Raw genomic sequence first — 228633 nt, 5'->3', positions numbered from 1 at the left:
TGCAGATGCGCGGGATCGTCGCCACGTCGTTAATGGTGGTCAGCCTGCTGTCGCTGATCGGCGTGGCCGGTGCGTTTCATGCGGGCGTGAGCATCGAGCCGGTGGGCTGGGTGTTTATTGGTGCGAGCGTCGTCGGCATGTTGGCGGGAAGGCGGCTGTGTTCGGTGATCCCTGCGCGGGTGTTGCAAGTGGGGTTCGCCAGCCTGTGTGGAGTGGTGGCGATTGGGATGCTAGCCAGCGCGTTGCTCTGACGCTGTACCTGTGCACTGTCACGAAATCTTGTACTTGGTCAGGAACCTCCTCATTGAGCGGTGACACTCAGTGAACGGCCGCAAGCGCCGAAACGCGCTTTTGCCTGGATGATTCTTCGACTATGCACAGGCGCTTTATGACAATTACCGCAGCACATACGCATTTTTCGCTTCCCTTGGCAGCAGCTGAAAAACGGCCACCGCTTGTGGCCGATGACCTTGAACCGTCGTTGACGCCCCAGCGTCCCAGCCAGAATTTGCCATTACCCAACAGTCCTGTCTTCTCACTGGGCCATTTGGGCGGGGCATTATCCTGGCCAAATCCCTTGAGTGCAGATGCGCAGCGGCGTTTGCGCCTTGCGACGATGAATTACGCACACCCTCTGGGCGACCAGCCGCTGGTGATGCAAACCAAGGGTGGCGTACTGGAGTTCCTGCGGTATCGCCAGCCGCTGCCGGCAGAAGTGGGGAGCGACCCGGCCAAAATACTCGAAGCGCTGGTCAATTCCCCGCAAGGGCAACGGATGGGCAACGCGCTGCAGCAAACAATGCAGGGCATTGACAGCGAAAGCAGCGCGAGCGATTACCTACTGGCCGCTATCGCATTGCAGATGGACCCTGAGTCGATCACCGCACCCGATTGCAACAGCGTCGCCGGGTTTGATCTGGGCGGTGACACGCATGGGGGACACCACGCATCCACGGTGGTGGCTGGCTTGGCCGAACATTTGAGTCGTACTGGCAAAACCAGCGCTGCACTGGCAAGTGTCGGCGCGTACCTGTTGCTGGCCAAGTCGGCGCCGCAATTTCTGATCAAAGACATTCCTGCGACGGTGAAAGTCGGCAGCCAGGCATGGGCCAGCCTGGCGATTGCTGCGATGACGATTGAGGCGCAGACGCCGGGCAAAGTCCCCGGCATGACGTTTGCCCAGGTCATGAGCGAGGCACAAGAAGCACGGCGGGTTGACCCAGGAGTTACCCAAGCGGCAGAGACGGTGGCATTGCTGGACTGGGCCGTGGCCAGTGGCGTTCTCACAAAAAGACAGAACGGCGACTATCCACCCGCGCAACTTGAATCGGCAAGGGCCGCATTCAACGCGCAGTTGGACACCCGGCTCACTGCCTCCCACGCACTGGATAAGGCATTGCCCACGCGAAAAGAGATCGCCCTGACCAAGCTCAAGGAGCGATTTGGCGACCTTGGCGCGTTTTTCGAAGAAAAAGTATTTGCTGTTGATCAGCACTACGTAAAGATTGAAGGGGGAGGGATTTCGCTCTTGGATGTCGCCATGGACGACTGGCTGGAGTCCCGGCCTTTCAAGGCGCACGAACCCAGCAGCTCGCTCAAGGGCAACGACCTGCAAAGGGTACTAACGGGTTTGAACGCCAATCGACAATTTGGCGTGCCGGCAGAATTCGAACGGCAGTTCAGCCGTGCAATGGAGGAAAAAAAGGCCGCCGTCAATACAACGGTCAGGCACATGATCTCGCAACTGCCCTTACAGGATCGCAAGCATTTCGAGTTTGGAAACGTCAGTTTTTTCCAGAAAGGCTCATACGTCATGGATGGGCATTTCAATAATACGTATGCTCAAAATGAACCGGGGCTGCTGGTCAAAACAGAGCTGCAAGGCACGTCGCACGCCTACGTCATCGACTTCAATAAAGGCACGATTGAAAAGACGAGCCTTTACAATACAAAGGTTAAGGAAGACAGGGATGGCAACAAGGTTTCGACGACCAAACTATTCACGCCCAGCCATAAAGCCGATGATCTGGGACGTGGGCGACCGCTGAATAACGCGCCTTGGGATAGCTTTACCAGCGCTCGATCCCATGGGGTTGCCACGGCGTTTGTCGAACACTTGGACCTCGACGATCCCGCTATCAAACAGCAGGCCCGTGGGCAAACCGCCTTGGACAAGGCGAACGCACAGTTGAGCGAGTTTTTGTTGAACCTGATCCCGTTCAGGTCCGCCATTGTCAATTTTCAGAACGGGCAGTATGGCGCGGGTGCTTTTGACCTCTTGCTGGATGTATTCGGTTTTCTTACCGCCGGCACCGCCACCGCAGGAAAGTTGCTCAAGGTCGGCCGTTCTGCGTTGTCTGCCGGGGCCAAGGCATTGCGGGCGGTCAAGGTCATCGGCGTGGCGACCATTGACGTACTCAACCCCGTCGGCGGGGTGGGCGATTTGCCCAGGTTGGTGGGTAGCGCTGGTCTCTATGTATTGTCCAAAGGCCTCAAGGCCGTCAACAAGCTCAGGGGCGCCACCGGCAGTTATGACGTGTTGAAGGCGATCAGCAAACAGTACGAAGCCGCCGCAACGGGCACCGTGAAGGTGGCAGGCCAGACGGTGGAGGGGGCCGCGGTGCTCAAGGGTGGCAAGTGGTATGCATTCGATGCCGACGCGATGCGGCCTTATGGCGGCCCGCTCGATGAGTTCAAGGCCGCAACCCATGCTGTCGACGGTGAGGTGGACACTGCGAGCTTCGATGGGCCAAGTGAGTTGAGCCATGAGCTGTTCGGGCACTTCAAAGTGCCTGAATCCAAAATCGCAGGGCTCACACGCAACAGCCAGGGCGTATATGTGGCAGCCGATGGGCACTCCTCGCACATACGCCATACCGACAGCAACGGTGACACAGCGGTGTATGAGGTGCGCCAGGTGTCTCGCACGGAAGAGGGCGTCGTGCAGGCCCGGGTTTATCACAACAACCGGCAAACCGAGTTGTTGGTTCAGCATGTACAAGGCGACGAATGGCAACGCCTGGGTGCACCCGGCGGCGGGCAGATCACTGCTGAGCTCTTGAAGGCCTGGGAGGCATTGTCGCCGCAGGAGCAGATTAGGCTGACCCGAAAGGGCTTTGCCAAGCAGAATAAACTCACACAGAAAACCTTTGAGTTTTTCGTAAAGCCAGACGGTCAGTTAACCGATAGCGGCGTGCTCGTGCGTGATCGCCCTGCCAACGCATTCACCGCAAAGGTGACCGAAACGCATGTGCGTGAGTGGAAAAACATGACCCAGGCGCAGCGTGACGAAATGACCCAGGAAGGGTTTGCTGTTCTTCATAACCTTCGGCCGGGTACTTTCAAAACGTATGCGCGCAAGGACGGTACCCTGATGACCCGCGGGGAAACGCTGATCAACTCCTCTGTTCCCACCAAAAGTAACCAGATTACCGATGATCATTTACGCCAGTGGGATGAGCTTTTCAGGCAACCAGGCAACTCATTGACGTCAGCGCAGTTCGTGAGCCAGCACGGGCTCAGCCAACGTAGCTGGGCGCAGTACGTCAACGCGGATGGCTCGTTGAAGGGGGCGGGCGCGCAGCGTCTGGAACGCGCACTGCAAAGCGCCGCACGGGCGTCCGCTGTTCAGGCCCAGACCCCCATGGCCGATCATTTGCGCGCTTGGCAGGCGTTATCATTGGAGCAGCAGCAAAGCCTTACCCCCGCAGGCTTCGCCCGGCAGCAACATCTGCACCCGAAAGTGTTCAATCGCTATGTAAAACCAGATGGTCAGTTGACCGCTATCGGCGTGGCGGTGCGCGACCGTGCACCCAATACGCCATTTTATACCGTGACTGAAACCCATATCCGTGATTGGCAAGACATGCCACAGACGGAGCGTGACGAAATGACGCTCGAGGGGTTTGCCGAGCTTTATCACGTTAATCCAGGCTCATTCAAAACCCATGTGCGGCGAGACGGTACATTGGGGCCGGTCGGTAGAGAACTGATGGACAGGGTGGTCGGTATTGCCCCTAACAAGATTACCGACGACCACCTTCGCCAGTGGAAAGCCTATTTCGAGGACCCGAATAATGCGATCACGCAAGCGCAGTTCACAAGCGAGAACGGGCTCCATCCAGGCACTTGGAGAGACTGGGTCAACGCTGATGGTTCCTTGAAAACGACCGCCAGCGAACGCCTTGAGCGCGCCGCACTGGGCCCGATCACCCATGTTCCGAGGGCGCGCATGGAGTTGATCACGGCTGGGCATTTGCGCGAGTGGGAGGCGTTGCCGCCCGCGCAGCAACAAAGCCTTACACGCAGGGGCTTTGCTCGCCAGAAACATCTATCCCCGAGAACCTTTGAGTATTACGTGCAGCCTGACGGCAAACTGAGCCCTGCCGGTGTGACGGTGCGCGACCGCTCTGCCAACATGGTGGCGGGCAGGGTGACCGAAACGCATATCGATAGGTGGCAAAAGCTGACTCAGCAGGCGCGTGAGACCATGACCATGGAGGGGTTCGCCGTTCAGCATAACCTGAGTGTGCATTCGTTCAGAGCGTATGTCCGTCCTGATGGTGGCCTGTCGGCGGCCGGCGAAGCCCTGATGAAGAATGTAACCGATGGCGGCTATCGCAGGATTACCGGTGACCTTTTGCGTCAGTGGCAAGCGCTTGCCGAGAGCGCAGACAACTCCGTCACGCAGGCGCAGTTTGTGCAACAGCACAGGCTTAGTCCAGACCTTTGGAGTAAGTACGTGAGAGCGGACGGCTCGTTTACAGCGATCGCCTCGCAACGTTTCAGACGGTTACAGCAAGGCACCGGGCCGCGCCCCGTTCCTGAGCAATCGATTACAGAAAGTCCACGAAAACGCCCCGCATCAGAGCCCTTGGACCCGCCACCATCAAAGGTCGGCGCCGGCACAACGCAAGGCCTGGAGGCCCCAGCCCCCGCTGCGACAGTTCCGCCCGTGGTGATCAAGGTTGAACCCAGCGATTTCCCGACATTGCCTCGTCATCAGATCGACAACACGCTGCCGATTCTGCAGGACCCGGTGAACCCCAGAATCAGCTTGACCCAATCACTCGAAGGCCCGATCGATGACATCCGCATCTCCCACTGGAATGGCGTGCTCGATGGGCTTGATAGCCCGACTAAGGCGAGGGTTTCAGCACAGATCAAGGCGTCGATCAAAGACTGGCTGCGCACCGAAGGCCAGCATCAGACCCGATTTGACGATGCCCTGGAGGTGGTCACGCCGTTGGACGATGGGGGGCCGGCTCGCGGCGCTTCGGTATGGGCGCGGCGCGATATCCCCCAATTTGAAGTGCTTGGCCCTTATGCAGGCAAATACCATGCAGACGAAGCGTCACTGTTCGAGGAGCAGCGCAAGCAAGGTTCGCGGGCTGTAATGACTTACCTGTTCGGTACGCGCTCGGGTACCCGGACGGTGAGCGGCCTGCACACGGGCAACACCCTGAGCCTGATCAATACCTCGCAACTGGGCGAGGGGCCTGCGTGGATGTCCAACAATGTCGTGTCCATCGCGGTCGGGAAAAACCTGACGTTCTATGTGGCGCTCAAGGACATCAAGAGAGGCGAGGAGCTACTGCTGGACTATGGACCGTTCTATAAGCCGGTGCCTGATATAGCGATCAAGCCGGACCCTGATCGCTGAGTTCAAGCGCTGGGCATGTAGCCCGAACGAAGGGGCAAGACAAATGATCCCAGGCAGTGGACCCCATTTGACTGTGCCCCATTGACGATCAATTGCGTCCTCAAGATGGCAACATGAACGCCTCTCAGGTTACTGTTCCTCTGTGTAACGGATTCACCGGCCTTGCACCCCGGCTTACCAAGGTCACCGAATGGATAAATACACCCCCCACACCTGGCAACCCCACGAGCGGCCGAGCCTGCCTGGCTCGCCGTCGACGCCGCTGCATCCTACGCGTAAGCGCTGGCTCTTCGCGCTGGTCGGCGTGCTGGTGGCAATCACCGGTGGCTTGGGTAACGCCCTGGTCATCGCCAACCTGCAATACCTGCAAGGCGCCCTGGGCGCGACCACCGCGGAAATGGCCTGGCTGCCTGCCGCTTATGTAATGACCAATGTGTGCATGAACCTGCTGCTGGTGAAGTTTCGTCAGCAGTTCGGCCTGCGCGCGTTTACCGAGGTGTTCCTGGTGCTCTATGCGCTGGTGACCTTCGGCCACTTGTTCGTCAATGACCTCAGTTCGGCGATTGCGGTACGGGCCGCCCATGGCATGGTGGGTGCGGCGCTGAGTTCGTTGGGCTTGTACTACATGATCCAGGCATTCCCGGCCAAGTGGCGGTTGAAAGCTTTGGTGTTGGGGCTGGGTACCGCGCAATTGGCGCTGCCCCTGGCGCGGCTGTTTTCTGAAGACTTGCTGCAAATCGCTGAATGGCGCGGGCTGTATTTGTTCGAACTGGGCCTGGCGCTGATCTGCCTGGGCTGCGTGTTCCTGCTCAAGCTGCCGCCGGGCGATCGCTTCAAGACCTTTGAAAAGCTCGATTTTCTCACCTTTGCCATCCTCTCCAGCGGCGTGGCGTTGCTCTGTGCGGTGCTGTCCCTGGGGCGCATCGACTGGTGGCTGGAAGCGCCGTGGATCGGCGTAGCCTCGGCCTGTTCCCTGGTGCTGATCATGGCGGGGCTCGCCATCGAGCATAACCGCAGCAACCCGATGCTGATGACGCGCTGGCTGGGCAGCGGCGTGATGATCCGCCTGGCGTTGGCGGTGGTGCTGATTCGCATGGTGCTGTCCGAGCAATCCACCGGTGCGGTGGGGTTCATGCAGATGTTGAATATGAGCTACCAGCAGATGCACACCCTGTACGTGGTGATGCTGGCCGGGGCGATTGCCGGGCTGGTGGTCAGCGCGCTGACGATCAACCCGGCGCATTTGCTGATGCCGCTGATCATTTCCCTGGCGCTGATGGCGACCGGTTCGGTGATGGACAGTTTTTCCAGCAACCTGACCCGCCCGCAGAACCTCTATATCAGCCAGTTCCTGCTAGGCTTCGGCGGTACGTTCTTCCTGGGGCCGACCATGGTGCTGGGAACCAAAAACGTACTGACCAACCCGCGCAACCTGGTGAGCTTCTCGGTGATGTTCGGGATCTGCCAGAACCTCGGCGGCCTGATCGGTGCGGCGTTGCTGGGCACTTTCCAGATCGTGCGCGAGAAGTACCATTCGAGCATGATCGTCGAGCACCTGACCCTGATCGACCCGCTTGTGGCGGCGCGGGTGCAGAGTGGTGGGGCGGCCTATGGCAAGATCGTCGCTGACCCGGAACTGCGTAACCTCATGGGCATCCGCAGCCTGGCCACGGCGGCCACCCGCGAGGCGAACGTCATGGCTTACAACGATGTCTTCATGCTGATCGCGATTATCGCGATCCTGACCATGCTGTGGATCTTCGCCCGTAGCCTGTGGTTGATGAGCACCACCAAGGCAATTCCTCCTGTTCAACCCAGCGGCGCAACTTCATGACTGAACCTTCAACCACCACCACGACCGCCATCGCCGCCACGCCGGAAGGCAGCACGCCCCCGGGCGCAGTGCCTACCCAATTGCGGCCCTTGCGCGTGCGCATCATCTCGTCCCTGGGCTTTGCCGCCATCGCCATCATCGGTGTGCTGATCGTGCTGTACGCCTGGCAACTGCCGCCGTTCAGCAGCGCGGTGGAAACCACCGAGAACGCTTTGGTGCGTGGGCAGGTGACGATTATCGGCCCGCAGCTCAGCGGCTATGTGTTCGAAGTGCCGGTGCAGGACTTCCAGTACGTCAAGACCGGCGACCTGCTGGTGCGCCTGGATGACCGTATCTACAAGCAACGCCTCGACCAGGCCCTGGCGCAACTGGCGGTGCAGAAGGCCTCGTTGGCCAACGTGGTGCAGCAACGCAACAGCGCCGAAGCGACCATCAAGCTGCGCCAGGCCGCGTTGGTCGACAGCCAGGCCCAGGCACGCAAGAGCACTGCGGATTTGCGCCGCAATGAAGAGTTGATCAGTGACGGTTCGGTCTCCAAACGCGAACTGGACGTGACCCGTGCCGCCAACGCACAGACCATCGCTGCCGTGGCCCAGGCCCAGGCCAGCCTGGAAATCGCGCGCCAGGATCTGCAGACGGTGATCGTCAACCGCGGCTCCCTGGAGGCAGCTGTCGCGAGCGCCGAGGCGGCGGTGGAACTGGCGCGCATCGACCTGTCCAATACACGCATCACGGCGCCACGGGATGGTCAGCTCGGGCAGATCGGCGTGCGCCTGGGCGCCTACGTCAATTCCGGCGCGCAACTGATGGCCCTGGTGCCCAAGCAGTTGTGGGTGATTGCCAATATGAAAGAAACCCAGATGGACAATGTGCAGGTCGGCCAGCCGGTGACGTTCACCGTGGATGCGCTGAACCACCGCAAATTCCATGGCACGGTGCAGCATATTTCCCCGGCCACCGGTTCTGAGTTCAGCCTGTTGCAGGCGGACAACGCCACCGGCAACTTCGTCAAGATCGCCCAGCGGGTGCCGGTGCGCATCATCGTGGACCCGGACCAGGCCGAGAGTGAGCGCTTGCGGCCGGGGTTGTCGGTGGTGGTGAGTATCGATACTGCCGGGCGCCTTAAGAATTCACCGCCCTGACATTTGGCATGTATTTCAGGTTCAGATTGAGGTGGGTTGACTGGCCTTGTTCCAGCAATTTCAGGCCAGGCTTGCCCGCCAGGTGATGGGCATTCACCGGATGACTCACCGGCTCGATGCAGAAAAATTCCAACCCCGGCGGGCAGTACAGCAGGAAGTAATCGGCGCCGCTGGCCTGGCATTCGAGGCGGTAGCCAAGCTCCGGTTGTTCGATCAAGCAGTGCCCATCCCAGCCGCAAAAGGCGTTGTCCACCAGCCCCTCTGGCAACCCTTTGAGTTGCCTGAAATCCCAGGTCTCGGGAACCGGTGCCAACGCGGTGGGCAGCTTGGCTGCATCACTCATCCACACTTGCCTAGCCTTGGCCTGCAGCCGCGTACCCGGCCGGCGCGGCAAGTACGGATGCAAGCCCAGCCCATGCCAGGCGGGTTGCTTGGCCAGGTGAGTCACACACAATTGGATATTCAACTCACCGTTGTTCAAGCGAAACCGCTGGCGGGCGTGATAGGCGAAGGGCGTTTCGCAGCGCAGCTCCAACGCCACTTCATGTTCTGACTGGCTTGTCACCTCCCATGCCTGCTGCCAGGCCGAACCGTGAATCGGAAAAGGGTCAGTGAGGCTATTGGGTGCCAGTGCCAGCCAGCCACCGGGGTTGTCGAAGCCGCCGTGGGCGATGCGGTTGGACCAGGGCGCTAATGGATAGCAGCCCAGCTTGCCCGGCAGCCCGGTATTGATCGCGTGCCCGTCGCTGTGCCGCAACAACGGCTGCCCGGTGGCGCGTACCGTCCAATTGACGAGGCTGGCGCCGAGGGCGGGGGCGAGCACCAGATGGGTGAATTGATCAGTAAGCTCAATCACGATTGACCTGCCTAGTGAAGTCAAAACAAACACTGAGGATTCAACTGTGGGAGCTGGCTTGCCTGCGATAGCGGTGTATCAGTCATGAATGCGTTGACTGACAGATCGCTACCGCAGGCAAGCTCCCACATTGGTTCGCCTTTACAGCACCAAGTGGGGCAACCACAGCGACAACGCCGGAACGTAGGTCACCGCAATCAGCACCAAGAACAACACCGCATAAAACGGCAGCAGGGCCTTCACGGTTTTCTCGATACTGGTCTTGCCCACCGCCGCGCCGACGAACAGCACTGCGCCCACCGGCGGTGTAATCAGACCGATGCCGAGGTTCACCAGCATGATCATGCCGAAGTGGACCGGGTCGACGCCGATGCCCAGGATCACCGGCATCAGGATAGGCGTGAGGATCAGAATCAGCGGCGCCATGTCCATCACCGTGCCGAGCAACAACAGCATGACGTTGATGCACATCAGGATCACGTAGCGGTTGTCCGACAGGGTCAGGAACAGCGTGGTGATCTTCGCCGGGATCTGCATCAGGGTCATGATGTAGCCGAAGCTGGCGGCGAAGGCGATCAGGATCATCACGATGGAAATGGTGCGCACCGTGCGATGCATCAGTTTGGGCAGCTCGCGCCATTTGTAGTCGCGGTAGATGAACATGGTCACGAAGAATGCCCACAACACCGCAATCGCCGCCGACTCGGTGGCGGTGAAGATGCCCGACAGGATGCCGCCGAGGATGATCACCATGGCCATCAAGCCCCAGAGCGCGTCGGCGGCGATCTTCAGCGCCTGCTTCAAGGGGATGACTTCGCCTTTGGGGTAGTCGCGCTTTTTCGCGAAGATCAGGCAGAGCACCATCAGGCACGCGCTCATCAACAATCCCGGCACCACGCCGGCCATGAACAGCGAGGCGATGGAGACGGTGCCGCCCGCCGCCAGGGAGTACAGCACCGAGTTATGGCTGGGCGGCGTCAGCAGCGCCTGCACCGAACCGCTGACGGTCACTGCGGTGGCGAATTCGCGCGGATAACCACGCCGTTCCATTTCTGGAATCAGCACCGAGCCGACCGAGGCGGTATCGGCCACGGATGAGCCGGAAATCGCGCCAAAAAACGTCGAAGCCATGATATTGACCAGGGACAACCCACCACGCACAAAGCCCACCAGCACCCCGGCAAAGGCCACCAGGCGCCGCGACATACCGCCCTCGGCCATGATCGCCCCGGCCAGCACGAAGAACGGAATCGCCATCAGCGAAAACTTGTTCACCCCACCGGCAATCTGAATCATCAGGGCCTGGAACGGGATGTCGATCCACCACGCGCCAATCAGCGCCGACAGCCCCAATGCATAGGCCACCGGCATGCCGATCAGAATCAATGCAACAAAGCTGCCCAACAGAATCAATGCGTCCATATCAGGCGGCCCCTTCGTTTTCTTCAACCAGGTCGAAACGCACCACCTTGCGGTTGCTCTGGTCACCGAGCAGCAGCTTTTCGACCACGAATACCAGGGTCAGTACGCCGCCAATCGGGATCGGCATGTAGGTAATGCCCACGCGCAGGGTGGGGATGGCGCTCATGAATTGGTTCCAGGTGGACAGGCACAGCTTGGTGCCCCAAATCGTCATGAACACGCAGATGGTGCCCATCAGCAGTTGCGAGAGGATGCCGACGAGGCGGCGTTGGACAGGCGGCAAGCGGTCAGTGATCATCGCCACCGACATGTGCGCACCGGCACGATAACTGGCAGCGGCGCCGATAAAGGTGAACACCAGCATCAGCAGGATGGCGGTGGGCTCCGGCCAGCTGGAACCGGTGCCGAGGGCGTAGCGGGTGAAGATACCCCAGGGAATGATCAAGGCGACCCCCAGGACGGAAAGGCCGGCGACCCAGATGCAGGTCATGTAAAGGCGGTCATTGAAGCGCAGCAGTAAAGTCTTCATGGCGTTCACCGTGACCGGGCGCGTCGATGCCGACCGCGCCGGGCCTTATGCAGGGGCAGGGGAGGTTATTGAACCGCGTCGATGCGCTTGATCATGTCCGCATACGGCGCACCGTACTTGGCACGCACCGCAGCAGTGGCCTCATAGAATGGCTTTTTGTCGACGGTGATGAACTCCACGCCGGCCTGCTTGAGTTTCTCTTCACTGCTGGCGGACTTGGCGTCCCAGAGCACGCGCTCATCAGCCTGGGCGGCCTTGGCGGCGGCCTTGACCATGTCCTGCTGGGCGGGGTCGAGCTTGTTCCAGGTGATTTTCGACATCACGATGGGTTCAGGCAGGATCAGGTGTTCGGTGAGGGTGTAGTACTTGGCGTTCTGGAAGTGGTTGTGTTCCAGCAAGGTCGGCGGGTTGTTTTCCGCGCCGTCGATGACCCCGGTCTGCAGGGCGCTGAAGATCTCGCCGGTGTCCATGGCAATGCCGTTGGCGCCCATGGCGTTGAAGGCTTCGATGAAAATCGGGTTGCCTTGCACGCGGATCTTCATGCCCTTGAGGTCTTCGATCTTGCGCACCGGTTTCTTGGTATAGAGATTGCGCGTGCCGCCATCCATCCAGGCCAGGGCCACCAGGCCGAACTCGGAGTTGGTGATCTTGGCGAGGATCTCGTCGCCGATCTCGCCATCGATGACCTTGCGCATATGCGCCTGGTCGCGGAATACGAACGGCAGGTTGAACACGTTCACGTCCGGCACCACCGGGCCGACGATGCCGAGGCTGACGCGGGTCATTTGCACGGCGCCGACCTGGGCCTGTTCGACCACCTCCTTCTCGGAGCCCAGCACACCGCCGGGGAAGTACTTGAAGGTCAGCTCGCCGTTGCTCGCCTTGGTCAGGGCCTTGCCCATGTTTTCTTCGGCGACCACGGTGGGGTAGCCAGCGGGGTGGATGTCGGCGAACTTGATTTCCAGCGCGTGGGCGGCGCTGCTGAGGGTGAAGATTGCAGCGGCGAGCAAGGTGCGTTTGAAGTCCATGGAAGTCACTCCTGTCTTGTTATTGTTGTATTCAAGGCACAGCGATTAAACGATGAAGCGGGGTTCGGGCAGTCCTTGGACGCCGGGGTTGAGGGCGAACACGCCACCAGACAGCGACTGTTCACTCGGGTCGTCGCGGATGGAGGTGACGTACAGAGTATCCAGGCGGCTGCCACCGAAGGCGCACATGGTGGGTTTTCTCACGGGCACGCTCAGGGAGCGGTCCAGGCGACCGTCCGGGGTGAAACGGTGAACCAACCCGGCGTCGTTGGCGCAGATCCAGTAACCGCCCTCGGCGTCCACGGCTGCACCGTCGGGACGCCCGGGGAAGTCGTTCATATCAATGAACAGGCGGCGATTGGACGGCGTGCCGGTCTCGATGTTGTAGTCGAACGCCCAGACCTTTTGCACCTTCGGGTGCGAATCGGAAGCGTACATCGTGCGACCATCGGGGCTGAAGGCCAGGCCGTTGAGGGTGATGAACCCCTCCAGTAGCGCGTGGGGCGCAGCCCCGGACCCATAGCGATAAAGGACGCCCTCGGCGGCGTTCAAGCCCATGTCCAGCACCATGCTGCCGGCCCAGAAACGGCCCTGGCGATCGCAGCGGCCATCGTTCAAACGCATGTCCGGGCGTGAATGTTCGAGGCTGGCCAGCGGCACGGTGTCGAGGCTGCCGTCGTTGTGGGGCGTGAGTTGGAAGAAGCCGGTTTGCATGCCGGCGACCCAATTGCCTGCTTGGGTGCGCGCAATACAGGCGAGCATCTCTGGGGCTTTCCACGCTGCCAGATGGCCGGTGGCGGCGCTCCAGCGTTGCAGGCCGCCGTTGGGGATATCTACCCAATACAGGGCGTTTTCTTCGGGCACCCACACCGGGCATTCGCCCACCGCATTGCGGGCATCGACAATCAGTTCAGCAGTCATGGTCATTCCCTTGGGTTGCGGGGCACTCAGTCACCGAACGGCCCCGCCGCGCAGAACGCACCGCCCTGGTAGACCTTGGCCGGGTCATCGGTGGCCACGGGCGGTTGGGCTTCGACCTGGGCGCGGAACACTTCGGAGCTGTCCTTGGGGGTAAAGCCCAGGTGCGCGGCGTAGCGGTTGTCCCACCAGGTGTCGAGGTTGGCCGACATGCCGTACACCACGGTATGGCCGACGTTGGGCGTGTACAGCGCGCGTTCGAGCAGTTGGGTCAGGTCGTCGAAACTCAGCCAGGTGTGCATCATCCGGCGGTTCTGCGGTTGCGGGAACGAGGAGCCGATACGGATGCTCACGGTCTCGATGCCATAACGGTCGAAGTAGAAACTGGCCATGTCTTCGCCGTAGGACTTGGACAGGCCGTAGTAACTGTCCGGGCGGCGCGGGGAATGGGCGTCGAGTTGCTCGCCCTGTTTGTAGAAACCGATCACGTGATTGGAGCTGGCGAAGATCACCCGCTTGACCCCGTGGCGGCGGGCCGCTTCGTAGATATGGAAAATGCCGCTGATGTTCGCGCCCAGCACCTCTTCGAACGAGCGCTCCACCGAAACGCCGCCAAAGTGCAGGATGGCGTCGACGCCCTCTACCAACTGATGCACGGCGTGTTTGTCGGCCAGGTCGCAGGTGTGTACCTCTTCGCGAGCGTCGGTGGCGGGGGCCATTTCAGCGATATCCGAAAGGCGCAGCACCTGGGCATAAGGACGCATGCGTTCACGCAGGACTTTGCCCAGGCCGCCGGCGGCACCAGTGAGCAACAGACGGTTGAAGGGAGCGGGGGTGGTGGTGGTCATGGGCCTTCCAGATTTTTGTTGTAGGTTGTCGTATGACTATAGGGAAATAGTGTTAGGGATTCCTGGTGTTGTCAACGTCCTTCCAGGCACATGAGATCAAAGGTGGGGGCTGGCAAGCCAGCTCCCACATGGATGTGTGGCACCTTTGAGATCGAGTTCGACTCTTGAACCTACAACAACGAAATCGGATAGCTGATAAAAATCCGGTTCTCATCGAACTCGTTATTGCTGAAATCCCGACGCATGGTCGAGTTGCGCCACTTCACATTGAGGTTCTTCAGCGCACCGCTCTGCACCGTGTAGGCCAACTCCGACTCACGTCCCCACTCCTTGCCGTCGGTGATCGCCCCGGTATGTACATTGCTGCCGCTGATATAGCGGTTCATCAGGGTGAGCCCAGGAACGCCGAGCACCACAAAGTTGAAGTCGTGGCGCACCTGCCAGGACTTTTCCTTGGCGTTGTCGTAGCTGGCGTTGTAGCTGTCGTTGGCCAGAGTGCCGCCGCTGGTGCCGTTGATGCGCATCCAGGCGCTGTCGCCGCTGAGTTTTTGCAGGCCAACATAGAAGGTATGGCCGTTGTATCTGGCCGAGAGCAGGGCGAACAGGGTCTTGTTATCGAGGTCGCCGGCCAGGGCGCTGCCGTCTTCCTTGCCGTTGAAGAACCCGAGGTTGGCGCCCAGGGTCCAGTCTCCCAGCGGCTGGCTGTGGGTGAGGTTGAGGTACTGCTGTTGATAGATATCAGTCAGTTCGGCGTACCACAGGCCGACCTGGGTACGTTTGTCGTTGAAAGTGTATTCGCCGCCGCCGAAGTTGAAACGGTCCGAAGTGAACGCGGCTTTGCCGTTCATGAACATGTCTTCCATGCTCGCGTCGTTGCGTGGGCTGTTGCCGCGAAACTGGCCACCGTAGAGCGTCAGGCCGGCGATTTCATTGGAGGTGACCTGGCCGCCACGAAAGGTCTGGGGCAGGGAGCGGCCATCATCGGAACGCAAGATCGGCAGCACCGGCATCCATTCGCCAACCTTCAACTCGGTCTTCGACAGCCTGGTTTTCAGCGCGACACCCAGACGCCCGAAATTGTCGGCGGGGCGGCCATCGTCATGCACCGGCAACAGTTGGGTGCCGGCGGTGCCTTTGCCGCCATCAAGCTTTTGCGAATACAGGCCCAGCACGTCAATCCCGAAACCGACCGTGCCCTGGGTAAAGCCGGACTTGGCATCAAGGATAAAATTCTGCGTCCACTCTTCGGCCTTGCCCTGGGGGTTGGTCGGGTTGGTGAAGTTGCGATTGAAGTAGGCATTACGCAGGTTGAGCGTGGCCTTGGCGTCGTCGATAAAGCCTTCGGCGTTGGCACCCAGCGGCAGGGTGACGGCCAGGCTGCCGAGGCCGAGAAGGCCCAGGCGCGTGCAGGAATGACGGGCGGATTGACTCACAGTGAGGCTCCCTTTGTTTTGTTGTTTTTATTATTTGTTATACGTCGTCGTACAACATGGGGCGCGATATTTGCGAGGTTTTGAGGGCGTGTCAAGCAGAAGTTATACGATTACTTGGGTGAAACGATTCAACTGATGGGGGGGCTCCCACATTGATTGCATTGCACAAGACTTTTCAGCCAGCCATGACCATCGGCGGCAGGGTGCCAAGCAGGGAAACCGCAGCCACTGCTGCAATGCCCAACAGCCACTCCATCATCACACTGGCTCTCAAACTGCCCAGGCGTTGTTCGCAGCGCTTGATACGCAACCGGTTCAACAGCGCCAACCCCAGCATGCCCAGCACCAGCCCCACCTTGATCAGCAGGATCAAGGCGAAGCCCTCGAACAGCGGCGTGGGCCACAGTTGCCCGGTGAGCACGCGCACGTTGATCAGACCGGTTACCAGCAGGCCGCCGACCAGGCCATATCCCACACCGCTGAAGCGCCGCAGAATCGGCTCCAGGTGGTGGTCTTGCGCCTGCCGGAGGATCAGCACCAACACCAGCAACCCACCGAGCCAGGCCCCAACGCACAGCAGGTGCACTACCTGGTTGAGAATCAGCAACTGCCCACTCAGCCCGTCGAGCATGGCGCCATGGCCTACGGGGGCCAGGGTCGCCAGCAGCAGGGCGAGCAGCGGTAAGCGCAAGGCCGGCCAGGGCTTGATCAGCACGGTCACCAGCAGCAGATTCAGCAGCAGATGCCAGGCCCATACCTGGCCAAAAAAGGTCTTGCCCAGCACCAACTGCACCGTGGCCGGTTGCAGCGCCGAGTCCCAACTGCCGGCCATGCTGGCGGTGATCAACAGCAGCCACACAACCCCGGTGAACAGCCCCAAGCCGGCCAGGCCACGGGTGATGCGCAGCAATTGCCGGTCCAGTGTCGGCTGCACATGAGCGCCGAGCAGCCAGGGCCTGAATACCCAAGCCCCGAACATCAGCAACACGACGCAAAAGTGCAGGAAGCGGCACAGCACCAGCAGGGTTGCCATGGGTTATTGGCCGACCTTGAAGCTGTAAGTGCCTTCGCTTTTGTGAGTGTCGACGGACACCGCATGCCATTCGACTTTATAGGTGCCGTTTGCCAGCGCAGCGGCAGGCGTGACCACCAGGGTCTTCTTGTCGGCGTCCGGAGTTTCCAGGCCCTTGATGGCGATTTCGGTGCCGTCCTTGCTCAGGGAGACCTTGGTGAAGGTGGCTTCGACGCCTTCGCTGAAGGTCAGGCGCAGGTCTTTGGGTGCGGCGACTTTGCTGTCAGCCGCAGGCTCCGCGCTCTTGAGGTGGGCGTGGGCAAATGCCGTGGAGGCGCCCAGCAGGGCAGTGAACAGGACAGCAGCGGTCAGGGACTTCTTGAGCAACATTGTTCAATACCGATCAGAGGATAGGAGCCGGCAGTGTACGAAGTTTCGGCTTGGCCTGTCGCCCCGATCTAGAGCCGGTGGTAGTCTTTAGGCCGTGTTGTTGTCAGGGAGCCCATATGGGCAATCACAAGATCGGAATTCGTCGGGTCAACGTCGAGAAAATCCTGCTGGCGGCGGAGAAGGTCTTCGCCAACAAAGGCTATGGCAGCACCGCCATGGCCGACATCGCCGAAGAAGCGCAACTGCCGCGCTCCAACCTGCATTACTACTTCACCACCAAAAGTGAGCTGTACAGCGCGGTACTGTTCGACCTGCTGGAGTTGTGGAAGCAGGACGCCCTGAGCTTTGAAACCTTCGACGACCCTCGGGTGGTGCTCAGCAGCTACATCCGCGCCAAGATGCAGCGCTCGCGCACGCGCCCATATGGCTCCAAGGTCTGGGCCAATGAAATCATCCACGGCGCGCCCACACTCGGCGAGGCCCTGGATGAAAGCCTGTACGACTGGGCCAAGATGAAGGAAGCGAAGATTCGCCAATGGGTGCAAGACAAACGCATCCTGCCGGTGGAGCCCTCGAGCTTGCTGTACATGATCTGGGCCTCGACCCAGCACTACGCCGACTTCGATCACCAAGTGAAGATTCTGAATGATCACCAGCCGTTGTCGGACAGGCAGTTCGAGCAGGCCATTCAGACCGTGACCGGTGTGATTTTGCGCGGGATTGGGTTGGAGCCTTGAGCCTTGTAGTGAGGCTCAAGGCCCTATCGCAGCATAGGTATCTACATAACTCTGTTAGCTCAACGGTAACCACGATGCGACGCGAGCCGCTCTTGATCTTGATCTGCTTTTGATCTTAGGCGCCCCGTTAAACCACGCTGGCCGGAATTCGATAGGGATTTGGGGGGTAAACCGGCAGGGATGCCGGTTTAGCCGCCCCGCGCCATGGATGGCGCGTGGCGGCGGCCCCCCAAATCACTGGCGGATTACGGGCACACCGAGCCTAAGCGAGGTGCCGAGTGGTGGGGCAAGAGCGCTTTGCTTACTTTGCCGCTTTTGCAAAGTGAGCCGCCGTCAGGGCGGAACCCTAAGTGGCCGTTACCGCAGCAATGGATATGTACACGGTCCAACTGTGTTGACTGTCAGGCCGTCTTCGCAGGCAAGCCAGCTCCCACATTGGATCGCGGGGCATCAGTTATATCTGTGTCGGCTGCCAGGCCGTCACGGGAGCAAGCTCCCTCGCCACAGATTTAGCGTCGTGCCGAAGTTGTGTAGATACCTATGCCTATCGCAGGCAAGCCAGCTCCCACATTGGAACGCATTCCAACTGTGGGAGCTGGCTTGCCTGCGATAGCGAACTAAAGGGTTACACCGCTTCCCGGTAAGGATTGCGCGGGTCCTGCGTCCAGTTCAAAAACGGCTTGCCGGTATCGATCGGCACCATCTCGATGCAGTCGGCCACCGGGCAAGTGATCTGGCAGAGGTTGCAGCCCACGCACTCATCGTCGATCACCTCATACAGATGCGTGCCATCGGCCTGCTTCAAGCTGGCAATGGCCTGGTGCGAAGTGTCCTCGCAGGCAATATGGCAACGCCCACAGCCAATGCACGCCTCTTGATCAATCTTGGCGATGACCTGGTAGTTGATGTCCAGGTACTTCCAGTCTGTGGTATTGCCCACTGCCCTCCCGGAAAACGCTTGCAGGTTGGTATGGCCCTGGCTGTCCATCCAGCGCGACAAGCCGTCCTTCATCTCTTCAACGATGCGAAACCCATGCAGCATCGCCGCCGTGCATACCTGCACCGCGCCGCAGCCCAGGGCGACGAATTCCGCGGCGTCGCGCCAGGTACCGATGCCGCCGATGCCGCAGATCGGCAGGCCGTTGGTCTGTGGGTCACGGGCGATTTCGGCGACCATGTTCAGTGCAATCGGCTTGACCGCCGAGCCGCAATAACCGCCATGGGTGCTCTGGGTACCGACCACCGGCAGCGCGACCATGCGCTCCAGGTCTACGCTGGTGATGGAGTTGATGGTGTTGATCAGCGACACCGCATCGGCGCCGCCTCGATAGGCCGCCCGCGCCGCCACGCGGATGTCGGTGATGTTCGGCGTGAGCTTGACGATCACCGGCAGCGAACAATACGTCTTGCACCAGCGCGTCACTTGCTCCACGTACTCCGGCACCTGGCCGACGGCAGCGCCCATGCCCCGTTCGGGCATGCCATGAGGGCAGCCGAAGTTCAGCTCGATGCCGTCGCAGCCGGTCGCCTCCACCAAGGGCAGGATGTTTTTCCAGGACGCTTCGACACAAGGCACCATGAGCGAGACGATCAGTGCGCGGTCCGGCCAGTCCTTTTTCACCTCGGTGATTTCCCGCAGGTTGATCTCCAGGGAACGGTCGGTGATCAGTTCGATATTGTTGATGCCCAGCACTTCGCGGTTGGCGCCATAGTGCGCGGAGTAACGCGACGACACGTTCACCGCCGCCGGATCTTCCCCCAGGGTTTTCCACACGACGCCACCCCAGCCGGCCTCGAAGGCGCGCACCACGTTGTAGGCTTTGTCGGTGGGCGGCGCGGAGGCCAGCCAGAACGGATTGGGCGCTTTGATACCGGCGAATACAATCGAGAGATCGGCCATTACGCAGCCTCCACAGTCAGCATGAGTTGGGCATGCATGGCTTCGGCGGCCCGCTTGCCATGTTGTACCGCCTGAACGGTGAGGTCCTGGCCGAGGCTGACGCAATCGCCGCCGGCATACACCCCTGGGATGCTGGTGCGCAGTTGCTCATCGACGAAGATGCGCTCGCCGACGCGATGCAGTTGCTGGGCCAGCGGATCGTGCAGGGCGTCGTTGTCGAAGCCTTGCCCGATCGCCTTGAAGATCGCGTCGGCGGCCAGTTCGAAGGTTTCCCCGGTAGGCAGCAGGCGACCGTTTTCCAGGCGGGTGCGGGCAAAGCGCATGCCGCGTACGCGGCCTTGGTCATCGAGCAGGACCTCGTCGGGTTGGGCCCAGGTCAACAGCCGTACTTGATTGGCCTTGGCGATGTCCTGTTCGTGGTGGGTTGCGCCCATGTCGGCCAGGCCACGGCGGTATACCAGGTTGACATCGCGGGCACCGAGGCGGGCCATCTGCACGGCCATGTCGATGGCGGTGTTGCCGGCGCCGAGCACGATGCAGCGGTCGGCCAGGGGCAGTTGGCTGAGGTCATCGGCCTGGCGCAGTTCGCGGATATAGTCGGTGGCGGCGAGCAGGCCGGGGGCGTCCTCAAAGGGCAGGTCCAGTTGTTTGCTGGCAGCGAGACCCAGGCCAAGGAACACTGAATCGAATTGCTGGTGCAGTTCGCTCAAGGTCAGGTTGTCGCCCAGGCGCTGGCCGTGGCGAACCTCGATGCCGCCAATCTGCAGGAGGAAATCCAGTTCCTTCTGGGCGAAGTCGTCCACCAGTTTGTATTTGGCGATTCCGTATTCATTCAGGCCGCCGGCTTTTTCCCGCGCTTCGAAAATCACCACGTCATGACCGTGCAAGGCGGCGCGATGGGCGCAGGCCAAACCGGCAGGCCCGGCACCGACCACGGCGATGCGCTTGCCGGTGGGCGCGGCGCGTTGGAACGGGTGTTCGCTGAAGTGCGCGTTGTCGATGGCATAGCGTTGCAACAGGCCGATCAGCACAGGGGCGCATTCTTCGGCGTTATTGCGTACGCACGCTTGCTGGCAAAGGATTTCCGTCGGGCACACCCGTGCGCAACTGCCACCGAGGATGTTGGCCGAGAGGATCTTCTGCGCGGCCCCTTGCACGTTCTCGGTGTGGATATTGCGGATGAACGAAGGGATGTCGATCTCGCTGGGGCACGCATTCACACAAGGCGCGTCGTAGCAGTACAGGCAGCGCGAGGCTTCCAGTTGGGCCTGGCGGGCGTTGAGGGGCGGTGCCAGGTCGGTGAACTGGCTGGCGAGGGTGGCCCCGTCTTCGCGGGGGTGGGGGAGGTGGGTCAGGGTCTGGATCACGGTGTTGGCCTCACGGTTCTGCGCCTCTGCCGGGCACTGGTTTTTTGTGGCCTGGGCTGGCCTCATCGCAGGCAAGCCAGCTCCCACATTTGAATGTGTTCACAGGTCGAAAATGGGGGGCTCCCCAAAACGGTCTCAGCGGTTCACGGCCACTGGCTTGCAAAGCGCTGCCCGCTTGCTCAACTGTTCGAACACCGACGGATACGCCGGCCGCTGCACATACCGCCCGGCCCCTCGCTCCGCGCGCAGGTCACCATCGGCCCACACCAGCTTGCCCTGGCTGATGGTGTGGCTGGGCACGCCGCGCACGGTCTTGCCTTCGAAGATGTTGAAGTCCACCTGCTGATGGTGGGTCTTGGCGGAAATGGTCCGCGTGCCCTCGGGGTCCCATAGCACCAGGTCGGCATCGGCGCCTACGCGTATCGCGCCTTTGCGTGGGTAGAGGTTGAAGATCTTCGCGGTGTTGGTGGAGGTGAGCGCGACAAATTCCTGCATCGACAAACGCCCGGTATTGACGCCTTCGTGCCACAGCAGCGCCATGCGGTCTTCAATGCCGGCGGTACCGTTGGGGATCTTGCTGAAGTCGTCACGCCCGGCGGCTTTTTGCTCGGCGCAGAAACAGCAGTGGTCGGTGGCGGTGGTGTGCAGGTTGCCCGCTTGCAGGCCGTGCCACAGCGCCTCTTGGTGCCCGCGTGGGCGGAATGGCGGGCTCATCACATAGCCGGCGGCGGTCTGCCAGTCGGGGTGTTGGTACACGCTGTCATCGAGCAACAGGTGGCCGGCGAGCACTTCACCGTACACCGCCTGGCCCTTGCCACGGGCATAAGTGATTTCATCCAGGGCTTCCTTCGTCGACACATGCACCAGGTACAGCGGCGTGCCGATGGTCTCGGCAATCCGGATGGCACGGCTGGCCGCTTCGCCTTCCACCTGGGACGGGCGCGACAGCGGATGGGCTTCCGGCCCGGTGATGCCCTGGGCCACCAGCTTGCGTTGCAGGTGGTACACCAGCTCGCCATTTTCGGCATGCACCGTGGGCACCGCGCCGAGTTCCAGGCAGCGTTCGAAACTGGCGACCAAGGTGTCATCGGCAGCCATGATCGCGTTCTTGTAGGCCATGAAATGCTTGAAGCTGTTGATGCCGTGATGGCTGACCAGCTCGGCCATTTCCTCGCGTACCTGTTCGCTCCACCAAGTGATCGCTACATGAAACCCGTAGTCGGCGGCAGACTTTTCGGCCCAGCCGCGCCACTGGTGGAAAGCTTCCATCAGCGATTGCTGTGGGTTGGGAATCACGAAGTCGATGATCGACGTGGTACCACCGGCCAAGCCTGCCGCCGTGCCACTGAAAAAGTCTTCACTGGCCACGGTGCCCATGAAGGGCAGTTGCATATGGGTATGGGGGTCAATGCCGCCTGGCATCAAGTATTGGCCGCTGCCATCGAGTATTTCGCAGCCTGTGGGAATATCCAGATTCGTGCCAATGGCGCGAATTAGACCCTCTGCGCATAACACATCGGCGCGGTAACTTTCATCATGGGTAATAACGGTGGCGCCACGGATCAACAGCGACATGTCGAGTTCCTCACAGGCTTGACCGGCTTGTGCCAGTTCTAAGTGTTGTAATGCTGCGTACCGAGGGTCGGTTAATTCCTGTCATCGGTGACAGGAATAGAAACTAGCCCGAGTTTTTCGAATGAGCAAGAAGATTTTTATCAAGCCCTTAATGTTTTTATCTAGTTGATTTATAAGGTAAAAATACTATTTTCACCAAAATGAAGCACGCCCACCCTGTTTTGACGCACTTGACAGGTTCTTGATCTGATCAATATTTCTTATTGCAAATCAGGCGCTTGAGATATGCCGCTTGACGGCGTCGAGAAATAAAAATAATTGTGATGCACCAGTTTGAGACCTGCAGGTTCTGGCAACTTGCGTATTGTTTAGCCTGACGCGTGCGGCAAGTAGCGCAGGCTCAATTGGAAAGCTGATACACATCAGCAAGTTATACAAGCGGTGCGGGTTCAGAGGCGGTTGTCGGCACGGTTATTGAGTGCACGGGCAGTTGGCCGGAACCCTGGATGTCATGTTGTTGATGCGGTACTCCGGCCACCTGAACCTAGGGATTCTCCGAACAAGTCCGTAGATGTGCTGAAATATGTCCGTCCCCTGATCCGAGCTACCCATGAGCCAGATGAGCTTTTCCGACTTTGAATACGCAGGCAAGCGCAAGCAGACACGTCGTGAACGCTTCCTCACCGAGATGGATCAGGTCGTGCCCTGGAGCGCTTTGCTAAAGCTGATCGAACCGTATTACCCGAAGGCTGGCGGTGGTCGAAAACCCTATCCTCTGGAAACCATGCTGCGGATTCATCTGCTGCAAAACTGGTTCTCCCTGAGCGACCCGGCCATGGAAGAGGCGCTCTACGAAATCACGCCCATACGCCAGTTCGCGGGTTTGACTCTGAGTGCGCCAATCCCTGAAGACACCACGATCATGAACTTCCGGCACTTGCTGGAGAAACATAAGCTCGCGCCTGCAATCCTCGCTGTCATCAATGGCTATTTGCAGGACAAAGGCCTGTCGCTGCGCCAGGGCACCATCGTCGATGCGACCATTATTCATGCCCCCAGCTCGACAAAGAACAAGGAGGGAAAGCGCGATCCCGAGATGCATCAGACCAAGAAAGGTAATCAATATTTCTTCGGGATGAAGGCTCATATCGGTGCTGATGTCGAATCCGGTCTGGTTCATCACGTCCATGGCACCGCTGCCAATGTGGCCGATGTCACACAGGTCGCCGAGCTGTTGCATGGCGAAGAAAACGCGGTGTATGCGGATGCTGGATACACCGGTGTCGAGAAACGTAAAGAGCATGAAAATCGTAAAGTGATCTGGCAAATCGCGACTCGCCGCAGCACCTATTCCAAGTTGAATAAACGCAGTCTGCTGTACAAGGCCAAACGCAAGATCGAGTACTGCAAAGCTCAGACGCGGGCCAAGGTCGAGCATCCTTTTCGGGTGATCAAACGGCAGTTCGGTTATATGAAAGTACGCTTTCGTGGGCTGATGAAAAACACGGCCCAGTTGACCACGCTGTTCGCCCTGTCGAACCTGTGGATGGCTCGAAAAAAACTGATGGGTATGGGCGAATTGCGCGCTTAACACCGAAAGCCGGACAAAAACGCCCTCAATACCCGATGCACTGTTCGCTTTTCAGCAAATAGCGGGGCGCTTCGGGAAAATTGCGACTGGCCGCCGGCATACGGCAAGTTGATCGGAGCATCCCTAGCGTGCAGGTGAGCAACAATAATTTAAAAAAACCGTGGAGCGGCCATGCAACAGAACAGATCGCAAGTCATCGAGCGCAACGGCCTGTACGAACTCGACGCCGGCCCCGACGTCCTCGACAGCCCTCGCTACAACCACGACATGGCACCTACCAAAGTACACGAGCGTACCTGGAACAAATGGCACATCACCGCGCTCTGGGTCGGCATGTCGATCTGCGTGCCCACCTACACCCTGGGTGGGGTGCTCACGGCGTATTTCGGGCTGTCGGTGGGGGAGGCGCTGATGGCGATCCTGCTGGCCAATATCGTGGTGTTGATCCCGCTGACCCTCAACGCGTTTCCCGGCACCAAGTACGGCATTCCGTTTCCGGTGCTGTTGCGTTCGTCCTTTGGCATCCTCGGTTCCAACGTACCGTGCCTGATCCGCGCGCTGGTGGCCTGCGGCTGGTTTGGTATCCAGACGATGTTCGGCGGGCTGGCGATCCACCTGTTCCTGGGCTCGATTTTCGACGGCTGGAAAGCCCTCGGCGGTACCGGTGAGGTGATCGGTTTCATGCTGTTCTGGTGCTTGAACCTGTGGGTAGTGCTGCGTGGCGCCGAGTCGATCAAGCGTCTGGAAACCTTGTCGGCGCCGCTGTTGGTGGCGGTGGGGGTTGGGTTGCTGGTATGGGCGATGCCCAACGTGTCCCTCAGCGAACTGATGGCGATCCCACCCAAGCGCCCCGAAGGCGCGAGCCTCACCGGTTACTTCATGGCGGGGCTTACGGCGATGGTGGGCTTCTGGGCCACCTTGTCACTGAACATTCCCGACTTCAGCCGCTACGCCAACAGCCAGAAAGACCAGATTCTGGGGCAGATCTTCGGCTTGCCGCTGACCATGTTCCTGTTCGCCGCCCTCGGCGTGGTCATGACCGCCGCCTCGGTGAAACTGGTGGGGGTCAGCGTCTCCGATCCGGTGAGCCTGATTGGTCATATCCAGAGCCCGGTGTGGGTGGCCATCGCCATGGCGCTGATCATCGTCGCCACCTTGTCCACCAACACTGCGGCGAACATCGTATCGCCCACCAACGACTTCCAGAACATCGCGCCCAAGCTGATCAACCGCACTACGGCGGTGATCCTCACCGGCCTGGTAGGGCTGGCGTTGATGGCCCATGAACTGCTGAAAAAACTCGGGCTGATTGTCTCGGACGTCAGCCTGGAAACCGTGTACTCCAATTGGCTACTGGGCTATTCAAGCCTGCTGGGGCCGATTGCCGGGATCATGGTGGTGGACTATTTCATCACCCGCAGACAACAGTTGGACCTGGCCGGCCTGTACCGCGACGACGTGTACCCGGCCTGGAACTGGAGCGGCTTTATCGCCTTTGGCGTACCGGTGGTGCTGACGCTGCTGTCGCTGGGCAGCGATGCGTTCAGCTGGTTCTACAGCTACGGCTGGTTTACCGGCTCGGCGTTGGGCGGGGTGTTGTATTACGGGCTCAATGCCAAGCGGGCTAGCAGTCCACTCACCGCCAAATCCCCGTTGTAAACACGGTCCAGGTGGGAGCTGGCTTGCCTGCGATAGCGGACTATCAGTTAAAACCGTGTCGCCTGACACACCGCTATCGCAGGCAAGCCAGCTCCCACCGTTGACCGCGTTAATTAATAAGAACCTGTAGCCTGAGGAGACCCCCCATGAATGCTGCCCTCGACGTTCTGCAATCGACCCATCAGCACATCAACCGCGACCGTCTGTGGCAGTCGCTGATGGACCTGGCCACACTCGGCGCCACCCCCAAAGGCGGAGTGTGTCGCCTGGCCCTTACCGACCTCGACCGCAAGGCTCGCGATCTCTTCGTGCAGTGGTGTGAAGCGGCGGGTTGCACCGTGACCATCGACGGCATCGGCAATATCTTTGCGCGCCGTCCCGGTCGCAATCCCGACCTGCCACCGGTGATGACCGGCAGCCATATCGACACCCAGCCCACCGGCGGCAAGTTCGACGGTTGCTTCGGCGTGCTGGCCGGTGTGGAAGTGTTGCGCACCCTTAACGACCTGAATGTGGAAACCGAGGCGCCGCTGGAAGTGGTGGTGTGGACCAACGAAGAAGGCTCGCGTTTCCCGCCGTGCATGATGGGCTCAGGGGTGTTTGCCGAGAAGTTCAGCCTGGCCGATACCCTGGCCAAGGTCGATACGGACGGCATCAGCGTGGGGGATGCGTTGAACGCGATTGGTTATGCCGGAACACGGCCGGTCAGCGGGCATAAGGTCGGCGCGTATTTCGAGGCCCATATCGAACAAGGGCCGATTCTGGAGGATGAACACAAAACCATCGGCGTGGTGCTCGGCGCCCTCGGGCAAAAGTGGTTTGACCTGAAGCTGCGCGGTGTTGAAGCCCATGCCGGCCCTACACCCATGCACTTGCGCAAGGATGCCCTGGTAGGCGCGGCAGCGGTGGTGGCCGCCGTGAACGCTGCGGCGTTGGCGCACCAGCCCCATGCATGCGGCACGGTGGGGTGCCTGCAAGCGTATCCGGGATCGCGCAACGTGATTCCCGGTGAGGTGCGCATGACCCTGGATTTTCGTCACTTGGAACCGGCACGGCTGGACTCGATGATTGCCCAGGTGCGTCAGGTGATCGAGGACACCTGCGCCAAACATGGCTTGAGTTTCGACATGCAGCCCACGGCGGACTTTCCGCCGCTGTACTTCGACAAAGGCTGTGTGGAGGCGGTGCGCGATGCCGCCAATGGCTTGGGCTTGTCGAACATGGACATCGTCAGCGGGGCAGGGCACGACGCGATCTTCGTCGCTGAGCTGGGCCCGGCGGGGATGATCTTTGTACCGTGTGAAGGCGGCATCAGCCACAACGAAATCGAAAATGCCGCGCCGGATGACCTGGCGGCAGGGTGTGCGGTGTTGTTGCGCGCCATGGTAGCCGCTTCAGCAGCCATCGCCAGCGGCAAGTTAGCCGCCTGCTAATGATCGTTCCCAGGCTCCGCGTGGGAACGATCATTAGCAGGCTATTAACCCGGCTGCCAGCCGCCGCCGAGTGCGGTCAAAAGTCCCACACTCGCCTGCAACTGCCGGGTCTGCACCGCCTGCAACGTTCTCTGTGCCTGCAACGCGGCGGTTTGGGCGGTGACCACGTCCAGGTAACTCACCGCCCCGGCCTGATAGCTGTTCATCGCCAAGGCCTGGGTATGTTGCGCCGCCTCTGCCGCCGCTTGCTCGTCCTCGGCTTGCTGCTGCAAATCCCGCAGTTGTGCGAGGTTATCTTCCACCTCGCGCACGGCTTTCAATACGTGGCTACGGTACTGTGCCGAGGCTTCCTCGAATTCGGCCTTGGCCTGGCGCTCGTTGGCGCTCAAGCGTCCGCCATCGAAGATCGGCAGGTTCATCAGCGGCCCCAGTGCCCAATACCGGTTGCCGGCGGACAGCAGGTTGCCAACGCCTTGGGTCTGCCCGCCCAGCACACCGGTCAAACTGAAATCCGGGAACCACGCCGCCTTGGCCACGCCGATCGTTGCGTTGGCCGCAAACACACGACGTTCAGCTGCGGCAATGTCTGGACGACGCTGCAGCAAGTGGCTGGGCAACTGCGCCGGAATGCCTGGCAACGCCATTAACTGCGGGCTGGGCGGCAATGAAAAATCACTGGCCGTCACGCCCACCAATTCGCCGATGGCATGCTCGGCGAGGTTGCGCTGGCCACGCACTTCGTCCAGCTGCGCCTTGGCTTCGGCCAGTTGGTTTTGCGCGCGGGTCAGGTCCAGTTCGGACGCAATCTGGCCTTCATAACGGCTGCGGGTCAGTTGCAACGCTTGGCTGAAGTCCTGCAACGACGTGTTGAGGATTCGGCCCTGTGCATCCAGCCCATTGAGCTGCACATACAGGCTCGCCAACTGCTGTTGCAGGCTCAGGCGCACCACCGCCAGATCATCAAAGGACGCTTGCGCCTGGGCATCGCCCGCAGCGACCTGGTTGCGGATTCTGCCCCACAGGTCGAGGTCGTAACCCAGGGAGAACCCAGCGCTATTGCTGTTGTACACCGACGGCTGTGCAGTGCCGCGTAGCGGTCGTGAATCCGATTGACGTTGGCGCAGCGGTTGCGCGCTGGCGGTGATTTGCGGGAAAAGGCCCGCGTGCAGTTGACTGGCGTAGGCCTGGGACGCATCGAAGTGCGCCAGCGCCGCGGCCAGGTCCGGGTTGGCCTTGAGCAGTTGCTGCTGCAGCCCGTTCAGGCGCGAATCGTTGTAAAGCTGCCACCACTGGGGCGCCAGTTGATCCGACGGTTGCGCGCTGTGCCAGGGGCCATCGCTGGTTTGTTCGCGGTAGTGGGCGGGCAGGTCAATCGATGGCACCGTATAGGTGGGCGCCATCGAGCAACCCTGCAACGCCAGCACCATCAGTGCCGCCAGCGGCTTAAGCCTTGGGCGCATGCGTACCTCCCGAGGCGTCGGCCAGTTGCACCGGGTCGCCTTCGCGCAGGGCGTCGGGCGGGTTGTCGATGATGCGGTCAGCAGGCTTCAGGCCTTGGTCGATCACCAGACGCTCGCCGAGGTCCAGGCCAATATGAATGTCTTGCAGGTGCACATGGTTGCGACCGTCCAGTACCGCAACCTGGGTGCCCTGGGCGCGGAAGATCAAGGCGCTGGCCGGGATGCTCACGCCATGGGTATCGGCCGGAATCGGCAGGGTGACTTCGGCGTAATCGCCTGGCAGCAGTTCGCCGTTGGGGTTGTCGGCAACGAACTGGGCGAGCAGGGTGCCAGAGCGACGGTCGATGGCGGTGGAGTCTCCGATCAGACGTGCCTTGAAGTGCTCGCCAGGGTGCTCAGGGACGGTCAGTTCGGCCTCAAGGCCCGTATGAATGACCGCTGCATAGTTCTGCGGCACCGGCACGTACAAGCGCAATTGGTGGGTGTCGGCAATGTTGAACAGTTCCGGATCGCTGGCGTTATCGGCCTTGATCAACTGGCCGATGTCCGTGTTGCGGGCGGTGATGGTGCCAGCGAATGGCGCTCGAAGGGTCTTGTAGCTTTCCAGGGCGCACAGTCGCGCGTAGTCCGCTGCCGCGGCTTCGGTGTTGGCCTTGGCGGCTGCGGCGTTGGAGGTTTTCTCATCGGCGTCCTGGCGCGATACCGAATGGCTGGCCAGCAGGTTTTGCCAGCGGGTCGCCGTGGTGGCTGCCAGGCGTGCATTGGCTTGTTGCTGGATCAGGCGGGCATGGGCCTGGGCCAGTTGTTGGTCGAGGTCTGGGCTGTCGATTTCGGCGAGGATTTGCCCGGCCTTGACCTGGGCACCGATGTCGACTTTCCAGTCCTTCAAGTAGCCGCTGACCCGCGCATGGATCGCCGCTTTGCTCCATGCGTCCAGGTGGGCGGGCAGGCGCAGGGTGTCACCGCCGGCGTTTGGCTTGGGTTGGAACACCATTACCTGCGGGACGGCGGCGGCTTCGGTCCAGGCGGTGACCGACTGCTCGTGCAGCGTACGCGCGTGCAGGCCGCTGGCGACTAACAGGGCAGCCAACGTCAGGCCACCGACACCCAGGAGCATCAGACGCTTGCGCGAGGGTTTTTGATCAGGCGACATGGGGCGTTTCTCCAGCAGTTGCGCGAGTAGGATGACGACCGTGGACCAGGCTGAAGACCACGGGAACAAACAACAAAGTGGCGATGGTGGCGAAGACCAGGCCACCGATGACCGCCCGGCCGAGCGGGGCGTTCTGCTCCTCGGAAATGGCCAGGGGCAGCATGCCGATGATCATTGCCAGGGCAGTCATGCACACCGGGCGAAAGCGCGTATAGCCGGCTTCCAGCGCGGCTTTCAACGCATCGCCATGTTCGGCCAGGCGCTCACGGCAGAAGCTCACCACCAGGATCGAGTTGGCGGTGGCCACGCCCATGCACAAGATGGCGCCGGTGAGTGCCGGGACCGATAACGATGTGCTGCTGAGGAACAGCATCCACACGATGCCCGCCAATGCTGCCGGCAACGCCGTGATGATCACAAAAGGGTCGGCCCATGATTGGAAGTTGACCACGATCAGCAAGTAGATCAGCACCACCGCGCCGAGCAGTCCGAAGCTCAAACCACTGAACGCCTCATGCAGCGCATCGATCTGCCCGTGCAGGCTGATGGTCGCGCCTTTGGGGCGCATGGACGCAGTGTCATCCAGCACCTTTTGCACATCACGGGCAACGCCGCCCAGATCGCGGCCTTGCACGTTGGCGTACAGGTCCAGGGTAGGCTCGATGTTGTAGTGGGTCACAACGGCAGGGCTCTGGACGCGGGAGATGGTTGCCACGCCGCCGAGAATTTGCGCCTGCCCATCGGCACCGGTCACTGGCAGCGCTTCCAGGGACGGCAGGCTGTCGAGGCGGTATTGCGGGGTGGCGGCGACGATGGAGTAAGACACGCCGTTGGCCGGGTTGAGCCAGAAGGTCGGCGCGGTTTGCGAGCTGCCGGCGAGGGAGGCGACCATGCTGTTGGTGACGTCACGCTCGGTGATGCCCAGGCCATTGGCGCGCATACGGTCCACGTTTACTTGCAGCGAGGGGTAGCCGGTGGACTGCTGGATCCGCAGGTCGGCAATCCCCGGTACATGTTGCAAGCGCCGTTCAAGCTCGACGGCATAGGCGCGGTTTTCCGCATCATTGCGCCCGGAGATTTTGACGTCCAGAGGGGCGGGAGCGCCGAAGTTGAGGATCTGGCTGCTGATGTCGGCGGGCAGGAACGCAAAGTGGCTGCCGGGGAAACTTTGCGGCAGGGCTTCACGCAGTTTTTTCACATAGTCGGCGGTGGGCGCGTGGTGCGTTTTCAAGCTGACTTGAATATCGCCATCCTGCGGGCCGATGGTGCCGCTGCTGCTGTAGGCCATGTCGATGCCGCTGAGCGGAATGCCAATATTGTCGACGATGGTGTCCAGTTCTTCGGCGGGGATGACCTCGCGGATCCGTGCTTCGATGCGATCGAACGCCGCGGCGCTTTCTTCGATGCGCGTGCCCAGTGGCAAGCGCACATGCAGGGCCAAGGCACCCGCATCGGTGGCCGGGAAAAAGTCCTGGCCCAGGCTCGGTAACAGCAGGAACGACGCGAGTACGCAGGCCAGGAACCCGACAATGAAGCGCTTGCGTGCGCCCAGCGCCAGCGTCAGCAGGCCATGGTAGGTGTCGCGGATAGTGGAAAAGTGCCGTTCGAATCCCTGTTGAAAATTCAGCACCGATTGCAGCAACGCATTGCGCGGCCTCAAGTGCTGTTCACCCTCGTGGTGATTGATGAATGCATCTTCCGGATGATGCCCCGCGCCTGCCTCCGGCCTATGTGGTTTGAGCAAATACATCGCCAGCGTCGGCACCAGGGTACGCGAGAGAATGAACGAACTGGCCATGGCAAAGATCACCGCCAGCGCCATTGGCCGGAACAGGTAACCGGCGATGCCTTGCAGCAAAAACATCGGCACGAACACGATGCAGATGCACAACAGCGAGACGAATGCCGGGCCGACGATTTGTGCTGCACCGTCGAGAATTGCGGCCTTCACCGCCTTGCCTTGCTCCAGGTGCCAGTTGATGTTTTCGATGGTCACCGTGGCGTCGTCCACCAGGATGCCCACCGCCAACGCCAGCCCGCCCAACGTCATCACGTTGAGGGTTTGCCCACTGATGGCCAACAGCGCGATGGCCGACAGCACTGCCAGGGGAATCGACGCGGCGATGATCAAGGTCGAGCGCCAACTGCCGAGAAACAGCAGGATCATCGCACTGGTGAGCAGTGCGGCAATGATGCCTTCCTGGGCCACGCTGCCCACCGACTGCTTGACGAACACCGAGGCATCGCCCAGCAGCGAGGTTTTCAGCGACGGTGGCAAGGTTTCGTTGATGCGCGGCAGCATCTGCCGGATACCGTCGATGATCGACAGCGTGGAAATGCTGCCGTTTTTCAGCGCCGGCATCAGCACGGCGCGATGGCCGTCGACCCGCACGATATTGGTTTGCGGTGGTGAACCGTCGCGCACATGGGCCACTTGGCCGATGGTGATCAGCGCACCGTCGACGGTCTTGATCGGCAAGTCGTTGAGCTCATCAATCGCCTTGGGGCTGTTGTTGAGCAGGATCGTGTATTCGTTGGGGCCGAGCTTGGCGGTGCCCACCGGGATGATCTGGTTCTGCAGCGCCAGGGCGTTGCCCACGTCCTGGGCCGACAAGCCTTTGGCGGCCAGGGCTTGAGGGTCGAGGTCGAGGGTGATCTGCCGTTGCTTGCCACCCATTGGCGTGGGCATGGCCAGGCCGGGCAGGGCGCTCAAGGGCAGGCGGATATTGTTCTGCACCAGATCGCGAATTTTGGCTTCCGACAGGCTGGGGCTGGAGAACGCCATTTGCAGGATCGGCACCGTGGAGGCGCTGTAATTGAGGATCAGCGGCGGGGTGATGCCCGGTGGCATTTGCTTGAGCACGGTTTGTGACACCGCCGTGACCTGGGCATTGGCGGTACGGATATCGACGCCAGGCTGGAAGAAGATCTTGACGATGCCCATGCCGGGCAACGATTGCGACTCGATATGTTCGATGTCGTTGACGGTGGTGCTCAGGGAGCGTTCGTAGGTGTAGATCACCCGGCCGGCCATGGCGTCCGGAGACAGGCCGTTGTACTGCCACACCACGGCGACCACGGGAATGCCGATATCGGGAAAAACATCCGTGGGCGTGCGCAGGGCCGCCATCGGCCCGATGATGCAGATGAATATAGCCAGCACGATGAAGGTGTACGGCTTGTGCAGTGCGGTCTTTACCAGCCCGAGCATGCGTGAGTCTCCGAGAAGAGCAGGATTGCAAACCCCGGCAGTCTTGACCGACCCACCTAACACGCACCTTTCAGCCAGGTGAAGGAAGTTTTAGTCAAGGGCTGAAGATACTTTCATAGGGATTCATTTGTTCCAGGAAGGGCGGCTGATCAAGCTTGTCAGCCATCGGATACGAGCTTTTCATTCATGCCCTTTGGAGCCCTGTCATGTCACTCAAACCACTGTTGTTAGTTCCCGTCCTTGGCTTTGTCTGTTTACTGTCGGCCTGCGCCGGCCCGATCCCCAAGGCGGACCCCAGCGAAGCCTGGATCGGCTTGCAGGAAGAAGCGCCGAATGACCTGATGGCCGAGCGTGTCGATGGCAAGCGGGTGGACGATGGGCGCTATTTTGAGGTGACCCCGGGGGACCATCGCCTGGACGTGACTTTATTTGAAGACGAGCCGGGTGATGACAACCAGCAGGACTGCCAGGGCCGCATCGAGTACAAGCATTTCAAGGCAGGTGAGCACTACACCCTGGTGGAGTCGAGCCTGGGCACCACGGTGCGCGCGTCCCTTGAGGACGGCCACGGCAAGGAAATTGCCGCGACCCAGGACTTCAATTGCATGCCTGGCTAGGCGTGATGCGCCGTCGCCTTGTGCGGTTCTGCGGGTGCAGCAGGTTTGACGTGGGGGTGATGATGCCGGCGCGTCACGCGCATGACTCCCCACAGCATGGCGGCGGCGACGGCCAGCCAACCACAGATCAACAGGAAAATCGTTGTCGCAAGGCTCATTCGGGCCTCCTTTCGCCCACTTGGGGCACACACAGTCTTCTCAATGGACAGTCTAGTCAGCTGGCGGTTGCCTGCTATTGACCAATGGTCGAGTCGGTCCAACTTCTTTGCTCTATCAGCGCCGCTTTACTGAGCCAGTGGGCTATACCGGCGGGGCGGGGCGCCCTATGATCGGAGGCCTTTACCGGCAGTTGATCAAGAGAGTGAAAAAATTGCGCTTACGGTCGAACCTTAAAACCTCCTTGCTGCTCGCCGCTGCCCTTGGGCTGGCGTCCTGTGCCAGCAGCACACCATCGAAACTGCCAGGCTTGCCGGAGCGCGTTGAACTCACTGGCGTGCCGACCTTTCGCAGCGAGGCTTATCAGAGCGGTCCTACGGCACTTGCCAGCATGCTGTCGCAACAAGGCATTGTCATGACACCGGGTTTGCTTGATAAACCGCTGCACCTGCCCGGAGCCGAGGCGGACCTTGAGCGCAACATGCAAGTGCTGGCACGTGAATACGGGCTGATGGTGTATCCACTGGAGGCCAAGCTGACCGCCGTGCTGGCGCAGGTGGCGGCGGGTTACCCGGTGATGGCGCGGATCAACGCCAGTTATTGGTCCGGGGCGCGCTATGTCGTGGTGGTGGGGTTCAACCAACAGAAGAGTACGGTGCTGTTGCGCTCTGGCAACGAGCGCCGGCTGATCATGAGCTTCAGCGACTTCGAGTCGGCGTGGGCGAGCGCGGGCCATTGGGCCATTCTGACCCAGCGCCCGAGCCAGTTGCCGGCCAATGTGGACGTGCAGCGCTGGCGCGATGCCGCCAATGCCACGGCGCAGGCGGGGCAGGAGCAAGCGGCGGCCCAAGCGCTCAAGGTGTTGGCAGAGAAGAAGTGAAGCTCAAATAATGTGGAAGCCCGCTCCCACACTAAATCGCATCACTGCTTATCGACGTACTTCCGTAGCGGTCGCTCGGTTCTTGAGGTTTTTATCGGCCTTGTAACGCAGCGCTACATCCGGCACTGCGCCGCCTTTGCCGGTCTCGACCCAGCTACGAATACGGCTGGCATCGGCAAAATGGGTGAACTTGCCAAAGGCATCCAGGATCACCAGCGACACCGGGCGATTGCCCATGCTCGTCACCAACACCAGGCAATGGCCGGCCTGGTTGGTGAAGCCGGTCTTGGTCAGCTTGATATCCCAGTTGGCGCGGTTGATCAGATGGTCGGTGTTGGAGAAGCCCAAGGTGTAATTAGGCTTGCGGAACGACACGGTCTTTTCCTTGGTGGTGCTCAACTGGCTCAGCATCGGAAACTTGCGCGCATAGGCCAGCAGCTTGCTCAGGTCGCGAGCGGTCGACACGTTATGGATCGACAGGCCGGTGGGCTCCACGTAGTGGGTGCTGGTCATGCCCAGGGATTTGGCCTTGGCGTTCATCGCGGCAATGAAGGCCGCATAACCACCTGGATAGTGGTGGGCGAGGCTGGCGGCGGCGCGGTTTTCCGAAGACATCAGCGCGATCAGCAGCATTTCCTTACGTGGCATCTGGCTGCCGATCTTCACCCGGGAGAACACGCCTTTCATCTCGGGCGTGTCGGTGATGTTGATGTCGATGTACTCGTCCATATTCTGCTTGGCTTCGAGGACGATCAGGCCAGTCATCAGCTTGCTCACCGAGGCGATAGGTACCACCACGTCAGGGTTGCTGGAATAAATGACTTTATTGGTCTGCAAGTCGACCAGCATGGCGCTGCCGGAGGCGATCTGCAGCTTGGAGGCGTCACGCGGGGCCAGGGTGGATTCGGCAGCGTGGGCGAAGGTGCCTGTTATCGCAAAAAACAGGCTGACAATAGAAAGACGAATTTTCACGCGGATGAACTCGCTAAAAAGTAAGGAAATGCCGTTGTAGAACGGGTCTTAAGACAAATGACGTTACATTTTAGGAGTATGGATGAAGAACTGTCGAATGTTCTTCTAGAACCAGACGAAAGTACCTAAAAACTAAGAAAAAACGGTTTTTTCACGGGCAATAAAAAGCCCTGCGCTAAGGCAGGGCTTTTTCATCACCTCTGGTTATTAACCGTGCAGCGTTTCCGCTGCATATAAGGTATTTTCCAGCAAGCAGGCCCGGGTCATCGGCCCGACACCGCCAGGGACCGGCGTGATCCAGCCTGCTCGGGGCAGGGCGGTTTCATACACCACGTCGCCCACCAACTTGCCGTCTTCCTGGCGGTTGATACCCACGTCAATAACGATGGCGCCTTCCTTGATCCACTCACCCTTGACCAGGCCCGGCTTGCCGGCGGCGACTACCACCAGGTCGGCACGGCCGACGTGGCCGGCGAGGTCCCTGGTGAAGCGATGGGTGACGGTCACTGTGCAGCCGGCCAGCAGCAGCTCCATGGCCATCGGGCGACCGACGATGTTCGATGCGCCCACCACCACAGCGTCAAGGCCGTACAGGTCGACACCGGTGCTTTCCAGCAGCGTCATGATGCCTTTAGGCGTGCATGGGCGCAGCAGGGGAATGCGTTGAGCCAGGCGGCCGACGTTATAAGGGTGGAAACCGTCGACGTCCTTGTCCGGGCGGATGCGCTCCAGCAGCTTGGAGGCGTCCAGGTGCTCGGGCAGTGGCAGTTGCAGCAGGATGCCGTCCATGTCCGGATCATCGTTGAGGCTGTCAATCAGGTCGGTCAGGGCCTGTTGAGTGGTGTCCGAAGGCAAGTCGTAGGCCTTGGAAATAAAGCCGACCTCTTCACAGTCTTTACGCTTGTGCGAGACATAAACCTGAGAGGCAGGATCGCTGCCGACCAGGATCACCGCGAGGCCAGGCGTGCGCAGGCCTTGCTGGCTGCGCTCGGTGACTCGTTTGGCGATCTGCTGGCGCAGGCTGGCGGCGATTGATTTGCCGTCGATAAGTTGTGCAGTCATTACGCGTGATTAACCATCGAGAGGGGGAAGAAAAGTGCGCGCATTCTCGCATGCCAAGGCGCGAGGGCAAAGGCGCTTGGTCTGCAAATTGCCCTAACCCCTTAAATAAAATCAGTTTTTTTCAAAAAAGATTTGACGGGTTTCCAGGGCATCTATACTATTCGTCGCACTTGTCGGGCACAGCCTAGCACTGGTTAAGAAGGTCGAGCAGAATAGTTGTACTGCAAGGCTGGAAGCACTTAGTTTGTAATCCTCCAAGAGTACAGATTAATAAGGCGCCCGTAGCTCAGCTGGATAGAGCATCCGCCTTCTAAGCGGATGGTCGCAGGTTCGAGTCCTGCCGGGTGCGCCATTAGGCAGCTTTGGCACAAGTAGCGCTATATGGTGGGCGTAGCTCAGTTGGTAGAGCACGGGATTGTGACTCCCGTTGTCGAGGGTTCGATCCCCTTCGTCCACCCCATATTCTGAGAGGCGCCAGATTTAACAGTCTGGCGCCTTTGCTTTAAGAGCTTCAAGCGCGGATGTGGTGGAATTGGTAGACACACTGGATTTAGGTTCCAGCGCCGCGAGGCGTAAGAGTTCGAGTCTCTTCATCCGCACCAATTAAAGCTTTTCCCGGTCGTCAGGCGGGGCAGGGCTCAACAAAGAAGTGGTTTGGTTTCTTTGTTAACGCAATATGGTGGGCGTAGCTCAGTTGGTAGAGCACGGGATTGTGACTCCCGTTGTCGAGGGTTCGATCCCCTTCGTCCACCCCATATTCGAAAGGCGCCAGATTTAACAGTCTGGCGCCTTTTTTGGTTTTGGCGGTTTGAGATTGGGTGGTTGCAGGTGCTGGGCTGCCCCGGCAGGGCGTGTCGTCGTATTTGTGTATCTCGATGATGCCGCGTTGCTTGCTCGCCTTGTTCGCAGGGCGGGCCGCCAGGGAGATGAATGGTTGTTCCTTCTATATATAGAGAGGGGCGGCGCAGAGCCCTGGCGCAATTTGGCTGTATTTGTCACCGGGCGAGGTACTTCAGTGCTTTCGTACCGATAAATTGCCGGCTATTTTTCGCGGTGTTTTCAGTAGGGTGACTTCTTGAGTTTGACCCACTAGAATGCATGCCCTTGATTGGGGTCGGAAATGGCCGGCTAATGTCTGTGCAACGAGGAATATCCATGCAAGTTTCTGTTGAAAATACTACTGCTCTCGAGCGCCGCCTGAGCATCACCGTGCCGGCAGAGCGTATCGAGACTGCGGTCAACAAGCGTCTGCAGCAGACTGCCCAAAAGGCCAAGATCGCTGGTTTCCGTCCAGGCAAAGTGCCTATGAGCGAAATCAAGCGTCGTTTTGGTGCCGATGCGCGCCAGGAAGCTGTAGGTGACGTGATCCAGGCTTCCTTCTACGAAGCCGTTGTCGAGCAGAAGCTGAACCCGGCTGGCTCGCCTTCGATCGAGCCCAAGTCCCTGGAAGCGGGCAAGGACCTGGAATACGTTGCCGTATTCGAAGTGTTCCCGGAATTTGAAGTGGCCGGTTTCGACGGTATCGAAATCGAGCGTCTGAGCGCCGAAGTGGCTGATTCGGACCTGGACAACATGCTGGAAATCCTGCGCAAGCAGAACACTCGTTTCGAAGTGGCCGACCGTGCCGCCCAGAACGAAGACCAACTGAACATCGATTTCGTTGGCAAGGTTGACGGCGAAGTCTTCGCTGGCGGCTCCTCCAAGGGCACTCAGCTGGTGCTGGGTTCCAACCGCATGATCCCTGGTTTCGAAGACGGCCTGGTTGGCGCCAAAGCCGGCGAAGAGCGCGTTCTGAACCTGACTTTCCCTGCTGACTACCAGAACCTGGACCTGGCTGGCAAAGCCGCCGAGTTCACCGTTACCGTCAACAGCGTTTCCGAGCCTAAGCTGCCAGAGCTGAACGAAGAGTTCTTCGCCCAGTTCGGCATCAAGGAAACCGGCATCGAAGGCTTCCGCACCGAAGTTCGCAAGAACATGGAGCGTGAGCTGCGCCAGGCTATCAAGTCCAAGGTCAAGAACCAGGTCATGGACGGTCTGCTGGCCGCCAACCCGATCGAAGTGCCTAAGGCTCTGCTGTCCAACGAAGTGGATCGCCTGCGCGTTCAAGCGGTTCAGCAGTTTGGTGGCAACATCAAGCCTGACCAACTGCCGGCCGAGCTGTTCGAAGAGCAAGCCAAGCGCCGCGTTGTGCTGGGCCTGATCGTGGCCGAAGTGGTCAAGCAGTTCGACCTCAAGCCAGACGAAGACCGCGTTCGCGAAATGATCCAGGAAATGGCTTCGGCCTACCAGGAGCCTGAGCAGGTCGTGGCTTGGTACTACAAGAACGAGCAGCAGATGAACGAAGTACGTTCGGTTGTGCTGGAAGAACAAGTTGTGGATACTGTTCTGCAGAAGGCTAAGGTGACCGATAAAGCGGTCTCTTACGAAGAAGCAGTCAAACCGGCGGAAGCAGCACAAGCCGACTGATTGTCCAACTCGTTGGAAATTCAACCATAAGCCAGCCTCGCGCTGGCTTATGCGTTTTCAAGACATGACTATTTGGGAGTAACTGCAGAGCATGTTCCGTAATTCCTATATTCAGCAGAACTCTGATATCCAGGCCGCAGGCGGCCTGGTCCCGATGGTTGTCGAGCAGTCCGCTCGTGGCGAACGCGCCTACGACATCTACTCGCGCCTGCTCAAGGAGCGAGTGATCTTTCTGGTTGGCCCGGTAGAGGACTACATGGCCAACCTGATTTGTGCGCAATTGCTGTTCCTTGAAGCGGAAAACCCGGACAAGGACATCCATCTCTACATCAACTCACCGGGCGGTTCGGTGACTGCGGGCATGTCGATCTACGACACCATGCAGTTCATCAAGCCAAACGTGTCGACCACCTGTATTGGCCAGGCGTGCAGCATGGGCGCCTTCCTGCTGACCGCGGGTGCCGAAGGCAAGCGTTTCTGCCTGCCGAACTCGCGTGTGATGATTCACCAGCCACTGGGCGGTTTCCAGGGCCAGGCGTCGGACATCGAAATCCACGCCAAGGAAATCCTCTTCATTCGTGAGCGTCTCAACACGCTGATGGCCAAGCACAGCGGGCGCACCCTGGAAGAAATCGAGCGCGATACCAACCGTGACAATTTCATGAGCGCTGAAGCTGCCAAGGAATACGGGTTGATCGACGCAGTGATCGACAAGCGCCCCGCTTAATATAAGCCGCTCAAAATAGGGCTGGTCGGCATGTCCGACCACTGGCGGGCTTGAAAAAGCCCGCATAAGCCTTCATCTTGTGTTGCAAGCCTATCGGATTTGGATCGAACGAATGACTGACACCCGCAACGGCGAGGACAACGGCAAGCTGCTCTATTGCTCCTTCTGTGGCAAAAGCCAGCATGAAGTGCGCAAATTGATTGCCGGCCCCTCGGTGTTTATCTGCGACGAATGCGTCGACCTGTGCAATGACATCATCCGCGAGGAGGTGCAGGAAGCCCAGGCCGAGAGCAGTGCGCATAAATTACCTTCGCCTAAAGAAATCAGCGGCATCCTTGACCAGTACGTCATTGGTCAAGAGCGTGCAAAGAAGGTTCTGGCCGTAGCGGTGTACAACCACTACAAGCGCTTGAACCAGCGTGACAAGAAAGGTGACGAGGTTGAACTTGGCAAGAGCAACATCTTGCTGATCGGTCCTACAGGCTCGGGTAAAACCCTGCTTGCAGAAACCCTCGCTCGCCTGCTGAACGTTCCGTTCACCATCGCCGACGCCACCACCCTCACCGAGGCTGGCTACGTGGGTGAAGATGTCGAGAACATCATTCAGAAACTGCTGCAGAAGTGCGACTACGACGTAGAGAAGGCCCAGATGGGTATTGTCTACATCGACGAGATCGACAAGATCTCGCGCAAGTCGGACAACCCGTCGATCACCCGGGACGTTTCCGGTGAAGGCGTGCAGCAGGCCCTGTTGAAACTGATCGAAGGCACGGTTGCTTCCGTTCCGCCACAAGGCGGCCGCAAGCACCCGCAGCAGGAATTCCTTCAGGTTGATACGCGCAACATCCTGTTCATTTGTGGCGGTGCGTTCTCCGGTCTGGAGAAGGTGATTCAGCAGCGTTCCACCCGTGGCGGCATTGGTTTCAGTGCGGAAGTGCGTAGCAAGGAAGAAGGCAAGAAGGTGGGCGAGTCCCTGCGTGAAGTCGAGCCTGACGATCTGGTCAAGTTCGGTCTGATCCCGGAATTCGTTGGCCGTCTGCCGGTCCTGGCCACGTTGGACGAGTTGGATGAGGCGGCTTTGATCCAGATCCTCACCGAGCCGAAAAACGCCCTGACCAAGCAATACGGCAAATTGTTCGAGATGGAAGGTGTAGACCTCGAGTTCCGTACTGACGCGCTGAAATCGGTGGCCAAGCGGGCACTGGAGCGCAAGACCGGTGCACGTGGCCTGCGTTCTATTCTCGAAGGCGTATTGCTCGACACCATGTACGAAATCCCCTCGCAGTCCGAGGTGAGTAAAGTGGTGATCGACGAAAGCGTGATCGAAGGCAAATCCAAGCCACTGTATATCTACGAAAACAGTGAGCCGGCTGCCAAGGCTGCACCCGACGCGTAAGCGTTCAGCAGTTGCGGTACAAGCAAGGGGCCTCTAGGGGCCCCTTGTTTTTTGGGGGCTTTTCTCGGAGCGGTGGTTAAATTCGCGTGTATTCATGCGTTTAACTACTGGCATTGAGCTTGTTTTTTTTGCATGTAACCCCCATCTTGGTTTCAAGCTTATTTTTGAACTGTCATAGAGGCGAAATCATGAAGACAACCATCGAATTGCCTCTCCTGCCGTTGCGTGATGTCGTCGTCTATCCGCACATGGTTATCCCGCTGTTCGTGGGGCGCGAGAAGTCTATCGAAGCCCTCGAGGCCGCGATGACGGGCGACAAGCAAATCCTGCTGTTGGCCCAGAAGAATCCTGCTGATGACGATCCGGGTGAAGATGCCCTGTATCGCGTCGGCACCATTGCCACTGTCCTGCAATTGCTCAAACTGCCCGATGGCACCGTCAAGGTGTTGGTCGAAGGTGAGCAGCGCGGCGCCGTAGAGCGTTTCATGGAAGTGGATGGCCACTTGCGTGCAGAAGTGGCGCTGATCGACGAAGTCGAAGCCCCGGAGCGTGAGTCCGAGGTGTTCGTGCGCAGCCTGCTCTCGCAGTTCGAGCAGTATGTGCAGTTGGGCAAGAAAGTTCCGGCTGAAGTCCTGTCGTCCCTCAACAGCATTGATGAGCCAAGCCGCCTGGTCGACACCATGGCCGCCCACATGGCGCTGAAGATCGAGCAGAAGCAAGACATCCTCGAAATCATCGACCTGTCGGCCCGTGTCGAACACGTGCTGGCGTTGCTGGATGGCGAAATCGACCTGCTACAGGTTGAGAAACGCATCCGTGGCCGTGTGAAGAAGCAGATGGAGCGTAGCCAGCGCGAGTACTATCTGAATGAGCAGATGAAGGCCATTCAGAAAGAACTCGGTGACGGCGAGGAAGGCCACAACGAAATCGAAGAGCTGAAGAAGCGTATCGATGCCGCTGGCCTGCCCAAAGACGCCCTGACCAAGGCCACCGCGGAGCTGAACAAACTCAAGCAGATGTCGCCGATGTCGGCCGAAGCCACCGTGGTGCGCTCGTATATCGACTGGTTGGTGCAAGTGCCGTGGAAAGCCCAGACCAAGGTGCGCCTGGACCTGGCCCGTGCTGAAGAGATCCTCGACGCTGACCATTACGGCCTGGAAGAGGTCAAGGAGCGCATCCTTGAGTACCTCGCCGTGCAAAAGCGTGTGAAAAAAATCCGCGGTCCGGTGCTGTGCCTGGTCGGGCCTCCAGGTGTGGGTAAAACATCCCTGGCGGAATCGATTGCCAGCGCGACTAACCGCAAGTTCGTGCGCATGGCCTTGGGTGGCGTGCGTGACGAAGCGGAAATCCGTGGTCATCGCCGTACCTACATCGGTTCGATGCCAGGAAGATTGATTCAAAAGATGACAAAAGTGGGGGTACGCAACCCGCTGTTCCTGCTCGATGAAATCGACAAAATGGGCAGCGACATGCGTGGCGACCCGGCGTCGGCCTTGCTCGAAGTGCTTGATCCCGAGCAGAACCATAATTTCAACGACCATTACCTGGAAGTCGACTACGACTTGTCTGACGTAATGTTCTTGTGCACCTCCAACTCCATGAACATTCCGCCAGCCTTGCTGGATCGGATGGAGGTGATTCGTCTGCCGGGCTACACCGAAGACGAGAAGATCAACATCGCAGTCAAGTACCTGGCGCCCAAGCAGATTTCGGCCAACGGCCTGAAGAAGGGCGAGATCGAATTCGAGGTCGAGGCGATCCGTGACATCGTGCGCTACTACACCCGCGAGGCCGGTGTACGGGGCCTTGAGCGCCAGATCGCGAAGATCTGCCGCAAGGCGGTGAAGGAGCACGCGCTGGAAAAACGCTTCTCTGTGAAGGTAGTTGCCGATTCCCTGGAACACTTCCTGGGTGTGAAGAAATTCCGCTACGGCCTGGCCGAGCAACAGGATCAGGTCGGCCAGGTGACTGGTTTGGCGTGGACTCAGGTAGGTGGCGAATTGCTCACCATCGAAGCTGCGGTGATTCCGGGCAAAGGCCAATTGATCAAGACCGGCTCCCTGGGGGACGTGATGGTCGAATCCATTACCGCCGCGCAGACCGTGGTGCGCAGCCGCGCGCGCAGCCTGGGCATCCCTCTGGACTTCCACGAGAAGCACGACACCCATATCCACATGCCGGAAGGGGCGACCCCCAAAGACGGCCCTAGCGCTGGCGTAGGCATGTGCACGGCGCTGGTATCAGCGTTGACCGGCATTCCTGTGCGTGCCGATGTGGCGATGACCGGGGAAATTACCCTGCGTGGTCAGGTATTGGCGATCGGTGGTCTGAAAGAGAAATTACTCGCTGCGCACCGGGGTGGAATCAAGACCGTGATCATTCCTGAAGAGAATGTTCGCGACTTGAAGGAAATTCCTGACAATATCAAGCAGGATCTTCAGATTAAACCGGTTAAATGGATTGACGAGGTCCTGCAAATTGCGCTGCAATACGCGCCGGAGCCCTTGCCGGATGTGGCCCCGGAGATAGTCGCGAAGGACGAAAAACGCGAGTCCGATTCCAAGGAAAGAATTAGCACGCATTAATGTGTTGGAGCCTGGGGGGCTTCCTTGACAGCTTTTTAGAGCCCTTGTTATAAAGCGGCTCTTAAGTGTCTGTAGGCCATTCAGCACTGGTTTTGCTTTTTACCAAAAAACTTAGAATCATACTCAATAGATATATAAGGGGACTTAGAGTGAACAAGTCGGAACTGATTGATGCTATCGCTGCATCCGCTGATATCCCGAAAGCTGCTGCTGGCCGTGCGCTGGACGCAGTAATCGAATCCGTCACTGGCGCTCTGAAGGCCGGCGACTCCGTGGTACTGGTAGGCTTCGGTACTTTCTCTGTGACTGACCGCCCAGCTCGCACTGGCCGTAACCCACAGACCGGCAAAGCACTGCAAATCGCTGCTGCCAAGAAACCAGGTTTCAAAGCCGGTAAAGCCCTGAAAGAAGCCGTTAACTAAGCTTCGTTCAAGCCTTTGCTTACCCGGGTCGGACGCAGGTCTGACCTGGCAGCGGAGCGGTAGCTGACCCACTTATCGGGTCGCCACGCCGGGGGTGCAAATTCGAACCCCCGTCCGCTCCGCCAGTTACGAGAAGGCGCATCCTCGGATGCGCCTTTCTTCTATCCGGACTCTACCCACGCTCCACGGTTGCCTAATTTTTGAAGTTCAACCGTTTCTGGGGGACGCATGCTGCAAAATATCAGGGACAATTCACAAGGCTGGATTGCCAAGACCATTATCGGGATCATCGTCGCTTTGATGGCGTTCACCGGTATCGAAGCCATTTTCCAGGCTTCGGGTAATAACAAGCAGGACGTGGCCAAGGTCAATGGTGAAGAAATCACCCAGACCGAACTGAGCCAGGCCGTCGATATGCAACGGCGCCAGCTGATGCAACAGTTGGGCAAGGATTTCGATGCTTCCCTGCTGGACGAAAAACTGCTGCGCGATGCTGCCCTCAAGGGCCTGATCGACCGCAAGCTGCTCCTGCAAGGTGCTGCCGATTCCAAGTTCGGCTTCTCGGAAGCGGCGCTGGACCAGGTGATCCTGCAGACGCCGGAATTCCAGGTGGACGGCAAGTTCAACGCCGAACGCTTTGACCAGGTGATCCGTCAGCTGGGCTATAGCCGCATGCAATTCCGTCAGATGCTGACCCAGGAAATGCTGATCGGCCAGGTTCGCGCAGGCATCGCCGGCAGCGGTTTTGTGACCGACGCCGAGGTGCTGGCATTTGCCCGTCTGGAAAAACAGACCCGCGACTTCGCTACCGTCAACATCAAGGCTGACCCTGCGGCGGTGAAGCTCACCGACGACGAGGTCAAGGCCTACTACGACCAGCACGCCAAAGAGTTCATGACCCCGGACCAGGTGGTCATCGACTATCTGGAGTTGAAGAAGTCTTCCTTCTTCGACCAGGTCAGCGTCAAGGACGATGAGCTGCAGGCTGCCTACGAGAAGGAAACCGCCAACCTCGCTGAACAGCGTCGTGCCGCGCATATCCTGATTGAAGTCAACGACAAGGTCACCGAGGCGCAAGCCAAGGCCAAGATCGAAGACATCCAGGCGCGCCTGGCCAAGGGTGAGAAGTTCGAAGCCCTGGCCAAGGAGTTCTCCCAGGACCCAGGTTCGGCCAACAATGGCGGTGACCTCGGCTTTGCCGGCCCTGGCGTTTATGACCCGGACTTCGAAACCGCGCTGTACGGCTTGAAGCAAGACCAGGTGTCGGCGCCAGTGCGCACTACCTTCGGTTGGCATCTGATCAAGTTGCTGGGCGTTGAAGCGCCTGAGGTGCCATCGTTCGCCAGCCTGAAAGACAAGCTGACCCGCGAGCTCAAGGCACAGCAGGTTGAACAGCGTTTTGTCGAAGCGACCAAGCAATTGGAAGATGCGGCATTCGAAGCCTCTGACCTGGCCCAGCCGGCGTCTGACCTGAAGCTGACCGTCCACACTTCCGCGCCGTTTGGCCGTGAAGGTGGCGAAGGTGTTGCGGCCAACCGTGCCGTGGTCACTGCAGCCTTCAGCCCGGAAGTGCTGGATGAAGGTGCCAACAGCAGCGCTATCGAGCTGGACCCGGAAACCATCATCGTGCTGCGTGCCAAAGAGCATCTCAAGCCGGCCCAGTTGCCGCTGGAGAACGTCGCTGCGGCCATTCGCACCCAGATGACCAAGGAGCGCGCGAGCGCTGCCGCCAAAGCCCATGCCGACGAGTTGATCGCCAGCCTGCGTGATGGCAAGACCGCGCTGGACCAGCCGGTTGACGGCCAGGCCTGGAAGGTGACTGAGGCAGCTACCCGTGGTCAGGACTCCATCGACCCGGCCGTGCTGCAAGCCTTGTTCCGCATGCCCAAGCCTGCGGCCAAGGACAAGCCGACCTTCACCACCGTGACCCTGCGCGATGGCAGCCTGGTGATCGTGCGCTTGAACGGCGTGAACGAAGCGGCGGCTCCTACGGACGAAGAAAAGGCGCAATACCGCCGCTTCCTCGCTTCCCGTATTGGCCAGCAGGACTTTGCGGCCTACCGCAAGCAGCTGGAAACCCAGGCAGACATCAAGAAGTACTGATGCCGGCCTGAATAAAAAGACCCCGACCTGAAAAGGCCGGGGTCTTTTTTTGCCCTTGATAAAGTGAGAGCTGAATGCGCTTCAGGCGTTCTTAGCTGCAAACTTGAGCTTGCCCCACGTCAACCCGATCACCGCCGCCAGGGTTGAAGCCGCCAATACGCTCAATTTCGCAGCCGACAGCAGGGCCGGGTCGGAAAATGCCAGGGACGAGATAAAGATCGACATGGTGAAACCGATCCCCGCCAACAGGCCGACCAGGCCAACGCCTGTCCAGGTCACACCGTCCGGCAGCTTGCAGATGTTGAGCTTGACCAGCGCCAGGCTTGCCAGCATCACGCCCAGAGGCTTGCCGAGCACCAGGGCGAAGATGACGCCCATGAAAACACCGTGGGCCAGCGGGTCATCCAGATTGAAACCGTCCAGGCTCACACCGGCGTTGGCCAATGCAAACAGCGGCATCACGCCGAACGCGACCCAGGGGTGCAGCGCCGATTGAACACGCTGCACCGGCGGCAGTATTTCCCTTTGAGCTTCGCGCAATTGCTTGAGGGGCGTGGCGACTGGCTGGGCCCCTTCGGCTGGCTGCGAGAACCGGTCCATCAGCTCGTTGAAGGTGCGTTCGATGGTTTCCAGCGGGCGTTCCCGGGTGGGCTTGGAATTGACGGGGGTCATCAAGCCAAGGATCACCCCGGCGAGCGTTGGGTGCACGCCGGTCTTGAGCAGGCCAAACCACACGATAGCGCCTGGCAGCAGATAGATCACTGCCTTGCTGATGCCCATGCGCTGGAACACCAACACCAGGGCCAGCCCGCCGGCAGCAATCACCAAGCCCATGTAGTCGAGGCTGGCGGTGAAAAAGATCGCGATGATCAGGATCGCCACGATGTCATCGATGATCGCCAAGGCCAGCAGCAGGACGCGTACGCCACTGGGAATCGATTTGCCCAGCAGCGCGAGCACGCCCACGGCAAAGGCGATGTCGGTCGCGGTGGGGACCGCCCAGCCACTCGCGGCGGCGGTGCCGTGGTTGAGCAGGGTGTAGATGAGTGCGGGCATCAGCACACCGCCCAACGCCGCGCCCAACGGCAGCGTGGCCAGCTTCAGGTTGGCGAGGGCGCCGTCTTTGATTTCCTGGCGAATCTCGGCACCGACCACCAGAAAAAAAATGGTCATCAGCCCGTCATTCACCAGAAAATGCAGGGAACGCGACACGCTGTAATCGCCCAGCCCGAGGGTGATGGGCGTGTTCCAGAAATGCTCGTAGGTCGCGGCGGCGGGGCTGTTGGCCCACACCAGCGCGACGATGGCGGCCAGCAGCAGCACGATCCCGCTGACGGCTTCGATGTGTGAAAAGCGCTCAAGGGCGGACAGCGCGCCCTCAGTCAAACGCTGGGGGCGGGGGATGGCGGGGTGTTTATCAGGCACGACAAATCTCCATTGGCGGCCCGACCAATGCTTGGCTTTTAACCTGCGCCGTGCTTTATGCAGCAACGCACCCAGAGGCGATGATAGGAAGGTGAGGAATAAGTTGTAAACAAACTTGTCATCGCGCGGGCAGCGCTTTACCCCGGATTGCGCCCAGCGCCAACACGATCAATCCTAGAACGGCCCATGGAAATGCCACGACGCCCCAACGTTCGAGCAAGAGCCCGCCCACTAATCCACCTCCGGCGATGCCCAGGTTCCATACCGTGACCAACATCGATTGGGCGGCATCGGCCGAGTTGCCAGCCGACTTGGCCAGCGCGGTTTGCAATAGCGCTGGGAGGCCACCGAAGGCGAGCCCCCACAACGCCACGCTGACGTAAATGGCGACTACACAGTTGAACCATAGTCCGAGCAGCAGGGCGGCAACGGCGAACATCGCGCAACTGATGAGGGTCAGCAGCCTCAGGTGGTGATCAATCCAGATGCCTACCAGCCAAATACTCAGCACGGCCATCAGGCCGAACACCAGCAGCACGCGATCAATCTCGCGGCCGATACCGGCGGGCACCAGCAAAGGGGCGATGTAGGTATAGAGAATGTTATGCGCGAGCACATAGGTAAAGGTCACCCAGAGCACCGGCCGGATGCCTGGCAACGCCAGTACCTGACGTAAGCCGAGGCGTTTGCTTGGCGGTTCACCGGCAAAATCCGGCAGTTGCCAACGCGCCCATACCAGCAGTAACAGGGTCAGGCCAGTCATGATGGCAAAACTGGCGCGCCATCCGACCAGCGTACCCAGCAGGGTGCCGGCGGGCACGCCGAGGGACAAGGCCAGCGGCGCACCCAGCATGGCCACGGCAATCGCCCGGCCTTGCAGATGAGGTGCGACCATACGACTGGCGTAACCCGCCAGCAAGGCCCACAGCAAGCCCGCGAACACACCGGCGAAAAATCGTGCAGCCAAGGTCAAGCCATAGTGGCTGGAGAAGGCGGTGACACTGTTAACCAATGCAAAGCCGCCGATGGCGATCAACAGCAACGGCCGCCGGCGCCAACCCCGGGTCAGCAATGTCAGCGGAATAGCGGCGAGCAATGAGCCGAGCGCATAGAGCGTTACCAGTTGCCCGACCAGGGCCTGGGAGACCCCAAGCCCAGCACCGATTTGCGGTAACAAGCCGGCGGGCATTGCCTCGGTGAGGATGGTGATAAAGCCGGCGCAGGCCAACGCCAGCAGACCGGCCAGTGGCAGGGGTTCCGCGTGGGGGGCTGTATCGATCAATTGGGGGCTGTCGTTCATCGGGGCTCTCCTTGAAAGGGTCAAGGAGCCAGGGTAGGGGGCTGCGAGGTGCGGAAAAACAGGCTAAGGTTCCGAACTTATCGGACGTTGATGTCCGCAATCGGCAAAGGCATCACCATGGACAATCTGGGCAGCCTCTCGGTTTTTGTGCAGGTCGCGCAAACCCTAAGCTTTACCGCTGCGGGCCGCGCACTGGGCGTGTCATCGTCGGCGGTGGGTAAAAGCATTGCGCGGATGGAAGAGCGCCTGGGCGTCAGGTTGTTTCATCGCAGCACCCGCAGCATCACTCTGACCAGCGAGGGCGCGCTGTTCCTGGAACGTTCGCGGCGCATCCTGGCGGAGCTGGAAGCGGCCGAACAGGAATTGACTGAGGTCACTGCCAAGCCTCGCGGCAAGCTGCGGATCAGTGTGCCCCAAGTGCGTGGTTTGTTGATGCCGGTGATCAGCGATTTTATGCGTGCCTACCCGGACATCGAGTTGGATGTGGATTTTTCCGATCGGATGGTGGACGTGATAGAGGAGGGCTTCGACGCCGTGATTCGCACCGGCAAGCCAGAAGATTCGCGCTTGATGGTGCGCCATCTAGGGCATTACCAGTTGGTCCTCGTCGGTACGCCCGGCTACTTCGACCAGCACGGCACCCCCCATCGGCCACAGGACCTGAATCATCACGCCTGCCTGCGGCACAAATTCTGCGCCACCGGCAAGCTGGAGCCCTGGCCGCTGCGTCATGTCCCGGGGGCGGCAGAACTGAACCTGCGTGCACCGCTGGTCAGCACCACCATCGAGTCCCTCAATCATGTGGTGCAAGAAGGACTGGGCATTGCGTGCCTGCCGGACTACATGGTCAGCCAGGCCGTACAGCATGGGCGTTTGCGACGGGTGCTGGATGAGCACCTCGAACATCGCGGCAGTTTCTGGTTGCTGTGGCCGGCCAGTCGCCATGCTTCGGCCAAGCTGCGGGCTTTTATCGATCATATGTGCGCCGGGCTTTTTCCTACTGACGCCGCTGTCTGAGCTTGAGATGTTTTACCGACAGGAATCGCGCTTCAATGTCGCGTTCTGTTGCACAATACCGTCCGGACCGTTTTCTTCAGGATTTTCAATGTCGACATCATTTCACTTGCGCAATCTCGGGTTGGCGCTGGTGCTGGCGGGCGCCGCGGGCTGCTCGTCACCCAAGACCGCTATCTATGAACATGAGAATTTCGACGATTCCGGTACGTTTTCCCGCGATTACCCGGTCAGCGATGTGGCGGCCTGTGAAGCTGCGCGCCGTGCCCTGCTGAGCCAGGGCTACATCATCACCAGCAGCGATCCGAAGTTGGTGGCCGGCAACAAGAGCTTCCAGCAGACCGGCGAGACCCATCTGCAGATCAGTTTCAATGTGGTGTGCGCTGCTGATGGCAAGGGCAGCAATCACTCGACGATGTTTGCCAACGCCTTGCAGGACCGTTATGCGCTGAAGAAGGTCAACAACTCCGCGAGCCTCGGTGTGGGCGTGCTGGGCTCGGTGTCGATGCCGATTGGCTCCACCGACGACTCGATGGTGAAGGTGGCGAGCGAGACCGTCTCTGCACCGAAGTTCTACGAGCGTTACTTCGCGTTGGTGGACGTGTTCCTGCCGCAGGAAGTAAAGCAGGCCGAGCATATCCCCGAGCAGCCCAAGGCCGACCTCGGCGTGCCCGAGCCCAAGGCCACTCCGGCAGCCGAGAAGGTCGAGGCGCCGAAGGATGTGCCTGTAGCGCCTGCCGCTGCAGAGCCGCTAGCGCCGCCACCTGAGGCTGCACCGATTGCACCGGTGACAGAGCCTGCTCCGGTTGCACCGGCGCCGACTGATCCTGCCTTGCCGGCCCCGACAGAAGCGATTCCACCGCTTCCGATGCCTGCGCAATAACGCAATGCTCTTCTAATGTGGGAGCGGGCTTGCTCGCGAATACGGCGTAACAGTCGCCAAGTGTGTTGAATGACACACCGCTTTCGCGAGCAAGCCCGCTCCCACATTTTGACCGAGGACGCCGTTAAGTTAAATCCAGTGATCGCCGCTACGTTTAATCCTGAAGAGCAGGAATGTCACGACGTCGACATTTTTTCGTCATGACGGCACTTTAGGCTGGGTTCGCAGGTCATTAATCTGCAACCGCTTTCAACACGAAAAGGAGTCCACCATGGACGATTACCAGGAAGAACTGCTGGAGTACCAGGCATTCGAGCTAGACCCACTGGATCCTGCCGACGATGCCACTGAGCTGTAACACCGACTTCAGGCGGAGTGGCGCTGACTGCGGCGAAATTCCCCTGGGGTCTGGTTGTTCCAGCGTCTGAAGGCCCTTTGGAAGGCTTGGGCCGAAGCAAAACCGAGCAAGTAGGCGATCTCGCCGAACGCCAGTTCCGTATCGCGAATGTAGGTCATGGCCAGGTCGCGACGGGTGTCATTGAGAATCGCGCGAAACTGCGTGCCTTCCTCGGCCAGTTTGCGCCGCAATGTCCAGGTTGGCAGCTTCAAGCGTGCCGCCACTTCCTCCAGGTCGGGTTCCCGGCCGCCATTGAGCATCGGCCCGAGCAACCGGGTAATGCGCTCGCGCAGGCTGCGGGTGCGGGTCAACTGCTCTAGTTCCCTTTCACACAGCTGTAGCAACAGGTGCCAGGTGCTTGGGCAATGCTGCGGGTTGCGCAGCGCCAGGGTGGGTTGGCTGAGGCGCAGTTGATTGACCTCGGCGCCGAAGTGGACCACGCCCTCTCCCAGCACCCTGTAGTGGTCGTGGTAGTCCGGCGCGTCGAATTCGATTTCAATCCGCTGGGCCTGCACCGGCTGTTGGGCCAGGCCAGATAATTGCTGCAGCCAGCCGGCGATGATCGAATCCACCACAAAGCGGTTATAGGCGTTGTAGGGGCTGATGGAATAAAACCTCAGCCACGCGCCTTCGGCGTCTTCATGAAAGCTTGATTGCCCGCGATAGTTGGAGCCGTACAGTGCTTCAAAGCGTGTGAGCGTGCGTGCTGCTTCGCGCACGGTGGGCGCTTGGGCGGCAGTAACGCCGGCAAGACCAGCCTGGCTCAAGCGGCTGAGCTGGCCCATACGCAGGCCCAGGCCGGGATTGCCGGTCAGTTGGATGGCCGCGTGGCCCAGGCGCATGTAGCGCGGGATCGACAAGCGTGCGCCGGCCTCAGCCAGGCGAGCTGGATCGAGGCCGTATTGCAGCAGCAGGGGCTGTGGGTCCAGGCCGTGGCTGTGGATGGCGTCGGCCAGGGTGTGCACAAAGCCCACCGACAGATCCCCCAGGCGCACCGGCTTCAAGGCGCTACAGCCAGATATTCAGCAGGCGCGCACCACGGGCGTCGCCATCGGCGAAGACTTGCCCATTGTGGCTGAGAAAACTCTGGCCGGCGCTGCCCAGGTCCCAGAATTGCCCCCGCAGAAAGACGCTCATGCCCGCGGTGGCTTCGCTGACAGGCGGCTGGCTGATCAGGGTAAGGCGACGCCAGGCCGCGCCCTCACTGGTTTCTTCAGGCTTGAGGCTCACTTCTGAGGGCGTAGACACGCTCTTGAAACCGCGCCACGGACGCTCCCAGGTATCGCGGCCGGTGACAAAAGCGGGTACCGCGATCAATTGCGCGCCTTGCTCATTAAGCTTGCGGTAGTTGTCTGGGTACCAGCTGTCGCTGCCGACCAGAATGCCCAGGCGCCCGGCGGGGGTATCGACAACGTTGACGACATGCTCATCGCCAGGTTCGATAAAGCCACGTTCATCGTAGATCGGGTAAAGCTGGCGCTGCGGCTGGCCCAGCGGCAAGCCGTCGGCGGCGAACACCACGCTGGCGTTGTACAGCGCGCCGTGGCCGATCTCCAGTTGCCCCTGGATCACGCTCGGGTTGGGCAGGGCGATGGAACCGGCCACCAGGGTCACGCCAAATTCTTTGGCGAGGCCGCCAAACAACACTTGATAGTCGCGGGCCATGGCCGGGGCTTTCATGCGCAGGTACGCATCGTCCATGCGGTTGTCGCCAGTGGCGCTGATCCAGGCTTTGGCAAATTGCAGCGGGTTGCTGATCGACAGCCAGTTCATGGCGTCCTTGAGGTGAGCGGCCTGGTACAGCTCATTCTTTTCTCCGCCGAGCATCAGCCAGGTGCCGATATGTTCTGGCAGCACTACAACGGTCTTGGCATTGATCAGCCCAAGGTCCCGAGCATTTTGCAGGTAGGCCGACAGCTTAAGGTGCAGGCGTTCCAGGCTCTGGTAGTCGGCAGGGAACAGCTCTGGCTGAATGCCCAGCAGGTTACCCCGGTCGGCGGGTTCGCCCTCGTTGACGGCGAGGGTGATGCGCAGGTCGGACAGGTAATGCGCCACGGGGCGCTCCTGGGTCCAGACCAGATACGCGGCGAGGGAGGCAACCAGGGCCATGATGACGGTGAACGCTAGAAGTTTACGCATGGGGCAACAGACAACAGACCAGGTGCAGGGTTCGCGACTAGGGTAGGGCCCATGGCGTGGCTTGCCAAGGGGCGCTGTGCATTTGGATCAATAACTTGTCAGTTTCAGTCATTGAGCCGTGGTCCACCGCCTCTTAGTCTGTGGGACATAAACCGATGGCACGCCGTTCGAGTGCGCCACGTCCCGTGATGATCCGTTGTGGAGCTGTACCATGACCGCTGCTGCCTACCCGCACCTGCTGGCCCCGTTGGACCTGGGTTTTACCACCTTGCGCAACCGTACCCTGATGGGTTCGATGCACACCGGCCTGGAAGAAAAGCCCGGCGGTTTCGAGCGTATGGCGGCCTATTTTGCCGAGCGCGCCCGTGGCGGCGTAGGCTTGATGGTCACTGGCGGCATTGGCCCTAATGATGAAGGCGGCGTGTACGCCGGTGCAGCCAAGCTGACCACCGAAGAAGAGGCGAGCAAGCACAAGATCGTTACCCAAGCCGTGCACGACGCGGGTGGCAAGATCTGCATGCAGATCCTCCACGCCGGGCGTTACGCCTACAGCCCCAAGCAGGTGGCACCGAGCGCTATCCAGGCGCCGATCAATCCGTTCAAGCCCAGGGAACTGGATGAAGAGGGCATCGAAAAGCAGATCCAGGATTTTGTCACCTGCTCGCTGCTGGCCCAGGTCGCCGAGTATGACGGCGTCGAAATCATGGGCTCCGAAGGCTACTTCATTAACCAGTTCCTCGCTGCCCATACCAACCATCGCACCGACCGTTGGGGCGGCAGCTTTGAAAATCGCATGCGTCTGGCGGTGGAAATCGTGCGCCGCGTACGCGAAGCCGTAGGCCCGAACTTCATTATCATCTTCCGCCTGTCGATGCTCGACCTGGTGGAAGGCGGCAGCGTCTGGGAAGAAATCGTGCAGTTGGCCAAGGCCATCGAACAGGCCGGTGCGACGATCATCAACACCGGTATCGGCTGGCACGAAGCGCGTATCCCGACCATCGCCACCAAGGTACCCCGTGGTGCGTTCAGTAAAGTCACGGCCAAATTGCGTGGTTCGGTACAGATTCCGCTGATCACCACCAACCGCATCAACACCCCGGAAATTGCTGAGCAGATCCTGGCCGAAGGCGACGCCGATATGGTCTCGATGGCGCGGCCGTTTCTCGCCGACCCCGAGTTCGTCAACAAGGCCGCCGCCGGGCGCGCCGATGAGATCAATACCTGCATCGGCTGCAACCAGGCATGCCTGGACCATACCTTTGGCGGCAAGCTCACCACCTGCCTGGTCAACCCGCGGGCGTGCTACGAAACCGAGCTCAATTACTTGCCGGTCAAGCAGATCAAAAAGGTCGCGGTCGTCGGCGCAGGCCCTGCGGGTTTGGCCGCGGCTACCGTGGCCGCCGAGCGCGGGCATCAGGTGACCTTGTTCGACTCCGCCAGCGAGATCGGCGGCCAGTTCAATATCGCCAAGCGCGTGCCGGGCAAGGAAGAGTTCTTCGAGACCCTGCGTTATTTCAAACGCAAATTGCAGACCACCCACGTCGAGCTGTGCCTCAACACCCGTGTCGACGTTGCGCAACTGGTAGCGGGCGGTTATGACGAAGTGATCCTGGCCACCGGCATCGCACCGCGTACCCCGGCGATTCCCGGTGTCGATAACGCCAAGGTCCTGAGTTACCTGGACGTGATCCTCGAGCGCAAGCCGGTGGGCAAGCGCGTGGCGGTGATCGGCGCCGGTGGCATCGGTTTTGACGTGTCTGAATTTCTCGTCCACCAAGGCGTATCCACCAGCCTGGATCGCGAGGCGTTCTGGAAAGAATGGGGCATCGACACCCAACTGCAAGCACGTGGCGGCGTGGCAGGGATCAAACCCGAGCGCCATGCACCGGCCCGTGAAGTGTTCCTGCTGCAACGCAAGGCTTCCAAAGTGGGCGATGGCCTGGGCAAGACCACCGGCTGGATCCACCGCACGGGCTTGAAGAACAAGCAGGTGCAGATGCTCAACAGTGTCGAGTACTTGAAGATCGACGATGAAGGCTTGCATATCCGCATCGGCGCCGAGGGCGAACCGCAAGTCCTGGCGGTGGACACTATCGTCATCTGCGCCGGCCAGGACCCGCTGCGCGAATTGCACGACGGCCTGGTCGCCGCCGGCCAGAACGTGCACCTGATCGGTGGCGCCGATGTGGCGGCCGAACTGGACGCCAAGCGCGCCATCAACCAGGGCTCGCGCCTGGCTGCAGAGCTGTAATACGCCAAGAGGGGCGGTGGTAGACTACCGCCCCCTTTTCATTCAGATACCTGCCGATGGGCCCTTTCGACTGGCTTCCCAATGCGCCCCTTGAACCCTTGCACCTGGACTGGCTGAGCGGAGTCGAGTTGGCCGTGCTGCGCCTGGACTGTATCGACCCGCTGATCAGTGGCAACAAGTGGTTCAAGCTCACCGAGCACCTGGCCCAGGCCCGACACGCTGGGGCCACCGGGGTGATGAGTCTCGGCGGTGCGTACTCCAACCATTTGCATGCGCTGGCGGCGGCGGGCAAGCGCTTTGGTTTTTCCACGGTCGGCCTGCTGCGGGGCCATCCTCAAGACACCCCCACGGTTCTCGACCTCAAAGCGTTTGGCATGCAGCTGCATTGGCTCGGTTATGGCGGTTATCGGGCGAGGCATGAAGCGGGTTTCTGGTTGCCTTGGCGCGAGCAGTATCCTGGCTTTCATCCGATACCCGAAGGCGGCGGTGGGCTGGCCGGTGCGCAGGGCTGTGGCGTGTTGATCGAGCAGGCGCGGGCGCAACTGGACAGCCTCGGTTGGAGCGATTACGACGCCTGGTGGTTGGCGGCGGGTACCGGCACGACACTGGCCGGGCTGGCACTGGCGGAGGCGGGCGCGCATCCGGTATATGGCGCCATGGCGGTGCCGGATGACCACGGTGTGGCGCAGAACGTGAGTGCCATCGTGCAGGACGGTTATGCATTGCTGGACGCCAGTCGCGGCGGCTTTGCCAAAGCCGATCCACTGTTGCTCGACTTCATCCAGCGCACCGAACAAACGTACGGTCTACCGCTGGAACCGCTTTACACCGGCAAGGCGCTGCTGGCATTGAAACAGCAGATCGAGGCCGGACGCTTTGCCCCCGGCACGCGCCTGATCTTCATCCATACCGGCGGCCTGCAAGGCCGCCGAGGCTTCAGCGACTGGCGCAAACCCCTTGTGGGAGCTGGCTTGCCTGCGAAAGCGGTAGTGCAGTAAGAGGTACTGTGACTGACACACCGCCTTCGCGGGCAAGCCCGCTCCCACAGGGGAGCTAATTGGCTGGGTTAAAGCCTCCTCCCACCCGGCATCATGCGCAGCGTCGTGTTATCGCGCATCACGTAATGATGAAAGATCCCCGCCAGTGCATGAAGCCCGATCAACCAATAACCGACCTGGGCGAACAGCACATGCCAGCCTTCAATCTCCTCGGCCAGCGCCTTGTTTTGCGCGATCAGCGGCGGCAATTCCATTCCATAGAACATCACCGAATGCCCTTTGGCACTGACGATCAACCAACCGGCAATCGGCAACCCGATCATCAACGCATACAGCGCCCAGTGCATCAGCTTCGCCAGCAGATTCTGCCATTGCGGCGGTGCCGGCACGATCTTCGGCGCCACCCCCAGGCTGCGTGCGAACAGGCGCAGCCACACCAGCACAAACACGGTAAGGCCGAGCATAAAGTGCATTTCCACAATCAGCGTGCGTGCGCCGCTGCCTTTGGGGAATTGGCCGCGCAGTTCAATGCAGGCGTAAACCACCGCCAGCAGCACCACCATCAACCAGTGCAACGCAATCGACATGGTGCTGTAGCGCGTATCGGAATTTTTCCACGGCATCGCTGTGTTCCTCACTCATCAGGGCATACCTCCATTCTTTAGCGATGGAGTGCATTAACTCTATGCCTGTTCTGAGCGCTGCGCTTGTTGCCAATGCCGTTGTCTTGACCTCGGTCAGTAGGCCTGCGGCATTTCCCCGCGGGCCAGGCGCTGGTTGATGTCACTGATGACCCGTGGCAGATCGGTGATGGTGTCAATCAGGTAGTGTGGGCGTGAAGCTTCGAACATCGCTTCGATGCGCTGGCGTTCGCTGGCCAGTGTGTCGGTGTCCAGGGCGCGGAACTGCTCGTAGGTCAGGCCCAGCGCGTTGCCCGAGCAGGTCAGGGCCACCGTCCACATGCCGGCACGGCGACCTTCGAGAATGCCCGGCACGGTGTCGTCGACCTTCACGCAGGCCGCCACATCATCAATGCCCAGGGCGATCACGTTGGCCAGCGCCTGGGCCGGCCATGGTCGGCCGTTGGGCACTTCGTCAGTGGCCACGACGTGGTCGGCGACGTAGCCGTTGGTGGCGGCCAGGGCCACGACCTTGTCCATCACCTGTTTGGGGTAGCCGGAGCAGGAGCCGATCTTGATGCCTTGGCCGCGCAGGGCGGCGATGGTGTCGAGGGCGCCGGGGATCAGGGCCGAGTGCTCGGCAATTTTCTCGATCTGCAGCGGCATGAAGCGCTGGTAGATGGCGGTCACGTCGTCGTCGGTAGGCGTGCGGCCGAACGCCTTGCGGTAGCGTTCGGCAACTTGTGGCTGGTCGCAGAGGGTGCGGATGTGGTCCCACTTGCCCATGCCCATCGGGCCACGGGCTTCCTCGATAGATACCTGCACGTCGAACTCGGCGAAGGCCTCGACAAAAATCTGCGTGGGCGCAAAGGAGCCGAAGTCGACCACGGTGCCGGCCCAGTCGAGGATAACGGCCTGGAGGGTGTTGGGGTTTTGATAGTTCATGGTTCAGATCCTGTGGGTAATGGGGGCAATCAAATATCCAGCACTTCCAGTTCTTGCAGCACGTCGGCGATAGCCTTGACCGCCGCGCGCATACCAGCGGTATCGACATGGCCTATGCAGCCCACGCGGAAGGTTTCCACCTGGGTCAGTTTGCCCGGGTACAGAATGAAACCCTTGGCTTTGACCCCCTCATAGAACGCTTTGAACTGGTAGCGCGGGTCTTGCGGTGCGTGGAAGGTGACGATGATCGGCGCTTGGATCGCCGCTGGCAGAAAGCTGCGCAGGCCCAGCGCGGCCATGCCGTCCAGTAATGTCTGGCAGTTGTCGGCATAGCGTTGATGACGAGCAGGCAAGCCGCCTTCTTCTGCGTATTGCCCCAAGGCCTCATGCAGGGCGGCAACAACGTGCGTCGGCGGGGTGAAACGCCATTGTCCGGTCTTGGCCATGTAGGTGTGCTGGTCGAACAGGTCCATCGCCAGGGAATGGCAGTTGCCCTGGGATGTAGCCAGCGCCGCTTTTTCGGCAAAGACAAAGCCCATGCCCGGTACGCCTTCCAGGCATTTGCCCGAGGCGGCGATCAGCGCGTCGAAGGGGATTTCACGGGCATCAATCGGTAGCGCGCCGAAGGAACTCATGGCGTCGATGATCAGGCGCTTGCCGTGGCGTTTGACCACCTCGGCGATCTGCGGCAACGGGTTGAGAATGCCGGTACTGGTTTCGCAATGGATCAGCGCGACATGGGTGATGGCGCTGTCGGCGTGCAACAGACGATCCACTTCGGCGGCAGTGGTGGGCTCGTCTTCGGCGGTTTCAAAGGTGCTGAATTCGCGGCCAAGCACCTCGCAGATTTTCGCCAGGCGTTTGCCGTAGGCGCCGTTGATGAGCACCAGCACCTTGCCATTGCGGGGGACCAAGGTGCCGATCGCGGCTTCGACGGCGAAGGTGCCGCTGCCTTGCAACGGCACGCAGTGGTGGCTGTCGGCGCCGTTGAGGATCGCCAGCAACTGGCTGCACACACTGGCTGTGAGCTGGTTGAAGCGGTCGTCCCACGAGCCCCAGTCCGTCATCATCGCCTGGCGGGTGCGGTTCGAGGTGGTCAGGGGGCCGGGGGTCAACAGGATCGGCGCGGCAGTGGGCATGTCAAATCCTCGCAAGGTGTTGGGGTTCAAGCTACGGCGCCTAAATTGCAGTTTGGCTTGTCATCAATCAAATTGTTTGTTGTTATGCGAGCTATCAGTGAGGCCGATAGCTATGAATCTGTTCCAACTGCGTGCATTCGATGCTGTGGCCCGTGAGGGCAGTTTTACCCGCGCGGCGGCTCGGCTGTTTATCAGCCAGCCGGCGGTGACCGGGCATATCAAGGCGCTTGAGGAGCACTACCAGATCCCGCTGTTGCGCCGTACCGCACGCCGGGTGGAATTGACCGAGGAGGGCGCACGCCTGGCGGCCATCACGCGGGCTATCTTCGGGTTGGTCGACGAGGCGCAAACCTTGCTGGAGGCCAACCGCCAGTTGCTCACCGGGCGCCTGGAAGTGGCGGCGGACGGCCCCCATCTGGTGATGCCGATGATCGCCAGCCTGCGCGCACGCTACCCCGGCATTACCGTGAACCTGCGTTTGGGCAATGCCCAGGAAACCCTGGCGGCGTTGCTGTCCGAACATGCGGATGTGGCAGTGCTCACCGAGGTGGAACCGCGCAATGGCCTGCACTTGCAACCCCTGGACCAGTCACGGATTTGCGCCTTGGTGCCGGCCGCACACCCGTGGGCCAAGCAGCCCGACGGTATTGAACTGGCGCAGTTGCATGAGGTGATCATGGTGCTGCGCGAGCCCAGTTCCACCACCCGCCGCACCTTTGACGACGCCTGCCTGGCGGCGAATGTGCAGCCCAAAGTGCTGCTGGAACTGGACAGTCGGGAAGCTGTGACCGAGGCGGTGGCGGCAGAGTTGGGCGTGGGCGTGGTGTCGTCGATGGAGGTCAGCCCGGACCCGCGTGTGCAGGCGGTACCGATTCTGGGCGATGGCCTGCTGAACCGGCATATGCTCGGCTGCATGGAGCGCCGTCGCTCGCTGCGCTTGATTCAGGCGTTTTTCGAGTTGGCGTGAAGGCTCTCACGCACAATCTCCAGAAAGGTCGCGACCACACGGCGTGAACTCTGCTCTTTCAGGCACACCAGGGTTTCTTTCATGCGTTGGGTGCAATCGCGGATCGGCATGGCGTACACCCGTGCATCGGCACCGAACTCTGCCGCCGACACCACGCCCACGCCAATCCCTACCACCACGGCTTCACGGGCGGCCTCGCGGCCTTCCACCTGGATCGCCGGACGAATGCGCAGGCCGGCCTGGCGCATTTCCTGCTCCAGGGTCTGACGGGTGACCGAGCCGGTTTCCCGCAGTACCAGCGGGGTGTCATCGAGGTCGGCCAGGCAGATCGACTCGCGCCCGGCCCAGGCATGGTCCCGTGCGACAAAAGCCAGCAGTTGGTCGTCGGGCAGCGGCACTGACAACAGGCGCACATCATCGACGTCGCGCCCCAACAGCGCCAGGTCGGCCTGGTAGTTGTAGAGGCGCGACAGCGACTCATCGGTATTGCCCGTTTCGATCTTCACGCTGATCCCAGGGTAGCGCTGGCAGAAGCGTGCAATCTGCGGCAGGACGTGCACGGGCGCATCCACCGCCAGGGTGAGAGTTCCGGTGAGCAGGGCACGCGAATCCTGCAGCAATTCTTCGGCTTCGGCCTCGATCACAAACAGGCGCTGGGTGATACCCAGCAGGCGTTCACCCAGATCGGTCAGGCGCACCGAACGCTTGTTGCGGTGAAACAGCAATACGCCGAAGCGCTCTTCAAGTTTGCGCACTTGGTCGGAAATCGCAGGCTGGGTCAGGAACAGCCGTTCTGCAGCCCCGGTAAAACTGCCGTGAATGGCTACCGCATGGAAGGCTTTGAGCTGGGCATGGGAAACCGACATGGTGCGTCCTCTTAAAACCTGAGCTTATATTTGAAATACGATAAATCGATTTTACCTATGAGTCAGCCATTGTTTTGATGCACCTCAGCCGCCGTAGGTTGAGTCCTACAACCACGGCGGCCATGGGCGCAGGCACATCGCACCCATCTGACCAATACCGCGCTATCCAAGGCCCGGCATTGCAGTGCTCAACCATAAGAACAACAGGCGTTTTCTTTCGATTCTGCCGGCACACTCACACCTGAGGTCAGAACCACCATGAATATCCCTATGGGTAGTATCAAGCGTTGGCGCGTGCAGATTTTCGCCATTACCTGGCTGGCGTACGCCGCGTTCTATTTCACCCGCAAAGCCTTTTCGGTGGCAAAGCTGGGGATTGGCGACGACCCGAGTTTCCCCCTCGACAAAATGACGATGGCTAACCTGGATGGCCTCTATCTCGCAGCGTATGCGGTGGGCCAGTTCACCTGGGGCATGCTTGCAGACCGCTTCGGGCCACGGGTAGTGGTGCTCGGTGGCTTGTTGATTTCCGCAGGCGCGGCGCTGGTGATGGGCACCTTTGCCACCTTGCCGATTTTTGTCACCTGCATGTTGGTACAGGGCTTGGCCCAGTCCACTGGCTGGTCGGGGTTGTGCAAGAACCTCGGTAGTTTCTTCCCGGCCCAGCAGCGGGGGCGGGTGCTGGGGCTGTGGAGTTCGTGTTATGCATTTGGCGGGTTGGTCGCGTCACCGTTTGCCGGTTGGTGGGCTTATACGCTGATCGGCAGCTGGCATGCGGCGTTTATTTCCAGCGCCGCAGTGGTCGCGGTGGTGGCCGTGCTGTTCTTTATGTTCCAGCGCAATACTCCACAGGATGTGGGCTTGCCGGCAGTCGAGCCCGAGCCGGTGCTGAGCGCCGAGCAGTTGGCCGCCGAACAGCGCGTGAGCGTACTCGAACCCCTGCGCGCGATCCTGCGCAACCGTACGGTGTTGACCCTGGGGCTGGCGTACTTCCTGCTCAAACCGGCGCGCTACGCGATTCTGTTGTGGGGGCCGGTGATCGTCTACGAGCAGATGCCGTCGGTGGGCAAGGTCGGCGCCGCCATCGTGCCCACCGCGTTTGAGCTGGCCGGTTTACTGGGGCCGGTGTTGATCGGCCTGGCCTCCGACAAACTGTTCGGTGCTCGGCGCATGCCCGCCTGTGTGCTCAGCCTGTTGGCGCTGACGGTTGCCCTGGCGTTGTTTATGGGCGCGCTGCACACCGGCAGTGTGGTGCTGGTGATGACGTTGCTGTTTGTCATGGGGCTGACGCTGTATGGGCCGGACTCGATGATCAGCAGCACGGCGGCCATCGACTTCGGCACCGCCAAGGCCGGCGCTACCGCTGCGGGCTTTGTCAACGGCTGCGGTTCGGTGGGGGCGATCCTGGGTGGTTTGCTGCCAGGCTATTTCGATACCGTTACGGTATTTATTGTGTTTGCCGGTGCGGCGCTGTTTTCGTCGCTGGTGCTGATGCCCTACTGGAATGCCAGGCCCGCCGTACTGGCCCAGGCCGGGGATTTTGTGCCGGACCGCAATGCGGTGATCAAACCCTTGCGCACCTGAGTACCCTGGCCGGTTTTTTGGTGGAACGAAGCGTTCTCGCGCTATAAACTCTGCCCCCAAAGCGCCGGCCAGTAGACGTTTCGGCGCGATGGAAATAAGAGAGTGAGTCATGGGCGCACAGTGGAAAGTCAAACATAAAGAAGCGGCAGCCAATGCCAAGGGCAAGATTTTCGGCAAGCTGGTGAAAGAAATCACCATCGCCGCCCGCAACGGCGCCGATACCGCGACCAACGCGCACCTGCGCCTGGTGGTGGAACAGGCCAAAAAAGCCTCGATGCCCAAGGAAACCCTGGACCGCGCGATCAAAAAGGGCGCCGGTCTGCTCGGTGAGACCGTGCAATACCACCGCGTGACCTACGAAGGTTTTGCGCCGCACCAGGTGCCTTTGATCGTCGAGTGCGTGACCGACAATATCAACCGCACCGTGGCGGAAATCCGCGTGGCCTTCCGCAAGGGCCAACTGGGCGCTTCCGGTTCGGTGGCCTGGGATTTCAACCATGTGGGCCTGATCGAAGCATCGCCGGACACGCCAGACGCCGATCCAGAAATGGCCGCCATCGAAGCCGGTGCCCAGGACTTTGAAGAGGGTGAAGAAGGCGCCACCTTGTTCATTACTGAAACCACCGACCTGGATGCCGTGCAGAAAGCCTTGCCTGAGCAGGGTTTTACCGTGCTGTCGGCCAAGCTGGGTTATATCTCCAAGAACCCGGTCAGCGGTTTGACCGATGAGCAGATGGCTGAAGTCGAGGCGTTCCTGGAAGGCCTGGACAACCATGATGATGTGCAGGATATGTTTGTCGGCCTGGCGGGCTGATTTCTATCTGAGTACACGCGGTTAATATGTGGGAGCGGGCTTGCTCGCGAATGCGGCACTTCAGCCAAGTATTTATCGGCTGATACCCCGCATTCGCGAGCAAGCCCGCTCCCACACTGGTTTAGTGGCGCTGAATAGACTTCAGCATGGCTTCGATTTCTTCGAAGCTCGGTCGCGCCAGTACATCCGGCTGGCAGCAGCGTTGTTTCAGTGCCTGCAAGCTTTCGTCACTGGCCTCAACCCGCTCCAACAACTCCCCCAGCAGCACCCCGAACGCCCGCACTTCAATACGCTGCAGCGCACGGGTTTCCAGGGTGTCCGCCGTGGCATGGAATGACGCCGCGCCAAAGTCTCCGAGCAAGCAATCACCCGCTGCGTTCCACAAAATATTGTGACCATACAGGTCACCATGGGTAATGCCGTGCCGATGCAGGTGCGCCGCCACCGAAGCAACGCCCCGCGCCATGCGCAGTGCCACGTCCAGGCTGAAACCGATGGTGGGTTCGTAGACATCCCGCGTGCACGACGCGAGGCTCGGCAGGGCTGCGAGGTTACGGTAACTCGGGTCGATCAGCTCCATCACCAGCGCGGCCTGGGTGTCGGGGTGGCCGATGACGCGTCCTTCAACCTTGATCAGGTTGGGATGCAGCCCGGCAGCGATGCAGGCTTGCATTTCATGCAGCGGTGAACCGTCGCTGGTGATGGTGCCCTTGTACAGCTTGACCGCGACTGGCAACACACGGGGTTTCCACAGCGCCTTGCGAATGATCCCCGAAGCGCCTTCGCCCAGGACTTCGCCCATTTCCAGTTCCTGCCAGGCGATGTTCGGCGTCGCCTCGTCAGCGCTTACCTGCACTGCCATTTCCACCGGATTGCCGGCATAGGCCAGCCAGGTCAGGCTCGGCAGGGTCAGCAGCCACTGCGGCAGGTGGGTGAGGCGGTTGGAGGCGATACGGATCAACTCCAGGTTTTGGCACTGGGCCAGGCTTGGCGGCAGGTCGGTCAACTGGTTACCGGCCAACATCAATTTTTGCAGTAACGGGCGCTGACCCAGTTCATCGGGCAATTGGCTGATGCAGTTGTCGGTGAGGATTAGCCAGCGCAACTGTGGCGGCAGGGCGGCGGCGGCTACCTGGCTGATCTGGTTGGCCTTGAAGCCGATCATGCTCAGTTTGGCGCACTGGCCCAGGCATTCGGGCAGTTCGGTAAAAGCGTTGTCCGAACAGAACAGCACACGCAGGTGTGTCAGGCGGTGCAGGTCGTCGGGCAGGCTGCTCAGGGCGTTGCCGGTGAGGTTGAGGATTTCCAGCGAATCGGCCAGTTCGAAGATTTCCCGGGGGAACTCGGTCAGCCCGCAGGCCAGGTCCAGGCGCGTAACGCCAGCCAATTGGCCAGCCTTGAGTTGGGCGAGGGTATTCATGCAGGGCGCAGTGCTCGGAAGGAGGCGTAAAAGGCGCTCATGATAGCGGCTCGGGCGCGGGTTGCGGGGACAGCGTGTGCAATTGGCGCAGGCGGCTGGCGGTGCGGGCGAGGTCGATGGCCTGGCCTTCCAGGCATTTATCCAGGGGCTGGTGACCGATAAGTGTCAGTTGCTTGTCCTGGTCGTAGAGCACGTCTACCAGGTTGATAAAGCGCTGTTGCACGGCGATGGGGCATTCGGCCAGATGCGGCAGGCCGTCGATGATCCAGTGGTCGAAGTCCTGGCACAACAACAGGTAATCCATGACCGCCGTGAGCTGTTGGCACAGGTCGTTGAAGGTAAATGCGATGGTTCGTGCCTGAAGGCCTCGGCACTGTAACTGACGAGTGCCGACCTTCAGGGTTTGCGCCGGGCAATCTGTGGCAGGCAGGCCCAGGCTTTCACGCTGGCCTGCCGTACCTGGCCATACATACTGGCCGCCCGTGAAGCGTTGTTGGGCGTGGGCCTGAGCCAGGCTGCGAAAGTCCTGAGGCGCACTGACTTCCAGCACCTCCATGCGCGAGGCGATTAGCTCGATCACCGGCTTGAAGCGTTCGTGGTACAGCGGGTTGGGCAGCAAGCCTTCGGGTGGGTAGTTGGAGGTCACCAGCACCAGCACGCTGCGCTGGAACAGGGCCTTGAACAGGCGGCTGATGAGCATCGCATCGCCGATATCGTGCACATGGAATTCGTCGAAACACAGCACCCGGCAGCCGGCCAGCAGCTCGTCCAGAGTGACGCCCAAGGCATCGTCATGCTCGCGGTGCAGGAACATGCCCTGATGCAGCCGGGCGAAGAAGGTGTGGAAATGCACGCGCTGTTTCTCGGCGATGGGCAGTGCCTGGAAAAATCCGTCCAACAGCCAGCTTTTGCCGCGCCCCACCGGGCCGTGCAGGTACAGGCTGCGCGTGGCCTGGCCGTTGAGCAGGTGCTGGGCCTCGCGATTCAGGGCGGTAATCGCCCGGATTTGCCCATCACTGAGGGTATAGCCCTGTTGTACGGCTTTTTTTTGAAAATACGCCGGGATAGGCGAGGCGCCCGAGGCGTCGGTTTTTTTACCCAGCAGGCGCTGGAGCAGGGCAAGCACGGCCAAGAATAATCACTCTGTATTGCGGTGGTCGTTCACTGTAGGACGCTCGATGCCATTTGACCAATAGGGAAGGGCCCCAAGCCATGCAAACTGGCACTTTCGCGTTAACTGGCTAACCTCATACACAGTTGTCACCCCTGTATAAGGAATTGGGGCTGTGAAGGGACCGGCGGTATTGGCTGTCATGGGCACGATGCTCTGCAACACGGTGTTTGCTGCGCAGCTCCAGGTGCAGGTGCGCATCGACGTGCAACGGGGTTGCCAGTTGGTGGGCACCACCCGTAGTGCAGGTATCGAGCAACTTGGCGTATTGGATTTCGGCAGCGGCCCGCGTCTGGATGACCCGGCCGGCCCCCTGAGTGCGGCCCTGATCAGCCAACGCCAACCGCGCCTGGAATGTAACCCCGACACGCCTTACCAAGTGCGCGTTGACGGCGGCCTGCATGGCGGTGTCGGCGAAGTGCGTTATCTTGCGAATCCGGCGCCCTCCAGTCGGCCCATCCCCTATCGAATCTATGCCGACGCCGCGCGGCTGATCCCCTTGCTGGTGGACGTGCCGATCAGCGGCCGCGTGCCGGACACCGGCTCTGTCGACCTGCCGCTGTATGGCCGCATCGAACCGCTCAAAAGCATTCCCGCCGTCGGCCATTATTCCGACCTGCTCAAGGTCACGGTCACATGGTAAGCCGCTACCTGGCCGTGACGGCCCTGGGCGGTCTGCTGTTGCTGGCGGATGACGCGCAGGCGGCGGTGGTCAACGGCCAGGTCCACGCGCGTTTGGTGATCACCGCCAGTTGCGAAGTGAGCAAAGACGTGGAAACCGCGCCGGTCACGCCTGAGGGCGGCACGGCGCTAATGGATTTCGGCAGCCAGGGGCCGACCTGGAGCAACACGCTGGGCGCGTCGATTTCCGATGCCGACAAGGCGCCGCTGTCGGTGTCCTGCAACCCCTCGGTGGTCAGCAGTTTCACGGTGACCATCGACGGCGGCGCTAATGGCGACGGCACCACGCGGCGCCTGAGCAATGGCCGCCAGACCATTCCTTATCGACTGTCGGCTGATGCTCAGGGGCGCAGTGCCTACAGGATCGGCCAGCAACGCAATTTCGTCGTGACCCAGGGCTCCCAGGTACCGATCCCGGTATTCGGTTCCGTGGTGGCGAATACCAGGGCCCTACCGGCCGGCATCTACACAGACACCCTGACGGTGACTCTGGATTGGTAAACCATGAGGATGGATATCATGCATGTACTTGTATCGCGAATCGGCCTCTGTGCCCTGGGCCTGGGGCTGGCGTCCAGCCTGAACGCGGCGACCACGGTGACCGGGCAGATCAGTTCCAGCCTGACTTTGATCGCCAGTTGCCAGGTCAATGGCTCCGGGGCGGCCACCGGGCTGAATTTCGGTAGCTTGAATTTCGGTACCACCAACAGCCTGTTTACCAATGCCGACGCCCAGTTGCTCGGCGGCACCGGTACCGGCGGCGCGTTGTCGATCCTGTGTTCGGCTGGCACCGCGCCAACGATCAAGGTACGTGCCGGCGCCCACGATGGTGCTTCCCCCGGTGGTACTCGTGCGCTGGCCGATGGCGTGGGTAACTTCGTGCCTTACGATTTCTACACTGACAGCGGGCGTTCAGCGCTGTTGGCGATTGACGGCGTGGTGACCCTCGCCACCAGTACCGGCGTGGCGCAGACCGTCAACCTTTACGGCCGGGCGGTGGGCAAGGAGGGTCTGCCGGCGGGCACCTACACCGACACCGTGGCCGTGGAACTGACGTTCTAACAATGTGGCCCAGGGTGTTGCTCGCCATCGGCCTGGCGATGCCGTTGCCGCTGTCGGCGGTGGTCAACCAGAGCTTCCAGGTGAGTGCGACCATCACGCCGGGCTGTCTGATCGTGGGCGGCGGCGCCAACTACGGCACCTTGGCCTACGGCAGCTATTCGGCCCTGGCCACCAGCACGGTCACAGCGGCTCTCACTGGCGGCGTAACCCTGCAATGCACGCCGGGCGTGGCCCTGAGCATGAGCGTGGATGGCGGCCTTTACAGCAGCACCGGACGCAATTTGCAGCTCAACAGTGGCAGCGCGCGGGTGGCTTACCAATTGTTTCGCGATGCGGCGTTCAGCCAGAGCCTGGGCATCAACCAGAGCGTCAGCGTGACCTACAGCGATGCGAGCAACATCAGCCTGCCGATTTACGGGCGGGTGGTTTTACCGGGCAATCAGCCTGGGGGGACGTACAGCGACACGCTGCAGGTGCAGCTGACGTGGTAGGGCTAACGGTTTAAGGAGGGGTGTCATGGGTTGTGCTTTGCGACGGTTATGGACCGCGGGTTTCGCCTTGGGGGCGTTGTGCTCGGCAGGGTTTGTACAGGCGGCCAGTTCGGTGCTGATCTGGCCCATCGACCCGGTGCTGGAGGCTGACCAACAGGCCAGCGCGCTGTGGCTGGAGAACCGTGGCACCGAGACCGCCAACCTGCAGATCCGCGTGTTTGCCTGGAGCCAGAACGGTTTCGACGAGCAGTACCAGAACCAGCGCGATGTGATCGGCAGCCCGCCGGTGGCCAAGATTGAGCCGGGCCAGAAGCAACTGGTGCGCCTGACCCGCACCCGGGAGGTACCGCCGGGGCAGGAGTTGGCCTATCGCATCATCATTGACGAAATCCCCTCGGCGCTGCAGGTGCCGGCGCCGCCTGTGGGCAAGAACACGGCAGCGGCGATTCGCTTTCAGATGCGCTATTCGGTGCCATTGTTTGCCTACGGCGCTGGCCTGTGGAGCAAGGACGGCGCCACCCGCCAACGTGACCCCAAGGGCGCGGGCAAGCCGCAGTTGAGCTGGCAAAAGGTCAACGTGGCAGGGCGCAACTACATCGAGGTGCGCAACCAGGGCGCCGTGCATGCGCGGCTTACCGATGCGTCATTCAAACAGGGTGGGCAGACCCGGCCGTTGGTGGACGGCTTGCTCGGCTATGTGCTGCCGGGCGCGAGCATGCGCTGGCCGGTGCCGGATGCCGTATCGGCCGACCAGCCGTTGCAGGTCCGGGTCAACGGCGCGCCGCAACTGGAGAGCCTGGCGCCCAAGCGATAGCCGTGATGTAGCGCAACGGGCACACGCCCGGGTTTTCACAGGATGGAGATGTCCATTGAAGGACACAACGCCATGGTGAGTCGTGGTTGGGCTCGGGTTTTATGGCCGTCGGTGGCAGTGGCAAGCGGGCTGTGGGGCGCAGCGATGGCGGGCGACTTGCCGCCGCCGCCCGGCAGCATGGAGGCAGTTGCCGATGCACAGCTGTTTCTGGAACTGGTGGTCAACCAGATGGACACCGGCCGCGTCATCGCGGTCGAGCAGCGCGCCGGCCAACTGTTTGTGCCGGCCAGCGCGTTGCAGGACGTGGGCATGAAGCTGCCCGGTGAGCCCGTCGGCAGTGTGGCCCTGGACCAGGTGCCGGGCCTGCACAGCGACTACGACAGCAACGGCCAGCGCCTGCTGCTGGATGTGCCGCCCTCCTGGCTGCAGGAACAGTTCATCGGCAACCGCAATACCTATCCGCGTACCCAGGCCATGAGCAGCTTCGGCGCCTTGCTCAACTATGACGTGTATTTCAATGACACCGACGATGGCGGCAGTTACCTCGCGGCCTGGAACGAAGTACGGCTGTTCGACACCTGGGGCACCTTGTCCAACACCGGGCAACTGCGCCAGACCCTGTCCGATGGAATCAGCGGCGGCACCCTCGACAATGGTTACCGACGTTACGACACCACCTGGCGTTTTTCCGACGATGAGCGCCTGCTGACCTACGAGGCCGGCGACGTGATCAGTGGCGCGCTGCCCTGGAGTAGCTCGGTGCGCCTGGGCGGGGTGCAACTGTCCCGGGATTTTGCCGTGCGCCCCGACCTGGTCACGTACCCCTTGCCGCAGTTTGCCGGTGAGGCGGCGGTGCCCTCGTCGGTGGACCTGTTTATCAACGGCTACAAATCCGACAGCGCGCGACTGCAACCCGGCCCCTACACCCTGACCAACATCCCATTCATCAACGGTGCCGGCGAGGCCGTGGTGGTCACCACCGATGCCCTGGGCCGCCAAGTGTCGACCACGGTACCGTTCTACGTCACCAGCACCTTGCTGCAACAAGGCTTGACGGACTTTTCGCTGGCCGCCGGTACCTTGCGCCGTGACTACACCCTACGGGACTTCGGCTACGGACCGGGCGTGGCCAGTGGCACGTTCCGCTATGGCTATTCCGATAACCTGACCCTGGAGAGCCACGCCGAAGCCTCCAGCGACCTGAGCCTCGGCGGGCTCGGCGGCAACCTGCGCCTGGGCAACTTCGGCGTGCTCAATACCGCCCTCAGCCAGAGCCAGTTCGACAGCCGCACGGGCCAGCAACTGAGCCTCGGTTACCAGTACAACAGCACGCGCTACAGCTTTATGTACCAACGGGTGGAACGTCGCGACGACTACGCCGACCTGACCCTGGTCGATACCCCATACGCCAGCCTCAGCAAGCGCAGCGAGCAGGTGACCTTGAGCCTCAACCTTCAACGTTTCGGCAGCCTGGGCCTGGGCTATTTCGACGTGCAGGCGGCGGACGACTCGCGCACGCGCCTGCTCAACCTGAGCTGGAGCAAACCGTTGTGGCGCAACACCAGCTTTTATCTGTCAGCCAACCGCGAAATCGGTGACAGTAACTGGGCCATGCAGGCGCAACTGGTCATCCCGTTCGACCTCAACGGCAGCCTGGCCTTGAGCACCGAGCGCAGCAAGGACGGCGCCAGTCGCCAGCGCATCAACTACAGCCGCGCGGTGCCCAGCGAAGGCGGGGTGGGCTACAACCTCGGCTATGCCCAGGGCGATGCCCCCAGCTATCGACAGGCCGACCTGACCTGGCGCTTGCAGTCGGTGCAGTTGCAGGCCGGCGTGTACGGCAGCAGTGAGGCCATGACGCGCTGGGCCGATGCCAGCGGCTCGCTGGTGTGGATGGGCGGCGAAACCTTTGCCGCCAACCGCATCAATGACGCCTTTGTGGTAGTGAGCACCCAGGGCTTTGCCGGGATTCCGGTGCGCTACGAAAACCAGCTGGTGGGCCAGACCGACCGCAACGGCCATTTGCTGGTGCCGTGGAGCAGTGCCTATTACCGCGGCAAATACGAGATCGACCCCTTGAACCTGCCGGCGAATGTGCAAAGCCCCAATGTTGAGCAGCGCGTATCGGTACGCCGTGGCAGCGGTTACTTGCTGGAATTCCCCCTGCGCCGGGTGCTCGCTGCAAGCATCACTCTGGTGGACCGCCAGCATCAGGAGTTGCCGCTGGGCAGCCTGGTAGTGCACGAGCAAAGCAACACCCAAGCGGTGGTCGGCTGGGATGGCCTGGTGTATCTGGAAAACCTCAGCGCGCACAACACCTTGCAGGTCACCCTCGGTGAGGGCCGCACCTGCCAGGCGACATTCGATATTGATGAGCAGCAACAGGACGTGCCCTTGATCGGGCCATTAGTGTGCCAATGAGGGGTTGAACAGGGAGTGTTCAGGTGAGGGGCAGCGTAGGGTTATATGGCGTAGGTTTGTTGTTTTGCGGGCAGGCGATGGCGGCGTGTTCGGTGGTGTCCACCGTGCCGGCCAGTTTCGGCTCAATCAGCTCGATGACGGTGCGCACCGCCGCGCAAACCAGCTCTACGACTAATTCGGGGTTGAGTTGCACCTCAGCGTTGATATCGCTGCTGGTGTCCACCGACCACTTTTACGTCACGATCACATCGTCGCAAAGTGGCATGGTCGGGCCGACCGGTGATGTGATCAGCTATACGATTTATGGCAACAACAGCACCAGCTATCCCATCACCCGTGGCAGCCAATTCGATTTCGGTGGCGCTGGCGGCATCGCCCAGAGCATTGGCCTGATCGCAGGACCCGGCGCGAAAACCGTACCGCTGTACCTGAGCAGCATCACCGGCAGCAACGTCGCCGCCGGGGTGTACACCGAGACATTGAGCATCGCCTGGGTGTGGAATTATTGCTCGGGGATCGGCCTTGGCGGCATTTGCCTGGGACGTGACACTGGCAGTGGCACGGCATCGCTGACCGTCAGCATGACCGTGACCAACGACTGCCAGATCACCGCCCCGAATATCAGCTTCGGCAGCGCGCCGGTGGTCAGTGGGTTTACCGCGGTGAGCGGGCAGACCATCAACATCGCCTGCACCAAGGGCAGCGCCTATACCGTGGGCTTGAGCGATGGCCAGAACCCGGTGAGTGTCGGCGGCCGGCGACGTATGGTTTCCGGCGGCAATTACCTGGCCTATGACATTTTCAAAAGTGCCGGCACCACGCGCTGGGGCAGTGTCGGCGCGGCGCGGCGGGCCAGCTCCACGGCCGAGGTCAACCCTGGCAACGGCTTGGGCGTCGGTAGCCAGGTGTACAACTACAACGCCAGGGTCTACACCGATCAGCCCACCCCACCGGCCGGCACCTACCTGGATAACGTGGTGCTGGACGTCGGTTTCTAGAATGGCGTCTGTAACGCGGCGGCATGATCCACCGGGCTGACCATCGCATAGTTGTAGCCGCCGCCCGACCAGTAGTCGGCCTGCAAGCCATCGGCACTGCGGCTGCCGCGAGGCAGGAAACCATTGTTCGGGCCCGGCGGGCGGATATAGAAGCTGATGCGCCGGCCTTGCGCGTCCTGATACAGCACCATGGCCGCCGCGCCTTGGTCGGTGGTGAGCAGGCGCCCGCTGACCGGCTTGAAGCCGGCTTGGCTCAGGTCGGGCAGGCGATGGGCCTGGTTGAAGTAACGGTCGAGCCAGGCCTGCATGGTGCCGCGGTCCTGGGCGTTGTAGTCGGCGGGCATGATGCCGTCCTGGGCAAACAGGCGGTAGGCCTGCATGGCGTCGGTCATCGGCAACAGCGGCGGCTGGGTGGCTTCACGGGCGTGCCAACCGCCAAACCCGCCGAGGCTCACGGCGATCAGTAACAACGCCGCCGTTGCCAGGTGCCGACGGGACTGTTTCTTGATGCGCTGGCGAATCAGCGCCGGGTCCAATGCTGGGTTGTGCGGCTGTTGCAGGGCGCCGCTCAATGACGCACGCAGCAGCTGCGCATCCTGTTGCCAGGCCTGTACCTGGGCCGCCACTTCGGGGTGGCTGGCCAGCCAGGTTTCAAGCACACGGCGATCAGTGTCGAGCAATTGGTGATCGACGTAGGCGTGTAAATCGCGTTCGCTGGGGGGCAGGCTGATCATTTGAGTCTCCGCAGGGCAGGGCCGGTCATTTCGCCATCGCTGAGTTGACGCAGCGCTTGGCGTGCGCGGGACAGGCGTGACATCACGGTGCCGATGGGCACCTTGAGGATCTCGGCCACTTCCTTGTAGCTCAAGCCCTCGACGGACACCCACAGCAACAGGGCGCGCTGTTCGGTGTTCAGTTGGTCGAAGGCTTGCAAGGTGGATTGGGCCAGCACCGTGCGTTCCACCGAAGGTTGCACGTCATCGCGGCCGGTGAAGAATTCGAGCATGCGCGCATAGCGGCGGTTGCGGCGGTGGGCGTCGAGGAACTGCCGGTAGAGGATCGAAAACAGCCAGGCGCGCAGATCGCCCTCGATACGTTTATCGGCCCAGGCGACGATGGCGCGCTCCAGGGTCGATTGCACCAGGTCATCGGCGCTGCTGCTGTTGCGCGTCAGGGACAGGGCAAAACGCCGCAACCTGGGAATGAGTTCACGTAACTGTTCGTCGAGTTCATGCATGGGCGTCTGGCTGGTCACTACGCTGGGACTAGAGAGACGTCCGGCGTTGAAGGTTATTCCCCGTCCCGCAAAATAAAAATCCAGGGCCTGGGAATAGAGCCAATCGGCGTTCGTCTTAATGCTCCGACCTTATGTTTCAGCCTGAGGCCTCTGGCCCTGGAGTTCCTGCATGGTAGATCACTCATCACCCCCCCGTCCTCCTTTGAGCACTGCGAGCCTGATCGCACGACTTGCCGGCATCGGTGCCGTAGTTGCGGTTGTTGCCGGGGCATTTGCCTACGTCAATGGCACGCTCGACCCACAACGCCTGCGGCCAAAAACCTTGGTCAATGCCCTGGAAACCAATAATGGCGTGCATCCGGGCTTTCGCCGTAACCATGCCAAGGGCGTATGCGTGGCGGGTTATTTCGAGAGCAGTACCGAGGCCCGTGCCTATTCCAGCGCCCAGGTGTTCAGCGAGGCCAAGACTCCGATCATCGGCCGCTTTGCCTTGCCCAGCGGCAACCCCTACGCGCCGGACAGCAGTGTGCCGATTCGCAGTTTCGCCGTGCAGTTCAGCCAGGCCAACGGCCAGCAATGGCGTACGGGGATGAACAGCATGCCGGTGTTCCCGGTGGGCACGCCCGAGGCGTTTTACCAGTTGCTCAAGGCCGGTGCGCCAGACCCGGCCACCGGCAAGCCGAACCCGTCAAGCATGCCGGCGTTTTTTGCCGCACACCCGGAGACAGCGCCATTCCTGGCCTGGGTCAAGACCGCCAAGCCATCGGCCAGTTATGCGACTGAAACCTATAACGGCATCAACGCGTTTTACCTGGTGGCTGCCGATGGTACGCGTCAGGCCGTGCGTTGGGAGGTGGTGCCCCAGAGCCAGGACGCGGCGGGTGATACCGCACCTGCTGGCAGTGACTTCCTCGAGCAGGACTTGGTGCGACGCCTGGCCGCCGGGCCGTTGCGTTGGCAGTTGAACATGACCCTGGCCAACCCCGGCGACCCGCTGGCCGACGCAAGCAAGACCTGGACCGGCGCGCACAAGGTACTGAACGCCGGCACGTTGGTGCTGCAAAGCAGCCAGCCCCAGGCAGACGGTGATTGCCGCGATATCAACTTTGACCCGCTGATTCTGCCCAGTGGTATCCAAGCCTCCAACGACCCCTTGCTGGCCGCCCGTTCGGCCGCGTATGCCAGTTCGTACCTGCGCCGCGCCGGTGAAGTCAGCCCGTTGCACAGCGCCCCTCAGGAGTCGAAGCCATGAATGCTCAACCACGGTTCTTTGCGCCCCTGGCGCGCGTGCTGCACTGGCTGATGGCGTTGATGATCATCGCCATGCTGTTTATCGGCGCGGGTCTGGCGGCGTCGGTGTCGGAGCGCCATGAGTGGCTGATCCACCTGCACAAGCCGCTGGGCATTGCGATTCTGGCGCTGGTGATCGTGCGCCTGGCGGTGCGTTTCTCGACGCGCCAACCGCCGTTGCCAGCGGATTTACCGGTGTGGCAAAGGCTCGCAGCCAAGGCTTCCCATGTGCTGTTGTACGCCTTGATGCTGGTGTTGCCGCTGCTGGGTTGGGCGATGATTTCAGCGGCTGGCGACCCGGTGATGCTCAGCAGTAACCTGCAACTGCCCGCACTGGTGGGGGCGAATGCGCCGTTGTTCGCGCTGTTGCGCAAGGCCCACGGCTACCTGGCCTATCTGCTGTTTCTCACCGTGCTGGTGCATCTGGCAGCCGCGTTGTTCCACGGTTTGATCCGCCGCGATGGTGTTTTGCAAAGCATGACCGGCAGCAAGGATTGACCGCTCTTGTGGCGAGCGAGCTTGCTCGCGCTGGGCTGCGAAGCAGCCCCAAAACAGCCTGCTCGGTGTGTCAGGTGATCCGGCAGTGATTTTCATGGGGCCGCTATGCGGCCCAGCGCGAGCAAGCTCGCTCGCCACAAAGAGCTCGCCTCAGGGGTTAGCGCAAACGCCCAACGATATCAGCGACGCTGCTCAACACGTCCTTGCCCAACTGTTTTGAACGATCGCCTGACCAGCCAGTTCGCAGGTTGGGCGCGTCGTCGTTGTCCTTGAAGGGCATTTCCAGGGTCAGGGACAGGCAGTCGTATTTTTCTCCTACCGCGTTGCAGGCCAGGGTCATGTTGGCTTGGCCGGGCAGGTCGCGGGTGTAGCCGTGGGTGGTCTGGAAGTCTCGTGTCAGGTGGCTCAAATGGCTCCGGAAGTGTTTTTCCAGGGCTTCGATACGCGGGGTGTAGCCAGGGTTGCCTTCGCAGCCTGCGGTGAACACGTAGGGGATTTCTTCATCGCCGTGGATGTCGAGGAACATATCCACGCCGTACTTTTCCATCTGTTGCTGGACGAACAGCACTTCGGGGCTGAGTTCCTGGCTGGCGCTTTGCCAGGCGCGGTTCAGGTCCTGGCCCATGGCGTTGGTGCGCAGGTGGCCGTGGAAGGCGCCATCCGGGTTCATGTTTGGTACCAGGTACAGATCGGCGACGGCCAGCAGTTTTTTCAGTTCGTCGTCGCCGTCCTTTTGCAGGCGCTCAATCACGCCCTCCATAAACCATTCGGCCATGTGTTCCCCGGGGTGCTGCTGGGCGATGATCCACACCTTGCGCCGGCCCTCGATTCCTTTGCCTCGGCGCAGCAGTTGAATATCACGGCCTTCAGCGCTCTTGCCGGTGGCCAGCAGGGTGACCCCGGCGTACTTCAGGGCTTGCTCGATCAGCCAGTCGTGGCGTTCACGGCTGTAGGGCTCGAAGTAGGCAAACCAGGCGTGCTTTTCCCGGGTCTGGAGGTTGATGTGCAGGATCTCGCCATCAAAGCGCGTCGGTACCCGGAACCAGTTGATATGGTCGTAGGACGCCACGGCGTTGTAGCCGCTCCAGGCATGCTTGTAGGACGAGCGCCCTGCGTTGCTCAAGCGAAAGGTATGGGTGTGCCCCACGTGCATGCCTTCGGCCTTGAAGTGGAACCATTGGTAGTGATCGCTGCGGGTGTCGGGTTTGATTGCCAGCAACAACTGATAAGCGTCGCTGGCATCCAGGACCTGAATGTTGCCGCTGTCGAAGTCGGTGCTGATCTTGATGGAGGTCAAGGCCACGGTCATAGTCTGGTTGCCTGAATATGAGTGATGTGGCGGCTATCTTACACAGACGTTCGGTAAAACCTGGATGCAAAAATTGTTGCAGGGGGAGGGGGCGTCATCCCTGACGCCGCCGCAGCTTAGAGTCTATGAGATTGATTCTCAAGCGCTAATTCGCAGAGATACGCGCTAGAGCACTCGGACGACTTTCTTTGGGCGATAGTCTTTTGCTACCATGCGCGCCATCAAGCAACACACAGTCTTCATTAGCCTGAAGCCATGCCAGGAAAACTGGCAAAAAAAAGACCCGGCCAAAGAGCCGGGTCAAAAACCGTGATTAGCCTGATGAGGAGATATTCCAAGAGTCCGACCTAAGGTCTCTTGGTCTATCGACTGATCTCGCGATCAGCTGAGCCCAATAATAATCATTATCATTTGCAAGTCAAATGTTTTTATCCGTGGGATAGAAATATTTTTCTTTCATACCTGCTAAGCGTTTGCCGCCGCTCTTGGCGCTTGCAACGACCGCTCCACCATCGCCTTCGCCATATCGATCAAATACACCACCGAAAACGCCAGGTCGCGCTGGTTGCCCTGATGGCTGCACGCCGACTCGTAGGCGGTTGCCGCTGCACTGCGCAACAGGTCCGAGGCGTGTATCAGGGCCTCCTCCTGGCTGACTTCGGGTTTGATCGCGAACATGGCCCCGTCCGAATCCGGCGTCGACCGATTTTCTTTCAAGTAGTAGTCCAGTGCGCGCTGGGCCGCGCCACTGTTGCACATGTCGTTTACTTCAGTCAGTTCGGGCGTTGGGTGCGTGCGGGTCGTCATAAGCGGCAATACTCCGGTGGGTGTCGAAATCCTTGGGCTTGATGATAGTACGTATCGTATTCCTGTCGTTTTATGGATTACTACAAACTGTTTATTGCCCGCAAAAATGGGCGCCGTATTGTGATGCGCCATGGATAACTGGATAGCGTTGGTCAAGGCCAACATGAAAGACCGCAAGGTCACGCAGGATGAACTGGCGCGGCGCCTGGGCATGTCCCAGGGCGGCGTCGGCCATTGGCTCAATAAACGCCGTGTGCCGAGCTTGGCAGACATGAACCGTGTGCTCGCCGAACTGGGGTTGGGGTATTTGGAGGTGGCGCTGGAGATTCGTGAACGGGCCGCGCAAGTGCCGGAACTGGACCCCCACTACAATCCGTATTTCCGCTACCCGGTCAGCGACTGGAAGCAGGCCTGCGAGCTGCGTGAGGAGCGTGCGCCTTATAGAGCCGAGCGCTACGAATTGACCGATTACCACGCGCGAGGCGAGGCATTCTGGTTGCCGGTGACGGGAGACGCCATGACCGCCCCCACGGGCATGAGCATTGCGGCTGGCATGATGATCCTGGTTGACCCGGCCATCGCACCCGAGCCCGGCAGGCTGGTGGTGGCCCAATGGGCCGGTAACCCCCGGGCCACCTTTCGCCAATTGCAGGAAAAAAGCGGCCAGCACTACCTGGTGCCGCTCAACCCCACTTACCCCAAGGTGCTGCTCACCGACGGCTGCCGCCTCCTGGGTGTGGTGGTGCAAGCCACGGCGAAGTTCTAGCCGGCCGTTTCAAGCTCCACCAGCGCGCTGCCTTCGGCTACCATTTCACCTTCCTGGCAGAACAGCGCCTTGACCACCCCGGCGTGGGGCGCACGGATGCTGTGTTCCATCTTCATGGCTTCGAGCACCACCAGTTGAGTACCCGCCTCAACGGTTTGGCCCACCTCCACGAGCACCCGCACGATGCTGCCGTTCATGGGGGCGGTGAGGCCGCCCTGATGGGATTGACTGGCCTCGACCGCCGCAATCGGGTCGAACAGGCTCACGGCATGCATCTCGCCGTCCCAACGCAGGTACAGGCTGCCTTCACTGCGCACCGCCAGATGAGCACGGCGCACACCCTGATGTTCAGTCAGCAACTGTTCACCGCATAACTGAGACGGTTGCCCGGTCAGTGTCACCAACCGATCCTGCCCATTGCAGCTCAAGTGCAGCGACACCTCGGCAGGCAGGCCCACGCGAAAGCCCTGGTGACTGGCCCAAGGCCCGTCACCCATCGGCAAGCTCTGCATAAACGCCGAGCCCGCCGCTTGCCAGAACTCATCGCTCAAGGCTCCTGGCGTCGGCAACAGCTCACCCTGATAGCGCGGGATAAACCCGGTATCCAACTCGGCCGCGGCAAACGCAGGGTGCCCGATGATGCGCCGCAAAAAGCCCAGGTTGGTCTTGAGCCCGCCGACCGCAAACTCATCCAGCATGCTCAATAAGCGCAGGCGCGCCTGTTCGCGGTCTTCACCCCAGGCAATCAACTTGCCGAGCATCGGGTCGTAGAACGGCGACACGCTGTCGCCTTGCTCGACGCCGCTATCCACCCGACGTCCAGGGCCCGGGCTGGACTCGCGGTACAGCGCCAGGTGCCCGGTGGCCGGCAGAAAGTCATTGGCCGGGTCTTCGGCATATAGCCGCACTTCAATTGCATGACCGTTCAACGCGACCTGCTCTTGCGTGATCGGCAGCGCCTCGCCCTGGGCAACTCGGATCTGCCAGGCCACCAGGTCGAGGCCGGTAATCGCTTCGGTCACCGGATGTTCCACTTGCAGCCGCGTGTTCATCTCCATGAAGAAAAACTCGCCACGGGCATCCAGCAAAAACTCCACCGTACCTGCGCCGACATACCCGATGGCCTGGGCAGCGCGCACGGCCGCTTCGCCCATGGCCCGGCGCTGCTCGACACTCAAGCCGGGTGCCGGGGCTTCTTCCACGACTTTCTGATGGCGCCGCTGGATCGAGCAGTCGCGCTCATTGAGGTACAAGCAATGACCCTGCTGGTCGGCAAACACTTGGATCTCGACATGCCGCGGCTTGAGCAGGTATTTCTCCACCAGCATCTGCCCGTTGCCGAACGACGACAGCGCCTCACGCTGGGCGGAAGCCAGGGCTTCGGCCAGTTGGCTGACGTCCTCGACCACCTTCATGCCCTTGCCACCGCCACCCGCCGTGGCCTTGAGCAGCACCGGGTAGCCGATACGCTCACAGGCGGCGCGGAAGGTCTCCAGGTCCTGGGCCTCGCCGTGATAACCCGGCACAAGGGGTACGCCAGCTGTTTCCATCAGGGCCTTGGCCGCGGATTTGCTGCCCATGGCGTCGATGGCCGAGGCGGGCGGGCCGAGGAAGATCAAGCCTGCCGCCTCGATGGCCCGGGCGAAGCCGGCGTTTTCCGAGAGGAAGCCGTAGCCGGGGTGAATCGCCTGGGCGCCGCTGGCATGGGCGGCGGCAATCAGCTTGTCGATTTGCAGGTAACTGTCGGTGGCCTTGCTGCCGCCCAGGTCGACGCGGATATCGGCTTCACGGCTATGGCGGGCATCGCGGTCGATGGCGCTGTGCACAGCCACGGTGGTCAACCCCATGGCCTTGGCGGTACGCATGACCCGGCAGGCGATTTCGCCACGGTTGGCCACCAGAACGGTGGTGAGTGTGCTCATGAACGCGGCTCCTGGGTTTGCCAACTTGGCGCACGTTTTTGCAGAAATGCACGCAAACCTTCCTGGCCCTCGGCGCTCACCCGGATGCGCGCAATGGCGTTTTCGCAATAGCGGCGCAGCGCGGGGGTGAGGGCACCGTTGCCCACTTCGCGCAGCAAATCCTTACTGGCACGCATGGCCGCCGGGCTGTTTTGCAGCAGGTTGGTGACCCACTGGTCCACCTGTTGATCCAGGCTCTCGGCGGGATAACTTTCCGCCAGCAAGCCGATCTCCCTTGCGCGTTGGCCGCCGAACCGCTCGGCTGTGAGTGCATAACGACGGGCAGCGCGTTCGCCGATGGCCTGCACCACGAACGGGCTGATCACCGCCGGCGCCAGGCCGATACGCACTTCCGACAGGCAGAACTGCGCGTCGTCGGCACCGATGGCCATGTCACAGCAGCTGATCAGGCCCAGCGCGCCCCCGTAGGCCGCGCCTTGCACCACCGCCAGCGTGGGGATTTTCAGCTTGGACAGGTTGTACATCAGCTCTGCCAGTTCCCGGGCGTCGTCCAGGTTGGTGTGGTAGTCCAGCTCGGCCGATTGCTGCATCCAGGCCAGGTCGGCACCGGCGCTGAAGTGCTTGCCGCGCCCGCGCAGTACCAGGAAGCGCAGGGACGGGTCGCCTTGTACGCGGTCAAGGGCCAGGATCAATTCGCGGATCATCTGGGCGTTGAACGCGTTGTTCTTGGCTTCACGGCTGAGCCACAGCGTGGCAAAGCCACGGCGGTCAGTGATCAGTTCGAGGGTGTTGAAGTCGCTCATGCAAGGAGCTCCATGATAATGAGAGGCCTCCTGTAGGAGCGAGCTTGTTGTGGCGAGCAAGCTTGCTTGCGCTGGGGTGCGCAGCGCCCCCAAAAAAGCCGGGACTGCTGCGCAGTCAGCGGGAGCAAGCTCCCTCGCCACAACAGGCGCGCTCCTACAGGTTACATGCGGAACACGCCGAAGCGGCTCGGCTCGATGGGGGCGTTCAGTGCGGCGGACAAGGCCAGGGCCAGCACGTCACGGGTCTGCAGCGGGTCGATCACGCCGTCATCCCACAAGCGCGCGCTGGAGTAGTAGGGATGGCCCTGGGTTTCATACTGGTCGAGGATCGGCTGCTTGATCGCGGCTTCCTCCTCGGCACTGAAACCGTTGCCGGCGCGCTCAGCCTGTTCGCGCTTGACCTGCGCCAACACCCCGGCGGCCTGTTCGGCCCCCATCACGCCAATGCGTGCGTTGGGCCACATCCACAAAAAGCGCGGGTCGTAGGCGCGGCCACACATCCCATAGTTACCCGCACCAAAGCTGCCGCCGATGATCACGGTGAATTTCGGCACCTTGGCGCACGCCACGGCGGTGACCAGCTTGGCGCCGTGCTTGGCAATGCCGCCGGCTTCGTACTTCTGGCCGACCATGAAGCCGGTGATGTTTTGCAGGAACAGCAGCGGAATCCCGCGCTGGCAGGCCAGTTCGATAAAGTGCGCGCCTTTTTGCGCGGCTTCGGCGAAGAGGATGCCGTTGTTGGCCAGGATCGCTATCGGGTAGCCATGCAAGTGCGCAAAGCCGCACACCAGGGTCGTGCCGAACAGGGCCTTGAACTCATCGAACACCGAGCCGTCCACCAGCCGTGCGATGACTTCGCGCACATCAAAGGGTTGCTTGGCATCCGCCGGGATCACGCCGTACAACTCTTCGCTGCTGTACAGCGGCGCCACCGGCGGGCGTTGCAGCAGCTCACCTTGCTTGCGCCAATTGAGGTTGGCCACGCTGCGCCGCGCCAGCGCCAGGGCGTGCTCATCGCTGTCGGCATAGTGGTCGGCCACGCCCGAGACCTTGCAGTGCACATCGGCACCGCCCAGGTCTTCGGCGCTCACCACTTCACCGGTGGCAGCCTTCACCAGCGGCGGGCCGGCAAGGAAGATGGTGGCTTGCTGGCGCACCATGATCGCTTCGTCGGCCATGGCCGGCACGTAGGCGCCGCCGGCGGTGCACGAGCCCATCACCACGGCAATCTGGGGAATGCCCTGGGCGCTCATATTGGCCTGGTTGAAGAAGATCCGCCCGAAGTGCTCACGGTCGGGGAATACCTCGTCCTGGCGCGGCAGGTTGGCGCCACCGGAGTCCACCAGGTAGATACACGGCAGGCGGTTCTGCTCGGCTATGGTCTGGGCGCGCAGGTGTTTTTTAACGGTCAGCGGGTAGTAGGAGCCGCCTTTGACCGTGGCATCGTTGGCCACAATCATGCATTCGACGCCTTCCACCCGGCCGATGCCGGCAATCACCCCGGCAGCCGGGACGTCTTCGCCATATACCTGGTGGGCGGCCAGTTGGCTCAGCTCGAGAAACGGCGAACCCGGATCGAGCAGACGGTTGATACGCTCGCGGGGCAACAGTTTGCCGCGTGAGGTGTGGCGTTCCTGGGCCTTGGCGCCGCCACCTTGATGGACGTGGGCGAGCAGGCTGTGCAGGGCGTCGACCTGTTCAAGCATCGCCGCGCGGTTGGCGGCGAATTCCGCCGAGCGCGGGTTGAGCTGGGTGTGCAGGGTGGCCATGGGCGTGCTCCTTCAGCGGGTTTCGTTGAACAGTTCGCGACCGATCAACATCCGCCGAATCTCACTGGTGCCCGCACCAATTTCGTAGAGCTTGGCGTCACGCAGCAGGCGCCCGGCGGGGAATTCATTGATATAGCCATTGCCGCCCAGAATCTGGATTGCATCCAGGGCCATTTGCGTGGCGCGCTCGGCGCTGTAGAGGATCACGCCCGCAGCGTCCTTGCGCGTGGTCTCGCCGCGTTCGCACGCCTGGGCCACCGCGTAGAGGTAGGCGCGGCTGGCGTTGAGCTGGGTGTACATATCGGCGACCTTGCCCTGGATCAACTGGAATTCGCCGATGCTCTGGCCGAACTGCTTGCGGTCGTGGATGTAGGGCACGATCAAGTCCATGCATGCCTGCATGATCCCGGTAGGGCCACCGGAGAGCACCACGCGCTCGTAGTCCAGGCCGCTCATCAACACTTTCACGCCGCCATTGAGCACGCCGAGGATGTTTTCTTCGGGCACCTCGACGTCGTCGAAAAACAGCTCGCAGGTGTTGGAGCCGCGCATGCCCAGCTTGTCGAATTTATTGCTGCGGCTGAAGCCTTTCCAGTCGCGCTCGACGATGAAGGCGGTGATGCCGTGAGGGCCTTTTTCCAGGTCGGTCTTGGCGTAGATCACATAGGTATTGGCGTCCGGGCCGTTGGTGATCCAGGTCTTGCTGCCATTGAGTACGTAATGGTCGCCGCGCTTGTCGGCGCGCAGTTTCATCGACACCACGTCGGAACCGGCATTCGGCTCGCTCATGGCCAGGGCACCGATGTGCTCGCCGCTGATCAGCTTGGGCAGGTACTTGAGTTTTTGTGCGTGGTTGCCGTTGCGGTTGATCTGGTTGACGCACAGGTTGGAGTGCGCCCCGTAGGACAACGCCACCGAGGCCGAGCCCCGGCTGATTTCTTCCATGCTCACCACATGGGCCAGATAACCGAGGCCGGCACCGCCGTATTCCTCGGGCACGGTGATGCCCAGCAGGCCCATGTCGCCGAACTTGCGCCACAGGTCGGCGGGGAACAGGTTGTCGATGTCGATCTGGGCCGCGCGCGGTGCGATCTCCTTGGCCACGAAGGACTGCACCTGGTCGCGCAGCATGTCGATGGTCTCGCCGAGGGCGAAGTTCAGGGACGGGTAACTCATGGACAGGCACCTTAATGTGAGCTTTGTTGTTGTGTGGGCAGGGCGCGGGAGGAGGGCGCTCACCTTTACGTTAACGTAAGCTTGCGTTGCGGCGCTGTCAATCGTAGTTTACGTATACGTCAACCTACAAAAAAGATAACAGGGGTCGTTATGGATCAACCGAACCAGAGTTACAGCCGTGGCTCCCAGGACAAGGCCTTGCTGGCCATGACCATTGGCCAGGCATTCGATCGCACCGTCGCTCAGCATCCAGATGGCGAAGCCTTGGTGGTGCGCCACCAGCAGCAGCGCTACACCTGGCGGCAGCTGGCCGAGGCGGTTGAGCTGCACGCCCGCGCGTTCCTCGCCTTGGGCATGCAAACCGGCGACCGCCTGGGTATCTGGGCGCCTAACTGTGCCGAGTGGCTGATCTGCCAGGTGGCGAGCGCCAAGCTCGGGGTGATCCTGGTCAATATCAACCCGGCCTATCGCAGCAGCGAGTTGGACTACGTGCTCAAACAATCCGGCTGCCAATGGCTGGTATGCGCCGGCTCGTTCAAAAGCTCCGATTACCACGCCATGCTCCAGGCGTTGAAGCCCGACTTGCGCGGCCTTATCAGCCTCGACCCCAGCCCGCCGCCGGAATTCATGCCCTGGTCGCAGTTGGCGGCCCTTGGCGCAGGCGTGCCGTCCGAGCAACTGCACAGCCGCCAGGCCAGCCTGCATTTCGATCAACCCGTGAATATCCAGTACACCTCCGGCACCACCGGCTTCCCCAAGGGCGCCACCCTCAGTCACCACAACATCCTCAATAACGGTTACATGGTCGGTGAAAGCCTGGGCCTGACGGCAGGGGACCGCCTGGTGATCCCGGTGCCGCTGTATCACTGCTTCGGCATGGTCATGGGCAACCTCGGTTGTATCACCCACGGCGCCACCATGATCTACCCCAATGACGGCTTCGACCCGCTGCTGACGCTGAGCGCCGTCGCCGAAGAACAAGCCACTGGCTTATATGGCGTGCCGACCATGTTCATCGCGCTGCTTGATCACCCACGCCGAGCCGAGTTCGACTTGTCCAGCCTGCGCACCGGGATCATGGCCGGGGCGACATGCCCGATCGAGGTGATGCGTCGGGTCATCCATGAGCTGCACATGGGGGAGGTGCAGATTGCCTATGGCATGACTGAAACCAGCCCGGTGTCGCTACAGACCGGCGCAGATGACGATATCGAGCGGCGTGTTACCACGGTGGGCCGCACCCAACCGCAACTGGAAACCAAGATTGTCGACGAGGCCGGTAACACTGTGGCGCGTGGTGTGATCGGTGAGTTATGCACCCGAGGCTATAGCGTGATGCTCGGTTACTGGAACAACCCTGAAGGCACCCGTGAGGCAATTGATGAGGCTGGCTGGATGCACACCGGCGACCTGGCGACCATGGATGAGCAGGGTTACGTGTGCATTGCCGGGCGTAACAAGGACATGATCATTCGCGGTGGCGAGAACGTTTACCCGCGGGAGCTGGAAGAGTTTTTCTTTACTCATCCGGCCGTGGCGGACGTGCAGATCGTTGGCATCCCGGATGAGCGTTATGGCGAAGAGATTGTTGCCTGGATCAAGTTCCATCCCGGTCAGGTGGCCAACGAGCTGGAGTTGTTGAGCTGGTGCAAGGACCGCATCGCCCATTTCAAGACGCCCAGGCATTTCAAATTCGTGGATGAGTTTCCGATGACAGTGACGGGCAAGATCCAGAAGTTTCGCATGCGCGAGATTTCCATCCAGGAGCTGCAAGCGCACTGACAACATCAAACCCCTGTGGGAGCTGGCTTGCCTGCGATGGCGGCCTGACTGCCGGCCCACATCTACCTGATACCCCGCGAACCTGCTGTGCCACCAAAATAGTGAAACCCAGAAAGCACAAAGGGGACCCGAAGGTCCCCTTTAATTTGTCGTTGCGTGCTCTTTTCTTATTATTGAGGGGCGGCCTGTTGTTGTTTTTGGTAGCCGTGGCCCGTACCGCTTTTTTGGCGACCCCCATCCGGGGTCAAGAGCAAACGTATTTTTTTGAACGCTGACCTGCTTCTTCGTAAACGATCCAACCAGTGGGTAGCTACCTGAGGTAGTTTTATTTTTCTCTATCCGGTTGCGGGTTGCGGCATGCCGTACCCTGGGAAGCACATCTTCTCCAAAAAAATCTGTTAGCTGCGTCTCTGCCGTGTTGTTTTTGTTATGTCAGAGTCGTTTCGTCTTATTTTTATTAGGTTTGGCGCTTTTTATTCTTGTTATGCCATAGAGATAGCAGAAGGCGTGCCAACTTTATAAAAGCCTTTAAAATCAATTGCTTGGTTTTTTGGTCAGTATTTTCTTTCAGTCTGCACGGCGGATTTTGTTCCCGCGTTACCCGTTACGTCGGTGTGCGGTAACACATTGTCACAGCTGTGCTACTCACCCGGCGTTACGCACCTTCGCCACGCGGGACCCCGTTGGCCGTCCCAGCACCTGGCTGATCTGCTGGCCGGCGCCAATCAAGCGTTCCAGGTCGATGCCCGTGTCGATACCCAGGCCGTTGAGCAGGTACAGCACGTCCTCGGTGGCGACGTTACCGCTGGCGCCTTTGGCGTATGGGCAGCCGCCCAGGCCTGCGATTGAGCTGTCGAACACCGTGATGCCCTCCAGCAGGCTGGCATAGATGTTGGCGATGGCCTGCCCGTAGGTGTCATGGAAATGCCCGGCCAGCTTGTCCCGTGGCACTTGCGCGCCGACCACTTCGAACAGGCGCCGGGTAGCGCCCGCCGTGCCGGTACCGATGGTGTCGCCCAAGGACACTTCATAGCAGCCCATGGCATACAGCTCGCGGGCGACCGCTGCCACTTGCTCCGGGGCGATATCGCCTTCATAGGGGCAACCCAGTACACAGGACACATAGCCGCGCACGCTGACGCCGTGCTGCTTGGCGGCGGCCATGATCGGTGCGAAGCGCTCCAGGCTCTCGCTGATGGAACAATTGATATTGCGCTGGGAGAACGCCTCGGACGCCGCCGCAAACACCGCGACTTCCTTGACCCCGGCCGCCAGCGCATCCTCGAACCCGCGCAGGTTCGGTGCAAGTGCGCCATAGGTCACGCCGGGCTTGCGCTGGATCTGCGCAAATACCTCGGCGGAGCCGGCCATTTGCGGCACCCACTTGGGGGAAACAAAACTGCCGACTTCGATGTAGCTCAAGCCAGCGGCGCTCAAGGCGTCTACCAATCGGACTTTATCCGCCACGCTGATGGGCTGGGCTTCGTTCTGCAAACCGTCGCGCGGGCCGACTTCAACCAGGCGTACGTGGGAGGGGAGGGACATGGCAGTTACCTTCTGTTCAATGGCCGGCTTGGCTGATGGTCTGCGCCAGGGCCTGGGTGCAACGCTCTTCAGCGGTGTCCAGTTCCAGCTTCATCTGTTCGATATCCAGCAGTTGCTGTTCCAACTGCTCACGGCGTTCGGCGATCTTGGCCAGCATGCTGTTGAGTTGGATCTGGTTGCCGCCGGTGGGGTCGTAGAGTTCGATCAGTTCGCGGCATTCGGCCAGGGAGAAGCCGATGCGCTTGCCACGCAGGATCAGCTTGAGGCTGACCTTGTCCCGCGCCGAGTAAATGCGCTCCTGGCCCCGACGTTCGGGGGCCAGCAGGCCTTGTTCTTCATAGAAACGAATGGCGCGGGTGGTGATGTCGAGCTCGCGGGCGAGGTCGGAGATGCTGTAGGTGGTACTCATGGCGGTGCTCAAGGAAGTCTTGGCGCTAAGCTAATTGCAGGTTGACGTAAACGTCAAGGCTGCTGGGCTTTCTTTTCCTGGGCCGTCACCTGCTGGCACAACTCGATCATCTGTTCACGCATCCAGCGGTTCGCCGGGTCCTGGTCGGTGCTTTCGTGCCAGTACAAATGGGTTTCCACCGGCGGCACGCTGTTGACTGGCAGTTGGAACCAGTGCAATTCATGACGGCGAGCGAAACGCTCGGGCACGGTCATCACCATGTCGGTCTGTTGCAGCACCTGGGAGGCCATCAGGTAATGCTGGGAGCGCAGGGCGATCTTGCGCTGGATGCCCATCTTGCCCAAGGCCAGGTCCACATAGCCCAAACCGTTGCGGCGGCTGGAGATATGGATATGGGTCAGCGACAGGTAATCATCCAGCGTGAATTTATCCTTGCCCGCCATCGGGTGGCCCTTGCGCATGGCACACACGTAGCGGTCTTCCATCAGCTTGACATGACGCACCTGCGGGTCGGTGTTGAGCGGTGCATCCACGGCAAAGTCCAGGCGCCCGGCGGCCAGTTCCTTGGTGGTTTCGCGGCGTTTGGACAGGAAACTCTCGATCACCACGGTCGGCGCCAGGCGACGCAGGCGCTGGAACAGCAGCGGCAGGATCACGGCCTCGGTCAGGTCGGTCATGCTGATACGGTAGGTCTTGGCCGCCTGCTGCGGGTTGAAGATGCGGCTTTCCTGCACGGACACGCGCAGCAGCGACAACGCATTGCGCACCGGGCCGATGATGTTCTGCGCCATGGGCGTGGGCACCATGCCTTGGGCGGTGCGCACGAACAGCGGGTCGTTGAAGGTTTCGCGCAACCGTGCCAGGGCGTTGGACACCGCCGGCTGGGTGATACCGACGATCTGGCCGGCGCGGGTCAGGTTGGCTTCGGTGTAGATCGCATCAAAGACGATGAAGAGGTTGAGATCGACCTTGCTCAGATTCATTTCGTTGCGCTCTTATTGTGAGGTGCTCATACGCCGATCATATATCGGTGATGAATGTTAATACACGGCGAGAATAGGCTAGGTAAATTATCAGCGCTGTTCTAGCATCGAATGCATGACCTAAACAACCTCTCAGAGAAGGGAGCTGCTCATGGATTTCGCCTATTCGCCCAAGGTTCAGGAACTGCGTGAACGCGTCACTGCGTTCATGGACGCTTATGTCTACCCGGCCGAACCGGTGTTCGAACGCCAAGTCAGCGAAGGTGATCGCTGGCAGCCCACGGCGATCATGGAAGAACTCAAGGCCAAGGCGAAGGCCGAGGGCTTGTGGAACCTGTTCCTGCCGGAATCCGAACTGGGCGCTGGCCTGACCAACCTTGAATACGCACCCTTGGCGGAAATCATGGGCCGCTCGTTGCTGGGCCCCGAGCCATTCAACTGCTCGGCTCCCGACACCGGCAATATGGAAGTGCTGGTGCGCTACGCCAACGAAGAACAGAAACAGCGCTGGCTCGAACCCTTGCTGCGCGGCGAGATTCGTTCCGCCTTTGCCATGACCGAACCGGATGTGGCGTCCTCGGACGCCACCAACATGGCCGCCCGCGCCGAACGCCAGGGCGACGAGTGGGTGATCAACGGCAAGAAGTGGTGGACCTCCGGCGCCTGCGACCCGCGCTGCAAGATCCTGATCTTCATGGGCCTGAGCAACCCCGATGCGCCGCGTCACCAGCAGCACTCGATGATCCTGGTGCCGGTCGATACCCCAGGCGTGAAGATCCTGCGGCCGCTGCCGGTATTCGGCTACGACGATGCGCCCCACGGCCATGCCGAAGTGCTGTTCGACAATGTGCGTGTGCCTTATGAAAACGTGTTGCTGGGCGAAGGCCGTGGCTTCGAGATCGCCCAGGGGCGCCTTGGCCCAGGCCGCATCCACCACTGCATGCGTTCGGTCGGTATGGCCGAACGCGCATTGGAGTTGATGTGCAAACGCTCGGTCAGCCGCACTGCCTTCGGCAAGCCTTTGGCGCGGTTGGGCGGCAATATCGACAAGATCGCCGACTCACGCATGGAAATTGACATGGCCCGCCTGCTGACCTTGAAAGCGGCGTACATGATGGACACCGTGGGCAACAAAGTGGCGAAAAGCGAAATCGCCCAGATCAAGGTGGTGGCACCGAATGTGGCCTTGAAGGTCATTGATCGCGCGATCCAGATGCACGGCGGTGCCGGGGTGTCCAACGACTTCCCGCTGGCCTATATGTACGCCATGCAACGCACCCTGCGCCTGGCCGACGGCCCGGACGAAGTGCACCGTGCGGCGATTGGCAAGTTCGAGATTGGCAAATATGTGCCTCGGGAATTGATGCGCGGCGGGCACTAACACCGCGTCGCCTGTATTCGCGAGCAAGCCCGCTCCCACACTCGACCGCATTCTCAAGTTGGAAATCGGTCAAGTGTGGGAGCGGGCTTGCTCGCGAAGAGGCCAGTGCCAACCACACAAAACTCAAGCCTCAGTACACCCAAACCTCCACTCGCCGATTCTTGATCCGGCCTTCATCCGCAGTATTGGCCGCCACCGGCATCTGCGCGCCAAACCCGCGAATATCCTTGAGCACCACGCCGCTCTTGACCAGCTCTCGGCGCACTGCCATCGCCCGCAACTTCGATAGCAGCGCCGCACGTTGCGGATCATTCTTGGTATCGCCAAACCCCACCAGCGTCACCTGTTTATTCAGCTTGCCGTGGCTTCTGATATAGGCGACCACCCGCTGCACATCCTGGCGCGCCTTATTGTCGAGGCTGGCGCTGCCCTCGTCGAAGCGAAAATTCACCGTCAGGCGCTGAGCGTCTCGGGCGATGGCCTGGTAATCGTCAGGCATCGACGGGCGCGGCGCCACACCGATCGCTTGCACCTGCTGGGCGATAAAGCCATTGGCAGCCACAATCGCCTGGCCCTTGCTGCCTTGGGTAAACTCCACCAACGCCTTGGCCCATGGGTTGCGGGAAGAGGGCGGCAAGTAGAAGAACAGCCGACGTGACAGCGGGTAATCCTCGGTGGCGATCAGGCTGGTCAGCGGCAACATCGGTTGCGAGTCGCCGTCGACAATCGCCACCGCCTTGGCCTGGCGCACAGAGGGCAGGCCGATAAAACCGATGCCCTGGGGGTCCTGGCTCATCGCATCGGAAAGCTGTTCACTGGATTCAAAGCGCTTGGCCGACGGCGCAAGCGGTTGGCCGCGGCGGCTCAGCACCAGTTCCCGGAAGGTGTCGAAGGTGCCGGATTGATCATCCCGGGCATATAAATGAATGGGCCCGCCTGTACCTCCCAGTGCCTCCCAAGTGTTGACCTCGCCGTTGAAGATTTGCGCCAATTGCTCGGTGTTGAGGCTATTGAGCGGGTTGCGCGGGTTGACGATGATTGCCAGGCCATCAATGGCGATCACATGCTCGGCGCCTGGGGTTTTCAAGTCCCCCAGGGGGTCGAGGTCCACCAACTCGCTGTCTTTGATCGGGCGGGACGCTGCGGCGAGGTCGGCGCGGTTGTTTTTCAGCGCCGCAAAGCCGGTGCTGGAACCGTGGGCCGCGACCTCGATGGTGACCGTCTTGCCTTGGCGTGTCTTGCCAACCACGCGCTGTTCATTCGCCCCGGCACCCGGTTCAGCACGCACATCCTGCAAACCCTGATACTCCATCAAGCCTTTGACCAGCGCCGGGCCGAGTGCCGCGCCGACGGTGTTGGAGCCCTGGATGCGCAGGGCCGGGCCTTGGTCGGGAATGGGCAGAGGGGCCGCCACGGCGGGGAGTGCGATTGCAAAACACAGGAACAGAACGCGCAGCATCATGCCGGCACCTTCTTAGGCCAAAGGGAGTGCCGGAAGATTAAGTCAGGCAGATAGCAGGAGTATTACAGGCACACTGCAAGGCAAATGTGGGAGCTGGCTTGCCTGCGAAAGCGTTAGTGCAGCAGCAGGTGCGGTGACTGACACACCGCCTTCGCGGGCAAGCCCGCTCCCACATTCAGATCTTCACCAAGCCAACTGTCAGCTCAGTTCCAACCAGATCGGCGCATGGTCCGACGGTTTCTCCAACCCGCGCAGGTCGTAATCCACCCCCGCATCCTTGACCCGTGGCACCAACCCGGTGGATGCCATGATCACATCAATGCGCAGACCGCGCTTGGGCTCGTCCTCAAAGCCACGGCTGCGGTAATCGAACCAGCTGAAGCGGTCGGTCACGTCCGGGTTGAGGTGGCGGAAGCTGTCCACCAGGCCCCAGTTCTTCAAGCGTGCCATCCATTCGCGTTCTTCCGGCAGGAAGCTGCACTTGCCGGTTTTCAGCCAGCGCTTGGCATTGTCGGCGCCGATGCCGATGTCGCAGTCCTCAGGGGAAATGTTCACGTCGCCCATCACCACCAGCGCCTGGTCATTGCTGAACTGGCTTTCCAGCAATTGCTGCAAGTCTTCATAGAAGCGCTGCTTGGCCGGGAACTTGGTTGGGTGGTCGCGGCTTTCGCCCTGGGGAAAGTAGCCGTTCATGACGGTCACTGGGTGGCCGTTTTCGTCGGCGAAGGTGCCCCAGATAAACCGGCGCTGGGCGTCTTCTTCATCGCTGGCAAAGCCTTTGTGCACGCTCAACGCTTCTTTGCGCGAGAGCAGGGCCACGCCGTAGTGGCCTTTCTGCCCGTGGTAGTACACGTGATAACCCAGGGCCTGCACTTCGGCCAACGGGAACTGATCATCGTGGACCTTGGTTTCCTGCAAACCGATCACGTCCGGTTGATGCTTTTCAATCAGCGCCGCCAACTGATGAGGGCGAGCACGCAGCCCATTGATATTGAAGGAGACGATTTTCATGGTCGGCAGTCCAGTCTGGCAAAAGGGCGATGCTAGCCGACAAGTCGGATGGGGGCCAGCGTGGCGGTAGGATGAATGCGCTGCTAATGTCTGGGAACGACTGGAGCTGTGCAGGTTCGTACCCATAAGAACGCCACGTTTGAGTGGCGCCCAGGGAGATTGACTGTTATGCCAGACACTTCGACGGCCACTGCCGAAATCCGCCTGCTCAATAGCGGTTACTCCCGCGAAGCGCGATCCCTGCTGTACCAGGCGTATCGCCATGAGCCGACCTTCGCCTACATCTTCGAAGCCGAGCGGTCGGGCTATGAGCAGCGAGTACGTGCCACTGTGCGCGAACTGGTCAAGCAGCATTTTTTCCAGAAACTCCCGGCCATCGGCCTGTTCGTCAACGACCGGCTGATCGGCATTGCCCTGATTGCACCGCCCCAGCGGCGCCTGGGCATCACCGAAAGCTGGGCCTGGCAAATCCGCATGTGGCTGAGCACCGGCGTGCGCGGTACGCGGCGTTACCTGGAATACCATCATGCCGTCATGGCGTGCCTGCCCAACACGTCTGTGCATGTGCTGCCGCTGCTGGGTATTCACCCGCAGTTCCAGGGCAAGCACCATGGTGAGCAGTTGCTGGAAGCGGTACACAATTGGTGTGCCGACGACCCGCATTCATCCGGCGTGGTGCTCGACACCGGCAACTCCCGCTACCTCGATTTCTACAAGCGCCAGGGCTATGAGGAAATCGGCGAAGTCGCCGTAGGGCCGGTGCGCGAGCATGTGTTTTTCCATCCCAATCCCCAGGCGTTACATCCTGCAACGGCTTGAGACAGAATTATTCAGACTAATCCGGGTTCATAGTTCCTCTCTCGCTCGTGTAGCATCCGCGCCTATGAAGTTTCCAGGAAGATTTACCAGCGGCTTGATTCTGCTGTTCACGAGCTGCGGCGCATTGGCGCAAAGCGAACTGGACGTGCGGATCAAACCCTCGAACGACGCGCTGAAAGCCAACATCGAAGGCTATATCGGCGGTGTGGGCGATCGTGATGAAGAAGCCTTGCTGCGGTTCAGCCGTGGCGCCGAGGAGCAGGCGCGCAAAGCCGCGCAGGCCCTGGGCTACTATCAGCCACAGATCAACAGCGAGGTGAAGGGCGGCAAGAACCCGCGCCTGACCCTCACCATCGACCCCGGCGAACCGGTGCACTTGCGCGACGTCACCATAAGGGTCGACGGCCAGGCCGCGAGTCTCAAGACCTTTCGCGTGCCCGCCAGCGACGACCTCAAGCCCGGCGCCGTGCTCAATCACGGCCATTACGAAGACGCCAAGCGCCTGATCCAGAACCAGGCCTCGCGCTACGGGTTTTTCAGCGGGCGCTTCACCAGCCAGAAACTTGCCGTAGACCCTCAAGCGGGCGTGGCCGACATCGAACTCATTTACGACAGCGGCCCACGCTACAGCATGGGCAAGGTCAGCTTCACCGGCGACACGCCCTTTGATGAAGAGCTGTTGCAGCGCATGGTGCCGTTCAAGCCAGGCACACCCTATGACTCCGAACTGGTCGCGGAACTCAACCAGAACCTGCAAGCCAGTGGCTTCTTCGAAGGCGTGCGCGTCGACGCCAGCCCCACCGCCGCCACCGATGACGTGATCCCGGTGGCGGTGCAACTGGACACCCGCAAGCCGCGCACCATGGGCCTGGGCCTGGGTTATTCCACTGACGTCGGCCCCCGGGGCAAAGCCAACTGGACGCGCCATTGGGTCAACCCCCAAGGCCACAGTTATGGCTGGGAAGCCGAACTGTCGGCGCCACGGCAGAACGTCGGGCTGTGGTACGACATCCCGCTCGACCCGCCGCTCACCGACAAGTTGCGCTTTGCCGGCGGCTATCAAAATGAAGAGATCGCCAACACCGATACCTTGAGTAAGTTGCTCACCATCGGCCCCGAATGGCACAGCAAGTTGCCCAGTGGCTGGACGCGGGTGATCTCCCTCAAGTACCAGCGCGAAGAGTATCGCCTGGGCAATGATTCGGGCCTGAGTAACCTGCTGATGCCCGGCGTGAGTTATTCCTACCTGCGCAGTGACAACCGCATCGACCCGCATCATGGTTACCGCCTGATGTTCGACACCAAGGTCGCCAAAGAGGGCCTTGGGTCCGACACCAACCTGCTTTACGGCACAGCGACGGTCAAGGGCCTGACCACCTTGTGGGACAACCACCGCTTCCTGGGCCGTGCGCAATTTGGCGGCAGTGCCACCAATGGCTACAAATCCGTGCCTCCTTCCTTGCGCTTCTTCGCCGGTGGTGACCAGAGCGTGCGCGGCTACGAGTACCAGACGCTATCGCCCGAGAACGATCGCGGCGACCGTATCGGCGGCCGCTACATGGTGGCCTTGAGCGCTGAGTATCAATATTCCATCACCGATAAATGGCGTATCGCGACCTTTGTCGACCAGGGCAACTCCTTCAACAACCTGGACTTGCCCAGCCTGAAAACCGGCGTGGGCGTCGGCGTGCGCTGGGTGTCGCCGGTGGGGCCGATTCGCCTCGACCTGGCCCATGCCCTCGAAGATCCGGGCGGCATTCGCTTGCACTTTTCCATGGGGCCTGAGCTGTGATGCGTGGTTTGAAAATCGCGGGGCTGGCGTTGGTTGCCATCCTCGCCTTGCTGTTGTTGGCGCTGTGGTCAGTGCTTGGCACCCAGGCGGGCAGTCGCTGGGCCTTGGGCCAGGTGCCAGGTTTGAGCGTGGAAAATTTCCAGGGGCGCCTGGGCGGGCAGTGGAGTGCCGATCATTTGCTGTGGCAGCAGGTTGGCAGCCGCGTCGAGCTGAATGCGCCGACGTTTGACTGGTCACCCGGCTGCCTGCTGCGCATGACCCTGTGCATCAACCGACTGGATGTGGAACAGGTCAGCCTGGAATTCGCCCCCAGTGCCGAAGAGAGCGACAGCGGGCCGATTCAACTGCCCGACCTGAAGCTGCCGGTTTCTCTCCAGTTGGGCGATGTGCGCATTGGCAGCCTGCTGTTCAACGGCAATGAAGAACTCAAGGGCCTGCAACTGGTGGCGCACTGGACTACCGCCGGCCTGCAGATCGACTCGGTGCATCTGCAGCGCGACGAGCTGGTACTGGACCTCGCCGGCCTGCTGCAACCTACCGGCGACTGGCCGCTGAATGCCACCGGTAATCTGAGCTTGCCCTATGCGCCGGGGGGCGCGCCCTGGAGCGTTGCCCTCAAGCTCGAGGGCGACTTGCTCAAGACCCTCAAGCTCGACGCCGACAGCAGCGGCTACCTGCCGGCCAAGCTCACTGGCGAGCTGCAACCCCTGGTGGAAAACCTGCCGGCGCAGGTGCACATCACCTCCGAGTCGTTCAAACCCAGCGCAGACCTGCCCGATACCCTGCAACTCAACCAACTGGACTTGAACGCTAAAGGCGACCTGAGCAATGGCTACCAGTTGCTGGGCAAGGCCGTGCTACCGGCCGAAAACGGCCCGGTGGATTTACTGCTCAAGGGCAAGGTTGACGCCAAGGGCGCACAGATTGCCGGCCTGGACCTGACGGCGGGTGACAAGCAAAGCCTCAAGCTCAGTGCCAACCTGGACTGGCAACAAGGCTTCAGCGCGGACGCCAGGATCGACTGGCTGGACTTCCCCTGGCATCGCCTCTATCCGGTCATTGACGAACCGCAAGTGGCCTTGCGCACCTTCAACGGTGAAATCTCCTATAAAGACGGCAACTACCTGGGCAATCTCAAGGCCGACCTCGACGGCCCGGCGGGCAAGTTCAATGTGGTCACCCCCTTCAGTGGCGACCTCAAGCAGGTCTTCCTGCCTGAGCTGAAACTGAGTGCCGGCCAAGGCAAGGCCGAAGGCCACCTGAACCTGCAATTTGCCGACGGCATTGCCTGGGACACCGCCCTGGATCTGTCGGCGCTGAACCCGGCCTACTGGGTCGCAGAGTTGCCCGGCACCCTGGCCGGGCCGCTGCGCAGCAAAGGTGAGTTCAAAAATGAACAGCTCAAGCTCAACGCCGATCTGGACCTCAAGGGCCGCCTACGCGGGCAAACCGCTGTGTTGGCGGCCAAGGCCGAAGGCGCCGGCGAACAATGGACCCTCGCCAACCTGGATATTCGCCTGGGCGACAACCGCATCAACGGCAGCGGCAGCCTGCAACAGCGCCTGGCCGGGCAGATCGACATCAAGCTGGCGCGCCTGGCCCAGCTCTGGCCGCAACTGCGCGGGCAAATCAACGGGCGTGTCGAGGTGGCCGGCACCTTGAAAGCCCCTCAAGGCAAGCTCGACCTCAAGGGTCAGCAACTGGCCTTTGCCGACAACCGTCTGCAAACCCTCAACCTGGACGCCAACCTTGATAGCGCCCAGCGCGCCAAGCTCGACCTGAAGGCCAACGGTATTCAAAGCGGCGAGACGCAAGTCGGCAACCTCACCGCCAGCGCCCAGGGCGATATCAAAAACCAGAAAGTCCAGATGGCGCTGACTGGCCCGCTGGTAAAACTGGCCCTGGCCCTGGACGGCAACCTCAATAAAGACAACTGGCGCGGGCGCCTGGCCAGTGGCGACGTGCAAGCCGGTGGCCAGGACTGGCGGCTGCAAGCCCCGGCGAAGATCGAACGCCTGGCCGATGGCAAGCTGACCTTCGGTGCGCACTGCTGGGTCTCCGGTGGCGCCAGCCTGTGTGGCGAAGACCAGCGCCTGATGCCCGAGCCGAAGTTGCGTTACCACCTCAAGCAATTCCCTCTCGACAGCCTCGCGGGGTTCTTGCCCAAAGACTTCGCCTGGCAGGGCAGGCTCAACGCCGACGTGCAACTCGACTTGCCCCAGAGCGGCCCAAAAGGTGTGGTCGCGGTGGACGCCAGTGGCGGCACCTTGCGCGTGCGCGACAAGGGCCAGTGGCTGGATTTCCCCTACGACACACTGAAGCTGGAAACCACCCTCAACCCCAAGCGCATCGACACCCAGCTTAACTTTCATGGCGGCAAGCTTGGCGAGTTGTTGTTGCAGGCGCAGATCAACCCGCTGCCCAATAACAAGCCGGTCACTGGCTCGTTCAGCCTCACCGGCCTGGACCTCGCCGTAGCGCGGCCCTTTGTGCCCATGGTGGAAAAACTCAGCGGCAAACTCAACGGCAATGGCCGCATCTCCGGCGGTTTGCTCGCGCCGCTGGTCAACGGCAACCTGAACCTGGTGGACGGCGAAGTCTCCGGGCCGGAACTGCCCATCAGCCTCGAAGGCCTGAACTTGCAGGCGCAAATCGCCGGCGAAAGCGTGCAGCTCAACGGCGGCTGGCGCAGCGGCAAGGCCGGCCAGGGTAGCCTTACGGGCCAGATCGACTGGGGCCGCGCCCTGGTGGTCGACCTCAGTCTCAAAGGCTCGCAACTGCCGGTCACCGTGGAGCCCTACGCCAAGCTGGAAGTGGCGCCCGACCTGAAGATCAGCCTCAAGGACGACAAACTGGCGATTGCCGGCAAAGTCCACATCCCCCGTGGCGACATCACCGTGCGCGAACTGCCGCCTTCGACGGTCAAGGTGTCCGACGATACCGTGATCATCGGCAGCCAGACCGAAGAGGGTAAACCGCCGATGGCCATGGCCATGGATATCGACGTGGAAGTGGGTGAGGACCAGCTCAACTTCGCCGGCTTCGGCCTCACCGCCAAGGTCCAGGGCCATGTGCATATCGGCGACAACATGGACACCCGTGGCGAGCTGTGGCTCAACGACGGCCGCTACCGCGCCTACGGCCAGCGCCTCAACGTGCGCCGTGCACGGCTGTTGTTCGCCGGGCCGCTGGATCAACCGTTCCTGGATATCGAGGCGGTGCGCGTGGTGGTCGAATCGTCCCGCACCGTGACCGCTGGTATTCGCCTGAGCGGCAGCGCTGAACAACCGACCACGCAAATCTTCTCCGAGCCGGCCATGGCCCAGGAAGATGCGTTGTCATACCTGGTGCTGGGCCGTTCGCGCACCAACACCGGCGAAGACAACAACATGCTCGCCGAAGCCGCCCTGGGCCTGGGCCTGATGGGCAGCGCTGGCGTGACTTCGGATATCGCCAACAAACTGGGCATCCAGGACTTTGATCTGGACACCCAGGGCACGGGCAACAGCACCGCCGTGGTGGCCAGCGGCAAGATCAACGAGAAGCTCAGCTTGCGTTATGGGGTAGGGGTGTTCGAGCCGGCTAACACCATTGCCTTGCGCTACCTGCTGAGCAAGAAGGTGTACCTGGAAGTGGCCACGGGCGTAGCGAGTTCCCTGGATATCTTCTACAAGCGCGATTTCTGACCGGTATCCGGTAAAAATGTGGGAGGGGGCTTGCCCCCGATAGCGGTGGGTCAGCGACAAACAAGTTGACTGACATACTGTTATCGGGAGCAAGCTCCCTCCCACATTTGGTTTTCATGTCACTCCAGTCTTCGACCAACTACCAAGCAACCTAATTATTCCATTTGACATTCGCTGCCTAAGCAGTAACATCTCGTCACACATTCGCTGCCTAGGCAGTAATAAGGTGACTTTCGATGCCTCACTTCACCCCTGACAACTTCCACAACTGCCACCTCGGCCTGTTGCTGGGCCGCGCCGCGATCCTCAAGGACCGCATCATCGACACCCATATGGAACCCCACGGCATCACGGCCGCGCAGTTCAAGGTGTTGATCATCATGGCCCAGTTCGGCGTCGATACCCCGGCGGAGCTGTGCCGCAACCTGTCCCTGGACAGCGGTTCGATGACGCGCATGCTCGACCGGCTGGAGCAAAAAGACCTGCTCAGCCGCAAGCGCTCCGAGCTGGATCGCCGCCAGGTGCAGTTGGTGCTGACCGCCGAGGGCCAGCGCCTGGCGGACATGCTCCCGCACATTGGCGCCAAGGCCCTTAACCAGTTGGCCGGCGTACTTGAGCCGGGCGAGCTGGAAACCCTGGAGCGGATCCTGAAGAAAATGCTGATCGCTGCGGGTGACCCCATCACGATCCAGCGGGTAGGTCGATCATGAACACACGCGCACTCAGCCTGGTGCTGGCGGCGATGACGTTGGCCGGTTGTGCCAACTACAGCGGCCTCGATACCCAGGGCCAGCGCCTCGACGCCAATACCCTGCAAACCGGTAAATCCCTGAGCGGCGTGACGCTGTCGAGCGCCGCCTGGCCGGCCGCTGACTGGTGGAAAAGCCTGGGCGACCCGCAGCTTGACGGCCTGATCCAGGAAGCCCTGCAAAACAGCCCAGACATGCAAGTCGCCGACGCCCGCGCCCACCAGGCCGAAGCCGCCGCCTATGCCGCCAACGCCGCGCGTATGCCGACGGTGGATGCCAGCGCCGGCGTGAGCCGTTCGCGCCTGGCCAAGGACCAGGACCCACGCGGGCAGGGCGATGCCTATTCGACGGTGCGCAACATCGGCGCCAGTTTCAACTACAACTTCGACCTGTGGGGCGGCCAGCGCGCCGCCTGGGAAGCCGCGTTGGGCGATGCCCGTGCTGCCGAGGTCGATCGGCAGGCCGCGCGCCTGACCCTGGCCGCGAACGTAGCCAAGGCCTACAGCGACCTGGGCCAGGCCCATATCGTGCGTGACCTGGCCGTGGATGACCTCAAGCGTACCCGCCAGATGCTTGACCTGAGCAAGCGCCGCCTGAGTTCCGGTATCGACAGCGAGTACCAGTTCCAGCAGACCGAGAGCCTGGAAGCCAGTTCTCAGTCGCAACTGATTGACGCGGAAAAACAACTGCAAAGCGCCAAGATCGCCCTCGCCGTGTTGCTCGGTAAAGGCCCGGACCGCGGTGACGAGTTGGCGCGCCCAGCGGTGCTCAAACCCAGCGCCGTGGCCGTGCCGGCGGTGTTGCCTGCCGAGCTGCTCGGTCGTCGCCCGGACCTGGTTGCCGCACGCTGGCGAGTAGAGGCCGCGAGCAAGAACATCGACGCCAGCAAGACCCGCTTCTACCCCAACCTCAACCTGAGCGCGAGCGCCGGTGCCGAGTCGTTGTTGGGCGACGCGATGTTCGGTTCGGCCAGCCGCTTCTTCAACATTGCGCCGACCATCTCGCTGCCGATCTTCGACGGCGGCCGTCTGCGAGCCGACCTCGACGCCCGCGACGCCGACTACGACCTGGCCGTGGCCCAGTACAACAAAACCCTGGTGCAAGCCTTGGGCGATATCGGCAACAGCCTGTCCCAACTGCGCGACACCGGGCGGCAGATCCAGGCCCAGCAACATGCCGCCGACATCGCGCAGCAGTCCTACGACACCGGGGTGCAACGCTACAGCTCAGGCATCGGTAACTACCTGGATGTGCTCAGCATCGAGCAGCAATTGCTGCAGGCCCAGCGTCAGCTGGCCACCCTGAATGCGGCGCAGATCGACCTGTCGATTCAATTGATGCAGGCCCTGGGTGGCGGGTATTACGCCAACAGCGTGGCCGCGACTACCCCCGCAACACGCACGGAATAATTTGAGGTATTTGTCATGGCCACTGCCGACAGCAACAACGCAACCCAACAACCCAAAGACACCAACCCCCGCAAACGCAAAGTGATGCTGATCGGCCTGGCGCTGATCGTCATCCTGAGTGTGGTGGGCGTGTGGGCCTGGTATGAGTTCTACGGGCGCTTCAATGAAAGCACCGACGACGCCTATGTGAACGGTAACGTGGTGGAAATCACCCCGCTGGTCACTGGCACCGTGGTCAGCATCGGCGCCGACGATGGCGACCTGGTGCATGAAGGTCAGGTGCTGATCAACTTCGACCCCAACGACGCCGCCGTCGGCCTGCAGAGTGCCCAGGCCAACCTGGCCCGCACCGTACGCCAGGTACGCGGCCTGTACAGCAACGTCGATGGCATGAAAGCCCAGGTCAATGCGCAGAAGGCCGATGTACAAACCGCCCAGGACAACTACAACCGCCGCAAGACCCTGGCCCAGGGCGGCGCGATTTCCCAGGAAGAACTGTCCCACGCTCGCGACAGCCTGACCGCCGCCAAGAACGCCTTGACCAACCTTGAGCAACAACTGAAAACCACCAATGCCCTGGTGGATGACACGGTGATTTCGTCCCACCCCGATGTGCAAGCGGCCGCCGCGCAACTGCGCCAGGCGTACCTGACCAATGCGCGCAGCACCTTGATCGCGCCGGTCACCGGCTATGTGGCCAAGCGCACCGTGCAACTGGGCCAGCGCGTCCAACCGGGCACCGCGCTGATGGCGGTGATCCCGCTGGACCAGCTGTGGATCGATGCCAACTTCAAGGAAACCCAACTGCGGGATATGCGCATCGGCCAGCCGGTGGATATCGAGTCGGACATCTACGGCAGCGACGTGAAGTACAGCGGCACCGTCGACAGCCTTGGCGCCGGCACGGGTAGCGCGTTCGCCTTGCTGCCCGCACAGAACGCCACCGGCAACTGGATCAAGATTGTGCAGCGGGTACCGGTGCGCATCCACATCAACGCCGAAGAGCTGGCCAAGCACCCGCTGCGAGTGGGCTTGAGCACCGTGGTCAATGTAGACCTGCACGACCAGAGCGGCCCGGTGCTGGCGCAACAGGCGCCGCAAAAAGCCTCGTTCACCACCAACGTGTATGACCGCCAATTGGCCGAGGCCGATGCCATGATCAACCAGTTGATCCATGACAACAGCGTCGTCGCTCCCAAGGCTGCGCAACGCTGATGAGCAATAACGCCTCGTTCACGCCGCCCAGCCTGTTGATGGCCACAATCGGGCTGTCGCTGGCGACCTTTATGCAGGTGCTCGATACCACCATTGCCAACGTGGCGTTGCCGACTATCTCCGGCAACCTGGGGGTGAGTTCGGAGCAGGGCACCTGGGTGATCACCTCGTTTGCGGTGAGCAACGCCATCGCCTTGCCGCTCACCGGTTGGTTGAGCCGGCGCTTTGGCGAGGTGAAGCTGTTCTTGTGGGCGACTTTGCTGTTCGTGCTGGCGTCGTTCCTGTGCGGTATCTCTACCTCGATGCCTGAGCTGATCGGCTTTCGGGTGCTGCAAGGCTTGGTCGCCGGGCCGTTGTACCCGATGACCCAGACCTTGTTGATTGCAGTCTACCCACCCGCCAAGCGCGGCATGGCTCTGGCGTTATTGGCGATGGTCACGGTGGTCGCGCCGATTGCCGGGCCCATCCTCGGCGGCTGGATCACCGACAGCTACAGTTGGCCGTGGATCTTTTTCATCAACGTGCCCATTGGTATCTTCGCGGTGATGGTGGTGCGCTCGCAGTTGAAGAAACGTCCGGTGGTCACCAGTTATCAGCCGATGGATTACGTCGGGTTGTTAAGCCTGATCGTCGGGGTCGGCGCCTTGCAGATCATCCTCGACAAAGGCAATGACCTGGACTGGTTCGAGTCCAACTTCATCATCATTGGTGCGGCCATTTCGGTGGTTGCCCTGGCGGTGTTCGTGATCTGGGAGATGACCGACAAGCACCCGGTGGTCAACCTGCGGCTGTTCGCGCACCGTAACTTCCGGATCGGCACCATTGTGTTGATCCTCGGTTATGCGGGCTTTTTCGGCATCAACCTGATCCTGCCGCAATGGTTGCAGACACAGATGGGCTACACCGCCACCTGGGCCGGGCTGGCGGTGGCACCGATCGGCATTTTGCCGGTGCTGATGTCGCCTTTCGTGGGCAAGTACGCGCACAAGTTCGACCTGCGCCTGCTGGCGGGCCTGGCGTTCCTGGCGATTGGCTTGAGCTGCTTCATGCGCGCCGGCTTCACCAACGAAGTGGACTTCACCCACATCGCCATGGTGCAGCTGTTCATGGGCATCGGCGTGGCGCTGTTCTTCATGCCGACCTTGAGCATCCTGATGTCCGACCTGCCGCCGCACCAGATTGCCGACGGCGCCGGGCTGGCGACCTTCCTGCGTACCTTGGGCGGCAGTTTCGCGGCGTCGCTGACCACCTGGATCTGGATTCGCCGGGCCGACCAGCACCATGCCTATATGAGCGAGAACATGACCACCTACGACTCGGCCACCCGCGATGCGTTGCAGGCGCTGGGTGGGGCAGGGCAGAAGGCCTATACCCAACTGGACCAGATTCTCACCAGCCAGGCGTACATGATGTCCACCGTGGATTACTTCACGTTGCTGGGGTGGATGTTCATGGGCTTGATGTTGCTGGTGTGGCTGGCCAAGCCGCCGTTTACCGCAAAGGCGGGGCCGGCGGCGTCGGGGCACTGATTGTAAGGTCAGCGCGGTCCCTGTGGGAGCTGGCTTGCCTGCGATGCAGACACCTCGGTGTATCAGATGCACCGAGGTGATGCTATCGCAGCATAGGTATCTACATAACGCTGTAACGGTGGACGGTAACCACGATGCGAAGCGAGTCGCTCTTGATCTTGATCTGCTTTTGATCTTGATCTCAGGCGCCCCGTTAAACCACGCTGGCCGAACGCAGGCTTGAATTCGGCCCACGGATTCAAGCCTGTGTTCGGGCACACCGAGCCTAAGCGAGGTGCCGAGTGGTGGGGCAAGAGCGCTTTGGTTACTTTCGGGGGGCAATTCACGTCAGGGCGGAACCCTAAGTAGCCGTTACCGTAGGAATGGATATGTACACAATCCAGCTGTGTTGGCTGTCAGGCCGCTATCGCAGGCAAGCCAGCTCCCACATTTGGATCGCGTGCGTCAGCTAGATCAGCGTCGGTTGTCAGTCCGTCACGGGAGCAAGCTCCCTCGCCACAGGGTCAGCGCCGTACCGAAGTTGTGTAGACACCTATGGCTATCGCAGGCAAGCCAGCTCCCACAGGTTGAACGGTGTTGTGTCAGAGGTTCAGGCGCCAGGCAACGCCAACTGCGGGTTGACGAAGTCAAACGCCGCCAGCTGAAACCCTTGCTCATCCACCTGCAGCGCCCAGCCTTGCTTGTCCCAGTCCCCCAGCACAATGCGCTTGGCCGCCTGGTCGCCGATCTGCAACTTATGGATGGCGGGGCGGTGCGTATGGCCGTGGACCAGGGTGCGCACGCCGAACTGCTGCATCACCCGTGGCACTTCTTCGGGGGTGACATCGACAATGTCGTTGGCCTTCATGCGCACTTGAGCGCTGCTCTCACTGCGCAACTTGCGCGCCAGTTTGTGACGCGTGCCCAAGGGCAGGTGGCGCAGGATAAACAGTACAACCGGGTTACGCAGGATGCGCCGCAGCTTCATATAGCCGAGGTCGCGGGTGCAGAGGCTGTCGCCGTGCATCAACAGCACTGGCTCGCCATACAACTGCACGACTGTCGGGTCCTTGAGCAAGGTAGCGCCTGCCGCTTTGCAGAACGCCTTGCCGATCAGGAAATCACGGTTGCCGTGCATGATGAAAATCGGGGTACCGCTGTCGCTCAGCTCACGCAGAGCCGCGCAGATGGAACGCTGGAAGGGGGTCATGCCATCGTCGCCAATCCAGGCTTCGAAGAAGTCCCCCAGAATGTACAACGCCTGGGCGCCACGGGCGCGGCCGTGGAGCAGATCCAGAAACGCCCGGGTGATGTCCGGGCGCTCCTCTTCCAGATGCAAATCTGAAATCAGCAATATCACCCAACGATCTCGGCTTTCTCGACGATCACGTCTTCGGCTGGAACGTCCTGGTGACCGGCCTTGGAGGTGGTCGATACGCCTTTGATCTTGTCGACAACGTCGGTGCCTTCGGTGACTTTACCGAACACTGCGTAGCCCCAACCCTGCACGTTCTTGCCGCTGTGGTTCAGGAAGGCGTTGTCGGCGACGTTGATGAAGAACTGCGCGGAGGCCGAATGCGGCTCCATGGTACGGGCCATGGCGACGGTGTACTTGTCGTTGGAAAGGCCGTTGTCCGCTTCGTTCTGGATGCTTGGACGCTTGTCTTTCTTTTCTTTCATGCCCGGCTCGAAACCGCCGCCCTGGATCATGAAGTTACCGATGACGCGGTGGAAAACAGTGTTTTCGTAGTGGCCGGCTTTGACGTATTCGATGAAGTTGGCGACGGTGATCGGCGCTTTCTCGGCGTTCAGCTCGATAACGATGTCACCGTGGTTGGTGGTCAGTTTGACTTGAGTCATGTTCGCTACTCTTTTCAGGGAATTCGTGGGTGTGGGCGCCTGGGCACCTTACCTGTCTGGCTAAACGACGGCCAAGGCGCGCAGTTTAGCGTGCCCTGCGGGAATTTCGAGGTGGTTTTTTACCGCCCGGGCAATTAATTGGCCGCGCTCTGTATGTGTCTTGACTGCTTCGGCTATTATGAGCCCTTTGTTTTATCTGGCCCCACCTGGCCACGCACCTGTCTGTTCAAGGATCCTATGAGCAAGCCCACTGTCGACCCTACCTCGAATACCAAGGCCGGACCTGCCGTCCCGGTCAATTTCCTTCGCCCGATCATCCAGGCGGACCTGGATTCGGGCAAGCACACGCAGATCGTCACCCGTTTCCCACCTGAGCCCAACGGCTACCTGCACATCGGCCACGCCAAGTCGATCTGTGTGAACTTCGGCCTGGCCCAGGAGTTCGGTGGCGTCACGCACCTGCGTTTCGACGACACCAACCCGGCCAAGGAAGACCAGGAATACATCGACGCCATCGAAAGCGACATCAAGTGGCTGGGCTTCGAATGGTCCGGTGAAGTGCGCTATGCCTCCAAGTATTTCGACCAGTTGTTCGACTGGGCTGTCGAGCTGATCAAGGCCGGCAAGGCCTATGTGGACGACCTGACCCCGGAGCAGGCCAAGGAGTACCGTGGCACGCTGACCGAGCCGGGCAAGAACAGCCCGTTCCGCGACCGTTCGGTGGAAGAGAACCTGGACTGGTTCAACCGTATGCGCGCCGGCGAATTCCCGGACGGCGCCCGCGTGCTGCGCGCCAAGATCGACATGGCCTCGCCGAACATGAACCTGCGCGACCCGATCATGTACCGCATCCGCCATGCCCATCACCACCAGACCGGTGACAAGTGGTGCATCTACCCCAACTACGACTTCACCCACGGTCAGTCGGACGCCATCGAAGGCATCACCCACTCCATCTGCACCCTGGAGTTCGAAAGCCATCGCCCGCTGTACGAATGGTTCCTGGACAGCCTGCCGGTACCGGCGCACCCGCGTCAGTACGAGTTCAGCCGCCTGAACCTGAACTACACCATCACCAGCAAGCGCAAGCTCAAGCAACTGGTCGATGAAAAACACGTGCATGGCTGGGACGACCCGCGCATGTCCACGCTGTCGGGCTTCCGCCGCCGTGGCTACACCCCGGCGTCGATCCGCAACTTCTGCGACATGGTCGGCACCAACCGTTCCGACGGCGTGGTCGATTTCGGTATGCTGGAATTCAGCATCCGTCAGGACCTCGACGCCAACGCCCCGCGTGCCATGTGCGTGCTGCGCCCGTTGAAAGTCGTGATCACCAACTACCCGGAAGGCCAGGTCGAGAACCTCGAACTGCCGCGTCACCCGCAGAAAGAAGAGCTGGGCGTACGCAAATTGCCGTTCGCCCGCGAGATCTACATCGACCGTGACGACTTCATGGAAGAGCCGCCAAAAGGCTACAAGCGCCTGGAGCCGAACGGCGAAGTGCGCCTGCGCGGCAGCTACGTGATCCGTGCGGACGAAGCGATCAAGGACGCCGACGGCAACATCGTCGAGCTGCGCTGCTCGTACGATCCGGACACCCTGGGCAAGAACCCTGAAGGCCGCAAGGTCAAGGGTGTGGTCCACTGGGTGCCGGCCGCTGCCAGCATCGAATGCGAAGTGCGCCTGTACGATCGTCTGTTCCGCTCGCCAAACCCTGAGAAGGCTGAAGACAGCGCGAGTTTCCTCGACAACATCAACCCTGATTCCCTGCAAGTACTCACTGGTTGTCGTGCCGAGCCATCGCTTGGCGACGCACAGCCGGAAGACCGTTTCCAGTTCGAGCGCGAAGGCTACTTCTGCGCGGATATCAAGGACTCGAAACCTGGTGCTCCGGTATTCAACCGTACCGTGACCTTGCGAGATTCGTGGGGCCAGTGATTTAAGGGAAACATCGTGCTAACGATCTACAACACGCTCAGCAAGACCAAAGAAGTCTTCAAACCGCTGGACGGCAACAAAGTGCGCATGTACGTGTGCGGCATGACCGTGTACGACTACTGCCACATCGGCCACGGCCGCAGCATGGTTGCTTTCGACCTGGTGACCCGCTGGTTGCGTTTCAGCGGCTATGACTTGACGTACGTGCGCAACATCACCGACATCGACGACAAGATCATCAACCGTGCCAACGAAAACGGCGAGTCGTTCGACGCGCTGACCGAGCGCATGATCGCCGCCATGCACGAGGACGAGGCGCGCCTCAACATCCTCAAGCCGGACATGGAACCGCGTGCCACGGACCACATCCCGGGCATGCACGCGATGATCCAGACCTTGATCGACAAGGGCTACGCCTACGCCCCAGGCAACGGCGACGTGTACTACCGCGTCGCCAAGTTCATGGGCTACGGCAAGCTGTCGCGCAAGAAGATCGAAGACCTGCGCATCGGCGCGCGTATCGAAGTCGACGAAGCCAAGCAGGACCCGCTCGACTTCGTACTGTGGAAAGGCACCAAGCCGGGCGAGCCGAGCTGGGAGTCGCCCTGGGGCGCCGGGCGTCCGGGCTGGCACATCGAATGCTCGGTGATGTCCACTTGCTGCCTGGGCGAGACCTTTGACATTCATGGCGGCGGCAGCGACCTTGAGTTCCCGCACCACGAAAACGAAATCGCCCAGAGCGAAGCCGCCACAGGCAAGACCTACGCCAACGCCTGGATGCACTGCGGCATGATCCGCATCAATGGCGAGAAGATGTCCAAGTCCTTGAACAACTTCTTCACCATCCGCGACGTGCTGGAAAAGTACCACCCGGAAGTGGTGCGTTACCTGTTGGTGTCGAGCCACTACCGCAGCGCCATCAACTACTCGGAAGACAACCTCAAGGACGCCAAGGGCGCCCTGGAGCGTTTCTACCACGCGTTGAAAGGTTTGCCATCGGTTGCGCCTGCTGGTGGCGAAGCGTTCGTGGCACGCTTCACCGAAGTCATGAACGACGACTTTGGTACGCCTGAAGCCTGCGCGGTATTGTTTGAGATGGTGCGCGAGATCAACCGCTTGCGCGAGACCGATATCGACGCAGCGGCGGGCCTGGCAGCACGCCTGAAAGAACTGGCCAGCGTGCTGGGCGTGTTGCAGATGGAGGCCGATGACTTCCTGCAAGCCGGCGCTGAAGGGCGTGTGGATGCCGCTGAGGTAGATGCACTGATCCAGGCGCGTCTGGCGGCTCGCACCAATAAAGACTGGGCGGAATCCGACCGTATCCGCGACCAACTGACCGCGATGGGTGTGGTGTTGGAAGACGGCAAGGGTGGGACGACGTGGCGGTTGGCTGACTGACGGTTGAAAGCTGCACGCTGAATAAAAAAATGCCCCGACTGGTTCGGGGCGTTTTTTTACAAAAAATAGCGATGTCACTTAGCCTTTCCACCACCAGTTCAAGTCCTGCTTGACTGGAAATGCACTGGCGTGGAGAAAGAAGCAGGCAAGTGCTAACCATCCGATAAAAATATGCTCGTCGATGATATCTGGTCTATATCCAAGAAATGGAAATATATTAAGATCCGCAATTTTATAATGTGCTCGCATGGCCAGCATGTTTGGAATCATTCCGAGAAAAAATTTTGTATATCCTAGCTTTCTACTAGACAGTAATATTCTGAGTGAGAATGCCAAAAAGACCCCGAGTGCAGATAGAACGGGGAACAACCAAACAGTCATTTTTTGACCTCTTGATGAATTTGTTCTATTGTGATGCTATTTATAACTGCTTCAGCCCCCAATGTTCCTGGCTTCATAAGCTTGTAGGCTCGTATACGATCTGTGTCGAGATATCTAAACAAGCGCCAAGCATCAGGCTTTAGTACATGCCGAGCACCACTATAAACCGAGAGCCCTATATCTACCGATCCATAGGCCATATTCGCTTCTCGCTCTCCATAGCCGACGGCAGATGACATCGCATGATAGCCCTCGCGAACTGGGCCGATTGTGTCGGATTGCCCGGTCATCAAGTTGCGGCCACCTTCGTAAATATTATTTGCGCCATGCGCCATCAATGGCACACCCGTAATGAGGCAAAGGGTGCCCGCCGACGCGTAGCAAATTCCGGCACCCGTGGCTATTTGCATTGCGCCCGCAACGGCTCCAATTCCATTTCTCCCAATCGCTATTGATTGATCCAGCAAACTACGCTGCTCTTTTTTAATCTCAATCAGCCCCTCTGCAATTGTCTTTTTCCCTTGCTCTACATCTCTGACAATACTACGAGCGTAGTAGGCAACCTCTCGGTTGAATATCGAACGATTAACGCCATCCTGAAGATGCCGGGCACTTATTGCACATGCATGATTGGTTAGTTTTGCAGCGGCTTGGCTGACGACCCATAAGTCATAAAAGTTCGGTGTTTGATTTTCTTTCTTTGATTTCATCGCCCGGTTTCCCATGAGCCATAGCCGCTGGTGCCCGCTAGATGATGTGTCCAGATGATTTCCCGATAACGAATCGACAGATGTTCCTGTGCGTCTACATCGTTCAGCAGGACGGAGTGGGGGACATCGACGGTCAGGCTGGCAATGATGCAGCCCCTGATATCGACGGTGTAGTATTTTTGGTGCTGGCCGAACTGTGAAATGCGATAAAAGTTGATCACGCAGTTCAGTTCTTCTCTATTGGATAACGCCACGGCCAGCAGGGGCGAAGATTTATCAATATTTTTTGTAATAACCACCGGGCCGTGCGTGGAGGCTCTGATGTTGCCGGTATTGAGCATATTGTGATTGAAGGACATCACCATGATTTCGTCTCGGTGCCCCTCCTGGCACTTGTTGCCGATGGAGTCTTGGGTTGAGCAACCAGCCTAGATCAGGCCTTGAGATTTTCCGTTAATGGACATGTAGCCGTGGTTAGCCATGGACGTTGGCATCCTGATTTATTCGCCATAAACATACAAAAGAATGTAAATAGGAAATATCGGATGTTTCGCCTTTTATCGTGCGAGTAGGATGTAGGATTATTCGATTTTTGTCTGAGATTTCGACTTGGTGCGGGCCGATGATGCTGAGCTGGCGCAATGGGCGGCGCGTATCCGCTCTTTTGCCTGGCGCCAAACCAAATGGTGGGAGCTGGCTTGCCTGCGATAGCGGTGTTCCAGTCAATGATGCTGTAACTGATAAACCGCTATCGCAGGCAAGCCAGCTCCCACATTTTTACTGAATTCGCCTGAAGAATCAGCGGCGGCTGCTGACTTCGGCGGGGACATCATCACCGGCCATGCGTTTGCGGAACAGCGCGGTTCGCGCCAGCAGCAGTGTGGTGACTGGCACGGTGATCGCGAGCAAAATCGGAATCAACCAGCCATGCAACACCGGCCCGGACTTGAGCACCGAAAAGTAGATGATCGACGCCAACGCCACGCTCCACGCCCCCAACGTCGACGCCAGTGCCGGCGGGTGCATGCGTTGGAAAAATTCTTTCATCCGCAGCAAGCCAATCGCGCCAATCAAGGCAAACAGGCCGCTGAGCAACAGCAACGCCGCCACGATAATTTCAACCCATAACGGCATCATTCAATCACCTCCCCACGCAGCAGGAATTTGGCCAGGGCGAACGAGCCGACGAAGCCGAACAGCGCGATCAATAGCGCCGCTTCAAAGTAAGTGTCGCTGGCATAGCGAATACCCAGGGTCAGCATCATCAGCATCGCCAGGATGTATAGGTAGTCCAGCGCCAGTACCCGGTCCTGGGCCGAGGGGCCTTTGAACAGGCGCACCAGGGTCAGCACCATGGCCAGGGAGAACAGGAACAGGCTGAACAGGATCGCATTGGCGAGCAGGGCGCTCATTCGAAGATCTCCATCAGGGGCCGTTCGTAGGCGTGCTTGAATTGCTGGATAAACGAGGCCTCGTCATCCAGGTCGAAGACGTGCAGCAGCAGGATGCTGCGGTCCAGGGCCAGTTCCGACCAGACGGTGCCGGGGGTCACGCTGGTGATCATCGCCAGCACAGCCAGGCCGTTGGCGTCGCGCAGGTCCAGGGGGATCTTGATAAAGCGCGAGCGCGGTGGGCGTGAGCCGCAAGTGAGTACGCCCCAGGCCACGTGCAGGTTGGAGATGATCACGTCGAGGCCGACCCGGAAGAACAGGCGGATGATCACCCCTGGGCGGCGGATGCGGATCGGCAGCGGGCGCAGCGGCGCCATCATCAGCGGCGCAAGAAAGCCCAACAGTGCGCCCAGCAGCAGGTTGCCGGGGCTGATCGACAAGTTCAGCACCAGCCACAATACCCACAACGCCAACGACAGCCAGGGAGCCGGGAACAGACGTTTCATGGCTGCACCTCCAGGGCGGCGGCCTTGGCTTCAGGGCTGGGCACTGGCCGGGTCGCGAGCACTGCCATCACGTAGTGTTCCGGGTTGTTCAGGCTTTCGGCGGTGGCCTGGGTGTAGCGCATCAGCGCCTCGGCCTTGAAGGTCAGCGCGATGCTCAACCCCAGCAGCAGGAAGATCGGCACACACTCGTAGCGGCGCAGCAGCGGTGATGGGCGTTCTTCCGGGGTCCAGAAGCGCTGGATGCCGAGGCGGGCGAAAGCGATGAGCGAGGCCAGGCCAGAGAGAATCAGTAGCGCCACCAGGCCCCAGGCCGCCGGGCGGATGGACTCGTCCACGGCGTTGCCCAGGCCCAGTGGGTTGATCAGCGCGCTCAACAGGCTGAGCTTGCCGATAAACCCGGACAGCGGCGGCATGCCGATAATCAGCAGCGCGCAGGCGATAAAGCTCAGGCCCAGGAAGGCCATGGTCCAAGGGATGACCTGGCCGATCACCGCTTTTTGCTCATCGTCCAGGTTCACGCCCGGGCGCGGATGCAGCGATTCCATGGCTTTGGGCAGCGCATCAATCTCCTCATCCAGCGGCAGGTCGTTGGCCGAACGCGAACGCTCGATCAACTCCGCCAGCAAAAACAGCGCACTCAGTGCCAGGGTGGAACTGACCAGATAGAACAGCGCCCCCGCGGTCAGGCTCGGCTGGGCAAACCCTACCGCTGACAGCAGGATACCCGCCGACACCAGGATACTCAGGCTGGCCATGCGTTCCAGGCGCTGCGCCGCCACCATCGCCAGTGCCGCGCAAATGATGGTCGCCATGCCGCCATACACCAGCCAATCGCCGCCAAACAGTGCCGAAGCCCCGGCCTGGCCGGAGAACAGCAGGGTCCACAGGCGCAGCACGGTGTACACGCCGACCTTGGTCATGATCGCGAACATTGCCGCCACCGGCGCGCTGGCCGAGGAATAGGCGGGCGCCAGCCAGAAGTTCAGCGGCCACATGCCAGCCTTGGCCAGGAACGCCGTAGCCAGGATCGCCGCACCGGCATGCAACAGGCCGCGATCGGCCTCCGGCACCAGCGGGATTTTCAACGCCAGGTCGGCGAAGTTCAGCGTACCGGTGACGCCGTAGATCATCGCCGCGCCAATCAGGAACAGCGACGACGCCAGCAGGTTGATCGCAATGTAATGCAGCCCCGACGACACCCGCGCGCGGCCGGAACCGTGCAGCATCAGGCCGTAGGAGGCGGCCAGGAGCACCTCGAAGAACACGAACAGGTTGAACAGGTCGGCGGTGAGGAAGGCGCCATACAGCCCCATCAGTTGGATCTGGAACAGGGCGTGGAAGCTGGTGCCCGCACGGTCCCAGCGGGCCATGGCGAACAGTAGCGCGCTGACGCCGATAACCCCGGTCAGCACCAGCATCATCGCCGACAGTTGGTCCACCACCAGGACGATGCCGAACGGCACCTGCCAGTTGCCCGGCAGGTACACGCCAATGGAGCCGGGGCCGCCTTGTTGCGTCCAGTACAACAGCAGGATGGCCACGCCCAGGCCGACGATGCTGGAGCACAGATTGATCTGGGCTTTGAGTGGGCGGCGTTTTTCGCCCAGCATCAGCATCAGCCCGGCGGTGAGCAGCGGCAGCAGGATCGGCGCGACGATCAGTTGATTCATCCACGTCATTCCTTGGGCTCCCGGCCGTCTACATGGTCAGTGCCGGTGAGGCCCCGGGATGCCAGCAGCACCACCAGGAACAACGCGGTCATGGCGAAGCTGATCACGATGGCCGTGAGCACCAGGGCCTGGGGCAGTGGATCGGTGTAGTTGAGCAGGTCTTGGGGCACGCCGTCCTTGATGATCGGCTCCTTGCCGATAAACAGGCTGCCCATGCTGAAGATGAACAGATTGACGCCGTAGGACAGCAGGCACAAACCCATGACCACCTGGAACGTCCGTGGCCGCAGGATCAACCAGACGCCGGAGGCCGCCAGGACCCCAATGGCTATTGCGATGACTTCTTCCATCAGGCGGCTCCTTCGGTTGCAGCAACCACTTTGGGCTGGTTGCTCGGTTTATGCGCGCGCACCGACTGGTGGCCGAGGGCGGTGAGCATCAACAGGGTCGAGCCCACGACCATGGCGTACACGCCGACGTCAAAGAACAGCGCACTGGCGATATGAATATCGCCCAGTAACGGCAGGCTGAAATGCCAGGTATGCGTGGTGAGGAACGGGTACCCGGCGAACAGCGCGCCCAGCCCGGTCAAGGTGGCCGACAGCAGGCCGAAGCCCATCCAGCGCATCGGCCGCAGGCTCATCTGCGCCTCGACCCACTGGGTGCCGGCGACCATGTATTGCAGGATAAACGCCACCGACATCACCAGCCCGGCGACGAAACCACCCCCAGGTTGGTTGTGGCCGCGCATGAACAGATAAAACGACACCACCAGCGCAATCGGCAGCAGCAGGCGCACCAGCACCGCCGGCACCATCATAAAGCCCAGGGCGGTGTCGCTGGCCTGGCGCGGGTTGACCAGGTCGGTGGCCACGTCCGGCGCCAGTTGGCGCTGTTGGGGTGGCAATTCCATGCTTTCCTTGGACGGGCGAAAGCGACGGAGCAAGGCGTACACGGTCAAGGCCACAGCGCCCAGTACGGTGATTTCGCCCAGGGTGTCGAAGCCACGGAAGTCCACCAGCATCACGTTCACCACATTGCTGCCGCCGCCTTCGGGCAGGGCACGGCTTAAGTAGAACGAGGAGATATCGTTGGGTGTCTGGCGGGTCAGCATCGCGTAGGACAGCAGCGCCATGCCGCCGCCCACCACAGTGGAGAGCAGCAAGTCACGCAGGCGGCGGATACGCGCCTTGCGCAGCGAGCTGGGCAGGGGCGAGACCTCTTCGATCCGCCTTGGCAGCCAGCGCAGGCCGAGCAGGATCAGCACGGTGGTGACCACTTCCACCACCAGTTGGGTGAGGGCCAGGTCCGGCGCCGAGAACCACACGAAGGTGACGCAGGTCATCAGGCCGCACACGCTGACCATGGTCAAGGCCGCCAGCCGGTGGTACTTGGCTTGCCAGGCGGCGCCAAGGGCGCAGGCAATCGCCAGCATCCACAGGGTGACGAAGACGATGGAGCCCGGGATTTTCGGGCGGTCGCCCCAGCTGAGGCCACTGTTGATCATCGGGATCATCGCGCCGATCACTGCCAGCAGCACCAATAGGAACAACTGGGTTTGCAGGCGCTTGGTGCTGATGCGTTTCTCGATGCGGCGCACGCCGCGCATCATCACCACCAGGCAGCGCTCGAAGCCGCGCTTGCCGTTGAAATAGCCGATCAGCGGCGGGTATTCGAAGCGGCCACGCTTGAGTTGCTTGCGCAGCATCAGGTACAGCACCACGCCGCCGGTCATCGCCACCAGGCTCATGATCATCGGCGCGTTCCAGCCGTGCCAGATTGCCAGGCTATATTCCGGTAGCGTACCGCCCACCACCGGCAGGGCGGCAGCGGCGAGGATCGAGCCGACCACCTGGGCCGGGAAAATCCCCACCAGCAGACAGGTGAACACCAACAGCTCGACGGGTGCGCGCATCCAGCGCGGCGGCTCGTGGGGCGTGTGCGGCAAGTCGGTGGCGGGCGGGCCGAAGAACACGTCCACGGTAAAACGCAGGGCATAGGCCACGCTGAATGTACCGGCAATGGTCGCGATCACCGGCAGGGCGATTTCCACCCATTGGGTCGACGAGATAAACACGGTTTCGGCAAAGAACATCTCTTTGGACAGGAAGCCATTGAGCAACGGCACCCCGGCCATGGACGCGCTGGCGACCATCGCCAGGGTCGCAGTAAACGGGATCAGGCGCACCAGCCCACTGAGCTTGCGGATATCCCGCGTGCCGCTTTCGTGGTCGATGATGCCCGCCGCCATGAACAGCGAAGCCTTGAAGGTGGCGTGGTTGAGAATGTGGAATACCGCGGCAACTGCGGCCAGTGGGCTGTTGAGGCCCAGCAGCAGGGTGATCAGCCCCAGGTGGCTGATGGTGGAATAGGCCAGCAGGCCCTTGAGATCGTTTTGAAACATAGCGCAGTAAGCGCCGAGGAGGAGAGTGAGGGCGCCGGCACCGCCGACGATCCAGAACCATTCTTCGCTGCCGGACAGCGACGGCCACAGGCGGGCCAGCAGGAACACGCCGGCCTTCACCATCGTCGCCGAGTGCAGATAAGCCGAAACCGGCGTCGGCGCCGCCATGGCGTGGGGCAGCCAGAAATGGAAGGGGAACTGCGCGCTTTTGCTCAAGGCGCCGATCAGCACCAGGGCGAGCATGACCGGGTACAGCGAATGCGCGCGAATCTGATCGCCCGCCGCCAGCACCTGGTCCAGGTCATAGCTGCCGACGATATGCCCCAGCAGCATCACCCCCGCCAACAGGCACAGCCCACCTGCGCCAGTGACCATCAGCGCCATATACGCACCACGTCGCGCATCTGCACGGTGGTGCCAATAGCCGATCAACAGGAACGAGAACAGGCTGGTCAGTTCCCAGAAGAATACGATCTGGATCAGGTTGCCGGAGATCACCAAACCCAGCATGGCGCCCATGAACGCCAGGAAAAATGCAAAGAAACGCGGCACCGGGTCGTCCGGCGACATGTAGTAGCGCGCATACAGCGACACCAGCGTGCCAATGCCCAGCACCAGCATCGAGAACAGCCAGGCAAACCCATCCATGCGCAACACGAAGTTGAGCCCCAGGCTGGGCAACCACATGAATTCTTCGCGGATCACGCCACCGTGGGCGATCTGAGGGTAGAGCAGGGCGACTTGAATAGTACCGACCAGTGCCACAAGGCCGGCCAACAGGGATTCGGTGTTACGTGCGTTATGCGGCAGCAAGGCCGCCAGACAGCTGCCGATAAAAGGCAGAAGCAGTAGAACTATCAGGGACATAGGCTTCTAATCTGCGGGAGTTTGGGATGCATCATACGTGCCGCTTTCATGATCACCAAACGGCAAGATGTGGCAGGATCCTACAAGGTAGGCTGAAACCTCCCATTTGGCACTGTTTCAACCTCCCTCTGAACTGAAATGCCGACCCTGTGGGAGCCGGGCTTGCCCGCGATGACGATAGACTTGGCACCACAGCGTTTCCAGGTCAGCCCTGACGCTCCTGTTCCAAGGCATCTGCCTGCTCAACGGCCTTCTGCCCCTTCGTCTTCAATTCACTCACAATCACCGCCACCACAATCAGCACCGCCCCCAACATCGCGATCGGCGGGAACCGTTCGCCGGCGATTCGCCCCACAACGCCTGCCCACACCGGCTCACCGGCATAAATCAACGTCGCCCGCGTTGGCGAGACACTCTGCTGTGCCCAGTTCATCGCCACCTGGATCACCGCACTGGTCAAGCCCAGGCCCACGGCACTGAACAGCAACAGCCAGGAAAAACCCGGCAACGCCTCGCCCATGGGCACCACCATCATGAACGACAGCACCGAAGCGGTGGCCAGTTGCACAACGGTCACCCGACGAATATCCACCTGGCCGGCAAATGCGCTGATCAAGATGATCTCGGCCGCTATCGCCACTGCACCGATCAAGGTGGCGATTTCACCCGCGCTGAAATTCAGCGAGGCCCCTGCCGGGCCGGTCAACAGCATCAAGCCGGCAAATGCCAGCATGATGCCGATGCTGGGCATCAACCCGGGGCGACGGCCCAGGACCAGCCACTGCAACAGCGGCACGAACGGTACATAGAGCGCGGTAATGAACGCCGACTGGCTGCTCAGGATCGTCTGCAAGCCGATGGTCTGCAAACCGTAGCCGAACATGATCGCCACCCCGATAAACACCCCGGCCTTCAATTCGAACAGGGTCAGGTCGCGCAGGGTGCGCAAGGAAAAGAACCCCACCACAATCGTCGCTGCCGCGAAGCGCAGCCCCACAAAAAACATCGGCCCGCTGACCGCCATGGCGTGCTGCACCAGCAAAAAGGTGCCGCCCCAGATCATGGTGATCACCACCAGGATGCATTCGGCTTTACTGAAACGGTTGAAACGCGAAGGGGAGTTCGGGGCGGTCATGGCGGCTCGGTCTTGCAAGGGGAAAGCACGGACCGCACAATGCGCCGCACGCTGGGCAGTATACTGCGCACACCCACCTATTGAGCAATATAGTGCACAAAGAAAATCCGCAACGGGCTTCGGTCCTGCAACACGTCAGCCAGAACGTTCGTCGCCTGCGCCATGCCGCCGACTTGAGCCAGACCGCGCTCTCGGAAAAATCCGGTGTCAGCCGGCGCATGCTGGTGGCGATAGAAGCGGGAGAGAAGAACGTCAGCCTTTCGACCCTGGACCGTGTCGCCGAAGCGTTGGACGTGGCGTTCAGTGATCTGATTCAGGCGCCGGATGTGCGCGACCACAGCCGTATCAATGAGCTGGCCTGGGCGGGCGAGACTGTCGGCAGTAAGGCGGTGTTGCTGGCCAAGGCCACGGCACGGCGTGAAGTCGAGTTGTGGGAGTGGCGGCTTGAACCCGGTGATCGTTATTGCCCGGACCCTGACTTGGAAGGGTGGAGCGAACAACTGTTTGTGTTCGAGGGCAGCCTGACGCTGGTGATAGGTGATCAGGAAAATCTCATCGAGGCTGGAGAGTTCTTTATGTTCGCCAGCCACCAGCCCCATGCTTATCGCAATGATGGGAACGCGGCGGTACGGTTTGTTCGAAATGTGGTGATTTGAGCAGCAATAAGGGCGAACTGGCATGAGTGAATCCACCCGCGTTGCAGATGTACTGATCATCGGTGGTGGCCTGAGCGGCACGATGCTGGCCGTGCAACTGCTGCGCCTGCCGGGCACGCGGCGCATCCTGATAGTCGAACCCCGTGCTGAACTGGGGCGCGGCGAAGCCTACAGCGCGGTCGAACTGGGCCATACGCTGAACGGCAATGCGGCGCGTATGAGCGTTGACCCGGACAATGCCGACGACCTGACCCAATGGCTCACCGACTACATCAGCGCCGGCGGATGGCCCGAGTCGAACCAACAGCATGTGCCTATCAGCGAGCTGTTCCCGCCACGGGGGCTTTTCGGCCTGTACGCGCAGCAGCGTCTGGCGCAAGCCAAGGCGCTTTCTACATCGAGCGTCGAGCACATCCGCGCCGAAGGGGTAGACCTGCAAGTCGATGCCACCTCGGTGTTGTTGACCCTCGATACTGGCGAGCAACTGCGCGGCGCCTGTGCGGTATTGGCCACCGGCATGTTCCCGGCGGCGCGTACTCCGCAGACCGAGTCCACAGGATTGAATGCCGCCGCGTTGGACCCTTGGGATGTCCCCGCGATGACCCGGCTCGACCCACAATCGACCGTGCTGATCATCGGCTCGGGCCTGACCATGGTCGATGCCGTGGTCTCCCTGGAGCAGGCCGGGCATCGCGGGCCTATCGAGGTATTTTCGCGCCATGGCTTGTTGCCCCATGTACGCCGGCAACCGCCGAGCTGGGACGACTTCCTCGCCGCTGACCACAGCCTGAGCAGCCCCCGACAATTGCTGCGTGAGGTGCGACGCCAATGCCAGCTCGCGTTGGGGCAAGGCACAGACTGGCAGGCGCCGCTGGACACGGTGCGCGGGCATATCGCGCGGCTGTGGAGCCAGGCCAGTGAGGCCCAGAAGCGCCAGTTCGTGCGGCATGTACGGCCTTGGTGGGAAAGCCATCACCACCGTTCGCCGCCCTTGAGTGCGCAGTTGGTAGCGCGGTTGCAGGGGCAAGGGCGGTTGCGGATTCAGGCGGCGTCGTTCAAGGGCTTGGTGCCGTCGCAAGAGGGGGTTGCCATTGCGGTGCGCTACCGTGGCGAGGATGTGATCACCCAGGTGTTGGGCGCTGCGCTGATCAATTCCAGCGGCATCGAATACGACTGGCGCCGGGTGGCCCGGCCTTTACCGCGGCAACTGCTCAAGCGCGGGTTGATTCAACCTGGGCCGCTGGCGCTGGGGATTGCAGCGGATGCAACGGGGGCGGTGCTGGATGCTCACGGCCAGGTCAGCCAGCGACTGTTCGCCATGGGGCCACCGTTGCGGGGTATGTGGTGGGAGAGTACGGCGGTGACCGATGTGGCGCTGCAGGCCAAGGCACTGGCCGCCAGGCTGACACAGCGCTGAATGTTGGAGCTGGCATTGATTGCCCCAATGCAAGTAACCGGTAATCTTGTGGCGAGGGAGCTTGCTCCCGCTGGAGTGCGAAGCGCTCCCAGGATCTTGGGGCCGCTGCGCAGCCCAGCGGGAGCAAGCTCCCTCGCCACAGTGCAGCGTTCCCACATCTGGATCGAGGGTCAGTGATTGATTCCATCGATCCTCACCAACCCCGCTTCAAGCCCAAACACCTCAACCCCCTGCGGCGTCGATTGCCCGGTGGTGACCTTCACTCGCTCTACCGGTTTATCCATCGCCGCCCGATACTCCACCGTCATGTCCGCCTGGATCGCCTGGCTGGGAATCACGATCGCCTGGTCATTGTTATAAGTGACAATCGTCAACCGCGCACTCATGCCCAGGCGCACCCGCTGCAACTGCTGGGGCGTCAGCGTGGGGATCGACAAGGTCACCGGAAACTGCGCACTGCCCTGGCTGTCGCTGGCGATGGCCAGGCCGCTGACCACGCTGACTGAACCCGTCAGCCGCTCGCCATCAAAGCCATCGCCCATGACTTCAACGGTCTGGCCCTGACGCAACTGGTTGATATCCAGCTCTGAGACCTTGGCCACGATTTTCAAGCGTTCGATATTGGCCAGCCCGAACAGCACCTGGCCCTGGCTGACCTTGCTGCCGGCCTGCACCGGCGCGTTGTTATTGCCGCCACCTTGAGCGGTACTGGTGCTGCCGGGCGCCGGTACCACGATGCCGGAGAAGGGCGCCTTGACCTCCTTGCCTTCGAGCAGTGTTTGCAAGGCTTCGTACTTCACCGTGGCATTGGTCAGCTCCATTTCGGCGATCTGCCGATATTCGCCCTGGCCTTGGTCCAGGGCTTGTTGCAGCTCACTGCGCGCCGCCACCAAGTCCAATTGCTGTTGCTGGGTTTGCTGCTTGAGGTCGTCAAGTTCGTTACGAGGGATGATGCCGCGCTTGAATAGGTTTTCGCTCTCGGTGAGTTTGCGTTGGGTGTTGCCCGCGGTCATTTCAGCGGTGCGTAAACTGCGACGGGCGCGGCTGACGGTGGGGCTGCTGCCCCAGTCCTGCATTTCCTGCACGGTACGCCGGGCCTTGAGTTGCGCGGAGAGGGCGTCGCGCAGCTGTACTTCAAGCGTCGCCGGGTCCATGCGCAACAGGACCTGGCCGGCCTCGACACGCTGGCCTTGTTCGACCAGGTTGGCCAGCACATTGCCGTCGAACGGTGCCGTCAGGACGACGGTGGTGTCGGGCTCGATCTTGCCCACCAGGCCGATCTGGTGCACCAACGGGTCGGGCTTTACGGCCAGCCACTGTTCGCCTGTACCCGCCTGCTCAGCCCCGCTGCGTTGACTGAGCAGGCCGGCGGCCGCGCCGGCCAACAGCAGGAACAAGGCAACGGCCAGCAGGGATTTTTTATTAGTAGTCATTAAGGGCAATTTCCCAACTTTCCAGCGTCATGCCCAGGGTCAGATCAAGCTGAGTCTGGGCGTTCAAATAAGCGATCAGCGCATTGAGCTGGGCATTTTCGGCGTTGCGCAGGTCGGTCTCGAAGCTCAGCACCTGGAAGTTGGTGGAGCGCCCGGCGCTGAGCTTTTCCCGCTCGATCTCGATCTTGCGCCGCGACAACTCCACGGCGCGCTTGGATATTTCATATTGGCGCCAGCGGGTGCCGAGGTCACGCACCACATTGTTGACGTTGCGCTCCAGCTCCTGGCGGGCGTCGGTAATGCGGATTTCCTGGTCTTCTACATTTACCCGTGCACGCACTTCGGCCTGGCGCGTGCTGATATCGCCAATAGGGATTTGCACTTGCACCCCGGCGTAACTGTCCCAGGTGCGGTTATTGTTATGGCCGTTGTCGTTATCGGTGGCGGCGCGTATCTGGTTGGCGCCAGCGACCAGGTCCACCTGCCAGCGCCCGGAATCCTTGGCGATCACCAGGTCGAGGTCGGCCTGTTGGCTACCGAGCAGGGCAGCGAGGTATTCCGGTTGCTGGTTTTGCGCAAGGTTGAAGGCCTGGCGCTTGTCGATCTCCATGGGGGTGGCTTCCAGGGCCTCGGTGGCACGCACGGGTGTCGACAGGTCCAGGGCCAGCAGGCGCAGCAACGCCAGGCGGCTGGTGTCGAGTTGGTTGCGCGCTTCTTCCACGCCTAATTGCTGGGTGGCGATATCGGCTTCGGTCTGCACGATCTCGAATTCGGCCATGCGCCCGGCGCTGATCAGCGCTTTGTTCACCTCCAGTAAAGTATTGGAGCGTTTGAGCGCTTCCTGGACGATCACCAACTGTTCCTGGGCGCGCAACAATTCGCGGTAGGTGGCGATGATCTGGCTGATGGTCTGCGCCACGGTGGCCTTGAGGTTCAGGCGGTTGGCCTGCTCGGCCAGGCGCGACAGGCGCAGCGGTGCGGTGGTGGCATCCCAGCCGGCCCCGCGCATCAGCGGTTGGATGATCGCCAGGTCCAGGCCGTCGCTGCGGTAGCGGCCGGCGCGGTTGGCGTTGTTCAACTGCTGGGTCCAGGCCATGCTCAAGCGCGTGCCGTATTCGCCGAGCAGGCTGCTGGTAGGCGCGACGTTGGCGTTGCGCGCATTGTCTTGGGAGCCACGGGTGCTGCGGTAATAGCTGTTGAGGGTGAGCTTGGGGTTGAACACGTCTTCGGCCACGCGCAGGTCGAATTTCTGCGCCACCCGTTGCAGGTAGGCGCTGCGGATCGCCGGGTTATTCCGCAGGCCCAGGTACACCGCGTCCCCCAGGGTCATGGTGGTGGCCTGGGCATTCAGCGAGACGCTACGCTCGTAGCCGCTGCGGGTAGTGCTGGGTGCCTGAGGGTTGATCACCACATCGGCGGCCATGCCCGGCAGGCTGATCAGCATGAGCAGCGGCAGGTACTTATTCATCGCGCAGGGCCTCGACCGGCTGCAAGCGTGAGGCCGACACCGCCGGGTAGATGCCAAAGAACAAACCCACCAGCAACGTGCTGCCCACGCCCAGGGGCAGGGCAGCCACTGCCAACGCAAAGGCCCAGCCCGACAGCCACGCATACAGCCAGGCAGCGGTCATGCCCAGGACTGCGCCGCACAGCGCACCCACGGCGGTGAGGGTGACCGCTTCGAGCAAAAACAGGTTGCGGATATCCCGCTGGCGCGCGCCCAGGGCCATGCGGATGCCGATCTCACGGCGGCGTTCCGAGACATTCATCAGCATCACGTTCATCACCCCGACACCGCCGCCCACCAGGGAGATCGCGCCGAGGGCCAGGAGTAGATAGGCAAAGGTGCGGCTTTGGCGGGTCATGCCATCGATCATTTGCTGGGGCACCGTGATGTCGACGCTATGGTCGCTGAGCTGGGGTTGCAGCGCGGCGGCGGCGTCCCTGGCTATGCGTTCCATGTCCTGCCCCGGCGCCGCGCGGATGAGCACGTTGTTGATCTGCGGGTTGGCATAGATGCGGCGCATGCCCTCGGCGGGAATAAACAACGATTCGTTGGCCTGCACCGGCATCAGCATGGCCCGGGGTTGGTTGTGCAGGATACCCACCACCAGAAACAGGTAATCGTTGATACGCACACGGTCGCCCAGTTGCAGCGGGTCACCTGGCGCGCCGAGAGCCTGGGCGAGCTGGTCGCCGATCACCCCGTAGGTTTCGTTGGCATCGAAGGGTGACAGGAAGCGCCCCTCACGCAGCGCCAGGCGCATGGCGTTCTGGATACCGGCAGTACTGCCGACAAAGTTGGCATTGGCGGTCCGCCCATGAAACACAATGGGCCCGCTGAACAGGCTGAGTGCGCCGATATGGGCAATGCCCGGCACTGCCCGGCGTACCGCATCCAGGTCGAGCTGGGTGCGCATCGGCACATTGCTGCTGCCCTTGGGCGGGAACTGGGCGATGAGGGTGTCGGTACCCATGTCCTTGAAAATCATCGCCGCATCCACCGCCGCGTTGTGGCCGATATTGATCAGCGCCACCACCGAGGAACTGCCGATGACGATCCCCAAGAGCGCCAGGATCGAACGCTTGCCCAGGGTGCGCAGGCTGATAAAGGCTTCGTGCAGCAACTGGCTGAGGCTCTGTTCGACCCGCAGGCTCATGGGCGCCCGGCCTCATGCACCACGCCGTTGCACACCAGGATCTTGCGCTCCAGACGCTCGGCAATGTGGGGGTCGTGGGTGACGATGATCAGCGTCACCTGTTGGTCACGGTTGAGGTTCAACAGCAGGTCCATGATCTCTTGGGCGGTAGTGCTGTCGAGGTTGCCGGTGGGTTCGTCGGCCAGGATCACCGAGGGTTTGCCGACCAAGGCGCGGGCAATGGCCACACGTTGGCGCTGCCCTCCGGAGAGGTCGGCGGGGCGATGGTGGGCGCGTTCGGCGAGGCCGACTTGAGCGAGCATGCGCTGGGCGTGTTCCACCGACTCATGCCGCGACACGCCGCGATAACTCAAGGGCAGTGCGACGTTGTCCAGGGCACTGAGGCGTGGCAGCAGGTTGAAGCTCTGGAACACGAAACCGATCTGCTGGTTGCGGATCGCCGCCAACTCATCGGGGGTGGCGTTGAAAATATCGTGGCCGGCAAAGTGGTACTGGCCGCAGTTGGGCAGGTCCAGCAGGCCGAGGATATTGAGCAGGGTGCTTTTGCCGGAGCCAGAGGCACCGAGAATGCCGCAGCTGTCACCGCTGGCGATGGACAGGCACACGTCATTGAGAATGCTCAATTCTTGCCCGGCGAGCTGATAGCGCTTGCCGATGCCTTGCAGGGAAATCAAGCCGGGTTGCGCGGGGGTCTGTGTCATCATGACTACGCCTGCAGTCTCGACGGTACCGCCTTGCTCCCCGAAACTCCTTGTAACAAGTTCAGAAGCTGCCTGTAGCCGTCACGGACTGGTTTTATTTCTTGTTTTTAAAATATTGTTTGAATAGTAACTGCCTTCCTGACGCTTCGCCAGCCGTCGAGGTAGAGCGGTTTTACCGGTTGAAACGATTTTCTCACCTAGTGTCAGAGGCGGATAAAAACCCTACGATTTGCCTCGGAAGCCCGGATATATGGGCTTTGCAAGATATGGCGGAGTGTCACTACTTGCTTTCGACGGGCCGCCCCGGTATAAAAAATCAAATTATTTTTTAAAACAATATTTCCGCCGTGGAACCCATATGGTCGCGAAGAAACTCAGCGCTCCAAACGTTACCAAGACTCGACTGCTGGATGCGACAGAGGCTCTTTTCATCAAGTACGGCTATGACGCCGTGTTGCTACGGCAGATAACCGAGCGTGCCCAGGTCAACCTGGCGGCGGTGAACTACCACTTCGGGGACAAGGACTCCCTGATGAAAACCCTGCTGATGCAACGCCTGGAGCCTCTCAACGAGCAGCGCCTGGAACTGCTGGCGCGCTGTGAAGCCGAATCCGATGGCCCGCTCGATTGCGACACACTCCTGGGCGTGCTGTTTGCCCCGGCCATGGGCCTGGAGCGCAGCGACCCCGCCAGCGGGGAAGGGCGTTCGTTCATTCGCTTCCTGGGCCGGGTCTACAGCGACACCTCGCCGTTTATCCAGGAATACCTCAAGGTCCATTACCAGCCGGTGTTCCAGCGTTTCTTCGAAGCCTTCGCCCTGGCCCTGCCGGATTTGCCACGTAATGAACTGGGGGTGCGCCTGCAATTTGCTCTCAAGGCCATTTCCGGGGTCATGGCAGGCACCGAACTGCGCCTGCTGATGAACTCCATGAGCCTGGGCCGCCCGGCCACGGATGCCGAGGTGATGGCCAAGCTGATCACGCTGGTGTCGGCGGCGATTCGGGTGCCGCAGCAAAGCCAGGAAGCCGAAACGGCACTGGCCAAGGTGCTGGAAACCCAGCGCGCCCTACGCGAACACCACGCCCTTTAGGAGCGAGCCTGCTCGCGAAAAACGTCAACGATAGCGCTGGCACTCTGGCTAACCGCGGCGTCATTGCGTTCTTCGCAAGCAAGCTCGCTCCTCTAGAGGTTGGCCCTATTTTCGGAGCCAGAAAACAGGCAAAAAAAAGCCCGCTGGGGCGGCGGGCTTGATATGCAACGTTTGTAACGGATGAGGCTTCACAGTACGTCTCGGCTTGTGAATAAAACGTGAAAAATATGTAAGAGAAAGTGTGAATGTGTCGATGTGCGTGAAGATGTCATCCAGCGGTCGCTAAATCTTCCAGCGATCAGCACTTTTGCCAAGCCGTTGACGCATCTGATCCACGTTCGCCGCCAGTTGCAAGGTCAACAGACGATACCCATCCAGCGCACTGTACACCGGTGCATCCAGTGTAGGCTCACTGGCATGGGCGTGACCGGTACGCTCCAACCGCTCCGTCACCCCCGATTTCAACGCGCGCGCCATCCCCACCAACTGCACCCGGATTTGCCGATGCTCGGCCTTCAACATGACTTGCATCCGCGCCGTGGCCTGCTCATCACGCGGGTCTGGCCGGGTATTGCCCAGAATCTCCAGGGTGCTGATGCACAGGCGCAGGTGACGCTGGATCGCGTCCAGTTCAGTCATGGAAATCCGCACTTCCTTGGACACCGAAGGCATCAACGAACGCAGTTGCACCATCGCCCCGTTCAAACGGTTGAGCAGCTTGAGGTGTTCATCGTCAGTCACGGACTGGCCATTGATGATCCGGCTATAAATCTGCGCGCAGTCACGCAGGGCGCTGGCCAGGTTGTAGCGCCACGAATACACGGCGTACAACGGCAAGGCAAAGGAAAACGCCAGGGCCAGCACAATGCCGATGAGGATATCGACGGTGCGCCACAGGCCATCGGAGATCGGGTTGTCGCCATGGCCGGCGACGATAAACACCGTGATCGCCGACAGCAGCGCGATATAACCGCCCTTGCCGATGGCGTGATAGGAAAAGAACCCGCACACCACGGACATCAACAGATAGGTGAGCAACGGCAGGCCGAAGTACGCCTGTTGCACCACCAGCAGCAAGCCGACGCTGGCGCCGATCAAGGTGCCGTAGGCGCGCTCGACGGCTTTCTTGCCGATATTGCCGTGGTGCTGCAACCCGCCGATGACGATCAGCATGGTCACCGACGCCCATTCACCGTGGGGCAGGTTGAGGCCGGTGGTCAGCAGGATGGTTGCCAGCAAACCCACCGATACGCGCGCGGCGTGGATCAGCTTGGCATGGCGAAAGCGGCGGTAGGGGTCGAGCAAGGGGCGCAGCAGGCGCCGGGCAAAGAAGGGCAGGTTCATCAGTATTAAAGTGGCCTCAAATGTATGAATGTGCTCGATCAAATGTGGGAGCTGGCTTGCCTGCGATAGCATCACCGCGACCTGACTGAAAGACCGAGGAGCTGGCATCGCAGGCAAGCCAGCTCCCACACTGACCTGTCTGCACATTGGAACGGGGTTGGCTTCAGAAGATGTAGTCGGTGGTCAGGAAGCTCGAATCGCGGTTGCGCAAAATATCGCTGACCAACGCCTTGTTACTCTCCTGGAACTTGGTCGCCACCAAAGTGCGGATCGAGAACACGCGCAAGGCGTCATGCACCGACAACGTGCCCTCGGCCGAGTTCTTGCGCCCGTTGAAGGGGAATGTGTCCGGCCCGCGCTGGCATTGGGCGTTGATATTGATACGGCCCACCTGGTTGGCGAAGGTGTCCACCAGGCGTCCGACTGCCACGGGGTCGGTGCCGAAGAGGCTCAACTGCTGGCCGAAGTCCGAGTCCAGCACGTAGTCGATCACGGTCTCCAGGTCGCGATAGGGCACGATCGGCACCACGGGGCCGAATTGCTCTTCGTGGTAGACGCGCATCTGCGGGTTTACCGGGTACAGCACCGCCGGGTAGAAGAACGAACCACGGCTGCTGCCGCCCTCGGGGTTCATGACCTTGGCGCCATGGCGCGCCGCATCGGCCACCAGTTCGCTGAGGTAATCGACCTTGCCGACTTCCGGCAGTGGCGTCAGCGCCACGCCATCCTCCCACGGCATGCCGGGCTTGAGCGTCGCCAGCTTGGCGTTGAATTTCTCGATAAAGCGCTCGACCACGTCTTCATGCACGAACAGGATCTTCAACGCGGTGCAACGCTGGCCGTTGAACGACAGCGAACCGGTGACGGCTTCGTTCACCGCGTTGTCCAAGTCCACTTCGGGCAGCACGATCCCCGGGTTCTTGGCATCCAGGCCCAGCGCAGCACGCAAACGGTGCGGCTTGGGGTGCAGCTTTTTCAAATCACTGGCGGCCTTGTTGGTGCCGATAAACGCAAAGATGTCGATCTTGCCGCTGGCCATCAGCGCGCTCACGGTCTCGCGGCCGCTGCCGTAGATCACGTTGATCACCCCGGCCGGGAAGCTGTCACGGAAGGCTTCCAGCAAAGGGCGGATCAACAGCACACCCAGCTTGGCCGGCTTGAACACCACGGTATTGCCCATGATCAAGGCCGGGATCAGCGTGGTGAAGGTCTCGTTCAACGGGTAGTTGTAAGGCCCCATGCACAACGCCACGCCCAGGGGGACGCGGCGGATCTGGCCGAGGGTGTCCTGCTCCAGTTCAAAACGACTGCTGCGGCGGTCGAGTTCCTTGAGGGCATTGATGGTGTCGGTGATGTAGTCGCAGGTACGGTCGAATTCTTTCTGCGAGTCCTTGAGGTTCTTGCCGATCTCCCACATCAGCAGCTTGACCACCGCATCGCGCTGTTCGCGCATGCGCCGCAAAAAAGCTTCGACGTGCTGGATACGCTCGACCACGCGCATCGTCGGCCATGCACCCTGGCCACGGTCGTAGGCGCGCACGGCAGCATCCAGGGCGGTGAGGGCGGTGTCGGCATCCAGCAACGGCGTGCTGCCGATGTGTACACGCTCATCACCCAGTTGCACGGGGCTTTGCACGCGGGCGAGCGGGCCGTTCCACACCTGCAACTGGCCATCGACCAGGTATTCACGTTGCTCAATGGGCGCCGCCAGGCGAAATTGCTCGGGAATCTGCGCGGTGGAGGTGGGAAACAGCTGGGCGAGCAGGTTGCTGGTGGTCATGTCGCTACCCCTGGAATAGTTGCAAAACATGACTAGAGAGTCACCCAACAAGCGGCTCTAACGCAAGGCTTGCGCGCATTCTTGTTCGCAGCGCGGTGTACGCCGGGTAAACTGCGCGGCTTTTCAGAAGGAGTTCACATGAGTCAGTACCAGCCGGGCATTCTTGCCGCACCGGTGCCTTTGCAGGCCCGTCATCTGTTTTTTGCCCTGGATTCGTTGCAAGCCGTGCCCGCTGCGCTGGACGCGCTGGTGCAGTTGACGGATGCGGCGGCCGTGGTGGGGTTCGGTGAGCCGCTGGTAAAAGCGCTGGGTGCCCAGATCCCAGGGCTGCGCTCATTCCCGGCCGTTAGCGGCCCTGGCGCGCACAACCCGTCGACTCAGCAGGCGCTGTGGGTATGGTTGCATGGGGTGGATCGCGGTGAGTTGTTGCTGCGCAGCCGTGCCGTGGAAAAAGCGCTGGCTCCGGCGTTTCGCCCGGTGCAATCGACTGAAGGTTTCCGCTACAAGACCGGCTTTGACCTGACCGACTACGAAGACGGCACCGAAAACCCCCACGACGATGCCGCCGTGCAAGCCGCGCTGACCGACAGCGGCGCCAGCTTTGCCGCGATCCAGCAATGGCAGCACGACCTTGACGGTTTCGCCGCATTGCCTGCCCAGGAGCGTGACCACATCATTGGCCGCCGCCATGGCGACAACGAAGAACTCGATGACGCCCCCGAGTCAGCTCACACCAAGCGCACCGCCCAGGAAAGCTTTACCCCGGAAGCTTTCGTGGTGCGCCGCTCGATGCCCTGGGCCGAGAATGGCCAGGCTGGGTTGATGTTTCTCGCCTTCGGGCATTCCTTCGAGGCGTTTGAGGCCCAGCTTCGGCGTATGAGCGGGTTGGAGGATGGGATCGTCGATGGCCTGTATCGCATCAGTAAGCCGTTGACCGGTGGCTATTACTGGTGTCCGCCGGTCAGGGAAGGGCGCCTGGACCTGAGTCTGGTTTTTTAACCGCCTTTTTGCCTGCTCCCTCAAGCGCTTTTGAGCGCTTCCAGCCACGCGGGATCGAGCCGGGTTTGTTCGGTGTCGATCCCCAGTGCGTGCATCTTCGCCTTGTGTGCTTCGATTTCGCCGACCAGTTGCGCCTGGGCGCTGGAGTTGGCGTCCAGCTCGTGCATCTGCGTCAGCCCCAAGTGATAGAAGCGCAACAGCTTGATGGCTGCCGGGTCGTTGGCCTGCACCCGCTCGGTGACCTTGTGCATAACATTGGTCACGCTCATCAGGCTGCGCTTGAGTTGCCAGCCATACACCGCTGGCGCCAACCAGGCCTGGCTCCAGAACGGGCCACGCACCAGCGCGACCGTGATCAACACGCCGGCGAAGACGCCGCCGACGTTGAAGCGAAAATTGTCACCGCCAGGCTCACCGAACAGCATCACCGCCAGGCTCGACAGCAGCATGGCCAGGGCCAGGAACAGCACCGCGACGATCAACGTGCTGCGGCGGGTCTGTTGGCGATAGGCAGTGGGGTCGCAGGGTTTGAGTTCGAACATCCGGGGCAGGTCTCCAAAAAGGGCGGTCATCTTCTCACGCCTGGTGCAATGAAGTTGAACGATGGCGCGGGGCGGTTTCTCTAAAATGGTGAACCCCTCATGAGGTCAGTCATCATGTCTGAACACAAGCAGCCACCGCCAGGTACACCGGATCCGAACCGTACGCCGGGCGAGGAGGAGCGTGATAACGATGCGTTGCGCCCCAACGATCCCAAAGAGCGCGGTCCGGACAACGATGTCGAGCGCGTCGAAGAGGACCTGGAAAACCTCCACGACAGAGCCCGCCCGCTTTAGCAGGAGAATATGATGAACAAACCTACCGATGGTCCCTCTTCCAACGAACACGCCAGTGGCAAGGATGAACTGGGCTTCGACCCGGATTCGCCGGATGTAGCCGACCCACAGGTCGATCCCATCGGCCCGGCTATTGCGCCGTTGGACAAAAAGGACGACGAGACAGCGAAAAAAAAGCCGCCCTACGATCCGTTGGGCGACTTGAAGCAATGAACCGAGCCCCGCCGTTGTGCGGGGCTTTGTTTACCTGGGCGGCGACCAGCTGACATCGCTGATACCGTATTTTTCTGCCCAGGGCCGGGTGGTCTTTTTCACCTGTTCGTGACCTACGCGGCCGATGCGGCTGACATGGGCAATGTCGGCATCGACGGCCGCCCAATGCCAGGCCTCGGCGTTGTTCATGACTTCGGCGCGCACCACGAAAGACTTGGGTTTACCGTGTAGCTGATAGTGGACGGTGTAGATTTTTGCGGTACTCATGCTGCCTCCCAATCCTGTTATAGATGGATAGGCCGGCGCTCCAAAAGGTTCATTCAAAATGACAACGCAGGCAGAGGCGCGGCATAGTGACGCTCTTGCCCTGCGCCCAAGGATCGCGCCATGCACACACTCACCGATAGCCGCCTGTACCTGCAACGCCTGGGCTATGCCTCGCCACCGCCGCCCACCCTGCAAACCCTGCGGGACTTGCAACTGCGCCATGTGTGCAGCTTTGCCTTTGAAAGCCTGTCGACCTTGATGCATGCACCGGTACCGATCGACCTTCCCAGCGTTGAGCGCAAGGTACTGCACGAGGGACGCGGCGGCTATTGCTACGAGTTGAACCAGCTGTTCCTGGCACTCTTGCAGGAACTGGGCTTCGAGGCCCGCGGCATCACCGGGCGTGTGGTGATCGGCGGCCCACCGGACGCCCACACTGGGCGAACCCATCGCTTGAGCCTGGTGACCCTCGACGGCGTGCGCTATATCACCGATGTCGGTTTTGGCGGCATGGTGCCCAGCAGCCCGTTGCAACTGGACAACGACGCCCCCCAGGCCACCGCTCATGAGCCTTATCGCCTGACGCTCAATCACGGCAGCTACACGCTGTGGGCGCAGGTGGGCGAGGAGTGGCGTGGCCTGTACGTGTTCGATCTGCAAACCCAGGCCGACATCGACTATGAAATCGGCAACTGGTACGTCTCCACGCACCCAGGCTCCCCGTTCGTAGGGCAGTTGAAAGCCGCGCTGCTTGCGCCTGGCAGGCGCCACACGTTGGCCAACGCCCGCTATGCGGTTCATTACCTGGATCGGCCCAGCGAGAAGCGCAAGCTGGAGAGTGCTGATGAGTTGCTGACGTTATTGCGCGACACCTTCGGCATTTGTTTGCCGGCTCAGCCCCAACTTCGCGAAGCGGTTGAGCACCTGATCAGGGCCGATCTCGAAGAGTATTGAGATAGAGCCTTCGCTGAACCGTTTTTTCTCCATGTTGGTGCAAATCAGTTCGAACTTTTTGCAAACGCCAAGGTTCGAACCGATTCCTGAATACTTTGCCCACCTTAAAATGGAGATGTAAAACGATGTCCAAACTATTCGGAAAATTCCTCAAGAACACCTCGTTGCTGGCCCTGGTGGCTGCGCCTGGCGTGGTGTTCGCAGCACCTTCCACCGACCCGATTTCCACGTTCGGGATCATGGGCAGCTACAACGACTTCAAACTTGAAGGCGGCAGCGAAAGCGACAAGGACCACATGCCCGAAGCTGGCCTGTTCTACAACTTCGGCAACAAGCTCACCGCCGAGTCGGGCTTTATCTACCAGGCCGGTATCGAAGCCAAGTACGGCGAAAAAAGCGATAACAAACTCAAGGAAGGCCAGGCCGACCTCGACCTCGGCTGGCGTGCCGCGCTGGATGCGCGCAACTTCGTCGATGTGATCGTGGGCGGTGGCTACACCTGGACCCGCTACGAGCCGGACACCAATGGCTACGACATGAAACTCACCAACAAGTCGCCGTTTGCCAAGGCAGCCCTGGGCTACAACCACCAGTTCGATGACATGACCCTGCGCGTTGAAGCCGGCGCCCGTCACACCATCGATGGTCGCGCCAAGCTCAAGGTGGACGGCGTTGGCAGCGACAGCGTGGACCTCAAGGACCGCACCAACCCTTACGCCGAAGTCAGCCTGCTGATGAACCAGAAGGGCGACCTGCCAGTGATGGCGGGCCTGTACTACACCCGCACCGAGTACAAGCTCGATAACGACTCCTATGTGGCCGACAACACCAAGCTCAAGCGTGATGAGTATGGTTTCAAGGTGGGTATCGCGTTCTAAGGTTGCGGCCTTGACCAATCCCCAGTTTGAATAAAAAACGCCCCGCTATAAGTCGGGGCGTTTTTTTGCCTGTGGCTGTCGGCCCAGGTTAACCCTGTATTGGGTCAGACAGTTCTGGGGTGTTTGTTTTGGCGCCTTCGCGGGCAAGCCCGCTCCCACATTTTGAAAGCGTTCCCCTGTGGGAGCGGGCTTGCCCGCGAAGGCGATGGTGAATGCACCGCCTCTCTAATACCTCGCCTCTGAAACGCAAAACGGCGCCCAAAGGCGCCGTTCTGTTTACTGCATCAACCTAAGCGATCAAACGCCCAGCACCGCGTGCTGCACCAGGGTGAGCAACGGTTGTGGGTACACGCCCAGGAAGAACGCGAGCAGGGCGATGGCCAGCAGCATGACGCCGCCTGCCTTCTGTTCCCAATGCAGCTCGGCATCCACACGGCGCAGGTTTGGCTCGATCAGGTACAGGGTGACCATCACGCGCAGGTAGTAGAACACGCCGATGGCGCTGCCCAGTACCAGCGAGGCAACCAGCCACCATTCGTGGGCTTCGACACCGGTCGCGACAATGTAGAACTTGCCGATAAAGCCCGCTGTCAGCGGAATGCCGGCCAGGGACAGCATCATCACGGTGAGCACGGCGGTCAGGTACGGACGGCGCCAGAACAGGCCGCGGTATTCGTACAGGGCGTCGGCGTCACGGCCTTTGTACGGCGACGACATCAAGGTGATGACGCCGAACGCACCCAGGCTGGTGATCACGTAGGTGACCAGGTACACGCCGATGGCTTCCACGGCCAGGCCTTTGCTCGCCACCAGGGCGATCAGCAGGTAGCCGAAGTGGGCGATGGACGAATAACCCAGCAGACGCTTGAGGTTGTTCTGGGTCAGCGCCAGCAGGTTACCGAACAGGATCGACGCAATGGCGATCACGGTCAGCACGTTGCTCAGCACGCCCGTGTTGGCGGCGGGGGAGATCTGGAACAGGCGCACCATCACCGCAAACACGGCCACCTTGGACGCAGTGGCCAGGAACGCTGCCACCGGCGCCGGGGCGCCTTCGTACACGTCCGGGGTCCATAGGTGGAACGGCACCAGCGACAGCTTGAACGCCAGGCCGATCAGCATCATCGCCAGGCCCAACTGGGCAATCGGCGCCGGGCTGTTGGTGGCGGCCAGCGCGTGGCCGATACCGGTGAAGCTCAGGCTGCCGGCTTCGGCGTAGAGCAGGGCCATACCGAACAACAGGAACGCGGAACCGGCGGCCGACAGCACCATGTACTTGATGCCGGCTTCCAGGGAGCGCTTGTTGAAGAAGGCGTAGGCCACCAGGCCGTAGGTTGGGATCGACAGCAGTTCCAGGCCGATGAACAGGCCGGCCAGGTGCTGCGCGCTGACCAGCACGATACCGCCGGCCGCAGCCAGCAGGATCAGCAGGTACAGCTCTTCGCGGTTGCCCGGGTAGCCGGTGCCGCCTTCGCCGAGGTAGGCGTGGGCGAGGGTGACGCAGGCCAGGGTCGCCACCAGGATCAGGGCGATGTACAGCAGCGCGAAGTCATCGACCATCATCAATGGCGTGACGGCCAGTGGCGCGACCTTGAGGGCCGGGATGATCGACAGCAGGGCCAGGTTCAACCCGGCGCAGGACAGCAGGAACGTTTGCGAGTGATTGCGGCGCCAGGCGATTGCCAGCATCACCACCACGATGGTGAGGCTGGTAATCAGCAGCGGCGCAAGCGCGATAAAGTGTTGGATCGTGAATTCCATAGCGCTCTTACCGGGCCGAAGCGAGTTGAGAGAAGGCGGTGCCGAACCACTGCTGCACGCCATGCATCGTTGCGGCAGAAGTGTCCAGGAACGGTTGCGGGTACACGCCGATGAAGATCAGCAACACCGCAAGGCCGAGCACCATGATCAGTTCGCGCGCATCCATCCCTTGCAGGACGGTGTCGGACTTGGCCGGGCCGAAATAGGCGCGGTGGATCATGATCAGCGAGTAGACCGAACCGAACACCAGGCCGGAGGTAGCAATGGCGCTGATCCACGGCGTCTGTACAAAGGCACCCATCAGGATCAGGAACTCGCCGATGAAGTTACCGGTACCCGGCAAGCCGAGGGATGCGGCGGCGAAGAACAGGCTGATCGCCGGCAGGTACGCAATGCGCGACCACACGCCACCCATTTCACGCATGTCACGGGTGTGCAGGCGCTCGTACAGCTGGCCACTGAGGATAAAGAGGGCGGCGGCCGAAACACCGTGGGCCAACATCTGGATCACTGCGCCTTGCAACGCCAGTTGGCTGCCGGAGTAGATACCGATCAGTACGAAACCCATGTGGGAAACGGACGAGAAGGCAATCAGACGCTTGATGTCGGTTTGCGCGAAAGCCAGGAACGCACCGTAGAAGATCCCGATCAGACCCAGGGTCATGGCAATCGGCGCGAATTCGGCCGAAGCATTCGGGAACAGCGGCAGGGCGAAGCGCAGCAGGCCGTAGGCAGCGGTCTTCAACAGGATACCGGCCAGGTCCACGGAACCGGCAGTCGGCGCCTGGGCGTGGGCGTCAGGCAACCAGGAGTGGAACGGCACCACCGGCAGCTTCACCGCGAAGGCGATGAAGAAGCCCAGCATCAGCACGTACTCGGTGGTCAACGACATCTTGGTTTTCAACAGGTCGGCGTAGTTGAAGGTAATCACGCCGGTGTTGTTGAAGTTGACCAGTACCAGGCCCAGGATCGCCACCAACATGATCAGGCCGGAAGCCTGAGTGAAGATGAAGAACTTGGTCGCTGCGTAGATCCGGGTTTTCTTGCCGTCCGAAGAACTGTGACCCCAGAGCGCGATGAGGAAGTACATCGGCACCAGCATCATTTCCCAGAAGAAGAAGAACATGAACAGGTCCAGCGCCAGGAACACGCCGACAACGCCGCCCAGGATCCACATCAGGTTCAGGTGGAAGAAGCCCACGTGACGCTGGATCTCTTTCCAGGAGCAGAGTACCGAGAGGATACCCAGCAGGCCGGTCAGCAGGATCATCAACAGCGACAGGCCGTCGAGGGCCAGGTGCACGTTGATGCCGAAGCGCTGGATCCACACGTGCTTGAATTCAAGCGCGAAGGTGGGGTCGACACCTGGTGCCGGCGCGAATGAATAGTCACCATGGGCCCACAGCCAGAGGCCGAGCGCGAGTTCCAGGGACATGGTCAGCAACGCAATCCAGCGGGGGAGGGTGGCGCCGAAGCGTTCACCCATCCAGCAGAGCAGGCCGCCGATAAAGGGGATCAGGATTAGCCAGGGCAGAATCATGACGGGCTCGTTTCCTTTCGCAAGTTCGCAAAGTACGCAGTGCACTTAAACATAGTCAGACCGCTACCACGACGATGGCGCCGATCACCAGAACGGCACCCGCCGCCATGGACGCTGCATACCAACGCAATTGGCCGGTCTCGCTGCGGCTCAGGGCGGTGTGACCGGCCTTGGCGGCACGCGGGATCAAACCGATGGTCTGGTCGAGCGGGTCTTTGCGCAGCATGTGGCTGATCGCAAGGTAAGGTTTGACGAACAGTTTGTCGTAGATCCAATCGAAGCCCCAGGCGGCGAACCACCAGGCCGACAGGAAGCGACCAATGCCACTGTTGGCCACGGCAGTCACGAAGCGACGCTTGCCGAGGAACAGCAGAGCCGCCAGCAGGATACCGGCGATGGCGATGGCGCCCGAGGCGATTTCCAGGCTGTGCTGGGCTTCGCCACCGGCATGGCCGACGCTTTGTGGCAACACACCGTGCAGTGGCGGGGTGATCATCGCGCCCACGAACGTCGACAGGATGATCAGCACCGACAGTGGCAACCAGTGGGAGATGCCGTGGCCTGCGTGCGCTTCGGTCTTGGCTTCACCGTGGAAGGTGATGAAGATCAGGCGGAAGGTGTACAGCGAGGTCATGAACGCACCTACCAGGCCTGCGTACAGCAGGTTCTGGTTACCGCTGGCGAAAGCTTCCCAGAGGATTTCGTCCTTGGAGTAGAAACCGGCGGTCACCAGCGGCAGGGCTGCCAGGGCGGCACCACCGACGATGAAGCTGGCGTACGCCAGTGGCAGTTTCTTCCACAGGCCGCCCATCTTGAAGATGTTCTGCTCGTGGTGGCAGGCCACGATCACGGCGCCGGAGGCGAGGAACAGCAGGGCCTTGAAGAACGCGTGGGTCATCAGGTGGAAGATCGCCGCGTCCCAGGCGCCGACGCCCAGGGCCAGGAACATGTAGCCGATCTGGCTCATGGTCGAGTAGGCGAGGATACGCTTGATGTCGGTCTGTACCAGCGCGGCGAAGCCGGCCAGTACCAGGGTCACGCCGCCGACGATGCCCACCAGGTGCAGGATGTCCGGCGCCAGGGTGAACAGGCCGTGGGTACGGGCGATCAGGTAGACACCGGCGGTCACCATGGTGGCGGCGTGGATCAGTGCCGATACCGGGGTAGGGCCGGCCATCGCATCCGCCAGCCAGGTTTGCAGCGGCAGTTGCGCAGATTTACCCACGGCACCGCCCAGCAGCATCAGGGTGGCCAGGGTGATCCAGAAGTCGCCGACCTGGAATTTCTGCGGTGCCAGCACCAGCAGTTCCTGGATGTTCAGCGTGCCCACCTGTTGGAACAGGATGAACAGGCCGATGGCCATGAACACGTCGCCGATGCGGGTGACGATAAACGCCTTGAGTGCTGCGTTACCGTTGTTGCGGTTGCTGTAGTAGAAACCGATCAACAGGTACGAGCACAGGCCCACGCCTTCCCAGCCGAAGTACAGGAACAACAGGTTATCGCCCAGCACCAGGAACAGCATGCTGGCGATAAACAGGTTGGTGTACGAGAAGAAGCGCGAGTAGCCCGCTTCACCGCGCATGTACCAGGACGCGAACAGGTGGATCAGGAAACCCACACCCACCACCACGCCGAGCATGGTGATCGACAGGCCGTCGATGTAGAGAGCGAAGTTGGGCTTGAAGCCCTCGACCGCCATCCACTGCCACAGCACCAGGGTGTAGTGACCACCTTCGGGCGGCGCCACGTTGAATTGCCAGATGACGTAGGCGGCCACGATGGCCGACAGGCCGATGGAGCCCACGCCGATCAGGGCCGAGAGGTTCTCCGACCAGCGCCCGCGAGAGAACGACAGCAGCAGGAAACCGATCAGGGGGAATACGAAAGTCAGAAAGATCATGTTCATCCGCGCATCTCACTGGCAGCGTCGATATCAAGCGTGTGGAAGCGACGATACAGCTGCAGCAGGATCGCCAGGCCAATACTGGCTTCGGCGGCTGCCAGGCTGATCACCAGGATGAACATCACTTGCCCATCCGGCTGGCCCCAACGTGCGCCTGCCACGATGAACGCCAGTGCCGCAGCGTTCATCATGATTTCCAGGCTCATCAACACGAACAGAATGTTACGGCGAACCATCAGGCCGACCAGGCCAAGGCAGAACAGGATGCCGGCGACCGCCAGACCATGCTCCAAAGGGATAGCAGGCATCGTCATTGCTCCTTGGCTTCGTTGCGGCCCAAGTGGAAGGCAGTGATGGCTGCGGCGAGCAGCAGCATCGAAGCCAGTTCGACCACCAGCAGGTACGGGCCGAACAGGCTGATGCCCACGGCTTTCGCGTCTACGGTGGTGTGGCCGATGGCCTGGCCGCTCTGGTGAGCGAACAGCACATACAGCAGTTCACCCAGCAGCAGCGCTGCGAGGACAACCGGGCCGAGCCAGATGCCGGGCTTGAGCCAGACGCGCTCCTGGGCGACCGAAGCCGGCCCCAGGTTGAGCATCATCACCACAAACACGAACAGCACCATGATGGCGCCGGCATAGGCGATCACTTCCAGTACACCGGCGAACGGTGCGCCGAGGCTGAAAAAGGTCATGGCCACGGCGATCAGCGAAATGATCAGGTAGAGCAGGGCGTGCACGGGGTTAGTGTTGGTGATCACGCGAAGCGTGGACACCACTGCAATACCCGATGCGAAATAGAAAGCGAATTCCATCTTTCTTCCTTAAGGCAGCAAGCTCTTCACGTTGATCGGCTCGGCTTCGTTTTGTGCGGCGCCTTTTGGCTTACCGGCAACGGCCATACCTGCAACACGATAGAAGTTGTAATCAGGGTTTTTACCGGGACCAGAGATCAAAAGATCTTCTTTCTCGTACACCAGGTCCTGACGTTTGAACTCGGCCATCTCGAAATCCGGGGTGAGCTGGATCGCGGTGGTCGGGCAAGCTTCCTCGCAGAGGCCGCAGAAAATGCAGCGCGAGAAGTTGATGCGGAAGAAGTCCGGGTACCAGCGACCATCTTCGGTTTCAGCTTTCTGCAGGGAAATGCAACCCACCGGGCACGCCACGGCGCACAGGTTGCAGGCTACGCAACGTTCTTCGCCGTCGGGGTCGCGGGTCAGTACGATGCGGCCGCGATAGCGCGGCGGCAGGTACACCGCTTCTTCGGGGTATTGCAGGGTGTCGCGTTTGCGAAAGCCGTGACCGAACACCATCACCAGGCTTCGCAACTGGGTACCGGTACCCTTAACGATGTCGCCAATATATTTGAACATGGGTCAAATCCTCACTGAACCGCGGCAGCGGGCGTGTTCAACAACACGACGGCAGCCGTCACCAGCAAATTGATCAGGGTCAGCGGCAGGCAGAATCTCCAGCTGAAATCCATCACCTGGTCATAGCGCGGGCGCGGAATCGAGGCGCGCAGCAGGATGAACAGCATGATGAAGAACGCGGTCTTCAGGAAGAACCAGAAGAAGGCCAACTGCGGCAGGATGCCAAACGGACCGTGCCAGCCGCCGAAGAACAGCGTGACCAGCAGGGCCGAGATCAAGATGATGCCGATGTACTCACCGACGAAGAACATGCCCCACTTCATGCCGGCATATTCAATGTGGTAACCGTCGGCCAGTTCCTGTTCCGCTTCCGGCTGGTCGAACGGGTGACGGTGAGTCACGGCCACGCCAGCGATGAAGAAGGTGCAGAAGCCAAAGAACTGCGGAATGATGAACCACAGGTTCTGCGCCTGGTACTCGACGATGTCGCGCATGTTGAACGAGCCAACCTGCACCACGATGCCCATCAGTGCCAACCCCATGAACACTTCATAGGATACGGTTTGGGCCGAGGCACGCAAGCTGCCCAGCAGGGCGAACTTGTTGTTGCTCGACCAACCGGCGAACAGCACCGCGTATACCGACAAACCGGCCATGGCGAAGAAGAACAGCAAACCGATGTTCAGGTCCGCCACGCCCCAGGTCGGGGTGATCGGGATGATCGCAAACGCAATCAGCAAGGCGCTCATGGCTACCACCGGTGCCAGGGTGAAGATCACCTTGTCGGCAAACGGCGGGGTCCAGTCTTCCTTGAAGAACATTTTCAGCATGTCGGCAGCGATCTGGAACATGCCGAACGGGCCAACGCGGTTCGGACCGTAACGGTCCTGCCACCAGCCCAGCAGGCGACGTTCGACGAAGCTGAGCAGCGCGCCCGCGACGACCACGGCCAACAGGATCACGATGGCCTTGACCACCGAGATGATCACGTCAATTACTTCCGGCGTGAACCAAGTCATTGCGCTGCCTCCTGCAGACCGTCAACGGTTTTGCCGAAAATGGCAGGCGGAATACCGGCGATGCCTTTAGGCAGTGCAACCAGGCCGGCACCCAACTCATCGTTGATACGCAGCGGCAGGCGCAGGGTCTGGCCGGCCACGCTGACGCTGAGCAGGGCACCGTCGTTGACGCCCAGGCGGTCGGCTTCGGACTTGGCCACGGACACATAGGCGGCAGGAATGCGCTCTTGAACCGGCGCGGCCTTGGAAGAAGTTTCTTCGCTGCCGAACAGGTGGAAGAACGGCACGACCTGCCAGGTACCCGGCGCCGGATTGAACGGACGCGGTACCGCAGCGAACCAGTTCAGCGAGTCACCGCTGGTTTCGATCAGGCGGGTGCCCGGGTCGCCAGCGCGGATGTGACCACCGACTTCGTCCTGGAACTTGTTCCAGGCTTGCGGCGAGTTCCAGCCCGGCGACCAGGCAAACGGCACCTGCTGACGGGGTTCGGCCGAACCCGAATAACCTTCCATGGAGAAGGCAAACGCGGTGTCGTTGTCTTGCGGGGTACGTGGCTCGTGCACGCTGATGTCAGCACGCATGGCGGTACGACCGGAGTAACGCAGCGGCTCACGTGCCAGTTTCAGGCCCTTGATGCGGAACGCGGCAGAAGGCGCGGCATCCACGATACGAGCAAGCTGCGGCGCGCTGGCGGCGGTGGCAGCGGTCACGTGGTCGAGTTGGGTCCAGTCGATCGGCTGGTTCAGCAGGGTGGCGCGCAGGGCATGCAGCCAGCGCCAGCCTTCGTGCACCAGGATGCTGGCGTCCATGTACTTCGGATCGAACACCTGGAAGAAGCGTTGGGCGCGGCCTTCCTGGCTGACCAGTGTGCCGTCGCCTTCGGCGAAGGTGGCGGCTGGCAGCACCAGGTCGGCGCGGTCGCTGGTGGCGGTCTTCTGGTGGTCGGCGACGATCAGCACTTTGGCCGCGTCCAGTGCAGCGTCAACCTTGGCGGCAGCGGTGCGGGTGTACAGGTCGTTTTCCAGCACCACGATGGCGTCGGCGTTGCCGTCGATCACCGCTTGCAGCGCCGCGTCCACGGACTCGCCACCGAGCATTGCCAGGCCCAGGCTGTTGGCTTCCGGCACCACCAGGCTGATGGAGCCATTTTTGTCGCGCAGCTTAAGGGCCTTGGCGATGTTGGCGGCGGCTTCGATCAGCGCCTTGGAACCCAACGAGGTACCGGCAATGATCAGCGGGCGCTTGGCCGCCAGCAGGGCGTCGGCAATGCGCTGAGCCAACTCGACAGCTTCAGCGTCCAGGCCTTCAACGGCGGGTGCGCTGGCGTCGAGGGCGTGGGCCACGGCGAAACCGAGGCGCGCCAGGTCGTCCGGCGCGGCGTGTACGCATTCTTCAGCGATGTCGTCGAGCTTGGTTTCAGCCAGGGAAGCGATAAACAGCGGGTTCAGCGCGTGCTGACCGATGTTCTTCACGGCAGCGTCGAGCCACGGCTGTACGCGCATGGCGTCGGCCATTTCTTCGGCCTTGCCTTTGACCGACTGACGCAGCGACAGCGCGATGCGTGCAGCGGTCTGGGTCAGGTCTTCACCAAGTACGAAGATCGCATCGTGGTCTTCGATGTCGCGCATGTTCGGCACGGGCAGCGGGCTGTCGTTCAGCACTTGCAGGACCAGGCGGATGCGCTCCAGCTCGCCCGCTTCGATACCGCAGTAGAAGTGCTCGGCACCTACCAGCTCGCGCAACGCGAAGTTGCTTTCGAGGCTGGCGCGTGGCGAACCAATACCGACGATAGTGCGGCCACGCAGCAGGTCGGCAGCCTTATCCAGCGCGGCGTCCAGGCTCAGCTTGGCGCCATCGGCCAGCAGGGGCTGGCGTGGGCGGTCTTCGCGGTTGACGTAGCCGTAGCCGAAACGGCCACGGTCGCACAGGAAGTACTGGTTGACCGAACCATTGAAGCGGTTTTCGATACGACGCAGTTCGCCGTAGCGCTCGCCCGGGGAGATATTGCAACCGCTGGAGCAGCCATGGCAGATGCTTGGTGCAAATTGCATGTCCCACTTACGGTTGTAGCGTTCGGAGTGAGTCTTGTCAGTGAATACACCGGTCGGGCAAACCTCAGTGAGGTTGCCGGAAAACTCGCTCTCCAGCACGCCGTCTTCAACGCGACCGAAGTACACGTTGTCGTGGGCGCCGAATACGCCGAGGTCGGTGCCGCCGGCGTAGTCCTTGTAGAAGCGCACGCAGCGGTAGCAGGCGATGCAGCGGTTCATTTCGTGGGAAATGAACGGGCCGAGGTCCTGGTTCTGGTGGGTGCGCTTGGTGAAGCGATAACGGCGCTCGTTGTGGCCGGTCATCACCGTCATGTCTTGCAGGTGGCAGTGACCGCCTTCCTCACAGACCGGGCAGTCGTGGGGGTGGTTGGTCATCAGCCATTCGACGACGCTGGCGCGGAACGCCTTGGATTCTTCATCGTCGATGGAGATCCAGGTGTTGTCGGTGGCTGGGGTCATGCAGGACATGACGATACGACCACGGGTGTCGTTTTCGTCGGTGTATTGCTTGACCGCACACTGGCGACAGGCACCGACGCTACCGAGAGCGGGGTGCCAGCAGAAATACGGGATGTCGAGGCCGAGTGACAGACACGCCTGTAACAGGTTGTCCGCCCCATCGACTTCGAGCGCTTTGCCGTCTACGTGGATAGTGGCCATGGTTCAAAGTTCTTCGTTGGCCCGTTGTCAGCGGGCGTGGCTAATGGAATCTTGTTATTCATGTGCATCTACACAGCCTTTACGGCGTCAGCACATGAGCAGGCGAAGGGCACGGACCCTTCGCCTGTTTAAGCGTTACGCGCCGACTACGATCGGCTTTGCCAGAGGCGGGACGGCGGCGCTGGTGGGCGCGATGCCGGCTTCGAACTCCGAGCGGAAGTATTTGATTGCGCTGCCCAATGGCTCCACGGCGCCCGGTGCGTGAGCGCAGAAGGTCTTGCCTGGGCCGAGGAAGCCGACCAGGCCGAGCAGGGTTTCGATGTCACCCTCGCGGCCTTCGCCATTTTCCAGGGCCATCAGCAGCTTGACGCTCCACGGCAAACCGTCGCGGCATGGGGTGCAGAAACCGCAGGACTCGCGGGCGAAGAACTGCTCCATGTTGCGCAGCAACGAGACCATGTTCACCGTGTTGTCCACCGCCATCGCGAGGCCAGTACCCATCCGGGTGCCCACCTTGCCGATACCGCCGGCATACATTTGTGCATCCAGATGCTCAGGGAGCAGGAAACCGGTGCCGGCACCGCCTGGCTGCCAGGCTTTCAAGGTGTAGCCGTCGCGCATGCCGCCGGCGTAGTCCTCGAACAGCTCGCGAGCGGTCACGCCGAACGGCAGCTCCCACAGGCCTGGGTTCTTGACCTTGCCGGAGAAGCCCATGAGCTTGGTGCCCATGTCTTCGCTGCCTTCGCGGGCCAGGGATTTGTACCAGTCCACGCCGTCGGCGATGATCGCCGGCACGTTGCACAGGGTCTCGACGTTGTTCACGCAGGTCGGCTTGCCCCATACGCCGACGGCGGCGGGGAAGGGCGGCTTGGAACGCGGGTTGGCGCGGCGGCCTTCGAGGGAGTTGATCAGTGCGGTTTCTTCACCGCAGATATAACGCCCGGCGCCGGTGTGCACGAACAGTTCGAAGTCGAAACCGGAGCCGAGGATGTTCTTGCCCAGCAGGCCGGCGGCCTTGGCTTCTTCCACGGCACGGTTCAGGTGCTTGGCGGCGGTGGTGTACTCGCCACGCAGGAAGATATAGCCACGGTAGGTTTTCAGCGCACGGGCACTGATCAGCATGCCTTCGATCAGCAGATGGGGCAGTTGCTCCATCAGCATGCGGTCTTTCCAGGTGTTGGGCTCCATTTCATCCGCGTTGCACAGCAGGTAACGGATGTTGATGGATTCGTCTTTGGGCATCAGGCCCCACTTCACGCCGGTAGGGAAGCCCGCACCGCCGCGGCCCTTGAGGCCGGCGTCCTTCACGGTCTGGACGATATCGTCCTGGGCCATGTCGGCGAAGGCTTTGCGCGCAGCCGCGTAGCCGTTCTTGGCCTGGTACTCGTCGAGCCATACCGGCTCGCCGTCGTCACGCAGGCGCCAGGTAAGGGGGTGAGTCTCGGCCGAACGCTTGATCAGGTTGGCCGGGCCGAAGGAAGTCAGGGTCATGGGTAGCCCTCGAGCAATTGGGTGACGCCAGCGGGCTGTACGTCACCGAATGTGTCGTCGTCGATCATCAACGCCGGCGCCTTGTCGCAGTTGCCCAGGCAGCACACCGGCAGCAGCGTGAAGCGGCCGTCCGGGGTGGTCTGGCCGAGGCCGATGCCCAGTTTGTTCTGGATCTCGCTGACCACGGACTCATGGCCACCGATGTAGCAGACCATGCTGTCGCACACACGAATGATGTGGCGGCCCACCGGCTGGCGGAAGATCTGGCTGTAGAACGTCGCCACGCCTTCAACGTCGCTGGCGGGGATGCCGAGGATCTCGCCGATGGCGTAGAGGGCGCCGTCGGGCACCCAGCCACGTTCCTTCTGGACGATCTTCAGGGCTTCGATAGACGCCGCGCGCGGGTCTTCGTAGTGATGCAGCTCGTGCTCGATGGCCGAGCGCTCGGTTTCACTCAAGGTGAAACGGTCTGTCTGGATAAGCGTGCTGTTCATGCTTAGCGGTCCACGTCGGCCATAACGAAATCGATACTACCCAGGTACGCAATCAAGTCCGCGACCATCTCGCCTTTGATCACCGAAGGGATCTGCTGCAAGTGGGCAAAACTTGGGGTACGAATCCGGGTGCGGTAGCTCATGGTGCCGCCATCGCTCGTCAGGTAATAACTGTTGATACCCTTGGTCGCTTCGATCATCTGGAAGGATTCGTTGGCCGGCATCACCGGGCCCCACGAAACCTGCAGGAAGTGCGTGATCAGGGTTTCGATGTGCTGCAGCGTGCGCTCTTTGGGCGGCGGCGTGGTCAGCGGGTGATCCGCCTTGTACGGGCCGGCCGGCATGTTGCGCATGCACTGCTCGATGATCTTCAGGCTCTGGCGCATTTCTTCGACGCGCACGATGCAACGGTCGTAGGCATCGCCATTGGCCGCCAGCGGTACTTCGAACTCGAAGTTCTCGTAGCCGGAGTACGGGCGCGCTTTACGCAGGTCGAAATCGCAACCGGTGGAACGCAGGCCGGCACCGGTGACGCCCCATTCCAGGGCCTCTTTGGTGTTGTACTGCGCGACGCCGATGGTGCGGCCCTTGAGGATGCTGTTGTCCAGGGCGGCTTTCTGGTACTCGTCCAGGCGCTTGGGCATCCAGTCGATGAATTCCTTGACCAGGCGTTCCCAGCCGTTCGGCAGGTCGTGGGCCACGCCGCCGATGCGGTACCAGGCCGGGTGCAGGCGGAAACCGGTGATGGCTTCGATGACCTTATAGGCGCGCTGACGGTCGGTGAAGGTGAAGAACACCGGGGTCATGGCGCCGACGTCCTGGATATAGGTACCCAGGAACAGCAGGTGGCTGGTGATGCGGAAGAACTCGGCCATCATGATGCGGATGGTGTCGACGCGGTCCGGTACCTTGATGCCGGCCAGCTTCTCGACCGAGAGCACGTACGGCAGGTTGTTCATCACGCCGCCGAGGTAGTCGATACGGTCGGTGTACGGGATGAAGCTGTGCCAGGACTGGCGCTCGGCCATCTTCTCGGCGCCACGGTGGTGGTAGCCGATGTCCGGGACGCAGTCGACGATCTCTTCGCCGTCCAGTTGCAGGATGATACGGAAGGCACCGTGAGCCGAAGGGTGGTTCGGGCCCAGGTTGAGGAACATGTAGTCCTCGTTGGTGCCGGAACGCTTCATGCCCCAGTCTTCGGGGCGGAAGCGCGCCGCCTCTTCTTCAAGCTGCTGCTTGGCCAGGTTGAGGCTGAACGGGTCGAATTCGGTGGCGCGGGCAGGGAAGTCCTTGCGCAGCGGGTGACCTTCCCAGGTCGGCGGCATCATGATGCGCGTCAGGTGCGGGTGGCCCGGGAAGTCGATACCGAACATGTCCCAGACTTCACGCTCGTACCAGCTGGCGTTCGGCCAGATACCGGTCACGGTCGGGATGCTCAGGTCGCTCTCGCTCAGCGCAACCTTGATCATCACGTCGCTGTTACGTTCCAGCGACATCAGGTGGTAGAACACGGTGAAATCGGCGCCGCTCGGCAGGCCCTGGCGCTTGGTGCGCAGACGCTCGTCCACGCCATGCAGGTCATAGAGCATGACGTACGGCTTGGGCAGGTTGCGCAGGAAGGTCAGGACTTCGACGAGCCTGGCACGCGCCACCCACAGCACCGGCATACCGGTGCGTGTGGCCTGGGCGGTGAAGGCGTCAGGGCCAAAACGGTTATTGAGTTCGACAACCACATCCTGGTCGTCTGCCTTATAAGGCGGGATGTACAGAGCACTGCCTGTAGTCATGGTTTTTTATCGCTTTCGGTCAACGTAAAGAATGAAGCCAGGTTTTCGTTCTATAAAAGAAGCGGTGCTGGATCAGACTTCGTCGGGGCTGCGCAGGTTGGTGACTGCGATTCGCTGTTCGCGGCGCTGTTCCTTTTGAGACGGCATCTCGGCGCGATAAACGCCTTGATCACCGACCACCCAGGACAGTGGGCGACGCTCCTTGCCAATCGATTCCTGCAACAGCATCAAGCCTTGCAGGAACGCTTCGGGACGGGGCGGGCAGCCAGGCACGTAGACGTCCACGGGCAGGAACTTGTCCACCCCTTGAACGACCGAGTAGATGTCGTACATGCCACCGGAGTTGGCGCACGAACCCATGGAGATAACCCATTTAGGTTCGAGCATTTGCTCATAGAGACGCTGGATGATCGGCGCCATCTTGATGAAGCAGGTACCGGCGATAACCATGAAATCCGCCTGGCGCGGCGAGGCCCGGATAACTTCGGCGCCGAAGCGCGCGATGTCGTGGGGCGCCGTGAAGGCGGTGGTCATTTCCACGTAGCAGCACGAAAGGCCGAAGTTGTACGGCCACAGGGAGTTTTTACGCCCCCAGTTGACCGCGCCACTCAGCACGTCTTCCAGCTTGCCCATGTAGATGTTTTTGTGGACTTGGTCTTCTAACGGGTCGGAAACGGTTTCCCGTTCGCCGATGGGGTACTGCTCGTTAGGAGCATCCGGGTCGATCCTGGTGAGATTGTATTGCATTGCCAAAGCCTCATTGTTTCAGCTTCGCTTGCCGCTTGCGACGAGCTTCCGGAGCCCAGTCAAGGGCGCCCACTCGGAACAGGTAGACAAGACCTGCCAACAGAATTGCTATGAAAACGAGAGCTTCGACGAATCCGGTCCAGCCGCTTTCGCGGACGGACACAGACCATGCAAAGAGAAAGAGGGCTTCGATATCGAAGATCACGAACAACATCGCGACCAGATAGAATTTGGCTGAGAGCCGCAAGCGGGCGCCACCTGTAGGCAGCATGCCGGATTCGAACGGTTCGTTTTTGCTGCGGCCCCAGGCTTTTGACCCGAGGAGGCTGGACACGCCGAGCATGAAGGCGCAAAGGCCTACAACACCGAGAAGGAAAATGGCAAAGCCCCAGTTGTGGGCCATGAGTCCTGTCGCGTCGGTCATGCTGGAAATCCTTAACAGAGAGCAAAGGTCTCTGAGCTCGAAAAAGTAACGATGCAGTGACGATATGTCGCACTGCAATCAATCGCGGTGATTTTATGGCTAAACACCGGGCAAGTAAAATTCCCAGGGCGAAATTATTCGGTGGAATAAGCACATAGTGCACCTTCTTGGGGCTGTAGCCCTTGTGGTGTGGGCATTAGCGGGCTTTTCATCAATTATGTTTTGTTTAAGCTGTAACGAAGTTTTCAGGTGCCAAATGATAATGAATATTGTTTGCGAGGGGTGTAAGCGAGTGTTTCTCATGTGGCGCGGGAAGTTACCGTTACTTGCTTGAGTGTCGCTTAGTTGTCGCAACGGTTCTTTTAACCGATCGGATGTGGGCGGATACCGCTCTGGATCAATGTTTTTAGTAAAAAACTATGGATAGGGCGCGGTCAATGTGGGAGCTGGCTTGCCTGCGATGGCGGCGGATCAGCTGAAACACCTGCCTCTGACCCACCGCCATCGCAGCATAGGTATCTACACAACTTCGGCACGACGCTAAATCTGTGGCGAGGGAGCTTGCTCCCGTGACGGCCTGGCAGCCGACACAGATATAACTGATGCCCCGCGATCCAATGTGGGAGCTGGCTTGCCTGCGAAGACGGCCTGACAGTCAACACAGTTGGACCGTGTACATATCCATTCCTGCGGTAACGGCCCCTTAGGGTTCCGCCCTGACGGCGGCTCACTTTCGAAAAGCGCGAAAGTAAGCAAAGCGCTCTTGCCCCACCACTCGGCACCTCGCTTAGGCTCGGTGTGCCCGTAATCCGCCAGTGATTTGGGGGGCCGCCGCCACGCGCCATCCATGGCGCGGGGCGGCTAAACCGGCATCCCTGCCGGTTTACCCCCCAAATCCCTGTCGAATTCCGGCCAGCGTGGTTTAACGGGGCGCCTAAGATCAAAAGCAGATCAAGATCAAGAGCGGCTCGCTTCGCATCGTGGTTACCGTTGAGCTAACAGAGTTATGTAGATACCTATGGCCATCGCAGGCAAGCCAGCTCCCACCATTGGTTTTCGGTGATTCCCAGGCAAAAAAAACGCCCCGAACCAGTCGGGGCGTGATTGTTGCGCGGCACTGCGGTTAGGTCTTCCGTGGGGCCGCAGTGGCCGTGTAAGCGGTACTTAGTGGAACTGCTCTTCTTCGGTCGAACCGGTCAGCGCGGTCACGGACGAGGTGCCGCCCTGGATCACGGTGGTCATGTCGTCGAAGTAGCCGGTGCCCACTTCCTGCTGGTGCGCCACGAAGGTGTAGCCTTTGGCGGCGTCAGCGAATTCCTGCTCCTGCAGCTTTACGTAGGCGGTCATGTCGTTGCGGGCGTAGTCGTGCGCCAGGTTGAACATGCTGTGCCACATGTTGTGGATACCGGCCAGGGTGATGAACTGGTGCTTGTAGCCCATGGCTGACAGTTCGCGCTGGAACTTGGCGATGGTCGCGTCGTCCAGGTTCTTCTTCCAGTTGAAAGAAGGCGAGCAGTTGTAGGACAGCAGTTGGTCCGGATATTCCTTCTTGATCGCTTCGGCGAAACGACGGGCTTCGTCCAGATCCGGCTTGGCGGTTTCGCACCAGATCAGGTCGGCGTACGGCGCGTAGGCCAGGCCACGGGCGATTGCCTGGTCGAGGCCGGCGCGCACTTTATAGAAGCCTTCCTGGGTGCGCTCGCCGGTAACGAATGGTTGGTCGTAGGGGTCGCAGTCCGAGGTCAGCAAGTCTGCCGCGTTGGCGTCGGTACGGGCCAGGATGATGGTCGGTGTGCCGGCAACGTCAGCGGCCAGGCGGGCAGCGGTCAGCTTCTGCACGGCTTCCTGGGTCGGTACCAGTACCTTGCCGCCCATGTGGCCGCATTTTTTCACCGAAGCCAGCTGGTCTTCGAAGTGCACGCCGGCAGCGCCTGCCTCGATCATGCTCTTCATCAGCTCGTAGGCGTTGAGTACGCCACCGAAACCGGCTTCGGCGTCAGCCACGATTGGCGCGAAGTAGTCGATGTAGCCTTCGTCGCCCGGGTTCTTGCCGGCTTTCCACTGGATCTGGTCGGCACGACGGAACGAGTTGTTGATGCGCTTGACCACGGTTGGCACCGAGTCCACCGGGTACAGCGATTGGTCGGGGTACATGGATTCAGCGGAGTTGTTGTCCGCTGCCACTTGCCAGCCGGACAGGTAGATCGCCTGGATACCGGCTTTTACCTGCTGGACTGCCTGGCCGCCAGTGAGGGCGCCCATGCAGTTGACGAAATCTTTGTCGGGACGGAAGGACGGCTTGGCACCTTGGGTGACCAGGTTCCACAGCTTCTCGGCGCCGAGTTTTGCAAAAGTGTGCTCAGGTTGGACCGAGCCACGCAGGCGGACGACGTCAGCAGCGGAATAAGCGCGGGTCACGCCTTTCCAGCGTGGGTTTTCAGCCCAATCTTTTTCGAGGGCTGCAATTTGCTGTTCGCGTGTCAGTGCCATGGGGAAAAACCTCGTCGCGTCTTGTTTGAAGTATCCGTTTGCCAGCCCGGCATTCGTTGCCTGGGTAGGGTTGCTCGCTGACCAGAAGCTTTGGTGTTCAAGTCAAATCTGACGGAGGTAGGCGACGGTATGAACGATGGGGCTCAAGGGGGAGTTGAGCAGGTAAGGGCAAACTGCGAACGGTCTTCGGGCGTCGTGGGCCTTTGTACGATCCATCAGTGTGTAGCCGGGTTACCTGGTTGGCTTCCGTCCCTCGGGACAACTTCGTTCCAGTCGCAACCAACGTCAAACACACCTTGTGGGCGGTACAGACACGAATCGGCTCAGGTGGGTAGCTTAGAGCGGCGATCCGAAGGCCCTTGCCAGGGCCCCTGATTAGCGGGAGCGAGGCCATCATGCCCATGCTTTTTTGGCTCGTCAAATGTTTTGTAGTGCTTTTTTTGAAGCACTACATCTTTAGTCTAATGCGACTTGCCAGTCAGTTTTCGGTGCTTCAGTTCAGGGTGTCGACCTTGACCCGTAAAGTCAGGTCATCGCGGCCCTGAGTAGAGTAGCTGCGGGTTGTAGAGGATTTGTCCGCCTGGGTTTCACGATTGATGCCGGCCAGGGGGATCCACTCGCCCAAGCGGCCGCTGACGGTTGTGTCGGTGCTTTGCACGTTCACTACATCGGGACGTTCCTGGCTCATGCGGTCACGGTTGGTACTGATGGCCAGGTGCACGGTCTCGCCAGTGACGCTGGCGGTCACGTAAAAGCCTTGGGTGACGTTGCGATACTGGGTCTGGTTTTGCAGGCGGCCATAGCTGTCCTGTTGCGTGGTGGTCAGCGGTACGCTCTGGCCGACCTGGATCAGCGCGGGCACGCCTTCGCTGGCCTGGATCTGCTGCACGCCACCGTCGCGGCTGGCAGTGCCGTAGCTGATGATGCGGGTCTGGCTGTCACCGCTGTTCTGTTGGTTGTGCTCGTTGGTATCGACGGTGATCAGCAGGCGTTTGGCCGGTGTATCCAATTGGCCGAGCAGTGCGCGCAAGCCCTCGATCCTGGCTGGCTCAGCGTTAACGATAAGCTGGTTGCCGTAGGCGCTGACGGTGCCGTCCTTGCCAATGAAGTTCTGCGCCACGGGCAGCAGGTCGGCGCTGGTGCGGTTGTTCAGGTTGACGACTTCAGTGGCGGCCATGGCGCAAGCGCTGACGGTCATCACGAGGGCGGTGAGCAGGGTGCGTAGGGACATGTCCGTTATCTCTGCGAGTCATTTGCTTGATAGTGCCAGTTTGTCGGCCTGGTGGGTCGCAAGTTGAATCGTAGACGGCAAAATGCCCTGGCAGGCAGGGCATTTTGTGGTGTTGCTGAAATAGCTATCGCAGGCAAGCCAGCTCCCACACTTGACCGAGTACAGCTTTTGGAATGCGGTCAGTGTGGGAGCTGGCTTGCCTGCGATGCAGGCGACGCGGACTCGGGTCAGTCCCCTCGCACCATATCCACATGCGGAATCCCGACCTCAAGAAACTCATCGCTTACGATCTTGAAACCCAACCGTTCATAGAACGGTGCCGCATACACCTGCGCACTCAGGAATTGCCGGGTCTGGCCGCGTTTCACGGCCTCGCCAATCACTGCTTCCATCAGTTTGTCGCCGACTTTCAGTCCGCGCCAGTCCTTGAGCACCGATACCCGACCGATCTCGCCACTGGGCAGCAATCGAGCGGTGCCAATCGGGAAGTCGCCTTCGTATGCAAGAAAATGCATGGCGCCGGCATCGTCCGCGTCCCACTCCAATTCAGGCGGGACCGATTGTTCAGCGATGAATACCGCTTCACGAATGCGCCGAAGCTCGTCGATATCCTTTCGCCAGTCCGCGACACTTACGTGAATTCTATTCATCCGCGAACCCCAGGCTGCCTTGCTTGACCAGTTCGCACAGCAGGTCGCGACCGTCTTCGTCGGCCAGCCACTCGCCCAGGTTTTCGCTGTGCAGTGCATCGGCCGAGCACATCAGCTTCAACAGTTCACGCAGTTTGCCCGGCAGGTAACGGCTCTGGCCGCTGGCGAACAGCAGTACGTCGTCATCCACTTCGGACCAGGCCAGGCGTGCGCTCGGGTTGCGCACCAGGATCGCGCCGTCTTGCAGGCTGTTGATGAAGTCTTCTTCGCCCAACTCTTCGCCGGCCACCAGTTCCGGGTAGCGTGGCTCGGTCATGAACTGGCCGAACCAGGTCAGCAGCATGCGCTCATCGCTCATGTGCTCGGCGAGCAGGCCCTTGAGGCGGTCCAGTGCGTCGCCCTGGATCTGGTGTGGGTCGCTGACCGGCTGGGCGTCGGCGTCGGTGTAGCGCTCTTCGTCGGTCAGGTACTGGCTGAGGAAGTCGGTGAAGTGGGTCAGCACTTCAGCGGCGCTCGGTGCACGGAAACCTACGGAATAGGTCATGCAGTCGTCTTCGGCAATACCGAAATGGGCCAGGCGCGGGGGCAGGTAGAGCATGTCGCCCGGTTCGAGCACCCATTCGGCGCTTTCTTCGAATTCGGCGAGGATGCGCAGGTCGGCGTGTTGCAGCAACGGGCTTTCGGAATTGCACATCTGGCCGATCTTCCAGTTGCGCTTACCCTGGGCTTGCAGCAGGAACACATCGTAGTTATCGAAATGCGGACCGACGCTGCCACCCGGCGCGGCGAAGCTGATCATCACATCATCGATACGCCAGCTCGGCAGGAAGCGGAAGTGCTCCAGCAGCTCAGCCACTTCCGGCACGAACTGGTCGACTGCCTGCACGAGCAGGGTCCACTCGCGCTCGGGCAGGGTGCTGAAAGCGTCTTCGGCGAACGGGCCGCGACGCAGTTCCCAGGGGCGCTCGCCGTGTTCGATCACCAGGCGCGACTCGACTTCTTCTTCCAGGGCCAGGCCTGCCAGTTCGTCGGCGTCGATCGGGCTTTCGAAGTCAGGGATGGCCTGGCGGATCAGCAGCGGTTTTTTCTGCCAGTAGTCGCGCAGGAATTCCCGTGCCGTGATGCCGCCCAGAAGTTGAAGAGGGATATCAGGATTCATGTGTAACCTATTGAAAAAAAGCACTTTTAAGACAGGAATAAAAACGCCCGGCGCGGCCGGGCGTCTCAAAGGAGCTTGCTTGGATCAGATGCGCTTGGCTTGTTCTACAGCGTTGCCGATGTAGTTGGCCGGGGTGAGCAGTTTCAGCTCGGCCTTGGCTGCGGCTGGCATGTCCAGGCCGTCGATGAAAGTTTGCAGCGCTTCGGGGCTGATGCCCTTGCCGCGCGTCAATTCTTTCAGCTTCTCGTAGGGGTTTTCGATGTTGTAGCGGCGCATCACAGTCTGGATCGGCTCGGCCAATACTTCCCAGCACGCGTCCAGGTCAGCGGCAATCTTCTGCTCGTTGAGCTCCAGCTTGCTGATGCCTTTGAGGCTGGCTTCGTACGCGATCACGCTGTGGGCAAAACCGACGCCGAGGTTACGCAGTACGGTGGAGTCGGTCAGGTCGCGCTGCCAGCGGGAGATCGGCAACTTGCTGGCCAGGTGCTGGAACAGGGCGTTGGCGATACCCAGGTTGCCTTCGGAGTTTTCGAAGTCGATCGGGTTGACCTTGTGCGGCATGGTCGACGAACCGATTTCGCCTGCAATAGTGCGCTGCTTGAAGTAGCCCAGGGAGATGTAGCCCCAGATATCGCGATCGAAATCGATCAGGATGGTGTTGAAGCGTGCAATCGCGTCGAACAGCTCGGCGATGTAGTCGTGGGGTTCGATCTGCGTGGTGTAGGGGTTGAAGCCCAGGCCCAATTCGTCTTCGATGAAGGCGCGGGCGTTGGCTTCCCAGTCGATCTCAGGGTAGGCCGACAGGTGGGCGTTGTAGTTGCCTACGGCGCCGTTGATCTTGCCCAGCAATGGCACGGCGGCGACTTGGGCGATCTGGCGCTCCAGGCGGTACACCACGTTGGCCAGTTCTTTGCCCAGGGTGGTCGGCGAGGCCGGCTGGCCGTGGGTGCGCGACAGCATCGGCACGGCAGCGAAACGGATCGCCAGCTCGCGGATGGCTTCGGCGGTCTGGCGCATCAGCGGCAGCATCACGTCATCACGGCCTTCGCGCAGCATCAGGGCGTGGGACAGGTTGTTGATGTCCTCGCTGGTGCAGGCAAAGTGGATGAACTCGCTGACCTGGGCCAGTTCCGGCAGTTGGGCCGCTTGCTCTTTGAGCAGGTATTCGATGGCTTTGACGTCGTGGTTGGTGGTGCGCTCGATCTCTTTCACACGCTCGGCGTGCTCCAGGGAGAAGTTTTCCGCCAGGGTGTTCAATACAGCGTTGGCCTCGGCGGAAAACGCCGGCACTTCGCTGATGGCGGGGTGAGCGGCCAGGCGCTGGAGCCAGCGCACTTCAACCAGGACACGGGCACGGATCAGGCCGTACTCGCTGAAAATAGGGCGCAGGGCCTGGGTTTTGCCGGCGTAGCGGCCGTCAACAGGGGAAACCGCAGTGAGCGAAGAGAGCTGCATGGGGTGTTCTCGGACAGTCGGGCAACGAAATGGGGCGCGTATCATACATGAAAAAATCCGCCGGTCCGTCGCCAACTGACCGGCGTATTACGCGTAATGGCTTGAAAACAGCCTGCTGGTGCGACTTATTCGTTGCGCATCAACGGGTAAAGCTCTTTGAGTAATTTGCGTCGGCTGATCACCAACTGCCAGCGATGACCGCCCAGTTGGCGCCACAAGCGTGCCGAACGAATACCGGCCAGAAGCAGGGCGCGGATTTTCGACGCGTTGTTGGGTTGCTGCAGGTTACGCATGTCGCCATGCACCTGGATGCGCTGGCGCAGGGTGCTCAAGGTGTCCTGGTACAGCGCACCACAGGCGGCGATCACGTTTTCGTGGGCCGGGCCGAAGTGTTCTACCTGGGACTGGATCTGCGGCAGGCGCTTGCCGATGGTGTCCAGCAGGTCGTCGCGCTTGGCCAGCTGGCGCTCAAGGCCAAGCATCGACAGGGCATAACGCAACGGCTCGCGCTGCAAAGTACTGGGGTCGCGCTCCAGGGCGCCGATCAGGGCGCGATAGCCTTCACGCAGGGCCAGGTCGTCGCCGCCGTAAACCTCAAGGGTGTCCTTGGGGTCGCGGATCAGCAGGCTGCCGAGCATGCAGGTCAGGCCGGCTTCAGTGACCTGGCCGGTCTTGGCGATCTTGTCCACCAGTACCGCAGCGAGAAAGACACCGCCAAGGGCTGTCAACTGCTCCTGGGTCGGGCTCATGCCGGGTTGCTCCAGGCTTGCGCGACTTCAATCACGCCGCCGCCCAGGCAGATCTCGCCGTCATAGAACACCACGGACTGGCCAGGGGTGACCGCGCGTTGCGGGTCATCGAAGGTGGCACGGTAGCCGGTGGCGGTCTTTTCCAGGGTGCAGGGCTGGTCGCTCTGGCGATAACGCACTTTGGCGGTCAGGCGGCGCGGGGTGCTCAGGTCGATAGGGTTGACCCAATAAATCTCGGAAGCGAGCAAGGCGCCGGAGAACAGCAGCGGGTGCTCGTTGCCCTGGCCGACCACCAGCACGTTGTTTTCCAGGTCTTTGACCAGCACGTACCACGGCTCAACACCGGCGTCTTTCAAGCCGCCGATGCCCAGGCCCTGGCGCTGGCCGATGGTGTGGTACATCAGGCCGTGGTGGCGGCCGATCACTTCACCCTCGGTGGTCTTGATCTCGCCCGGTTGCGCCGGCAGGTATTGCTTGAGGAAATCGCTGAAGCGCCGCTCGCCGATAAAGCAGATACCGGTGGAGTCTTTCTTCTTGGCGGTGGCCAGGCCGTGTTTCTCGGCAATCTTGCGCACTTCGGGTTTTTCCAGCTCGCCGACCGGGAACAGAGTCTTGGCGATCTGTTCACCGCCCACGGCGTGCAGGAAGTAGCTCTGGTCCTTGTTCGGGTCCAGGCCCTTGAGCAGTTCGGTGCGGCCATCGATATCGCGACGGCGCACGTAGTGGCCGGTAGCTATCAGGTCGGCGCCGAGCATCATGGCGTAGTCGAGGAAGGCCTTGAACTTGATTTCGCGGTTACACAGGATGTCCGGGTTCGGCGTGCGGCCGGCCTTGTATTCGGCCAGGAAGTGCTCGAACACGTTGTCCCAGTACTCGGCGGCGAAGTTGGCGGTGTGCAGCTTGATGCCGATCTTGTCGCACACGGCCTGGGCGTCCGCGAGGTCGTCCATGGCGGTGCAGTATTCGGTTCCATCGTCTTCTTCCCAGTTCTTCATGAACAGGCCTTCCACCTCATAACCCTGCTCCATGAGCAGAACGGCGGAAACGGAAGAATCCACGCCGCCGGACATGCCGACGATGACGCGCTTCTTTTGTGTGTCAGAAGGGGCTGGATCACGCATAGGGTTTCAACGGGTGTCTTGAAAAAGGACGCGATTCTAGCAGGCCTGGGCCCGCAAGGCTAAAGAGAAGGGCGGATCAATTCGAGACTGTGGCGTTGGCCGGCCAGATAATCATCGATGCAACGGATAATCAGCTCGCTGCGCCAGTCCTCGCGCACGGCCATCAGCTCGTCACGGGTCAGCCAGCGGGCGCGCAGGATGCCTTCGTCGAGTTGATAGTCCGGGTGGTGTTTCAGTGCCTTGGCGATAAAGCAGACGCGTTGATAGGTAACCCCATTGCTGGGTGCAGTGTAGAGGTAGATGCCGACAATACCGCTGGCCTCGACATCCCAGCCGGTTTCTTCAAGAGTTTCGCGCACGGCGGCCTCGGTCAGGGTTTCATCCGGGTCCAGGTGGCCTGCCGGCTGATTGAGCACGGCGCGGCCACCCTTGAGCTCTTCGACCATCAGGAAACGGCCGTTGTCTTCAACGATGGTAGCGACGGTGATGTGGGGTTGCCAGGTCATGGGATGCCTCGGTTCAAAGGATGGTGCTGTTTTTGGACAGGATTGCTATCAATGTGTGGCTTGCCTGCGATGGCAGTCTGTCAGTAAGCGAATTAGTGGCTGACACACCGCTATCGCAGGCAAGCAACACACACATTCTGATTCGGTTTCTGCAGTGGGCACGTGGTGCATAAGCAAAATGCATGCTGCGCCGTACATTATATGATTTTACCGCTTGCAAGCCGGGGCGCAGTTTACCTCTCCAGCACAGTCGTTATTGGAGAGCTTCATGAAGCCGATTGCCCACAAAAGCTACGAAGTACGCCTTACATCGCCATTGCCCATTGCCTTCATCCTGTTATGGAGCTCCGGATACATCGGTGGAGCGTTCGGTGTGCGTTATGGCGAGCCTTTCACCATGACGTTCTACCGATTTGCCCTGGCGGCCCTGGTGTTTCTGGGAGTGGCGCTCGCTATCAAGGCCGAGTGGCCTAGGCGGCTTACACCCTACCTTCACGCGGCGGCCGTGGGCTTGCTCTTGCAGGCTCTGCAATTTGGCGGCCTCTACACCGGTATAAGTCAGGGCGTCCCGGCTGGGCAAGCTGCGCTGATTGTCGGGCTGATGCCGGTATTCGTCGTGATCGGCGCCTACTTCTGTTTAGGCGAGCAATTGAGTTGGCGCGACTTGCCAGGCTCGATCCTGGGCGTAGGCGGCGTGGCCATTGTGGTCGGCAGCAGTTTTGCTGGCCCTGAGGCGTCCATCGGCGGTTATGGCGCGGTGGGGTTGGCGCTGCTGGGCATCACCCTTGGCACGCTTTATCAGAAGCGTTTCCTCGGCGGCGTCAACCTGTGGGTGGGCTGTTTTGCTCAGATGGTCACCGCATCGCTAGTCATGTTGCTGCTGGCCTATACCACCGAGACCATGCAGGTGACTCAGTGGGTGCCCTTCGCTGCTTCGGTGGCGTGGATCACTGTAATGAACTCGGTCGGCGCGCTGACCCTGCTGTACCTGATGATTCGGCGGGGTGAGGCGAGTAAGGCGACGAACTTATTTCATGTCATTCCGGCTGTCACACAGATCATGGCGTCAACGGTGTTGGGTGAAGTGCCGAGTGTGGTGGCGATTGTAGGTTTTATTGTGTCAGGGGTGGGGGTTTATTTGATGAATCATTCAAGAGCAAAGTAAACCTCGAATATTGAAGGTTGCTTATCAGGAGAGTACTAATGTTTAAGCACGAAATGGCTGATAAAAAATTATATAGCGATGACATTTGCCGGTCTGGAGGTGGACTGCGCGTTGATGAAGTTGATTGTCTGAATTTTGAAACTTATGAAGTGGATGGGCGCAAGGGCGTTTCAATATTTTATCTTTATGATGCGCGGATTAATGCGCAAGGGCCAGTTGCCGCATTGGTTCGTTATGCCGGCGGAGCTCTAACGCCGAGGCATAGGCATCTGGGGTGGGAGTTAGTGTTGGTGGTCGATGGTGAACTGGTCGATGACAGAGGGCGCCATACTGCAGGTGCGCTGCAAGTTTACCCGCCTGGCTCTACTCACCAACTTTCTTCTGCTACGGGTTGTACGTTTCTAGTCGTTTGGGAGCAGCCAGTTCAGCCCGCCCCACGTCAGGATTCAGAGGCCGCAGCATGAAAGTTATCAACGAACTGCAAGCAGCAGAGTTGATTGAAGACGGATGGACAATCATTCCGGGAGGGTTTGGTAGTTGCGGGCATCCTGATGGACTTACTCGAGCAATCAGTGAGCGTTTCAAGCGGGAGGGACGGCCTCGTAAGCTTGGTCTGCTCTTTGCCTCTGCTTCTGGAGATCTTGATGAAAGGGGCGTCGACGTTTTGGCTCAGAGTGGGCTGGTGGCCAAGGCAATTGGAGGGTTCTGGGGGCTTATACCGCGATTGGGAAATATGGCGCTCCAAGGAGAGATAGAGGCGCATAACTGGCCGCAGGGGGTTATCAGCCAGCTGTTCCGTGCGATCGCGGCGAAGAAGCCCGGTGTGATCTCGAAGGTTGGCCTCAATACTTTCGTTGATCCTGATCACGAGGGCGCACGCTTGAATCAGCGAGAGGGAGGCGCTCTCGTTCAGAAGATCGTTATTAATGGAGAGTCGACGCTTTTATACCCTGCACTTAATGTCAATTGCGCGTTATTGAGAGGGACGTTTTGTGACCCTTTAGGCAATATTTCGATGGAGCGGGAGGTGTCTCATAGTGATGCGCTTGCACAGGCAATGGCAGTCAAGAACTGTGGTGGAATAGTGATTGTTCAGGTTGAAAGTTTAGTAGGGTTGCATGAAATTGAACCGCAGCATGTAAAAATACCCGGGCTATTGGTTGATTATGTGACAGTGTCGCGTCCTGGTGAGCATCCTCAAACTTATGGTGTGATACATAATTCAGCGTTTACGCGCCCGGGAGTGCTTACTCCTAGTGTAAGTTTGATTTCATGCGCTGAGAGAATTATTGCAAAAAGGGCTTTACAGGAAATACGACATGAAAATGCCCGAGTTATCAATCTGGGAATTGGTATACCGGTAGTCGTTGCTCAGGTGGCTGAAGAGTTGAGCTGTGCGGAATCGATGAGCTTTACTATTGAATCCGGCGTTATAGGTGGCAGGCCAGCTGCTGGATTGTCATTTGGGGCCAGCTATCGTCCAGTCAGTATTATTGAGCAGGCAGCTTTGTTTGATTTTTACGAAGGCGGTGGAATTGATGTGGCGTGTTTGGGTTTTGCCGAAATGGACAGCTTTGGCAATGTCAATGTTTCGCAGTTCGGTCGTAAGTTACAAGGCGCCGGCGGATTCATAAATATCTCTCAGTCGGCTAGGTGTATTATCTTTTGTGGTACCTTTACAGCGGTTGGGTTGACCGTAGATGTAAGTGAAGGGCAAGTCCGCATAGTTCGGGAAGGTCGTGTAAATAAATTTGTTCGTCAGGTCTCACATTTGACTTTCAATGGCAGCTATTCTCAGGTCTTGGGTCAAAGAGTTATATTTGTCACGGAGCGAGCTGTTTTTTCATTAAGAGATGGAGTGGTTTATCTGGATGAGGTCGCTCCAGGCATAAGTATTGAGCAGGATATTATGCCGTTCATAGAGGGTGGGTTTGTGGTGTCTGGCAGTTGCAAGTCTATGTCGGGTGAAATGTTTTTGTTTTAGATGGGTGGGTTTAAAATTCTTGAGTAATAATATGTCGAATGCCGAAAAAATCGGTGGGAGGTCATTATGTCTGGCAACGTAATTACGGTAATCGGTGGTGGCGCCTCGAGTGTCTCTTTTATCTACGCGCTCTTAAATGGCTTGGGGAGACATGGTTGCCATTCGGATGTGTCGCTATTCTTGATAGACAAGCAATCTCAATGTGGTAGAGGACTTGCCTATTCTGACGACTGCAGCACAAATATTTTAAATACGAGAGCGGAATTCATTTCGCCTTTCCCTGATCAGTCTGGACATTTTTACAGATGGTTATTGGCTAATCGGGAGATTTGGGAGGATGACTTTCCAGGTATTGAACTGTGCCCGCAGGCCTTTTTGCCTCGTCCCTTGTTTGGATTATATCTTGCGCACATGATTCAGTTTCTCGTCAAAAAAGCTGTAGAGCTCGGTTGTCAATTAATTCTGGTGCATGACGAGGTCCTAAACTTGAGTTTCTCGCATGATAGGAGGGTCGTAGTTTCAACAAAGGGGAATCTCTCCTTTCCCAGTGATCATGTAGTGTTGAGTTGTGGTAATGCGCGTAGTCTGGAATACCGATACCTTGCTGCTGCGGAGGGTTTTTTCTCCAGCCCTTATCCTATCAAGCGTACATGCCGGCTGATCCAAAAGCAGGCACGTGTTGCAATTGTCGGATCAAGATTGAGTGCTATCGATGCGGTGATCGGGCTTACTGCTAATGGCCATGAAGGACCCATTACGTTGCATTCACGCACAGGAGCCCTGCCAAGTGTCAGAGGGACTCAGGGGCGCTATCAACCGAAGATACTGACACCGGAAACTGTTAGATCTTGTATTTCTCGAACTGGCGTAGTGCGACTTGAAGATGTGCTTCGTTGGATGACGCAGGAGTTGGCCTTGGAGGGCAAGCCGATTCGCATGGCTGATTGGCCGACAAAGTGCTTCCAAAAGCCGGCAGTGGAATTTCTTGAGGCGGAAATAGCGGCTGCGCATCACCCGCGGTTTTGGCAATCCGTTCTCTACTCCACAAATGCTGTACTTGATTTGATTTGGCCCGCAATGCCGGATGAGGACAAGAAGATGTTCCTGGAGTACTCTAGTTGGTGGATGGCCTACCGTGTCTCTATTCCGAGGGAAAATGCATTAAAAGTTAAGTCGCTAATCGAAACCGGGAAACTATCAATCATCAAAGGTGAGATTGAGGCGATTCAATACAATGGGCGATTTATCTTGGAAGTGGCTAATCAGTCGGACAACAGTTGCTACGACTACGATACCGTTGTGGTGGCTACAGGTACACCCCGTGATGTAAGTAAGTTTGATAACCCTTTGGTGCGAAATATGCTTCAGCAGGGAACTGGATGTGCGGACCCATTCGGAGGAGTGAAGGTATCTGCTGAGTCGGGCGGTTTGATAAATAATTTAGGGCATGTGGATGACAGGATCACTGTTCTGGGAGAGCTGACAAGCGGCGCGTTCTTTTTTACCAGCGCTTTAGAAATTAACGCTCGCCATTCGGCGAGGCGAGCAGAGTACGTTTTGGCGAGATTGGCGCTAACTTCCGATAGGTATCTGAATGCCCTTAACGCTCGATTATTGGCATAGGATGACAGAAAATTCTTTTATTAAACATTTTTTGTATATTTTCATACGTAAATTTAGCTCGTGCCTACCCGAACAGCTAGTGGCGAGCGAGGTGTTGATTTGCCACAATCGGAAGACTAATTTCGGTCGGTGGCGTGCTATGAGAGTCAATCTTGATGTTCAGTCGTTGCGAAGCTTTATCAAAGTAGGCGAGACCAAAAATTTTACGCGCGCGGCCGAAGCGTTAAACCTGACTCAACCTGCTATTAGTCAACAGGTCAAACGATTAGAGGACCTATTGGGTGTGGAGTTATTTGCAAGAGAAAATCGACAGGTATTATTGACCTTGGAAGGAGAAAAGCTCCTCAGTTATGCCAAGGATATCGTTAATTGTAACGATAAAGTGGGTAGATTGTTTGAAAGGGTTGAAAAAAGAGAAACGATCATAGTGGGGATGCCTGAGCATTTTTGCGAAAGGGTACTTCCCAAGATTATTTCCAACATGGCCACTCACTTTCCAGCCATACAAATGGTGGTGAAGGTCGCCAGGTCTGGGTTGCTATTGGATGCGGTAAGTGAGGGCAAAATCGACCTATGCCTCATGATAGATGAACTGAAAAAAATGGATGAACGTCCTTGGCATACATTATCGGTAAGGTGGTTTGCTGGCGACAGCGCTGACATGATCGATAAACCACATGATATTCCGCTTGCTTTGTTCAAGCCGCCGTGTGGGTTTCGCAGTCTGGCGATTCGGAGCCTAGAGGAGTGCGGTATCAAATGGCATTGCGTTTATGAGTCGGAAGACTTGATGTCGCTGCGGTCTGCGGTGCAGGCGGGAGTCGGTATTACATTGCTGCCTTTTGTTGCACAAGTGTCGGGTTTAAAGAGTCTCGAAGGCGTTTCCCGTTTGCCCGTGCTACCTCAATTTGCTGTGGTGCCTAGAGAGCGAGCGGGTTGGAATCCTGTTTACAGGAGTGAGGTGCTTGAGTTGATTCGCTCCGTATGGATTTCAGAGTACGCCAATGCTTCCCTGTGACTAAACTGCCATCCGCTGAAGACAAAAACCCCGGCACTTGGCCGGGGCTTCTTTGCATCCTTACAACCTTACTTCAACTTGGCAATCGCCGCATTGAGGGTGTTGCTCGGGCGCATGGCTTTGCTGGTCAGCTCAGGGTTCGGCGCGTAGTAGCCGCCGATGTCCACTGGCTTGCCCTGTACGGCGTTGAGTTCGGCAACGATGGTTGCTTCGTTCTCGGCCAGGGTTTTGGCCAGTTCGCCAAACTGCGCTTGCAGTGCAGTGTCTTCAGTCTGGGCGGCCAGGGCTTGTGCCCAGTACAGCGCCAGGTAGAAGTGGCTGCCGCGGTTGTCGATGTTGCCGACCTTGCGCGATGGCGACTTGTTGTTGTCCAGGAACTGGCCGGTGGCCTGGTCCAGGGTCTTGGACAGTACCAGGGCTTTCGGGTTGTTGTACGTCACACCCAAATGCTCAAGGGACGCGGCCAGGGCCAGGAACTCGCCCAGGGAATCCCAGCGCAGGAAGTTTTCTTCCAGCAGTTGCTGCACGTGCTTTGGAGCCGAACCGCCAGCGCCGGTTTCGAACAGGCCACCGCCATTCATCAGCGGCACGATCGACAGCATCTTGGCGCTGGTGCCCAGTTCCATGATCGGGAACAGGTCGGTCAGGTAGTCGCGCAGTACGTTGCCGGTCACCGAGATGGTGTCCAGGCCCTTGCGGGTGCGCTCCAGGGTGAACTTCATCGCATCGACCGGGGCCATGATGCGGATGTCCAGGCCTTCGGTGTTGTGGTCTTTCAGGTAAGCCTGAACTTTCTCGACCACTACGCCATCGTGGGCGCGCTTGGGGTCCAGCCAGAAAATGGCCGGGGTGTTGCTGGCGCGGGCACGGTTGACGGCGAGCTTGACCCAGTCCTGGATCGGCGCGTCTTTGGTCTGGCACATGCGGAAGATGTCGCCAGCTTCGACGTTCTGTTCCATCAGCAGGTTGCCCTGGCTGTCGGTGACGCGGACAACGCCGTCAGCCTTGATCTGGAAGGTCTTGTCGTGGGAGCCGTATTCTTCGGCTTTCTTCGCCATCAGGCCAACGTTTGGCACGCTGCCCATGGTGGTTGGGTCGAAGGCGCCATTGGCCTTGCAGTCTTCGATGACCGCCTGGTAGATGGTGGCGTAGCAGCGATCCGGGATCACGGCCTTGGTGTCGTGCAACTGGCCGTCGGTGCCCCACATCTTGCCGGAGTCACGGATCATCGCTGGCATCGAGGCGTCGACGATGACGTCGCTTGGCACGTGCAGGTTGGTGATGCCTTTGTCGGAGTTGACCATCGCCAGGGCAGGGCGAACGGCGTAGACCGCCTGGATGTCGGCTTCGATCTGCGCTTGCTGGTCGGCCGGCAGGGCCTTGATGCGGGCGTACAGGTCGCCGATGCCGTTGTTCAGGTTGAAGCCGATCTGTTCCAGCACGGCCGCGTGCTTGGCCAGGGCGTCTTTATAGAACTCGGCAACTATCTGGCCGAACATGATCGGGTCGGAGACCTTCATCATGGTGGCTTTCAAGTGAACCGACAGCAGCACGCCTTGCTTCTTGGCGTCTTCGATTTCAGCGGCGATGAAGCTGCGCAGGGCTTTCTTGCTCAGCACGGCGGTGTCGATGATTTCGCCGGCCTGAACGCTGGTTTTTTCCTTCAGGACGGTGGTGGTGCCGTCCTTTGCAACCAGCGCAATTTTGACCGCGTCGGCTGTTTCGATCTGCACGGCTTTTTCGCTGCCGTAGAAGTCGCCGTTGTTCATGTGGGCAATGTGCGACTTGGAGTCGGCAGCCCAGGCGCCCATCTTGTGCGGGTGCTTGCGTGCATAGTTCTTGACCGACAGCGGTGCGCGACGGTCGGAGTTGCCTTCGCGCAGTACCGGGTTCACGGCGCTGCCCTTGACCTTGTCGTAACGTGCACGGGTTTCTTTTTCCGCGTCGGTGGTTACGGTTTCAGGGTAGTCCGGCAGGGCATAGCCCTGGGCCTGCAGTTCCTTGATCGCGGCTTGCAGCTGCGGGGTCGAGGCGCTGATGTTGGGAAGCTTGATGATGTTGGCTTCAGGCGTAACGGCCAGGTCGCCCAGTTCGGCGAGGTGGTCCGGGATGGCCTTGGTGCTCAGTTGCTCGGGGAAGCTTGCGAGGATGCGCCCGGCGAGGGAGATGTCGCGGGTTTCCACGGCAATATCAGCGGAAGCGGTGAAGGCCTCTACGATAGGCAGCAGTGAATAGGTGGCGAGGGCTGGGGCTTCGTCGGTGAAGGTGTAGATGATCTTCGAGCGGGTGGGCATATTCGGATTAACTCTCTTCTTTGCTGAAAGCGTGCGCAGAAACTCGAGATGCGCCGGGTAGAGCGCGTTCGTTCAAAGTCATCCATGAGCGAAATGTCGAGGTTTCTTCGCGGTGATGTTGGTTTGCATCAGTCGAGCGTCAAGCGGGTGGGCTATGGTAATAGTCCGGCTTTCTGGCGAAAGGCTACGTTCTAGAGCGGTCCGCCGTCGTGACTCTTTGGTCAGCGGCGGCATTATACATAGGTCGCTATGCTTACGCTGAGCCTTCATACAAAAGGGGGCTCGTCCATTGGTCTAAAGGTCGCAGGTGCGTGGGGTGGTGAGATGTGCTCAAGATTGGCGCTTTTCCCTTTGCTTTCAGGCTTGTAGGCCACCAAATGTGCTGTTTTCGATGCAAATGAGCATGGCGTGAGGTTTCAGTCGCCATTTATCTGGAGTAGGCTCGAACGCAGCCAGATGTTCAATCCATAGATGGAGTTCAGCATGGGATACAAGAAGATTCAGGTTCCGGCAGTCGGCGACAAAATCACCGTCAATGCAGACCATTCTCTCAATGTTCCTGACCAACCGATCATCCCCTACATCGAAGGAGACGGTATTGGCGTCGACATCAGCCCGGTGATGATCAAGGTGGTCGATGCCGCTGTTGAAAAGGCTTACGGCGGCAAGCGCAAAATCTCCTGGATGGAGGTGTACGCTGGTGAAAAGGCCACGCAGGTCTACGACCAGGACACCTGGCTGCCCCAGGAAACCCTGGATGCGGTCAAGGATTACGTGGTGTCCATCAAGGGCCCGCTGACAACGCCAGTCGGTGGCGGTATCCGTTCGCTGAACGTGGCCCTGCGCCAGCAACTCGACCTGTATGTGTGCCTGCGCCCGGTGCGCTGGTTCGAAGGCGTGCCCAGCCCGGTGAAAAAACCAGGCGACGTGGACATGACCATTTTCCGTGAGAACTCCGAGGATATTTACGCGGGCATCGAGTGGAAGGCCGGTTCGCCGGAAGCGATCAAGGTGATCAAGTTCCTCAAGGAAGAAATGGGCGTTACCAAGATCCGTTTCGACCAGGATTGCGGGATTGGCGTCAAGCCGGTCTCCAAAGAGGGTACCAAGCGCCTGGCGCGCAAGGCCCTGCAATATGTGGTGGATAACGATCGCGACTCGCTGACCATCGTGCACAAAGGCAACATCATGAAGTTCACCGAGGGTGCCTTCAAGGAGTGGGCCTATGAGGTGGCGGCTGAAGAGTTCGGTGCGACCTTGCTCGATGGCGGGCCGTGGATGCAGTTCAAGAACCCCAAGACCGGCAAGAATGTGGTGGTCAAAGATGCTATTGCCGACGCCATGCTCCAGCAGATCCTGCTGCGCCCGGCTGAATATGACGTGATCGCCACGCTCAACCTCAATGGTGATTACCTGTCCGACGCCCTGGCGGCGGAAGTGGGCGGTATTGGTATTGCGCCGGGGGCCAACTTGTCTGACACCGTGGCAATGTTTGAAGCCACCCACGGCACTGCGCCTAAATATGCGGGCAAGGATCAGGTCAACCCTGGGTCATTGATCCTGTCTGCGGAAATGATGCTGCGGCATATGGGGTGGGTCGAGGCAGCGGATTTGATCATCAAGGGGACTAATGGCGCGATTTCGGCCAAGACTGTGACCTATGACTTCGAGCGTCTGATGGATGGCGCTACGTTGGTGTCTTCGTCGGGCTTTGGTGATGCGTTGATCAAGCATATGTAAACAGGCACACAAAACCGGCCTCCCTGGTGATTCGGGGTGGCCGGTTTGCTTTCAGTGCTTTGTTCTGTGACTGGTCAGGCCTGCTGCTTTTCTTGTCGTGATTTCTGGCCGGGCGCCGCAACGTTTTCTGCGGCAGGGCTACTAGCGGTGATTCCTTCGATCTTCACCGCATGCAAGCCCTTTGGGCCCTGGGTAATCTCAAAGGAGACCACTTGGCCCGCTTTCAGCGTTTTGTACCCATCCATATTGATCGCTGAGAAATGCGCAAAGAGGTCTTCACTCTTTCCGTCTTCATTAATGAAGCCGTAACCCTTGGCATTGTTGAACCACTTGACCTTACCACTAGCCATTCCCTTATCCCTCTGCACCAGACTCCATCATTGGAGTATCATCCTGTCTATCCGTCCTAACCCGAATAAATAAGGTTGACTGCGCGGACCTTTTTTACCCACTGTGGGCTCTATTTGTTGTAACACCGTTTCGCCGATAGTCAAGGTGACCCAAGGGTCAGAGTTGAAATTCTGACAGGTCGCCCCCACCACTGTAATTGAACCACTGACGAACCTTTCTTTCCCATGCATGCAAACAGCCAGATTCGACTAACATTCAATCAGGATCGCCCGGATCAGGAACATGATGACGACGGTTCTGCAGGCATTGCTGTTCAGGAGGCCAAGCCTGCTTTACAGGCGCCGCCGATGTACAAGGTGGTTTTGTTCAATGATGACTACACACCGATGGATTTCGTCGTCGAAGTGCTCGAGGTGTTTTTTAACCTGAACCGCGAGTTGGCGACCAAGGTAATGCTGGCCGTTCACACAGAAGGACGGGCAGTATGTGGAGTGTTTACCCGCGACATCGCCGAGACAAAGGCCATGCAGGTCAACCAGTACGCCAGGGAAAGCCAGCATCCGCTACTCTGTGAAATCGAGAAGGACGGTTAACGCCGACCACTTGGGTATGAGGTGAAGCTATGTTAAACCGCGAGCTCGAAGTCACCCTCAATCTTGCCTTCAAGGAGGCTCGTTCGAAGCGTCATGAATTCATGACCGTCGAACACCTGCTGCTGGCACTTTTGGATAACGAAGCTGCCGCCACCGTTCTACGTGCGTGCGGCGCCAACCTCGACAAGCTCAAGCATGACCTGCAGGAGTTTATCGACTCCACCACGCCACTGATCCCCGTGCATGACGAGGACCGCGAAACCCAGCCAACCCTGGGGTTCCAGCGGGTATTGCAGCGTGCTGTGTTCCACGTACAGAGCTCCGGTAAGCGTGAAGTCACGGGCGCGAATGTGCTTGTGGCAATTTTCAGCGAACAGGAAAGCCAGGCCGTGTTCCTGCTCAAGCAGCAGAGCGTTGCCCGTATTGATGTAGTCAATTACATCGCCCACGGTATCTCTAAAGTGCCTGGGCACGGCGATCATTCCGAGGGTGAGCAGGATATGCAGGACGAGGAGGGCGGTGAGTCTTCTTCTTCAAGCAATCCGCTGGATGCCTATGCCAGCAACCTCAATGAAATGGCGCGCCAGGGGCGGATCGATCCGCTGGTGGGGCGTGAGCATGAGGTTGAGCGTGTAGCGCAGATACTTGCGCGTCGTCGCAAGAACAACCCGTTGCTGGTGGGCGAGGCGGGCGTGGGTAAGACCGCGATTGCCGAAGGCCTGGCCAAGCGCATTGTCGACAACCAGGTGCCAGACCTGCTGGCCAGCAGTGTCGTCTATTCCCTTGACTTGGGCGCGTTGCTCGCCGGGACCAAGTACCGTGGCGATTTCGAGAAACGCTTCAAGGCGTTGCTCGGTGAGTTGAAAAAACGTCCACAGGCCATCCTGTTCATCGACGAGATCCATACCATCATTGGCGCCGGTGCAGCTTCCGGTGGGGTGATGGATGCTTCCAACCTGCTCAAGCCACTGCTGTCCTCGGGTGATATCCGTTGCATTGGCTCGACCACGTTCCAGGAATTCCGCGGCATCTTCGAAAAAGACCGTGCCCTGGCGCGTCGCTTCCAGAAAGTCGACGTGTCCGAGCCGTCGGTTGAAGACACCATCGGTATCCTGCGCGGGCTCAAGGGGCGTTTTGAAGCGCACCATGGCATCGAATACACCGATGAGGCCTTGCGTGCGGCGGCTGAGCTGGCGTCGCGCTACATCAATGACCGGCATATGCCTGACAAGGCCATCGATGTGATCGACGAAGCGGGTGCCTACCAGCGCCTGCAGCCGGTCGAGAAGCGCGTGAAGCGCATCGACGTGCCTCAAGTCGAGGACATCGTGGCCAAGATTGCGCGGATTCCACCAAAACACGTCACCAGTTCCGACAAGGAGTTGCTGCGTAACCTGGAGCGCGACCTCAAGCTCACTGTGTTTGGCCAGGATGCGGCCATCGACTCGCTGTCCACGGCGATCAAGTTGTCGCGTGCGGGCCTCAAGTCGCCGGACAAGCCAGTCGGTTCGTTCCTGTTCGCAGGCCCGACCGGCGTCGGCAAGACCGAGGCGGCTCGCCAGTTGGCCAAGGCCATGGGCATCGAACTGGTCCGTTTCGACATGTCCGAGTACATGGAGCGCCACACTGTGTCGCGCTTGATCGGTGCGCCTCCGGGCTATGTCGGCTTCGACCAGGGCGGCCTGTTGACCGAGGCGATCACCAAACAGCCACATTGCGTATTGCTGCTCGATGAAATCGAAAAGGCTCACCCGGAAGTCTTCAACCTGCTATTGCAGGTCATGGACCACGGGACCCTGACCGACAACAACGGGCGCAAGGCGGACTTCCGCAACGTGATCGTGATCATGACCACCAACGCCGGTGCCGAAACCGCGGCGCGGGCTTCGATCGGCTTTACGCATCAGGATCACTCCTCCGATGCCATGGAAGTCATCAAGAAGAGCTTCACGCCGGAGTTCCGCAACCGCCTGGACACCATTATCCAGTTTGGTCGCCTCAGCCATGAGGTCATCAAAAGCGTGGTGGACAAGTTCCTCACCGAGCTTCAAGCGCAGTTGGAAGACAAGCGCGTGCAGCTGGATGTGACGGAAGCGGCTCGCAGTTGGATCGCAGAGGGCGGCTACGATGCGGCAATGGGCGCACGCCCAATGGCGCGTCTGATCCAGGACAAGATCAAGCGGCCGCTGGCCGAAGAGATCCTGTTCGGCGAACTCTCCGACCATGGTGGGGTGGTACACATCGACCTGAAGGACGGCGAGCTGACCTTCGAGTTCGAGACCACGGCTGAAATGGCCTGATCGTTAGCTGCAACATTGCAAGAGGCGCCGAAAGGCGCCTTTTTGCTGTCTGAAATACGGTTACGAGACAACGACGGTCAACTGTGGGAGCTGGCTTGCCTGCGATAGCGGCGGGTCAGATATAGATGTGCTATTGAAAGGCCGCCATCGCAGGCAAGCCAGCTCTCACACAGCCAAGTAGTGACTGTTAAATCCTGCGCACACAAAAACGCCCGGCATAACCGGGCGTTTTGTATTGACTTGCTTAGCGAGCGCGGTAAGTGATGCGCCCTTTGCTCAAGTCATAGGGCGTCAGCTCGACGCGCACTTTGTCACCGGTAAGAATACGAATGTAGTTCTTGCGCATCTTGCCGGAGATATGCGCGGTTACGACGTGCCCATTTTCCAACTCCACACGAAACATGGTGTTGGGCAGGGTGTCGACGACAGTGCCTTCCATTTCGAAGCTGTCTTCTTTCGACATGCAGTAAAGCCCTCGGTATCCAGTGAATGGCCCGGTGCAACTGCGCCAGGCAAAAGCGGCGTGCATTGTGCCCGAAAAAGGGTGTTCAAGCCAAGGGGTTCTAGTTAAGCGTGACCCATCTTTGATTAATCAGCAGTTCAATGGGCCGATATTGGGTCTTGTAGTTCATCTTTTTGCAGTTCTTGATCCAGTATCCGAGGTACACCGCTTCCAGCTCCAGGCGCAGCGCTTCGCCTATTTGCCATAGGATGGCGAAGCGCCCGAGGCTTCGGCGTTCTTCGGTCGGTTCATAGAAGGTGTACACCGCCGAGAGGCCGTTGGGCAGTAGGTCGGTCACCGCTACGGCCAGCAGGCGGCCGTCGAGGCGGAACTCGTAGAAACGCGAAAAAGGCAAGTCACGCACCAGGAATGTGGAAAACTGGTCGCGGCTGGGCGGATACATATCGCCGTCGGCATGACGCTGCTCGATATAGCGTTGGTAGAGATCGAAATATTCTTCGCTGTATTGGGGTTTGGTGGCGTGTACTGTCAGGTCGGCGTTGCGCTTGAGAATGCGTTTCTGATTACGGTCGGGCGAAAACTGCGCAACCGGGATACGCGCAGGCACGCACGCGTTGCAGTTCTGGCAATGGGGGCGATACAGGTGATCGCCGCTGCGCCGGAAGCCCATCTCGGACAGGTCGGCATACACATGCACGTCCATGGGCTGGCTGGGATCGAGGAACAGCGTGGTGGCCTGCTCGTCGGGCAGATAGCTGCATGAGTGGGCTTGAGTGGCATAGAACTTCAAGCGCGCCAGCTCGGTCATGATCAACCCTCGGGATAAGCTTTGAAATAAGTGTAAGCCACGTGCGCGAAAGTCGCCTAGGAAACCCACGGCCCAGCGTTGGGTTGGTCCAGATGTTTATGCAGGAAGTCAGCGAAGACGCTGCGGGGTATGCCGCGGGCACCCAGGCTGTGCAAGTGATCGTTGGGCATCTGGCAATCGATCAGCACAAATCCCCAGGCTTGCAGTTGCCGGGTCAATGTGGCGAAACCGAATTTGGAGGCGTTGTCGGCGCGGCTGAACATGGACTCGCCAAAAAACAACTGGCCCATCGCCAGGCCATACAGGCCACCCACCAGTTCGCCCTGGTCCCAGACCTCGACGGAATGCGCGTAGCCGCGCTGGTGCAGCTCCAGATAAGCCTTCTGGATACCTTCGGTGATCCAGGTGCCATCGGCGTAGGCACGGGGTGCTGCGCAGGCTTGGATGACGGCGGCGAAATCCTGGTCGAAGGTCACGGTATAGCGCTGCTGGCGCAATAATTTGCCCAGGCTGCGGGAAACATGCAACTCGTCGGGGAAAATCACTGTGCGCGGGTCGGGTGACCACCAGAGGATAGGCTGGCCTTCGGAGAACCAGGGGAAGCAGCCATGGCGGTAGGCCTGGACCAGCCGTTCTGCCGACAGGTCGCCACCGGCGGCGAGCAGGCCGTTGGGTTCGCGCATGGCCTTGGCCAAGGGAGGGAACGTCAGGGTGTCGCGTTGTAACCAGGTCAGCATGGCATCCAGGCTTACGGAAGGGGAGGGGAGTGGCAGGTCATGCACCTGCACCGCAAGCGTTGATTATTGACGACCCTGCGCCATGGGGCCAGCCCGAATAGGCGATTGACGAGGATTAGCATGAACGGGTGTTTCTGCAACTCTGTACACAGGGTGTGGTCGTAATCGGGTCTGGTGCATGCCGGCCATTTGCCAAGCTTGCCTGGATTGCTAAATACAGCTCATAAGCCTTTGTCAGCAAAGGCAATGCATGCTCAAATTGTCCGTGCAGTCAGGTGAAGGGCAAGTGTGTGGCATCGCGCACGCAAACCCGTACAATGCGGCCATTGTGGCGTTATCGCCATTTCACCTAACCGTCACCGGGTGTTAAAAGTAGATTCAGCAACATTCGTTCATTTTTCAACTGTTCCGGATAGAACAGTCGTGTGTAGTCATTCAACAGATGGACGCGCTAAAGGCGCAGGAATAGACCCGTTTTGAAGAAATCCGCCGCAGCACCTAAAGCAGCAGTCGTACCGGCCTGGCGCCAGCACCTGCATTACCGACTCAAGGAAGGCGCACTGATTGCCATCGGTGCGCTGTGCCTGTTCCTGATGATGGCCTTGCTGACCTATGGCAAGGACGATCCGGGCTGGAGCCATAACAGCAAGATCGATGACGTGCAGAATTTCGGCGGCCCTGTAGGTTCCTACAGCGCCGATATCCTCTTCATGATCCTGGGTTACTTTGCCTACATTTTCCCGCTGTTGCTGGCGATCAAGACCTGGCAGATCTTCCGCCAGCGTCACGAGCCGTGGCAGTGGAGCGGCTGGCTGTTCTCCTGGCGCCTGATCGGCCTGGTGTTCCTGGTGCTGTCCGGAGCTGCGCTGGCGCATATCCACTTCCATGCCCCGACTGGTCTGCCGGCGGGCGCGGGCGGGGCCCTGGGTGAAAGCCTTGGCGACCTGGCGCGCAGGACCCTGAATATCCAGGGCAGCACCCTGATGTTCATCGCGCTGTTCCTGTTCGGCCTCACGGTATTCACCGACCTGTCATGGTTCAAGGTGATGGACGTGACCGGCAAGATCACCCTCGACCTGTTCGAATTGTTCCAGGGCGCCGCCAACCGCTGGTGGGCCGCCCGTGTCGAGCGCAAGCAAATGGTTGCGCAGCTGCGTGAGGTGGACACCCGTGTCAACGAGGTGGTGGCCCCAAGCACGCCGGATCGGCGCGAGCAAGCCAAGGTCAAGGAGCGCTTGATCGAGCGCGAGCAGGCCCTGAGCAAGCACATGTCGGACCGTGAAAAGCAGGTGCCGCCCGTGATCGCCCCGGCACCGCCCAAGGCACCGGAGCCCAGCCATCGCGTGCAAAAAGAGAAGCAGGCACCGCTGTTCATCGACAGCGCCGTCGAAGGCACCTTGCCGCCGATCTCGATTCTGGACCCGGCCGAAAAGAAACAACTCAACTATTCCCCCGAATCCCTGGCGGCCGTCGGCCACCTGCTGGAAATCAAGCTCAAGGAATTCGGCGTCGAAGTGTCGGTGGACTCGATCCATCCGGGCCCGGTGATTACCCGTTACGAAATCCAACCGGCCGCCGGGGTAAAAGTCAGCCGCATTTCCAACCTGGCCAAAGACTTGGCACGTTCCCTGGCCGTGACCAGCGTGCGTGTGGTGGAAGTGATCCCGGGCAAGACCACCGTGGGTATCGAGATTCCCAACGAAGACCGCCAGATCGTGCGCTTCTCCGAAGTGCTGTCGACGCCGGAATACGACAACTTCAAATCGCCGGTCACCCTGGCGCTCGGCCATGACATCGGCGGCAAGCCGGTGATTACCGACCTGGCGAAAATGCCGCACCTGCTGGTAGCCGGTACCACCGGTTCCGGTAAGTCGGTGGGTGTGAACGCCATGATCCTGTCGATCCTGTTCAAGTCCGGGCCGGATGACGCCAAGCTGATCATGATCGACCCGAAGATGCTGGAACTGTCGATCTACGAAGGCATCCCGCACCTGCTGTGCCCGGTGGTCACCGACATGAAGGACGCCGCCAACGCCCTGCGCTGGAGCGTTGCCGAGATGGAGCGCCGCTACAAGCTGATGGCGAAGATGGGCGTGCGGAACCTGTCGGGCTTCAATGCCAAGGTCAAGGAAGCCCAGGACGCCGGCACACCGCTGACCGACCCGCTGTACAAGCGCGAAAGCATTCACGATGAAGCACCACTGCTGACCAAGTTGCCGACCATCGTGGTGGTGGTCGATGAATTTGCCGACATGATGATGATCGTCGGCAAGAAGGTTGAGGAGCTGATCGCCCGTATCGCCCAGAAGGCGCGGGCGGCGGGTATCCACTTGATCCTCGCGACACAGCGGCCGTCGGTGGACGTGATCACCGGCCTGATCAAGGCCAACATTCCGACGCGCATGGCGTTCCAGGTTTCCAGCAAGATCGACTCGCGCACCATCATTGACCAGGGTGGCGCCGAGCAACTGCTGGGCCACGGTGACATGCTCTACATGCCGCCTGGCACCAGCCTGCCGATCCGCGTTCACGGCGCCTTTGTTTCCGATGACGAAGTCCACCGTGTGGTCGAAGCCTGGAAACTGCGCGGCGCGCCCGAGTACAACGACGACATCCTCAACGGCGTCGAAGAAGCCGGCAGCGGCTTTGAAAATGGCGGCGGTGGCGGTGATGACGATGCCGAGACCGACGCTTTGTATGACGAAGCCGTGGCCTTCGTACTGGAAAGCCGCCGTGCCTCGATTTCGGCGGTGCAGCGCAAGCTTAAAATCGGCTACAACCGCGCCGCCCGCATGATCGAAGCCATGGAAATGGCCGGCGTGGTGACCGCAATGAACACCAATGGCTCGCGTGAAGTCATCGCCCCCGGGCAGATGCGCGACTGATTCCGCGCCGCGTGGCAACACGCGGCGTGCCCTGACTACTCAATGAGGACTCCCATGCGCTTTATCCGCATGCTGTTGTTGCCGGCCCTGGCCCTGACCGCTGTTTCGGCTCACGCTGACCCGGCTTCCGTCGCCAGCCTGAAGAACCTGTTGGACAAATCCCAGACCCTCACCGCGCGCTTCTCCCAGCTGACCCTGGATGCCGGCGGCACCCAGTTGCAGGAAACCGCCGGTGAAATGGCCGTGCAGCGCCCAGGGCTGTTCTACTGGCATACCGAAGGCAAGGCGGAGCAGACCATCGTTTCCGACGGCCAGAAAGTCACGCTGTGGGACCCGGACCTGGAACAGGCCACCATCAAGAAGCTCGATCCGCGCCTGAACCAGACCCCGGCACTGCTGCTGTCGGGTGATGTGTCGAAAATCAACGACAGCTTCGACATCACCTCCAAGCAGACCAGCAACGTCATCGAGTTCACCCTCAAGCCAAAATCCAAGGATACGCTGTTTGACACGCTGTCCCTGTCGTTCGGCAACGGCGTGATCAACAACATGCGCCTGGTCGACAGCGTCGGCCAGCGCACCGATATCCTGTTCTCCGGGGTCAAGGCCAACCAGCCGGTGCCCGCGTCCAAGTTCAAGTTCGACATCCCCAAGGGTGCCGACGTGATCCAGGAATAAACTGCCCAGAGGTTTCAAACGCTGCCCATGGATCTGTTTCGAAGTGACCCGATTGCCCAGCCGTTGGCCGCGCGCTTGCGTTCGACCAACCTGGATGAGTACGTCGGTCAGGAACACCTGCTCGCTCGGGGCAAGCCCTTGCGCGAAGCTCTGGAGCAGGGTGCGCTGCATTCGATGATTTTCTGGGGGCCGCCGGGCGTGGGCAAGACCACCCTGGCGCGGTTGCTGGCGAAAGTCTCGGATGCGCACTTTGAAACGGTCTCGGCGGTGCTCGCCGGGGTCAAGGAGATCCGCCAGGCGGTGGAAGTCGCCAAGCAGCAGGCCGGGCAATACGGCAAGCGCACTATCCTGTTTGTCGACGAAGTACATCGATTCAACAAGTCGCAGCAGGATGCGTTCCTGCCTTATGTCGAGGACGGTACGCTGATTTTTATCGGCGCCACCACCGAAAACCCTTCCTTTGAATTGAACAACGCCTTGTTGTCACGGGCGCGGGTCTATGTGCTCAAGAGCCTGGATGAAGCGGCGATGCAAAAGCTGCTGCACCGTGCCTTGAGCGAAGACAAGGGGCTGGGCAAGCGCCAGCTGAGCCTCAGTGATGAAGGCTTCAAGATTTTGCTGACCGCCGCCGATGGTGACGGGCGCCGCTTTCTCAACCTGCTGGAGAATGCTTCCGACCTGGCCGAAGACGGCGGCGAGATTGGCGTCGACCTGTTGCAAAGCTTGCTCGGTGACACACGCCGGCGTTTCGACAAGGGCGGCGAAGCCTTCTACGACCAGATTTCCGCGCTGCACAAATCCGTACGCGGTTCCAACCCTGATGGCGCGCTGTATTGGTTTGCGCGCATGATCGACGGCGGGTGCGACCCGCTGTACCTGGCGCGTCGTGTGGTGCGCATGGCCAGCGAAGACATCGGCAATGCCGACCCGCGGGCCCTGAGCCTGTGCCTGGCCGCCTGGGAGGTGCAGGAGCGCCTCGGCAGCCCGGAAGGCGAGCTGGCGGTGGCCCAGGCCATCACTTACCTGGCCTGCGCGCCCAAAAGCAACGCGGTATACATGGGCTTCAAGTCGGCCCTGCGTGCGGCCGCCGAGCATGGTTCCCTCGAAGTGCCGCTGCACCTGCGCAACGCGCCGACCAAGCTGATGAAGCAGCTGGGGTATGGCGACGAATACCGTTATGCCCACGATGAGCCGGACGCCTACGCGGCCGGCGAAGACTACTTCCCGGATGAGTTGGAGCCGCAGCCGTTCTACCAGCCAGTGCCCCGTGGCCTGGAGCTGAAGATCGGTGAGAAGCTCAACCACCTGGCCACCCTTGACCGTCTGAGCCCCAGGCAGCGGAGAAAAACATGATTCCTTTAGTGGTCGCCGTCTCGGCGGGAGGTATCGCCGGTACACTGCTGCGCTTCGCCACCGGCAATTGGATCAACGCCAATTGGCCGAAACACTTCTATACGGCGACGCTCGCCGTTAATATCGTGGGCTGCCTGTTGATCGGCGTGTTATACGGCCTGTTTTTGTTACGCCCGGAAGTGCCTGTCGAGGTACGTGCCGGCCTGATGGTTGGCTTTCTTGGCGGCCTGACGACTTTTTCATCCTTTTCACTGGATACCGTGCGCCTGCTGGAAAGCGGGCAAGTGCCGCTGGCGATTGGCTATGCGGCCATCAGCGTATTCGGCGGGCTGCTCGCCACCTGGGCTGGCCTGTCCTTGACCAAACTTTGATAACGAGAGACCGACATGCTCGATTCCAAACTGTTACGTAGCAACCTTCAGGACGTAGCGGACCGCCTGGCATCCCGTGGCTTTGCCTTGGATGTTGCGCGCATCGAAGCGCTGGAAGAACAGCGCAAGACCGTCCAGACCCGCACCGAAGCACTGCAGGCTGAACGTAATGCGCGCTCCAAGTCCATCGGCCAGGCCAAGCAGCGCGGTGAAGACATCGCGCCGTTGATGGCGGATGTCGAGCGCATGGGCACTGAGCTGTCCGACGGCAAAATCGAGCTGGAAGGCATTCAGACCCAATTGGATTCGATCCTGCTGGGCATTCCGAACCTGCCCCACGAATCTGTGCCGGTCGGCGAAGATGAAGACGGCAACGTCGAAGTGCGCCGCTGGGGCACGCCGAAAGCCTTCGATTTCGAGATCAAGGACCACGTCGCCCTGGGCGAATTGACCGGTGGCCTGGATTTTGAAACCGCGGCAAAAATGTCCGGCGCACGCTTTGCCTTGCTGCGCGGCCCGATTGCGCGCATGCACCGTGCACTGGCGCAGTTCATGATCAACCTGCACACCGGCGAACACGGTTATGAAGAGGCCTACACCCCGTACCTGGTTCAGGCGCCGGCGTTGATGGGCACCAGCCAACTGCCGAAATTCGAAGAAGACCTGTTCAAGATCAGCCGCGACGGCGAAGCCGACCTGTACCTGATCCCGACCGCCGAAGTGTCGCTGACCAATATCGTCGCCGGCGAAATCCTCGACGCCAAGCAACTGCCGTTGAAGCTGGTTGCTCACAGCCCGTGCTTCCGTAGCGAAGCCGGCGCGTCGGGTCGCGACACCCGTGGCATGATCCGCCAGCATCAGTTCGACAAGGTTGAAATGGTCCAGGTAGTAGAGCCGTCGACCTCCATGGAAGCCCTGGAAGGCCTGACTGCCAACGCCGAGCGTGTGCTGCAGTTGCTGGAACTGCCTTACCGCGTACTGGCCCTGTGCACGGGCGACATGGGCTTCAGCGCCGTGAAAACCTACGACCTGGAAGTGTGGGTGCCGAGCCAGGACAAATACCGCGAGATTTCGTCGTGCTCCAACTGTGGTGACTTCCAGGCCCGTCGCATGCAGGCGCGTTTCCGCAACCCGGAAACCGGCAAGCCGGAGCTGGTGCACACCCTCAACGGTTCGGGCCTGGCCGTAGGCCGTACCCTGGTGGCCGTGCTGGAAAACTACCAGCAGGCGGACGGTTCGATCCGTGTACCTGAGGTGCTCAAGCCTTACATGGCGGGCGTTGAGGTCATCCGCTAAATGGAATTTCTGCCGCTGTTTCATAACCTGCGCGGCAGTCGTGTGTTGGTCGTCGGTGGTGGGGAGATTGCCTTGCGCAAATCCCGGCTGCTGGCCGACGCCGGCGCGGTGTTGCGGGTGGTTGCTCCCCAGATCGAAAGCCAGCTGCGTGAGCTGGTGCTGGGCAGTGGCGGGGAACTGATGTTGCGCGGTTATCAGGAGGCCGACCTGGACGGTTGCACCCTGATTATCGCGGCCACCGACGATGAGCCACTGAATGCGCAAGTATCCAGTGATGCCAAGCGCCGCTGCGTGCCGGTCAATGTGGTGGACGCGCCAGCGTTGTGCAGCGTGATCTTCCCGGCGATTGTCGACCGTTCACCCTTGGTGATTGCCGTCTCCAGCGGCGGTGATGCGCCGGTACTGGCACGGCTGATCCGCGCCAAGCTGGAAACCTGGATTCCCTCGACCTACGGTCAATTGGCTGGGCTGGCCGCGCGTTTTCGGGCTCAGGTCAAAGGTTTGTACCCGGATGTGCAGCAACGCCGGGCGTTCTGGGAAGAAGTGTTCCAGGGCCCGATTGCCGACCGCCAGTTGGCCGGGCAGGGCGAGGAGGCCGAGCGCCTGTTGATCGAAAAGGTCAACGGCGCGCCGCCTTACGCGCCCGGTGAGGTGTACCTGGTGGGTGCGGGCCCAGGCGACCCGGATTTGCTGACCTTCCGTGCATTGCGCCTGATGCAGCAAGCCGACGTGGTGCTGTACGACCGTTTGGTTGCGCCGGCGATTTTGGAACTGTGCCGTCGTGATGCCGAGCGCGTGTACGTCGGCAAGCGTCGCGCCGATCACGCGGTGCCCCAGGATCAGATCAACCAGCAACTGGTAGACCTGGCCAAGCAAGGCAAGCGCGTGCTGCGCCTCAAGGGGGGGGACCCGTTCATCTTTGGTCGTGGTGGTGAAGAGATCGAAGAGTTGGCGGCCCACGGCATCCCGTTCCAGGTGGTGCCGGGTATTACGGCAGCCAGTGGTTGTGCGGCTTATGCCGGGATTCCGCTGACTCACCGCGACTATGCCCAGTCGGTACGGTTTATTACCGGGCACTTGAAGAACGGTACCTCGGACTTGCCTTGGCAAGACCTGGTCGGCCCCTCACAGACCCTGGTGTTCTACATGGGCTTGATTGGCTTGCCGATCATTTGCGAGCAGTTGATCAAGCACGGGCGCGCGTCGGATACCCCAGCGGCGCTGATCCAGCAGGGCACCACGTCCAACCAGCGCGTGTTCACCGGCACCCTGGCCGACCTGCCGCGCATGGTGGCGGAGCATGAAGTGCATGCGCCGACATTGGTGATCGTGGGTGAGGTGGTGGTGTTGCGTGAGAAGCTCAAGTGGTTCGAGGGCGCTCAGTCCCAAGTCTGAACCGGCTCCTGTGGCGAGGGAGCTTGCTCCCGTTGGAGTGCGAAGCGCTCCCAAGATTTTGGGGCCGCTACGCAGCCCAGCGGGAGCAAGCTCCCTCGCCACAAGAGTTATCAGCCAAAGACACCTTTACCCGGCAGCCGCACCCGATCATGCTCCGTATCAAACCCCTGCAACGGCCCCTTAGGCACAATCCCCGTCGGGTTGATCGTGCGATGGCTGGCATAGTAATGCCCCTTGATATGCTCGAAATCCACCGTCTCGGCCACGCCTGGCCACTGATACATCTCCCGCAGCCAGTTTGACAAGTTCGCATAATCGGCAATTCGCCGCAGGTTGCATTTGAAGTGGCTGTAGTACACCGCATCAAAACGAATCAGCGTGGTGAACAGCCGCACATCGGCTTCGGTCAGGTACTCGCCGGCCAGATAGCGATGGCTGCTCAGGTGCTGTTCCAAATGATCCAGCTCGGCAAACACATCATCAAACGCACTTTCATACGCCTGTTGTGAGGTCGCGAAACCTGCGCGGTACACACCGTTGTTCACAGCGGGGTAGATGCGTTCGTTGAGGCTGTCGATGGTCGAATGCAGGGCTTGGGGGTAGAAATCCAGGGTATTGCCGGTCAGCGCATTGAACGCACTGTTGAACATGCGGATGATCTCCGCCGACTCATTGCTGACGATGCGCTTGAGCTTTTTGTCCCACAGCACCGGTACGGTCACGCGCCCGGTATAGTCGGCGGTATCGGCGGTGTAGCGTTGGTGCATGAAGTTGAAACCGTCCAGTTTGTCGCCGCTGGAGCCGTGGGCCTTGTCGAAGGTCCAGCCGTTTTCCAGCATCAGCCAACTGACCACCGAGACGTCGATCAGGCTTTCCAGGCCCTTGAGCTTGCGCAGGATCAAGGTGCGGTGCGCCCACGGGCAGGCGAGGGATACATAGAGGTGATAGCGACCGGCCTCGGCCTTGAAGCCGCCTTCACCACTCGGGCCTGGCGCGCCATCGGCGGTCACCCAGTTGCGGCGTTGTGCCTGTTCCCGTTGGAAAGCGCCATCGGCGCTACTTTCGTACCACTGGTCTTTCCACTGTCCTTCGATCAATAAACCCATGACTGGCTCCTTGGCTGATAAGCGTTGGAGCCCAGTCTAAAGGGATGAGTTCGAACTAAAAGCGCAAAGAACCGGCGTGAATGATCGATTAAATCGATTTATCCCGTACGTCCCAGTACTGCTGGGCCAACTCGAACGCCTGTTGTCGCGGGTGACCAAGGCCGCGCAGGGCCAACGCCATGGTGGCGATCAACGCCAGTTGCGGGTAGCTGTCCTCAACGTCGCCGCGCCACAGCGCTTTGAGGTGCTCGGGCTCAAGCGTTGCTGGCTTGACGTGGCGCTGGACGGAAAGGGCGGGCCACTCTTCGTCCCAGCTCTGGGCGCCAGTGGTGCCATACAGATGACTGACGGTATCGGGGTTGATTTCGATCTCGCCGCCGTCGCCCTTGACCACAATCACGTTGTCACCCAGCAAGCCACTGGCATCACGATGCACGCCCTGGTAACCGGGGTGGAAAATGCTTTGCAGGCCACAGCGCGCATTCAGCGGGTTGAGCAGGCGCGCCAGCGAATGGATAGGCGAACGCAGGCCCAAGGTGTTGCGCAGATCGATCATGCGTTGCAGCTGTGGCGCCCAATCACCCAATGGGATAAATGCCAGGTTGCCGTGGGCAAAGGCGCTCTCGACCTGTTGCCAAGCGCGGCACAGCGGGATCTGCAAGCCGTCCAGCAATTGCTCGGTGTACAAGCGCCCCGCAGTGTGGGCGCCGCCGCCGTGCATCAGGATGCGCACGCCGTTCTGTGCCAGGCATTTGGCTGCCAGCAGGAACCACGGCAGGTGGCGCTTTTTACCGGCATAGGTCGGCCAGTCGATATCGACGTTCAGCGCTGGCGCGTGCAGGCGCTCACGTACGGCTTCGGTGAAGCCCGCGAGTTCTTCCGGGCTTTCTTCCTTGTGGCGCAGCAGCATCAGGAAGGCGCCGAGCTGGGTGTCCTCGACCTTTTCGTCGAGCAGCATGCCCATGGCTTCCCGCGCTTCCTCGCGGGTGAGGTTGCGCGCGCCACGCTTGCCTTTGCCGAGGATGCGCACGAACTGCGCAAAGGGGTGCTCTTGGGGTGTTACGAGAGTCAGGGGGGCAAAGTCGGTCATAAGCAATTCGTCGGCCTGGGCAGGCCCGCCAGCTTGGCGGCGAGTTTGGCGGGAGTGCCGTTGAACAGTTTGTTGAGGTGCAGGCTGTTGCCCTTTTCCGGGCCCAGCTTCAAGGCGGTGTACTTGATCAGCGGGCGCGTGGCGGGGGACAGCTGGAACTCCGTGTAGAACTGGCGCAGCAGGGTGAGGATTTCCCAGTGTGCCGGGGTCAGTTCCAAGGCTTCGGCAGCGGCCAGGGCATTCGCCACTTCATCGGACCAGTCGTTGAGGTCGACGAGGTAGCCGTCCTTATCCAGTTCCAGGGTGCGTGCGCCGACGGTCAAGGTGTTCATAGCCAGGTGTTGACCTTGTCGTAGTCGATCGACAGTTGCACGAAGCCTGGGTAATCGACGCTGTCAGCCCAGTCGGGCAGCGGCAGGTTGCGTGCCTGCATGTCTTCGGCCAGCACAAACACCTTTACGCCTTTGGTTTGCAGGGTGGGCGTGTGCAGGCCGTAGGCTCCGTCACCACACAAAAGGATTGCGTCCTCGGCGCCACAGATGCGCAGGCAGCTGTCGAGGCGGCTGTCAGTAAACGGGGAATGAGACACCACATGTAGAGTCGACATCAGAGGGTAATCACCTGGTCGTAACGGTCAATCAGCTGGGAAATGGCTTGGCTGTCGAGCGCCTGCGCGTGGGCGGGCGGCGGCAGCCCGCGTGCGGACAGGCTATGGCTGCACGCGAACACGTCATCAATGCCGAATAGGCCCAGGGCCTGCAGGTTGGCACTCAGGTCTTTCTGTTGCACGGCCTTGGCGGCTTGGTTCGGCGCCAGTTGGAACACACCGTCATCCAGGAACAGCAGGCCAATGGGCAGATCGAACGCGCCGCCGGCCAGCACGATATCCAGTGCTTCCCGCGCACTCGGCCCGGACCACGGGGCCTGGCGGCTGATCACCAACAAGGATCTGGACATGTCACGGTCCTCCAAAACAGATCAGGCGGTCGGCGTCCTGGATCGCGTCATGCAATTGACCCAGGCCCGACAACGCCCAGGGTGCTTCCAGGTTGATCGCGCTGCGTTGGTAACGCGCAGCTTCCTCGGCATTAAGCACACCCCGGCGCAGCGCGGCGGCGATGCACACCACGCCGTCGAGCTGGTGCTGGCTGACAAACTCGCGCCATTGGCGCGCAATGTCTTGCTCATCCTGGGGCGCGACGATGTTATTGGACGCGCTGTACACGCCGTCCTGGTAGAAAAACAGCCGCACGATCTCATGCCCGCCGGCCAGCGTCGCCTGTGCGAACAACAGGGCGCGGCGCGAGGAGGGCGCGTGGGCGGCGCTATACAGTGCAATCGCGAACTTCATGGAAGACTCTGCCAACAAACGTCGGCCAATGATAAAGCCGCCGCCGCGAAAAAGCCCGCCGTGATCAAAACGGTCACTGTGGTTGATCGTTCTGACGATTGCCGGCAGGCGCCCGGCTGCCTAGTCTGTGGGTATTCGCAACCCAACTGGAGCCCCCATGTCAGGTCCCTTGGCGTCCCTTAAAGTGTTGGATTTTTCCACCTTGCTGCCCGGCCCGTTTGCCTCTTTGATGCTGGCGGACATGGGCGCCGAGGTGCTGCGTATCGAATCGCCCACGCGGATGGACCTGTTGCGTGTGTTGCCGCCCCATGATCGTGGCACGTCGGCCAGCCACGCCTACCTCAACCGCAACAAGCGCAGCCTGGCCCTGGACCTCAAACAGGCCGAGGCGCTGGAGATTGTGCGTGAGTTGGTCAAGGGCCATGACATCCTGCTCGAGCAGTTCCGCCCCGGTGTCATGGAGCGCTTGGGCCTGGGCTATGAGGCGCTGAAGGCGATCAACCCGCGGCTGATCTATGTGTCGATCACCGGCTACGGCCAGACCGGCCCCTATAAGGACCGCGCCGGGCACGATATCAACTACCTGGCGTTGGCCGGCGTCGCCAGCCATACCGGGCGCCAGGACACCGGCCCGTTGCCCCTGGGCGTACAACTGGCGGATGTGGCGGGCGGTTCGCTGCACGCCGTGGTGGGCTTGCTGGCGGCGGTAATTGCCAGGCAGCAAAGCGGGGTGGGGCAATACCTGGATGTGAGCATGACCGATTGCTCGTTCAGCCTGAACGCCATGGCTGGGGCCGGTTACCTGGCTTGCGGGGTCGAGCCTGGGTGGGAGAACCATGTGCTCAATGGCGGGAGTTTCTATGACTACTACCGCACACGCGATGGGCGCTGGATGTCGGTGGGCAGTTTGGAGCCGGGGTTTATGCAGCAGCTGTGCGCGGCCTTGGGGCGCCCGGAACTGGCGGCACACAGCGTGACGCCCGAACGCCAGGCCGTGCTCAAACAGGCGTTGCAGGTGGAGTTCGAGAAGCGCAGTTTTGACCAGTTGTGTGAGTTGTTTGCCGGGGTGGATGCCTGTGTTGAGCCGGTATTGAGTTTGAGCGAAGCGGTGGAGCATCCCCAGTTGAAGGCGCGGGAGCTGGTCAGCCAGGTGCCCCGGGGTGATGGCTCGACACAAGCGCAATTGGCCTGCCCGCTGAAATTCTCCGAGGGGTTGCCGGCGCCCAGGCATATTGGAGTGGCGGTGGGGGCGCACAGTGATGAGGTGCTGGCGGAGTTGGGGTTCGGTATTGAGCGGATAGAGCAATTGCGGCAGGCCAAGGTTGTAGGTTGACTGAGCCGACGCTTTCGCAGGCAAGCCAGCTCCCACATTTTGATTGCGTTCACAGATCCAGATGTGGGAGCTGGCTGGCCTGCGAAGAGGCCCTCATTCCACCCGAGTTTCCCCAGTGAACACCAGCGTCTGCCGACACCGCCGACACAAATATCGCCGCCCCTGGTTCACCAACCCATGGCGCTGCGGTGAAAACGGAAAATCACTGTCCGCACACGGGCAGCGGTAGATATAACGAGTCACCTGTCGGCGCTTGACCTCGTAGGTATGGCAACGGTCGGGCGGCAGTTCGTAAACCCCGCGCATGATCAACTGCCATTCCTCGCCATGGGGCTGGATACGCTCGCCAAACAACTGGTGGGCAATCAGGTGCGCCACTTCGTGGGCCACGGTTTGCTTGAGAAAGTGTTGGCTGTTTTCACGGTACAACTGAGGGTTGAAGCGCAGCAGGTTCTCGTGCAAATGCGCGACACCGGCTTTCTGGCCCCGCAGCTTGAGGCTGACCTGGGGGCGTTTGAAGCTTCGTTTGAAAAAGGATTCGGCTTGCAGGAAACAATCTTCGACGCGGGTATTGAGTTGCTCGGGCATGCTGTACATATCTCCAGAGACGCCCAGTATGCCGCAAAGCTGGGTGTTTCCGAATCTGTCAGGCGCCGAATGGTCATGCATAACGCACAAAGCCACCTTGCGGTGGCCTTGCCTGCGGGGTTTTTCGTTCAACTGGTGTAGATCGGCCCGACGCCCAGGCCCCAGACGATCACGGTAAAGGCCATGATCGCTACTAGCACCACTAGGCCGACGGCCAATACCGAGCTGGAAAAAAGGAAACCTTCATCCGGGTCGATACTCATGAAGGTCGGCAGCCCCACATACAGCAGGTACACCGTGTAGCAGATCGCCGCCGTGCCCACGACCATGCCCAGCCACATATGCGGGTAGAGCGCCGCCAGCCCGCCGATAAACAAGGGTGTGGCGGTATAAGTGGCAAACGCCACGCAGCGGGCCATGCTTGGGCTGGCGTCGTAGGTGCGGGCCATCCAGTGAATGAACGCGCCCATCACCGCCACGCCGCACAGCATGGCCGCGTAGGACATGAGAGTCATCCACAGCGCGCTTTCCTGGGTCAGCATCACCGGGGCACGGTTGCCGATGACCCAGCCGACTTGAGTGGTGCCAATAAAGGCGGAAATGGCGGGGATCGCCGCGAGAATCAGGGTATGAGTGAGGTACATGTGGCTGATGCTTTCTTCTTTATCGCCACGAATTTCCCGCCATTCCTGGTCGGGATGGGTAAACAGCCCCACGACGTGATGGATCATGCCAGTCACTCCTGTCGTTATTACCATCGCCCCCCATCGGAGCGCCCACGGGCCATATGGCCTGAAAGGTCTGGATAGATGTGCGACCTCAAGTTGCAGTATAGAAAGGGATGACCGGAATAACCGTAGGGCCTTTAGAGCAAATTGCGCTGTAAACAGGGGTGCTAATCGCGGTGTGGTCTGTCTGGATTCATGCCATCGAGCTCCCACATTGGAACTCGGCCAGTCTTGCCGGTAAAATGCTGCGCTTTTCGTCACACACCTTTGCGGATCCAAGCGCCATGGGCACTCTTACAGTCAACCAGAACAAACTGCAAAAACGCCTGCGTCGCCTGGCCGGTGAAGCGGTCGCCGATTTCAACATGATCGAGGACGGCGACAAGGTCATGGTCTGCCTCTCCGGCGGCAAAGACAGCTACACCATGCTCGACGTGTTGCTGCACCTGCAAAAGGTCGCGCCGATCAAGTTCGAGATCGTGGCGGTCAACATGGACCAGAAGCAACCCGGTTTCCCTGAGCATGTGCTGCCGGCCTATCTGAAAGAACTGGGCGTCGAGTACCACATCGTCGAGAAAGACACCTACTCGGTGGTCAAGGAATTGATCCCGGAAGGCAAGACCACCTGCTCGCTGTGCTCGCGCCTGCGCCGTGGCACGCTCTATACCTTTGCCGATGAGATCGGCGCGACCAAGATGGCCCTGGGTCATCACCGCGATGACATTGTCGAAACCTTCTTCCTCAATATGTTCTTCAACGGCTCGCTCAAGGCCATGCCGCCCAAGCTGCGCGCCGATGATGGGCGCAACGTAGTGATCCGCCCGCTGGCGTATTGCAACGAGAAGGACATCCAGGCTTACTCCGATTTCAAGCAATTCCCGATCATCCCGTGCAACCTGTGCGGCTCCCAGGAAAACCTGCAGCGCCAGGTGGTCAAGGAGATGCTGGTGGACTGGGAGCGCAAGACCCCTGGGCGTACCGAAAGTATCTTCCGCAGCCTGCAAAACGTGATCCCGTCGCAATTGGCCGACCGCAACCTGTTCGACTTCACCAGCTTGAAAATCGATGAGACCGCCGCATCGCGTTTCGTCAATGTAGTGAACCTCTGAGTCTTCCCGAGGCTCTAGTACACGGCGCTTGCGGGCGCCGTTTTCAATTCGACTGACAGGAGAGGGCATGCGCGATTACAAGTGGCTGCACGAATATTGTCTGAACCGCTTCGGTTCGGCGGCCAAGCTGGAAGCCCATCTGCCGGTGCCCAAGACCCCGGCGCAATTGCGCAAGATAACGGATGACCGTTACCTGTCGACCTTGGCGCTGCGAGTATTCCGCGCCGGTTTGAAGCACAGCGTGGTCGATGCCAAATGGCCGGCGTTCGAGCAGGTGTTCTTTGGCTTCGACCCGGAAAAAGTCGTGCTGATGGGGGCCGAACACCTGGAACGACTGATGCAGGACACCCGCATCATCCGCCACCTGGGCAAGCTCAAGAGTGTGCCGCGCAACGCGCAGATGATCCTGGATATCGAGCAGGAGAAAGGCAGCTTCGGCGCGTTTATCGCTGATTGGCCGGTGACGGATATCGTCGGGCTCTGGAAGTACCTCAGCAAGCACGGCCACCAGTTGGGCGGCCTGTCGGCGCCGCGCTTCCTGCGCATGGTCGGCAAGGACACCTTTGTACCGAGCGATGACGTGGTGGCAGCGTTGAATGCGCAGAAGATCGTCGACAAGGCCCCGACCAGCCTGCGCGATTTGGCGACGGTGCAGGGCGCCTTCAACCAGTGGCACGCCGAGAGTGGGCGGCCGATGTGTCAGTTGTCGATGATGTTGGCCTACACGGTGAATCATTGAGACCGCGGTGATGCCATCGCAGGTGAGCCAGCTCCCACCTTTAGACCGCGCCGCTTATCAAATGTGGGAGCTGGCTTGCCTGCGATAGCGGGCTTCAGGTCTGGTTTAAATCAGCAGCCAGTCGCCGGTTCAACTGATGCCGCCAACGCACATACAGCAACGCCGTGCAAAACACCGCCAGACTCGCCAGCATCTCCAGCACACCAAACCACTGGCGGTTCGGGTCATACGCCGCCAGCGCGCCCTTGATGAAATACAGGTTCACCGCAAAGCACATCCACGAATGCCCGCGTGCGCTGCCCATCAGCATGCCTGGCGCAAGTATCAGCAGCGGCACCAGTTCGATCAGCAGGATGACCCACGGGCGCGCCCCATGCAGGTCGGCGACCAACAGGTAGTACGCGCACAACAAGCCCACCAGGCCCAAAAACGCCAGCAGGCTCAGCGCGCGTGCCACCTTGACCCGCGGCTCCAGCCACTCCCGTGGCGGCAGGACCTTAGGCTTCCTGGCCACGGCCGTTCTCCAACAGCGTGGCGGTCTTGGCCAGGCGCAGGCCCAAGGCCCGGCACAAGGTGATTTCATGTTGATCGAGCATACGCTTGCCGTCTGGCCCGGAATGGTGGCTGGCGCCATACGGCGTACCGCCGCCCTGGGTGTCGAGCAGCGCCTGCTCGCTGTAGGGCAGGCCGGTGATCAGCATGCCGTGGTGCAGCAGCGGCAGCAGCATCGACATCAGCGTGGTTTCCTGGCCGCCATGCAGGCTGGCGGTGGAGGTGAACACGCCGGCCGGCTTGCCGACCAGAGCGCCAGTGAGCCACAGGTTGCTGGTGCCATCGAGGAAGTACTTGAGCGGCGCGGCCATGTTGCCGAACCGGGTGGGGCTTCCCAGGGCCAGGCCCGAGCAGTGCTTCAGGTCGTCCAGGCTGGCATACAGCGCGCCTTCGTCGGGAATGCTCGGCGCCACCGCTTCGCACTCGGTGGAAATCGCCGGCACGGTGCGCAACCGCGCTTCCATGCCGCCTTGCTCGATACCGCGGGCAATCTGTCGGGCCATCTCGCTCACCGAGCCGTTGCGGCTGTAGTACAACACCAGCACATAGGGCGTAGTCACGGCAGGATCTCCAGCACGTTCTCGGGCGGGCGGCCAATGATGGCTTTGTCGGCGGTTTCCAGGATCGGGCGTTCCATCAGCTTGGGATGGGCTGCGATGGCGGCGATCAGTTGGGTGTCGCTGAGGCTGGCGTCGGCCAGGTTCAGGGTTTTGTATTCGTCTTCGCCGGTGCGCAGCAGTTGGCGTGCGCTGATCCCCAGTTTTCTCAGCAGGGCCTCGATTTGCGCGGCATCCAGCGGGGTTTCCAGGTAGCGCACGACGGTCGGGTTGAGGCCGCGGGCTTCCAGCAGTTCCAGCGCACCGCGGGATTTCGAGCAGCGCGGGTTGTGATAAAGCGTCAGATCGGTCATGTGCGGGTCGCATCTTGCGTAAGGTGGCGGGTATTCTACCTGCGCTGGCGCCTGTCCTTAAACCGTAAGAGGCGATAGGCCGCAGCCAACGTTCATTTTTGCGAAGGAATACCCCATGACAAGGCGACTGATCGGTGCATTGGCGATCATTACAACCCTGCTGCTCAGCGGCTGCGGTAACGATTACGGCGTTGACCAATATGGCCAGAAAGTGGCGGCCGAACGCCTGGACAAACAGTGGCTGGTGGTCAACTACTGGGCCGAATGGTGTGGCCCGTGCCGCACGGAAATCCCCGAGCTCAATGCCCTGGCAGAACAGTTGAAAGGCCAGAATGTCGGGGTGTTCGGCGTCAACTTCGACAATGTGCAGGGTGAGGAACTGAAGGCCGCCAGCGACAAGCTGGGGATCAAGTTCACGGTACTGGCCCAGAACCCGGACGGGATCTTCGAGATTCCGCGCAGCGAGGCATTGCCGGTGACCTACATCATCGACGACAAGGGCAAGGTGCGTGAGCAGTTGATGGGTGAGCAGACAGCGGAAGGGGTGTTGGCCAAGCTCAAGGCCCTGAAAGGCTAAAACTGTGGGAGCTGGCTTGTCTGCGATGGCAATGGGTATCTACACAATTTTGGAGTGACGCTGGACCTGTGGCGAGGGAGCTTGCTCCCGTGACGGCTTGACAGCCGACGCTGATCTAACTGAGGCACGGTGATCCAAATGTGGGAGCTGGCTTGCCTGCGAAGGCGGCCTGCCAGCCGACCGGGATATTGGATTTGACCGAGTACATATCCATTATTTAGGTAACGGCCACCGATGGTTCCGCTCTGACAGCGGCTCACTTTTGAAAAAAGCGCAAAAGTAAGCAAAACGCTCTTGCCCCACCACTCGGCACCTCGCTTAGGCTCGGTGTGCCCGTAATCCGCCAGTGATTTGGGGGGGCGCCTGAGATCAAGATCAAAAGCAGATCAAGATCAAGAGCGACTCGCTTCGCATCGTGGTTACCGTCTGCTGTTACAACCCACAAAGTTGTGTAGATACCTATGCTGCGATGGCATCGCTGCGGTGTACCTGATACACCGCGTCGTCCGCATCGCAGGCAAGCCAGCTCCCACAGAGCCAGAGGACACCGCGTTAATACAGGAGAGTGCGCCTAGGTCAGCCCTCTTCAAGCCACAAACGGATCGGCTTGCCTTCGGCCGGCCAGAACCGCGTCTGCTCGATCGGCGAGATGTCCCAGCGCTGCACGCCTTGTAGGGCCTGGAAGAAGCGATGCTCCTGCTCCATCAGGGCCTCGGCGCACATTTTTCGGGTGCTGCCGACCGGGCCGAAGCTGAGCTTGTCGCCTTCGACCGTGTACGGTGCAAACCAGTGGTTGCAGCCGCCATTGCCATAGGCGCGGCCATCGGTGCCTAGGGTGACGGTAAGGTGCGCGTAGTCCATCAGCGGCCGCTCACCGATCCATTCCACGACGTAGCTGTGGTCGCGCTCGAGCTTGGCGCCATCGGCGGCGCAGCCTGCCAGGCCCAGGCCGATTGCGGCGAGCAGCAGCCGGCCTTTCATTGCGCGGCCTGCTGGCATTTCGGGCAGCGGTGCTTATCGCCTTCGCTGGCCCAGCCCAGTTCTTTGATACGTGCGTTGGCAGCCGGTTGCAGCGGCGCTTTGGTCAGCTTGGTTTCCACCGCGAATTCAAACTCCAGCACGGCGTCGCAGCTGTCGCAATTGACCTTCCAGGTATGAATCTCCAGTTCGCCGAACTTCGGCCCTTGGGCCATGGCGACCCACTGGCCCGCCGGGCGGATGGAGTAGCGTGCGTCACCTTCGACGGTGAGTCGCATCGACAGGGTTTTACTGCCGCGCAGGCTGACGATCAGGACGTCGCCATGTTTGATCGAACCACCGTTGCCGGTGACCTGGTAACGGCCCGGCACCAGGGCACGGCATTCGATCAGGGTGTGTTGCGGGCTCAGCAAGCTGAAGCGGAAATCGTGTTCGGCCATGGATCCTCCAAATAGGCGCGGCATCCTATCACGGGTGCCGGCCTATCATGAGCCTGGTATGTGACCGCTGATCATCCCTCGACCAGGTTCTGTGCGCGGCCATCGGCCCACGCGGCAATGTTGGCCAATGTGGTGCCGGCAATCGCCGCCAGGGCTTCACGGGTGAGGAAGGCCTGGTGCGCGGTGATGATCACGTTGGGGAAGGTCAGCAGGCGGGCAAGCACGTCATCCTGCAGGGGCAGGTCCGAGCGGTCCTCGAAAAACAATTGGGCTTCTTCTTCGTAGACGTCCAACCCCAGATAGCCCAACTGGCCCAGCTTGAGCGCTTCGATCAGTGCCGGCGTATCGACCAGGCCACCACGTCCGGTGTTGATCAGCATCGCACCGGTTTGCATCTGCGCGAGCGAGCGGGCATTGATCAGGTGTTTGCTGTCGGCGGTCAGCGGGCAGTGCAGGCTGATGATTTGCGCCTCGGTCAACAGTTCAGGCAGGCTCACGTAGCGGGCCCCGAGGTCCTGCACCTGTGGGTTGGGGAAGGGATCGTAGGCCAGCAACTGGCAGCCGAAGCCGGCCATGATCTTGGCGAAGGTCGCTCCTATCTGACCGGTGCCGACCACGCCGACCGTTTTGCCGACCAGATCAAAGCCGGTCAGCCCGTGCAGGCTGAAATCACCGTCGCGGGTACGGTTGTAGGCCCGGTGCAGGCGACGGTTGAGGGCCAGGATCAGGGCGACGGCATGCTCGGCCACCGCGTGGGGCGAATAGGCGGGCACGCGCACGATAGTCAGGCCCAGGCGCTGGGCGGCGGGTAAGTCGACATGGTTGTAGCCCGCCGAGCGCAGGGCAATCAGGCGTGTGCCGCCCTTGGCCAGTTGCTCCAGCACGGGGGCGCTGAGGTCGTCGTTGATAAAGGCGCAGACCACCTCGTGGTGTTCGGCCAGGGCCACGGTATCGAGGTTGAGGCGGGCGGGTTGGAATTGCAGTTCCAGGCCAGCCGGCAGCGGTTCGCCGAGGAAACTCTCGCGGTCGTAGGTTTGGCTGCTGAAGAGAATGACGCGCATTAAGAAGGCTCCCTGCAATTTACACATTGGAATGCTGACTGAATGTGGGAGGGGGCTTGCCCCCGATAGCGGTACATCAGCGATGGACTCGTCTACTGACACACTGCTATCGGGGGCAAGCCCCCTCCCACATTGTTGATTCGTTGCCCATGAAAACAGGGTCAGGCACTCACTCTGGCTTCACTGGCCAACCGCGCAATTGCCATGTCGAGTTCGTCCAGCGCGGCCATGGCCTTGGCGTCATCCTGCTTGAGCAGGGTTTCGGCGCGTTGGCAGGCTGCTCGTAATTGCGGAACACCACAGTAGCGGGTGGCGCCGTGCAAACGGTGCACGCGCTCGATCAAGGCGTGGTTGTCATTGGCTTCGCGGGCGTGGGTAATTGCCAGGCGATCAGCCTCCAGGGAGGCCAGTAGCATGGCGAGCATATCAGCGGCCAAGTCGGCCTTGTTGGCGGCCAGGCGCAGGCCTTCTTCGTGATCGAGTACCAAGAGTTGCACGCCCTGGGACGCGCCTTCGTGGGTACGCTCCGGGCCTTGGTTACGCAGCGCCAGGCCGGTCCATTTCAATACCACCTGGGCCAACTGCCGTTCGCTGATGGGTTTGGTCAAGTAGTCGTCCATGCCGCTTTGCAGCAGAGCGCGTTTTTCGTTGGCCATGGCGTGGGCCGTGAGGGCCACCACCGGCAGCGGCGTGCCGTGGCGCTCGCTTTCCCACTGGCGGATCGCCTCGGTGCTCTGGCGGCCATCCATGCCGGGCATTTGCACGTCCATCAACACCAAATCGAAAGTTTCCTGCTTCACGGCGTCGACGGCCGCGTAACCGCTCTCCACCGCCTGCACCTTGGCGCCCATGTCTTCCAACAGGGTTTGCACCAGCAACAGGTTGGCCGGGTTGTCGTCCACGCACAGTACTCGAGGCGCACGGCTGGACAACGGCTCACCGGGTTCGCTGCGTGAAGGGCGCGGGCTGATCAGGTCGGCCAGGGAGCGGCGCAGCTTGCGGGTACAGGCAGGCTTGGCCTGCAGTTGGCTGTTGGGGTTGGGCACCGATTGGTTGAACAGCATCTGTTCGGTGGTCGGGCACAGCACCAGCACCTTGCAGCCCAGGTGTTCCAGGTCCCACAGGTGTTGATTGAGGCGTTCGGGCGGAATGTCGTTGGCGGTGACGCCGAGCACCGCCAGGCTGATGGCCTGTTCGGTCTGGTGCGCACTGGTGATGCCGTTGGTCAGGCTTTCCAGGGTATTGAACGGCGTGACTTCCAGGCCGCAGTCTTCCAATTGATGTTGCAGGGCCTGGCGCGCCAGTTCGTGGTTTTCCAGCACGGCCACACGACGCCCCAATAGCGGCGCGGCGGGCAGGTCTTCGACGTCGTCACGGGTTTTGGGCAGGTTCAGGCTGATCCAGAATTCCGAACCTTCACCCGGCGTGCTGTCGACGCCGATTTCGCCGCCCATCTGCTCGATCAACCGCTTGGAAATCACCAGGCCCAAACCGGTGCCGCCGGGCTGGCGCGACAGCGAGTTGTCAGCCTGGCTGAATGCCTGGAACAGGGCGCGCACATCCTGGTTGGACAGGCCAATGCCGGTGTCTTGCACACTGATGCGCAATTGCACGCTGTCTTCCTGCTCGTCCTCGATCATTGCCCGGGCCACAATGGTGCCTTCGCGGGTGAACTTGATCGCATTGCTGATCAGGTTGGTCAGGATCTGCTTGAGCCGCAGCGGGTCGCCCACCAATGCCAGGGGCGTGTCGCGGTACACCAGGCTCACCAGTTCGAGCTGCTTGGCATGGGCGGCGGGGGCGAGGATGGTCAAGGTGTCTTGCAGCAAGTCGCGCAGGTTGAAAGGCACGCTGTCGAGCACCAGTTTGCCGGCTTCAATCTTCGAGAAATCGAGGATTTCGTTGATGATGCCCAGCAGGTTATCCGCAGATTTTTCGATAGTGCCCAGGTAATCCAGCTGGCGCGGCGACAATTCGCTTTTTTGCAGCAAGTGAGTAAAACCGAGGATGCCGTTGAGCGGTGTGCGGATCTCATGGCTCATGTTGGCCAGGAACTCCGACTTGATACGGCTGGCTTCCAGGGCTTCCTTGCGTGCCAGGTCCAGCTCGATGTTCTGGATCTCAATGGTTTCCAGGTTCTGGCGCACGTCTTCGGTGGCCTGGTCGATGCTGTGTTGCAGCTCTTCCTGGGCATTTTGCAGGGTTTCGGCCATGCGGTTGATGCCAGACGCGAGCTGGTCCAATTCCTGGCTGCCCAAGGGTGGCAAGCGTGTTTCCAGGTTGCCGTCCTTGAGCTGCGCCACCGCTTGCTTGATCTGGCCAATCGGCGAATTGATGGTACGGCTGATACGCAGGGCGAGGGCGGCGGTGCACATCAGGCCGATGGCGATCAGCAGAAGGCTGGCGAACAGGCTGCGATAGCCGCGCAACAGCATGCCATTGTGGGACAGCTCGACTTCCACCCAACCTAGCAGACGGTCGGCCTCATCGGGAATCAACTCGCCCGCCAGGTTGCGATGGCGGCCAAACACCGGCAGTAGATAGCGGGTGGCGTCGTTGCCGGAACGCTGTAACAGTTGCGAGCTGTTGCCGGTGGGTGGCTGGTTAAGCATGGTCGGGCCGGCGTGGGCCAGGGACGAGCGGTCTGGCGCCAGGAACGACACGGCGCGCACATCCGGCTGTTCCAGGGACTGGGTGGCGATACGCTCCAGCAGGTCGGTGTCCTTGTGGCCCATGGCTGGGGCCACCAGCGGTGCCAATTGCTCGGCGATCATTTCGCCGCGTTGCAGTAGCTGGGTCTGCAACTCCGACAGCTGCATCCAGGTGAAATAGCCGCCCAACAACAGCGCCATCAGGCTGGTCGGTAATAAGGTCAGCAACAGTACGCGGCCTTTTATCCCCATTCTTCTAAGCACGCCACTCTCCTGCTACCACGTTGTTATCAATCATCCACGCCGGCATCCGGCCAGCGCCACCTGCGCAGTGTAGCCATTTGCGCGGCCTGGAATCTTGCAAATTAATGACATGCGGCAATCTTCGGGCCATTCGGCGCCGGGTGGCGATTGCCTGTGAACGGTTAATCTTGAATAATCAGTGATTGAGAATGACTTGCAGACGCTAATGACTCCCGCAGCAGTTGGCCTACCCAGTATCCTGACCATCGAAGATGACCCTGTGTTGGGCGCCTACGTGCACGAGCAACTGGGCCGCAGTGGTTTCCAGGTGACCTGGTGCCAGAACGGCCAGCAGGGCCTGCAACTGGCCCGTGCCCAGGCCTTCGACCTGGTGCTGATGGACATTCTGCTGCCAGGGCTGGACGGCTTGTCGATCCTCACTCACTTGCGCCAGAGCCACGCCATGCCCGTGATCCTGATGTCAGCCCTGGGCGCTGAAGCCGACCGTATCAGCGGTTTTCGCCTGGGCGCGGACGACTATTTACCCAAGCCGTTCAGCATGGTTGAACTGTGCGTGCGTATTGAAGCGATCCTGCGCCGCGTTGCCCTGGATCGCCGGCCCGAGCCGACGCGCGCCCCGGCACTTGAAGATGCCCGGGTGCTGCACTTTGATGATGAACGCTGCGATGTGTCCTGCCAGGACCAGTGGGCCGCGCTCACGCGCAGCGAATACCGCCTGCTGGAAACCCTGCACCGCAACGCCGAAGAAGTCCTCAGCAAAGCCTTCCTGTATCAGCAGGTGTTGCAGCGCGGTTATGCGCCCCACGACCGCAGCCTCGACATGCATGTCAGCCAGATCCGCCGCAAGCTCAAGGCCATCGGTTACAGCGAGTGTGAAGTACGCACCGTATGGGGCAAGGGCTACGTGCTGAGCGGTCACGATGAAGGGCTTTGAGCGACTGCCCGGCAAGCACTCGTTGTTCTGGAAGCTGGCCTGCCTGTTGATCGCCTTCTGTTTGCTGATGATTTGGCTCAGTTGGTCGTGGGGCCGTTACATGGAACAGCAGAGCGCTTACCTGTCCGACAAGTCGCGGGAGATTCTCAATGGCTATGCCGCGGGTGCCGAACTGGCGTGGAGTACGCAAGGCAGCGCGGGCGTAGATGCCTGGCTGCAGCGGATGGCAGAGCGCGAAAGCACTTGGGTAGGGGTGATCGGTAACGACCTGCAGTCCCTGGGCAGCACGCCCTTGAGTGACAAGGAAAGCCAGCGCCTGACGTTTTTGCGTGGATTGGATTGGCCGGTCAGCCGGCATGTCATCGGCTTGCCCTGGATGAAGGTGCCGTTTCCGGTCGACCCTGGCGCAGGGTCGCTGGTGATCGAGCTGCCGCAGCGCTTTATGCCTGGGCGCTATCAACTGTTCTGGCGGGTGGTCACCAATGGTGTGATTCCAGGTCTGTTTACCCTCTTGCTGTGCATCGGCCTTTACCGGCTGTTGATCATGCCCCTCAATCAATTGCGCGAGCAGGCCAATGCCTGGCGTGCGGACCAACTCAATACGAGGATGTCCCTGGATGCCACCAGCCGCCAGGATGAACTGGGCGAGCTGGGCCGCGCCTTTGACCATATGTCCGAACGCTTGCAGGGCACGGTGCGTTTGCAGCAGCAGTTGCTGCGCGATATGTCCCATGAACTGCGCACACCCTTGAGCCGCCTGCGGGTAGCCTGCGACAGCGAGCAAGACCTGGCCAAGCTGCGCGAGCGCCTGGGTCGGGAAATCGACGCCATGCAGCGCCTGGTGGAAGACAGCCTGCAACTGGCCTGGCTCGACAGCGAAACTACACCGTTGCCCCAGGAAGATATTCAGCTCCAGGCCTTGTGGGACATATTGCGCGAGAATGCCTGTTTTGAAAGCGGTTGGTCCGCATCGCGCTTGCCGTGCCTGTTACCCGCGGACAGTTGGGTGCGTGGCAACCTCAATGCACTGGCCCAGGCCTTGGAAAATATCCTGCGCAACGCCATACGCCACTCGCCCCACGAGGGCTGCGTGCAACTCGACGGATGTCGTGAGGGGGAGTATTGGCATGTCTGGCTGCAGGACCAGGGGGCTGGGATTGCTGAGGATGATCTGGAGCGCATCTTCGCGCCCTTTACCCGCCTGGACGGCTCGCGCCCCGGCGATGGCGGTTTCGGCCTGGGCCTGAGCATTGCCCGCAACGCCGTGCAGCGCCAGGGCGGTCGCTTATGGGCGGAAAATACCGGGCAGGGTCTGCGGGTGCATTTGCGTTTGCTGGCCCGTTAGCGCTCAGCGCCGGCGCAGTTTGCGTTTTTTCCACTGGTGCGCCACCCACCAGCGCCAGTACGCCATGGTCAGGCAATAAGCCAAGGCGCCCAATACCACCCCCAATACCACCGAACCCAGCAGGAATGGCTGCCAAAGAGTGCTCAACTGGCCGCTGATCCATTCCCACGTAAGGTTATCGGGCAAGCTGCGTGGCGGCACATTCATCAGCCAGGCGCCGGTCATATAAGTACAAATGAACACCACCGGCATGGTGATGGGGTTGGTCAACCACACCAGGCTGATGGCGATAGGCATATTGCCGCGCACCGAAATCGCCAGGACCGCGGCAAGCAACATCTGTAATGGAATCGGGATAAACGCCGCAAATAAACCCACCGCCATGGCGCGAGCCACTGAGTGCCGGTTCAGGTGCCAGAGGTTGGGGTCATGCAGCAGCGTGCCAAGAAACTGTAATGACTTGTGTTCCCTGATACTGCTGGGATCGGGCATGTACCGTTTGAATAAGCGCCGGGGCATAAGGGGTCCAAGTCAATTCGAGGGGCAAGTATGCCCGGATTCTATAAACAGAAAATTCAGACTTTGTGACAAAACATCATAGGCGCTGTCGTTCAGCCGGCTAAGACTGAGTGGATCACTGGAAAAGGATGATCCATGAAGACAGGGATGTTGGCGTTGGCGCTGGGGTTGCTGGCGTTGCGGTGGTTACCGGTGTTGCCGCCTGGCGCCGGGTTGTTGGCAATGCTGGTGCTGGCCTTGATGCTGTTGCCTTTTCGGTCCTATCCCGTGGCGTTCTTTCTGGTGGGCTTGAGTTGGGCCTGTCTCAGCGCGCAGCGGGCGCTGGATGATCGGCTGCAGCCGGCCCTGGACGGGCAGACTCGCTGGGTGGAGGGGCGTGTGGTGGGCTTGCCTCAGCAGACGGGTACGGGCGTGCGCTTTGAACTGGCCGACGGCCGGTCGCGCAAGGTTCGGCTGCCCAAACGTATCCGCGTGTCCTGGCACGGGGGGCCAGTGGTGAACAGTGGTGAACGCTGGCGTCTGGCGTTGACACTCAAGCGGCCTGCGGGCCTGCTCAATTTCCATGGGGTCGACCATGAAGCCTGGCTGCTGGCCCAGCGTATCGGTGCCACTGCAACGGTAAAAGACGGTGAGCGTCTCGCACCGGCCCGCAATGCCTGGCGCGATGCTGTGCGCCAGCGCCTGATGGCGGTGGATGCCCAAGGCCGCGAGGCGGGCTTGGCGGCGCTGGTATTGGGCGACGGTTCCGGCCTGGCGCCTGAGGATTGGCAGGTGTTGCAGGACACGGGCACGGTACATCTGCTGGTGATTTCCGGGCAGCACATCGGCTTGCTGGCGGGGTTGATCTACGGCTTGGTCGCGATGCTGGCGCGTTATGGTTGCTGGCCCCGAACCTGGCCGTGGCTGCCGTGGGCGTGCGGTCTGGCATTTGGTGCGGCGTTGGGTTATGGGCTGCTGGCCGGGTTCGGCGTGCCGGTGCAACGGGCCTGCATGATGGTCGGCCTGGTGCTGCTGTGGCGTCTGCGTTTGCGCCATTTGGGCGTGTGGTGGCCGTTGCTGCTGGCACTGAACGGCGTGCTGGTACTGGAGCCCTTGGCCAGCCTGCAGGTAGGGTTCTGGTTGTCGTTTGCGGCGGTCGCGGTGTTGCTGTTGGCGTTCGGCGGGCGCCTGGGGCCGTGGAGCGCCTGGCAGGTGTGGACCCGGCCCCAGTGGCTGATTGCCATTGGTTTGTTTCCAGTGTTGCTGGTGCTGGGGTTGCCCATCAGCCTCAGCGCACCTGTGGCCAATCTCCTTGCCGTGCCTTGGATCAGCCTGGTAGTGCTGCCTTTGGCGCTGCTGGGCACGGCGTTGCTGTGGGTGCCGCTGGCTGGGGAGGGGCTGCTGTGGCTGGCCGGCGGTGCGCTGGACGGATTGTTTAAAGGCCTGGGGTTGCTGGCCGCGCAATTGCCGGCCTGGGTACCCGCCGAGGTACCTTTGGGGTATTGGTTGGTTAGCCTGGCTGGCGCGGTGATTTTGTTGCTGCCCAAGGGGTTGCCGTTCCGGGTGCTGGGCTGGCCCATGCTGTTGATGGCTGTATTTGCGCCCAGGGAGTGGGTGCCCCACGGGCAGGTAGATGTGGTGCAACTGGACGTCGGCCAGGGGCAGGCACTGATCCTGCGCACCCGTCATCATACGTTGCTCTACGATGCCGGGCCGCGCTCGGGGCCTGTCGACCTGGGCGCGCGCGTCGTGTTGCCGTCGTTGAAAAAGCTCGGGGTAGCCCAGTTGGACATGATGCTGCTCAGCCATGCTGATGCTGATCACGCGGGGGGTGCGGCGGCGGTGGCTCGGGGGTTGCCCGTCAAGCGTGTGGTGGGCGGTGAAACCGAAGGTTTGCCAGACTTTCTTGCCACCCAACCCTGTACCAGCGGCGAACGATGGGAATGGGAGGGTGTGTCATTTCAATTGTGGCAGTGGGCTGATGGACTTGATGGCAATCCTAGATCTTGTGTGTTGCAGGTTGAGGCCAGTGGAGAACGCCTGCTGCTCACCGGTGACATTGATCGCGCCGCCGAACAGGCTTTTCTGGCCTCTTCGCTGGCGGTTCAGACCGACTGGCTGCAAGCCCCGCACCATGGCAGCCGCAGTTCTTCATCCTGGCCGTTCCTGCAACGGTTGGCGCCCACATCGGTGTTGATTTCCCGCGGGCGCAGCAATACGTTCGGTCATCCCCATCCGCAGGTCCTGGAGCGCTACCACGTGCTGGGCAGCCGGGTTTACGACAGCGCCGAGCAGGGTGCCGTACGCTTGCGCCTGGGGGCGTTTCTGCCACCGATGGTTGCGCGCAGTCAACGCCGTTTTTGGCGCGAACCGTTACCGTAATCGCGTGTTACCAAAGACCCGAGCCGCAACAGGCGGGTGTGTAGCCGACGAACCCCGCTGTCGAACCTATATGATAAAGTGGCGCACTTTTTCGAGGGGGCATTCACTGTGTGGGAATTGGTCAAATCCGGCGGCTGGATGATGTTGCCGATCATTCTGAGTTCCATCGCTGCACTCGGCATCGTTGCCGAACGCCTGTGGACCCTGCGCGCCAGTCGCGTCACCCCCGAGCATCTGCTGGGGCAGGTCTGGGGCTGGATCAAGAACAAGCAGCTCGACAAGCAAAAACTCAAGGAGCTGCGCGCCAATTCGCCGCTGGGTGAAATCCTAGCCGCCGGTCTGGCCAATTCCAAGCATGGTCGTGAGATCATGAAGGAGTGCATCGAAGAGGCGGCCGCCCGGGTCATCCATGAACTGGAACGCTACATCAACGCCCTTGGCACCATCGCCGCCATGGCGCCGCTGCTTGGTTTGCTCGGCACAGTACTCGGCATGATCGATATCTTCAGCTCGTTCACAGGCTCGGGCATGACCACCAACGCAGCGGTCCTGGCCGGGGGGATCTCCAAGGCGTTGATCACCACCGCAGCCGGCCTGATGGTAGGTATCCCTTCGGTGTTCTTCCACCGTTTCCTGCTGCGTCGCATTGATGAGCTGGTGGTCGGCATGGAGCAGGAAGCCATCAAGCTGGTGGAGGTGGTGCAGGGCGACCGTGATGTAGACCTGGTCGAGGGCAAAGCGTGAAATTTCGCCGCAAGCAACGGGAAAATGTTGATATCAACCTCGCGTCGTTGATCGATGTGGTGTTCATCCTGCTGCTGTTTTTTGTCGTGACCACTACCTTCACTCGGGAAACCCAGTTGCGTGTCGACCTGCCTGAAGCGGTGAGTGGCTCGCCTGCCGAAGACCAGCAAGTCAAGCAACTGGACATCGCTATCAGCGCCGAAGGGGTGTTTTCAGTGAATAACCAGTTGCTGGAGAAAAATGACCTTGCCAGCCTGATGGAGGCGTTGCAGAAGGAGTCTGGTGGCGACACCCAGTTGCCGCTGTCCATCAGCGCTGATGGCAAAACCCCGCACCAGGCCGTGATCACCGCCATGGACGCTGCCGGCAAGCTCGGTTTCAGCCATTTGCGCATGACCACCGTCGAGGCGGCGAGCCCGCCCTGATGGCCATCTCCGACCGTTTACTCAAGGCATGGTACGAAGGTCATCCAGCACTAATGTTGCTGCGACCGCTGGAGTCGCTGTATCGCTGCGTGGTTCAACGTAAGCGTGCGCGCTTCGTGGCGGGCGAGGGCGAGATTTATCAGTCGTCTGTGCCAGTGATCGTGGTGGGCAATATTACAGTGGGAGGCACCGGCAAGACGCCTTTGATCCTGTGGTTGATCGAGCACTGCCGACGCAGCGGCTTGCGCGTAGGAGTGGTCAGTCGAGGCTACGGTGCCAAGCCGCCGCAGTTGCCGTGGCGGGTCGAGGCCGGCCACAGTGCCGAGGTGGCCGGTGATGAACCCTTGCTGATCGTGCAGCGCAGCGGTGTACCGCTGATGATCGATCCTGATCGCAGTCGTGCGGTAAAGGCCCTGCTGGCCTGCGAGCCCCTGGACCTGATCCTATCCGATGACGGCCTGCAGCATTATCGTCTGGCCCGCGATCTTGAACTGGTGCTGATCGATGCCGCCCGTGGCCTCGGTAACCGCCGGTGCCTGCCTGCCGGGCCGTTGCGCGAACCGGTGGAGCGCCTGCAGAGTGTGGACGGGGTGCTTTATAACGGTGCCCTTTCAGACCGTGAAGATGGCTTTGCCTTCCGCCTGCAGCCCACAGCGCTGGTCAACCTGCACAGCGGCGAGCGCCAGCCGGTCACCTATTTTCCGAAGGGGCAGCAGGTGCATGCGGTGGCCGGCATAGGCAATCCGCAACGTTTCTTCAATACCCTTGAAACGCTACACTGGCAGGCGCTACCCCATGCTTTTGCCGATCACGCGCCCTACAGCGCCGAGGTCTTGAATTTTACCCCGTCATTGCCGCTGGTCATGACCGAAAAGGACGCGGTGAAGTGCCGCGCCTTTGCCCAGCCCGACTGGTGGTACCTTGCGGTGGATGCGGTACCGTCGCCGGCGTTCGTCGCCTGGTTCGACACGCAGCTGATGCGTCTGTTGCCCAACCGTCTTTTGCCTTAAAACGCTTTTTTCCAGGACACACTCATGGACACCAAACTGCTCGATATCCTTGCTTGCCCGATCTGCAAAGGCCCGCTCAAGCTCAGCGCCGACAAAACCGAGCTCATCAGCAAAGGTGCCGGCCTGGCTTACCCTATCCGCGATGGCATCCCGGTCATGCTCGAAAGCGAAGCCCGCACCCTGACCACCGATGAGCGCCTGGATAAATGACCACCGCCTTTACCGTTGTCATTCCCTCGCGCTATGCCTCGACCCGCCTGCCGGGCAAGCCGCTGCAAATGATCGGCACCAAGCCGATGATCCAGCTGGTGTGGGAGCAAGCGTGCAAGAGCAGCGCCGAACGGGTGGTGGTGGCCACCGATGACCCGCGTATCATCGAGGCGTGCAAAGGCTTTGGTGCCGAAGCTGTCCTGACCCGCGAAGACCATAACTCCGGCACTGATCGCCTGGCCGAAGTCGCCACTCAGCTGGGTCTGGCACCCGACGCGATCGTAGTGAACGTGCAGGGTGACGAGCCATTGATACCGCCGGGGGTCATCGATCAGGTCGCTGCCAACCTCGCGGCCCATGGCGAGGCGCGTATGGCGACCCTGGCCGAACCGATCGAAGACATCGAGACGCTGTTCAACCCGAACGTGGTGAAAGTGGTCAGCGACATCAATGGCCTGGCACTGACGTTCAGTCGCTCCACCTTGCCGTGGGCGCGGGATGCCTTTGCCAGGAATCGCGACGTGTTGCCGGAGGGCGTGCCATATCGCCGCCATATCGGCATCTATGCCTACCGCGCCGGTTTCCTGCACGACTTCGTCAGTTGGGGCCCGTGCTGGCTCGAGAATACCGAGTCCCTGGAACAACTGCGCGCCCTCTGGCACGGCGTGCGTATCCACGTGGGCGATGCGTTGGAAGCACCGCCAGCGGGTGTCGATACCCAGGAAGACCTCGAACGCGTCCGTCGCCTGCTGGGCGCCTGATGGAAGTTCTGTTTGTATGCCTGGGTAATATCTGCCGCTCGCCAACCGCTGAAGGCATCTTGCGCCATAAGTTGCGTGAAGCAGGCTTGGCTGGCCAGGTTGAGGTGGCGTCTGCTGGCACCGGAGAATGGCATATCGGCAACCCGCCGGACCAGCGCAGCCAGCGTGCGGCGCTGGCGCGCGGCTATGACTTGTCGGGCCAGCGTGCCCAGCAGGTTTCCCGTGCTGATTTTGCCCGCTATGACCTGATCCTGGCCATGGACAACAGTAACCTGCGCAACCTTAAAGCCATGCAGCCAGGGCAGGGCAAGGCGGAGCTGGATTTGTTCCTGCGTCGCTTTGATGGCGAAGTGGACGAGGTGCCAGACCCTTACTATGAAGGTGAGCAAGGTTTCGAACGGGTCCTTGACCTGATCGAACGCGCCTGTGACTTATTGGTGATCGAATTGAAGGGGCGGTTATGACCTTGCAAGTGCGTGCGCAGGTATCGCTCAAGCCATTCAACAGCTTTGGCATTGATGTGAGCGCGCAATTATTTGCCGAGGCCCACAGTGATGCTGACGTGCGCGAGGCCATCGCCTATGCCGCCGCACATGCGGTGCCGTTGCTGGTGATCGGTGGCGGCAGCAATTTGCTGCTGACCCAGGACGTTCCGGCGCTGGTGTTGCGTATGGCGACCCAAGGCATTCGTGTGCTGAGCGATGATGGCACGCACGTGGTGGTCGAAGCCGAAGCGGGAGAAGCCTGGCATCCGTTCGTGTTGTGGACGCTTGAACACGGCTTTTGCGGCCTGGAAAACCTCAGCCTGATCCCCGGCACTGTCGGTGCCGCGCCGATGCAGAACATCGGTGCCTATGGCGTAGAGATCAAGGATGTCTTCGCCGGCCTCACTGCCCTGGATCGCCAGACGGGCGAACTGCGGGAATTCAGCCTCGATGAATGCAAGTTCGCCTACCGTGACAGCCTGTTCAAGCACGAAGTCGGGCGTTGGCTGATCCTGCGGGTACGCTTTTCCCTCAGCCGTGCCACTCACCTGAAACTCGACTACGGTCCGGTGCAACAGCGCCTGGTCGCGCAGGGCATCGCCCACGCCACGCCAAGCGATGTGAGCCGTGCGATCTGCAGCATTCGCCGCGAGAAACTGCCAGACCCGGCAGAGCTGGGCAATGCGGGCAGCTTCTTCAAGAACCCACTGGTGTCCCAGGCCCTGGCGGTTGAACTGCAAAGCCAGTATCCGGATCTGGTAGCCTACCCTCAGGCCGACGGCCAAATGAAACTCGCCGCCGGCTGGCTGATCGAGAAGGCAGGTTGGAAGGGTTTCCGGGAGGGCGATGCAGGCGTGCACAAGCTGCAAGCGCTGGTGCTGGTCAACTACGGCTCCGCCACCGGGCAGGAGATCGCCCAGCTGGCGCTACGCATCCAGCAAGATATCTTCAAGCGCTTCAAGGTCGAGTTGGAAATGGAGCCTAATCAGTACTGAGCTTTATCGGGTCTGAAAATGAAAATGCCCCGTATCTTGCGATACGGGGCATTTTTTATAGCGCTTGCTGATCAGTCATCGCGGCTCATGATGCCGAAGATCTGCAACAGGCTGATGAACAGGTTGTAGATCGACACATACAGGCTGATGGTCGCCATGATGTAGTTACGCTCACCTCCGTGGATGATGGCGCTGGTCTGGAACAGGATGCACACCGAGGAAAACAGCACAAAACCCGCGCTGATCGCCAGTTGCAGGCCGCTGATCTGGAAGAACATGCTGGCCACCACCGCCGCCAGCAACACGAAGAAGCCCGCGGTGATGAAGCCACCCAGGAAGCTCATGTCCTTACGGCTGATCAGCACGTAGGCCGACAGACCACCAAACACCAGGGCCGTCATGGCAAACGCCGAACTGACCACTTCCGCACCGCCGGCCATGCCCAGGTAACGGTTGAGGATCGGGCCGAGGATAAAGCCCATGAAACCGGTCAAGGCAAACGCCGACACCAGGCCCCAGGCCGAGTCACGCAGCTTGTTGGTCAGGAAAAACAGACCATAGAAGCCGATCAACACGACAAAGATATTCGGGTAGCCGACGCGCATCTGCTGGGCCACGTAAGCCATCACGCCGCTGAATGCGAGGGTAAGGGCGAGCAAGCCGTAGGTGTTGCGCAACACGCGGCTGACTTCAAGCTGCTCAGCCTGCGCGTTGCCATTCACTGCGTAATTCTGTTCGCGCATGGCGACACTCCTTCAGTTTTGAAACGTTCAGTCGCAAAGATCATAACAGACGCCTTGTAACAAGCGATGCAGAGAGTTTGACAGTGTGTTTCATTCGGGTATTATGGCGCCCGCTGACACGGGATGGGCTACTATAATCCCGTGATGCACAAGGGAAATTGGCAGAGTGGTTGAATGCACCGGTCTTGAAAACCGGCGGACGTTAATAGCGTCTCCAGGGTTCGAATCCCTGGTTTCCCGCCAAGATTTACACAGAAGCCTCGCGAAAGCGGGGCTTTTGCGTTTCTGGGGTTTGGGTGTGCTGATAATCAAATAAACGCTGTTTTTCGCATTCATACCTTGCAAAGACGAACCACCATTCGTCTAACATCCGGCACTCTCCATCCGTTGCTACCTCTCAATCTTAAGCACGGATATCCCGAGCGATACACGGAGAGCCAGTATGGAAATCAACGAGAAAGCCCCAGGCAACATTTCCCAGCAAGCGGTTACTCGTAACACTGATAACGAGACGGGGCATGACCCACGGCGCGATGAGGACAAAATCCCGCTACCCCCGGATGACGAGGCCCCGATCGAGGAGGACATGTCGGATGTAGATGCGGCGGATTCCGTAGCAAGTGAGCACCCCGCTACCTGAAGACCTTCCGATCAATGAAACCCGGCCCAGCGCCGGGTTTTTATTGCGGTTTTCGGCGCATTTAATTAACCGTAATCCTTAAGTATTGGCATCGCATAATTGTGAATGGCTTCACGATGCCTCTATGATCAGCACGCACTGTATTGGATCGCTGAGCCTCAACCCTTTGAAGGACATGAGCATGGAAAAGCATTTCGGTAATTCGGGCCTTTTCAAGAACCCTTCGTATCAAGGCAACGACTCTCACGACGGCTGCAGCACTGCCGACTGGGAACTGAAAAACAGTGCGCTGAATACGAAGGAGTTTTTGATATGTCCAAAGAATTACTCGGAGTTTTTGCTCTAGGGTTGATGGTGGTCGGTGAGTTTTGTGCAATCTACAGTGAGGTGGTGACCGCCAAGTTGGCCCAGGCCGGCAGTGGTTCCTGGGAGGCCTTTGTACTTCCCGTGGTCTTGATGTGTTTTGCCGGGCTTTGCCTGCTGGGCGCCTATTGGCTGGGGTATGTGGTTGTCGGTGATATCTGGATTGTCACGGTAGTCTCGGTCACTTCGTTATTGCTGCTGGAACCTGTGGTGGTCTGGGCGCTGTTTCATGAAGCTCCAGGGCGGGGCGCGTTGATCGGGTTCTGCCTGGGCGCCTTGGGGATGCTTGCGACGGTAGTGCTCTAGCACGCCGGGGAATCAAGTGTCGGGTCAGATCAGCGTCTGTAGTCCTATGCTGATCTGACCCGCACCGCTGCACTTTTTTCCATTTTGCTGATCTACCCCTGTCCCGGCCACCCGACTCCCGCGCGTGGCCCACAGAATCAGACCCGGTGCCGATGGATCGAACGTTAACGGTTTTTACCACCCGATGGCCGCTGTTGCTGGCTGCGATGTTCGCGCTGTGCGCAGTGGGCTGCAGCCAGCAGCAGGGCCGCGATATCGCCAGGCAGTTCAGCGATGGCAAGCCCGATGAATTCTTCCAGACCAGCGTCGATCGCATGGCCACCCTGGGGATGCGTGACAACCTGCAAAGCCTCTACTTGCTGATGAGCAAGCTCTACCTGCGCAACCCCAACCAGTGGCGTCAATCGGGCTATCCGGATGCGGTGACCGCCGCCCGGCAAATCCGTCAGGCCATCGAAAATCGCCAACCCTTGCCCGCACTGGGAGATCGTAGTGACCTGGCTGCCCTGAGTTATTCCTTGAGCCCTGACTTTCGGGGCGACCGCGTCGGCGCGTTCATCTACGCGATTGGCAGCATGCTCGTGACCGCTCACGGCGGGCGTACGCAGTTTTATGTGACCGACTCGATCAACCCGCAGTTTGTCAGCAATGCCGCGCGCAATATCGAAAAGGCCACCTGGCTGCTCAGTCAGCGTCAGGATGCCAATGGCGTGCTGCTGTTGTTTTCCAACGAGATATCAGAGGAGGGCAGTAACCTCAGTTTTGCCGTTGAGTTCGGCAAGATCGTCGCGCGTTTGGACCTGCTTACCCAAATCCTTGATGAGCGTTACCGGCGCATTGGCCTCAATTACGCACAAAGCCTGTTGCTGATGAACTTCCTGCCGGTGCAGTGAGGCCATTGCATGGACCAATCGGTGCGGTGTTTCCCTTTCCGTTGTAGGAAGCGGCCTATCTTGCCTCGCGCTGCTTGAAACGCCTGCCTGCGGGCAATAGCCTCGGATTTTTCTTAAACACGAGGCCCTCCCTTGGGTAAACGAAAAACGGTTTGGCCCACGGATCGCGAAATACGCTTGCGGTTTATCCTCTATGCGGTGATTGACGCCGCGACCGCCCAGGGCGTGTCTGCCGAGTTATTGCTGCCGGCGCATAAGTTATTGCGTGACTCGCCCACGGAAGTCCAGTTGCGCGACACCTTGGGGGAGATTCTCGCCACTGACGAAATGTATGGCTTTCGCTTTCCGCCGGGGTCGGATGCCGATGACCTGATGCGGGCATTGGCAACGCCTGACGGGCAAACCTGATCCATCCTGTTTTTAAAACGCCCCTGTCCGTCATCAAGGAGTGACCTGACGGGCATGCCTGCCTTCCCATCACTGTTCGCGTGGTGGGTTTGGCCCGGCACGTTCCCGGATTCCAAGGACCTGCCCCAATGCTGCTGCGCCACCCCCCGTTTATTTTTGCCGCCTTGACCCTCAGTTCGCTGGTACAGGCTGAAGGCTTGCAATTGGCGCCGGTTGAAGTCACCACGGCTGAGGCCAGCGCCGCAGAAATCGCCCAGGCACAGCTCAAAAGCGTGCCCGGTGGCACCAATTACATCGATATGGATAGCGTGCAACAGGGACGGGTCAGCACCAACGAGGATGTCTTCAAGTACCAGGCCGGTGTGTACGCCAAGACGGCCAATAACGAAGGGGTGAAGGTGTCCATTCGTGGCTCGGGCCTGAACCGCGCCCCCGGTGCCCATGCATCCGGCCTGTATGAAATGTTCGACGGTCTGCCGCTTACCGGCCCAGGCGGCACGCCCTATGAGCTCAAGGACCCGCTGTGGCAAAGCCGGGTAGAGGTGCTGCGTGGCGCCAACGGGTTCGATCAGGGTGCATTGGCCTTGGGCGGTGCGGTCAACTACGTCACCCGCACCGGCTTGGACGCGCCCAAGCTACAGGTGCGCTATGAGGTCGGCAGTCGCGGCTATGCCCAGCGTGAAGTCAGTTCCGGGCAAGTGCTGGGGGACGCCGACTATTACATCAGCCTCACCGATTCGGAGTCCGACGGTTATCAGCACCAAAGCGCTGGTACCGGCAAGGGCATCGCCGCCAACTTCGGCTACCGCTTTAACCCGGACCTGGAAACGCGCTTCTACTTGCGTTATCGCGAAACCACCAACGATTCTCCCGGCAGGCTCACGCGTGACCAGATCAGCCATGATCCGCGTGCCGCCAACAGCCTCAATGCCGCCCGCGATTCAAAGCGCCTGCAACCGGGCTCTACCTGGATTGCCAACAAGACCACCTTGCGGTTGGACGATAACGCTCGGGTCGAGGTCGGGCTGGCCTATCACGATTACCCCATGGACCTGCGCGAAGGCACCAATCGCCTCAAAGTTGCCTACACCGATATCAGCGGCACCCTGAATTACATCCGCCAGGACAGCCTGTTTGGCCACGCCAGCACCACTACCCTCGGCCTGCGTACCACCCAGGCGATGCCGAACAACGGCGCGTCGGAATACGTGCGCATCCCTGCGGGCAATACTGCCATTTATGCCCCCGGCACCAAGACCCGTGACTACAGCTACCTGGGCTCCGATACTGTGCTGCATGTAGGCAACGAGCTGGAACTGGTGGAGGATCTGTGGCTGACCACCGGCCTTGCCGCCATCTATACGCGCCGCGAAACCCAGGTCACTTACCCCGACGGCCAGGCGCCTCTCAGTCAGCATGATTGGGACTACGCGCCGCGCCTTGGCCTGCGTTACGACTTCACCCCGCAGCTGCAGATTTACGGCAACCTGAGCCGCTCGGTGGAGCCACCGCACGCGTGGTCGATGATCTGGGGCTCGAACAAATACTTTGGCCCGGGCAGTGGGGCAGCCACGGGGTTGCAGCGCGAAGGTGTGAAGCTGCGTAATCAGACCGCCACCACCCTGGAAGTCGGCGGGCGCGGTGAAGCCTGGCTCGGCCAATGGGACCTGGCGCTCTATCGCTCGGAAGTTCGCCACGAGCTGCTTTCCGTGGAGACCCAGGCCCAGACTGCCACCAGCAACGCTATCATCGCCGAATCCAACGCCAGCCCCACCGTGCACCAGGGCGTGGAACTGAGCCTGCTCAGCCCGCTGTGGGACGGCGGCGGCAGCGGTAAGCTCGAGCTGCGCCAGGCCTACACCTTCAGCGACTTCCACTACCGCGACGACGAGCGTTTCGGCGACAACGCCTTGCCCGGCATTCCCAAGCACTATTACCAGGCGCAACTGCGCTACAGCCACCCGACGGGTTTCTACACCAGCCTCAATACCGAGCATGCATCACGGGTAGCGGTGGACTACGCCAATTCCTACTACGCGGCGGCCTACACCACCCTCGGCGCCACTTTCGGCTACGACGCGCCCAAGCAGGACTGGCAAGCCTGGGTCGACCTGCGCAACCTCACCAACCGCCGTTACGCCAACACCGTCACGCCGGGCTACGACGACAAAGGCATGGACGCTGCACGCTCCACCCCCGCTGATGGGCGGGGTATCTACACCGGCGTTTCCTGGAGCTGGCGTTAAATCAGCCTTCGTGTTGGCGCAGGCGCTTGTACAGGGTGTTGCGACTCACCCCCAGCTCTCGCGCCAGGTGGGAAATATTCCCGCCCACGGCTTCCAGGCGCTGGCTCAGGTCGAGACTTTCATCCAGGTGTTCAGGTTTAGGCAGCGGCACTGTCGCCTGCAAATCCACAAAAAAATCATCGGGCAGGTGCTCTGCGCGGATCGGCTGCTCTTCGGCCATTGCCAGCGCCACCTGCAACACGCTGCTCACTTGGCGTAAATTCCCCGGCCACGGGTGTTGCTCGAATAGCCTCAGCACTTCGGCGCTCAGCCCGGCCCATTGCGTCGGCTCGCGGTGTTGTTGCCACAGTTGCTGGAACAGCGCCTGCTTGTCGGTACGCTCGCGCAACGGCGGCAATTCCAGGGTCAGGCCGCCGATGCGGTAGTACAAGTCCTCGCGAAAGCGCCCGGCCTGCACCAGCTCGCGCAGTGCGCGGTTGGTTGCCGAGATGATGCGCAAGTCCACCGGGAACACCTCGCTACTGCCCACCGGCTGAACACAGCGCTCCTGCAATACCCGTAACAGGCGGGCCTGGGTGGGCAGCGGCATATCACCGATTTCGTCGAGAAACAGCGTGCCCTTGTCCGCCTTGCGGATCAGGCCGATGCTGCCTTTTTGGTTGGCGCCGGTGAAGGCGCCTTTTTCGTAGCCGAACAGTTCCGATTCCACCAGTTCTGCGGGAATCGCCGCACAGTTCACTGCGATTAACGCCTGCCGGCTGCGGGAACTGGCCTGGTGCAGGGCTTTGACGAACACCTCTTTGCCCACGCCGGTCTCGCCGTGAATCAACAACGGAATGTCCTTTTCCAGCAGGCGCTCGGCCTGGCGCACGGCTTTTTCCACGCGCACATCGCCAAAATGCAGGGTTTGGAGGTTGATCGAGGTCGGTGCTGGCGGCTGCGGTTGGCTGAACACCCGGGCCTGCACCGGCATCTGCCTGGGGCGCTTCAACAGGCACTGGAACCGATTGCGTCCCGCCGCTTGCAACGCAAAGGGCAGCCCTTCCGGCTGGTTGAGCAACTCCAGCAGCGACACCTTGAACAGACTGTCGATCATCACCCGCGAGAGGCTGATGCCCAGCAGGTTATCCGCACGCCGATTGGCCGAGAGCACCTGGCCGCTTTCATCAAAGATCAGCAGGCCGGCCCATTGGCTGTCGAGGTTGCTCAGGCCGGTGTTGAAGGTAAGTTGGAAATGTTCGCCGCGAAAGAGGTTGAGGATCAGCCGGTTTTCCACGGTTTGGCTCATCATCTTGACCATGCCCAGGGTGTGGGAGGGCGGCAGGTAACTGTCGCTGGACACGTCCAGTACCGCGATGATTTCGCGCTGGGCGTCGAAAATCGGTGCCGCGGAACCGGTCATGAAGCGGTTGGCCTTGAGGAAGTGTTCATCGTGCTCAATATGCACGGCCTGGGCGCAGGCCAGCGCTGTGCCGATGGCGTTGGTGCCACTGGCGCGTTCCATCCAACTGGCGCCGGGGCTGAAGCCACGGGCCAGCGTGGGTTCGATAAACCGCTGGGTGCCCCACGAGGTCAGCACCTGGCCCTGATTGTCGGCCAGCATGATCAGGCAATTGGAATTGCTGAGGATGTTCTCGTAGTAGGGCAATACTTCCTGGTGGGTGGTCTGCACCAGGGAATGCTGGCTTTCCAGGAGCTGGCGAATGCCTTCGGCGGGCAGTTGGTCAAAGCTGGGGGCGCTCTGGTGGTCCAGGCCGTAGGCGCGGCAACGGCGCCAGGATTCCTGGATAAGGGTGTCGTGGGTCAAGGGTTCGGCCATCGTGCGACCTTCTTTATTATTGTTGTCGGGTCTTGCGCCATCTAACGTCGGACATCGAACAATGTGGGAGCGGGCAAGCCCGCTCCCACATTTGATCTTCGTCGCGCATAAAGTGTTGTTCACAACTGTTCATTGTCAACCCCGGCAGTGTTCAGTTGTTCAGCCGGATTGTTCACGCCTGAACATCATGATTCACCCATCTCCTTACACATCAAGCGCTTGCGGTTTTGGCACGAAACTCGCTCTGACAACGGACCAGATTCATTCCAATAATAAAAAAGGTCGTGTCATGTCATTGACCCTGGAACATGTCTCCCGCGTTGTCGACGGCCAAACCTGGATCGACGACGCCAACCTGCGGTTCGAAGCCGGTTCTTTCAACGTCCTGCTCGGTCGCACCCTGTCGGGCAAGACCAGCCTGATGCGCCTGATGGCCGGCCTGGACAAGCCCGACAGCGGCTGCATCCTGATGAACGGCGTGGATGTCACGCAAAAGCCGGTGCGCCTGCGGAATGTGTCGATGGTCTACCAGCAGTTCATCAACTATCCGACCATGACCGTGTTCGAGAACATCGCCTCGCCGTTGCGTCAGGCCGGTGTGTCCCAGGAGGTGATCCAGAGCAAGGTGCTGGAAACCGCCAAGATGCTGCGCATCGAGAAATTCCTGCAGCGCCACCCCTTGGAGTTATCCGGTGGTCAGCAGCAACGCACCGCCATGGCCCGCGCCCTGGTGAAAGACGCCGAACTGATTCTGTTCGATGAGCCGCTGGTCAACCTGGACTACAAACTGCGCGAAGAGCTGCGTCAGGAAATGCGCGAACTGTTCAAGGCGCGCCACACCATCGCCATTTACGCCACCACCGAGCCCAACGAGGCCCTGGCCTTGGGTGGCACCACCACCATTCTTCACGAGGGGCGAGTGATTCAGAGCGGCAAGGCCGCCGAGGTCTACCACCAGCCGCAAACGGTCCTCGCCGCTGAGCTGTTCTCCGAGCCGCCGATCAACCTGATGCCAGGGCGCATCAGCGGCAACGAAGTGAGCTTCGCCAATTTCGTGCATTTCCCACTCAATGTTGACCTGCGTCCTATCGGCGAAGGCGAATTCCGCTTTGGCGTGCGCCCCAGCCATATCAGCCTGGTGCCCAGCAACGATGATGACCTGGAGCTGGCGGTGACCGTGGAAGTCGCCGAAATCAGCGGCTCGGAAACCTTCCTGCATGTGCGCAGTGAGCATTTCCTGCTGGTGCTGCACCTGCCGGGGGTACATGAATACGATGTCGACGCGCCGATCCGCGTGTATATCCCCACCCATAAACTGTTTGTGTTCGATGGTCAGGGCCGCTTGGTCCAGGCCCCCGGGCGCCGTGTCGCGAGGGTTGCCTGATGGCCGAAATCCATTTGCGCAACCTGGCCCATAGCTACAGCCCTACGCCCACAGGGCCAGAAGACTACGCCATTCGGGAAATGAACCATGTGTGGGAGCAGGGCGGTGCCTACGCCTTGCTCGGGCCGTCAGGCTGCGGCAAGTCCACGCTGCTCAATATCATTTCCGGCCTGCTCAGCCCGTCCGAAGGCCAGGTGCTGTTTGATACTCAGGTGGTCAACGAGCTCACCCCGGAAAAACGCAATATCGCCCAGGTGTTCCAGTTCCCGGTGGTGTACGACACCATGACGGTGTTCGACAACCTGGCGTTTCCGCTGCGCAACCAGGGCATGGCCGAAGCGAAAATTCACAGCAAGGTGCAGGAAATTGCCGAAGTCCTCGACCTGCAAAACCTGCTGAGCAAAAAAGCCCGCAACCTCACGGCCGACGAAAAACAGAAAGTCTCCATGGGCCGTGGCCTGGTGCGCGATGACGTGTCGGCCATTCTGTTCGATGAGCCGCTGACGGTGATCGACCCGCACCTGAAGTGGAAACTGCGGCGCAAGCTCAAGCAGATTCACGAGCAGTTCAATATCACCATGGTCTACGTTACCCACGATCAACTGGAAGCCTCCACCTTCGCCGACAAGATCGCGGTGATGTACGGCGGGCAGATTGTGCAGTTCGGTACGCCGCGTGAATTGTTCGAGCGGCCCAGCCACACCTTTGTCGGTTACTTCATCGGTAGCCCTGGGATGAATCTGATCGAGGTGCAGGCCAAGGCTGGCGGTGTAGGGTTCGCCAATACCCTGTTGCCGCTGTCCGAAGCGATGCAGCAACGTCTCAACACCACCGACTACAAAAAGCTCCAGGTCGGCATTCGTCCGGAATTTATCCACGTATGGGACGAGTACAACCCTGACGCCCTGCAAGCCGACGTCGTACATGTGGAAGACCTCGGCACCTACAAGATCATGACCCTCAACCTCGATGGCGCCACCCTCAAGGTGCGCCTGGCCGAGGACAAACCGGTGCCGGAAGGCAAGGCTTCCATCAGCTTCCCCGCGCAATGGCTGATGCTCTACGCCGACGATTACCTGCTGGAGGTGGCGCCATGAACAAGGTGCAGAACAACAAGGCCTGGTGGCTGGTGCTGCCGGTGTTCCTGCTGGTGGCGTTCAGTGCGGTGATCCCGATGATGACCGTGGTCAACTATTCGGTGCAGGACATTTTCGACCAATCCAGCCGCTATTTCGTCGGGGCCGACTGGTACAGGCAGGTGCTGCTCGACCCGCGCCTGCACGACTCGCTGCTGCGCCAGTTCATCTACTCGGCTTGCGTGCTGTTGATCGAGATCCCGCTGGGCATCGCCATCGCCCTGACCATGCCCACCAAGGGCCGCTGGTCCTCGCTGGTGCTGATCATCCTCGCCATTCCCTTGCTGATTCCGTGGAACGTGGTCGGCACTATCTGGCAGATTTTTGGTCGCGCCGACATCGGCCTGCTGGGCTCGACCCTCAATGCCATGGGCATCAGCTACAACTATGCGGCCAACACCATGGACGCCTGGGTCACCGTGCTGGTGATGGACGTATGGCACTGGACCTCATTGGTGGCGCTGCTGTGCTACTCCGGCTTGCGCGCTATTCCCGATGTGTACTACCAGGCCGCGCGGATTGATCGTGCATCGGCCTGGGCGGTGTTCCGACATATCCAGTTGCCGAAGATGAAGAGCGTGCTGCTGATCGCGGTGATGTTGCGCTTCATGGACAGCTTCATGATCTACACCGAACCTTTCGTGCTCACCGGCGGCGGGCCGGGTAATGCCACCACCTTCCTGAGTCAGACGCTTACTCAAATGGCCGTCGGCCAATTCGACCTGGGCCCGGCGGCGGCGTTTTCCCTGGTGTACTTCCTGATCATCCTGTTGGTGTCCTGGCTGTTCTACACCGCCATGACCCATTCCGACGCCAACCGCTGAGGCCGCCAGCATGAGCAAACGCAAGCTAATTCCATTACTGATCTACATCCTGTTCCTGCTGGTGCCGATCTACTGGCTGTTGAACATGTCCTTCAAGAGCAACACCGAAATCCTCGGCGGCCTGACCCTGTTTCCGCAGGATTTCACCCTGGCCAACTACAAGGTGATCTTCACCGACCCGAGCTGGTACACCGGCTACCTCAACTCGCTGTACTACGTGAGCCTGAACACGGTGATCTCCCTGAGCGTGGCGCTACCAGCGGCGTATGCGTTCTCGCGCTACCGCTTCCTGGGTGACAAGCACCTGTTCTTCTGGCTGCTGACCAACCGCATGGCGCCGCCGGCGGTGTTTCTGCTGCCATTCTTCCAGCTGTATTCCTCCATCGGCCTGTTCGATACGCACATCGCCGTAGCCCTGGCTCACTGCCTGTTCAACGTGCCATTGGCGGTATGGATCCTGGAAGGCTTCATGTCCGGCGTACCCAAGGAAATCGACGAAACCGCCTACATCGACGGCTATAGTTTTCCCAAGTTCTTCGTGAAGATTTTTATCCCGCTGATCGGCTCCGGTATCGGTGTTACGGCGTTTTTCTGTTTCATGTTTTCCTGGGTAGAACTGCTGCTGGCGCGCACGCTCACCTCGGTCAACGCCAAACCCATCGCAGCGGTGATGACCCGTACGGTGTCGGCTTCCGGCATTGATTGGGGCGTGCTGGCAGCGGCGGGGGTGTTGACCATCCTGCCGGGCATGCTGGTGATCTGGTTTGTTCGCAACCACGTGGCCAAGGGCTTTGCCCTGGGCCGGGTCTAGAGGAGTCGATGATGGAATGGATGGCCTGGACCACCCCCACTGCGCTGTTCTTTGGCGGCATTGCCCTGATTCTGGCGGGCATGACCACTTGGGAATTGCGTTCGCCGAGTATCCCGCGGCGCGGTTTGCTGCCGATCAGTACCACCCGTGGCGATCGCTTGTTTATCGGTCTTCTCGGCAGCGCCTACCTGCATTTGCTGGTCATTGGCGTTACCGACTGGAGTATCTGGGTGGCGTCCGCGCTCTCCCTTGTTTGGCTGTTGAGTGTGATGCGTTGGGGCTAGCAAGCTCGCTCCTGCAAGCCCCCGTTTGAAACTAACCTGGAGGTCTCTATGTTGAATAAAAACAATAAGCTGCGACATAGCATTTCATTGGCCGCCGTACTGGCCCTCAGTGGTTTGAGCGCTTCGGCCTGGGCCGATGCGTATGAAGATGCCGCGAAAAAATGGATCGGCAGCGAGTTCAAACCCTCGACCCTTACCGAAGCCCAACAGCTTGAAGAGTTGAAGTGGTTTATCAAGGCGTCGGAGCCGTTCCGTGGGATGAAGATCAACGTGGTGTCGGAAACCCTCACCACCCACGAGTACGAATCCAAGGTGCTGGCCAAGGCCTTCAGTGAAATCACCGGCATCAAGCTGACCCACGACCTGCTGCAGGAAGGCGACGTGGTGGAGAAGCTGCAAACTCAGATGCAGTCCGACAAGAACATCTATGACGGCTGGGTCAACGATTCCGACTTGATCGGTACGCACTTTCGCTACGGCAAGACCGAATCCATCACCGACCTGATGGCCAACGAAGGCAAGGATTTCACCTCGCCCACCCTGGACCTCAAGGACTTTATCGGCCTGTCTTTCACCACCGCGCCGGACGGCAAGATCTACCAGTTGCCCGACCAGCAGTTCGCCAACCTCTATTGGTTCCGCGCCGACTGGTTCGAGCGGCCGGAGCTGAAGGCCAAGTTCAAGGAGAAATACGGCTACGACCTGGGCGTGCCGGTGAACTGGTCGGCTTATGAAGACATCGCCAAGTTCTTCAGCGAAGACGTCAAGGAAATCGATGGCAAGCGCATTTATGGGCACATGGACTACGGCAAGAAAGACCCGTCCCTGGGCTGGCGTTTCACCGATGCCTGGTTCTCCATGGCCGGCGGCGGCGACAAAGGCTTGCCCAACGGCTTGCCGGTGGACGAGTGGGGCATCCGTGTAGAGGACTGCCACCCGGTGGGCTCCAGCGTCACCCGTGGCGGCGACACCAACGGCCCGGCGGCGGTGTTCGCCACGCAGAAGTACGTGGACTGGATGAAAGCCTACGCGCCACCGGAAGCGGCGGGCATGACCTTCTCCGAATCCGGCCCGGTGCCGTCCCAGGGCAACATCGCCCAGCAGATCTTCTGGTACACCGCGTTTACCGCCGACATGGTCAAGCCGGGCCTGCCGGTGGTAAATGCCGACGGTACGCCAAAATGGCGCATGGCACCGTCCCCAGTCGGGCCGTATTGGGAAAAGGGCATGAAGAAGGGCTATCAGGACGTAGGTTCCTGGACCTTCCTCAAGTCCACGCCCGAAAAGCAGAAACTCGCGGCCTGGCTCTACGCGCAATTCGTGACCTCAAAAACGGTGTCGCTGAAGAAAACCATCGTTGGCCTGACGCCGATTCGTGAGTCCGATATCAACTCCCAGGCCATGACCGACATGGCGCCCAAACTCGGGGGGCTGGTGGAGTTCTACCGCAGCCCGGCCCGCACCGAGTGGTCCCCGACGGGCACCAACGTGCCGGACTACCCGCGCCTGGCGCAACTGTGGTGGAGCAATATCGCCGCAGCGGCCAGCGGCGAGAAGACCCCGCAACAGGCGCTGGACAACCTGGCCAAGGAGCAGGATGCGATCATGACGCGCCTGGAACGCTCCAAGGTGCAACCGGTGTGCGGCCCGAAAATGAACCCCGAGCGTGACGCGCAATACTGGTTCGACCAGCCGGGTGCACCGAAGCCGAAACTGGCCAACGAAAAGCCCAAGGGCGAAACCGTGAACTACAACGACCTGCTCAAGCAGTGGGAGGCGGCGCGTAAGTAATTTCGCTGAATGAGCTGAACACAACGGCACGCTTGCGTGCCGTTGTTTTTTTGTGGGTGAGCCACCTGCATTTCATCTGGTGCTCCGAGACAGCTTGCTAGCTTGGGACTAAACTGCTGAGCATTCATACAGGAGGTTATCTTATGGGTGTTCCACTTTCCCCAATTGTTTCCGAATTTGAAACCGAGGAGCAGGCAAATAGTCATGATCTTTGGTTTCGCGCCAAAGTCGAAAAAAGCTTGGCCAATCCCGGACCCGGTGTACCCCATGACGAAGTCATGGCGAGGGTCGAGGCGATTATCCTTGAAGCAGAACGTAAGCAGAGGGCCAAAGCCTGATGTTAAGCGTTGTTTGGCTTGATGAGGCTATCAGCGACCTGATTGACATCGTTACTTTCATTGCAGAAGAGAATCCTGGAGCGGCGCGACGTATCAAGACACGTCTTGAAGGTGCGCCTCTGCCACTGACCGAGCATCCTTACCTGTATCCGAACGGCCGTGTGCCCGGTACGCGGGAGGTCGTCGTTCACCCCAATTACGTCCTGGTGTATCGAGTAACAGCAGAGCGCATCGAGATAGTCAGCGTGTTGCACGCTCGGCAAGAGTATCCCTGATTTTCTCCTCATATCGCGTGGGGCACGATTTAGTGACCCAATGTCCCCATCTCAATAGCACCGCGACCGCTTGTCCCCACGTTAACAATCCAATCTGAATTTTCCGCACATCTCAAGGTTCTGCATCTTAGAAGCGCATGTTTTCAAGCGCTCTTGCAGGGCCACCTTGTGGGAGGCCCGTTGTAACGGACTTTGCGGAAACTGCCATCATGACACTCCTTACAGCGCTGTCTGGCCAGCCGGCCTCTCTCACCGACTCGGCCCAGGGCCGCCATCAACGGGTCTACCAACAGCTGCATGGCGAAACCCAAGACGCCACCGAACTGGCGCGTGAATACCTGCACGATCAATTGGCCCTGGTAGAGGCCACCGACTGCGACTTGCCTGAGGCGCCCGAACAGCTGATGGCCTGGGTCGAGCAACGCTGCGCCGAGGTGGCCCAGGCCTATGCCGACTACCTTGAGCAGCGCCGGCAAGGGGGGCCACGGCGGTATTTTCAGAACAAGGCCCATGCGTTGTACTTTCTGCAGCGCGTGGCACCCACCAAACAGGTCGACGGCGCCTGGCTCTATGGCTTGCTGCGCTATTGGCAAGACCAGCGCTTCGACGGCCTGCTCACCACTTACCTGGAAGAATTGGGCGATGGTGAAGCCGCGCAGAACCATGTGGTGATCTACCGCAAGTTGCTCAGCGAGCACGATGTGGACAGCGAAGCCGGCCTGGAGGATGACCATTACCTGCAAGGCGCGCTGCAACTGGCGCTTGGCGTGTGCGCCGACGAGTTCCTGCCGGAGGTTATTGGCTTCAACCTGGGTTACGAGCAACTGCCGCTGCACCTGTTGATCACCGCCTATGAACTCAGTGAGCTGGGTATCGACCCTTATTACTTCACGCTGCATGTCACCATCGACAACGCCAGCAGCGGCCACGCGAGCAAGGCGGCGCAATCGGTGCTGAACCTGTTGCCGCTAGGCGAGGGCAGGGCGGATTTTTATCGTCGCGTGGCCGCAGGCTACCGCCTGAACGATCTGGGGCCGGGTACTACGGCTGTGATCAAACAGTTCAACCTGCAGGACGAGGTGGTGGCGATGCTCGAACGCAAGCGCGCCTTCGGCCAGCACATGCATTCGGACTATTGCCGCTTCGAAGGGCAGACCGTCAACCAATGGCTGGCTCAGCCTGGGCAGATCGGCGCGTTCCTCAAGGCCCTCGAAGACAAAGGCTGGATCAAACACAACCAGGACCCCGCCAACAGCCGCTTCTGGCAATTGGTCGAGGGCGCTGGCGCCGCGATGTTCGGGGTGTTCAGCGGTTATGAAAAACAACTGATCCATGACTGGATTGCGGGTGAATGGGTTGCCAGCGAACGCGTGCCGCCCGTGCGGCCGGGACGCGGCAGCCGGTTTTCCCGCGAGCAGCATCGTCCCGCGGATCCTGATACCCAGGCCCTGGCGGAATCGTTGTGCAACTTGCCCGATGTGCAACAGCTCAATGCACTGATCCCGTGGCTGTCGGCACGCCGTCACTGCACGCCTGCCGGGCTGTATGCCACTCGCCGCTTTATCCAACTGCGCGCGCGCCTGCGCTAAGGAATGTGCCTATGTCTGCGCAACAACTGGCTGATCGTGCCTTGTTGAATTTGGGCCGCGGGTTGAAGGAGGGTGGTTATCGCTTTATCACGCCAACGCCCTTGACCCATGAGCGTGTCTATCGGCGGCTGGCGACGCCCCTGGCAATGACGCTGCGCGATGTGTTCGGTTGGTCGATGCCGTTCGATCAAGGCCTGTTGCCCGAGGCCCTGCGTGAAGAATTGCAGCAAGCGGATGTGATCGAAAAGCACGGCGCGTTATGGCGCAGCTCAGTGCGATGGTCGAGCCTCGACGAGCTGCTGTTCGCCCATTCGCCTTATCCCACCGACCAGGCGGACGCGGTGTTTTTCGGCCCCGACAGCTACCGCTTTGCCCACGTGATCGAAGCCTATCTGCAACAGCGTTTCGAGCCGCTCAAGCGCGCTGTGGACATTGGCTGTGGCGCCGGTGTCGGCGCGCTGGTGATTGCTAAAGCCCGGCATGACGCCCAGGTGCTGGCGGTGGATATCAACCCGCGTGCTCTGCGCATGACCGCGGTGAATGCCGAGCTGGCCGCGCTGAATAACGTCAGCGTGTACCACAGTGACGTGCTGGCCAGTGTGGAGGGCGAATTCGACCTGATCGTCGCCAACCCGCCGTACATGAAAGATGACCGCCAGCGCGCCTATCGCCATGGCGGCGGCGCCTTGGGGGAGCAGTTGTCGCTGCGCATCGTCAGTGAGTCCATCGGGCGCCTGGCCCTGGGCGGTAGCCTGTTGCTGTATACCGGGGTGGCGATGGTGGCCGGCAGCGACCCTTTCCTGGAGGCAGTCAAGCCATTGCTGGGCAGCGACGCCTACGGCTGGACCTACCGCGAACTGGACCCGGACGTTTTCGGTGAAGAACTGGAAAAGCCAGGCTATGAGCAGGTGGAGCGCATCGCCGTGGTCGCGCTGACTGTCACCCGATTGCGCTGAATACCCGATGCTCACCTTTGGCATTGAAGAGGAATACTTCATCACCGACCTGCACAGCCGCCAGATGGTCGGCGAGCCCTCGGCGGCAGTGCTGGCGGCCTGTCGCGAAGCGATTGGCGCGGGCTTCTCGTTTGAGATGTTCCAGGGCCAGATCGAGGCGGCCTCTCCGGTGTTCACCTCCAGCGCCGAAGCGGCGGACTACTTCCGGGCAGTGCGCGGCAACCTGGCGCAATCCCTGGCTGAGTTCGGCCTCGGTGTGGTGTGCGCCGGCAGCCACCCCCTGGCCGATTGGCGTGGGCAGCGGCCAACCGATCAGGCGCATTTCCGGCAACTGTTCGACGATATTCAATATGTAGCGCGGCGCAGTGTGTTGTGCGGGCTGCATGTGCATGTGCAGGTGCCGCAAACGCTGGACCGTATCGCGGTGATGAACCAGGTGTCGCCATGGTTGCCGTTGTTGCTGCTGTTCAGTTGCTCGTCCCCCTTCTGGGACGGCGCGCCCAGCGGCTTCATGAGCTACCGCCAGGCCGCGTGCGACGAGTGGCCCCGCATGGGCGTGCCGGAACACTTCAGCGATTGGGCCGAGTACCAGCGCTACCTGGCCCTGTTACAGCGAATCGGCGCGATCAAGGCCGATGGCAATGGCTGGTGGGGAATTCGCCCAGCGGCACGTTATCCCACCCTGGAACTGCGCATGACCGACGCCTGTCCACGGCTGACGGACGCCTTGGCCCTCGCCACGCTGTTTCGGGTGATGGTCGCCCATGCCTGCGCGATGCAGCGCCCTGGCGCCGGGTTCAGTGCCGAGGCGCGCTGGCTGCTCAAGGAAAATCGCTGGCAGGCCAAACGTTATGGTGCCGCTGGCACCTTCGCGTTGGACGACGCAGGCACCCTGGGCAGCGCTGAGCAATGGCTGCAATGCGCCCGGCAGACCTTTGCCGCCACCGCAGAGGCCATGGCCGAGCCGCTGCTGTTCGATACCCTGCAGGCGCTGCTGCGACGCGGCAACAGCGCGGCCGAGCAGTTGCGCTGGCAGGCCCAGGCCCAGGCGAGCGGCGCCGATGCGCTTGCCAGCTTGCGCCAGGTAGTCGACCTGCTGTTGGCCCAGACTCGCGGCGACCATTGATCGGGTCTTGATCAAGGTTGATGGAACACTGAAGGGGCTGCTTCGCCCTTAAGAGGAATGCCGCAAGGTGATCCTGCTGCCGGGTGGGAGCGACCGGCCGCTCACCGAGCCGCTGGACGAACTGACCCCTGAGTTGCGCGTACAAAGCGTTCCCGGTTTCTAAATCAATACCCGGAAAAGTGTGGGAGCTGGTTTGCCTGCTATAGCGGTGGTTCAGTTGAATATTCAGTGACTGACACGCCGCTTTCGCAGGCAAGCCAGCTCCCACAGGGGATCTGTGCCGGACGCTGATTTTGTGGGCGATGCATGACCAATGTGGGAGCTGGCTTGCCTGCGAAGGCGGCGTGTCAGTCACTGCATCTGTGACTGCGCTACTGCTTTCGCAGGCAAGCCCGCTCCCACATGGATCTTCTTTGCTTCGACAGTGCTGTTTCCCACATTGGCCGGTGTCAGGCTGCGGCTTGCGGCTGGATGCGCAATTCACCTTCGACATCTTTGACCAACCCACTGGCGACAAACAGCGGCGCCAGGCGTTTGTGCAACTGTGGCTCGACAAACTCCTTCACTGTATCCAGCGCCAACGCACCACTGAGCGGCAGCTCGGCCTTGGTGTACGACAACCATGCCTTCTTCAACACCATCAACACATCACTGCCCGCCGTCGAAGCAAAGCGACGGTGCACCGGCTTACCCTCGAAGGCGAAGGTGTGTTGGAACTCATAACCGCTTTCATCGCCACCGTTGGCCGTGCAGCGCACGCAGGTGCAAGGGCCGTCGCCGAAGGCGCTGCGCAGGTAGGCGTTGAAGTCCACCACGGGCTTGAGTGACAGGCGCTTATCAACCTCGAACAGGTCCCCGGTCATTTTTTCGTCAGTGTTCAACGTCCATTTCCTCGCAGTCGTTTGCTGTGTTTCAAAGCGCGGCACAATACCAGCCGAGCGTGGGTTTGGGGATTATTTGCGTCGTGGGAGAGTCAGCGGAAGAATTCACCGGGGGTGGAATCGAACTGCTGACGAAATGCATTGATAAAGGCTGAGGTCGATTCATAGCCACACCCCAGTGCCACATCCGTCACCCGCTCGCCTTGTTCCAGGGCGGGCAGGGCGCTCAACAGGCGCAGGCGCTGGCGCCACGCGCGGAATGTCAGCCCGGTGTCACTCAGGAACACCCGACTGAGGGTCTTTTCGCTGACCCCCAGTTTGCGGCTCCACTCGCCCAAGGTGGTCTGCTGCTCGGGGTGCAGGTTCAGGCTGCGGTAGATCTGCCGCAGCCGTGCGTCGTGAGGCAGCGGCAACATCAAATCCACCTGGGGCGCGGCGGCGAGCTGATCGAGCAGTACCTGAGCCAGGCGCCCGTCCGGCCCGTCCTCGGTATATTCCACCGGCAATTGGCTGAAGTTGCGGATCAGCTCGCGTAACAAACTGCTCACCTCCAGCACCTGGCAACGCTCGGCGGCCCAGGCGGTGACGCTGCAATCGAGGTACAAGCTGCGCATTTCCGTATGGGGCGAACTGAACACACGATGGGGCATGCCGGCCGGAATCCATACGGCGCGCTGCGGTGGCGCGACAAAACGACCGACGCTGGTCTGGATCTCCAGCACCCCGGAAATCGCGTAGGACAACTGCACCCACGGGTGGCTGTGGCGTCGTGTCAGCGCCCGGTTGGGCAAGGATTCAGTACGCCCGTACACCGGCCTCGGCAGGCTGGAAAGCCCAGGTACACTGCGGCGCACGGCTTTTTCATGTCCTTTAGGCGGCATTTACTGGCTCATTGGCGTTAGTCGGTAACAGGTGGTTACGTTAGAGTCGTCGCGACGCTCTTGGCAACCCCTGGAAGAATTGCTTATGACCCGGCCCCGGTTTCTCCCCGACAACTTCACCCTCACCCTGATCGGCACCGTGATCCTCGCCTCACTGCTGCCCGCCAGCGGCCAGACCGCCGTGGCGTTCGGCTGGGTCACCAACCTGGCCATCGCGCTGCTGTTTTTCCTGCACGGCGCCAAGCTGTCGCGCAAGGCCATCGTCGCCGGTGCCGGCCACTGGCGTTTGCATTTGCTGGTGTTCAGCCTGACCTTCGTACTGTTTCCGTTGCTGGGCCTGGCGCTCAAGCCAGTGCTGTCGCCGCTGATCGGCAACGAGCTGTACATGGGCATGCTCTACCTCTGCGCCTTGCCGGCCACTGTGCAATCGGCGATTGCCTTTACCTCCCTGGCCCGCGGCAATATCCCGGCGGCCATCTGCAGCGCGGCGGCGTCCAGCCTGTTCGGCATCTTCCTGACGCCGCTGCTGGTAGCGCTGCTGCTCAACGTGCATGGGGATGGCGGCTCCACAGTCGATGCGATTGTCAAAATCAGCGTGCAGTTGTTGCTGCCGTTCATTGCCGGGCAAGTCGCCAGCCGCTGGATTGGGGGCTGGGTCGGGCGAAATAAAGCCTGGCTGAAATTCGTCGACCAGGGCTCGATTCTGTTGGTGGTCTACGGGGCTTTCAGCGAGGCGGTCAACGAAGGCATCTGGCACCAGATCCCGCTGTGGGAATTGGGCGGGTTGGTGGTGGCCTGCTGCGTATTGCTGGCCCTGGTGTTGGTGGCGTCGACGCTGCTGGGCAAGGCGTTTGGCTTTAACCAGGAAGACCGCATCACCATCCTGTTCTGCGGCTCGAAGAAAAGCCTGGCGACCGGCGTGCCGATGGCGCAGGTGCTGTTTGCCGGGGCGAGCATGGGCGTGTTGATTTTGCCGTTGATGTTGTTTCACCAGATCCAGTTGATGGTCTGCGCGGCGTTGGCCCAACGCTATGCCCAGCGGCCGGAGAGCATTCCTGAATTGATGGGGCAGGTGGATCCGTGATGCACCTCTCATTCGCGGGTAAATAAGCTCAAGTTAACCGGCGTGCCGACGACTTACTTCTTAACTAACCCAAGAAGGAGTGTCGGCATGAACGTTCGTCGTGTTGCGGTAATGACTGGCCTCCTGGGCCTGTGGGCAAGTACCTGCGGCGCCGCCCAGACCGTGGGGCAGGGCACCATCAGGTTCAGCGGCGCGATTGTCGAGTCAGGGTGTGCGACAAATGCGCGCAGCGGCTCGGTAATGGAACTGCGCGGTTGCGCCCAATCCAGTCGTGGCAGCCGAATCGAGGTGCGCAGTGTCGCGCCGGTGGTCAGCGTCGACGTACCCCACGTGCGGCTGGTAGCGGACACCGGCGAGGGGCGCTATTACGATCAGCGGTACGTGCTGGTAGACCGCGCCGGCAAGCTGATTCAGTCGGGCAATTACGTGATTACCATGACCTCGCCATAAACCCTGGGGCGACGATCCGCAGCAACAGCGGTGCGAGAAACCTATAGAATGCTCGGCGGCGGCGCTTGTCCTGGGTGGCCGCTTGATCATCGTCAGAGTACCGCGCCCGTCAATGAGCCTTTCAGCCGCAACCCCCCAAGCCAATTGGCAACCGGTCATCGCCCTCGCGCTGGCCGCGTTTGTGTTCAATACCACCGAATTTGTCCCCGTCGGGCTGCTCAGCGCCATTGGTGCCAGCTTTGACATGCCCGTGGCCAGCGTCGGCCTGATGCTCACCATTTACGCGTGGATCGTGTCGCTGACCTCGCTGCCGGTGATGCTGCTGACCCGCAACGTCGAACGGCGCAAGCTGCTGATCGTATTGTTCGGTCTGTTTATCGCCAGCCATATCCTCTCCAGCGTGGCCACCAGCTTCGGCTTGCTGATGGTCAGTCGGGTCGGCATTGCCCTGGCCCATGCGTTGTTCTGGTCGATCACGGCTTCACTGGCTGTGCGCCTGGCGCCAGAGGGCAAGCAGGTGCAGGCCCTTGGTTTGCTGGCCACCGGCACGTCCCTGGCGATGGTGCTGGGTATTCCGTTAGGCCGTCTGTTGGGCGAGGCCATGGGCTGGCGTACCACCTTTCTGGTGATCGCCGCCTTCGCCGCCGCCCTGGTGTTCTGGCTGGCGCGCAGCTTGCCGCTGCTGCCCAGCCAGAACTCCGGCTCCCTGC

205 protein-coding genes, 5 tRNA genes and 1 pseudogene (2 of these 211 running past the window's edge) are annotated in these 228633 nt (G+C 60.5%); 104 read left to right on the top strand and 107 right to left on the bottom strand.

The window, feature by feature from the left end:
- From CLM72_RS17125 to CLM72_RS17110, 4 genes are all read left to right on the top strand, one after another.
- Positions 1 to 251, top strand: partial view of a sulfite exporter TauE/SafE family protein gene (locus CLM72_RS17125; protein ID WP_032896475.1) — the end only. Its footprint begins 556 nt before the window's first position; 251 of the gene's 807 nt are visible here — the last part of the coding sequence; its start codon lies off the left edge, out of view; its stop codon occupies positions 249 to 251.
- A gap of 137 nt (positions 252 to 388) precedes the next feature.
- Entirely contained in the window at positions 389 to 5662 is a 5274-nt protein-coding gene (locus CLM72_RS17120) for an SET domain-containing protein-lysine N-methyltransferase (protein ID WP_105227236.1), read from the top strand.
- 190 nt (positions 5663 to 5852) lie between these two features.
- Positions 5853 to 7496 carry an MFS transporter gene (locus CLM72_RS17115; protein WP_105227235.1) on the top strand — a complete coding sequence of 548 codons (1644 nt, stop codon included), beginning with the start codon at positions 5853 to 5855 and terminating at the stop codon, positions 7494 to 7496.
- Positions 7493 to 8638, top strand: a complete 1146-nt coding sequence (locus CLM72_RS17110) for an HlyD family secretion protein (RefSeq protein WP_054917397.1) — start codon at positions 7493 to 7495, stop codon at positions 8636 to 8638. Before CLM72_RS17115 ends, CLM72_RS17110 begins: the two co-directional genes overlap by 4 nt.
- On the opposite strand, the gene CLM72_RS17105 is transcribed toward CLM72_RS17110, so the two are convergent.
- The 9 genes from CLM72_RS17105 to copC all read right to left on the bottom strand — a co-directional run bounded on the left by CLM72_RS17105 (position 8619) and on the right by copC (position 17074).
- Entirely contained in the window at positions 8619 to 9494 is an 876-nt protein-coding gene (locus tag CLM72_RS17105; RefSeq protein WP_105227234.1) for an aldose 1-epimerase, read from the bottom strand. The genes CLM72_RS17110 and CLM72_RS17105 overlap by 20 nt on opposite strands.
- A 141-nt stretch (positions 9495 to 9635) precedes the next feature.
- Entirely contained in the window at positions 9636 to 10916 is a 1281-nt protein-coding gene (locus tag CLM72_RS17100) for a TRAP transporter large permease (protein WP_105227233.1), read from the bottom strand.
- Between the two features lies 1 nt (position 10917).
- On the bottom strand, positions 10918 to 11445 hold the full coding sequence (locus CLM72_RS17095) for a TRAP transporter small permease (protein WP_054898249.1): 528 nt from the start codon (positions 11443 to 11445) through the stop codon (positions 10918 to 10920).
- Positions 11446 to 11510: 65 nt separating this feature from the next.
- Complete coding sequence (locus tag CLM72_RS17090) at positions 11511 to 12473, bottom strand: TRAP transporter substrate-binding protein (RefSeq protein WP_105227232.1); 963 nt, start codon at positions 12471 to 12473, stop codon at positions 11511 to 11513.
- Positions 12474 to 12518: 45 nt separating this feature from the next.
- The gene (locus CLM72_RS17085) at positions 12519 to 13394 is read right to left on the bottom strand and encodes an SMP-30/gluconolactonase/LRE family protein (protein ID WP_105227231.1); all 876 of its coding nucleotides are present in this window, start codon (positions 13392 to 13394) and stop codon (positions 12519 to 12521) included.
- Between the two features lie 26 nt (positions 13395 to 13420).
- A complete protein-coding gene (locus CLM72_RS17080) occupies positions 13421 to 14239 on the bottom strand; it encodes an NAD(P)-dependent oxidoreductase (protein WP_105227230.1) in 819 nt (272 codons plus the stop codon).
- A 170-nt stretch (positions 14240 to 14409) separates the two neighbouring features.
- Positions 14410 to 15672, bottom strand: coding sequence for an OprD family porin (locus CLM72_RS17075; RefSeq protein WP_034127961.1), 1263 nt, complete (start codon positions 15670 to 15672; stop codon positions 14410 to 14412).
- A gap of 175 nt (positions 15673 to 15847) precedes the next feature.
- On the bottom strand, positions 15848 to 16705 hold the full coding sequence (gene copD / locus CLM72_RS17070; RefSeq protein ID WP_105227229.1) for a copper homeostasis membrane protein CopD: 858 nt from the start codon (positions 16703 to 16705) through the stop codon (positions 15848 to 15850).
- Positions 16706 to 16708: 3 nt separating this feature from the next.
- Positions 16709 to 17074 carry a copper homeostasis periplasmic binding protein CopC gene (copC, locus tag CLM72_RS17065; RefSeq protein ID WP_034127959.1) on the bottom strand — a complete coding sequence of 122 codons (366 nt, stop codon included), beginning with the start codon at positions 17072 to 17074 and terminating at the stop codon, positions 16709 to 16711.
- Positions 17075 to 17190: 116 nt separating this feature from the next.
- On the opposite strand from copC, the gene CLM72_RS17060 reads away from it, so the two are divergent.
- The gene (locus tag CLM72_RS17060) at positions 17191 to 17811 is read left to right on the top strand and encodes a TetR/AcrR family transcriptional regulator (protein WP_105227228.1); all 621 of its coding nucleotides are present in this window, start codon (positions 17191 to 17193) and stop codon (positions 17809 to 17811) included.
- Between the two features lie 625 nt (positions 17812 to 18436).
- Here CLM72_RS17060 and preA read toward each other — a convergent pair.
- The 3 genes from preA to hydA all read right to left on the bottom strand — a co-directional run bounded on the left by preA (position 18437) and on the right by hydA (position 22653).
- Entirely contained in the window at positions 18437 to 19711 is a 1275-nt protein-coding gene (preA, locus tag CLM72_RS17050; protein ID WP_105227227.1) for an NAD-dependent dihydropyrimidine dehydrogenase subunit PreA, read from the bottom strand.
- Positions 19711 to 21078 carry an NAD(P)-dependent oxidoreductase gene (locus CLM72_RS17045; RefSeq protein WP_105229156.1) on the bottom strand — a complete coding sequence of 456 codons (1368 nt, stop codon included), beginning with the start codon at positions 21076 to 21078 and terminating at the stop codon, positions 19711 to 19713. Before CLM72_RS17045 ends, preA begins: the two co-directional genes overlap by 1 nt.
- Before the next feature lie 135 nt (positions 21079 to 21213).
- Positions 21214 to 22653, bottom strand: a complete 1440-nt coding sequence (gene hydA / locus CLM72_RS17040) for a dihydropyrimidinase (RefSeq protein WP_105227226.1) — start codon at positions 22651 to 22653, stop codon at positions 21214 to 21216.
- Between the two features lie 610 nt (positions 22654 to 23263).
- Between hydA and CLM72_RS17035 the strand changes: the two genes are divergently transcribed.
- The 3 genes from CLM72_RS17035 (at position 23264) to CLM72_RS17025 (ending at position 27336) form a co-directional block, all read left to right on the top strand.
- Positions 23264 to 24244, top strand: a complete 981-nt coding sequence (locus CLM72_RS17035) for an IS5 family transposase (RefSeq protein ID WP_105226130.1) — start codon at positions 23264 to 23266, stop codon at positions 24242 to 24244.
- 171 nt (positions 24245 to 24415) lie between these two features.
- Positions 24416 to 25903 carry an NCS1 family nucleobase:cation symporter-1 gene (locus CLM72_RS17030; protein ID WP_105227225.1) on the top strand — a complete coding sequence of 496 codons (1488 nt, stop codon included), beginning with the start codon at positions 24416 to 24418 and terminating at the stop codon, positions 25901 to 25903.
- Between the two features lie 146 nt (positions 25904 to 26049).
- Positions 26050 to 27336 carry a Zn-dependent hydrolase gene (locus tag CLM72_RS17025; protein ID WP_105227224.1) on the top strand — a complete coding sequence of 429 codons (1287 nt, stop codon included), beginning with the start codon at positions 26050 to 26052 and terminating at the stop codon, positions 27334 to 27336.
- Positions 27337 to 27380: 44 nt separating this feature from the next.
- Here the strand turns inward: CLM72_RS17025 and CLM72_RS17020 are convergent, their stop codons facing one another.
- Genes CLM72_RS17020 through CLM72_RS17010 form a run of 3 tightly spaced genes read right to left on the bottom strand, consistent with a single transcriptional unit; the run spans position 27381 to position 33160 of the window.
- Positions 27381 to 28796: an efflux transporter outer membrane subunit gene (locus tag CLM72_RS17020; protein ID WP_105227223.1), complete on the bottom strand. Its 1416-nt coding sequence runs from the start codon at positions 28794 to 28796 to the stop codon at positions 27381 to 27383.
- Positions 28780 to 29949, bottom strand: coding sequence for an efflux RND transporter periplasmic adaptor subunit (locus CLM72_RS17015; RefSeq protein ID WP_105227222.1), 1170 nt, complete (start codon positions 29947 to 29949; stop codon positions 28780 to 28782). Before CLM72_RS17015 ends, CLM72_RS17020 begins: the two co-directional genes overlap by 17 nt.
- Positions 29939 to 33160, bottom strand: coding sequence for an efflux RND transporter permease subunit (locus tag CLM72_RS17010; RefSeq protein ID WP_105227221.1), 3222 nt, complete (start codon positions 33158 to 33160; stop codon positions 29939 to 29941). The genes CLM72_RS17015 and CLM72_RS17010 overlap by 11 nt, the downstream gene beginning before the upstream one ends.
- Before the next feature lie 206 nt (positions 33161 to 33366).
- Between CLM72_RS17010 and CLM72_RS17005 the strand changes: the two genes are divergently transcribed.
- Positions 33367 to 33777: a hypothetical protein gene (locus CLM72_RS17005; protein ID WP_034127951.1), complete on the top strand. Its 411-nt coding sequence runs from the start codon at positions 33367 to 33369 to the stop codon at positions 33775 to 33777.
- On the opposite strand, the gene CLM72_RS28990 is transcribed toward CLM72_RS17005, so the two are convergent.
- Positions 33774 to 33935: a hypothetical protein gene (locus CLM72_RS28990; protein WP_164919344.1), complete on the bottom strand. Its 162-nt coding sequence runs from the start codon at positions 33933 to 33935 to the stop codon at positions 33774 to 33776. The genes CLM72_RS17005 and CLM72_RS28990 overlap by 4 nt on opposite strands.
- A gap of 212 nt (positions 33936 to 34147) precedes the next feature.
- Here CLM72_RS28990 and CLM72_RS17000 point away from each other — a divergent pair, with 212 nt between their 5' ends.
- Positions 34148 to 34813: a peptidase C39 family protein gene (locus CLM72_RS17000; protein ID WP_105229155.1), complete on the top strand. Its 666-nt coding sequence runs from the start codon at positions 34148 to 34150 to the stop codon at positions 34811 to 34813.
- Between the two features lie 48 nt (positions 34814 to 34861).
- Here CLM72_RS17000 and pbpG read toward each other — a convergent pair whose 3' ends face one another.
- Together pbpG and folD are read right to left on the bottom strand one after the other, a co-directional pair.
- Positions 34862 to 35785, bottom strand: a complete 924-nt coding sequence (gene pbpG, locus CLM72_RS16995) for a D-alanyl-D-alanine endopeptidase (RefSeq protein WP_054898262.1) — start codon at positions 35783 to 35785, stop codon at positions 34862 to 34864.
- 207 nt (positions 35786 to 35992) lie between these two features.
- On the bottom strand, positions 35993 to 36847 hold the full coding sequence (gene folD / locus CLM72_RS16990; protein ID WP_105227220.1) for a bifunctional methylenetetrahydrofolate dehydrogenase/methenyltetrahydrofolate cyclohydrolase FolD: 855 nt from the start codon (positions 36845 to 36847) through the stop codon (positions 35993 to 35995).
- A 275-nt stretch (positions 36848 to 37122) separates the two neighbouring features.
- Between folD and CLM72_RS16985 the strand changes: the two genes are divergently transcribed.
- From CLM72_RS16985 to CLM72_RS16940, 10 genes are all read left to right on the top strand, one after another.
- Positions 37123 to 37199: transfer RNA gene (locus CLM72_RS16985), tRNA-Arg, on the top strand.
- Positions 37200 to 37231: 32 nt separating this feature from the next.
- Positions 37232 to 37307 (top strand) — tRNA-His (locus tag CLM72_RS16980).
- 57 nt (positions 37308 to 37364) lie between these two features.
- A tRNA-Leu gene (locus tag CLM72_RS16975) sits at positions 37365 to 37449 on the top strand.
- Positions 37450 to 37526: 77 nt separating this feature from the next.
- Positions 37527 to 37602 (top strand) — tRNA-His (locus CLM72_RS16970).
- Positions 37603 to 38002: 400 nt separating this feature from the next.
- Positions 38003 to 39313, top strand: coding sequence for a trigger factor (tig, locus tag CLM72_RS16965; RefSeq protein ID WP_054917375.1), 1311 nt, complete (start codon positions 38003 to 38005; stop codon positions 39311 to 39313).
- Positions 39314 to 39404: 91 nt separating this feature from the next.
- A complete protein-coding gene (gene clpP, locus CLM72_RS16960; protein ID WP_003192255.1) occupies positions 39405 to 40040 on the top strand; it encodes an ATP-dependent Clp endopeptidase proteolytic subunit ClpP in 636 nt (211 codons plus the stop codon).
- 112 nt (positions 40041 to 40152) lie between these two features.
- Positions 40153 to 41436, top strand: coding sequence for an ATP-dependent Clp protease ATP-binding subunit ClpX (clpX, locus tag CLM72_RS16955; protein WP_003192254.1), 1284 nt, complete (start codon positions 40153 to 40155; stop codon positions 41434 to 41436).
- Positions 41437 to 41624: 188 nt separating this feature from the next.
- On the top strand, positions 41625 to 44021 hold the full coding sequence (gene lon, locus CLM72_RS16950) for an endopeptidase La (protein ID WP_105227219.1): 2397 nt from the start codon (positions 41625 to 41627) through the stop codon (positions 44019 to 44021).
- A 149-nt stretch (positions 44022 to 44170) separates the two neighbouring features.
- Complete coding sequence (locus tag CLM72_RS16945; RefSeq protein ID WP_003174819.1) at positions 44171 to 44443, top strand: HU family DNA-binding protein; 273 nt, start codon at positions 44171 to 44173, stop codon at positions 44441 to 44443.
- A gap of 228 nt (positions 44444 to 44671) precedes the next feature.
- On the top strand, positions 44672 to 46546 hold the full coding sequence (locus CLM72_RS16940) for a SurA N-terminal domain-containing protein (RefSeq protein ID WP_034127947.1): 1875 nt from the start codon (positions 44672 to 44674) through the stop codon (positions 46544 to 46546).
- Between the two features lie 81 nt (positions 46547 to 46627).
- On the opposite strand, the gene nhaA is transcribed toward CLM72_RS16940, so the two are convergent.
- Together nhaA and CLM72_RS16930 are read right to left on the bottom strand one after the other, a co-directional pair.
- A complete protein-coding gene (nhaA, locus tag CLM72_RS16935; RefSeq protein ID WP_105227218.1) occupies positions 46628 to 47971 on the bottom strand; it encodes a Na+/H+ antiporter NhaA in 1344 nt (447 codons plus the stop codon).
- A 118-nt stretch (positions 47972 to 48089) separates the two neighbouring features.
- Complete coding sequence (locus CLM72_RS16930; protein WP_105227217.1) at positions 48090 to 49271, bottom strand: MFS transporter; 1182 nt, start codon at positions 49269 to 49271, stop codon at positions 48090 to 48092.
- Positions 49272 to 49388: 117 nt separating this feature from the next.
- Between CLM72_RS16930 and CLM72_RS16925 the strand changes: the two genes are divergently transcribed.
- Both CLM72_RS16925 and CLM72_RS16920 read left to right on the top strand, forming a co-directional pair.
- The gene (locus CLM72_RS16925) at positions 49389 to 50288 is read left to right on the top strand and encodes a LysR family transcriptional regulator (RefSeq protein ID WP_177430953.1); all 900 of its coding nucleotides are present in this window, start codon (positions 49389 to 49391) and stop codon (positions 50286 to 50288) included.
- An 88-nt stretch (positions 50289 to 50376) separates the two neighbouring features.
- Positions 50377 to 51168, top strand: a complete 792-nt coding sequence (locus tag CLM72_RS16920; RefSeq protein ID WP_105227215.1) for a DUF2242 domain-containing protein — start codon at positions 50377 to 50379, stop codon at positions 51166 to 51168.
- A gap of 366 nt (positions 51169 to 51534) precedes the next feature.
- Here the strand turns inward: CLM72_RS16920 and CLM72_RS16915 are convergent, their stop codons facing one another.
- Positions 51535 to 52569, bottom strand: coding sequence for an AraC family transcriptional regulator (locus CLM72_RS16915; RefSeq protein ID WP_019819480.1), 1035 nt, complete (start codon positions 52567 to 52569; stop codon positions 51535 to 51537).
- Positions 52570 to 52573: 4 nt separating this feature from the next.
- The gene (locus CLM72_RS16910) at positions 52574 to 53704 is read right to left on the bottom strand and encodes a carbon-nitrogen hydrolase family protein (RefSeq protein WP_105227214.1); all 1131 of its coding nucleotides are present in this window, start codon (positions 53702 to 53704) and stop codon (positions 52574 to 52576) included.
- Positions 53705 to 53915: 211 nt separating this feature from the next.
- Here CLM72_RS16910 and CLM72_RS16905 point away from each other — a divergent pair, with 211 nt between their 5' ends.
- Together CLM72_RS16905 and CLM72_RS16900 are read left to right on the top strand one after the other, a co-directional pair.
- Positions 53916 to 55955 carry an NADPH-dependent 2,4-dienoyl-CoA reductase gene (locus CLM72_RS16905; RefSeq protein WP_105227213.1) on the top strand — a complete coding sequence of 680 codons (2040 nt, stop codon included), beginning with the start codon at positions 53916 to 53918 and terminating at the stop codon, positions 55953 to 55955.
- A gap of 56 nt (positions 55956 to 56011) precedes the next feature.
- Positions 56012 to 56953, top strand: a complete 942-nt coding sequence (locus CLM72_RS16900) for a 1-aminocyclopropane-1-carboxylate deaminase/D-cysteine desulfhydrase (protein ID WP_105227212.1) — start codon at positions 56012 to 56014, stop codon at positions 56951 to 56953.
- A gap of 68 nt (positions 56954 to 57021) precedes the next feature.
- On the opposite strand, the gene CLM72_RS16895 is transcribed toward CLM72_RS16900, so the two are convergent.
- The 3 genes from CLM72_RS16895 to CLM72_RS16885 form a co-directional block, all read right to left on the bottom strand.
- Positions 57022 to 57576 carry a cytochrome b gene (locus tag CLM72_RS16895; RefSeq protein WP_105227211.1) on the bottom strand — a complete coding sequence of 185 codons (555 nt, stop codon included), beginning with the start codon at positions 57574 to 57576 and terminating at the stop codon, positions 57022 to 57024.
- A 114-nt stretch (positions 57577 to 57690) separates the two neighbouring features.
- On the bottom strand, positions 57691 to 58518 hold the full coding sequence (gene phnX, locus CLM72_RS16890; RefSeq protein ID WP_057974942.1) for a phosphonoacetaldehyde hydrolase: 828 nt from the start codon (positions 58516 to 58518) through the stop codon (positions 57691 to 57693).
- A 29-nt stretch (positions 58519 to 58547) separates the two neighbouring features.
- Positions 58548 to 59657: a 2-aminoethylphosphonate--pyruvate transaminase gene (locus CLM72_RS16885; protein WP_105227210.1), complete on the bottom strand. Its 1110-nt coding sequence runs from the start codon at positions 59655 to 59657 to the stop codon at positions 58548 to 58550.
- A gap of 112 nt (positions 59658 to 59769) precedes the next feature.
- Here CLM72_RS16885 and CLM72_RS16880 point away from each other — a divergent pair, with 112 nt between their 5' ends.
- The gene (locus tag CLM72_RS16880) at positions 59770 to 60624 is read left to right on the top strand and encodes a LysR substrate-binding domain-containing protein (protein ID WP_105227209.1); all 855 of its coding nucleotides are present in this window, start codon (positions 59770 to 59772) and stop codon (positions 60622 to 60624) included.
- Here CLM72_RS16880 and CLM72_RS16875 read toward each other — a convergent pair.
- Complete coding sequence (locus CLM72_RS16875) at positions 60600 to 61490, bottom strand: LysR substrate-binding domain-containing protein (protein WP_034127935.1); 891 nt, start codon at positions 61488 to 61490, stop codon at positions 60600 to 60602. The genes CLM72_RS16880 and CLM72_RS16875 overlap by 25 nt on opposite strands.
- 258 nt (positions 61491 to 61748) lie before the next feature.
- Here CLM72_RS16875 and CLM72_RS16870 point away from each other — a divergent pair, with 258 nt between their 5' ends.
- Positions 61749 to 63074, top strand: coding sequence for an MFS transporter (locus CLM72_RS16870; RefSeq protein WP_054897266.1), 1326 nt, complete (start codon positions 61749 to 61751; stop codon positions 63072 to 63074).
- A gap of 109 nt (positions 63075 to 63183) precedes the next feature.
- Positions 63184 to 63888 carry a YebC/PmpR family DNA-binding transcriptional regulator gene (locus tag CLM72_RS16865; protein ID WP_003192227.1) on the top strand — a complete coding sequence of 235 codons (705 nt, stop codon included), beginning with the start codon at positions 63184 to 63186 and terminating at the stop codon, positions 63886 to 63888.
- Positions 63889 to 64009: 121 nt separating this feature from the next.
- Here the strand turns inward: CLM72_RS16865 and CLM72_RS16860 are convergent, their stop codons facing one another.
- Positions 64010 to 65308, bottom strand: coding sequence for a protein kinase (locus CLM72_RS16860; protein ID WP_105227208.1), 1299 nt, complete (start codon positions 65306 to 65308; stop codon positions 64010 to 64012).
- Between the two features lie 37 nt (positions 65309 to 65345).
- Positions 65346 to 66440 carry a cell division protein ZapE gene (gene zapE, locus CLM72_RS16855; protein ID WP_105227207.1) on the bottom strand — a complete coding sequence of 365 codons (1095 nt, stop codon included), beginning with the start codon at positions 66438 to 66440 and terminating at the stop codon, positions 65346 to 65348.
- 190 nt (positions 66441 to 66630) lie between these two features.
- Here zapE and CLM72_RS16850 point away from each other — a divergent pair, with 190 nt between their 5' ends.
- The 7 genes from CLM72_RS16850 to CLM72_RS16820 all read left to right on the top strand — a co-directional run bounded on the left by CLM72_RS16850 (position 66631) and on the right by CLM72_RS16820 (position 72946).
- Positions 66631 to 67122 (top strand): spore coat U domain-containing protein, encoded by a 492-nt coding sequence (locus CLM72_RS16850; protein ID WP_105229154.1) that lies wholly within the window; start codon positions 66631 to 66633, stop codon positions 67120 to 67122.
- Positions 67116 to 67661, top strand: coding sequence for a spore coat protein U domain-containing protein (locus CLM72_RS16845; RefSeq protein WP_105227206.1), 546 nt, complete (start codon positions 67116 to 67118; stop codon positions 67659 to 67661). The genes CLM72_RS16850 and CLM72_RS16845 overlap by 7 nt, the downstream gene beginning before the upstream one ends.
- An 18-nt stretch (positions 67662 to 67679) precedes the next feature.
- Positions 67680 to 68222, top strand: a complete 543-nt coding sequence (locus CLM72_RS16840; protein WP_105229153.1) for a spore coat U domain-containing protein — start codon at positions 67680 to 67682, stop codon at positions 68220 to 68222.
- A 2-nt stretch (positions 68223 to 68224) separates the two neighbouring features.
- Positions 68225 to 68713, top strand: a complete 489-nt coding sequence (locus CLM72_RS16835; RefSeq protein ID WP_054897269.1) for a spore coat U domain-containing protein — start codon at positions 68225 to 68227, stop codon at positions 68711 to 68713.
- 25 nt (positions 68714 to 68738) lie between these two features.
- Positions 68739 to 69527 (top strand): molecular chaperone, encoded by a 789-nt coding sequence (locus tag CLM72_RS16830; RefSeq protein ID WP_105227205.1) that lies wholly within the window; start codon positions 68739 to 68741, stop codon positions 69525 to 69527.
- Positions 69528 to 69599: 72 nt separating this feature from the next.
- On the top strand, positions 69600 to 71948 hold the full coding sequence (locus CLM72_RS16825) for a fimbria/pilus outer membrane usher protein (RefSeq protein WP_105229152.1): 2349 nt from the start codon (positions 69600 to 69602) through the stop codon (positions 71946 to 71948).
- Between the two features lie 77 nt (positions 71949 to 72025).
- Complete coding sequence (locus tag CLM72_RS16820) at positions 72026 to 72946, top strand: spore coat U domain-containing protein (RefSeq protein WP_105229151.1); 921 nt, start codon at positions 72026 to 72028, stop codon at positions 72944 to 72946.
- Here CLM72_RS16820 and CLM72_RS16815 read toward each other — a convergent pair.
- Both CLM72_RS16815 and CLM72_RS16810 read right to left on the bottom strand, forming a co-directional pair.
- Complete coding sequence (locus tag CLM72_RS16815; protein WP_105227204.1) at positions 72943 to 73680, bottom strand: anti-sigma factor; 738 nt, start codon at positions 73678 to 73680, stop codon at positions 72943 to 72945. The two genes, CLM72_RS16820 and CLM72_RS16815, sit on opposite strands and share 4 nt — an antisense overlap.
- A complete protein-coding gene (locus tag CLM72_RS16810; protein WP_054897273.1) occupies positions 73677 to 74183 on the bottom strand; it encodes a sigma-70 family RNA polymerase sigma factor in 507 nt (168 codons plus the stop codon). Before CLM72_RS16810 ends, CLM72_RS16815 begins: the two co-directional genes overlap by 4 nt.
- Before the next feature lie 169 nt (positions 74184 to 74352).
- Between CLM72_RS16810 and CLM72_RS16805 the strand changes: the two genes are divergently transcribed.
- On the top strand, positions 74353 to 75435 hold the full coding sequence (locus tag CLM72_RS16805; protein WP_105227203.1) for a catalase family peroxidase: 1083 nt from the start codon (positions 74353 to 74355) through the stop codon (positions 75433 to 75435).
- A complete protein-coding gene (locus tag CLM72_RS16800) occupies positions 75432 to 75971 on the top strand; it encodes a cytochrome b (protein WP_032896571.1) in 540 nt (179 codons plus the stop codon). The genes CLM72_RS16805 and CLM72_RS16800 overlap by 4 nt, the downstream gene beginning before the upstream one ends.
- A gap of 157 nt (positions 75972 to 76128) precedes the next feature.
- Here CLM72_RS16800 and CLM72_RS16795 read toward each other — a convergent pair whose 3' ends face one another.
- Entirely contained in the window at positions 76129 to 77280 is a 1152-nt protein-coding gene (locus CLM72_RS16795) for a M14-type cytosolic carboxypeptidase (protein WP_054897275.1), read from the bottom strand.
- Positions 77281 to 77745: 465 nt separating this feature from the next.
- Positions 77746 to 78039 (bottom strand): DUF6124 family protein, encoded by a 294-nt coding sequence (locus tag CLM72_RS16790; protein WP_105229150.1) that lies wholly within the window; start codon positions 78037 to 78039, stop codon positions 77746 to 77748.
- A gap of 178 nt (positions 78040 to 78217) precedes the next feature.
- On the opposite strand from CLM72_RS16790, the gene CLM72_RS16785 reads away from it, so the two are divergent.
- The gene (locus CLM72_RS16785) at positions 78218 to 78853 is read left to right on the top strand and encodes a LexA family transcriptional regulator (RefSeq protein ID WP_105227202.1); all 636 of its coding nucleotides are present in this window, start codon (positions 78218 to 78220) and stop codon (positions 78851 to 78853) included.
- On the opposite strand, the gene CLM72_RS16780 is transcribed toward CLM72_RS16785, so the two are convergent.
- The 4 genes from CLM72_RS16780 to CLM72_RS16765 all read right to left on the bottom strand — a co-directional run bounded on the left by CLM72_RS16780 (position 78850) and on the right by CLM72_RS16765 (position 84523).
- A complete protein-coding gene (locus CLM72_RS16780; RefSeq protein WP_105227201.1) occupies positions 78850 to 80775 on the bottom strand; it encodes an acetyl/propionyl/methylcrotonyl-CoA carboxylase subunit alpha in 1926 nt (641 codons plus the stop codon). The genes CLM72_RS16785 and CLM72_RS16780 overlap by 4 nt on opposite strands.
- Positions 80772 to 81578 (bottom strand): gamma-carboxygeranoyl-CoA hydratase, encoded by an 807-nt coding sequence (locus CLM72_RS16775; RefSeq protein WP_105227200.1) that lies wholly within the window; start codon positions 81576 to 81578, stop codon positions 80772 to 80774. Before CLM72_RS16775 ends, CLM72_RS16780 begins: the two co-directional genes overlap by 4 nt.
- 161 nt (positions 81579 to 81739) lie before the next feature.
- Positions 81740 to 83347, bottom strand: a complete 1608-nt coding sequence (locus tag CLM72_RS16770) for a carboxyl transferase domain-containing protein (RefSeq protein WP_105227199.1) — start codon at positions 83345 to 83347, stop codon at positions 81740 to 81742.
- A gap of 12 nt (positions 83348 to 83359) precedes the next feature.
- Positions 83360 to 84523 (bottom strand): isovaleryl-CoA dehydrogenase, encoded by a 1164-nt coding sequence (locus CLM72_RS16765; protein ID WP_032896578.1) that lies wholly within the window; start codon positions 84521 to 84523, stop codon positions 83360 to 83362.
- A 150-nt stretch (positions 84524 to 84673) separates the two neighbouring features.
- On the opposite strand from CLM72_RS16765, the gene CLM72_RS16760 reads away from it, so the two are divergent.
- Positions 84674 to 86305 (top strand): AMP-binding protein, encoded by a 1632-nt coding sequence (locus tag CLM72_RS16760; protein WP_105227198.1) that lies wholly within the window; start codon positions 84674 to 84676, stop codon positions 86303 to 86305.
- A gap of 645 nt (positions 86306 to 86950) precedes the next feature.
- On the opposite strand, the gene CLM72_RS16755 is transcribed toward CLM72_RS16760, so the two are convergent.
- Genes CLM72_RS16755 through CLM72_RS16745 form a run of 3 tightly spaced genes read right to left on the bottom strand, consistent with a single transcriptional unit; the run spans position 86951 to position 89242 of the window.
- Positions 86951 to 87850, bottom strand: a complete 900-nt coding sequence (locus tag CLM72_RS16755) for a hydroxymethylglutaryl-CoA lyase (RefSeq protein ID WP_105227197.1) — start codon at positions 87848 to 87850, stop codon at positions 86951 to 86953.
- 16 nt (positions 87851 to 87866) lie between these two features.
- Entirely contained in the window at positions 87867 to 88259 is a 393-nt protein-coding gene (locus tag CLM72_RS16750) for a MerR family DNA-binding transcriptional regulator (RefSeq protein ID WP_003192195.1), read from the bottom strand.
- Positions 88260 to 88312: 53 nt separating this feature from the next.
- Positions 88313 to 89242, bottom strand: coding sequence for a LysR family transcriptional regulator (locus CLM72_RS16745; protein WP_105227196.1), 930 nt, complete (start codon positions 89240 to 89242; stop codon positions 88313 to 88315).
- A gap of 151 nt (positions 89243 to 89393) precedes the next feature.
- Here CLM72_RS16745 and CLM72_RS16740 point away from each other — a divergent pair, with 151 nt between their 5' ends.
- Positions 89394 to 90623 carry an acyl-CoA dehydrogenase gene (locus CLM72_RS16740; protein WP_105227195.1) on the top strand — a complete coding sequence of 410 codons (1230 nt, stop codon included), beginning with the start codon at positions 89394 to 89396 and terminating at the stop codon, positions 90621 to 90623.
- A 130-nt stretch (positions 90624 to 90753) separates the two neighbouring features.
- Here CLM72_RS16740 and CLM72_RS16735 read toward each other — a convergent pair whose 3' ends face one another.
- Complete coding sequence (locus tag CLM72_RS16735; protein ID WP_105227194.1) at positions 90754 to 92085, bottom strand: substrate-binding domain-containing protein; 1332 nt, start codon at positions 92083 to 92085, stop codon at positions 90754 to 90756.
- A gap of 198 nt (positions 92086 to 92283) precedes the next feature.
- Positions 92284 to 93096 carry an exodeoxyribonuclease III gene (xthA, locus tag CLM72_RS16730; protein WP_105227193.1) on the bottom strand — a complete coding sequence of 271 codons (813 nt, stop codon included), beginning with the start codon at positions 93094 to 93096 and terminating at the stop codon, positions 92284 to 92286.
- Between the two features lie 168 nt (positions 93097 to 93264).
- On the opposite strand from xthA, the gene CLM72_RS16725 reads away from it, so the two are divergent.
- The 7 genes from CLM72_RS16725 to CLM72_RS16695 all read left to right on the top strand — a co-directional run bounded on the left by CLM72_RS16725 (position 93265) and on the right by CLM72_RS16695 (position 104295).
- Complete coding sequence (locus tag CLM72_RS16725; RefSeq protein ID WP_105227192.1) at positions 93265 to 93915, top strand: N-acetyltransferase; 651 nt, start codon at positions 93265 to 93267, stop codon at positions 93913 to 93915.
- 64 nt (positions 93916 to 93979) lie between these two features.
- On the top strand, positions 93980 to 95707 hold the full coding sequence (locus CLM72_RS16720) for an autotransporter assembly complex family protein (RefSeq protein WP_105227191.1): 1728 nt from the start codon (positions 93980 to 93982) through the stop codon (positions 95705 to 95707).
- The gene (locus CLM72_RS16715) at positions 95707 to 99393 is read left to right on the top strand and encodes a translocation/assembly module TamB domain-containing protein (protein ID WP_105227190.1); all 3687 of its coding nucleotides are present in this window, start codon (positions 95707 to 95709) and stop codon (positions 99391 to 99393) included. The genes CLM72_RS16720 and CLM72_RS16715 overlap by 1 nt, the downstream gene beginning before the upstream one ends.
- 236 nt (positions 99394 to 99629) lie before the next feature.
- A complete protein-coding gene (locus CLM72_RS16710) occupies positions 99630 to 100103 on the top strand; it encodes a MarR family winged helix-turn-helix transcriptional regulator (protein WP_014718945.1) in 474 nt (157 codons plus the stop codon).
- Positions 100100 to 101551, top strand: coding sequence for an efflux transporter outer membrane subunit (locus CLM72_RS16705; RefSeq protein ID WP_105227189.1), 1452 nt, complete (start codon positions 100100 to 100102; stop codon positions 101549 to 101551). The genes CLM72_RS16710 and CLM72_RS16705 overlap by 4 nt, the downstream gene beginning before the upstream one ends.
- 15 nt (positions 101552 to 101566) lie before the next feature.
- Entirely contained in the window at positions 101567 to 102766 is a 1200-nt protein-coding gene (locus CLM72_RS16700) for an efflux RND transporter periplasmic adaptor subunit (RefSeq protein ID WP_105227188.1), read from the top strand.
- Positions 102766 to 104295, top strand: coding sequence for a DHA2 family efflux MFS transporter permease subunit (locus CLM72_RS16695; protein WP_105227187.1), 1530 nt, complete (start codon positions 102766 to 102768; stop codon positions 104293 to 104295). Before CLM72_RS16700 ends, CLM72_RS16695 begins: the two co-directional genes overlap by 1 nt.
- A 589-nt stretch (positions 104296 to 104884) precedes the next feature.
- Here CLM72_RS16695 and lpxH read toward each other — a convergent pair.
- Together lpxH and CLM72_RS16680 are read right to left on the bottom strand one after the other, a co-directional pair.
- Positions 104885 to 105634, bottom strand: coding sequence for a UDP-2,3-diacylglucosamine diphosphatase (gene lpxH / locus CLM72_RS16685; RefSeq protein ID WP_014718941.1), 750 nt, complete (start codon positions 105632 to 105634; stop codon positions 104885 to 104887).
- Positions 105631 to 106134 (bottom strand): peptidylprolyl isomerase, encoded by a 504-nt coding sequence (locus tag CLM72_RS16680; protein ID WP_003174772.1) that lies wholly within the window; start codon positions 106132 to 106134, stop codon positions 105631 to 105633. Before CLM72_RS16680 ends, lpxH begins: the two co-directional genes overlap by 4 nt.
- A 237-nt stretch (positions 106135 to 106371) precedes the next feature.
- On the opposite strand from CLM72_RS16680, the gene CLM72_RS16675 reads away from it, so the two are divergent.
- Together CLM72_RS16675 and cysS are read left to right on the top strand one after the other, a co-directional pair.
- A complete protein-coding gene (locus CLM72_RS16675; RefSeq protein WP_003192174.1) occupies positions 106372 to 108072 on the top strand; it encodes a glutamine--tRNA ligase/YqeY domain fusion protein in 1701 nt (566 codons plus the stop codon).
- Positions 108073 to 108087: 15 nt separating this feature from the next.
- Positions 108088 to 109470: a cysteine--tRNA ligase gene (gene cysS, locus CLM72_RS16670; RefSeq protein ID WP_105227185.1), complete on the top strand. Its 1383-nt coding sequence runs from the start codon at positions 108088 to 108090 to the stop codon at positions 109468 to 109470.
- Positions 109471 to 109548: 78 nt separating this feature from the next.
- Here cysS and CLM72_RS16665 read toward each other — a convergent pair whose 3' ends face one another.
- The 10 genes and pseudogenes from CLM72_RS16665 to CLM72_RS16620 all read right to left on the bottom strand — a co-directional run bounded on the left by CLM72_RS16665 (position 109549) and on the right by CLM72_RS16620 (position 118534).
- Entirely contained in the window at positions 109549 to 109851 is a 303-nt protein-coding gene (locus CLM72_RS16665) for a hypothetical protein (RefSeq protein WP_105227184.1), read from the bottom strand.
- Entirely contained in the window at positions 109848 to 110561 is a 714-nt protein-coding gene (locus tag CLM72_RS16660; protein ID WP_105227183.1) for a DUF4225 domain-containing protein, read from the bottom strand. Before CLM72_RS16660 ends, CLM72_RS16665 begins: the two co-directional genes overlap by 4 nt.
- Positions 110558 to 111043 (bottom strand): annotated as a pseudogene (locus CLM72_RS16655) (Hcp family type VI secretion system effector). The gene CLM72_RS16660 and the pseudogene CLM72_RS16655 overlap by 4 nt, the downstream one beginning before the upstream one ends.
- A 316-nt stretch (positions 111044 to 111359) precedes the next feature.
- Positions 111360 to 111698 (bottom strand): Na+/H+ antiporter subunit G, encoded by a 339-nt coding sequence (locus CLM72_RS16650; protein WP_034127905.1) that lies wholly within the window; start codon positions 111696 to 111698, stop codon positions 111360 to 111362.
- Positions 111695 to 111973 (bottom strand): K+/H+ antiporter subunit F, encoded by a 279-nt coding sequence (locus CLM72_RS16645; RefSeq protein ID WP_003192168.1) that lies wholly within the window; start codon positions 111971 to 111973, stop codon positions 111695 to 111697. Before CLM72_RS16645 ends, CLM72_RS16650 begins: the two co-directional genes overlap by 4 nt.
- On the bottom strand, positions 111970 to 112458 hold the full coding sequence (locus tag CLM72_RS16640) for a Na+/H+ antiporter subunit E (RefSeq protein ID WP_014718934.1): 489 nt from the start codon (positions 112456 to 112458) through the stop codon (positions 111970 to 111972). The genes CLM72_RS16645 and CLM72_RS16640 overlap by 4 nt, the downstream gene beginning before the upstream one ends.
- The gene (locus CLM72_RS16635) at positions 112455 to 114137 is read right to left on the bottom strand and encodes a monovalent cation/H+ antiporter subunit D (RefSeq protein ID WP_003192165.1); all 1683 of its coding nucleotides are present in this window, start codon (positions 114135 to 114137) and stop codon (positions 112455 to 112457) included. Before CLM72_RS16635 ends, CLM72_RS16640 begins: the two co-directional genes overlap by 4 nt.
- Positions 114134 to 114478 carry a Na+/H+ antiporter subunit C gene (locus CLM72_RS16630; protein ID WP_003192163.1) on the bottom strand — a complete coding sequence of 115 codons (345 nt, stop codon included), beginning with the start codon at positions 114476 to 114478 and terminating at the stop codon, positions 114134 to 114136. The genes CLM72_RS16635 and CLM72_RS16630 overlap by 4 nt, the downstream gene beginning before the upstream one ends.
- Complete coding sequence (locus tag CLM72_RS16625) at positions 114478 to 117399, bottom strand: monovalent cation/H+ antiporter subunit A (protein WP_105227182.1); 2922 nt, start codon at positions 117397 to 117399, stop codon at positions 114478 to 114480. Before CLM72_RS16625 ends, CLM72_RS16630 begins: the two co-directional genes overlap by 1 nt.
- Positions 117400 to 117604: 205 nt before the next feature.
- The gene (locus CLM72_RS16620) at positions 117605 to 118534 is read right to left on the bottom strand and encodes a DMT family transporter (RefSeq protein WP_105227181.1); all 930 of its coding nucleotides are present in this window, start codon (positions 118532 to 118534) and stop codon (positions 117605 to 117607) included.
- 92 nt (positions 118535 to 118626) lie between these two features.
- Between CLM72_RS16620 and CLM72_RS16615 the strand changes: the two genes are divergently transcribed.
- Complete coding sequence (locus CLM72_RS16615) at positions 118627 to 119190, top strand: helix-turn-helix domain-containing protein (RefSeq protein ID WP_105227180.1); 564 nt, start codon at positions 118627 to 118629, stop codon at positions 119188 to 119190.
- A 22-nt stretch (positions 119191 to 119212) separates the two neighbouring features.
- On the top strand, positions 119213 to 120607 hold the full coding sequence (locus CLM72_RS16610; protein WP_105227179.1) for an FAD/NAD(P)-binding protein: 1395 nt from the start codon (positions 119213 to 119215) through the stop codon (positions 120605 to 120607).
- 170 nt (positions 120608 to 120777) lie between these two features.
- Here the strand turns inward: CLM72_RS16610 and CLM72_RS16605 are convergent, their stop codons facing one another.
- The 4 genes from CLM72_RS16605 to CLM72_RS16590 are packed head-to-tail and all read right to left on the bottom strand — an operon-like array spanning position 120778 to position 125404.
- The gene (locus tag CLM72_RS16605; RefSeq protein WP_105227178.1) at positions 120778 to 122040 is read right to left on the bottom strand and encodes an efflux RND transporter periplasmic adaptor subunit; all 1263 of its coding nucleotides are present in this window, start codon (positions 122038 to 122040) and stop codon (positions 120778 to 120780) included.
- Positions 122030 to 123508: a TolC family protein gene (locus CLM72_RS16600; protein WP_057974916.1), complete on the bottom strand. Its 1479-nt coding sequence runs from the start codon at positions 123506 to 123508 to the stop codon at positions 122030 to 122032. The genes CLM72_RS16605 and CLM72_RS16600 overlap by 11 nt, the downstream gene beginning before the upstream one ends.
- Entirely contained in the window at positions 123501 to 124700 is a 1200-nt protein-coding gene (locus CLM72_RS16595; protein ID WP_105227177.1) for an ABC transporter permease, read from the bottom strand. The genes CLM72_RS16600 and CLM72_RS16595 overlap by 8 nt, the downstream gene beginning before the upstream one ends.
- Positions 124697 to 125404 (bottom strand): ABC transporter ATP-binding protein, encoded by a 708-nt coding sequence (locus CLM72_RS16590; protein ID WP_034127896.1) that lies wholly within the window; start codon positions 125402 to 125404, stop codon positions 124697 to 124699. Before CLM72_RS16590 ends, CLM72_RS16595 begins: the two co-directional genes overlap by 4 nt.
- A gap of 355 nt (positions 125405 to 125759) precedes the next feature.
- On the opposite strand from CLM72_RS16590, the gene CLM72_RS16585 reads away from it, so the two are divergent.
- The gene (locus tag CLM72_RS16585) at positions 125760 to 126491 is read left to right on the top strand and encodes a TetR/AcrR family transcriptional regulator (protein ID WP_034127895.1); all 732 of its coding nucleotides are present in this window, start codon (positions 125760 to 125762) and stop codon (positions 126489 to 126491) included.
- 282 nt (positions 126492 to 126773) lie between these two features.
- On the opposite strand, the gene CLM72_RS16580 is transcribed toward CLM72_RS16585, so the two are convergent.
- Together CLM72_RS16580 and CLM72_RS16575 are read right to left on the bottom strand one after the other, a co-directional pair.
- Positions 126774 to 127835 carry an FUSC family protein gene (locus CLM72_RS16580; protein ID WP_105227176.1) on the bottom strand — a complete coding sequence of 354 codons (1062 nt, stop codon included), beginning with the start codon at positions 127833 to 127835 and terminating at the stop codon, positions 126774 to 126776.
- Between the two features lie 163 nt (positions 127836 to 127998).
- Positions 127999 to 129615, bottom strand: a complete 1617-nt coding sequence (locus CLM72_RS16575; RefSeq protein ID WP_034127893.1) for an NADP-dependent glyceraldehyde-3-phosphate dehydrogenase — start codon at positions 129613 to 129615, stop codon at positions 127999 to 128001.
- Positions 129616 to 129753: 138 nt separating this feature from the next.
- On the opposite strand from CLM72_RS16575, the gene CLM72_RS16570 reads away from it, so the two are divergent.
- Positions 129754 to 130614, top strand: coding sequence for a Dyp-type peroxidase (locus CLM72_RS16570; protein WP_105227175.1), 861 nt, complete (start codon positions 129754 to 129756; stop codon positions 130612 to 130614).
- A gap of 20 nt (positions 130615 to 130634) precedes the next feature.
- Here the strand turns inward: CLM72_RS16570 and CLM72_RS16565 are convergent, their stop codons facing one another.
- A complete protein-coding gene (locus CLM72_RS16565) occupies positions 130635 to 131156 on the bottom strand; it encodes a DUF3087 family protein (protein WP_105227174.1) in 522 nt (173 codons plus the stop codon).
- A 114-nt stretch (positions 131157 to 131270) separates the two neighbouring features.
- On the opposite strand from CLM72_RS16565, the gene CLM72_RS16560 reads away from it, so the two are divergent.
- Positions 131271 to 131450 (top strand): hypothetical protein, encoded by a 180-nt coding sequence (locus tag CLM72_RS16560; RefSeq protein WP_032902836.1) that lies wholly within the window; start codon positions 131271 to 131273, stop codon positions 131448 to 131450.
- A gap of 12 nt (positions 131451 to 131462) precedes the next feature.
- The gene (locus CLM72_RS16555; protein WP_032902837.1) at positions 131463 to 131663 is read left to right on the top strand and encodes a DUF6021 family protein; all 201 of its coding nucleotides are present in this window, start codon (positions 131463 to 131465) and stop codon (positions 131661 to 131663) included.
- Between the two features lie 30 nt (positions 131664 to 131693).
- Here the strand turns inward: CLM72_RS16555 and CLM72_RS16550 are convergent, their stop codons facing one another.
- Positions 131694 to 131930 (bottom strand): DUF6555 family protein, encoded by a 237-nt coding sequence (locus CLM72_RS16550; protein ID WP_003192128.1) that lies wholly within the window; start codon positions 131928 to 131930, stop codon positions 131694 to 131696.
- 120 nt (positions 131931 to 132050) lie between these two features.
- On the opposite strand from CLM72_RS16550, the gene CLM72_RS16545 reads away from it, so the two are divergent.
- Both CLM72_RS16545 and CLM72_RS16540 read left to right on the top strand, forming a co-directional pair.
- Positions 132051 to 132884: an arylamine N-acetyltransferase gene (locus tag CLM72_RS16545; RefSeq protein WP_105227173.1), complete on the top strand. Its 834-nt coding sequence runs from the start codon at positions 132051 to 132053 to the stop codon at positions 132882 to 132884.
- 125 nt (positions 132885 to 133009) lie between these two features.
- On the top strand, positions 133010 to 133762 hold the full coding sequence (locus CLM72_RS16540) for an outer membrane beta-barrel protein (RefSeq protein WP_034127889.1): 753 nt from the start codon (positions 133010 to 133012) through the stop codon (positions 133760 to 133762).
- Between the two features lie 297 nt (positions 133763 to 134059).
- On the opposite strand, the gene nuoN is transcribed toward CLM72_RS16540, so the two are convergent.
- The 21 genes from nuoN to CLM72_RS16430 form a co-directional block, all read right to left on the bottom strand.
- Positions 134060 to 135523, bottom strand: a complete 1464-nt coding sequence (gene nuoN, locus CLM72_RS16535) for an NADH-quinone oxidoreductase subunit NuoN (RefSeq protein ID WP_003174731.1) — start codon at positions 135521 to 135523, stop codon at positions 134060 to 134062.
- A gap of 7 nt (positions 135524 to 135530) precedes the next feature.
- The gene (nuoM, locus tag CLM72_RS16530; RefSeq protein ID WP_014718913.1) at positions 135531 to 137063 is read right to left on the bottom strand and encodes an NADH-quinone oxidoreductase subunit M; all 1533 of its coding nucleotides are present in this window, start codon (positions 137061 to 137063) and stop codon (positions 135531 to 135533) included.
- A gap of 55 nt (positions 137064 to 137118) precedes the next feature.
- The gene (gene nuoL / locus CLM72_RS16525; RefSeq protein ID WP_105227172.1) at positions 137119 to 138972 is read right to left on the bottom strand and encodes an NADH-quinone oxidoreductase subunit L; all 1854 of its coding nucleotides are present in this window, start codon (positions 138970 to 138972) and stop codon (positions 137119 to 137121) included.
- Positions 138969 to 139277: an NADH-quinone oxidoreductase subunit NuoK gene (nuoK, locus tag CLM72_RS16520; RefSeq protein ID WP_003174727.1), complete on the bottom strand. Its 309-nt coding sequence runs from the start codon at positions 139275 to 139277 to the stop codon at positions 138969 to 138971. The genes nuoL and nuoK overlap by 4 nt, the downstream gene beginning before the upstream one ends.
- 2 nt (positions 139278 to 139279) lie before the next feature.
- Positions 139280 to 139783 (bottom strand): NADH-quinone oxidoreductase subunit J, encoded by a 504-nt coding sequence (gene nuoJ, locus CLM72_RS16515; RefSeq protein WP_003174726.1) that lies wholly within the window; start codon positions 139781 to 139783, stop codon positions 139280 to 139282.
- Positions 139784 to 139792: 9 nt separating this feature from the next.
- The gene (nuoI, locus tag CLM72_RS16510) at positions 139793 to 140341 is read right to left on the bottom strand and encodes an NADH-quinone oxidoreductase subunit NuoI (protein ID WP_003174725.1); all 549 of its coding nucleotides are present in this window, start codon (positions 140339 to 140341) and stop codon (positions 139793 to 139795) included.
- 11 nt (positions 140342 to 140352) lie between these two features.
- Positions 140353 to 141360: an NADH-quinone oxidoreductase subunit NuoH gene (gene nuoH / locus CLM72_RS16505; protein WP_003174724.1), complete on the bottom strand. Its 1008-nt coding sequence runs from the start codon at positions 141358 to 141360 to the stop codon at positions 140353 to 140355.
- Positions 141357 to 144071, bottom strand: a complete 2715-nt coding sequence (gene nuoG / locus CLM72_RS16500; RefSeq protein ID WP_105227171.1) for an NADH-quinone oxidoreductase subunit NuoG — start codon at positions 144069 to 144071, stop codon at positions 141357 to 141359. Before nuoG ends, nuoH begins: the two co-directional genes overlap by 4 nt.
- A gap of 135 nt (positions 144072 to 144206) precedes the next feature.
- Positions 144207 to 145562, bottom strand: a complete 1356-nt coding sequence (nuoF, locus tag CLM72_RS16495; RefSeq protein WP_032896666.1) for an NADH-quinone oxidoreductase subunit NuoF — start codon at positions 145560 to 145562, stop codon at positions 144207 to 144209.
- Positions 145559 to 146056, bottom strand: coding sequence for an NADH-quinone oxidoreductase subunit NuoE (gene nuoE, locus CLM72_RS16490; RefSeq protein ID WP_003174721.1), 498 nt, complete (start codon positions 146054 to 146056; stop codon positions 145559 to 145561). Before nuoE ends, nuoF begins: the two co-directional genes overlap by 4 nt.
- A gap of 2 nt (positions 146057 to 146058) precedes the next feature.
- Complete coding sequence (nuoC, locus tag CLM72_RS16485; protein WP_003192111.1) at positions 146059 to 147843, bottom strand: NADH-quinone oxidoreductase subunit C/D; 1785 nt, start codon at positions 147841 to 147843, stop codon at positions 146059 to 146061.
- A gap of 72 nt (positions 147844 to 147915) precedes the next feature.
- On the bottom strand, positions 147916 to 148590 hold the full coding sequence (locus tag CLM72_RS16480; RefSeq protein WP_003174719.1) for an NADH-quinone oxidoreductase subunit B family protein: 675 nt from the start codon (positions 148588 to 148590) through the stop codon (positions 147916 to 147918).
- Positions 148591 to 148600: 10 nt separating this feature from the next.
- Positions 148601 to 149014, bottom strand: coding sequence for an NADH-quinone oxidoreductase subunit A (locus CLM72_RS16475; RefSeq protein ID WP_003192109.1), 414 nt, complete (start codon positions 149012 to 149014; stop codon positions 148601 to 148603).
- Between the two features lie 1164 nt (positions 149015 to 150178).
- Positions 150179 to 151504, bottom strand: coding sequence for an isocitrate lyase (gene aceA / locus CLM72_RS16465; RefSeq protein ID WP_003174717.1), 1326 nt, complete (start codon positions 151502 to 151504; stop codon positions 150179 to 150181).
- A 493-nt stretch (positions 151505 to 151997) separates the two neighbouring features.
- Positions 151998 to 152735 (bottom strand): secretin N-terminal domain-containing protein, encoded by a 738-nt coding sequence (locus CLM72_RS16460; RefSeq protein WP_105227169.1) that lies wholly within the window; start codon positions 152733 to 152735, stop codon positions 151998 to 152000.
- 227 nt (positions 152736 to 152962) lie between these two features.
- Positions 152963 to 153385: a GNAT family N-acetyltransferase gene (locus CLM72_RS16455; protein WP_105227168.1), complete on the bottom strand. Its 423-nt coding sequence runs from the start codon at positions 153383 to 153385 to the stop codon at positions 152963 to 152965.
- On the bottom strand, positions 153378 to 154544 hold the full coding sequence (locus tag CLM72_RS16450) for a cupin domain-containing protein (RefSeq protein ID WP_105227167.1): 1167 nt from the start codon (positions 154542 to 154544) through the stop codon (positions 153378 to 153380). Before CLM72_RS16450 ends, CLM72_RS16455 begins: the two co-directional genes overlap by 8 nt.
- Positions 154545 to 154628: 84 nt before the next feature.
- Positions 154629 to 155999 carry an adenylosuccinate lyase gene (purB, locus tag CLM72_RS16445; RefSeq protein ID WP_014718906.1) on the bottom strand — a complete coding sequence of 457 codons (1371 nt, stop codon included), beginning with the start codon at positions 155997 to 155999 and terminating at the stop codon, positions 154629 to 154631.
- 125 nt (positions 156000 to 156124) lie between these two features.
- Entirely contained in the window at positions 156125 to 156748 is a 624-nt protein-coding gene (hflD, locus tag CLM72_RS16440; protein ID WP_003192101.1) for a high frequency lysogenization protein HflD, read from the bottom strand.
- Positions 156745 to 157869, bottom strand: a complete 1125-nt coding sequence (gene mnmA, locus CLM72_RS16435) for a tRNA 2-thiouridine(34) synthase MnmA (protein ID WP_054917266.1) — start codon at positions 157867 to 157869, stop codon at positions 156745 to 156747. The genes hflD and mnmA overlap by 4 nt, the downstream gene beginning before the upstream one ends.
- 59 nt (positions 157870 to 157928) lie before the next feature.
- Positions 157929 to 158375, bottom strand: a complete 447-nt coding sequence (locus tag CLM72_RS16430) for an NUDIX hydrolase (RefSeq protein WP_105227166.1) — start codon at positions 158373 to 158375, stop codon at positions 157929 to 157931.
- 214 nt (positions 158376 to 158589) lie between these two features.
- Here CLM72_RS16430 and CLM72_RS16425 point away from each other — a divergent pair, with 214 nt between their 5' ends.
- From CLM72_RS16425 to CLM72_RS16405, 5 genes are all read left to right on the top strand, one after another.
- The gene (locus CLM72_RS16425) at positions 158590 to 159540 is read left to right on the top strand and encodes a DMT family transporter (protein ID WP_158688688.1); all 951 of its coding nucleotides are present in this window, start codon (positions 158590 to 158592) and stop codon (positions 159538 to 159540) included.
- A gap of 38 nt (positions 159541 to 159578) precedes the next feature.
- Entirely contained in the window at positions 159579 to 160004 is a 426-nt protein-coding gene (locus CLM72_RS16420) for a cupin domain-containing protein (protein WP_105227164.1), read from the top strand.
- Positions 160001 to 161524 (top strand): acyl CoA:acetate/3-ketoacid CoA transferase, encoded by a 1524-nt coding sequence (locus CLM72_RS16415; protein ID WP_105227163.1) that lies wholly within the window; start codon positions 160001 to 160003, stop codon positions 161522 to 161524. The genes CLM72_RS16420 and CLM72_RS16415 overlap by 4 nt, the downstream gene beginning before the upstream one ends.
- Before the next feature lie 66 nt (positions 161525 to 161590).
- Positions 161591 to 163147: an FAD/NAD(P)-binding protein gene (locus tag CLM72_RS16410; protein WP_105227162.1), complete on the top strand. Its 1557-nt coding sequence runs from the start codon at positions 161591 to 161593 to the stop codon at positions 163145 to 163147.
- A gap of 139 nt (positions 163148 to 163286) precedes the next feature.
- A complete protein-coding gene (locus tag CLM72_RS16405; protein ID WP_158688687.1) occupies positions 163287 to 164165 on the top strand; it encodes a LysR family transcriptional regulator in 879 nt (292 codons plus the stop codon).
- 68 nt (positions 164166 to 164233) lie between these two features.
- On the opposite strand, the gene CLM72_RS16400 is transcribed toward CLM72_RS16405, so the two are convergent.
- Positions 164234 to 166459 (bottom strand): NADP-dependent isocitrate dehydrogenase, encoded by a 2226-nt coding sequence (locus CLM72_RS16400; RefSeq protein WP_105227160.1) that lies wholly within the window; start codon positions 166457 to 166459, stop codon positions 164234 to 164236.
- Between the two features lie 483 nt (positions 166460 to 166942).
- On the opposite strand from CLM72_RS16400, the gene icd reads away from it, so the two are divergent.
- Positions 166943 to 168199, top strand: a complete 1257-nt coding sequence (gene icd / locus CLM72_RS16395; RefSeq protein WP_005789095.1) for an NADP-dependent isocitrate dehydrogenase — start codon at positions 166943 to 166945, stop codon at positions 168197 to 168199.
- Between the two features lie 74 nt (positions 168200 to 168273).
- Here icd and cspD read toward each other — a convergent pair whose 3' ends face one another.
- Entirely contained in the window at positions 168274 to 168549 is a 276-nt protein-coding gene (gene cspD / locus CLM72_RS16390; protein WP_105229149.1) for a cold shock domain-containing protein CspD, read from the bottom strand.
- 225 nt (positions 168550 to 168774) lie between these two features.
- On the opposite strand from cspD, the gene clpS reads away from it, so the two are divergent.
- Both clpS and clpA read left to right on the top strand, forming a co-directional pair.
- The gene (clpS, locus tag CLM72_RS16385) at positions 168775 to 169143 is read left to right on the top strand and encodes an ATP-dependent Clp protease adapter ClpS (protein ID WP_005789091.1); all 369 of its coding nucleotides are present in this window, start codon (positions 168775 to 168777) and stop codon (positions 169141 to 169143) included.
- Positions 169144 to 169172: 29 nt separating this feature from the next.
- Positions 169173 to 171443: an ATP-dependent Clp protease ATP-binding subunit ClpA gene (gene clpA / locus CLM72_RS16380; protein ID WP_003192090.1), complete on the top strand. Its 2271-nt coding sequence runs from the start codon at positions 169173 to 169175 to the stop codon at positions 171441 to 171443.
- Positions 171444 to 171687: 244 nt separating this feature from the next.
- On the opposite strand, the gene infA is transcribed toward clpA, so the two are convergent.
- From infA to aat, 3 genes are all read right to left on the bottom strand, one after another.
- The gene (gene infA / locus CLM72_RS16375) at positions 171688 to 171906 is read right to left on the bottom strand and encodes a translation initiation factor IF-1 (RefSeq protein ID WP_002553999.1); all 219 of its coding nucleotides are present in this window, start codon (positions 171904 to 171906) and stop codon (positions 171688 to 171690) included.
- Positions 171907 to 172006: 100 nt separating this feature from the next.
- Entirely contained in the window at positions 172007 to 172714 is a 708-nt protein-coding gene (locus CLM72_RS16370) for an arginyltransferase (RefSeq protein WP_003192088.1), read from the bottom strand.
- A 56-nt stretch (positions 172715 to 172770) separates the two neighbouring features.
- On the bottom strand, positions 172771 to 173451 hold the full coding sequence (gene aat / locus CLM72_RS16365) for a leucyl/phenylalanyl-tRNA--protein transferase (RefSeq protein ID WP_105227159.1): 681 nt from the start codon (positions 173449 to 173451) through the stop codon (positions 172771 to 172773).
- A gap of 476 nt (positions 173452 to 173927) precedes the next feature.
- Between aat and ftsK the strand changes: the two genes are divergently transcribed.
- Genes ftsK through cysG form a run of 6 tightly spaced genes read left to right on the top strand, consistent with a single transcriptional unit; the run spans position 173928 to position 181429 of the window.
- Entirely contained in the window at positions 173928 to 176336 is a 2409-nt protein-coding gene (gene ftsK, locus CLM72_RS16360; protein ID WP_032896677.1) for a DNA translocase FtsK, read from the top strand.
- Positions 176337 to 176390: 54 nt separating this feature from the next.
- Positions 176391 to 177014, top strand: a complete 624-nt coding sequence (gene lolA / locus CLM72_RS16355; protein ID WP_003174700.1) for an outer membrane lipoprotein chaperone LolA — start codon at positions 176391 to 176393, stop codon at positions 177012 to 177014.
- Between the two features lie 27 nt (positions 177015 to 177041).
- Positions 177042 to 178367, top strand: coding sequence for a replication-associated recombination protein A (locus CLM72_RS16350; RefSeq protein WP_105227158.1), 1326 nt, complete (start codon positions 177042 to 177044; stop codon positions 178365 to 178367).
- Positions 178364 to 178738 carry a fluoride efflux transporter CrcB gene (gene crcB / locus CLM72_RS16345; protein ID WP_003192080.1) on the top strand — a complete coding sequence of 125 codons (375 nt, stop codon included), beginning with the start codon at positions 178364 to 178366 and terminating at the stop codon, positions 178736 to 178738. The genes CLM72_RS16350 and crcB overlap by 4 nt, the downstream gene beginning before the upstream one ends.
- A 15-nt stretch (positions 178739 to 178753) precedes the next feature.
- Complete coding sequence (gene serS / locus CLM72_RS16340) at positions 178754 to 180034, top strand: serine--tRNA ligase (protein ID WP_032896683.1); 1281 nt, start codon at positions 178754 to 178756, stop codon at positions 180032 to 180034.
- Entirely contained in the window at positions 180035 to 181429 is a 1395-nt protein-coding gene (gene cysG, locus CLM72_RS16335; RefSeq protein ID WP_054898296.1) for a siroheme synthase CysG, read from the top strand.
- A gap of 110 nt (positions 181430 to 181539) precedes the next feature.
- Here the strand turns inward: cysG and CLM72_RS16330 are convergent, their stop codons facing one another.
- The 6 genes from CLM72_RS16330 to tusD all read right to left on the bottom strand — a co-directional run bounded on the left by CLM72_RS16330 (position 181540) and on the right by tusD (position 184976).
- Positions 181540 to 182535: a glutathione S-transferase family protein gene (locus CLM72_RS16330; RefSeq protein WP_105227157.1), complete on the bottom strand. Its 996-nt coding sequence runs from the start codon at positions 182533 to 182535 to the stop codon at positions 181540 to 181542.
- Positions 182536 to 182623: 88 nt separating this feature from the next.
- Positions 182624 to 183625: a glycosyl transferase family protein gene (locus tag CLM72_RS16325; RefSeq protein ID WP_105227156.1), complete on the bottom strand. Its 1002-nt coding sequence runs from the start codon at positions 183623 to 183625 to the stop codon at positions 182624 to 182626.
- Positions 183622 to 183957, bottom strand: a complete 336-nt coding sequence (locus CLM72_RS16320) for a TusE/DsrC/DsvC family sulfur relay protein (protein ID WP_014718893.1) — start codon at positions 183955 to 183957, stop codon at positions 183622 to 183624. Before CLM72_RS16320 ends, CLM72_RS16325 begins: the two co-directional genes overlap by 4 nt.
- On the bottom strand, positions 183954 to 184232 hold the full coding sequence (gene tusB / locus CLM72_RS16315) for a sulfurtransferase complex subunit TusB (RefSeq protein ID WP_105227155.1): 279 nt from the start codon (positions 184230 to 184232) through the stop codon (positions 183954 to 183956). Before tusB ends, CLM72_RS16320 begins: the two co-directional genes overlap by 4 nt.
- Positions 184232 to 184582 carry a sulfurtransferase complex subunit TusC gene (tusC, locus tag CLM72_RS16310; RefSeq protein WP_105227154.1) on the bottom strand — a complete coding sequence of 117 codons (351 nt, stop codon included), beginning with the start codon at positions 184580 to 184582 and terminating at the stop codon, positions 184232 to 184234. The genes tusB and tusC overlap by 1 nt, the downstream gene beginning before the upstream one ends.
- A 1-nt stretch (position 184583) precedes the next feature.
- Complete coding sequence (gene tusD, locus CLM72_RS16305) at positions 184584 to 184976, bottom strand: sulfurtransferase complex subunit TusD (RefSeq protein ID WP_105227153.1); 393 nt, start codon at positions 184974 to 184976, stop codon at positions 184584 to 184586.
- A 157-nt stretch (positions 184977 to 185133) separates the two neighbouring features.
- Here tusD and CLM72_RS16300 point away from each other — a divergent pair, with 157 nt between their 5' ends.
- Entirely contained in the window at positions 185134 to 186309 is a 1176-nt protein-coding gene (locus tag CLM72_RS16300) for a CaiB/BaiF CoA-transferase family protein (protein WP_105227152.1), read from the top strand.
- A 93-nt stretch (positions 186310 to 186402) separates the two neighbouring features.
- On the opposite strand, the gene CLM72_RS16295 is transcribed toward CLM72_RS16300, so the two are convergent.
- On the bottom strand, positions 186403 to 186897 hold the full coding sequence (locus CLM72_RS16295) for a SprT family zinc-dependent metalloprotease (RefSeq protein ID WP_003192067.1): 495 nt from the start codon (positions 186895 to 186897) through the stop codon (positions 186403 to 186405).
- A gap of 128 nt (positions 186898 to 187025) precedes the next feature.
- The gene (locus tag CLM72_RS16290) at positions 187026 to 187628 is read right to left on the bottom strand and encodes a Yip1 family protein (RefSeq protein WP_014718889.1); all 603 of its coding nucleotides are present in this window, start codon (positions 187626 to 187628) and stop codon (positions 187026 to 187028) included.
- A 281-nt stretch (positions 187629 to 187909) separates the two neighbouring features.
- Between CLM72_RS16290 and ttcA the strand changes: the two genes are divergently transcribed.
- Entirely contained in the window at positions 187910 to 188734 is an 825-nt protein-coding gene (gene ttcA / locus CLM72_RS16285; protein ID WP_014718888.1) for a tRNA 2-thiocytidine(32) synthetase TtcA, read from the top strand.
- A 67-nt stretch (positions 188735 to 188801) separates the two neighbouring features.
- Positions 188802 to 189473, top strand: a complete 672-nt coding sequence (locus CLM72_RS16280) for a DNA-3-methyladenine glycosylase I (protein WP_034127867.1) — start codon at positions 188802 to 188804, stop codon at positions 189471 to 189473.
- 94 nt (positions 189474 to 189567) lie between these two features.
- Here CLM72_RS16280 and CLM72_RS16275 read toward each other — a convergent pair whose 3' ends face one another.
- Genes CLM72_RS16275 through arsC form a run of 3 tightly spaced genes read right to left on the bottom strand, consistent with a single transcriptional unit; the run spans position 189568 to position 190935 of the window.
- Complete coding sequence (locus CLM72_RS16275; RefSeq protein WP_105227151.1) at positions 189568 to 189987, bottom strand: DUF2069 domain-containing protein; 420 nt, start codon at positions 189985 to 189987, stop codon at positions 189568 to 189570.
- The gene (wrbA, locus tag CLM72_RS16270; protein WP_014718885.1) at positions 189971 to 190585 is read right to left on the bottom strand and encodes an NAD(P)H:quinone oxidoreductase; all 615 of its coding nucleotides are present in this window, start codon (positions 190583 to 190585) and stop codon (positions 189971 to 189973) included. The genes CLM72_RS16275 and wrbA overlap by 17 nt, the downstream gene beginning before the upstream one ends.
- Positions 190582 to 190935: an arsenate reductase (glutaredoxin) gene (gene arsC / locus CLM72_RS16265; RefSeq protein ID WP_105227150.1), complete on the bottom strand. Its 354-nt coding sequence runs from the start codon at positions 190933 to 190935 to the stop codon at positions 190582 to 190584. Before arsC ends, wrbA begins: the two co-directional genes overlap by 4 nt.
- Before the next feature lie 115 nt (positions 190936 to 191050).
- Between arsC and CLM72_RS16260 the strand changes: the two genes are divergently transcribed.
- The gene (locus tag CLM72_RS16260; protein ID WP_003192057.1) at positions 191051 to 191512 is read left to right on the top strand and encodes a TlpA disulfide reductase family protein; all 462 of its coding nucleotides are present in this window, start codon (positions 191051 to 191053) and stop codon (positions 191510 to 191512) included.
- 576 nt (positions 191513 to 192088) lie between these two features.
- Here the strand turns inward: CLM72_RS16260 and CLM72_RS16245 are convergent.
- The 4 genes from CLM72_RS16245 to CLM72_RS16230 all read right to left on the bottom strand — a co-directional run bounded on the left by CLM72_RS16245 (position 192089) and on the right by CLM72_RS16230 (position 196906).
- Complete coding sequence (locus CLM72_RS16245) at positions 192089 to 192493, bottom strand: META domain-containing protein (protein ID WP_105227148.1); 405 nt, start codon at positions 192491 to 192493, stop codon at positions 192089 to 192091.
- Positions 192490 to 192930 (bottom strand): hypothetical protein, encoded by a 441-nt coding sequence (locus CLM72_RS16240; protein WP_003192054.1) that lies wholly within the window; start codon positions 192928 to 192930, stop codon positions 192490 to 192492. Before CLM72_RS16240 ends, CLM72_RS16245 begins: the two co-directional genes overlap by 4 nt.
- Positions 192931 to 193001: 71 nt before the next feature.
- The gene (locus CLM72_RS16235; protein WP_105227147.1) at positions 193002 to 193991 is read right to left on the bottom strand and encodes a 2-hydroxyacid dehydrogenase; all 990 of its coding nucleotides are present in this window, start codon (positions 193989 to 193991) and stop codon (positions 193002 to 193004) included.
- A gap of 161 nt (positions 193992 to 194152) precedes the next feature.
- Entirely contained in the window at positions 194153 to 196906 is a 2754-nt protein-coding gene (locus CLM72_RS16230) for a response regulator (protein WP_105227146.1), read from the bottom strand.
- 205 nt (positions 196907 to 197111) lie between these two features.
- Here CLM72_RS16230 and CLM72_RS16225 point away from each other — a divergent pair, with 205 nt between their 5' ends.
- Both CLM72_RS16225 and CLM72_RS16220 read left to right on the top strand, forming a co-directional pair.
- Positions 197112 to 197840 (top strand): response regulator transcription factor, encoded by a 729-nt coding sequence (locus CLM72_RS16225; RefSeq protein ID WP_105227145.1) that lies wholly within the window; start codon positions 197112 to 197114, stop codon positions 197838 to 197840.
- Positions 197827 to 199185, top strand: a complete 1359-nt coding sequence (locus CLM72_RS16220) for a sensor histidine kinase (protein WP_105227144.1) — start codon at positions 197827 to 197829, stop codon at positions 199183 to 199185. Before CLM72_RS16225 ends, CLM72_RS16220 begins: the two co-directional genes overlap by 14 nt.
- Before the next feature lie 3 nt (positions 199186 to 199188).
- Here the strand turns inward: CLM72_RS16220 and CLM72_RS16215 are convergent, their stop codons facing one another.
- Positions 199189 to 199704, bottom strand: a complete 516-nt coding sequence (locus CLM72_RS16215; RefSeq protein ID WP_003192045.1) for a DUF2062 domain-containing protein — start codon at positions 199702 to 199704, stop codon at positions 199189 to 199191.
- Positions 199705 to 199839: 135 nt separating this feature from the next.
- Between CLM72_RS16215 and CLM72_RS16210 the strand changes: the two genes are divergently transcribed.
- The 8 genes from CLM72_RS16210 (at position 199840) to murB (ending at position 206695) form a co-directional block, all read left to right on the top strand.
- On the top strand, positions 199840 to 202065 hold the full coding sequence (locus CLM72_RS16210) for a DNA internalization-related competence protein ComEC/Rec2 (protein ID WP_236304381.1): 2226 nt from the start codon (positions 199840 to 199842) through the stop codon (positions 202063 to 202065).
- A gap of 108 nt (positions 202066 to 202173) precedes the next feature.
- Entirely contained in the window at positions 202174 to 202809 is a 636-nt protein-coding gene (locus CLM72_RS16205) for a MotA/TolQ/ExbB proton channel family protein (protein WP_034128146.1), read from the top strand.
- Entirely contained in the window at positions 202806 to 203234 is a 429-nt protein-coding gene (locus CLM72_RS16200) for a biopolymer transporter ExbD (RefSeq protein ID WP_014718877.1), read from the top strand. Before CLM72_RS16205 ends, CLM72_RS16200 begins: the two co-directional genes overlap by 4 nt.
- Positions 203234 to 204244, top strand: a complete 1011-nt coding sequence (gene lpxK, locus CLM72_RS16195; RefSeq protein ID WP_105227142.1) for a tetraacyldisaccharide 4'-kinase — start codon at positions 203234 to 203236, stop codon at positions 204242 to 204244. Before CLM72_RS16200 ends, lpxK begins: the two co-directional genes overlap by 1 nt.
- 24 nt (positions 204245 to 204268) lie before the next feature.
- A complete protein-coding gene (locus CLM72_RS16190; RefSeq protein WP_003174668.1) occupies positions 204269 to 204454 on the top strand; it encodes a Trm112 family protein in 186 nt (61 codons plus the stop codon).
- A complete protein-coding gene (kdsB, locus tag CLM72_RS16185) occupies positions 204451 to 205215 on the top strand; it encodes a 3-deoxy-manno-octulosonate cytidylyltransferase (RefSeq protein WP_105227141.1) in 765 nt (254 codons plus the stop codon). The genes CLM72_RS16190 and kdsB overlap by 4 nt, the downstream gene beginning before the upstream one ends.
- Positions 205215 to 205679: a low molecular weight protein-tyrosine-phosphatase gene (locus tag CLM72_RS16180; protein ID WP_054917236.1), complete on the top strand. Its 465-nt coding sequence runs from the start codon at positions 205215 to 205217 to the stop codon at positions 205677 to 205679. Before kdsB ends, CLM72_RS16180 begins: the two co-directional genes overlap by 1 nt.
- A complete protein-coding gene (murB, locus tag CLM72_RS16175; RefSeq protein WP_105227140.1) occupies positions 205676 to 206695 on the top strand; it encodes a UDP-N-acetylmuramate dehydrogenase in 1020 nt (339 codons plus the stop codon). The genes CLM72_RS16180 and murB overlap by 4 nt, the downstream gene beginning before the upstream one ends.
- Positions 206696 to 206766: 71 nt before the next feature.
- On the opposite strand, the gene CLM72_RS16170 is transcribed toward murB, so the two are convergent.
- Entirely contained in the window at positions 206767 to 207438 is a 672-nt protein-coding gene (locus CLM72_RS16170) for a Bax inhibitor-1/YccA family protein (protein ID WP_003192030.1), read from the bottom strand.
- Positions 207439 to 207590: 152 nt separating this feature from the next.
- On the opposite strand from CLM72_RS16170, the gene CLM72_RS16165 reads away from it, so the two are divergent.
- The 6 genes from CLM72_RS16165 to CLM72_RS16135 all read left to right on the top strand — a co-directional run bounded on the left by CLM72_RS16165 (position 207591) and on the right by CLM72_RS16135 (position 212294).
- Positions 207591 to 207681: transfer RNA gene (locus CLM72_RS16165), tRNA-Ser, on the top strand.
- Positions 207682 to 207880: 199 nt separating this feature from the next.
- The gene (locus CLM72_RS16160; protein WP_105227139.1) at positions 207881 to 208078 is read left to right on the top strand and encodes a hypothetical protein; all 198 of its coding nucleotides are present in this window, start codon (positions 207881 to 207883) and stop codon (positions 208076 to 208078) included.
- 351 nt (positions 208079 to 208429) lie between these two features.
- Positions 208430 to 208747 carry a hypothetical protein gene (locus tag CLM72_RS16150; RefSeq protein WP_003192026.1) on the top strand — a complete coding sequence of 106 codons (318 nt, stop codon included), beginning with the start codon at positions 208430 to 208432 and terminating at the stop codon, positions 208745 to 208747.
- A gap of 152 nt (positions 208748 to 208899) precedes the next feature.
- Positions 208900 to 209640, top strand: coding sequence for a hypothetical protein (locus tag CLM72_RS16145; RefSeq protein WP_105227137.1), 741 nt, complete (start codon positions 208900 to 208902; stop codon positions 209638 to 209640).
- A 132-nt stretch (positions 209641 to 209772) separates the two neighbouring features.
- Positions 209773 to 210048 carry a hypothetical protein gene (locus CLM72_RS16140; RefSeq protein ID WP_054917154.1) on the top strand — a complete coding sequence of 92 codons (276 nt, stop codon included), beginning with the start codon at positions 209773 to 209775 and terminating at the stop codon, positions 210046 to 210048.
- 128 nt (positions 210049 to 210176) lie between these two features.
- Positions 210177 to 212294, top strand: a complete 2118-nt coding sequence (locus tag CLM72_RS16135) for a TonB-dependent receptor domain-containing protein (protein WP_105227136.1) — start codon at positions 210177 to 210179, stop codon at positions 212292 to 212294.
- Between the two features lies 1 nt (position 212295).
- On the opposite strand, the gene CLM72_RS16130 is transcribed toward CLM72_RS16135, so the two are convergent.
- On the bottom strand, positions 212296 to 214113 hold the full coding sequence (locus CLM72_RS16130; RefSeq protein WP_105227135.1) for a sigma-54-dependent Fis family transcriptional regulator: 1818 nt from the start codon (positions 214111 to 214113) through the stop codon (positions 212296 to 212298).
- A 289-nt stretch (positions 214114 to 214402) separates the two neighbouring features.
- Between CLM72_RS16130 and CLM72_RS16125 the strand changes: the two genes are divergently transcribed.
- The 11 genes from CLM72_RS16125 to CLM72_RS16075 all read left to right on the top strand — a co-directional run bounded on the left by CLM72_RS16125 (position 214403) and on the right by CLM72_RS16075 (position 224627).
- Positions 214403 to 215497: an ABC transporter ATP-binding protein gene (locus CLM72_RS16125; RefSeq protein ID WP_105227134.1), complete on the top strand. Its 1095-nt coding sequence runs from the start codon at positions 214403 to 214405 to the stop codon at positions 215495 to 215497.
- Entirely contained in the window at positions 215497 to 216594 is a 1098-nt protein-coding gene (locus CLM72_RS16120; protein ID WP_105227133.1) for an ABC transporter ATP-binding protein, read from the top strand. Before CLM72_RS16125 ends, CLM72_RS16120 begins: the two co-directional genes overlap by 1 nt.
- A complete protein-coding gene (locus CLM72_RS16115) occupies positions 216591 to 217457 on the top strand; it encodes a carbohydrate ABC transporter permease (RefSeq protein ID WP_105227132.1) in 867 nt (288 codons plus the stop codon). The genes CLM72_RS16120 and CLM72_RS16115 overlap by 4 nt, the downstream gene beginning before the upstream one ends.
- 10 nt (positions 217458 to 217467) lie before the next feature.
- A complete protein-coding gene (locus tag CLM72_RS16110) occupies positions 217468 to 218268 on the top strand; it encodes a carbohydrate ABC transporter permease (RefSeq protein WP_003232361.1) in 801 nt (266 codons plus the stop codon).
- A gap of 11 nt (positions 218269 to 218279) precedes the next feature.
- Positions 218280 to 218552 carry a DUF2160 domain-containing protein gene (locus CLM72_RS16105; protein ID WP_014718862.1) on the top strand — a complete coding sequence of 91 codons (273 nt, stop codon included), beginning with the start codon at positions 218280 to 218282 and terminating at the stop codon, positions 218550 to 218552.
- A 48-nt stretch (positions 218553 to 218600) separates the two neighbouring features.
- Entirely contained in the window at positions 218601 to 220343 is a 1743-nt protein-coding gene (locus tag CLM72_RS16100) for an ABC transporter substrate-binding protein (protein ID WP_003192009.1), read from the top strand.
- A 143-nt stretch (positions 220344 to 220486) separates the two neighbouring features.
- The gene (locus tag CLM72_RS16095) at positions 220487 to 220681 is read left to right on the top strand and encodes a stability determinant (protein ID WP_105227131.1); all 195 of its coding nucleotides are present in this window, start codon (positions 220487 to 220489) and stop codon (positions 220679 to 220681) included.
- A complete protein-coding gene (locus tag CLM72_RS16090; protein ID WP_105227130.1) occupies positions 220681 to 220956 on the top strand; it encodes a type II toxin-antitoxin system RelE/ParE family toxin in 276 nt (91 codons plus the stop codon). Before CLM72_RS16095 ends, CLM72_RS16090 begins: the two co-directional genes overlap by 1 nt.
- A gap of 209 nt (positions 220957 to 221165) precedes the next feature.
- A complete protein-coding gene (locus tag CLM72_RS16085; protein WP_105227129.1) occupies positions 221166 to 222545 on the top strand; it encodes an iron-containing redox enzyme family protein in 1380 nt (459 codons plus the stop codon).
- Between the two features lie 11 nt (positions 222546 to 222556).
- Positions 222557 to 223501 carry a class I SAM-dependent methyltransferase gene (locus tag CLM72_RS16080; RefSeq protein WP_105227128.1) on the top strand — a complete coding sequence of 315 codons (945 nt, stop codon included), beginning with the start codon at positions 222557 to 222559 and terminating at the stop codon, positions 223499 to 223501.
- 7 nt (positions 223502 to 223508) lie between these two features.
- Complete coding sequence (locus CLM72_RS16075) at positions 223509 to 224627, top strand: carboxylate-amine ligase (RefSeq protein ID WP_105227127.1); 1119 nt, start codon at positions 223509 to 223511, stop codon at positions 224625 to 224627.
- Positions 224628 to 225076: 449 nt separating this feature from the next.
- Here the strand turns inward: CLM72_RS16075 and CLM72_RS16070 are convergent, their stop codons facing one another.
- Both CLM72_RS16070 and CLM72_RS16065 read right to left on the bottom strand, forming a co-directional pair.
- On the bottom strand, positions 225077 to 225508 hold the full coding sequence (locus tag CLM72_RS16070; RefSeq protein WP_105227126.1) for a hypothetical protein: 432 nt from the start codon (positions 225506 to 225508) through the stop codon (positions 225077 to 225079).
- 92 nt (positions 225509 to 225600) lie between these two features.
- Positions 225601 to 226389 carry a helix-turn-helix domain-containing protein gene (locus CLM72_RS16065; protein ID WP_105227125.1) on the bottom strand — a complete coding sequence of 263 codons (789 nt, stop codon included), beginning with the start codon at positions 226387 to 226389 and terminating at the stop codon, positions 225601 to 225603.
- A gap of 85 nt (positions 226390 to 226474) precedes the next feature.
- Between CLM72_RS16065 and CLM72_RS16060 the strand changes: the two genes are divergently transcribed.
- The 3 genes from CLM72_RS16060 to CLM72_RS16050 all read left to right on the top strand — a co-directional run.
- Complete coding sequence (locus CLM72_RS16060) at positions 226475 to 227473, top strand: bile acid:sodium symporter family protein (RefSeq protein WP_105227124.1); 999 nt, start codon at positions 226475 to 226477, stop codon at positions 227471 to 227473.
- An 87-nt stretch (positions 227474 to 227560) separates the two neighbouring features.
- A complete protein-coding gene (locus CLM72_RS16055) occupies positions 227561 to 227923 on the top strand; it encodes a type 1 fimbrial protein (protein ID WP_105227123.1) in 363 nt (120 codons plus the stop codon).
- A 112-nt stretch (positions 227924 to 228035) separates the two neighbouring features.
- Positions 228036 to 228633: the 5' portion of a sugar transporter gene (locus tag CLM72_RS16050; protein WP_105227122.1), read on the top strand. The gene runs 593 nt beyond the window's last position; only the first 598 of its 1191 coding nucleotides appear in the window; its start codon is at positions 228036 to 228038; its stop codon lies beyond the right edge, outside the window.

This window comes from Pseudomonas sp. MYb193, assembly GCF_002966775.1.
GTDB lineage: Bacteria > Pseudomonadota > Gammaproteobacteria > Pseudomonadales > Pseudomonadaceae > Aquipseudomonas > Aquipseudomonas paracarnis.
The sequence above is the reverse complement of the archived record's forward strand: the minus strand, read 5'-3'. Positions and strand labels throughout refer to the sequence as shown.

Bases quoted from the DNA above. Each gene is read 5' to 3' on its own strand.
- CLM72_RS17120 (WP_105227236.1), top strand. From the start codon at position 389: ATGACAATTACCGCAGCACATACGCATTTTTCGCTTCCCTTGGCAGCA.
- CLM72_RS17115 (WP_105227235.1), top strand. From the start codon at position 5,853: ATGGATAAATACACCCCCCACACCTGGCAACCCCACGAGCGGCCGAGC.
- CLM72_RS17110 (WP_054917397.1), top strand. From the start codon at position 7,493: ATGACTGAACCTTCAACCACCACCACGACCGCCATCGCCGCCACGCCG.
- CLM72_RS17100 (WP_105227233.1), bottom strand. From the start codon at position 10,916: ATGGACGCATTGATTCTGTTGGGCAGCTTTGTTGCATTGATTCTGATC.
- CLM72_RS17095 (WP_054898249.1), bottom strand. From the start codon at position 11,445: ATGAAGACTTTACTGCTGCGCTTCAATGACCGCCTTTACATGACCTGC.
- CLM72_RS17090 (WP_105227232.1), bottom strand. From the start codon at position 12,473: ATGGACTTCAAACGCACCTTGCTCGCCGCTGCAATCTTCACCCTCAGC.
- CLM72_RS17085 (WP_105227231.1), bottom strand. From the start codon at position 13,394: ATGACTGCTGAACTGATTGTCGATGCCCGCAATGCGGTGGGCGAATGC.
- CLM72_RS17080 (WP_105227230.1), bottom strand. From the start codon at position 14,239: ATGACCACCACCACCCCCGCTCCCTTCAACCGTCTGTTGCTCACTGGT.
- copD (WP_105227229.1), bottom strand. From the start codon at position 16,705: ATGGCAACCCTGCTGGTGCTGTGCCGCTTCCTGCACTTTTGCGTCGTG.
- copC (WP_034127959.1), bottom strand. From the start codon at position 17,074: ATGTTGCTCAAGAAGTCCCTGACCGCTGCTGTCCTGTTCACTGCCCTG.
- CLM72_RS17060 (WP_105227228.1), top strand. From the start codon at position 17,191: ATGGGCAATCACAAGATCGGAATTCGTCGGGTCAACGTCGAGAAAATC.
- preA (WP_105227227.1), bottom strand. From the start codon at position 19,711: ATGGCCGATCTCTCGATTGTATTCGCCGGTATCAAAGCGCCCAATCCG.
- hydA (WP_105227226.1), bottom strand. From the start codon at position 22,653: ATGTCGCTGTTGATCCGTGGCGCCACCGTTATTACCCATGATGAAAGT.
- CLM72_RS17035 (WP_105226130.1), top strand. From the start codon at position 23,264: ATGAGCCAGATGAGCTTTTCCGACTTTGAATACGCAGGCAAGCGCAAG.
- CLM72_RS17030 (WP_105227225.1), top strand. From the start codon at position 24,416: ATGCAACAGAACAGATCGCAAGTCATCGAGCGCAACGGCCTGTACGAA.
- CLM72_RS17025 (WP_105227224.1), top strand. From the start codon at position 26,050: ATGAATGCTGCCCTCGACGTTCTGCAATCGACCCATCAGCACATCAAC.
- CLM72_RS17020 (WP_105227223.1), bottom strand. From the start codon at position 28,796: ATGCGCCCAAGGCTTAAGCCGCTGGCGGCACTGATGGTGCTGGCGTTG.
- CLM72_RS17015 (WP_105227222.1), bottom strand. From the start codon at position 29,949: ATGTCGCCTGATCAAAAACCCTCGCGCAAGCGTCTGATGCTCCTGGGT.
- CLM72_RS17010 (WP_105227221.1), bottom strand. From the start codon at position 33,160: ATGCTCGGGCTGGTAAAGACCGCACTGCACAAGCCGTACACCTTCATC.
- CLM72_RS17005 (WP_034127951.1), top strand. From the start codon at position 33,367: ATGTCACTCAAACCACTGTTGTTAGTTCCCGTCCTTGGCTTTGTCTGT.
- CLM72_RS28990 (WP_164919344.1), bottom strand. From the start codon at position 33,935: ATGAGCCTTGCGACAACGATTTTCCTGTTGATCTGTGGTTGGCTGGCC.
- folD (WP_105227220.1), bottom strand. From the start codon at position 36,847: ATGACTGCACAACTTATCGACGGCAAATCAATCGCCGCCAGCCTGCGC.
- tig (WP_054917375.1), top strand. From the start codon at position 38,003: ATGCAAGTTTCTGTTGAAAATACTACTGCTCTCGAGCGCCGCCTGAGC.
- clpP (WP_003192255.1), top strand. From the start codon at position 39,405: ATGTTCCGTAATTCCTATATTCAGCAGAACTCTGATATCCAGGCCGCA.
- clpX (WP_003192254.1), top strand. From the start codon at position 40,153: ATGACTGACACCCGCAACGGCGAGGACAACGGCAAGCTGCTCTATTGC.
- lon (WP_105227219.1), top strand. From the start codon at position 41,625: ATGAAGACAACCATCGAATTGCCTCTCCTGCCGTTGCGTGATGTCGTC.
- CLM72_RS16940 (WP_034127947.1), top strand. From the start codon at position 44,672: ATGCTGCAAAATATCAGGGACAATTCACAAGGCTGGATTGCCAAGACC.
- CLM72_RS16930 (WP_105227217.1), bottom strand. From the start codon at position 49,271: ATGAACGACAGCCCCCAATTGATCGATACAGCCCCCCACGCGGAACCC.
- CLM72_RS16925 (WP_177430953.1), top strand. From the start codon at position 49,389: ATGGACAATCTGGGCAGCCTCTCGGTTTTTGTGCAGGTCGCGCAAACC.
- CLM72_RS16920 (WP_105227215.1), top strand. From the start codon at position 50,377: ATGTCGACATCATTTCACTTGCGCAATCTCGGGTTGGCGCTGGTGCTG.
- CLM72_RS16910 (WP_105227214.1), bottom strand. From the start codon at position 53,704: ATGCGTAAACTTCTAGCGTTCACCGTCATCATGGCCCTGGTTGCCTCC.
- CLM72_RS16905 (WP_105227213.1), top strand. From the start codon at position 53,916: ATGACCGCTGCTGCCTACCCGCACCTGCTGGCCCCGTTGGACCTGGGT.
- CLM72_RS16900 (WP_105227212.1), top strand. From the start codon at position 56,012: ATGGGCCCTTTCGACTGGCTTCCCAATGCGCCCCTTGAACCCTTGCAC.
- CLM72_RS16895 (WP_105227211.1), bottom strand. From the start codon at position 57,576: ATGCCGTGGAAAAATTCCGATACGCGCTACAGCACCATGTCGATTGCG.
- phnX (WP_057974942.1), bottom strand. From the start codon at position 58,518: ATGAACTATCAAAACCCCAACACCCTCCAGGCCGTTATCCTCGACTGG.
- CLM72_RS16885 (WP_105227210.1), bottom strand. From the start codon at position 59,657: ATGCCCACTGCCGCGCCGATCCTGTTGACCCCCGGCCCCCTGACCACC.
- CLM72_RS16880 (WP_105227209.1), top strand. From the start codon at position 59,770: ATGAATCTGTTCCAACTGCGTGCATTCGATGCTGTGGCCCGTGAGGGC.
- CLM72_RS16875 (WP_034127935.1), bottom strand. From the start codon at position 61,490: ATGTCGGTTTCCCATGCCCAGCTCAAAGCCTTCCATGCGGTAGCCATT.
- CLM72_RS16870 (WP_054897266.1), top strand. From the start codon at position 61,749: ATGAATATCCCTATGGGTAGTATCAAGCGTTGGCGCGTGCAGATTTTC.
- CLM72_RS16865 (WP_003192227.1), top strand. From the start codon at position 63,184: ATGGGCGCACAGTGGAAAGTCAAACATAAAGAAGCGGCAGCCAATGCC.
- CLM72_RS16860 (WP_105227208.1), bottom strand. From the start codon at position 65,308: ATGAATACCCTCGCCCAACTCAAGGCTGGCCAATTGGCTGGCGTTACG.
- CLM72_RS16850 (WP_105229154.1), top strand. From the start codon at position 66,631: ATGCTCTGCAACACGGTGTTTGCTGCGCAGCTCCAGGTGCAGGTGCGC.
- CLM72_RS16845 (WP_105227206.1), top strand. From the start codon at position 67,116: ATGGTAAGCCGCTACCTGGCCGTGACGGCCCTGGGCGGTCTGCTGTTG.
- CLM72_RS16840 (WP_105229153.1), top strand. From the start codon at position 67,680: ATGCATGTACTTGTATCGCGAATCGGCCTCTGTGCCCTGGGCCTGGGG.
- CLM72_RS16835 (WP_054897269.1), top strand. From the start codon at position 68,225: ATGTGGCCCAGGGTGTTGCTCGCCATCGGCCTGGCGATGCCGTTGCCG.
- CLM72_RS16830 (WP_105227205.1), top strand. From the start codon at position 68,739: ATGGGTTGTGCTTTGCGACGGTTATGGACCGCGGGTTTCGCCTTGGGG.
- CLM72_RS16825 (WP_105229152.1), top strand. From the start codon at position 69,600: ATGGTGAGTCGTGGTTGGGCTCGGGTTTTATGGCCGTCGGTGGCAGTG.
- CLM72_RS16820 (WP_105229151.1), top strand. From the start codon at position 72,026: ATGGCGGCGTGTTCGGTGGTGTCCACCGTGCCGGCCAGTTTCGGCTCA.
- CLM72_RS16815 (WP_105227204.1), bottom strand. From the start codon at position 73,680: ATGATCAGCCTGCCCCCCAGCGAACGCGATTTACACGCCTACGTCGAT.
- CLM72_RS16810 (WP_054897273.1), bottom strand. From the start codon at position 74,183: ATGCATGAACTCGACGAACAGTTACGTGAACTCATTCCCAGGTTGCGG.
- CLM72_RS16805 (WP_105227203.1), top strand. From the start codon at position 74,353: ATGGTAGATCACTCATCACCCCCCCGTCCTCCTTTGAGCACTGCGAGC.
- CLM72_RS16800 (WP_032896571.1), top strand. From the start codon at position 75,432: ATGAATGCTCAACCACGGTTCTTTGCGCCCCTGGCGCGCGTGCTGCAC.
- CLM72_RS16795 (WP_054897275.1), bottom strand. From the start codon at position 77,280: ATGACCGTGGCCTTGACCTCCATCAAGATCAGCACCGACTTCGACAGC.
- CLM72_RS16790 (WP_105229150.1), bottom strand. From the start codon at position 78,039: ATGTGCAACAGTGGCGCGGCCCAGCGCGCACTGGACTACTACTTGAAA.
- CLM72_RS16785 (WP_105227202.1), top strand. From the start codon at position 78,218: ATGGATAACTGGATAGCGTTGGTCAAGGCCAACATGAAAGACCGCAAG.
- CLM72_RS16780 (WP_105227201.1), bottom strand. From the start codon at position 80,775: ATGAGCACACTCACCACCGTTCTGGTGGCCAACCGTGGCGAAATCGCC.
- CLM72_RS16775 (WP_105227200.1), bottom strand. From the start codon at position 81,578: ATGAGCGACTTCAACACCCTCGAACTGATCACTGACCGCCGTGGCTTT.
- CLM72_RS16770 (WP_105227199.1), bottom strand. From the start codon at position 83,347: ATGGCCACCCTGCACACCCAGCTCAACCCGCGCTCGGCGGAATTCGCC.
- CLM72_RS16765 (WP_032896578.1), bottom strand. From the start codon at position 84,523: ATGAGTTACCCGTCCCTGAACTTCGCCCTCGGCGAGACCATCGACATG.
- CLM72_RS16760 (WP_105227198.1), top strand. From the start codon at position 84,674: ATGGATCAACCGAACCAGAGTTACAGCCGTGGCTCCCAGGACAAGGCC.
- CLM72_RS16755 (WP_105227197.1), bottom strand. From the start codon at position 87,850: ATGTCCCTCCCCTCCCACGTACGCCTGGTTGAAGTCGGCCCGCGCGAC.
- CLM72_RS16750 (WP_003192195.1), bottom strand. From the start codon at position 88,259: ATGAGTACCACCTACAGCATCTCCGACCTCGCCCGCGAGCTCGACATC.
- CLM72_RS16745 (WP_105227196.1), bottom strand. From the start codon at position 89,242: ATGAATCTGAGCAAGGTCGATCTCAACCTCTTCATCGTCTTTGATGCG.
- CLM72_RS16740 (WP_105227195.1), top strand. From the start codon at position 89,394: ATGGATTTCGCCTATTCGCCCAAGGTTCAGGAACTGCGTGAACGCGTC.
- CLM72_RS16735 (WP_105227194.1), bottom strand. From the start codon at position 92,085: ATGATGCTGCGCGTTCTGTTCCTGTGTTTTGCAATCGCACTCCCCGCC.
- xthA (WP_105227193.1), bottom strand. From the start codon at position 93,096: ATGAAAATCGTCTCCTTCAATATCAATGGGCTGCGTGCTCGCCCTCAT.
- CLM72_RS16725 (WP_105227192.1), top strand. From the start codon at position 93,265: ATGCCAGACACTTCGACGGCCACTGCCGAAATCCGCCTGCTCAATAGC.
- CLM72_RS16720 (WP_105227191.1), top strand. From the start codon at position 93,980: ATGAAGTTTCCAGGAAGATTTACCAGCGGCTTGATTCTGCTGTTCACG.
- CLM72_RS16715 (WP_105227190.1), top strand. From the start codon at position 95,707: ATGCGTGGTTTGAAAATCGCGGGGCTGGCGTTGGTTGCCATCCTCGCC.
- CLM72_RS16710 (WP_014718945.1), top strand. From the start codon at position 99,630: ATGCCTCACTTCACCCCTGACAACTTCCACAACTGCCACCTCGGCCTG.
- CLM72_RS16705 (WP_105227189.1), top strand. From the start codon at position 100,100: ATGAACACACGCGCACTCAGCCTGGTGCTGGCGGCGATGACGTTGGCC.
- CLM72_RS16700 (WP_105227188.1), top strand. From the start codon at position 101,567: ATGGCCACTGCCGACAGCAACAACGCAACCCAACAACCCAAAGACACC.
- CLM72_RS16695 (WP_105227187.1), top strand. From the start codon at position 102,766: ATGAGCAATAACGCCTCGTTCACGCCGCCCAGCCTGTTGATGGCCACA.
- CLM72_RS16680 (WP_003174772.1), bottom strand. From the start codon at position 106,134: ATGACTCAAGTCAAACTGACCACCAACCACGGTGACATCGTTATCGAG.
- CLM72_RS16675 (WP_003192174.1), top strand. From the start codon at position 106,372: ATGAGCAAGCCCACTGTCGACCCTACCTCGAATACCAAGGCCGGACCT.
- CLM72_RS16665 (WP_105227184.1), bottom strand. From the start codon at position 109,851: ATGACTGTTTGGTTGTTCCCCGTTCTATCTGCACTCGGGGTCTTTTTG.
- CLM72_RS16660 (WP_105227183.1), bottom strand. From the start codon at position 110,561: ATGAAATCAAAGAAAGAAAATCAAACACCGAACTTTTATGACTTATGG.
- CLM72_RS16650 (WP_034127905.1), bottom strand. From the start codon at position 111,698: ATGATGCCGTTATGGGTTGAAATTATCGTGGCGGCGTTGCTGTTGCTC.
- CLM72_RS16645 (WP_003192168.1), bottom strand. From the start codon at position 111,973: ATGAGCGCCCTGCTCGCCAATGCGATCCTGTTCAGCCTGTTCCTGTTC.
- CLM72_RS16640 (WP_014718934.1), bottom strand. From the start codon at position 112,458: ATGAAACGTCTGTTCCCGGCTCCCTGGCTGTCGTTGGCGTTGTGGGTA.
- CLM72_RS16635 (WP_003192165.1), bottom strand. From the start codon at position 114,137: ATGACGTGGATGAATCAACTGATCGTCGCGCCGATCCTGCTGCCGCTG.
- CLM72_RS16630 (WP_003192163.1), bottom strand. From the start codon at position 114,478: ATGGAAGAAGTCATCGCAATAGCCATTGGGGTCCTGGCGGCCTCCGGC.
- CLM72_RS16625 (WP_105227182.1), bottom strand. From the start codon at position 117,399: ATGTCCCTGATAGTTCTACTGCTTCTGCCTTTTATCGGCAGCTGTCTG.
- CLM72_RS16620 (WP_105227181.1), bottom strand. From the start codon at position 118,534: ATGACCGCCCCGAACTCCCCTTCGCGTTTCAACCGTTTCAGTAAAGCC.
- CLM72_RS16610 (WP_105227179.1), top strand. From the start codon at position 119,213: ATGAGTGAATCCACCCGCGTTGCAGATGTACTGATCATCGGTGGTGGC.
- CLM72_RS16605 (WP_105227178.1), bottom strand. From the start codon at position 122,040: ATGACTACTAATAAAAAATCCCTGCTGGCCGTTGCCTTGTTCCTGCTG.
- CLM72_RS16600 (WP_057974916.1), bottom strand. From the start codon at position 123,508: ATGAATAAGTACCTGCCGCTGCTCATGCTGATCAGCCTGCCGGGCATG.
- CLM72_RS16595 (WP_105227177.1), bottom strand. From the start codon at position 124,700: ATGAGCCTGCGGGTCGAACAGAGCCTCAGCCAGTTGCTGCACGAAGCC.
- CLM72_RS16590 (WP_034127896.1), bottom strand. From the start codon at position 125,404: ATGATGACACAGACCCCCGCGCAACCCGGCTTGATTTCCCTGCAAGGC.
- CLM72_RS16585 (WP_034127895.1), top strand. From the start codon at position 125,760: ATGGTCGCGAAGAAACTCAGCGCTCCAAACGTTACCAAGACTCGACTG.
- CLM72_RS16580 (WP_105227176.1), bottom strand. From the start codon at position 127,835: ATGAACCTGCCCTTCTTTGCCCGGCGCCTGCTGCGCCCCTTGCTCGAC.
- CLM72_RS16575 (WP_034127893.1), bottom strand. From the start codon at position 129,615: ATGACCACCAGCAACCTGCTCGCCCAGCTGTTTCCCACCTCCACCGCG.
- CLM72_RS16570 (WP_105227175.1), top strand. From the start codon at position 129,754: ATGAGTCAGTACCAGCCGGGCATTCTTGCCGCACCGGTGCCTTTGCAG.
- CLM72_RS16565 (WP_105227174.1), bottom strand. From the start codon at position 131,156: ATGTTCGAACTCAAACCCTGCGACCCCACTGCCTATCGCCAACAGACC.
- CLM72_RS16560 (WP_032902836.1), top strand. From the start codon at position 131,271: ATGTCTGAACACAAGCAGCCACCGCCAGGTACACCGGATCCGAACCGT.
- CLM72_RS16555 (WP_032902837.1), top strand. From the start codon at position 131,463: ATGAACAAACCTACCGATGGTCCCTCTTCCAACGAACACGCCAGTGGC.
- CLM72_RS16550 (WP_003192128.1), bottom strand. From the start codon at position 131,930: ATGAGTACCGCAAAAATCTACACCGTCCACTATCAGCTACACGGTAAA.
- CLM72_RS16545 (WP_105227173.1), top strand. From the start codon at position 132,051: ATGCACACACTCACCGATAGCCGCCTGTACCTGCAACGCCTGGGCTAT.
- CLM72_RS16540 (WP_034127889.1), top strand. From the start codon at position 133,010: ATGTCCAAACTATTCGGAAAATTCCTCAAGAACACCTCGTTGCTGGCC.
- nuoN (WP_003174731.1), bottom strand. From the start codon at position 135,523: ATGGAATTCACGATCCAACACTTTATCGCGCTTGCGCCGCTGCTGATT.
- nuoM (WP_014718913.1), bottom strand. From the start codon at position 137,063: ATGATTCTGCCCTGGCTAATCCTGATCCCCTTTATCGGCGGCCTGCTC.
- nuoL (WP_105227172.1), bottom strand. From the start codon at position 138,972: ATGAACATGATCTTTCTGACTTTCGTATTCCCCCTGATCGGTTTCCTG.
- nuoK (WP_003174727.1), bottom strand. From the start codon at position 139,277: ATGCCTGCTATCCCTTTGGAGCATGGTCTGGCGGTCGCCGGCATCCTG.
- nuoJ (WP_003174726.1), bottom strand. From the start codon at position 139,783: ATGGAATTCGCTTTCTATTTCGCATCGGGTATTGCAGTGGTGTCCACG.
- nuoI (WP_003174725.1), bottom strand. From the start codon at position 140,341: ATGTTCAAATATATTGGCGACATCGTTAAGGGTACCGGTACCCAGTTG.
- nuoH (WP_003174724.1), bottom strand. From the start codon at position 141,360: ATGACTTGGTTCACGCCGGAAGTAATTGACGTGATCATCTCGGTGGTC.
- nuoG (WP_105227171.1), bottom strand. From the start codon at position 144,071: ATGGCCACTATCCACGTAGACGGCAAAGCGCTCGAAGTCGATGGGGCG.
- nuoF (WP_032896666.1), bottom strand. From the start codon at position 145,562: ATGACCCTGACTTCCTTCGGCCCGGCCAACCTGATCAAGCGTTCGGCC.
- nuoE (WP_003174721.1), bottom strand. From the start codon at position 146,056: ATGAACAGCACGCTTATCCAGACAGACCGTTTCACCTTGAGTGAAACC.
- nuoC (WP_003192111.1), bottom strand. From the start codon at position 147,843: ATGACTACAGGCAGTGCTCTGTACATCCCGCCTTATAAGGCAGACGAC.
- CLM72_RS16480 (WP_003174719.1), bottom strand. From the start codon at position 148,590: ATGCAATACAATCTCACCAGGATCGACCCGGATGCTCCTAACGAGCAG.
- CLM72_RS16475 (WP_003192109.1), bottom strand. From the start codon at position 149,014: ATGACCGACGCGACAGGACTCATGGCCCACAACTGGGGCTTTGCCATT.
- aceA (WP_003174717.1), bottom strand. From the start codon at position 151,504: ATGGCACTGACACGCGAACAGCAAATTGCAGCCCTCGAAAAAGATTGG.
- CLM72_RS16460 (WP_105227169.1), bottom strand. From the start codon at position 152,735: ATGTCCCTACGCACCCTGCTCACCGCCCTCGTGATGACCGTCAGCGCT.
- CLM72_RS16455 (WP_105227168.1), bottom strand. From the start codon at position 153,385: ATGAATAGAATTCACGTAAGTGTCGCGGACTGGCGAAAGGATATCGAC.
- CLM72_RS16450 (WP_105227167.1), bottom strand. From the start codon at position 154,544: ATGAATCCTGATATCCCTCTTCAACTTCTGGGCGGCATCACGGCACGG.
- purB (WP_014718906.1), bottom strand. From the start codon at position 155,999: ATGCAGCTCTCTTCGCTCACTGCGGTTTCCCCTGTTGACGGCCGCTAC.
- hflD (WP_003192101.1), bottom strand. From the start codon at position 156,748: ATGAGCCCGACCCAGGAGCAGTTGACAGCCCTTGGCGGTGTCTTTCTC.
- mnmA (WP_054917266.1), bottom strand. From the start codon at position 157,869: ATGCGTGATCCAGCCCCTTCTGACACACAAAAGAAGCGCGTCATCGTC.
- CLM72_RS16430 (WP_105227166.1), bottom strand. From the start codon at position 158,375: ATGACCTGGCAACCCCACATCACCGTCGCTACCATCGTTGAAGACAAC.
- CLM72_RS16420 (WP_105227164.1), top strand. From the start codon at position 159,579: ATGTTTAAGCACGAAATGGCTGATAAAAAATTATATAGCGATGACATT.
- CLM72_RS16415 (WP_105227163.1), top strand. From the start codon at position 160,001: ATGAAAGTTATCAACGAACTGCAAGCAGCAGAGTTGATTGAAGACGGA.
- CLM72_RS16410 (WP_105227162.1), top strand. From the start codon at position 161,591: ATGTCTGGCAACGTAATTACGGTAATCGGTGGTGGCGCCTCGAGTGTC.
- CLM72_RS16405 (WP_158688687.1), top strand. From the start codon at position 163,287: ATGAGAGTCAATCTTGATGTTCAGTCGTTGCGAAGCTTTATCAAAGTA.
- CLM72_RS16400 (WP_105227160.1), bottom strand. From the start codon at position 166,459: ATGCCCACCCGCTCGAAGATCATCTACACCTTCACCGACGAAGCCCCA.
- icd (WP_005789095.1), top strand. From the start codon at position 166,943: ATGGGATACAAGAAGATTCAGGTTCCGGCAGTCGGCGACAAAATCACC.
- cspD (WP_105229149.1), bottom strand. From the start codon at position 168,549: ATGGCTAGTGGTAAGGTCAAGTGGTTCAACAATGCCAAGGGTTACGGC.
- clpS (WP_005789091.1), top strand. From the start codon at position 168,775: ATGCATGCAAACAGCCAGATTCGACTAACATTCAATCAGGATCGCCCG.
- clpA (WP_003192090.1), top strand. From the start codon at position 169,173: ATGTTAAACCGCGAGCTCGAAGTCACCCTCAATCTTGCCTTCAAGGAG.
- infA (WP_002553999.1), bottom strand. From the start codon at position 171,906: ATGTCGAAAGAAGACAGCTTCGAAATGGAAGGCACTGTCGTCGACACC.
- CLM72_RS16370 (WP_003192088.1), bottom strand. From the start codon at position 172,714: ATGACCGAGCTGGCGCGCTTGAAGTTCTATGCCACTCAAGCCCACTCA.
- aat (WP_105227159.1), bottom strand. From the start codon at position 173,451: ATGCTGACCTGGTTACAACGCGACACCCTGACGTTCCCTCCCTTGGCC.
- lolA (WP_003174700.1), top strand. From the start codon at position 176,391: ATGCGCTTTATCCGCATGCTGTTGTTGCCGGCCCTGGCCCTGACCGCT.
- CLM72_RS16350 (WP_105227158.1), top strand. From the start codon at position 177,042: ATGGATCTGTTTCGAAGTGACCCGATTGCCCAGCCGTTGGCCGCGCGC.
- crcB (WP_003192080.1), top strand. From the start codon at position 178,364: ATGATTCCTTTAGTGGTCGCCGTCTCGGCGGGAGGTATCGCCGGTACA.
- serS (WP_032896683.1), top strand. From the start codon at position 178,754: ATGCTCGATTCCAAACTGTTACGTAGCAACCTTCAGGACGTAGCGGAC.
- cysG (WP_054898296.1), top strand. From the start codon at position 180,035: ATGGAATTTCTGCCGCTGTTTCATAACCTGCGCGGCAGTCGTGTGTTG.
- CLM72_RS16330 (WP_105227157.1), bottom strand. From the start codon at position 182,535: ATGGGTTTATTGATCGAAGGACAGTGGAAAGACCAGTGGTACGAAAGT.
- CLM72_RS16325 (WP_105227156.1), bottom strand. From the start codon at position 183,625: ATGACCGACTTTGCCCCCCTGACTCTCGTAACACCCCAAGAGCACCCC.
- CLM72_RS16320 (WP_014718893.1), bottom strand. From the start codon at position 183,957: ATGAACACCTTGACCGTCGGCGCACGCACCCTGGAACTGGATAAGGAC.
- tusB (WP_105227155.1), bottom strand. From the start codon at position 184,232: ATGTCGACTCTACATGTGGTGTCTCATTCCCCGTTTACTGACAGCCGC.
- tusC (WP_105227154.1), bottom strand. From the start codon at position 184,582: ATGTCCAGATCCTTGTTGGTGATCAGCCGCCAGGCCCCGTGGTCCGGG.
- tusD (WP_105227153.1), bottom strand. From the start codon at position 184,976: ATGAAGTTCGCGATTGCACTGTATAGCGCCGCCCACGCGCCCTCCTCG.
- CLM72_RS16300 (WP_105227152.1), top strand. From the start codon at position 185,134: ATGTCAGGTCCCTTGGCGTCCCTTAAAGTGTTGGATTTTTCCACCTTG.
- CLM72_RS16295 (WP_003192067.1), bottom strand. From the start codon at position 186,897: ATGCCCGAGCAACTCAATACCCGCGTCGAAGATTGTTTCCTGCAAGCC.
- CLM72_RS16290 (WP_014718889.1), bottom strand. From the start codon at position 187,628: ATGATCCATCACGTCGTGGGGCTGTTTACCCATCCCGACCAGGAATGG.
- ttcA (WP_014718888.1), top strand. From the start codon at position 187,910: ATGGGCACTCTTACAGTCAACCAGAACAAACTGCAAAAACGCCTGCGT.
- CLM72_RS16280 (WP_034127867.1), top strand. From the start codon at position 188,802: ATGCGCGATTACAAGTGGCTGCACGAATATTGTCTGAACCGCTTCGGT.
- arsC (WP_105227150.1), bottom strand. From the start codon at position 190,935: ATGACCGATCTGACGCTTTATCACAACCCGCGCTGCTCGAAATCCCGC.
- CLM72_RS16260 (WP_003192057.1), top strand. From the start codon at position 191,051: ATGACAAGGCGACTGATCGGTGCATTGGCGATCATTACAACCCTGCTG.
- CLM72_RS16245 (WP_105227148.1), bottom strand. From the start codon at position 192,493: ATGAAAGGCCGGCTGCTGCTCGCCGCAATCGGCCTGGGCCTGGCAGGC.
- CLM72_RS16240 (WP_003192054.1), bottom strand. From the start codon at position 192,930: ATGGCCGAACACGATTTCCGCTTCAGCTTGCTGAGCCCGCAACACACC.
- CLM72_RS16235 (WP_105227147.1), bottom strand. From the start codon at position 193,991: ATGCGCGTCATTCTCTTCAGCAGCCAAACCTACGACCGCGAGAGTTTC.
- CLM72_RS16225 (WP_105227145.1), top strand. From the start codon at position 197,112: ATGACTCCCGCAGCAGTTGGCCTACCCAGTATCCTGACCATCGAAGAT.
- CLM72_RS16220 (WP_105227144.1), top strand. From the start codon at position 197,827: ATGAAGGGCTTTGAGCGACTGCCCGGCAAGCACTCGTTGTTCTGGAAG.
- CLM72_RS16215 (WP_003192045.1), bottom strand. From the start codon at position 199,704: ATGCCCCGGCGCTTATTCAAACGGTACATGCCCGATCCCAGCAGTATC.
- CLM72_RS16210 (WP_236304381.1), top strand. From the start codon at position 199,840: ATGAAGACAGGGATGTTGGCGTTGGCGCTGGGGTTGCTGGCGTTGCGG.
- lpxK (WP_105227142.1), top strand. From the start codon at position 203,234: ATGGCCATCTCCGACCGTTTACTCAAGGCATGGTACGAAGGTCATCCA.
- CLM72_RS16190 (WP_003174668.1), top strand. From the start codon at position 204,269: ATGGACACCAAACTGCTCGATATCCTTGCTTGCCCGATCTGCAAAGGC.
- kdsB (WP_105227141.1), top strand. From the start codon at position 204,451: ATGACCACCGCCTTTACCGTTGTCATTCCCTCGCGCTATGCCTCGACC.
- CLM72_RS16180 (WP_054917236.1), top strand. From the start codon at position 205,215: ATGGAAGTTCTGTTTGTATGCCTGGGTAATATCTGCCGCTCGCCAACC.
- murB (WP_105227140.1), top strand. From the start codon at position 205,676: ATGACCTTGCAAGTGCGTGCGCAGGTATCGCTCAAGCCATTCAACAGC.
- CLM72_RS16170 (WP_003192030.1), bottom strand. From the start codon at position 207,438: ATGCGCGAACAGAATTACGCAGTGAATGGCAACGCGCAGGCTGAGCAG.
- CLM72_RS16160 (WP_105227139.1), top strand. From the start codon at position 207,881: ATGGAAATCAACGAGAAAGCCCCAGGCAACATTTCCCAGCAAGCGGTT.
- CLM72_RS16150 (WP_003192026.1), top strand. From the start codon at position 208,430: ATGGTGGTCGGTGAGTTTTGTGCAATCTACAGTGAGGTGGTGACCGCC.
- CLM72_RS16145 (WP_105227137.1), top strand. From the start codon at position 208,900: ATGGATCGAACGTTAACGGTTTTTACCACCCGATGGCCGCTGTTGCTG.
- CLM72_RS16135 (WP_105227136.1), top strand. From the start codon at position 210,177: ATGCTGCTGCGCCACCCCCCGTTTATTTTTGCCGCCTTGACCCTCAGT.
- CLM72_RS16130 (WP_105227135.1), bottom strand. From the start codon at position 214,113: ATGGCCGAACCCTTGACCCACGACACCCTTATCCAGGAATCCTGGCGC.
- CLM72_RS16125 (WP_105227134.1), top strand. From the start codon at position 214,403: ATGTCATTGACCCTGGAACATGTCTCCCGCGTTGTCGACGGCCAAACC.
- CLM72_RS16120 (WP_105227133.1), top strand. From the start codon at position 215,497: ATGGCCGAAATCCATTTGCGCAACCTGGCCCATAGCTACAGCCCTACG.
- CLM72_RS16115 (WP_105227132.1), top strand. From the start codon at position 216,591: ATGAACAAGGTGCAGAACAACAAGGCCTGGTGGCTGGTGCTGCCGGTG.
- CLM72_RS16110 (WP_003232361.1), top strand. From the start codon at position 217,468: ATGAGCAAACGCAAGCTAATTCCATTACTGATCTACATCCTGTTCCTG.
- CLM72_RS16105 (WP_014718862.1), top strand. From the start codon at position 218,280: ATGGAATGGATGGCCTGGACCACCCCCACTGCGCTGTTCTTTGGCGGC.
- CLM72_RS16100 (WP_003192009.1), top strand. From the start codon at position 218,601: ATGTTGAATAAAAACAATAAGCTGCGACATAGCATTTCATTGGCCGCC.
- CLM72_RS16095 (WP_105227131.1), top strand. From the start codon at position 220,487: ATGGGTGTTCCACTTTCCCCAATTGTTTCCGAATTTGAAACCGAGGAG.
- CLM72_RS16090 (WP_105227130.1), top strand. From the start codon at position 220,681: ATGTTAAGCGTTGTTTGGCTTGATGAGGCTATCAGCGACCTGATTGAC.
- CLM72_RS16085 (WP_105227129.1), top strand. From the start codon at position 221,166: ATGACACTCCTTACAGCGCTGTCTGGCCAGCCGGCCTCTCTCACCGAC.
- CLM72_RS16080 (WP_105227128.1), top strand. From the start codon at position 222,557: ATGTCTGCGCAACAACTGGCTGATCGTGCCTTGTTGAATTTGGGCCGC.
- CLM72_RS16075 (WP_105227127.1), top strand. From the start codon at position 223,509: ATGCTCACCTTTGGCATTGAAGAGGAATACTTCATCACCGACCTGCAC.
- CLM72_RS16065 (WP_105227125.1), bottom strand. From the start codon at position 226,389: ATGCCGCCTAAAGGACATGAAAAAGCCGTGCGCCGCAGTGTACCTGGG.
- CLM72_RS16060 (WP_105227124.1), top strand. From the start codon at position 226,475: ATGACCCGGCCCCGGTTTCTCCCCGACAACTTCACCCTCACCCTGATC.
- CLM72_RS16055 (WP_105227123.1), top strand. From the start codon at position 227,561: ATGAACGTTCGTCGTGTTGCGGTAATGACTGGCCTCCTGGGCCTGTGG.